The organism is Thalassotalea sp. 1_MG-2023, assembly GCF_030546745.1.
Taxonomy (GTDB): Bacteria; Pseudomonadota; Gammaproteobacteria; order Enterobacterales; family Alteromonadaceae; genus Thalassotalea_C.
Genome location: NZ_JAUOPD010000007.1, coordinates 1 through 175,079 on the forward strand (window position 1 = coordinate 1; position 175,079 = coordinate 175,079).

159 protein-coding genes, 2 tRNA genes and 2 pseudogenes are annotated in these 175,079 nt (G+C 37.3%); 48 read left to right on the forward strand and 115 right to left on the reverse strand.

The genetic code is table 11. From position 1 onward, the window contains the following. Window positions 1–267: 267 nt before the first annotated feature. Complete coding sequence (locus Q4489_RS07395; RefSeq protein ID WP_303478560.1) at window positions 268–1,131, forward strand: putative phage abortive infection protein; 864 nt, start codon at window positions 268–270, stop codon at window positions 1,129–1,131. A 77-nt stretch (window positions 1,132–1,208) separates the two neighbouring features. On the opposite strand, the gene Q4489_RS07400 is transcribed toward Q4489_RS07395, so the two are convergent. After that, the gene (locus Q4489_RS07400; protein WP_303478562.1) at window positions 1,209–1,718 is read right to left on the reverse strand and encodes a hypothetical protein; all 510 of its coding nucleotides are present in this window, start codon (window positions 1,716–1,718) and stop codon (window positions 1,209–1,211) included. A gap of 37 nt (window positions 1,719–1,755) precedes the next feature. Then, on the reverse strand, window positions 1,756–2,013 hold the full coding sequence (locus Q4489_RS18295) for a DUF3653 domain-containing protein (protein ID WP_368389589.1): 258 nt from the start codon (window positions 2,011–2,013) through the stop codon (window positions 1,756–1,758). Window positions 2,014–2,768: 755 nt separating this feature from the next. On the opposite strand from Q4489_RS18295, the gene Q4489_RS07405 reads away from it, so the two are divergent. Both Q4489_RS07405 and Q4489_RS07410 read left to right on the forward strand, forming a co-directional pair. Next, a complete protein-coding gene (locus Q4489_RS07405; RefSeq protein ID WP_303478563.1) occupies window positions 2,769–4,091 on the forward strand; it encodes a Fic family protein in 1,323 nt (440 codons plus the stop codon). A 730-nt stretch (window positions 4,092–4,821) separates the two neighbouring features. Beyond that, window positions 4,822–5,718, forward strand: a complete 897-nt coding sequence (locus Q4489_RS07410; protein WP_303478565.1) for a tyrosine-type recombinase/integrase — start codon at window positions 4,822–4,824, stop codon at window positions 5,716–5,718. Here Q4489_RS07410 and Q4489_RS07415 read toward each other — a convergent pair. The 5 genes from Q4489_RS07415 to yejK are packed head-to-tail and all read right to left on the reverse strand — an operon-like array spanning window position 5,707 to window position 10,367. Beyond that, window positions 5,707–6,492, reverse strand: coding sequence for an ABC transporter substrate-binding protein (locus tag Q4489_RS07415; RefSeq protein ID WP_303478568.1), 786 nt, complete (start codon window positions 6,490–6,492; stop codon window positions 5,707–5,709). The two genes, Q4489_RS07410 and Q4489_RS07415, sit on opposite strands and share 12 nt — an antisense overlap. Before the next feature lie 26 nt (window positions 6,493–6,518). Beyond that, window positions 6,519–7,349 (reverse strand): M23 family metallopeptidase, encoded by an 831-nt coding sequence (locus tag Q4489_RS07420; RefSeq protein WP_303478571.1) that lies wholly within the window; start codon window positions 7,347–7,349, stop codon window positions 6,519–6,521. Beyond that, complete coding sequence (locus Q4489_RS07425) at window positions 7,342–8,223, reverse strand: 6-carboxytetrahydropterin synthase (protein WP_303478574.1); 882 nt, start codon at window positions 8,221–8,223, stop codon at window positions 7,342–7,344. Before Q4489_RS07425 ends, Q4489_RS07420 begins: the two co-directional genes overlap by 8 nt. Before the next feature lie 7 nt (window positions 8,224–8,230). Then, the gene (gene pyrC / locus Q4489_RS07430; RefSeq protein ID WP_303478577.1) at window positions 8,231–9,265 is read right to left on the reverse strand and encodes a dihydroorotase; all 1,035 of its coding nucleotides are present in this window, start codon (window positions 9,263–9,265) and stop codon (window positions 8,231–8,233) included. 37 nt (window positions 9,266–9,302) lie between these two features. After that, the gene (gene yejK / locus Q4489_RS07435) at window positions 9,303–10,367 is read right to left on the reverse strand and encodes a nucleoid-associated protein YejK (RefSeq protein ID WP_303478579.1); all 1,065 of its coding nucleotides are present in this window, start codon (window positions 10,365–10,367) and stop codon (window positions 9,303–9,305) included. 74 nt (window positions 10,368–10,441) lie between these two features. Here yejK and Q4489_RS07440 point away from each other — a divergent pair, with 74 nt between their 5' ends. The 3 genes from Q4489_RS07440 (at window position 10,442) to Q4489_RS07450 (ending at window position 12,535) form a co-directional block, all read left to right on the forward strand. Continuing rightward, window positions 10,442–10,657 carry a DUF1414 domain-containing protein gene (locus Q4489_RS07440; RefSeq protein ID WP_074498936.1) on the forward strand — a complete coding sequence of 72 codons (216 nt, stop codon included), beginning with the start codon at window positions 10,442–10,444 and terminating at the stop codon, window positions 10,655–10,657. 41 nt (window positions 10,658–10,698) lie between these two features. Then, window positions 10,699–12,384: a DUF3413 domain-containing protein gene (locus Q4489_RS07445; RefSeq protein WP_303478585.1), complete on the forward strand. Its 1,686-nt coding sequence runs from the start codon at window positions 10,699–10,701 to the stop codon at window positions 12,382–12,384. A 74-nt stretch (window positions 12,385–12,458) separates the two neighbouring features. Continuing rightward, window positions 12,459–12,535: transfer RNA gene (locus Q4489_RS07450), tRNA-Pro, on the forward strand. Between the two features lie 232 nt (window positions 12,536–12,767). Here Q4489_RS07450 and Q4489_RS07455 read toward each other — a convergent pair. Beyond that, complete coding sequence (locus tag Q4489_RS07455; RefSeq protein WP_303478588.1) at window positions 12,768–13,826, reverse strand: YeiH family protein; 1,059 nt, start codon at window positions 13,824–13,826, stop codon at window positions 12,768–12,770. Window positions 13,827–13,925: 99 nt separating this feature from the next. Between Q4489_RS07455 and Q4489_RS07460 the strand changes: the two genes are divergently transcribed. Then, window positions 13,926–14,804: a LysR family transcriptional regulator gene (locus tag Q4489_RS07460; RefSeq protein ID WP_303478590.1), complete on the forward strand. Its 879-nt coding sequence runs from the start codon at window positions 13,926–13,928 to the stop codon at window positions 14,802–14,804. Window positions 14,805–14,826: 22 nt separating this feature from the next. Here the strand turns inward: Q4489_RS07460 and Q4489_RS07465 are convergent, their stop codons facing one another. Next, the gene (locus Q4489_RS07465) at window positions 14,827–15,852 is read right to left on the reverse strand and encodes a serine hydrolase (protein ID WP_303478907.1); all 1,026 of its coding nucleotides are present in this window, start codon (window positions 15,850–15,852) and stop codon (window positions 14,827–14,829) included. Between the two features lie 162 nt (window positions 15,853–16,014). Beyond that, window positions 16,015–16,335, reverse strand: a complete 321-nt coding sequence (locus Q4489_RS07470; protein ID WP_303478592.1) for a hypothetical protein — start codon at window positions 16,333–16,335, stop codon at window positions 16,015–16,017. Window positions 16,336–17,087: 752 nt separating this feature from the next. On the opposite strand from Q4489_RS07470, the gene Q4489_RS07475 reads away from it, so the two are divergent. Next, on the forward strand, window positions 17,088–17,225 hold the full coding sequence (locus tag Q4489_RS07475; RefSeq protein WP_303478594.1) for a hypothetical protein: 138 nt from the start codon (window positions 17,088–17,090) through the stop codon (window positions 17,223–17,225). Window positions 17,226–17,337: 112 nt separating this feature from the next. Continuing rightward, the gene (locus Q4489_RS07480) at window positions 17,338–18,303 is read left to right on the forward strand and encodes a CPBP family intramembrane glutamic endopeptidase (protein ID WP_303478597.1); all 966 of its coding nucleotides are present in this window, start codon (window positions 17,338–17,340) and stop codon (window positions 18,301–18,303) included. 422 nt (window positions 18,304–18,725) lie between these two features. Here the strand turns inward: Q4489_RS07480 and Q4489_RS07485 are convergent, their stop codons facing one another. The 5 genes and pseudogenes from Q4489_RS07485 to Q4489_RS07505 form a co-directional block, all read right to left on the reverse strand. After that, window positions 18,726–18,995 carry a hypothetical protein gene (locus Q4489_RS07485; protein ID WP_303478599.1) on the reverse strand — a complete coding sequence of 90 codons (270 nt, stop codon included), beginning with the start codon at window positions 18,993–18,995 and terminating at the stop codon, window positions 18,726–18,728. A 207-nt stretch (window positions 18,996–19,202) separates the two neighbouring features. Next, window positions 19,203–19,407 (reverse strand): annotated as a pseudogene (locus Q4489_RS07490) (type II toxin-antitoxin system Phd/YefM family antitoxin); the annotation flags it as partial. 180 nt (window positions 19,408–19,587) lie between these two features. Beyond that, window positions 19,588–20,442: an acyl-CoA thioester hydrolase/BAAT C-terminal domain-containing protein gene (locus Q4489_RS07495; protein ID WP_303478602.1), complete on the reverse strand. Its 855-nt coding sequence runs from the start codon at window positions 20,440–20,442 to the stop codon at window positions 19,588–19,590. Window positions 20,443–20,613: 171 nt separating this feature from the next. Then, window positions 20,614–20,961: a hypothetical protein gene (locus tag Q4489_RS07500; protein ID WP_303478604.1), complete on the reverse strand. Its 348-nt coding sequence runs from the start codon at window positions 20,959–20,961 to the stop codon at window positions 20,614–20,616. Then, entirely contained in the window at window positions 20,961–21,632 is a 672-nt protein-coding gene (locus tag Q4489_RS07505) for a DUF2268 domain-containing putative Zn-dependent protease (RefSeq protein ID WP_303478607.1), read from the reverse strand. Before Q4489_RS07505 ends, Q4489_RS07500 begins: the two co-directional genes overlap by 1 nt. Window positions 21,633–21,843: 211 nt before the next feature. Here Q4489_RS07505 and Q4489_RS07510 point away from each other — a divergent pair. Then, window positions 21,844–22,052 (forward strand): annotated as a pseudogene (locus Q4489_RS07510) (transposase); the annotation flags it as partial. Between the two features lie 39 nt (window positions 22,053–22,091). On the opposite strand, the gene Q4489_RS07515 reads toward Q4489_RS07510, so the two are convergent. Continuing rightward, window positions 22,092–22,634, reverse strand: coding sequence for a DUF4287 domain-containing protein (locus Q4489_RS07515; protein ID WP_303478609.1), 543 nt, complete (start codon window positions 22,632–22,634; stop codon window positions 22,092–22,094). Between the two features lie 362 nt (window positions 22,635–22,996). On the opposite strand from Q4489_RS07515, the gene Q4489_RS07520 reads away from it, so the two are divergent. Together Q4489_RS07520 and Q4489_RS07525 are read left to right on the forward strand one after the other, a co-directional pair. Continuing rightward, window positions 22,997–23,161 carry a hypothetical protein gene (locus Q4489_RS07520; protein WP_303478611.1) on the forward strand — a complete coding sequence of 55 codons (165 nt, stop codon included), beginning with the start codon at window positions 22,997–22,999 and terminating at the stop codon, window positions 23,159–23,161. Window positions 23,162–23,539: 378 nt separating this feature from the next. Then, the gene (locus tag Q4489_RS07525) at window positions 23,540–25,180 is read left to right on the forward strand and encodes an HAD family acid phosphatase (protein ID WP_303478613.1); all 1,641 of its coding nucleotides are present in this window, start codon (window positions 23,540–23,542) and stop codon (window positions 25,178–25,180) included. 480 nt (window positions 25,181–25,660) lie between these two features. On the opposite strand, the gene Q4489_RS07530 is transcribed toward Q4489_RS07525, so the two are convergent. From Q4489_RS07530 to thrS, 8 genes are all read right to left on the reverse strand, one after another. Next, entirely contained in the window at window positions 25,661–26,608 is a 948-nt protein-coding gene (locus Q4489_RS07530) for an alpha/beta fold hydrolase (protein ID WP_303478614.1), read from the reverse strand. A 95-nt stretch (window positions 26,609–26,703) separates the two neighbouring features. After that, complete coding sequence (locus Q4489_RS07535; RefSeq protein WP_303478615.1) at window positions 26,704–27,159, reverse strand: hypothetical protein; 456 nt, start codon at window positions 27,157–27,159, stop codon at window positions 26,704–26,706. 114 nt (window positions 27,160–27,273) lie between these two features. After that, on the reverse strand, window positions 27,274–27,831 hold the full coding sequence (locus Q4489_RS07540; protein WP_303478617.1) for a hypothetical protein: 558 nt from the start codon (window positions 27,829–27,831) through the stop codon (window positions 27,274–27,276). Window positions 27,832–28,212: 381 nt separating this feature from the next. Continuing rightward, window positions 28,213–29,316, reverse strand: a complete 1,104-nt coding sequence (locus Q4489_RS07545) for a phosphoribosylaminoimidazolesuccinocarboxamide synthase (protein ID WP_303478618.1) — start codon at window positions 29,314–29,316, stop codon at window positions 28,213–28,215. 412 nt (window positions 29,317–29,728) lie between these two features. After that, window positions 29,729–30,085, reverse strand: a complete 357-nt coding sequence (rplT, locus tag Q4489_RS07550) for a 50S ribosomal protein L20 (protein ID WP_074499380.1) — start codon at window positions 30,083–30,085, stop codon at window positions 29,729–29,731. Window positions 30,086–30,103: 18 nt separating this feature from the next. Continuing rightward, window positions 30,104–30,301: a 50S ribosomal protein L35 gene (gene rpmI, locus Q4489_RS07555; protein WP_193021437.1), complete on the reverse strand. Its 198-nt coding sequence runs from the start codon at window positions 30,299–30,301 to the stop codon at window positions 30,104–30,106. 150 nt (window positions 30,302–30,451) lie between these two features. Beyond that, the gene (infC, locus tag Q4489_RS07560; protein WP_303478909.1) at window positions 30,452–30,991 is read right to left on the reverse strand and encodes a translation initiation factor IF-3; all 540 of its coding nucleotides are present in this window, start codon (window positions 30,989–30,991) and stop codon (window positions 30,452–30,454) included. Between the two features lie 68 nt (window positions 30,992–31,059). After that, entirely contained in the window at window positions 31,060–32,970 is a 1,911-nt protein-coding gene (gene thrS / locus Q4489_RS07565) for a threonine--tRNA ligase (protein ID WP_303478622.1), read from the reverse strand. A 241-nt stretch (window positions 32,971–33,211) separates the two neighbouring features. Between thrS and Q4489_RS07570 the strand changes: the two genes are divergently transcribed. From Q4489_RS07570 to Q4489_RS07580, 3 genes are all read left to right on the forward strand, one after another. Next, window positions 33,212–33,832 (forward strand): hypothetical protein, encoded by a 621-nt coding sequence (locus Q4489_RS07570; RefSeq protein WP_303478624.1) that lies wholly within the window; start codon window positions 33,212–33,214, stop codon window positions 33,830–33,832. A 40-nt stretch (window positions 33,833–33,872) separates the two neighbouring features. Continuing rightward, window positions 33,873–34,739: a fructosamine kinase family protein gene (locus Q4489_RS07575; protein WP_303478627.1), complete on the forward strand. Its 867-nt coding sequence runs from the start codon at window positions 33,873–33,875 to the stop codon at window positions 34,737–34,739. 148 nt (window positions 34,740–34,887) lie between these two features. After that, window positions 34,888–35,100 carry a CPXCG motif-containing cysteine-rich protein gene (locus tag Q4489_RS07580; RefSeq protein WP_074499374.1) on the forward strand — a complete coding sequence of 71 codons (213 nt, stop codon included), beginning with the start codon at window positions 34,888–34,890 and terminating at the stop codon, window positions 35,098–35,100. Between the two features lie 10 nt (window positions 35,101–35,110). Here Q4489_RS07580 and Q4489_RS07585 read toward each other — a convergent pair whose 3' ends face one another. Continuing rightward, on the reverse strand, window positions 35,111–35,722 hold the full coding sequence (locus Q4489_RS07585; RefSeq protein WP_303478631.1) for a riboflavin synthase subunit alpha: 612 nt from the start codon (window positions 35,720–35,722) through the stop codon (window positions 35,111–35,113). Window positions 35,723–35,786: 64 nt separating this feature from the next. On the opposite strand from Q4489_RS07585, the gene Q4489_RS07590 reads away from it, so the two are divergent. Together Q4489_RS07590 and Q4489_RS07595 are read left to right on the forward strand one after the other, a co-directional pair. After that, window positions 35,787–37,160: an MATE family efflux transporter gene (locus Q4489_RS07590; protein WP_303478634.1), complete on the forward strand. Its 1,374-nt coding sequence runs from the start codon at window positions 35,787–35,789 to the stop codon at window positions 37,158–37,160. 135 nt (window positions 37,161–37,295) lie between these two features. Further along, a tRNA-Val gene (locus tag Q4489_RS07595) sits at window positions 37,296–37,372 on the forward strand. A 16-nt stretch (window positions 37,373–37,388) separates the two neighbouring features. Here the strand turns inward: Q4489_RS07595 and Q4489_RS07600 are convergent. Further along, window positions 37,389–37,838 carry an N-acetyltransferase gene (locus tag Q4489_RS07600; RefSeq protein ID WP_303478636.1) on the reverse strand — a complete coding sequence of 150 codons (450 nt, stop codon included), beginning with the start codon at window positions 37,836–37,838 and terminating at the stop codon, window positions 37,389–37,391. 263 nt (window positions 37,839–38,101) lie between these two features. Here Q4489_RS07600 and Q4489_RS07605 point away from each other — a divergent pair, with 263 nt between their 5' ends. Next, window positions 38,102–40,090: a S9 family peptidase gene (locus Q4489_RS07605; protein ID WP_303478911.1), complete on the forward strand. Its 1,989-nt coding sequence runs from the start codon at window positions 38,102–38,104 to the stop codon at window positions 40,088–40,090. Window positions 40,091–40,163: 73 nt separating this feature from the next. On the opposite strand, the gene Q4489_RS07610 is transcribed toward Q4489_RS07605, so the two are convergent. Continuing rightward, window positions 40,164–41,804 carry a M28 family metallopeptidase gene (locus Q4489_RS07610; RefSeq protein WP_303478639.1) on the reverse strand — a complete coding sequence of 547 codons (1,641 nt, stop codon included), beginning with the start codon at window positions 41,802–41,804 and terminating at the stop codon, window positions 40,164–40,166. Between the two features lie 139 nt (window positions 41,805–41,943). Here Q4489_RS07610 and Q4489_RS07615 point away from each other — a divergent pair, with 139 nt between their 5' ends. Next, window positions 41,944–42,933, forward strand: a complete 990-nt coding sequence (locus tag Q4489_RS07615) for a 2-hydroxyacid dehydrogenase (protein ID WP_303478642.1) — start codon at window positions 41,944–41,946, stop codon at window positions 42,931–42,933. 158 nt (window positions 42,934–43,091) lie between these two features. On the opposite strand, the gene Q4489_RS07620 is transcribed toward Q4489_RS07615, so the two are convergent. From Q4489_RS07620 to zwf, 5 genes are read right to left on the reverse strand one after another with little or no spacing between them, the layout of a single operon-like run. Continuing rightward, window positions 43,092–43,739: a bifunctional 4-hydroxy-2-oxoglutarate aldolase/2-dehydro-3-deoxy-phosphogluconate aldolase gene (locus tag Q4489_RS07620; RefSeq protein WP_303478645.1), complete on the reverse strand. Its 648-nt coding sequence runs from the start codon at window positions 43,737–43,739 to the stop codon at window positions 43,092–43,094. Next, window positions 43,736–44,710 (reverse strand): glucokinase, encoded by a 975-nt coding sequence (locus Q4489_RS07625; protein WP_303478647.1) that lies wholly within the window; start codon window positions 44,708–44,710, stop codon window positions 43,736–43,738. The genes Q4489_RS07620 and Q4489_RS07625 overlap by 4 nt, the downstream gene beginning before the upstream one ends. After that, window positions 44,707–46,533, reverse strand: coding sequence for a phosphogluconate dehydratase (edd, locus tag Q4489_RS07630; protein ID WP_303478649.1), 1,827 nt, complete (start codon window positions 46,531–46,533; stop codon window positions 44,707–44,709). Before edd ends, Q4489_RS07625 begins: the two co-directional genes overlap by 4 nt. A 3-nt stretch (window positions 46,534–46,536) precedes the next feature. Next, the gene (gene pgl, locus Q4489_RS07635) at window positions 46,537–47,229 is read right to left on the reverse strand and encodes a 6-phosphogluconolactonase (protein ID WP_303478651.1); all 693 of its coding nucleotides are present in this window, start codon (window positions 47,227–47,229) and stop codon (window positions 46,537–46,539) included. Continuing rightward, window positions 47,229–48,698, reverse strand: a complete 1,470-nt coding sequence (gene zwf / locus Q4489_RS07640) for a glucose-6-phosphate dehydrogenase (RefSeq protein ID WP_303478654.1) — start codon at window positions 48,696–48,698, stop codon at window positions 47,229–47,231. Before zwf ends, pgl begins: the two co-directional genes overlap by 1 nt. A 313-nt stretch (window positions 48,699–49,011) precedes the next feature. On the opposite strand from zwf, the gene Q4489_RS07645 reads away from it, so the two are divergent. Together Q4489_RS07645 and pyk are read left to right on the forward strand one after the other, a co-directional pair. Further along, window positions 49,012–49,860, forward strand: coding sequence for a MurR/RpiR family transcriptional regulator (locus Q4489_RS07645; protein ID WP_303478655.1), 849 nt, complete (start codon window positions 49,012–49,014; stop codon window positions 49,858–49,860). A gap of 78 nt (window positions 49,861–49,938) precedes the next feature. Next, entirely contained in the window at window positions 49,939–51,390 is a 1,452-nt protein-coding gene (gene pyk / locus Q4489_RS07650; RefSeq protein WP_303478657.1) for a pyruvate kinase, read from the forward strand. A gap of 133 nt (window positions 51,391–51,523) precedes the next feature. On the opposite strand, the gene Q4489_RS07655 is transcribed toward pyk, so the two are convergent. Continuing rightward, window positions 51,524–52,369 (reverse strand): DUF6279 family lipoprotein, encoded by an 846-nt coding sequence (locus Q4489_RS07655; protein ID WP_303478660.1) that lies wholly within the window; start codon window positions 52,367–52,369, stop codon window positions 51,524–51,526. An 81-nt stretch (window positions 52,370–52,450) separates the two neighbouring features. On the opposite strand from Q4489_RS07655, the gene Q4489_RS07660 reads away from it, so the two are divergent. Next, the gene (locus tag Q4489_RS07660; RefSeq protein ID WP_303478662.1) at window positions 52,451–53,488 is read left to right on the forward strand and encodes an ATP-dependent 6-phosphofructokinase; all 1,038 of its coding nucleotides are present in this window, start codon (window positions 52,451–52,453) and stop codon (window positions 53,486–53,488) included. A 32-nt stretch (window positions 53,489–53,520) separates the two neighbouring features. Here Q4489_RS07660 and Q4489_RS07665 read toward each other — a convergent pair whose 3' ends face one another. The 6 genes from Q4489_RS07665 to Q4489_RS07690 form a co-directional block, all read right to left on the reverse strand. Continuing rightward, window positions 53,521–54,345 carry a LytTR family DNA-binding domain-containing protein gene (locus tag Q4489_RS07665; protein WP_303478664.1) on the reverse strand — a complete coding sequence of 275 codons (825 nt, stop codon included), beginning with the start codon at window positions 54,343–54,345 and terminating at the stop codon, window positions 53,521–53,523. 4 nt (window positions 54,346–54,349) lie between these two features. Then, a complete protein-coding gene (locus Q4489_RS07670) occupies window positions 54,350–55,414 on the reverse strand; it encodes a sensor histidine kinase (protein WP_303478665.1) in 1,065 nt (354 codons plus the stop codon). A gap of 198 nt (window positions 55,415–55,612) precedes the next feature. Then, window positions 55,613–55,966 carry a purine nucleoside phosphoramidase gene (hinT, locus tag Q4489_RS07675; protein ID WP_303478668.1) on the reverse strand — a complete coding sequence of 118 codons (354 nt, stop codon included), beginning with the start codon at window positions 55,964–55,966 and terminating at the stop codon, window positions 55,613–55,615. A gap of 2 nt (window positions 55,967–55,968) precedes the next feature. Beyond that, window positions 55,969–59,076, reverse strand: coding sequence for an efflux RND transporter permease subunit (locus tag Q4489_RS07680; protein ID WP_303478669.1), 3,108 nt, complete (start codon window positions 59,074–59,076; stop codon window positions 55,969–55,971). Beyond that, window positions 59,073–60,338: an efflux RND transporter periplasmic adaptor subunit gene (locus tag Q4489_RS07685; protein ID WP_303478672.1), complete on the reverse strand. Its 1,266-nt coding sequence runs from the start codon at window positions 60,336–60,338 to the stop codon at window positions 59,073–59,075. The genes Q4489_RS07680 and Q4489_RS07685 overlap by 4 nt, the downstream gene beginning before the upstream one ends. A gap of 5 nt (window positions 60,339–60,343) precedes the next feature. Continuing rightward, window positions 60,344–61,720: an efflux transporter outer membrane subunit gene (locus tag Q4489_RS07690; protein WP_303478675.1), complete on the reverse strand. Its 1,377-nt coding sequence runs from the start codon at window positions 61,718–61,720 to the stop codon at window positions 60,344–60,346. A 212-nt stretch (window positions 61,721–61,932) separates the two neighbouring features. Between Q4489_RS07690 and Q4489_RS07695 the strand changes: the two genes are divergently transcribed. Then, complete coding sequence (locus Q4489_RS07695) at window positions 61,933–62,556, forward strand: LysE family translocator (protein WP_303478912.1); 624 nt, start codon at window positions 61,933–61,935, stop codon at window positions 62,554–62,556. Here the strand turns inward: Q4489_RS07695 and Q4489_RS07700 are convergent. Further along, window positions 62,553–62,993, reverse strand: a complete 441-nt coding sequence (locus Q4489_RS07700) for a hypothetical protein (protein WP_303478678.1) — start codon at window positions 62,991–62,993, stop codon at window positions 62,553–62,555. The genes Q4489_RS07695 and Q4489_RS07700 overlap by 4 nt on opposite strands. Window positions 62,994–63,235: 242 nt before the next feature. Between Q4489_RS07700 and ccoN the strand changes: the two genes are divergently transcribed. Genes ccoN through Q4489_RS07720 form a run of 4 tightly spaced genes read left to right on the forward strand, consistent with a single transcriptional unit; the run spans window position 63,236 to window position 66,531 of the window. Further along, window positions 63,236–64,660 carry a cytochrome-c oxidase, cbb3-type subunit I gene (gene ccoN / locus Q4489_RS07705; protein ID WP_303478680.1) on the forward strand — a complete coding sequence of 475 codons (1,425 nt, stop codon included), beginning with the start codon at window positions 63,236–63,238 and terminating at the stop codon, window positions 64,658–64,660. Between the two features lie 11 nt (window positions 64,661–64,671). Next, window positions 64,672–65,316, forward strand: coding sequence for a cytochrome-c oxidase, cbb3-type subunit II (gene ccoO, locus Q4489_RS07710; protein ID WP_303478683.1), 645 nt, complete (start codon window positions 64,672–64,674; stop codon window positions 65,314–65,316). 5 nt (window positions 65,317–65,321) lie between these two features. Then, the gene (locus Q4489_RS07715; protein ID WP_303478915.1) at window positions 65,322–65,501 is read left to right on the forward strand and encodes a cbb3-type cytochrome c oxidase subunit 3; all 180 of its coding nucleotides are present in this window, start codon (window positions 65,322–65,324) and stop codon (window positions 65,499–65,501) included. Further along, window positions 65,494–66,531 (forward strand): cbb3-type cytochrome c oxidase N-terminal domain-containing protein, encoded by a 1,038-nt coding sequence (locus Q4489_RS07720; RefSeq protein ID WP_303478685.1) that lies wholly within the window; start codon window positions 65,494–65,496, stop codon window positions 66,529–66,531. The genes Q4489_RS07715 and Q4489_RS07720 overlap by 8 nt, the downstream gene beginning before the upstream one ends. A gap of 146 nt (window positions 66,532–66,677) precedes the next feature. On the opposite strand, the gene Q4489_RS07725 is transcribed toward Q4489_RS07720, so the two are convergent. The 3 genes from Q4489_RS07725 to Q4489_RS07735 form a co-directional block, all read right to left on the reverse strand. Beyond that, on the reverse strand, window positions 66,678–67,883 hold the full coding sequence (locus Q4489_RS07725) for a hypothetical protein (RefSeq protein ID WP_303478688.1): 1,206 nt from the start codon (window positions 67,881–67,883) through the stop codon (window positions 66,678–66,680). A gap of 12 nt (window positions 67,884–67,895) precedes the next feature. Then, window positions 67,896–68,468 carry a tRNA-(ms[2]io[6]A)-hydroxylase gene (locus Q4489_RS07730; protein WP_303478691.1) on the reverse strand — a complete coding sequence of 191 codons (573 nt, stop codon included), beginning with the start codon at window positions 68,466–68,468 and terminating at the stop codon, window positions 67,896–67,898. Window positions 68,469–68,566: 98 nt separating this feature from the next. After that, window positions 68,567–69,799 carry a hypothetical protein gene (locus Q4489_RS07735; RefSeq protein WP_303478693.1) on the reverse strand — a complete coding sequence of 411 codons (1,233 nt, stop codon included), beginning with the start codon at window positions 69,797–69,799 and terminating at the stop codon, window positions 68,567–68,569. Window positions 69,800–70,364: 565 nt separating this feature from the next. Between Q4489_RS07735 and asnB the strand changes: the two genes are divergently transcribed. Further along, window positions 70,365–72,029 carry an asparagine synthase B gene (gene asnB, locus Q4489_RS07740; protein WP_303478696.1) on the forward strand — a complete coding sequence of 555 codons (1,665 nt, stop codon included), beginning with the start codon at window positions 70,365–70,367 and terminating at the stop codon, window positions 72,027–72,029. A 142-nt stretch (window positions 72,030–72,171) separates the two neighbouring features. Further along, window positions 72,172–72,939, forward strand: coding sequence for a hypothetical protein (locus Q4489_RS07745; protein ID WP_303478698.1), 768 nt, complete (start codon window positions 72,172–72,174; stop codon window positions 72,937–72,939). 191 nt (window positions 72,940–73,130) lie between these two features. Here the strand turns inward: Q4489_RS07745 and pyrD are convergent, their stop codons facing one another. The 21 genes from pyrD to Q4489_RS07850 all read right to left on the reverse strand — a co-directional run bounded on the left by pyrD (window position 73,131) and on the right by Q4489_RS07850 (window position 104,608). Then, complete coding sequence (gene pyrD, locus Q4489_RS07750) at window positions 73,131–74,141, reverse strand: quinone-dependent dihydroorotate dehydrogenase (RefSeq protein WP_303478700.1); 1,011 nt, start codon at window positions 74,139–74,141, stop codon at window positions 73,131–73,133. Between the two features lie 125 nt (window positions 74,142–74,266). Beyond that, a complete protein-coding gene (locus Q4489_RS07755; protein WP_303478703.1) occupies window positions 74,267–79,108 on the reverse strand; it encodes an NAD-glutamate dehydrogenase in 4,842 nt (1,613 codons plus the stop codon). A 266-nt stretch (window positions 79,109–79,374) separates the two neighbouring features. Continuing rightward, entirely contained in the window at window positions 79,375–81,690 is a 2,316-nt protein-coding gene (locus Q4489_RS07760; RefSeq protein WP_303478705.1) for an RND family transporter, read from the reverse strand. 1 nt (window position 81,691) lies between these two features. Beyond that, entirely contained in the window at window positions 81,692–82,699 is a 1,008-nt protein-coding gene (locus tag Q4489_RS07765; protein ID WP_303478708.1) for a YCF48-related protein, read from the reverse strand. Window positions 82,700–82,768: 69 nt separating this feature from the next. Continuing rightward, complete coding sequence (locus tag Q4489_RS07770) at window positions 82,769–84,127, reverse strand: DUF1329 domain-containing protein (RefSeq protein WP_303478710.1); 1,359 nt, start codon at window positions 84,125–84,127, stop codon at window positions 82,769–82,771. Between the two features lie 12 nt (window positions 84,128–84,139). Further along, window positions 84,140–86,200, reverse strand: coding sequence for a DUF1302 domain-containing protein (locus Q4489_RS07775; RefSeq protein ID WP_303478712.1), 2,061 nt, complete (start codon window positions 86,198–86,200; stop codon window positions 84,140–84,142). 381 nt (window positions 86,201–86,581) lie between these two features. After that, window positions 86,582–86,803 carry a DUF2835 domain-containing protein gene (locus tag Q4489_RS07780; RefSeq protein ID WP_303478715.1) on the reverse strand — a complete coding sequence of 74 codons (222 nt, stop codon included), beginning with the start codon at window positions 86,801–86,803 and terminating at the stop codon, window positions 86,582–86,584. After that, window positions 86,803–89,370, reverse strand: coding sequence for an aminopeptidase N (gene pepN, locus Q4489_RS07785; protein ID WP_303478716.1), 2,568 nt, complete (start codon window positions 89,368–89,370; stop codon window positions 86,803–86,805). The genes Q4489_RS07780 and pepN overlap by 1 nt, the downstream gene beginning before the upstream one ends. Window positions 89,371–89,451: 81 nt before the next feature. After that, entirely contained in the window at window positions 89,452–90,906 is a 1,455-nt protein-coding gene (gene nhaC / locus Q4489_RS07790) for a Na+/H+ antiporter NhaC (RefSeq protein WP_303478720.1), read from the reverse strand. Window positions 90,907–91,095: 189 nt separating this feature from the next. Further along, window positions 91,096–93,138: a carboxy terminal-processing peptidase gene (prc, locus tag Q4489_RS07795; protein WP_303478725.1), complete on the reverse strand. Its 2,043-nt coding sequence runs from the start codon at window positions 93,136–93,138 to the stop codon at window positions 91,096–91,098. A 15-nt stretch (window positions 93,139–93,153) separates the two neighbouring features. Continuing rightward, window positions 93,154–93,852 carry an RNA chaperone ProQ gene (gene proQ / locus Q4489_RS07800; protein ID WP_303478728.1) on the reverse strand — a complete coding sequence of 233 codons (699 nt, stop codon included), beginning with the start codon at window positions 93,850–93,852 and terminating at the stop codon, window positions 93,154–93,156. A gap of 22 nt (window positions 93,853–93,874) precedes the next feature. Then, window positions 93,875–94,159, reverse strand: a complete 285-nt coding sequence (locus Q4489_RS07805) for a hypothetical protein (RefSeq protein ID WP_303478730.1) — start codon at window positions 94,157–94,159, stop codon at window positions 93,875–93,877. Beyond that, window positions 94,156–94,632 carry a GAF domain-containing protein gene (locus tag Q4489_RS07810; RefSeq protein ID WP_303478733.1) on the reverse strand — a complete coding sequence of 159 codons (477 nt, stop codon included), beginning with the start codon at window positions 94,630–94,632 and terminating at the stop codon, window positions 94,156–94,158. The genes Q4489_RS07805 and Q4489_RS07810 overlap by 4 nt, the downstream gene beginning before the upstream one ends. 94 nt (window positions 94,633–94,726) lie before the next feature. After that, the gene (locus Q4489_RS07815) at window positions 94,727–95,482 is read right to left on the reverse strand and encodes an SIMPL domain-containing protein (RefSeq protein WP_303478736.1); all 756 of its coding nucleotides are present in this window, start codon (window positions 95,480–95,482) and stop codon (window positions 94,727–94,729) included. 1 nt (window position 95,483) lies between these two features. After that, on the reverse strand, window positions 95,484–96,137 hold the full coding sequence (locus tag Q4489_RS07820; protein ID WP_303478739.1) for a DUF2057 family protein: 654 nt from the start codon (window positions 96,135–96,137) through the stop codon (window positions 95,484–95,486). A 233-nt stretch (window positions 96,138–96,370) separates the two neighbouring features. Next, a complete protein-coding gene (gene prpF / locus Q4489_RS07825; RefSeq protein ID WP_303478741.1) occupies window positions 96,371–97,549 on the reverse strand; it encodes a 2-methylaconitate cis-trans isomerase PrpF in 1,179 nt (392 codons plus the stop codon). 120 nt (window positions 97,550–97,669) lie between these two features. After that, window positions 97,670–100,288 (reverse strand): Fe/S-dependent 2-methylisocitrate dehydratase AcnD, encoded by a 2,619-nt coding sequence (acnD, locus tag Q4489_RS07830; protein ID WP_303478916.1) that lies wholly within the window; start codon window positions 100,286–100,288, stop codon window positions 97,670–97,672. A gap of 73 nt (window positions 100,289–100,361) precedes the next feature. Further along, window positions 100,362–101,489: a 2-methylcitrate synthase gene (gene prpC, locus Q4489_RS07835; protein ID WP_303478744.1), complete on the reverse strand. Its 1,128-nt coding sequence runs from the start codon at window positions 101,487–101,489 to the stop codon at window positions 100,362–100,364. A gap of 50 nt (window positions 101,490–101,539) precedes the next feature. Continuing rightward, on the reverse strand, window positions 101,540–102,430 hold the full coding sequence (gene prpB, locus Q4489_RS07840) for a methylisocitrate lyase (RefSeq protein ID WP_303478746.1): 891 nt from the start codon (window positions 102,428–102,430) through the stop codon (window positions 101,540–101,542). 37 nt (window positions 102,431–102,467) lie between these two features. Further along, window positions 102,468–103,160: a GntR family transcriptional regulator gene (locus Q4489_RS07845; protein WP_303478917.1), complete on the reverse strand. Its 693-nt coding sequence runs from the start codon at window positions 103,158–103,160 to the stop codon at window positions 102,468–102,470. A gap of 167 nt (window positions 103,161–103,327) precedes the next feature. Beyond that, a complete protein-coding gene (locus Q4489_RS07850) occupies window positions 103,328–104,608 on the reverse strand; it encodes an acyltransferase family protein (protein ID WP_303478748.1) in 1,281 nt (426 codons plus the stop codon). A 145-nt stretch (window positions 104,609–104,753) separates the two neighbouring features. On the opposite strand from Q4489_RS07850, the gene Q4489_RS07855 reads away from it, so the two are divergent. After that, window positions 104,754–105,617: a LytTR family DNA-binding domain-containing protein gene (locus Q4489_RS07855; protein ID WP_303478750.1), complete on the forward strand. Its 864-nt coding sequence runs from the start codon at window positions 104,754–104,756 to the stop codon at window positions 105,615–105,617. A gap of 13 nt (window positions 105,618–105,630) precedes the next feature. Here Q4489_RS07855 and Q4489_RS07860 read toward each other — a convergent pair whose 3' ends face one another. From Q4489_RS07860 to yceD, 15 genes are all read right to left on the reverse strand, one after another. After that, complete coding sequence (locus Q4489_RS07860) at window positions 105,631–106,860, reverse strand: nucleoside recognition domain-containing protein (RefSeq protein ID WP_303478753.1); 1,230 nt, start codon at window positions 106,858–106,860, stop codon at window positions 105,631–105,633. A gap of 411 nt (window positions 106,861–107,271) precedes the next feature. Further along, entirely contained in the window at window positions 107,272–108,039 is a 768-nt protein-coding gene (locus tag Q4489_RS07865) for a TatD family hydrolase (protein ID WP_303478756.1), read from the reverse strand. 16 nt (window positions 108,040–108,055) lie between these two features. Beyond that, on the reverse strand, window positions 108,056–108,382 hold the full coding sequence (locus Q4489_RS07870) for a PilZ domain-containing protein (protein ID WP_286268795.1): 327 nt from the start codon (window positions 108,380–108,382) through the stop codon (window positions 108,056–108,058). Continuing rightward, entirely contained in the window at window positions 108,363–109,352 is a 990-nt protein-coding gene (locus tag Q4489_RS07875) for a hypothetical protein (protein WP_303478764.1), read from the reverse strand. Before Q4489_RS07875 ends, Q4489_RS07870 begins: the two co-directional genes overlap by 20 nt. A 160-nt stretch (window positions 109,353–109,512) precedes the next feature. Continuing rightward, window positions 109,513–110,154 carry a dTMP kinase gene (gene tmk, locus Q4489_RS07880; RefSeq protein WP_303478766.1) on the reverse strand — a complete coding sequence of 214 codons (642 nt, stop codon included), beginning with the start codon at window positions 110,152–110,154 and terminating at the stop codon, window positions 109,513–109,515. Window positions 110,155–110,353: 199 nt separating this feature from the next. Beyond that, a complete protein-coding gene (locus Q4489_RS07885) occupies window positions 110,354–112,300 on the reverse strand; it encodes a M60 family metallopeptidase (RefSeq protein ID WP_303478767.1) in 1,947 nt (648 codons plus the stop codon). Window positions 112,301–112,674: 374 nt separating this feature from the next. Further along, entirely contained in the window at window positions 112,675–113,712 is a 1,038-nt protein-coding gene (gene mltG, locus Q4489_RS07890) for an endolytic transglycosylase MltG (protein WP_303478770.1), read from the reverse strand. After that, entirely contained in the window at window positions 113,700–114,500 is an 801-nt protein-coding gene (gene pabC / locus Q4489_RS07895; RefSeq protein ID WP_303478772.1) for an aminodeoxychorismate lyase, read from the reverse strand. The genes mltG and pabC overlap by 13 nt, the downstream gene beginning before the upstream one ends. A gap of 76 nt (window positions 114,501–114,576) precedes the next feature. After that, entirely contained in the window at window positions 114,577–115,812 is a 1,236-nt protein-coding gene (gene fabF, locus Q4489_RS07900) for a beta-ketoacyl-ACP synthase II (RefSeq protein WP_303478774.1), read from the reverse strand. A gap of 119 nt (window positions 115,813–115,931) precedes the next feature. Then, entirely contained in the window at window positions 115,932–116,165 is a 234-nt protein-coding gene (acpP, locus tag Q4489_RS07905) for an acyl carrier protein (RefSeq protein WP_074499317.1), read from the reverse strand. A gap of 169 nt (window positions 116,166–116,334) precedes the next feature. Further along, window positions 116,335–117,069, reverse strand: coding sequence for a 3-oxoacyl-ACP reductase FabG (fabG, locus tag Q4489_RS07910; RefSeq protein ID WP_074499316.1), 735 nt, complete (start codon window positions 117,067–117,069; stop codon window positions 116,335–116,337). Window positions 117,070–117,077: 8 nt separating this feature from the next. Further along, window positions 117,078–118,013 (reverse strand): ACP S-malonyltransferase, encoded by a 936-nt coding sequence (gene fabD, locus Q4489_RS07915; protein WP_303478776.1) that lies wholly within the window; start codon window positions 118,011–118,013, stop codon window positions 117,078–117,080. Window positions 118,014–118,068: 55 nt separating this feature from the next. After that, window positions 118,069–119,103 (reverse strand): phosphate acyltransferase PlsX, encoded by a 1,035-nt coding sequence (plsX, locus tag Q4489_RS07920; protein ID WP_303478778.1) that lies wholly within the window; start codon window positions 119,101–119,103, stop codon window positions 118,069–118,071. 11 nt (window positions 119,104–119,114) lie between these two features. Then, window positions 119,115–119,285: a 50S ribosomal protein L32 gene (gene rpmF / locus Q4489_RS07925; RefSeq protein WP_074499314.1), complete on the reverse strand. Its 171-nt coding sequence runs from the start codon at window positions 119,283–119,285 to the stop codon at window positions 119,115–119,117. 24 nt (window positions 119,286–119,309) lie between these two features. Continuing rightward, window positions 119,310–119,822 (reverse strand): 23S rRNA accumulation protein YceD, encoded by a 513-nt coding sequence (gene yceD / locus Q4489_RS07930; RefSeq protein WP_074499313.1) that lies wholly within the window; start codon window positions 119,820–119,822, stop codon window positions 119,310–119,312. Window positions 119,823–119,940: 118 nt separating this feature from the next. On the opposite strand from yceD, the gene Q4489_RS07935 reads away from it, so the two are divergent. After that, window positions 119,941–120,540, forward strand: coding sequence for a nucleoside triphosphate pyrophosphatase (locus Q4489_RS07935; RefSeq protein WP_303478782.1), 600 nt, complete (start codon window positions 119,941–119,943; stop codon window positions 120,538–120,540). Between the two features lie 33 nt (window positions 120,541–120,573). Here the strand turns inward: Q4489_RS07935 and Q4489_RS07940 are convergent, their stop codons facing one another. After that, window positions 120,574–121,764 carry a DUF418 domain-containing protein gene (locus Q4489_RS07940; RefSeq protein WP_303478784.1) on the reverse strand — a complete coding sequence of 397 codons (1,191 nt, stop codon included), beginning with the start codon at window positions 121,762–121,764 and terminating at the stop codon, window positions 120,574–120,576. A 301-nt stretch (window positions 121,765–122,065) separates the two neighbouring features. On the opposite strand from Q4489_RS07940, the gene Q4489_RS07945 reads away from it, so the two are divergent. Genes Q4489_RS07945 through Q4489_RS07965 form a run of 5 tightly spaced genes read left to right on the forward strand, consistent with a single transcriptional unit; the run spans window position 122,066 to window position 129,935 of the window. Then, the gene (locus Q4489_RS07945; protein WP_303478787.1) at window positions 122,066–124,327 is read left to right on the forward strand and encodes a TonB-dependent siderophore receptor; all 2,262 of its coding nucleotides are present in this window, start codon (window positions 122,066–122,068) and stop codon (window positions 124,325–124,327) included. Window positions 124,328–124,343: 16 nt separating this feature from the next. Beyond that, window positions 124,344–126,395 (forward strand): TonB-dependent siderophore receptor, encoded by a 2,052-nt coding sequence (locus Q4489_RS07950; RefSeq protein ID WP_303478789.1) that lies wholly within the window; start codon window positions 124,344–124,346, stop codon window positions 126,393–126,395. Between the two features lie 15 nt (window positions 126,396–126,410). Continuing rightward, window positions 126,411–127,145: an ABC transporter ATP-binding protein gene (locus Q4489_RS07955; protein WP_303478791.1), complete on the forward strand. Its 735-nt coding sequence runs from the start codon at window positions 126,411–126,413 to the stop codon at window positions 127,143–127,145. Between the two features lie 11 nt (window positions 127,146–127,156). Further along, window positions 127,157–128,593 (forward strand): DUF3526 domain-containing protein, encoded by a 1,437-nt coding sequence (locus tag Q4489_RS07960; protein WP_303478793.1) that lies wholly within the window; start codon window positions 127,157–127,159, stop codon window positions 128,591–128,593. After that, window positions 128,580–129,935, forward strand: a complete 1,356-nt coding sequence (locus tag Q4489_RS07965) for a DUF3526 domain-containing protein (protein WP_303478796.1) — start codon at window positions 128,580–128,582, stop codon at window positions 129,933–129,935. Before Q4489_RS07960 ends, Q4489_RS07965 begins: the two co-directional genes overlap by 14 nt. A gap of 72 nt (window positions 129,936–130,007) precedes the next feature. Here the strand turns inward: Q4489_RS07965 and pyrF are convergent, their stop codons facing one another. The 10 genes from pyrF to Q4489_RS08015 all read right to left on the reverse strand — a co-directional run bounded on the left by pyrF (window position 130,008) and on the right by Q4489_RS08015 (window position 141,385). After that, window positions 130,008–130,715 (reverse strand): orotidine-5'-phosphate decarboxylase, encoded by a 708-nt coding sequence (gene pyrF / locus Q4489_RS07970; protein WP_303478798.1) that lies wholly within the window; start codon window positions 130,713–130,715, stop codon window positions 130,008–130,010. Window positions 130,716–130,927: 212 nt separating this feature from the next. Continuing rightward, a complete protein-coding gene (lapB, locus tag Q4489_RS07975) occupies window positions 130,928–132,097 on the reverse strand; it encodes a lipopolysaccharide assembly protein LapB (protein ID WP_303478800.1) in 1,170 nt (389 codons plus the stop codon). A gap of 15 nt (window positions 132,098–132,112) precedes the next feature. Next, the gene (locus tag Q4489_RS07980) at window positions 132,113–132,355 is read right to left on the reverse strand and encodes a LapA family protein (RefSeq protein ID WP_303478803.1); all 243 of its coding nucleotides are present in this window, start codon (window positions 132,353–132,355) and stop codon (window positions 132,113–132,115) included. A gap of 84 nt (window positions 132,356–132,439) precedes the next feature. Continuing rightward, complete coding sequence (ihfB, locus tag Q4489_RS07985; protein WP_074499302.1) at window positions 132,440–132,727, reverse strand: integration host factor subunit beta; 288 nt, start codon at window positions 132,725–132,727, stop codon at window positions 132,440–132,442. Window positions 132,728–132,808: 81 nt separating this feature from the next. Further along, window positions 132,809–134,470: a 30S ribosomal protein S1 gene (gene rpsA, locus Q4489_RS07990; protein WP_303478804.1), complete on the reverse strand. Its 1,662-nt coding sequence runs from the start codon at window positions 134,468–134,470 to the stop codon at window positions 132,809–132,811. A 112-nt stretch (window positions 134,471–134,582) separates the two neighbouring features. Beyond that, on the reverse strand, window positions 134,583–135,278 hold the full coding sequence (cmk, locus tag Q4489_RS07995; RefSeq protein ID WP_074499301.1) for a (d)CMP kinase: 696 nt from the start codon (window positions 135,276–135,278) through the stop codon (window positions 134,583–134,585). 85 nt (window positions 135,279–135,363) lie between these two features. After that, the gene (gene aroA, locus Q4489_RS08000) at window positions 135,364–136,644 is read right to left on the reverse strand and encodes a 3-phosphoshikimate 1-carboxyvinyltransferase (RefSeq protein ID WP_303478807.1); all 1,281 of its coding nucleotides are present in this window, start codon (window positions 136,642–136,644) and stop codon (window positions 135,364–135,366) included. After that, the gene (gene serC / locus Q4489_RS08005) at window positions 136,645–137,730 is read right to left on the reverse strand and encodes a 3-phosphoserine/phosphohydroxythreonine transaminase (protein WP_303478809.1); all 1,086 of its coding nucleotides are present in this window, start codon (window positions 137,728–137,730) and stop codon (window positions 136,645–136,647) included. Between the two features lie 83 nt (window positions 137,731–137,813). Then, entirely contained in the window at window positions 137,814–140,528 is a 2,715-nt protein-coding gene (gyrA, locus tag Q4489_RS08010; protein WP_303478810.1) for a DNA topoisomerase (ATP-hydrolyzing) subunit A, read from the reverse strand. A gap of 320 nt (window positions 140,529–140,848) precedes the next feature. Further along, the gene (locus Q4489_RS08015; protein WP_303478812.1) at window positions 140,849–141,385 is read right to left on the reverse strand and encodes a DUF962 domain-containing protein; all 537 of its coding nucleotides are present in this window, start codon (window positions 141,383–141,385) and stop codon (window positions 140,849–140,851) included. A 140-nt stretch (window positions 141,386–141,525) separates the two neighbouring features. Between Q4489_RS08015 and ubiG the strand changes: the two genes are divergently transcribed. The 5 genes from ubiG to yfaE all read left to right on the forward strand — a co-directional run bounded on the left by ubiG (window position 141,526) and on the right by yfaE (window position 147,122). Further along, entirely contained in the window at window positions 141,526–142,239 is a 714-nt protein-coding gene (ubiG, locus tag Q4489_RS08020) for a bifunctional 2-polyprenyl-6-hydroxyphenol methylase/3-demethylubiquinol 3-O-methyltransferase UbiG (protein ID WP_303478814.1), read from the forward strand. After that, the gene (locus Q4489_RS08025; RefSeq protein WP_303478816.1) at window positions 142,236–142,895 is read left to right on the forward strand and encodes an HAD-IA family hydrolase; all 660 of its coding nucleotides are present in this window, start codon (window positions 142,236–142,238) and stop codon (window positions 142,893–142,895) included. The genes ubiG and Q4489_RS08025 overlap by 4 nt, the downstream gene beginning before the upstream one ends. Window positions 142,896–143,280: 385 nt before the next feature. Next, the gene (gene nrdA / locus Q4489_RS08030; protein ID WP_303478819.1) at window positions 143,281–145,554 is read left to right on the forward strand and encodes a class 1a ribonucleoside-diphosphate reductase subunit alpha; all 2,274 of its coding nucleotides are present in this window, start codon (window positions 143,281–143,283) and stop codon (window positions 145,552–145,554) included. A gap of 111 nt (window positions 145,555–145,665) precedes the next feature. After that, window positions 145,666–146,796 carry a class Ia ribonucleoside-diphosphate reductase subunit beta gene (nrdB, locus tag Q4489_RS08035; RefSeq protein WP_303478824.1) on the forward strand — a complete coding sequence of 377 codons (1,131 nt, stop codon included), beginning with the start codon at window positions 145,666–145,668 and terminating at the stop codon, window positions 146,794–146,796. Window positions 146,797–146,828: 32 nt separating this feature from the next. Then, window positions 146,829–147,122, forward strand: a complete 294-nt coding sequence (gene yfaE / locus Q4489_RS08040) for a class I ribonucleotide reductase maintenance protein YfaE (RefSeq protein WP_303478826.1) — start codon at window positions 146,829–146,831, stop codon at window positions 147,120–147,122. Here the strand turns inward: yfaE and Q4489_RS08045 are convergent. The 4 genes from Q4489_RS08045 to Q4489_RS08060 form a co-directional block, all read right to left on the reverse strand. Beyond that, the gene (locus Q4489_RS08045) at window positions 147,119–148,468 is read right to left on the reverse strand and encodes a diguanylate cyclase (protein WP_303478829.1); all 1,350 of its coding nucleotides are present in this window, start codon (window positions 148,466–148,468) and stop codon (window positions 147,119–147,121) included. The two genes, yfaE and Q4489_RS08045, sit on opposite strands and share 4 nt — an antisense overlap. A gap of 70 nt (window positions 148,469–148,538) precedes the next feature. Beyond that, window positions 148,539–149,384 carry a response regulator gene (locus tag Q4489_RS08050; RefSeq protein WP_303478832.1) on the reverse strand — a complete coding sequence of 282 codons (846 nt, stop codon included), beginning with the start codon at window positions 149,382–149,384 and terminating at the stop codon, window positions 148,539–148,541. 106 nt (window positions 149,385–149,490) lie between these two features. Next, entirely contained in the window at window positions 149,491–151,218 is a 1,728-nt protein-coding gene (locus tag Q4489_RS08055; protein ID WP_303478835.1) for a fused response regulator/phosphatase, read from the reverse strand. 1 nt (window position 151,219) lies between these two features. Beyond that, entirely contained in the window at window positions 151,220–151,528 is a 309-nt protein-coding gene (locus tag Q4489_RS08060) for an STAS domain-containing protein (protein ID WP_303478838.1), read from the reverse strand. Window positions 151,529–151,896: 368 nt separating this feature from the next. Between Q4489_RS08060 and Q4489_RS08065 the strand changes: the two genes are divergently transcribed. The 6 genes from Q4489_RS08065 (at window position 151,897) to Q4489_RS08090 (ending at window position 155,869) form a co-directional block, all read left to right on the forward strand. Further along, window positions 151,897–153,123 (forward strand): Xaa-Pro peptidase family protein, encoded by a 1,227-nt coding sequence (locus Q4489_RS08065; RefSeq protein ID WP_303478840.1) that lies wholly within the window; start codon window positions 151,897–151,899, stop codon window positions 153,121–153,123. A gap of 125 nt (window positions 153,124–153,248) precedes the next feature. Further along, window positions 153,249–153,806: a septation protein A gene (locus tag Q4489_RS08070; RefSeq protein WP_303478843.1), complete on the forward strand. Its 558-nt coding sequence runs from the start codon at window positions 153,249–153,251 to the stop codon at window positions 153,804–153,806. Between the two features lie 10 nt (window positions 153,807–153,816). Further along, window positions 153,817–154,119: a YciI family protein gene (locus Q4489_RS08075; protein WP_074499285.1), complete on the forward strand. Its 303-nt coding sequence runs from the start codon at window positions 153,817–153,819 to the stop codon at window positions 154,117–154,119. Next, window positions 154,119–154,532: a lysozyme inhibitor LprI family protein gene (locus tag Q4489_RS08080; protein WP_303478846.1), complete on the forward strand. Its 414-nt coding sequence runs from the start codon at window positions 154,119–154,121 to the stop codon at window positions 154,530–154,532. Before Q4489_RS08075 ends, Q4489_RS08080 begins: the two co-directional genes overlap by 1 nt. 356 nt (window positions 154,533–154,888) lie before the next feature. Then, window positions 154,889–155,293 (forward strand): hypothetical protein, encoded by a 405-nt coding sequence (locus Q4489_RS08085; protein WP_303478847.1) that lies wholly within the window; start codon window positions 154,889–154,891, stop codon window positions 155,291–155,293. 69 nt (window positions 155,294–155,362) lie between these two features. After that, the gene (locus Q4489_RS08090; RefSeq protein ID WP_303478849.1) at window positions 155,363–155,869 is read left to right on the forward strand and encodes a YchJ family protein; all 507 of its coding nucleotides are present in this window, start codon (window positions 155,363–155,365) and stop codon (window positions 155,867–155,869) included. Between the two features lie 178 nt (window positions 155,870–156,047). Here the strand turns inward: Q4489_RS08090 and Q4489_RS08095 are convergent, their stop codons facing one another. From Q4489_RS08095 to Q4489_RS08130, 8 genes are all read right to left on the reverse strand, one after another. Next, window positions 156,048–156,437: a DUF4019 domain-containing protein gene (locus Q4489_RS08095; protein ID WP_303478851.1), complete on the reverse strand. Its 390-nt coding sequence runs from the start codon at window positions 156,435–156,437 to the stop codon at window positions 156,048–156,050. A gap of 196 nt (window positions 156,438–156,633) precedes the next feature. Next, window positions 156,634–157,323 (reverse strand): aspartate/glutamate racemase family protein, encoded by a 690-nt coding sequence (locus Q4489_RS08100; protein WP_303478854.1) that lies wholly within the window; start codon window positions 157,321–157,323, stop codon window positions 156,634–156,636. A gap of 240 nt (window positions 157,324–157,563) precedes the next feature. Next, complete coding sequence (locus Q4489_RS08105) at window positions 157,564–158,400, reverse strand: MBL fold metallo-hydrolase (RefSeq protein ID WP_303478857.1); 837 nt, start codon at window positions 158,398–158,400, stop codon at window positions 157,564–157,566. Between the two features lie 364 nt (window positions 158,401–158,764). Further along, entirely contained in the window at window positions 158,765–159,202 is a 438-nt protein-coding gene (locus Q4489_RS08110; RefSeq protein ID WP_303478860.1) for a DUF1772 domain-containing protein, read from the reverse strand. A 228-nt stretch (window positions 159,203–159,430) separates the two neighbouring features. Further along, a complete protein-coding gene (locus Q4489_RS08115) occupies window positions 159,431–159,991 on the reverse strand; it encodes an AAA family ATPase (protein WP_303478863.1) in 561 nt (186 codons plus the stop codon). A 101-nt stretch (window positions 159,992–160,092) separates the two neighbouring features. After that, window positions 160,093–160,440: a DUF488 domain-containing protein gene (locus tag Q4489_RS08120; protein ID WP_303478865.1), complete on the reverse strand. Its 348-nt coding sequence runs from the start codon at window positions 160,438–160,440 to the stop codon at window positions 160,093–160,095. 80 nt (window positions 160,441–160,520) lie between these two features. Further along, window positions 160,521–160,958 carry an energy transducer TonB gene (locus Q4489_RS08125; protein ID WP_303478867.1) on the reverse strand — a complete coding sequence of 146 codons (438 nt, stop codon included), beginning with the start codon at window positions 160,956–160,958 and terminating at the stop codon, window positions 160,521–160,523. 210 nt (window positions 160,959–161,168) lie between these two features. Further along, window positions 161,169–161,438 carry a hypothetical protein gene (locus Q4489_RS08130; protein WP_303478869.1) on the reverse strand — a complete coding sequence of 90 codons (270 nt, stop codon included), beginning with the start codon at window positions 161,436–161,438 and terminating at the stop codon, window positions 161,169–161,171. A gap of 237 nt (window positions 161,439–161,675) precedes the next feature. Here Q4489_RS08130 and Q4489_RS08135 point away from each other — a divergent pair, with 237 nt between their 5' ends. Beyond that, window positions 161,676–163,817, forward strand: coding sequence for a cation:dicarboxylase symporter family transporter (locus Q4489_RS08135; protein ID WP_303478871.1), 2,142 nt, complete (start codon window positions 161,676–161,678; stop codon window positions 163,815–163,817). 68 nt (window positions 163,818–163,885) lie between these two features. Here Q4489_RS08135 and Q4489_RS08140 read toward each other — a convergent pair whose 3' ends face one another. The 13 genes from Q4489_RS08140 to Q4489_RS08200 all read right to left on the reverse strand — a co-directional run bounded on the left by Q4489_RS08140 (window position 163,886) and on the right by Q4489_RS08200 (window position 174,530). Then, complete coding sequence (locus Q4489_RS08140) at window positions 163,886–164,305, reverse strand: hypothetical protein (protein ID WP_303478874.1); 420 nt, start codon at window positions 164,303–164,305, stop codon at window positions 163,886–163,888. Between the two features lie 72 nt (window positions 164,306–164,377). After that, complete coding sequence (locus Q4489_RS08145) at window positions 164,378–164,731, reverse strand: MerR family transcriptional regulator (RefSeq protein WP_303478876.1); 354 nt, start codon at window positions 164,729–164,731, stop codon at window positions 164,378–164,380. A gap of 824 nt (window positions 164,732–165,555) precedes the next feature. Beyond that, window positions 165,556–166,215: a YoaK family protein gene (locus Q4489_RS08150; RefSeq protein WP_303478878.1), complete on the reverse strand. Its 660-nt coding sequence runs from the start codon at window positions 166,213–166,215 to the stop codon at window positions 165,556–165,558. 711 nt (window positions 166,216–166,926) lie between these two features. After that, entirely contained in the window at window positions 166,927–167,121 is a 195-nt protein-coding gene (locus Q4489_RS08155; protein WP_303478881.1) for a DUF4177 domain-containing protein, read from the reverse strand. A gap of 135 nt (window positions 167,122–167,256) precedes the next feature. Next, on the reverse strand, window positions 167,257–167,454 hold the full coding sequence (locus tag Q4489_RS08160; protein ID WP_303478883.1) for a hypothetical protein: 198 nt from the start codon (window positions 167,452–167,454) through the stop codon (window positions 167,257–167,259). A gap of 508 nt (window positions 167,455–167,962) precedes the next feature. After that, window positions 167,963–168,367 (reverse strand): hypothetical protein, encoded by a 405-nt coding sequence (locus tag Q4489_RS08165; RefSeq protein ID WP_303478886.1) that lies wholly within the window; start codon window positions 168,365–168,367, stop codon window positions 167,963–167,965. Window positions 168,368–168,397: 30 nt separating this feature from the next. Beyond that, window positions 168,398–169,495: a serine hydrolase gene (locus Q4489_RS08170; RefSeq protein WP_303478889.1), complete on the reverse strand. Its 1,098-nt coding sequence runs from the start codon at window positions 169,493–169,495 to the stop codon at window positions 168,398–168,400. Between the two features lie 40 nt (window positions 169,496–169,535). Beyond that, window positions 169,536–170,408 carry a DUF5694 domain-containing protein gene (locus Q4489_RS08175; protein WP_303478891.1) on the reverse strand — a complete coding sequence of 291 codons (873 nt, stop codon included), beginning with the start codon at window positions 170,406–170,408 and terminating at the stop codon, window positions 169,536–169,538. Between the two features lie 413 nt (window positions 170,409–170,821). After that, window positions 170,822–171,115 (reverse strand): YciI family protein, encoded by a 294-nt coding sequence (locus Q4489_RS08180; RefSeq protein ID WP_303478894.1) that lies wholly within the window; start codon window positions 171,113–171,115, stop codon window positions 170,822–170,824. 117 nt (window positions 171,116–171,232) lie between these two features. Further along, window positions 171,233–172,465, reverse strand: coding sequence for a hypothetical protein (locus Q4489_RS08185; RefSeq protein WP_303478896.1), 1,233 nt, complete (start codon window positions 172,463–172,465; stop codon window positions 171,233–171,235). 369 nt (window positions 172,466–172,834) lie between these two features. Further along, complete coding sequence (locus tag Q4489_RS08190; RefSeq protein ID WP_303478899.1) at window positions 172,835–173,119, reverse strand: hypothetical protein; 285 nt, start codon at window positions 173,117–173,119, stop codon at window positions 172,835–172,837. A gap of 158 nt (window positions 173,120–173,277) precedes the next feature. Next, entirely contained in the window at window positions 173,278–173,676 is a 399-nt protein-coding gene (locus Q4489_RS08195; RefSeq protein ID WP_303478901.1) for a VOC family protein, read from the reverse strand. A gap of 53 nt (window positions 173,677–173,729) precedes the next feature. After that, the gene (locus Q4489_RS08200; RefSeq protein ID WP_303478904.1) at window positions 173,730–174,530 is read right to left on the reverse strand and encodes a helix-turn-helix domain-containing protein; all 801 of its coding nucleotides are present in this window, start codon (window positions 174,528–174,530) and stop codon (window positions 173,730–173,732) included. Window positions 174,531–175,079 lie beyond the last annotated feature (549 nt).

Genomic DNA, 175,079 nt, shown 5'->3' on the forward strand with positions numbered 1-175,079 from the left:
GGGTTATCGCCATTAGAGGCCGAACACAAATATTGGAAAACTTATAACAAGGTGGCCAGTTTTAGTTGACCACTACAAGCCTGAGCATTGAGGACGAGGAAAGTTGAAAATCCCCGTATTGTATTACGGGGGTAGATTCCAGACTAAAACAAGCATTGCAGACTAGAGCCTTTAATTTGTTTTGCTTTTTTACAAATTTAATAATGCTTTAAAAAGGGGTTAACTTTACATAATATTACTTAATAAGATTAAATTTTGGATAGAATAATGGAAGATAAAAATAAAAATAGGGTATACGAAACAGGACTATTAATAGGGGCTTTAATATTTCTTTCAGTTTTTTTATTTGGTGTATTTTTGGTTGCTTATAACGATAATTTTTCTAATACAGGGGCGTTTGGTGATTCCTTTGGCGTTTTGACTTCCCTTTTTTCTGGTCTTGCATTTGTAGGTTTGATCGTAACAATTGTTATGCAAAAAGAGGAACTTGCCTTACAGAGACAAGAGCTCAAATTTAACACACAAGAGCTAACAGCCCAAAAAACTGAAATGACTATTCAGAATAAAACTTTGATGTTGCAACAATTTGAGAATACGTTTTTTAAAACACTTGAAACATTTCAGAATTTACGAAACACAATTCATATAACTACATCAAGCGCACAAACAACAAATGGAACTGAAGCAATATGTTTGATATATGGTGACTTTAAACATAGGAAACTTTTAACTAGATTTAGTGAAGGACTCGGAACCGTTAGCTATAAATATAACTCTGATAATTCAAATATTGATGGATTGAATAACTCATATAGAGATTTTTATAAGAAATATTCAGACAGTTTGGGACCGTATTATAGGTCTATGTACAATGCATTAAAACTTGTTAAACATTCTAAAAATGTCGTAGATGATACAAAATTTTATACAAATCTTTTAAGAGCACAGCTTTCAAGTACAGAATTATGTTTATTGTTTTACAACTCTATTTCAGATTATGGTGAAAAAATGGCTCCATTAGTATACGAATTTGTTTTTCTAAAACATATTAATATAGATGAAATTCCAGAAGAACATATAAATTTATTACAAAATTTTAAATCTTCTGGTAGGGTTCAGTTTTCCCCATAATCACCTATGGGGGCTTTTAGTCATCGATCTTATAAGGCTTTAATTCCTAATTCTAAGAAACTTAATAAAGTTATTTCTTAATTTATTTTTATTGATGGAGGAGCATTATTATTCCTCCATCTTTTATCAAATATAAAAGCTTGTTCATCTCTATGTGCCATACATTTAGCAAAAGCTTGCGTAGATTTTGGTTTTAAACATTCATTAGGGGTTTCATAAAACTCAACCCAAGCGACTTGTTTCTCTCCTTTAAATCGACCACTAAAACTAATTGGCCTTGTATATTTAATGGGTTTTTGTTTTGAAAAAGATAATTGACGTTTGGTAGCAGGGCGGTTGTTACTTTTAACTTGTTTTTTTATTGTGTTTTTATTCTTTGAAGCTTTATTTTTACCACTTCTGCAATCTTGATACTCGCTAGCAATCACATGCTCCTCTTTAGCAAGTTGCGCCATTCTTGAAGATGAACCACCATTCCTCATGACTTTTTGATGAGATTTTAAATTGTTATATTCTCGTGTGCAGTCTTGTTTTGCATAAACACTATAACTAGACAATAAAAATACAATGAAAATTAAACATTTCATAAAAATCCCTCTTTATGTTGTGCATTATTTAACATTTTTACATCATTTGTTTATATAAGCCAAATGCTAATAGCTCACTTGCTTTGATTTTGTAGCCATTAGGTGTAATTAAGTAGTCGTCGCTGAAACGAAAACCTTTCCAACATGAGCTTTTACGTAAAGTAATTTGACGTTGCTTAAGTAGTTTTATTGCTTGCTTGTTGGGCTTGTCATTAACAATCCATTTTTCAATACAACGTACAGTTACACCTAAGTTTTTGGCGATTTGTATTTTGGAAGTCGGGGTAATGTCGATAAAACCAGCTAACCTAAAAAAGTTATAAAATTATTTTGTTCGTTTATAAAATACATTTTATTAACTGTGATACTTCCTTATACAGATACAACACATCAGCTATAAGAATAAAAACATACCAAACCTTACTTTAGTTAATTAGGTTTAATTGAAGGCTGTTAATCCAAGTTAAGAAGTAGATCTTGTGCTTTTCAGATTCAAGAGGTTACGTGGATTTTGTAAAGATCTTTTTCTACTATTCCCAAGCTAACAGTTAGATCTTCATAGTGCTTGCAAATGAATAACTAGAACCTCAATATCGTTCAACAAAATCCATACATAGCAAGGGCTGCGAGAAATATAATATATACAAATGCTAATAATCTCTATTAGTTGTATTAAGCCTTTCTAAGTTGTAATAGCGAAAATACGCAACCACATCATTTCTCATATGCTCACAATTCGGCTGCTAGCTCAGTCATGCTATAACCGTGTTCGATTAATAATCTAGGGCTACGCATATGTTAAACAATGGTGCGAGTATTGAACATGCTTGACCATGCCGACTTATCCACTATACAAGAATATACTTACGTAACCATTAGTGGACTGAAAGAAGAGCAACAGAAAACGCACACGTTTGCTAAAACTATTAAGATGATTTAAATCTCTGGAATTTATAAATCAAAATAACCAGCTTGGTGATTTATAAAATATGGACTATTAAATCATAGTACGCTATAAAGTGATTTATAACGAGTAAGGACTTTAATCATATGTATCACTGGCAACAGAAAAACTGGCCTCAATTTGAATATGATGCGGCACGCTTTGAGTCGAATGTCAGCGAGTATTCGAAAAAAGTCTACAGCATTGAAGGCGCGTTATCGTTAATTCCCATAAATGACCATAACGATGCCTTTGTTCATTTACTGGTAGAAGAAGCATTAAGCACTAGCGCTATCGAAGGTGAGAAACTTAACCGTGAGGAAGTACGCTCATCAGTTGCACGTTTTCTTGGATTAAAAGAACCGGAGCGTGGTGGTTACTTTCCTAAAGAAAAAGGCATTGCTGCCATGTTGGTTGATGTGCGTAAGAGCATTAAAAGCCCCATGTCTAAAACCTTACTGTGTCATTGGCACACGCTACTTTTACACGGTAGTGAAGATTATTATGTAAATCCTATTACTAAAGGCGATTATCGTGACTCGCCCATAGATGTCATAAGAGAAGATTTATACGGTGAAAGTGAAATCATATACAAAGCACCAGGTCATAATCGCATTGATGTTGAACGGGAAATGGGAGCGTTTATACAGTGGTATAACAACGCCAATTGTTCAGGACCGATAAAAGCTGCAATTGCTCATTTATGGTTTGTTGCTATTCACCCGTTTCAAGACGGTAATGGCCGAGTAGGTAGAGCGATTGCTGAGCATGCCTTATTTCAAGATTTTTCGAAACCGCCGCTTTTTAGTATGTCGAGCATGATAAATGCTCATCGTATGGAGTATTACCAGCAACTTAGAAGCACCAACTCCAGCTTGCAAATTAATGAGTGGATAGCTTGGTTTGTGGAGCTAGTGAAAACTTCGCAAGAGAAGTCACTTGAGTCTGTTGAATTTGTATTGCAAAAATCAAAGTTTTGGGCGGAATATGGTGAGGTCAAGCTCAACCAACGCCAAGATAAGGTGATGAAAAAAATCTTCACTGTAGGCGCTGATGGCTTTGTGCGTGATGGCTTAACCAATGAGAAATATCGAGCAATTACAGGTGCGCCACCAGCAACCGCTACAAGGGATTTAAAATCACTGGTTGATAATGGCTTACTTTATCCATCAGGTGAAGGTAAGCGTGGCTTACGTTACTTTGTTAACTTCCCACAAGATAATAATCTGTTTGTAAGTAAAGAAGACGCTCCATTGGTGGATGATGTTAGCTTAAGCAAAATTTTAAAGAAAGTAGAGCGTAACCTTGAGTATTTTCGTGGTGAAAAAAATCCAGGATTAACAAAACTAATCGACCAATATAAAGCATTGTCATTAGGTGATGAAGCATCGAAGAAAAAGCTTGAAAACCTCTTAAGGAAAAACAGCTAAAAGCGGCTTCAATATTTGAGAAAATATGTACAAGTGTTTTATGCTGTTTTCAAATCCCGACTAACCGTATGAAATATAAGGATTTCACCTCTATGGTTTCGTTGGTGCATTGAGTTAGTAGTATTAATGCTAAATATATTTAATCATTACCATTTACGTAGTGTTACGTAAAATAGGACTCTTTGTTAACTTGCAAACGGTAAAATGACAGTAAGGTAAAACATTAATTACTGTAACTAATTCTATAAGATGTAACCCCAGTAAAAACTGGATCCGATCCAACTTTAATTTGAATTAAAGTGTTATGTAGCTTATGTTCCATTAAAACTCATAATTATTACTTATTAAAATCACGATTTTAAAAGATTATCTGTTGTTTACACGGTAAATCGTGTTACATTAGCTTTATAGCCTGTGTTGAGTGCAAATTTATTCAATGTGCTTTGTGATTACTTATCATTTATATCTAGGTATTTTTCACTACAGCCCAATGAAAATACATGCTCTCAGCATAAATATATTGTTTTATACGTTACGCTACGTGAAATTTAGCTATTATGGTAGCCAATAACACTTATTTTTTTACGTACAATCACCATTGTATTTAATAGGTTTATACCACAAAACCTATTTTGGTGATCGGGTTCGTTAATGTTGTTTATAATAAATCACATTATTTTATTGTTATTAAATAAGTTTGTTAATAACGCATCACGTTTGTAGGTTTTAAATGTTTGCAAATAAATCCGCATCAGAAATTTATCTGATGTCACTACAATCAGAACAAAGCCGTGTGACCATGGCTTCATTGCTAAATGTTGTGGCTTTTAAATTACAAAAAAAGAAATGTCATCAACATGTTGATTGGTCTTTTTTACATTATGAGCACATTCTTTATTTTCTTTCTGATCTTTCATCACAAGGAAAATCTCCAGCAACCATAAATGTATATTTATCTGCACTTAAAGGTGTCGCTAAAGAAGCTTGGCGTAAAAAAGAAATAGATGTAGAAACCTATCAACACATCAAAGAAATCAAACGTGTTCGTGGCTCTCGTAGTGTTAAAGGACGAGCGCTATCGTTAGATGAACTTAATCAGTTGATTGACTACTGCATGATGCAAGATGGTGTCATCGCTATGCGCGACGCTGCTGTAGTGGCATTGGTTTACGGCGCTGGGCTACGTCGACATGAAGCGGCAAATCTATTGCTGAGTGATTTAAACTTAAAAGAAGCTACTTTGCGGGTGTTAGGTAAAGGAAATAAAGAACGTGTTAATGCCTTACATAACCGTATTTTAGAAATTTTAGATGTGTGGCTATTAGAGCGTGGTAATGAGCCCGGGCCTTTATTTCTTAGAGCGCGCAAAGGAAATAAACTCATTAATGCGCCGATATCCGGACAAACTATTTACGACATTATTATCAGGCGTTATCAAGAAGCTGGTTTAAAACGGTTAACGCCGCATGATTTACGCAGAACGTATGCAACGAAATTACTTGAAAATGGAGAAGATGTGTTCGTTGTGCAAGATTTAATGGGCCATTCTTCTGTTGAAACCACTAAAAACTATGATAAACGGGCAGATATTGCGAAAAATAAAGCCGCGAAAGCCCTACCTTTTTGATGCTTGCAAACTTGTCCATTGTTGGTTGATTTCACTCAGTTCGCCTGATTCTTGTAAACTCTCAATTGCATCATTAAATCGAGCCAAATCATGCTCATTCATCGTCGATTTACTTAACATCAAATATATTTCATCCTGATATATTTCTACTGAATGTTCTTCAAATTCATTGAATAACTTATATTTATCAACAAAGGCTCGCATGGTAACCGGATCAACTAAGAAACCATCTAAGTGCCCTTTTAATGTTAACTTTACGTTTTCTTCTAAGTCGATGACCTCACTAATATGAGCCCGGAACTCAGCCTGTAAGATCAGTTTTTTATACAATTTACCGTAATAATAACCACCTTCAACGCCGATCATGTAATTACTTTTAGATAAATCAGCTAAAGAGTTAAGAACAATGCTTTGGCGCGTTCCTTTTCTTACATACAATTTAACTTGTTCTTTTCTATAAGGCTTGGTGAAATAGGCGTATTCTGTTCTGTCTTTTGATAATGAAGCGCCCATGGCTATGTCCATTTTACCCATTTTTATATACTGCAAATGACGCTTCCACGGTAATTCAGTATAAGCAATATTGTATCCGGCCTTTTTAACAATTTTATTAAATATTTCAATATCTAAGCCAACTAACTCATGTTGATTATTATGATATTGATATGGATACCAAAGCTCCCAACCAACCGCAAGGGTTGATTTGGTGTTTGCAGATGCATTAGAAAAGCATAAAAGTGTTACTGTTATAGCAATAAAATTTTTAATATTCACAACAACACTTCCCTTTATTCGATTAATTATTCAAATGCTTTTAGTGCTAAAGCGGGGTCAAGTTTGACATGTTTCCAATTAATACGCCAATCAAGGTGTGGGCCTGTAGCACGCCCTGAGGCTCCGATTGCCGCCACTTTATCACCTTTGTTAACTGTATCACCTTCTTTTACATAGCTGTCACTTAAATGTAAAAAGGTTGAAGTAACACCATGGCCATGATCGATGATCATCGTGCCACCAGAATAGAACATATCAGGGACGTATAAAGTAACAACGCCTGACGCAGGTGCTATTACAGGGGTTCCTGTTGGACCGGCGTAATCTAAGCCATAATGTGGCCTACCAGGTTTGCCATTATAGAATCGTTGGCTACCAAATACACCTGTAATTGTGCCAGTTGCAGGTGCAATAAAACCCTGAGTAAAATCTAATCGACGGCTGGTTTTATTGCGAGCTAAGTAAACTTGTTCCGCGTCTTTTTTTGCTCGTTTAACGTTGTTCGGATCAGGATTCATTATTTTTTTTGCGATCCCTTCAACCCGTTGAATATTATATTGCTGTTTTTTAGGTGTTAATTTTTTGGTGTAAACTGTGCCATCTGGCATTTCTACCACAAGCTTTTTAGTTTCTGTTTCGTCACGTGAAAAGCCGAAAACAAAATCCCCGTTATCAGACAATAAAAGTTCTTCACCACTTAAGCTGACTTTACTATTAGGTACCGTTTTGCCAATAATCAAACCGCCCTGCTTAATAACGCCTTTAAGTGTAACTTCTTGAGCTGAAGCAGATATGGTTATCGATGTTGATAGCAGAAACCCTGCTGCTAAGTTCACATATTTACTGTAATTAAGCATGTGCAATGGCTCCTTTACCAACACCTTCGTACGCAATTACGGTAAAATTATCTTTAGGCTGTTGTAATTTTAATTGACGAGCAATGTAATCAGCTAATAATTCCACAGTAGAGTCACAATCCACAACTTCGAGAACGTTTGTTTCAACGGCGATATCAAATCGACCTTGTGGCGCTTGATAAGCAAAGTATTGATGACTGTCTAATAATTTTGAATGTGCATTTTGAGACAGTTGAATATGTTGTTTTGATACCCGATCATCTTCTGAAGCAATATAAATGTCTTGCCAACGATGGCACCAAAAATGCTCTAAGTCAGTAGAACGATTGTCATTATGGAACAATTCAATTTTAGAACGGTGACCATGTGCAATTCGCTGACAATTACCATCATGTAATTTAAGCCCATGAGTATAATGATAAAAATCACTGTCTATTTTTTCTGGTCGTAACGTTAACACTAAGCCAGCCACATTATTAGGTAATTGCGCTAAAATAATAGAGGTAAGATAATCCGTGACAGAAGAAATAGTGATTTCGTTTGTCGGCAACTTAGCGAACGCGCATGCAGGTGACTGCAAATAATAATGAGCACGTTTTGCAGATAAGTCTACAAATTCATGATCATGATGAAAGGTAGATTCTGACACTTGCACCGAAGAACATTGTTCAGGGATCAATAGCTTATGGTCAACTGCATCATCAATAATGGCTTTAATTTGCTTTTTAACGACGGCAAAATCAAGCACCATTTTCATATCGTTTAACGAACCATCAAGCAGTACATCAACAATCCAACTCTCACCTACTATTCCTCGTTCAGAACAACAATAGGAAAAATCAATAACGGTTAAATCTTTGACAAATAATTGCATTACTTACCTATTTATCTAAAACACGCCAATGAATATCTTCACCAGCTCTGATTGGAACAACGATATCGTCACCAAGTGCCATCGTTTCAGGAACTGCCCAAGCTGACTTTTCAAGCGTAATGGTGTCAGAGTTTATAGGCAAGTTATAAAAACGAGGGCCATTTAAACTGGCAAAACCTTCTAACTTATCTAAAGCATTCTCTTGTTCAAATACTTCGGCATACAATTCAATTGCCGCATGAGCTGTATACGAGCCGGCACAACCACATGCTGATTCTTTAGCACCTTTGGGATGTGGCGCCGAATCTGTACCTAAGAAAAACTTGTTGCTACCACTTGTTGCTGCGGCAATTAATGCTTGTTGATGAATATTGCGTTTAAGAATGGGTAAACAGAAATAATGTGGCCTGATACCACCCACCAACATATGATTGCGATTATATAATAAATGATGGGCTGTAATGGTCGCCGCAACATTTTCACTCGCACTATTTACAAAATCTACCGCATTCTTAGTGGTAATGTGTTCAAGTACTACTTTTAAGTTAGGATGCTTAGCCACTAATGGTTTTAATATGGTGTCGATAAAGACGGCTTCCCGGTCAAAAATATCAATGTCTGCACTAGTTACTTCGCCATGAATTAATAATGGCATATCAAGCGATTCCATTTCTGAAATAACGTTGGCAATGTTGTCAACATTGGTAACACCTGAAGATGAGTTAGTTGTTGCACCTGCCGGATATAGTTTGGCGGCATACACAATACCACTTTCTTTAGCTGCTTTGATATCTTGCGCTGTTGTATTATCAGTAAGATACAACACCATTAACGGTTTAAAAGTTGATGACGGATTGTTCGTCATAATACGCTGGTAATAAGCCTCGGCCATCTCTTTGTTAGTGACTGGTGGCACTAAATTTGGCATGACAATAGCACGGCCAAAGTAGCGGCTAATATCCGCTACTGTAGTACTTAAAAACTCACCATCACGTAAATGCACATGCCAGTCGTCAGGTCGAGTGATCGTTAATGTATTCATGAATATCCTTTACTTGTTCTATATATTACCAACGTGTTTATTCGAAAGGTTGGCTAGTTTGCGCCGCTCTATCTTCATCTTGCAACAGCTTAAGTAACTGTTCTTTTAAGTTAGGCGGTATTTTATAAATGGTTAAACTATCGTTAGCTGCATTATACACAACATCTTGCCCAAAATGACTACGCTCGAAACTAATACTGATGCCTGCACCGTATCCTGAATATTTAGTCACTTTATTAACAATAGCTTGCTCATGTGGAAATGACTCTTCTAATGGATAGTCATTTTCTTGGCAAAATGAGTAAAAGTCTTGCTCGCTACCTTCTTTAGATATTACATTTCCTAACTCTTTTATCGATACATCTTGAGCAGACGCCTTTTGATCTTTGCAATACGATAAAAGCTCTTTGCGAGTTTCTTGTTTTTCATTTGCATCTAGTTGATTAACCGATACAAAATCTTCAACTGCTTTTACTAAGGTGTGTGTTTGCTCTTTCGCATCTAAACCTTCTTGGCAGCATAAGAAATCAAGAAAGAAATCAGAAATTTTTCGACCAGCTCGCCCTTTAATAAACGAAATATAGCGATTACCCTCGGCGTTCTGCTGAAAATCAAATAAATCAATGCGTGCAGCAAGCTGTAGTTTAGAAGTGTCTAAATGCTTATTGGCTGAAATGGTCAGATCACCATCAACAGAATAATGCTCTGACACGGGAATAACTGCAACTAACAAGTATCTGCCGCCCATATATTCATAATGACAAAATACCAAGTAGCCATTTTCTTCTATGTCGTATTTTTCTAGCTCAAGCTTCAATAGTGCTGTTGATTTTTTACTGAAATCATTAAAAGGCTCTGATTCATCAAGATAATCAGTGATCAATTCAATAAAGTTTTTGTGATCGGAAGGAGTTGGCTCCTCAGAGAAATGGCCATATGCTTTACTGCCCTTTCCGTTGTAGATGTTATGTAATGAATCAACGAAATTTTCAATGCGCGGTGTGATCTCAACCTGATCGGGGCCGAACGTTACCTGAACATCACTGTTTTCGCCAGTTCTAGTAATATAATGAAGTGCTATGTTAGAAATTATTAAACTCATAAGTATTGTCAGTATGATATTGAGTAAGCTTTTGATAAACTTAACGCAATTATTAAAGATTTTTAAATATTATTATGCCTATTGTATCTAAGTATTCGAACGAACGTGTAGAAAAAATTATTCAAGACCTACAAAATGTATTAGTTGACGAAAAAGTAACCGCCGATCTCGCTTTAATGTGTTTAGGTAACGTTGTTACCAGCATCATTGAGCATGATATAAAAGAAGCTCAACAGCAAGCAATGGTTGATAATTTTACTAACGCGTTAAAAAAATCGATTAACAAGTAATATACCTTAACAATAAACACGAATAAGAGTAACAAAGTTTAATGGTTTCAAATAAATCATCAACATATAGTAAACGGTTAATGCCTCTAGTCAGTTGGAGCCATTGGTTTACTTTTTTTAACATTCTGGCAGCTATTTTACTGTCTACGTTTTATTTGTTCGCCGAGTCTATGCCTGAAACATTATTAGGTAAATTGTACTTGTTCACAACGTGGTTAAGTCACATGGGTTTTTTAACCTTTATTGGCTTTGTGTTATTAATATTTCCCTTAACGTTAATTTATCCGAAAACGCGTTTCATTCGGGCTACGGCGTCAATCGTGTTTACCTTTGGGCTTTTATTATTATTACTTGATGCCTTTATTTATGCACGATTAGGTTATCATTTAAATGCTTCGTCTAGCGACCAAATAATTTCATTAATTCAAACACAAATTAGCCAAAATAGCCGTGCTTTTTGGTTTATTAGCTTGTTATTATTTTTTGCTATTTTAACTTTTGAATTAGTGGTGAGTAACTATGCCTGGAAACACTTAAGGCAATTACAAAAAAACACCTACGCTAAATTTGTTGTGTTTGGTTTAGTCGTGTCTTTCTTTTTTAGCCATATCACCCATATTTGGGCAGATGCAAACCTTGAATATGACGTGTTAAGACAAGACACCGTACTACCATTATCGTACCCTGCTACAGCAAAAACGTTACTAACTAAATATGGAATGTTTGATAAAAACGATTATATGGCAAGACGTACCAGTTCGTTATCTTTTGGAAAACAAACACCTAAATACCCAATTATAACTCAGGCTTGTGAAACAGAATTTCACCCTAATAACAGCGCTATTTTAGTGTTGACGAGTAGCGATATATCTCAACGTCAAATTGCACAGTTTTCTCGCAGAGCCAGTGAAAACACCTTACCGCTCGTCAAACACATTGATAACGCGTTACCAAAAAACTCATGGTTTAACTTGCTTTATAGTCTGCCTACCATTTACAAAAAGCCGGTAATTGCAGAACAGAAACCACCAGTGCTTTTCCAAGTTTTAGCGACTAAAAATATTGCCACTAATCTGACAGTATTTTCTAATAAAGAAGATGAAAGTCTACTTGAGTACCAAGGGCTTTTTGATCATGTGAATTATTTTAAAAATATTTCAAACTTTGTTGTAGGTAAAAAACTATCTTCCAATAAGCAAGCACTGCATATTTATTACTTTGCAGAAAATGATCAATATCAGTTTGAATTATTTGTTGATGCCTTATTACTTGCTCAACGCAATAAACAGGAAAAAGATACTATTTGGATCAGCGGCATTGGGAATAACCGAATTGAAAATGGTTTAAATATTAAACCGGCACTCTTTATTAATCCGAAAAGTGACGTTAAAGCACCAAGTCGTTTAACCAGTCACTTTGATTTAGTTCCAACCTTATTATCAACTTGGTTGAACTGCCCTCTTACTAAGGTAAATCATAGCGTTGGTAAAGACATCACAACGTTATCTCAAAGTCGTATTATTGCGAATACGGTTGATAATGGCATCATGGTGTTTAGTAAAGATAAGTCGGTTTTAGTGGATCAGAACGGTAATTTTCAAAGTTACTCTCGTCAACTTGAGTCTCCTATAATGGTCAATAGAGACTTCCCGTTAATGATTGATGGCGTTCACTTTATTAAACAATACAGTCAAAAAGCAGATACTAAAGATAGTAAGAGTGATTAATAAAAAACCAATTGGTTGGTAAAGCATGATTATTGATTGCATTAATAATTTAAAGCGCTATTATACTGCGCTATCGGGATATAGCGCAGTCTGGTAGCGCGTGCGTCTGGGGGACGTGAGGTCGCAGGTTCAAGTCCTGCTATCCCGACCACTTCAATTTAGACTTTACATAACTCAAGCTTGGTAAAGTAATTATCGTCAAAACTAACCCTGTTGATACTCAAAGTACAGTAATAGGGAAAAAGCCTAAATATCCAATACCTTACTGCAACAAATCTCTAATCAAACTGATAACTAATGATTTATCCTAAACAAGAATGATTGCTTGTAAGATAAGCTGTTATAGAAGTATTTAAGGCAATACATTTAACTCTATACAATTTTCAAAAAAGTTTAGTAAAACCAAAATTAATGGCATACCCGCCAAAACAAAGAAATAAAAATAAACAAAATGCTAATACCAAAGGTTTAAATCCAGCATTGCGTATCGAACTTATGTGGGTACGTAAACCTAAAGCAACCATCGCAATAGTTAATAAAATATTATCTAACCAAGCAATGTTTTGAGAAACTTCATAAGATAACCATGAAGTTGAATGAACTCCACTTGCTAAAATAAAAAATAATGCAAACCAAGGGAAATCAATATGAGATTCATGTCTATTTGTTTTATTCTTGTTTAGCCAAATGGATAAGAAGAATAAAAACGGAACCAACAACATGACTCTTAACATTTTTTCGATAACGGCTGAGTCCGTTGCAGTTTCACTTATCGCGTTAGCCGCAGCAACCACTTGAGCAACTTCATGAATCGTAGAGCCAACAAAAATGCCGTATTCGTGTTCATTTAATGACATGTACTCAAACATAAATGGATAAAGAAACATACTCAAGGTACCAAATACTACGACAGTTGCCACGGCTACTGATGTTTTATATGGCTGTGATTTTATTACAGATTCAGTCGCCAATATTGCAGCGGCCCCACAAATTGAACTTCCGGCTCCAATGAGGATTGTTGTTTGTAGATCTAGATTAAAAACTCGTTTACCTAATTGAATGGCTAACAAGAATGTCATTGAAAGCATGACAATATCAACCGCTAAGCCTTGCCACCCAACGTTAGAAATTTGATCAAATGTTATTCTAAAGCCAAATAACGTAATGCCCAATTTGAGAATAACGCTTTTAGCATAATCAACGCCCTCTTCAGTATGCGTAGCAATATATGAAAAAATACTATTGCCAACAACCAAGCCGATAACAATACCTAAAGTAAGCGTACCAAGTTTCATACTTTGTACAATAGGTACATTACTCAAAGTTATTGCAATAAATGCTAGTAAAGTTACGAACAATATACCTAGCCACCATTGCGTGTTATTGAATTGTTTAACATTAAAATTAAAAGGAGATGATATATATTTTTGTAGACTTAGCATTACGTTCTTCAACAATTATTGGCTTGACTTTAATGTAAGAAAATCCATTATATAACTCAAATACATTATAACTATGATTGAATAACCTGAGGTTATGAAATGAATTTACATGCTTTAAGAGTATTTCATACAGTTGCAAAATTAGGTGGTTTCTCATTAGCTGCTGAAGCACTTTTCATCAGCCAGCCAGCGGTTTCAAAAGCATTAAAAGAACTTGAAAATCAATTAAACATACAACTGATTGAACGAGGAGCTAAAGGAAAAAAATTAATGTTAACTGAAGGTGGTCAAGTTCTTTATGAACATGCGCGAAGTATTTTCGCAATCGAAAAGTCTGCTATTGATGATATAAAATTGCGTACCGACCTTAAACGCGGTTCATTAATTATTGGAACGAGTACTACAATAGCAGGCTATTGGCTTCCTGATTATTTAGCTAAATTTTGTGCTGTATACCCTGATATAAAAATAGAAGTAAAAGTTGCAAACACAGCAAAAATTGAACAAGAATTACTTGATTGCGCAATTGATTTAGCGCTCGTAGAGGGAGAACCTACCGAACCTGATATCACTTGTAAACATTGGCAAAATGATATTTTAAGTATTGTTATGTCAAGTAGTATGGAGCCGGCCATCAATATACATACTTGGTTAAGTGATCAGCATTGGCTATTAAGGGAGCCTGGCTCTGGAACACTAGAAATTTCAAAAGAATTGTTCAAACAACAAAACATTAAGATAGATAAAAGTATGCAATTAGGCAGTAATGAAGCTATTGCTAGAGCAGTTTCACAAGGTTTAGGCGTTGCTCTATTACCAAATGTAGTCACTGAAGAATTGGTACAGCTTGGTAAACTAAAACGCTTAGAACCGCAAAATAATAAGAAAATATCAAGATCCTTATACCAATTAAAGTATAAAAATAGGCCTAGCTCTCATGCGGCTAATGCGTTTGAAGAAATCTTATTTACTGTTTGAACACATTAATTTCGGTTTATGATTATTGATTTGTAAGAATTTTAGCGATTCGACTATTTATGATTTCTGATAAATTCCAATTATACAACTTAGGATCAGTTGTGCTATAGAATTGAATTACCACAGCATCTAGCTCTTCGTAATAGCTAGCGAAACTTTGATATCCAGGCACCCAACCTGCATGTTCGAACTTATAAATCCCTGAATATATTTCTTGTTCTTTGCCTGAAAAAAGAGAACCATCGTTTAATGCTCTCACAAAAAGACCAACATCTTCAGCTGTCGCGAGCATTCCATGTTCATCTTCCTTTAAATCAAAGGGATGTCCTACATGATACCCACTCATTACCTGATCAAGTGAAACTTCATTAAGGCCAGAATATGTATTCGCTAATTTAAGTGGCGTAAGAATTCGCGCTTTAATAAATTGAAAATTATCGTACCCCAAGGACTCATCCATTATTTTATTTATTAACAGATAATTAGTATTGCTATACTCATAATCGTCTCCGGGTTTAAAATTAGCCGGTTTATTTAAAATTAATGCTAAGCTTTCTTCATAAGTTTCGGTTGGAGAACCCCAGAAATTTTCTGTATCAGTAAAATTTGGTATTCCACTTCTATGTTCCACTAACATTTTTAGAGTGATGCTATCTGCATATTGAATTTGATCGACTAGTTCTGGTAAATAGTCTGCAAGGGTTTTATTCAATGAAAGCTTTCCATCGTTTACTAATTTTGCTACTGCAACAGCATCGTAAAGTTTACTAATGCTGGCAATTTTGAATAGCGCTTTAGGTTTGGCAGGTACTTTATCTTCTTTATTATGCCAACCTGCTGTGTAAACCTGAGGTGGCTTACCTGTTTGGTTAATATATACAATCATGCCATCAAAACCATGATCTATGGCTTCATCTAATTGTTGTTGTATTGTATTAGGTAACGGTAATAGCCATGCCTTTACTAATAGCCACGGCACAAAATATAATGAAAAAATAGACGTGAGAATAAGTGAAAAACCGAATATTTTTTTTGTCTTTGGTTTTATCAAATTACACCTCAATAGTTTAATTATCAAACATTACGAATGACTTGAAATCGCTAATACACTCCCTATTCAATAGCATACTAAAAATTTAGTAAACAACATCAACAAACTAAAATGAAAGAATGGAGTATTAACTTACCTAGTTAGCAGTATACCTATTTACTAAGTTTTTGGATAATACGAGGTAAAAGTTAAGTCATTATGATCTTTAATAAGAAGCTGAACCTCGGCTGGTTTATCCCAATTTATTTTTTCAAATACAGCAATGAATTCATTTAGCTCCAAATAATCTACGGCACAAACGAAAATATCACAACTAATCGGTTTGTGACCACCAGCGCGATTCTCTACTGAATAAAGTTTTGTGCCTTGATAATTTTTTGATAAATATTCATTAATTGTATCAATACTACCGTAATCACTGTTCATCCAAGCCCCGTCTTGTATGGCGGTAGTAAGGATCATATTCGTTATACAAGTCATGGTTAAGAAAACCTTTTTAAAAAATAACGTTTGTATCATATATGTAATACGCGAGATATTTAATAGCTATCAATCTAAAGAAGTGACCATTGCAATGATGGCTGAGATAATTTCTTTATGCTGAGAAATAATACACTTTAAAACTTGCCTACTTCCTTGGTACATAACACATGTTAAAGACAAGTAATATCTTGGCCAAAATAAGCGACGATGAAGCAAAACCCAACTGTTTTTTTGCTCCATTTAATTTACATAGCATAGATAATATTCCACAAATTAATAATATTTACAGTGTAGTGAGCCTTACTTTAGCTGCCACTAACGTTATTTGATTAATGTTAAATCAAAACAATTTATTGCGCCCTTATGATTCTTGCTTGTGAGAAACATGTGTACTTTGACTCTTTATAATCATCATTTAAGTTAAAAATGCTCATTTTTCGCGGACTATCTTTTTACAATATAAATACAACAAAAAATTAAACACCTAAGAACAAGGACTTAACAGATAGTTTCCTTGTTTGTATTTTTAATGATTTGTTGTTTAACATGAAGTTTTTTAATATTTAATCGTGCTTGATTAATAAGTAAAAGCCGTTAATCAGCACAAAATAAATAGACAGCCCTGCGCTATTTGTTCACTTACTATTTAACCGTTGGCTCAAATAGACATTGGTCAACAACATAACGAAACCGACGCATTCAGCCTCACCTTTGAGCAAGGATCGGACATCGAAATAAAGGAAATAACGATGAAAGAATTAAATTTAAATGAAATACAAAAAGTAAATGGTGGAAATAGAAAACTATTTTGGAAAGCTCTAACATGGGCGGCTGCTAATATTGGTAGCCCTGCTCCCAACAGATATACAGGTGGATTCCACGGTTAGATTGGTTGCAAATTTAATATGACCCCTTAAATTCTCTAGGGGTCATATTTGTTTGCAGCCTTAAATTTTGCCTTTTTAAAAAAAAGACTAAATCTATCAACAGGAACACATAATGCTTCTCCAAGAAAAGCTAGACGATTCACTCAATGCTCGTTCTAAATGCAGTGATGAAAACACAGATAAACTCAGTATTTTAGGAGCTCTATATATAACCTTTTTAGTACTCATTGGAACACTGTTTCTTCAGCTTATTTTTCTTATACCACTCTTAATTAATGGCATGTTAACCCTTGATATGTTTAATTTGTCTCAACGTGAATATAGTGAAGCTCTTGGCATTGCTGGCGAATCATTTGTTTTATTAGCCGAGTTAATCGCTATTATAATTTGTATAAAAATAGCTTTTTACATCCAAAATATCCCTCTCAGTTCCTTAGGCTTTAAACTAAATGGTTATAAAACTGATGCGATATTAGGCGCGTTGGCGGGAATTATTATTATAGCAACATGTTTCTTTTTATTAGTCAGCACAGGTTATATCTCATATACAGTTCGGCCATTTAACCTTGTACCATGGTTAGCAAGTTGCTCACTTTTTTTAATAGTAGCCATTTTAGAAGAAATTTTATGTCGGGGGTTTATCCAAGGGCTTTTAATGAGGGCAACAACACCCTACTTTGCTTTATTTATTTCCTCAATGATTTTCATGGTACTCCATTTAGGTAATGATAATTGGACATTAATATCGCTAATTAACTTAGCACTAGCCGGTGTTACTTTTGGACTTTATTATTTACACACTGGAAATTTATGGTTCCCCATTATGCTTCACTTTACTTGGAACTTTCTTCAAGGTACCGTTTTGGGCTTCGAAGTTAGCGGTCATAAAATGGAAAGTTGGCTAGTGATTGTTCGTAACGAAAACTCGTTAATAACCGGTGGAAACTTTGGTTTAGAAGGTTCGGTTCTAGTGACAGTCTTTGAAATACTATTAATTATATTGATCCAATTTAAGTTTGCTGCAAGTAAAACTCAATCAAAAGAACGAAAATTGATTAACTTGTCAACCAGCGCTTAACGTTTCTCATAACATGTAGTGTTTATTAATGAATTTATAAATACCAACGAAATAGCGGGATAGACAGGACATCCAGTAAAATAGTTAAAAAATCCATAATCTTTAATCACAAACACAACAGCATCTAAAAATTATTTTGACATTTTATACAGTTACTAATTTATCGCTCTACACTAAACGTGTAAAAATTTTGCTTGTAGTGAAAAAACCAGTTTTTATGTCACGCAAATAGCAGCTAAGCACTATTTTTATGAGGATAATAATGTTTACTTGAATGTTATTAACTAATAGCTGTCGATGACCGCTAATCCATAGATTACCGGTTAAAATCTACATAAGCCATACAAGCGACAACGAATTTGTTCAAATTGTGTAGCAAAGCGGAAACGTACAAGCTGTTAATAGTCCGGCTTAATTTTTTGTTATATTTTAACCTGTGTCTTTGCTTCGTTTAAAACCTTTTGTTCTAAGGTATTGTATGCAGAGACATGTTTACCACGAAGTAAAATTAGATATTCTTTAGTCGACAATATACCAATATTTAAACTAATTGCTTCAACATATTCCCAACCTAACTCACTATAGTTATTTAAAATTTTTTCAAATTTCGAGTCGCCCCTAAACAAATTATCAACTTTCGCAAAACCCTTAGGTTTAGGTGCATATGTAAATGATTTGTATATCCATGTCATGATTTTATTCCTAACTAATTTGAAACATAACGGCTCGATAAGAGGCGTGAATTTATGAGTGTCTTTGCTGACGCATTTATTATATGTTTATTGTGGTAGCTGTTCATATGACTTAATGTTTTCTAGTTCATACTCCCAGTTTGCACGACTAGATGTAAAAATATGTGCATTAGGTTTGATTGATATTTCTTGATTTGAGAGTGTATAACCATTTTTAATTGCTTGCTCACCGCGTGCTACGCCTTCAAGAATAGCCATTTAGCTGTTGCATAAATTCATAATCATCGACATCAACTAAATAGGCAGATGGTTGCCCATGTTCAGTAATTAACACTGGCTCTTTGGAGGTATGGAGATCTGCCAAAATTTTAGTCGCCTGACGCTTAAGTGTAGTGACGAGTTCAACTCTCATTATAATGCCTATTTAGAATTAAATAATGTATCACACAAGCTCGAGGTTACAACTAAACGGCTAACGCTTAAAAAGTATCGGCGGAGCTTTTATGCCTATTTATTTGGCCTTTAGAAATCACCATATCATTGTCTCAGTAAATATCAGTTTGTGGTAACCTTTCGTCCGTTGACTGCCCTGTTAATGAGATTCTAGTTGTGAAAAATGGGCAACTATTGATTTCTCAATACTTTTTTTACTGGTCTCACCCAAAAAGTGATTATCATCCACAACGATATGCTGAACAGGAAACTTAAATCCAGATAGCTTTAAGTGCGCTATAATTTGTTTTGACATAAAATGCGACGGCCAAATATGATCTTGCTTAGCCGAGACCAACAAAACTGCACCGTTTATATTGTCAAAACTAAATTGAGCTCGCTTGACCGCCTGCTGGTCATCTAAGGCGAGTTTAGCACGCTCAAATATGGGAACCGGTGAACGCCGCTCGAATGTTAAAGCGGCTACTGGCTTACTCTGCAAGCTCCAAGCATTTGCTCCTGTTTGACCATGCCAACTCACCGATGATGGCACTATCCCTGCTACAGCGCGAACTCGATTATCCACAGAAGCGCTTAAGAACGCCAACTCCGATCCGCGTGAAACCCCTAGAATACCAAGCTGAGTGACTTCTACTTGCGGCAAAGACTGTAAATAGTCCAATCCTCGGCTAACGATTTCAACGGGGACATTATCTAAGGTTTGTGGTAACCCTTCTGCTTTAAAGTATGCCAGGCTCAAGACTACGATACCGTTGGCAGCTAATATTTCACTATATTCAGTGTTCAAGCGTCCGCTTGAGCCGCCAAGAACAATAACCGCAGGTATAGTCTTGTCTAGCTTTGGGGTGTATAGCAAGGCATTAATTCCATTTTGCTTTATTTGACTCACTAAATAGCTAGCACTACTGTCAGCTATAGCAACAAAAGCATAAAGTAGTCCTGAAATGAACATTAACAATACTTTAACTTGAGAAAACCCTATCATTTTCATCATAAATAAAATTCCCTGGGCTATTTCCTTCTGCTTAACGCCAAGCTCACCAGCTACATCGACAGACAAAGTAAATTAAATTGTTTATTGATTTAGAATTATTGACCGCCACTGTATAAAAACAGTCAAAAGAATACTCGTGCTCATTGACAGTGTTAAGTTTTATCATGCTCCTTAATAAACAGCAGACTTAATAACGTACCAATTTCCGTTTTTCTTATATAATCCCATTTCGATTACTGCGTCACGTTTTTCGTAGATACCTTTCCATACTGTTCTAAAAACATCCAAATCATCGAATTTAGTGTTTCTCAATAAGCCTAGAAATTCGTAGCCAGTATTCATCCCATTCCTTTCATGCATACTTTTGATGTCATCTGAAAAACTTTCTTTAGAGAAGTTTACGAGATATTTTTCTTCGTAACGCTTGATGTATAATTCGAAATTAGCGGTATCATCCGCTTCTAACATTTCTTTAAGGTATTTTTCAGCGGCTTTTAATGCTAAAGAAGATTCTTTCATTACTTCATCCTTGTTTTGAATACTTTTTCTACGGCTACAACCAACTCTTCGGCTGGTGTACCGACAAGAGTTATAGCACAACCACCAAACCTATCAATATATTCTGAAACTAAATTAAAGCCAACCCAGTAGCCCGCTCTATTTGGAAATTTAGTCACATCTTTACCACCGAAAAACACAGGATAATTAAAATCAGTATTTTCCAAGTTTGTTTGCATTTTATTATATAAATCAAGCCACTCGTATTTTCTGACTTCATCAAAAAACTCATTTACAGCATGTTTATTAAATTTGGTCTCGAAATGACAAGCAAGTCCCTCTGAAATAAGTACTTGAAACAGTTTGTTCTCTTTAACGCCTGAAGTTGATCTTAGAACATGGTGTATTTCATGCGCAATAACAGCGGTGAGTTTATTATTTATTATATCAACGAGATCTTTCCTATCGGAATCTAACCCTATATCAATAACATACACTTGGGGGCTCGCAGAACCCATAATACCACTCTCATTTTTGTACTCTTCGAGGCATGGACTTATTACGATATCTAGATTTGGTAATACAATATGTTTTTCAATTTCAATAAGTGAATCCTGTGCTTTAGACTCTAATAAACCTAAAACATGATTGAATTTTCCAGACGCATTTAAAACGGTTATTTTAGTAGACATAACTTTCCATGTAATTCAAAACCCTAGATAAACATAAGGGGTTGGTAATAGTTTGCTAAAATGTGTAGCAAAGCGAAACCGCGCAAAATGCAAGCAAGGGTTAGCTTATTATGAATAGTAAAACAAATCAAAACATTAACGTTGGTGTCGATACGGGTAAATATCAACTCGACATTTATATACGTCCTCTCGATATATATTTCACAGTAAACAAGGAGGTCGTGAACAAGTTAGAACCGTATTGTACATGGCAATGATGTCAGCGATGCAATCAAATCCCGTTATTAAAGAAACATACCAACGATTACTAGCCATTGGTAAACCTAAAAAGTAGCGATAATAGTGTGTATCAGAAAGATGATTGTGTTTTTAAATTCGATGCTCAAAGACCGTGTAATGTGGGAAGCGCCAAAAGTGTAAAATTAACTATTGACGCCATAGTCTCTTGTTATGTTTTGACTAAACAGATGCTTCGTACGCTTTTGATAGCCATTCAATAACTTCTTTGTCAACGTCAGATTTATCCTTTAGTTGAATTCTATGGGTGCACATAGCACCAAATGGCCCAGAATCTTCTAACCGTCCTTGTACTTCGACACCTTTGAGTTTCAAACCCAAATCTATTCTTGTTTTAGTTGCGGGCTTAATTAAAGCAAACTGTTTTTTTCTAATTAAACTGACACTTCCTTTTTTTGGTGTAATTACAATATCTTCACCGAAGTTTTTTATTGAGGAAAGAAGCATTTCATAAACGGGCTTGAGTAATTCTTTACCACTATATTGATTTGCAACTAAATCTTCAGAGGAGTTAGGTTTTTCTTTAGATAAAGTGACAATTGTATTTGCAAACCCATGTGTTACTCCATGTTCGGTTTTCAAAAACTTTACAGCCATTGAATGTTTCTCAAAATTCTCTTTATCCAATATTTGGATCCATTCTTCCAACTTCTTACCTGTTTTCTCAGGCATATTTTCAATCATTGTTTGTAGCGCTTTATCCATATACTCCACCTTTTGATTCAAAACAAAACGCCACGTTAAGCGGACAAAAATTGTGGGTTATAATGTGTAGCGAAGCGAAACGTAACCCACTGTTTTTTGTACATTTAAACGCCTTACAGTTACTCCGTTCCATTAATTAATCAGTTTACCTAACTTCTTAATAGGTGGAATATGCTTCTGTTGCTTACGAATATTTGAGCGAAAACATTCGATGCTTATAACAAGACTTTCGAAGCAACAGAAGTCACTTGTTTCAATACGCATACTCAGGGATTGCCGTCTATATCGACTATCTATAAGACCTGCGAGAAACAATACTACTACCATATCCCATGGTTAACTTTACGCTTTGGAGTTAAAAAATGAAAGTTTTTAATCCTGCAGATTTTGCCGCCCTTATCGCCATCGATTGGGCAGACCGTAAACACGATGTTTGTGAACTCGAACACCAAAACAATACCCCCATTTTCACTGTTATCTCGTCTAAACCTGAGGCAATCAATGCTTGGGCGAATGCGTTAAAATAAAAATATAATGGTCAACTCTTTGCTGTCGCGTGTGAATTAATAAAAGGCCCTTTGATTTCTGCGCTCAATAAGTTTAAGTACATTGTATTATTTACTATCAATCCATCTACGGTAGCAAAATACCGAAAGACATTTACACACAGTGGGGGCTAAAGGTGACCCAACAAATGCAGTTATCAAAACGGATTTGTTGCTCTAATAGTCAGTTATTGGCTACAAATTTAACGTAGATAGACGCAAAAATAACTTACGGAGTAACGTTGCTTACCCTGTGTTGGGTGTCTTTGCCTAGAATCGGAATAAACTAAGTGAAAGGCCATGTGCTTTTTGCTATAACATATCAAAATTATTTAAATAATAACCTCGTTAGGACTATACATGACCCTCAACCGTCTACTTGTTGGTTTAACCATTGGAACACTTTCCATGTTAACCACAGCCTGCTCCACTTCTATAAAAAAACAAGCAACAACACCCGTTGTTTCAACGACTACAGCACAGACAAAACCTCAAGGTTTAGTGGTAGCAACGTGGAATACAGAGCACTTAGCCTTTCCTATTTCTGACGGGTGCCGAGCTAGAACTGAAGCAGAAACTACCCAATTAAAACAATATGCTAAGTCATTAAATGCCGACATTGTCGCTTTACAAGAAGTTGCCTCTTCTGAGGCGGTTGAATTACTCTTCCCAAAAAGTGAATGGAACATCATTATTTCAACCAGAGCTGACAGCAAAACTTATGACTGTCGTAAAACGGCTGCAAAATCAACACAACAAAAAGTAGCCTTTGTCGTACGTAAAGATATTGAAATTTTAAATACTAAAGCCTTTGACGCACTAGCTCTACAGCGCCCTGGCTTACGCTATGGTTTAGAACTCACGATTAATTCACCTTTTGGCGCAATGACATTACTTAATGTTCATATGAAAAGTGGTTGTTTTGTTGACAACTACTCACGAGCTGACTCTGATGCATGTAATATTTTCGCTCAACAAGCCCCACTTTTAGACAAATGGGCTGAGAAAAAAGAACGAACGGGCATGCCGTATATGATTTTAGGTGACTTTAATCATCGTTTATCTGCACCTTATAATCATTTAACTCGCCAGTTATCTGCTAACGAAAACAACAGCACGAGCAGTCTCGAAAACTTAGGGGCAGACATCATTGGTTGTCATCCCTACTACCCTGCGCCAATTGACCATATTTTAGCAGGAAATATGCCTGAAAAAGGTCTACAAAAAACAGTAACAATGCATTATTTTGACGATATGTCTCCAAAAGCAATGCTAAGCGATCATTGTGCTTTATCTGTTGAGTTATCAAATATCACTTACCCGTTATCCACTGCAGTAAAATGGCAAACCACCAGTAAAGAATACAGCTACTTAACCTCGGTTACCTACAAACGGGCAACTGAGGCATTAGAAAATATGGCCTTACCAAAGACATCATGGGCTGTTGTAATGGATGTAGATGAAACCGTGTTAGATAATAGTCAATATCAAGTAAATATAGAAAAACAAGGCGAAAGCTACTCACCAAAAACATGGCGTGATTGGGTTGCCTCAGAAAAAGCAACGCTAGTACCTGGTGTTAAAGCGTTTATTCAAAGCGTTTTCCAACAAGGCGGAAAACTCGCATTAATCACCAACCGCGATAGCGAGCAAGATAATCACACTTGGAATAATCTTCGTGCATTAGGTATTCCTGTTACAACTGATAATACTTGTGTAATGGGCAGAACTAGTGCAGATAAAGCCGCAATTGACGGCGTGAGCATAATTAACGACAAAGACTTAAGGCGCCAGAAAATACAAAATGGCACAGCTAACTGCTACACACCTAACGGTTCAAGAACATCATTGTTCCCAGAGCTTACAATCATTATGCAAGTGGGTGACAACATAGAAGACTTCTCAGGTGTAACTCAGGAAGAAGCCGATGTGAAAGCACTACTCCCTCGTGCTAATGGTGAACTCATATTACTACCAAACCCAATGTATGGGTCTTGGTAATTTACGCCTAATAGCAAAATTTAAGCGACAAGCGTGAACTGCCCACACCAAAGTGGGCAGTATATTCCGTTCTATTGCTTTACTGATCTAATGGCGTTTATATCGATAGGAACACTCTGTATAAAGTGTGCGCAAGCAACAACAAAGGAAACAGGAGTAATATAGAACATTAGATAATTTAAATCATGACCCCCTGAAAAAAGATGAAATTAGCCGTATAAATACAATTGGCACTAATACTAAGAAAAGAGCAAAACAAGTGTGTTTTTTAATAATACGTTTTATTTCACTATCTGTTATTAGTCTATAGAAACAACCTTTTTAAAACGAGTTAAATTGAAATTTATGCCTAATTTTAGAGACACATAGCATAACTTTGTTGTAAAACTAACGGCGTTTTAAACGGCAAATTACTGTTGGCTAAAATAAGTGAGGCACAACAAAAAGCCAACTGCGGTGTTTAGGCGCTTGTTTTGTCTATCATTCTTCAAGCTTATTTAATAAGTAATTGATTTCATTGATAACAGCTTCTGGCTCAAATTTATGAATGTAGTGCTCAGGCGTTTTAGCAAAAGTAATTTTTATATTTTTTGATAGGGTTTGCATGTTTTCTAAATCTAAAACATAAGATTTTTTAATCCGTTCCCAAACTGCTGGATGCCAGCCATCTGGAATTTTCTTTGGTGGTTGCCAGATTGCATCTCTTGCCCATAACAAAACATAAGGTTTATCACCAAAATCAGAACTATTTTCTATAAGAATTGAGCTTGTTCTATTATTAATATTTTCAATATTATTTGGAGTACCATTCCAACTAGCTAACTCTTTTTCCATTTGGTTGCGCGTTTCAGCATTGTATTTATCATTTACTGGGTCCCATTTATTAATATGACTTTTAAATTGACCGTATAATGAAGGGTCCACAAGTAAAATAGCCGCTACTTTTTCAGGATAAAGGTGATTGAATAGTTTAATGGGGTAAGCACCATAAGAATGTCCAACCATCACAAAAGGTGGTTTAACACCTGCTTTTTGTAATAAAAGATTTTGATGCTCAACTATAGTACCAACGTCATAATGACCTATCGATTTGCCGCTTTTCCCTAAATTTGCTCTGTCATAGACACATAGTGTATTTTTAAGGTGCAGTGACTTTATTAATTCTCGCCACCCATCTTTTTCAACAGTGCCACCTAAACCAGCATTAATGATGATTGCCGGGGAGCCTTGCCCATAGCATTCAATATATAAGTTGACTTTTTCGACTTGAAAAGACGTTGCAATGCTTGGTTTGATTTGCTGCTTACCGTAAGCATTAAAAACAGTTGCCAATATAAATATAAAAAATCCCGCTATTTTAATCATTCCTTTTTCCTTTTTTAATTTATAAGTGTATCCATTTACAACTAAACTCGTTCCTAAAAACATAAACGCCCGCATAAGGGGCTGATAATAGCTTGCTAAAATTTGTAGCGAAGCGGAACCGAGCAAGCTGTTAGCAGTCCCATTACTGTAATGGCTTGTTATGTGTTCAATATCAATGACTTTAATTTACATTCAAGTTTACGGCTCTTAAGTGATAATTTATTACTGTTACTAGCCTTAGTCTTTTTCATTTGTGATACGGTAAAAATCAATATACTGTTGTTAATGTAAGCCTTATTTAAGCACGTTAAAGCAACTTTATTTTTAGTTGATTTTGAATGCTTTAATGAATAACGTGTAATGCTACTATTATTTAGACTTCTAACATCTAGGCTAATGCCTTGTAGCTTATTTTGCTTTATACCCCCCTCTTTTTTGAAAGAGATGAGGAGCATACTCATTTGAGAACCACACATTGTATTTGCCGGAAGGAACTCTATTTTATCTATATAGTTATCTAAAGTACTAACATCGCAAACATTGGCTTTTACCGGAAGACTAAGTGCAATAGAAATGCAAAAAGTTAGATATTTTGAAACCTGACCGAAACTCAACTCCACACTCCTAGGAACACATAACGCCGTTTTAAGCGGCAAATTGCCGTTGGCTAAAATAAGTGAGGCACGAACAAAAAGCCAACTGTAATTTGTCCGACTTGAAAACCCTTGTTAGGCCTTTGACTCGATACTTTCTCGTATTTTTTCTATTTCAGAAACAAGTGGATCACGATCTACTTCACCACCAGTAAAAACTTCGATGTCAATATAGCTTTCTTCAATGACAGATTTACCAGCAAACTCATATTCAGCGGTAATTAGAAACTCTGAAGGACAACTATCTGATGCTTCAGCACCTAAAATAAAAAAGCTTTGGGCTAATGGAAAAGTTAATTCATAATTAGGAGCAAAGCTTTTAATTGGCTTACTAAAAATTTTAAAATTACGAATATTTTTTGTTGGATCTTCCGGTTGGTTAAACTGAAAAAAATCACGATCTATAGATATACGTAAATTGCTTGCAGCGCTTAAACCAGTATTTTTTATACTTAAAGATATAACAGGAGAATGTTTTTTTAATATTGGTTGAATTGTTATATAAGGACGAGTTAACGCTTCTGTTTGAATTTTTGTTTCATTTACTGATTCTTCACTAACTTTAACCATTCTATGTGTTAAGTAAGCATAAATAGCGGTTAAAAAAACTAAGATAGCCGTTAAATAAAACATTCCAAACTCCTCGAGTAGAGTAATCCAATAATTGATGTCACAAATATTCATAAGAGGCCTAACAGCTTATTCATAAGAACCGTTCTCGTAAGTAACGCTACGAACAGGTTCTCATTTCATAAAATTGAAATTTCAAATTATCACTTCTTCTTAACTATATCAACGAGATAGTACTTCCAATTCTCGCTTTCTCCGTTTAAAACTAGAATAATTCTTGATTTACATGCAAAAACGAGAATTCGACAGGTACTGTATAAATAATCATATGGTTTAATGTTTTTTTATTTTATTTAACTAAATTAAGTAATATTACAGTGATAAAAAAGCCCCAACGTAAGTTGAGGCCATTTAATAAATGATTTAAATCTTATGCGTTAATTGTTAATCAATCAATTGATACTTATCTTTAAGCACTGCGATAATTTCAGCTTTTGGGTTTTCACTTAGCACTATTTTTTCGCCTGTTATTTTTTCAGCAATATCTATGTAGGTTTTAGATACTGCCATTAGCACCTGTCTTGGTAACGCGTTACACCCTGCAAGTGCCGTTCGCTCTGCCATACGCTCTTTATTAAGTAAAATATCAGGATCAGGAAAATGCGAAAGTAATAATTGTCTAAAGCCCTCTTTCGAGTTCTCAACAACCTCGCCATTACGATAAGATGCACCATCCCAAATACGTGATGAATCTGGCGTGCCTACTTCATCCATGTAAATTAATTTATCATTACCTGCTCTATCTTTGACATAGCCAAATTCGAATTTAGTATCAACAAAGATTTGGTCAAGCTTTGCAAGTGCCGTTGAAATAACATTAAAACCTTCGGTAAGTAGCTTTTCATATAAAGCAACATCATCCGTTGATTGAAAATTAAAAGCTTGGTAATTATCAACAATGTTTTGCCGCGTAATGTTTACGTCATCAGCTTCAGGCACGCTTGGAATACCCTTTAATATACCTTTTGTTGACGGTGTCATTAACAAGTTCGGTAACTTAGTATCACGTTGCAAACCTTCAGGTAATTGAATACCACAAAAATCGCGTTCACCTTTTTCATATGCGCGCCACATAGAACCAGTAATATAGCTACGACAAATCGCTTCAATCATTACTGGTTTTGCTTTCTGTACTATCCATACAAATGGGTGCGGAATATCGAGTATATGACTGTCTGCTAAGCCTTGCTCTTTGAACAGTTTAAACCAATGATTTGATATCGCGTTGAGCGCAGCACCTTTACCAGGTACGCCACGCATATTGCCTTCTCCGTGCCAAATACAATCAAACGCAGAAATACGATCACTAATTACCATGATAGCAAGTTCTGTATCAGCAGGTACGTTATAGCCTTTTTCTTCAATTAATCGGGCACTGTCTTGTGCTGTTAACCAATAAACAGAGCGAACTTTACCGCTATGAACGGGTAAATCAGTGCGAATAGGTAAATCGTCATTGACGGCTAAAACGCCATTAGCATTACTCATCGTTTAAACCTTTTATAAGTAAGAATCTATTTGTTTAACATCAAGCGTTGGTGATAAACGAATAAGTTCTCTGGTTAGCAATTATATCTGAACTTTCACGATAAAATCGCGCAAAATTTTATAAAACAACCTAGCTATTTAAACAGTTTAGATAAAAAAACTATCAAACTACCTAGCTGTTTAGTTTGAAGAGCATAGGTTAAAGTTCAAGGAGAAATTACACACTTGCACCTTAAACAATTTAGATGAAAATTTTTGCCATTAGTTGATTTAAGAGCAAGGAACTAACGCGCAGCTTACGTAGGTAAATGAGCATTAGTGACGACGCTATTAGAGCAACTCAACAATAAAAATTATCTGTCTAAAAGAAAAAGGACGCCCATGGGCGCCCTTTTCAATACCAACGTCTCAATTATGCTAAAGAAGCTTGCGCTTTTTCAACTAATACAGAGAATGCTGCTTTGTCATATACTGCAATGTCAGCTAGGATCTTACGATCGATTTCAATCGATGCTTTTTTCAAGCCATTGATGAAACGGCTGTAAGATAAACCATTTTGACGAGCTGCCGCATTTATACGAGCAATCCAAAGTTGACGGAATTGACGCTTACGTTGACGACGGTCACGATATGCGTATTGGCCAGCTTTAGTTACAGCTTGGAAAGCAACGCGATATACGCGACTACGAGCACCGTAGTAACCTTTCGCTTGCTTTAAAATTTTCTTGTGAGAACGACGTGCTACTACACCGCGTTTTACTCTTGCCATGTGCTAATCTCCTCTTAATTAAGCGTTGCGAAGTAATTTATCAACTGCTTTCACATCTGAAGCAGCAACCATGCTTTTAGCACGAAGATGACGTTTTACTTTAGTACGACGCTTAGTCAAGATATGACGAAGACCAGCTTGTTTGCATTTGTAACCGCCTGAAGCAGTTTTTTTAAAGCGCTTTGCAGCACCTTTATTTGTTTTCATTTTAGGCATTGATGTAAACTCCACATTGCCATTGAAATTTAGCAACGCAGGCGAAAACAGTGTTTAATGCTGTTCTACTTGTAGGCCTAACGTTACCCGTTAAAAACAATAGTGGTGAGCAGAAATTACTTTCTACTACTTGCTAAAACCAGCTACTGATTATTTTTTCGGTGCAAGTACCATCACCATTTGTCGGCCTTCCGCTCTACGAGGGAAAGACTCAACTGTAGTAAGTTCTTCTAAATCGTTTTTAACACGTGTTAAAAGTTCTATACCCAGTTCTTGGTGGGCCATCTCACGACCGCGGAAGCGTAAAGTTACTTTAACTTTATCGCCACCTTCTACGAAGCGCTTCAAGTTACGTAATTTAACTTGATAGTCACCTTCATCTGTACCAGGACGGAATTTAATTTCCTTAACCTGAATTTGTTTCTGCTTTTTCTTCTGTTCTTTTTGCTGTTTGCTTTTTTCGTAAAGGAACTTACCGTAGTCCATTACACGACAAACTGGCGGTTTCGCCGTAGGGCTGATTTCTACTAAATCGACCCCAGCCTTTTCAGCTGCATCTAAAGCTTCATCTAGTGAAACAACACCAAGTGCTTCGTTCTCTAAGCCTACTAAACGTACTTCTGACGCTGTAATGGCTTCATTCAGTTTGTGTTGCGGTTCTTTTTGACCGCCTTTTAAACTACCTTTGATAGTTTATTCCTCCAAGCATTAAAACAAACAATTTAGCAAAAGGGTTTGAGCGTATTCTCAAACAGCATTTATGCCCGTGAACTTACTTCATCGCTAAGCTTAGCAATAAAGTCGTCAACCGACATTTTTCCTAAATCTTCCCCACTTCTTGTGCGAATGGCAATTTCGCCATTTTCCATTTCTTTGTCACCTACAACTAAAAGATATGGAACACGCTTCAAAGTGTGCTCGCGAATTTTAAAGCCTATCTTCTCATTTCTCAAGTCTACTTTTGCTCTAAATCCACTTTCTTTTAGTTTTTTTACAACTTTTTGACAATATTCTGACTGTTTGTCAGTAATATTCATCACAGTTGCTTGATTTGGTGATAACCACGTTGGAAATTTACCTGAGTATTCTTCAATCAAAATACCGATAAATCTTTCTAATGAACCTAAAATTGCGCGGTGAATCATCACTGGCATATAACGTTCATTATCTTCACCTACGTAAGTTGCACCTAAACGTTCTGGCAACGCGAAATCTAATTGTACCGTACCACACTGCCAGTTACGACCTAAACAATCGAGTAAGGTAAATTCAATTTTAGGGCCATAAAACGCGCCTTCACCCGGCAAGTATTCAAATTCAATACCTTTCGACTTCATAGCTTCAGCTAAACCAAGCTCGGCTTTATCCCACATTTCATCTGTACCAATACGCTTTTCAGGGCGCGTTGATAGCTTAACAATAATATCTTCAAAACCAAAGGTTTGATACACATCATAAACTAATTCGATACACTTTGTGACTTCACTTTGCACTTGATCTTCTGTACAGAATATATGTGCATCATCTTGCGTAAAACCACGAACACGCATTAAGCCATGAAGCGCACCTGAAGGTTCATTTCGGTGACAACAACCAAACTCGGCCATACGTAAAGGTAAATCACGGTATGATTTTAAGCCTTGATTAAAAATTTGTACGTGGCCTGGGCAGTTCATGGGCTTTATCGCGTATTCACGTTTTTCTGATTCCGTAGTGAACATTGCTTCTGCGTATTTGTCCCAGTGACCTGATTTTTCCCAAAGTACGCGGTCCATCATTAATGGGCCTTTTACTTCGTCGTAATCATATTCGTGCAATTTTTCACGAACAAATTTCTCAAGTTCGGTATAAATCGTCCACCCATCATTATGCCAAAAAACCATGCCTGGCGCTTCTTCTTGCCAGTGAAATAAATCAAGTGTTTTACCAATTTTACGGTGATCTCGCTTTTCAGCTTCGGCTAATCGTTGGATGTATGCTTTAAGCTGTTTTTTATCAGCCCAAGCTGTACCATAAATGCGTTGTAGCATTTTGTTATCAGAATCACCACGCCAGTACGCACCAGCTACTTTCATCAATTTTAAATGATGACAGTGGCGCATGTTTGGTACGTGAGGACCACGACACATGTCAATATATTCTTCATGATGGTATAACCCTGGACGATCATCTTTTTCTATATTTTCGTCGAGTATTTCCATCTTGTAGCTTTCGCCACGTGCTTCGAATGTATCGCGAGCTTCTTGCCAAGAAACAGTTTTCTTAACAACATCATAATTTGTTTTTGCCAGTTCAAGCATACGCTTTTCTAACTTGGCAATATCATCTTCATTAATTGAATGGTCTAGATCAATATCGTAATAAAAGCCATTTTCAATCACAGGGCCAATCGCCATTTTTGCACTTGGCCATAGTTGTTTAATAGCATGCCCTAATAAATGCGCACATGAGTGACGAATAATTTCAACGCCATCTTGGTCTTTATTGGTGATCAGTTGTAATTCAGCGTCTGCTTCAATTAATTCACAGGCATCAACAAGTTCACCATTAACACGTCCTGCAATAGTCGCTTTTGCTAAACCAGGGCCGATATCTAACGCAACATCCATTACAGATACTGCATTTTCAAATGAACGTTGACTTCCGTCAGGGAGAGTAATAACAGGCATGATATTTCCTTTCTACAGTGGCGGCGCATACCAAGCGTCGCATGTGGTGTAAACTATAATTAAATCTATCAAGCTTAAGCACATTTATATCGCTATAATATGATTCAGTGAATCAACACGTGAAGCTTGCTTTTATAAGCGTGTGAATATAGGCGATTATCTCTTACAATGCAACGGATAATCGTGCTTTGGCTGATTAATTATCCAGTCCTTTAACGGTATGCGTGTTAAGATCACCATTATGAAGTTATTAACCTATTTAAGCTTATTTTTTTGTACCCTTGTTGAAGCTTCCACACAACATACATGTGGCTATCATTACAACCTAGATTGGAACCTTTGGAAAAGTAATACTGACTATTCTGTGAGTACTGCTAGAATGCCAAATAAGCAGTCAATAGCGCTGCAAGCCAAGATTACCCTACCCACTAAAATCAACCATTTTTATCAATTTTTACATCATGAAGAAAGCGTAGCATTGTGGTTAGCGCGCGCTGAAAATGTTGAAATTACTCAATTGGCAAAAAACCAGTCGATGATAACCACATATTTTTCAGGAGGTTTCTTTATTAGTCCGCGTGTCATGCAGGCAACTTCAACAGTCACAACACACACTGAGCGCATCATGGTCATTAAGGTTGAAAACAAGCCGACTCCTATTACCTTACCTGAAAGCTCGGTATTAATGACCTTGCACTTTGGTTGTTGGAATATAAAACAATTGTCACCTACTGAGCTAGAGGTTACTTATCAATTTTCAGCATCAGCCAATGGTAACATTCCCACCTGGGTAGCGAATAAAGTGGCGAAAAAAAGTTTGTGGAAATCACTCGAAAAGTTACAACAGCATTTTGCAGATTAACTATACTTACCCTGAAAGTATATTGTAAACAGGGGAGCCTATGTGGAACAGCATTGCAAAGTCAATTGAACAAGCAATATCAGGCACTTTTAACATAGAAAAGTATAGCGCAGTAACCGGCGGTGATATCAACGAAAGTTTTTTAATTAGCGGCGAACAACAGCGTTACTTTGTAAAAGTGAATGATAAAGCTAGGCTTGAACATTTTGATGCTGAGGCATACAACTTACATAAAATAAGAGAAAGTGAGTGTATTGCATGCCCTTCTGTCGTTACTACTGGTGTAACTACTGATAAGGCCTTTTTAGTTTTACAGGTCATTGACTTTCATCAACCTTCCAACACACTTTGGCGTAAGCTTGGTGAACAATTAGCCACCATGCATAAGCAAACAAGCCATGGTCAATTTGGCTGGCAGCAAGATAATGTTATTGGCAGTATTTTACAACCTAACAGGTGGAGTAGTAATTGGCGGCAATTTTTTGCTGAACAACGCATTGGTTGGCAGCTGCAATTATTGAATGAAAAATCGATAGTCTTTGGTGATATTGATTTTATTACTAACGCTTGTCATCAAATACTGTTAAACCATCACGTTGAGCCTTGTTTATTACACGGAGATTTATGGCAAGGTAACATTGGATTTGCTAACGAACAGCCCGTTATTTTCGACCCTGCAAGCTATTATGGTGATCGGGAAGCAGATATAGCGATGACAGAATTATTCGGTGCTTTACCGGAAGATTTCTATCATGGATATTATGACACTTATCCACTACCTGAAGCTTATGGGGTACGTAAACATGTATACAATTTATATCATGTATTAAATCATGCAAATATTTTTGGTGGTGTATATGTAGAACAAGCGAAAGCATGTATAAACCGCATATTATCAATGGCGTGATTTTGCTTGAATAATTGAATTGTGAGTAAATTCAAACGCTAATAAATAAGTTGAAGAAAGCTCACGATGAAAGTTAGCAGTTTTCCAATTTATGACCATACTTAGAAGTAAGACAAACAAAGCGATGCACAGCATCTGGGGGGATATAATGCCGCATGATTCTCTTCCACAAAAAGTATCAGATCTTCGAATAGAATGCCCTCATTGCGGACACCACGTTTATGTTACGATTGATCCCACATCAGGTGATCAAGATTATTATGACGAGTGCTCAGCTTGTTGTAATGACATACATTTAAATATGCATATTGACGAGTACCGCCAAAAAATTGAGTTAGCTATCAATAGTGATGAACAATAAACGTGTATTGTTAAAGCTTCATTCGTTCAATAGTATTAACAATAGTAATGGTTTGTTGATCACATTCAATATTTACCAAAGCCCCTATCGATAAGCTAGATAAATTTGTTCTGCTTAGAGTTTCTGGGATCAAGTGCACCGTAAAGTGATCATTTAACACGTCACCCACCGTTAAGCTAATACCATTAACGGTGATAAAACCTTTGGCTAAAACAAATTTTTTCCACTGTTCAGATAGCTTAAATGTCATTGAACAATTGGTTTCAGTTTGTTCGATATGCGTTAAAGAAGCCGTGGTATGAATATGGCCGCTAACAATATGACCACCTAATTCGTCACCTACTTTTAATGAGCGTTCAACATTTACGTTGTCAGCTATTGATAAGCAACCTAAATTAGTAAGCTTTAACGTTTCTTCTATGACATCAAAATGAATTACACTATTGTGTTGTTGCTGAGAAAACTCAACAACGGTTAAACAGCAACCATTTACAGCAATACTTGCACCGAGTTGCAAATGGTTAATTAAAGCGAGATTGCCTTTAATCACTAATCTCATTAACCCATGATTTACATCTGCAGAAATAATTTCAGCTTGTGATTGCACTATGCCAGTAAACATATATGATCCAACGTTATAAAAGTTCCCGCATTTTAGCGCCCTGTTATTTTAAGTACCACAACTAATGCACATTCAAGGCTTTATTGATAATACTAAAAGGTTGATGACCTTAGCGTACCCTATTTTAATTGCTCAATTAATCCAAACATTGATGGGCTTTGCCGATACGGTTATGGCTGGCCGTGTAAGTTCTACCGATATGGCAGCAATTGCCGTCGCTAGTAGTATTTGGTTGCCTATTATTTTAACAATTTCTGGTGTGGTGATGGCACTTGCCGCCATTGTTTCACAATTATCAGGAGCAAATGACTATAAAAAAATAGGTGCAGCAACCCAACAAACCGCATGGATTTCATTTTTCATGTCAGTGGCACTTATAGCGCTTTATTACGGGTTAGCGCCCTATATTCAAGCAAATGTTTCTTTAGAACCACAGCTTAAACAATTGTTATTTGATTATTTAGAATATGTGGTATGGGGCGGCCCAGGCTTTTGTTTGTATTTGGTTTTTAGAAATTATTCTGAAGGTTTATCGCATACACGACCTACCATGATTGTAAGTATTGTTGGCCTACTTATTAACATTCCAGCAAATTATATTTTTATTTATGGTTATGGAGATATACCTGCGTTAGGTGGTGCAGGTTGTGGTATTGCCACTGCTATTGTTTATTGGGTTATGTGTATTAGTATGTATTTGTATTGCATTTTCAGTAAACATTTAAAGCATGCCCCTATCTTCGACAAACTGTATTTGCCTAATTGGCATGAAATAAAATACATTCTTATTTTAGGGGTGCCAATCGCGTTATCTTTATTATTTGAAGTAAGCTTATTTGGTGTGGTTGCTATTATTCTTGCTCCTTTTGGCGCAGAAACCGTAGCAAGTCATCAAATCGTTATTAATTTTTCGGGCCTTATTTTTATGATCCCGTTAAGTCTAGCGATGGCGGTTACTATTTTAGTTGGCACCGCCATTGGCAATAAAAAAATAGAACAAGCCAAGCAAGTATGCACTTATTCTATTGCGCTTGGGCTGTTAATTGCTGTATTCACCGCACTATTAACTGTCGTTTTTAGGGTCCAAATCGCTGAAATATATAGTCATGAACGTGTGGTAATAGAATTAGCAGCCAGCTTAATGTTACTGGCAACCCTGTTTCAATTTTCAGATGCTATTCAAGTGATCGCTGCTGGCGCGCTACGTGGATACAAAGACACGACAGCCATTTTATATTTAACCTTCGTTTCATATTGGGTAGTTGGCCTGAGCGTAGGTTTAGTGCTGGGCATCACTGATTGGATAATAGCGCCTATTGGGCCTTATGGTTTTTGGATTGGTATAATATCAGGGTTAACAACTGCAGCTATATTGTTAGGTTGGCGTTTAAAAGTGGTTCAAGCGCGTTTTGCAACTGAGGCTCAACTAACACGTTAATGTGTTAAAGTGAGCAATTGTTAAGCAAACAGTGACAAAATACTGATAAAACATTTAAAAACGCTTGCAAGACGAATATCAGATCGCTAACATAGCGCTCCGTTAAAGACGAGCCTTCGTCTTTAACGCTAAAGTGGGAGCGTAGCTCAGTTGGTTAGAGCGCTTGCTTGACATGCAAGAGGTCGCTGGTTCGAATCCAGTCGCACCCACCACTTCTCAAAAGATCCTCTATAAGGTTTTAAAATACTGTAAATAGCCGTCTGCTATTTCATAACCTAATGATTCATATAATTTTTGTGCAGACACGTTGTCAGTCGTTGTTTCAAGCCCTATTCCTTTGGCATGAGAGTTAATCGCAAGCTTTTCTGCCCGCTCTAATAACAGTTTCCCTATACCAATACCTCTTGATTCTTCAATGACAAATAAGTCATTTAAGATCCATGTTGCTTGTGCAGATATTGACGAAAAGCTTGGAAATAACTGGGTAAAACCATGCACAGTATTTGCATCGTCAATCGCAAAATAAATGGTTGATTCACCTTTGCTTAAACGAGCAGTAAGAAAGTCTATCGCGAGATTAATATCAGAAGCTTCTTGGTAAAATTGTCGATATAAGTCAAATAAAGGGGCTATTTTATTTGCATCGTCCACTGTCGCTTTATTTATTGTTATTTTCATATATTCACTTACTAGTTGATAAAGAGCACCGAGAAATTTTCTTTACTTTTGAAATTGCAAAACGGTAATTGTAGTCACGGATACTAAATTAAGTACACCAAAATTGTAACAAAGTCGGTAAGATGAACAATAAAAACGACAAATAACAGTGTAAATAAAACAACTTACCCTAAAATGAACAGATACTAAAATTAATAATGGAACCTTGTATGTTAAAGCCAACCTTTAGCAAATTATTGTTAGCTACCGCGCTAACGCCATTTATGACAATCGCAGCAGATGTGTTCACTTCAACAGATATTTTCTCATTAGAATACGCGTCTGATCCACGTATATCTCCTGATGGCAAAACAGCAGTATATGTTCGAAATGCCTATGACATTATGACCGATGGTAAAAACCGAGACTTATGGCTGTTAAATATTAAATCAGGAATGCACGAACCACTATTTTCTGATGATAAGCAATATTCGCAACCACGATGGTCACCTGATGGTAAAAAATTAGCATTTATCAGTAATATTAGTGGCAAGTACCAAATACATATTCATTACTTAGACAGCAATCGTACAGCGATGGTCAGTCAATTACAGACAGGCATCTCAAGCTTAACGTGGTCACCTGACGGTAAGTGGTTGGCGTTTAGTCAAAAAGTCAGTGCACCAAACAGTAAGCTTGCAAAAATGCCGAAAAAACCAAAAGGCGCTAAATGGGCGAAACCAGTCGTTGTGATCGACAAAGCTTATTATCAAGCAGATGGTAGAGGATTGATCAAACCAGGTTATAGTCATATTTTTGTTATCCCGTCTGATGGTGGTACACCAAGACAACTAACCCAAGGGAATTATCATCATAGAGGCACACTGTCTTGGAATAATGCCAGCGATGAAATTGTATTTTCTGCTAACAGACGAGATGACTGGGAATATAAAGGCTTAGAAGGAGATTTATTTTCAGTATCTTTAAAAGATGGTCAGTTAACACAGCTAACCTCTGCGCCAGGTAAAGAATATGGCCCTAGCTTTTCTAATAACGGTGAGAAGCTTGCATTTTTATCAACATCGAATGCATTAAATCCATACCGTAATGCCAAACTCAACATCATGAACTGGTCTTCAAAAGAAGCGAAAATCATCGCTAAAGACTTTGATCGCTCAATAAGAAGTCCACAATGGCTATCAAACAGTAAGCTAGCCTTTGCGTATGATGATTTTGGTAAACGAAAAGTTGCTACAATGACCACCAAAGGAAAAATTACTGACCTAACCGATAGCTTATCAGGCACCACTTTGGGCCGTCCTTATATCAGTGGTGAGTTTCATGCCAATGATTCAGGAAAAATTGTTTTTACTAAAGGGACAAGTCAGCGCCCGAGTGATGTTGCTGTTGTAAATACAAAAGGTAGCGTTAAACAACTGACAACACTAAACGAAGACTTACTTGCCCATAAAACCCTAGGTGAAGTACACGAAATTAACTATAAATCATCGTTTGACGGTGAAAATATTCAAGGTTGGTATATAACACCACCAAACTTTGACCCTAAAAAGAAGTATCCGTTATTGTTAGAAATTCATGGCGGACCTCATTTAGCTTATGGCCCTCATTTTTCAGCAGAGCTACAACGATTTGCAGCTCAAGGTTATGTAGTATTTTATGATAATCACCGTGGCAGTAGTTCGTACGGTGAACGCTTTGCTATGTTGCTTAAATATAAATACAGCTCAAAAGAAGATTTTGCCGATCATAATTCAGGTGTAGATGCCATGATCGCTAAAGGCTTTATTGATGAAAACAATTTGTTTATCGCAGGTGGATCTGCTGGTGGCATTGCCACAGCTTATGCAATTGGTTTAACAGACAGATTTGCCGCAGCAGCCGTCGTTAAGCCGGTGATCAACTGGTTGAGTAAAGTATTAACCGCAGATAGTGGTTTACGACAAATACCTACACAATTTCCAGGTATGCCATGGGAGCACGTTGAACATTACTGGCAACGTTCACCAATGTCATTAGTCGGTAATGTGACAACCCCAACGTTACTGATGACAGGTGAAGAAGATCTTCGCACTCCAATGGCGCAAACTGAGCAATTCTATCAAGCACTTAAATTGCGAAAAGTTGATACGGTTTTGGTCAAAGTACCGGGTGCCCCACATGGCATTGCCGGCAAACCTTCTCGTATGATCGCAAAAATTGAGAATACTTTAGCTTGGTTCGAAAAATACAAAAACAAGCCAAAACAACAGTAAATTTTGAAATGCTGATATCAAAAAGGGGTTAACGTATTTGTTAACCCCTTTTTGTTGAAGACAAAATAGCTTTTTATTTCATCATGTTATCACGGTATGTTTTAAATTCAGTGCCTTCACGCCAATTTGGCCATTCAGAAGACTCTGCCAATAAATAACCTGTTTCAAAGAACAATTGCAGTTCAGCGATTAAACCTTGCCAACCCCATGCTTCATTATATTCATCACAGGCTTGATGGTAACATTTTGCTACCTCGGCTTTAACACGGTTACCTATTTGCTTTTCTGCATCGTTATACCATACTGAACCACCACCTGCGCTTAGTGCTGGTACACCTTTTTTCGCTAAACTAAAGTGATCTGAACGATAATAATAGCCTCTTTCTGGCGTAAGCTCTGCAGTTAACGTTCTACCTTGCCTTTTAGCCGCTTCAGATAAATAGTTTTCAAGTTCAGATTTTCCATAGCCTACTACAGTAACGTCCTTCTTCTTGCCTGTAACATCTAAACTATCCATATTTATCAAGCCAACTATTTGCTTTAACGGTATGGTTGGATGGTTAGCAAAATAACGTGATCCCAAACGGCCTTGCTCTTCAGCTGTAACCGCGGCAAAGGTAATAGAACGCTTAGGTGCTTTACCTAAGGCTTGATAGGCTTTAGCAATGTGCATCAAACCTGCAGTGCCTGTTGCATTATCGTGCGCACCGTTAAAAATCACCTGCTTGCCATTGTCATCAGTATAACTACCTAAATGATCCCAATGGCCCATATAAAGTATATGCTCATCTGGGTGTTCACTCCCTTTAAGAGTAGCGATAACATTATTTGATGTCGAAGATTTAATCTCATTTGTTAAACGAATACTGGCGGTTAAATTAAGTGGCGTAGCTTTGAAGTTTTTAGCCAACGCGTATTTTTTCATTTCAGTAAAGTCTTTCCCTGCTTTGGCAAATAACGCTTTTGCCTTTTCAATACTGATCCACATTTCTACATCGATAGCTGGCTCGTTAACCTCTTTTGCAGGTAAATGATATTGTGCTCCAGTCCAACTACTTTCGATGACATTCCAACCATAACTTGCTGGCTCAGTCTCATGCACAATAATGGCACCTGCGGCACCTTGACGAGCAGCTTCTTCATATTTATAGATCCAACGACCATAATATGTCATGGTATTGCCTTCAAATAATTCTGAATCTTGCGTGGCAAAACCAGGATCATTCACTAAAACAACGACGGTTTTCCCTTTCACATCAACATTTTTATAATCATTCCATTGATACTCTGGCGCGTTAATACCATAACCAACAAAAACGAGTTCAGAATTTTTAAGTTGTATGCTTTTTTGTGTTTTACGTGAAGTTGCGACAAAGTTTTTAGGGAAATCAAACCGTAAATCAGCAATGTTTAGTGATGTTTCAGGCTTACTGGTAATACTAACCATAGGTACTGCTTGAGTATATTTATCACCATTACCTGGTGATAAACCTAGTGCCTTAAACCGTTTAATAAGCATATCGGTGGTAAGCTTTTCACCCACGCCAGAAGGTTCACGACCCTCAAATGCGTCTGAAGATAAGGTTTTAATATCTGCTTTTATCTCTTTTTCATCAAAAGATTGATATGCTTGATTAAAATTATCATTTGCATGACTTACAGTACAATAACTGAGAATGCATGCGGCAATCATAGTGTTTATTTTTATGCTCACTCTTATTATCCTAATCGTTGAGTTTGAATGCTCAGCTTAGCCACAAACAAGATAGAACACCAGAGCATTAAATGAATTAATCTACGTTATTGTGTAAAATAAAAAGTCAATACGCTTAATATATTCTTAAGGTAAAATCATGCTACAAGTTACTGTTTTTAGCGCAAAAAAATATGATATTGAATACCTTAACAAATTCAATGCTAGTGATAGGCTGGTCTTTAAATATATTGAATCTAGATTATCTGCAGAAACTGTTACATTAGCGAAAGGAGCATTCGCTGTTTGTGTTTTCGTCAATGACATTATCGACAACGAAGTACTTAATCAACTCAATTCCTTCGGAGTCAACATTATTGCCTTACGCTGTGCAGGTTATAACAATATTGAATTAACTACAGCGAAAAAATTAGGGTTTACTCTCTGTAGGGTACCTGTATATTCTCCTGAAGCAGTTGCTGAACATACCGTCGGCCTTATGTTAACGTTAAGTCGTAAATATCATAAAGCCTACAATCGAGTTCGCGAAGGGAACTTTTCATTAGATGGATTAGTAGGTTTTAACCTTCATCATAAAACTGTAGGAATTATCGGTACAGGAAACATAGGTTTAGCCACTATAAAAATATTACGAGGCTTCGGATGCCGTATTATTTGCACTGATCCCTACCCTAACGATAACGTAATAAAGGAAGGAGGGACTTACGTAACTTTGACCGAATTATTAACAACAGCAGATATTATTAGTTTACATTGTCCGCTGAATAAGGAAACAAAACACCTAATAAATACCCAGACTATCGATCTTATGAAAAATGGCGTAATGCTAATAAATACGAGTCGTGGAGCTTTAATTGAGAGCCAAGCATTAATCGGAGCATTAAAAGCAGAAAAAATTAGTTTACTTGGTCTTGATGTCTACGAATTAGAAAGCGAGATATTTTTTGAAGATTTATCAGAAACAATTATTAACGATGACGTTTTTGAGCGTTTACTAACATTTCCGAACGTATTAATCACTGGGCATCAAGGATTTTTTACCCAAGAGGCGCTTGAAACTATCGCGAAAACAACCATTAATAATTTATTAAGTTTGTCTAAAGGAGAACTTTCTGGAAATGAACTTTAAAATTCATCTTCAAAGCTAAAATGTTAAGCGACATTGAAGGCCAAAAATATTCACAAAGATAGTTTGTTTAGCCAACATTTTAATAAAAGCAATCAGTTTAGATAAGTGTTTTAAAAACCAGCAAGAAGCTGGTCTTTATAACACCACCTTGCGTTAAATCACTTTACGTGCGCTAGTGCCTGTTTTGCAAGTTCAGTAATTTTACCCCAATCTTTACCTGCAATAATTTCATCTGATACTAACCAAGATCCACCACAACACATCACATTTTGTAACGCTAAGTAGTTTTTGATATTGTTCAGATTGATGCCACCTGTTGGGCAAAAACGAATATCTGGAAATGGTCCACCGATAGATTGGATCGCTTTCACACCGCCCGACGCTTCTGCGGGGAAGAATTTAAAGTGATCATAACCGTAATCAATACCGTCCATAAGCTCAGAAATAGAAGAAATACCTGGAATTAAAGCACAATCACCTTCATTACCCGCCTGTAATAAATCTTTTGTTAAACCTGGGCTAATCGCAAACTTTGCACCAGCATCAGCAGAGCGCTGTAGTAACTCACGGTTAGTCACGGTACCTGCTCCAACAACAGCTTCCGGTAGTTCTTTTGCAATAGTTTTTATCACATCTAATGCTGCTGGCGTACGAAGTGTCACTTCTAACACTTTTACATCTGCCGCTAATAAAGCTTCAGCGATGGGTAATGCATCTTCAACATTCTTGATCACTAATACTGGTACAACTGGCCCAAGGGCAAACAGATCTTTTGGCTGAATTTGCCAATTTTTAGCTAACGTCATAATTCCTCTTTATTATGTTGTCGAAGATAAGCTGAAGCGCCTAAAATTCCCGGTTGTGATTCAGTGATCACGAAGGTTGGTATAGTGTGATTAAACGAGCTTAAGCGCCCTTTACTCTCAAACCGGCTTCTAAACTCACTTTGTTTAAAAAATTCAATAAAACGCGGAACAATTCCACCAGCAATATAAACCCCACCAAAACTCGACATGGTTAAGGCTAAATTACCAGCAAAACTTCCTAAGATTTTGCAAAACTGTTGCAACGTTTGATGACAAATACGACAGTCACCAGAAAGTCCTAGTTCAGATATTTGGTTAGCTGTACGAGTGGGTAATTCTGCTTGGTAGATATCATTCAATGCTTGATAAATTTGTTCAATACCCAAGCCTGAAAGCAATTGCTCATAAGACACATGAGGATATTTTTTATCAAGAAATTCGAATATTTTCACTTCAATTGCATCAATTGGAGCAAAATCAACATGCCCACCTTCACCACTAATGGCATACCAATTATTATTAACGGGTACTACATTAGAAACACCCAACCCTGTGCCAGGACCACAAATAGAGATAGGTTTATTTGCAATAACTGAACCTTCACCAATTTGTACTTTTTGATCATCATTCAAATACGGTACCGCATATGCGATAGCCGTATAGTCATTAATTAACAGAAGTTTATTTAACTTAAGCTCTTGTTTTATTTCACTTACCGAGAATTTCCAAGGTAAGTTAGTCATCTGAATGATGTCGTTATCAACAGGACAAGCAATAGCAAAACATGCATTTATCGTATTATTCGAGATATGGTTTTCTTCAATATAATGGCGAACAACTGCTTGCAAACTATTGAATTCTCGACACTGGTAAACCGTTAATTCATTAACTTCTCCATTCGCCCTAGCAATACCAAGACGAATATTTGTTCCACCAATATCAGCAACTAAATTAATGGTCGCTTGATTCATAACGTCGAACCTTCATCGAATAATGAACACGCACCCGTATCTGCAGTGCTTAAATTGCGACGCATAAAACCGAACAATTCACGTCCCATACCTTGATGATGACCATTTACTTGGAAAGTAGCATTGTCGCGTGCAGCAAGTTCAGCTTCGTCTACTAATAGAACTAATTCACCTTTTTCACCGTCAACAAGCAACATGTCACCATTTTGAATTTTCGCGATAGTGCCACCGTCTAAAGCTTCAGGACATAAGTGAATAGCAGCTGGCACTTTACCTGATGCGCCTGACATACGACCATCAGTAACTAACGCAACTTTGAAACCTTTATCTTGGAGTACACCTAAAGGTGGCGTTAATTTATGCAATTCAGGCATGCCACGCGCTTTAGGACCTTGAAACCTAACAACAGCAACAAAATCTTTTTCAAGTTCACCCGCTTTAAACGCTGCATCTAGTTCGTGCTGATCTTCAAATACAACTGCTGGGGCTTTGATCACAAAACTACCTTCACGTAATGATGACGTTTTTAATACCGAGGTACCTAAATTACCTTTAAGTACTTTTAAACCACCATCAGGCTTAAACGGTGATTTAGTAGTAGCAATAACTTCTGGGTCACCTGAAACATCTGTACTGTCAACCCATTGCAATTTACCATCAACAATTTCAGGTTGCTTAGTGTAACGCTCTAAACCAGGCCCACAAATAGTTTCAACATCTGGGTGTAGTAAACCAGCCCCTAAAAGTTCTTTGAACAGTAACGCCATACCGCCAGATTGTTGGAAGTGATTAACGTCTGCATGACCATTTGGATAAATACGGGTAATTAACGGTACAGCATTTGATAAGTCATTAAAATCTTGGAAATTAATGATAATACCGGCAGCTCGAGCAAAAGCAATAATGTGCATCGTTAAGTTTGTTGAACCACCTGTTGCTAATAACGCAACAATGGCATTAACGATTGATTTTTCATTAATCATTTTGCCAACAGGCATATAATTACCTGACTGTTGAGTTAAGCGTGTTACTTGGCGAGCGGCAGCTTTTGTTAATTCTTCACGTAATTGCGTATTTGGTGGTATAAAAGAAGCCCCTGGTAAATGTAACCCCATAACTTCTACAACAAGTTGATTAGAGTTTGCTGTACCAAAGAATGTACAAGTACCTGCGGTATGATATGACGCAGATTCAGCTTCAAGTAACTCGTCTTCACCAATTTCACCTTTGGCAAATTGCTGACGTACACGCGCTTTTTCTTTATTTGGAATACCAGAAGGCATTGGCCCTGCTGGTACAAATACTGTTGGTAAATGACCAAACGTCATTGAAGCAATTAATAACCCTGGTACGATTTTATCGCAAATACCCAGCATTAATGCACCATCAAACATATTATGCGATAACGCAACTGCGCTAGACATTGCAATAACGTCACGGCTCATTAAGCTAAGATCCATGCCTGGCTGACCTTGTGTAACGCCATCGCACATAGCAGGTACACCACCAGCAAATTGTGCAACACCACCGGTTTCAGCAACGGCTTCTTTAATTACCTCAGGGTATGTTTCATAAGGTTGATGAGCAGAAAGCATATCATTATATGCTGATACAATAGCAATATCTGAGTGGTTAATACCCCGTAATACATCTTTCTCTTGCTTACTACATGCAGCAAAACCATGTGCTAAATTACCACAAGATAAATTAGCACGATGAACCGTGGTAGATTTCTCATGTTCTATTTTCTTCAAATAAGCTGCACGCGTCTCTTTACTGCGCTCAATAATACGATCAGTGATCGCTAAAACTTGTTTATTCATAAGTTACTCCGCCCAATACACTTGAGTGTTAATTTCTGGGTCGTGCAAAAATGCCCGAATTGGCATTTCACGTCTATCTTGATCAGATAGTGCTTTTTCCAACACCGATTTCTTATTTAAACCACTAATATGCAAAATAGTATTTTTGCTTGGTTTTAAATACGCAAAACTGAACGAAATTCGTTCATGTGGTGCTGTGGTAGGCTTTACTTTCAATAGTGGTGCTGTTGTCGACGATAAACATTCATCAATTTGCTCGCTACATGGAAACAAAGATGCCGTATGTCCATCTTCTCCCATACCTAATATCAATACATCAAGCGGAAGCAATGCACTTTTCGCCGCTAAATTAAGATCAGCGAGTGTCTCTTGTGTTAAGTGTTCACCTTGTTTTAAGTGAAAAAACTTAGCGTTTACCGCATTGTTTTGCAGCAAGTTTTCATGCACTAACCGCGTATTACTTGATTCATTATCAATGCTTACCCATCGCTCATCCGCGAGAGTCACGGTGATATCTGTCCAAGGCAACTCTTTTTTAGATAACGCTTGAAAAAAACCTTTCGGTGTTGAACCACCAGATACTGCAATACTTGCACGACCATTGAGTGCTACAGCATCTGCTAAAATATTCGCTACTTTGTTTGCAAGTGCGATGTCTAATTCTTCTCTTGTATTAAATTCGTTTAATTGATGCATTATTCTACCCATTGACGATCGTCACGAGCGATCAAAGAAATTGAAGAAACAGGGCCCCAAGAACCAGCTGCATATGGTTTAGGCGCTTCATTGCTTGATTGCCATGCTTCTATAATGCCGTCTGCCCATGTCCATGCCGCTTCGACTTCATCACGACGTACAAACAACGATTGATTACCGTTAATCACTTCAAGCATCAAACGTTCATAAGCATCAACTACGCGTTGATCTTGATAAATTTTAGAGAAACTCAAATCAAGTTTGTTTTCATGGATATTAAGTTGTGAGGCAATACCAGGAATTTTATTCATCATCTGCAATTCAACACCTTCGTCGGGTTGAAGACGTATCGTTAACTTGTTTGCAGGTAAGTCAGCATGGCTTTCTTTAAAAATGTTATGTGGCTGAGGTTTAAAGTGCACAACAATTTCACTGTGTTTTGCTGGCATTCTTTTACCCGTACGAAGATAAAACGGGACACCTGACCAACGCCAGTTATCAATTTCAGCTTTTATCGCAACAAAGGTTTCTGTATTGCTGTTTTCGTTTGCACCATCTTCGTTTAAATAGCCTGGCACTGGACCACCATTTAAGAAACCATCTGAATATTGGCCGCGTACCGTTTTATCTTTAACATTTTGACGAGTGATCGGCACAAGCGCTTTAATGACTTTAAGTTTTTCATCACGAATACTATCAGCACTTAAGTCAGCTGGCGGTTCCATCGCTAATAATGACAAAATTTGTAATAAATGGTTTTGTACCATGTCACGCATTTGCCCAGCTTCATCATAAAAGCCCCAGCGCCCTTCTATACCGACGCTTTCAGCAACGGTAATTTGTACGTGGTCAATACAATTACGATCCCAATTGGTCGTAAATAAAGAGTTCGCAAAGCGAAGCACCAATAAATTTAGTACTGTTTCTTTACCAAGGTAATGATCGATACGATAAATTTGATTTTCATTAAAATAGCGAGACACTTGGTCATTAATTACCTTTGATGATTCAAGGCAATGTCCAATAGGTTTTTCCATGACAACTCGATCAGCTTCTGTTACTAAACCTGCTTTCTTGAGTCCGTCAGTAATATCGCCATAAATCGCTGGCGGTGTTGAAAAGTAGTAAATACGTGTTTCATGACCACCAGATAAGGTATCAGCAAGTGTGTTGTAACTTTCCGTTTGTTTAAAGTCTAATTGTTGATAAACCAAGCGAGCTTTGAATCTTGCTAACGTAGTTTCATCTAATCCCTCTTTGACAAAAGTGGTTAAATTTTCCAACACAAAGTCGTTAAACTCTGATAATGAAATATCTTGTCGAGCAACACCGACAATTCGACTTTTATCATTTAACAAGCCAACATGATCTAATTGGTATAGCGCAGGTAATAATTTGCGACGAGATAGGTCGCCAAGCGCACCGAAAAGTACAATTTCACTAGCCGACTGTTGTTCAGTATTTTTCATAGGGATAATTCTCTAATTTTATCTTGTCATTGTAACTAAACTACATTTGCTCATAATTTAGCGTTTGTTGAACGCTCAGTAAAGAACTTTTTGTAATTTTACTACAAATTTAAAAATGTTCGAAATATTTAGGCACTGCAATCAGTAAAGTCTGTTTTATAGTATTAAACATTTGCAAAAAATTACCATTTTGTTTTATATTGTTATGCAAAATGAAATAAATTTTCATATTTACTGTTTTCAACACAGAAAATTAATTACAGCCAATAAAAAGATCTCGGGTACTATGTTAAAAGATCTAGGGTACTAATGCATGAATATATTAGAAAAAATTGCCAATGAATTAGACACATTCAGTAAATCAGAACGTAAAGTTGCTGAAGTGATATTGTCTTCTCCTAGCACCGTAATACACGCAAGTATCGCAGCGTTGGCTAAACAAGCCAACATTAGTGAGCCTACAGTGAATCGCTTTTGTCGTCGTTTAGATACTAAAGGTTACCCTGACTTCAAATTACATTTAGCACAAAGCTTGGCAAATGGTACGCCATATGTAAACCGACATGTTGATGAAAATGACAGCGCCGATGAATACACGGCAAAAATCTTTGAATCAACCATGGCCAGTTTAGAACTTGCTCGTAAAAGTTTAAACACTGGTACATTAAATCGCGCAGTTGATTTATTAACACAAGCGAACAAAATTTCATTTTTCGGCTTAGGCGCATCCGCGGTTGTTGCTCACGATGCCTTAAATAAGTTTTTTCGCTTTAATGTTCCTGTTGCCTACTTCGACGACATATTAATGCAACGAATGAGTGCTATAAACAGTCAGCAAGGTGATGTGGTTGTTTTGATTTCGCATACAGGCAGAACAAAGTCTCTCGTAGAGGTTGCAAGCTTAGCGAAAGAAAACGATGCAACGGTTATCGGCATTACTACAGAAGGTACTCCGTTAGCGAAAGAATGTAGCATTGTGTTATCAGTAGATGTTGCTGAAGACACTGATTTATATATGCCTATGTCTTCACGTATAGCACAGTTAGCGTTAATCGATATTCTTGCTACTGGCTTTACATTACGTCGTGGTACTAAATTTAGAGATAACTTAAAGAAAGTAAAAGATAGTTTAAGAAGCTCAAGATTTGAGCGCAGAGACTAACAACAGTTAATCATTAATATATAAGGGTCGAAAGACCCTTTACTGTTTATATTTATATGCAATTTAATAAGGATTAAAATGCCTAGAAGAACGAAAATTGTTGCGACCTTAGGTCCTGCAACTGAAGATAGAGAAACGTTGAAGAAAGTGCTCGCTGCAGGTGTCAACGTTGTTCGTTTAAACTTTTCTCATGGTACTGCTGATGATCATATTCAGCGGGCTAATACGGTACGAGAATTAGCAAAAGAGTTAGGCATTTATGTCGGTATTTTAGGTGATTTACAAGGGCCTAAAATTCGTGTTTCCACTTTTAAAAATGGTCCTATCGAGCTGAGTGTTGGCGATAAATTCGAACTTGATGCAACGTTACCTAAGGGTGAAGGCTGTCAAGAAAAAGTAGGTATAGATTATAAAAATTTACCGAAAGATGTTACCCAAGGCGATATTTTATTGCTAGATGATGGCCGTGTTCAGCTAAAAGTTTTAAGCGTAAACGAACATTCGGTATTTACAGAAGTTACCGTGGGTGGTCCATTATCAAATAATAAAGGTATAAATCGCCAAGGTGGTGGTTTAACAGCACCAGCGCTTACTGACAAAGATAAAGCCGATATTAAAACAGCTGCTAAGATTGATGTTGATTTCTTAGCGGTTTCTTTCCCGCGTGACGCATCAGATATGCGAGAAGCCCGTTTATTAGCTCAAGAAGCAAACTGTAATGCGCGTTTAGTGTCAAAAATTGAACGTGCTGAAGCCGTAAACAATGATAAAACTTTAGATGATATTATATTAGCTTCAGATGTTGTTATGGTTGCTCGTGGTGATTTAGGTGTTGAAATTGGTGATGCTGCACTGGTTGGAAAACAAAAACATATTATCGCCCGTTCACGCCAATTAAACCGTGCTGTGATCACCGCAACGCAAATGATGGAAACCATGATCACACAACCAATGCCAACGCGTGCTGAGGTGATGGATGTGTCTAACGCTGTATTAGATGGTACTGATGCAGTAATGCTTTCGGCAGAAACTGCCGCTGGAAAATATCCCGTAGAAACCGTTACCGCAATGTCAAACGTATGTATTGGTGCTGAACAACATCGTTCAGTTAATACCTCAAAGCATCGTTTAGAGCTCATGTTTAATGAAGTATCTGAGACAATTGCCCTATCAGCAATGTATGCAGCTAACCATTTAAATGGTGTTAAAGCGATTATTGCATTGACAGAGTCAGGTCAAACAGCAAAATTAATGTCGAGAATAACCTCTGGCTTACCTATTTATGCCTTGTCACGCCATCAAAAAACGTTAAATAAAAGTGCCATTTATCGCGGGGTTTATCCATTAGAATTTGATTCAACATCAAGCAATAATGATTCGCTTTCAAATGATGTGCTAAAAGCAGTTATAAAACGTTCAGATTTAACCGAAGGTGATAAAGTGATTTTCACTCACGGTGATTTAATGGAAACTGTGGGTGCCACAAATACACTTAAAGTACTAACCGTGACTAAAGCACTATTAAGTTAATACGTTAGTGACTAATAGTCGTAAAAAAAGGTAGCAAATATGCTACCTTTTTTGTCAATTAAAACGGCACAAAACCTGTTTACTGTTATTTCATTTTACTTAATGTAAGAAACATCAATTAAATTTAAATGCCTTAATCTTCTGATAATTCCGTTAAGTCTTCAATTAAATCATCAAGTTTCTTTAATAGCTTCTTACGCTGCTTAGCTGTCAAAGTATTCAGTATATGCATGGTTATCTCACGAGTTATAGCATCGTTTTGGCTAGCAAGTGCAAGAAACTCTTCACTGCGTAATTGTTTTCTACCATTGATCATAAGATCGGTAAAAGCGTCTACGTAACTCTGATCTAATTGTTCAGGTGTTAACAGTGTAAAAAAAGATTGTTGCCAAGATTTTCGATAAGCTAACCAATACTCTCGTTCACTCTTAAGTCCATTAACCAACTCATTAACCTTCTGTTTTTGTGAACTGGTTAGTTTTCCTACCCACTCTTTTAGATCAGCAATTTGTTCCTTCTCTCTCGCTGCTAACCATTCTTTTCTACTTAAATTTTCATGTTCATCGATACGCTTTTGGCGGATCTTCTTAATATTTTCAACAAGCGACTCTCTTTGTTTTTTGCTTAATTGCAGAGAAAGTTGTGCAACTTCAGGAGCAACTTTTTGCATTAACACTTGCCAATGGCCTGATATTTTTTCTTGATGTTCAGCTAAATCTTCTTCGCTAACACCTTCGGATATTTGTGATTTAAATTGTTTTAATTGCACTATATACCGATTTAATTGAGTATCACGATGCCACTGGTGTAATTCGTCAAATTTTCTATCGAAGTTTCTTTGCTGATCTCGAGTTAAATCTACGTAATCATCAAGATACCAACCCACCCACCAATCAAGGTGGTTGTACATGAACGTTGTACTACAACCCGTTAATAAGCCGACAAATAAAATAATAAAAATCTTACCTTTTAATTGCATCTTAGTTTTCTTCCCGTGAATCTTGTATCAAATTAGGTTAACGTATTAAAAAATCAAAGCAAAGTATGAATGTAACCATCTATGTCTGCAATCAATAAACAAAAAAGCAAAACAATACATGTTGGCTTGCTTACCAGTGGTGGTGATGCCCCAGGCATGAATGCAGCAATACGAGCGGTTGTTCTCGCTGCTACCGCTAATAATATTAATGTTACTGGCTTTCATCACGGATATAACGGCTTAATTGACAACGAATGTAGTTTGCTTAGCCCAGATGATGTTCAAGGGATTATACGATTAGGTGGCACTATTTTAAAAAGTGCACGCTGCCAAGCAATGACTGAAAAAAGCGGCATTAATAAAGCGGTTGATACCTTGAAACACCATGAAATTGATGCCTTAATCGTTATCGGCGGTGACGGCTCCTTTTGTGGCCTACAAGCGATACAAAACCAATGGCAAGGACAAACTATAGGAATACCTGGCACCATAGACAATGATATAGACGGTACTGATTACACTATTGGCTTTTCAACAGCTGTAAATACAGCGATTGATGCGATAGATAAAATACGAGATACCGCCAATGCCTTCGATCGTGTTTTCATTGTTGAACTCATGGGGCGTAAAAGCGGACATATTACTTTTAATGTTGGAATATCGTGCGCTGCTGAACAAGTGATATCTTTTGAAAACTTTCAACCATCGGAAAAACAATCAACGCTAAATAAACTCGCTGATAACATTAAACAGTCTATTGTTGTCAATCAAGCTAGTTATTTAATTGTTATGGCTGAAAACTTATGGCCAGGCGGCAGCCAAGCTTTTGCTGACGAACTTTCAGCGGCATCAAAGGTCGATTGCACACTTTGTACGCTTGGTTATATACAACGAGGTGGCTCACCTGTTGCTAAAGACAGGATATTGGCAACAAAAATGGGCGTAGCAGCTATTCAAGCAATTATGCAGCAACAAACGGATGTGATGATCGGGGAACAGAATAACGCCATGGTTTCTATACCATTAGCTCAAACAGCACTCCATCAGAAGCAAGTGAGTCAGTCATTAGTTGATGCACAACAAAATATCTTAGCCATGACGGCCCAAACAGATACATAGAAAATATTCACTTGGAATAAGTTAAGGTCACTTTAGGAAGTAATTGACTGTTTGACCTTTTCTTTATAGCTGCGACTAACCTTTAGTTCTTTACCATTAGTCATCACTAGATAATATTCCCCGTTTAATTGGCTGCAAAACTTATCAACATAATTTTTATTAACAATGGTTGAACGATGACTTCGAATAAATAAACGCGGATCTAAACTCTCTTCAAGCTGCTTCATGGTTTTACGCAAGATATGTGTCTCGCTATTTGTGTGAACACACATATAATCACCGGCAGCGTCGATCCATAATATTTCTTTGACCGGTACACGGCTAACTTCACCACCATCTTTAATGGCAAGTACGTCTGAATAATGCGATACATTAACCGGGTTATTATTCGCCAGATCATTAATAATATCTTGGCTATCGTGGCCAGTTACATCACTAACAAGTTTAACAAGTTTTTCAACGTGAACTGCATGCTCTGAACTTGATACGCTACTTCTTACTTTAGCTAGTGTTTGCGCAAGACGTTCTTCATCTGCTGGTTTCATTAAATAATCTTGAGCATGAACATCAAACGCTTTTAACGCGTATTGATCAAAGGCAGTAACAAACACAACAACCGGTAGTTTCAAGTGTTGCTCTAACAATGCTTGCATCACTTCAAAACCATCCAAACCTGGCATCTGTATATCGAGAAACATAAGATCAGGTTGATAAGCTCTTACCGCTTCAATTGCTTCTCTACCATTACTACATTCCATAACGATATCAATATCATCATGTGATTGTAATCTAACGGCTAGACCCTTTCTAGCCAATGCTTCATCATCAACAATGATGGTAGATAATTTTTTGCCCATTCATTTATCCAACTTCGTACGGCATTCTGATGTTCACTTTAACACCATTTGGTGTATTGTTGGATACAACAAGTGAAAAATCTACATCATAAAGAGCCTGTAAACGCTCTCTTGTGTTGGCAAGCCCTACGCCATTTTCTCGATATAAATTACCCTCTGTGATTTCAGCGCCTGGGCCGTTATCAGATAACTCAAGTAGTAGATCATTACCAAAGCTAGAAACATTAACATTTATAGCACCACCTTGTTCTTGTACTGCGATTGCGTGCTTTATCGAATTTTCTGCTAACGGTTGAAGGATCATACTAGGTACCAAAGCTTTTTGACAATTTGCATCAACGGTAAAATTAACCTGTAGTCGTTCTTCAAACCTTACCTTTTCAATATCAAGATACAACTTTAACGCTTGTAGTTCACTTTCAAGCGTTACTTTTTTCATCGGATCTTTATCAAGTGAATATCGTAAAAATTCGCTCAGTTTGGTGACCATTTTATTAGCGGTGTTATTTTCATTAACTAAAATTAAGGTAGAAATCGCATTCAAGGTATTAAACAAAAAGTGTGGGTTTAGCTGATACCTAAGCATTTTAAGTTGCGCTTCATGTGCAACGGTATTTGCTTTTAACACGTTTTGTTTTTCTTTTTGCAGCATTTGATAATACTTTGTCCCGAAATACAGCAAACTCCAGCTTAAAACGATAAAGAAAGAAAACGTGGTATTTCTAGCGTAATAAATCAAGTTATCAGGACGATAACCGTGCTTATAAATTTCCCAATAGTTAATGTTTTGCACCACTTGCCAAATAAGGCCAGTAATGTATGAGCATGCAAGAACATACAAGGCTATTTTTAATGGGGTGAAGTTCCATATTTTACGATAAACATAACGCAACGGAATGGTAAACAACCAACCAGCATAGGCATTTAATAAAATAATCACCGTAAAAATATCACGTAGATCATGCAATAATGATCCTAGGTAATGAACAAGTGCAAAGCCAAACCAGCCCGCAGTGTGCATTAACCAAAATAAACGGTTTCTATCTTCTATCAACTTCGTCCAATTCACAAAAACAACCTATTTTTCTCCGTTACTTATCATTATGATCTACGCAGTACTATGGCGCATTACCGCTAGTCGTAACAAATGTACGGCTTATCTCATTTTATGTTTAGTTAGCGAACATTGCAGCTATTAACAGAAGAATTACTTATTATTTCGAGTTTGTCAGGGAGTAAAAAAGGCGGTGAATGCCGCCTCTAATATTTAAGGTAACGATAACATTTTACCTAGAGGTTGACCGCCAAGTAAGTGAAGATGAATGTGATAAACTTCTTGTCCACCATGTTGGTTGCAGTTCATGATCAAGCGAAAGCCATCTTCTGCAATCCCCTCTTCTTTCGCTAATTTTTTCGCGACCGTAAATAAGCGTCCCATGGTTAACTCATCGTCTACTTCGATATCATTAACCGTTGGGATCAACTTATTCGGAATGATCAAAATATGCGTATCAGCTTGCGGTGATATATCTCGAAACGCCGTCACTAATTCATCTTGATATAAAAGATCAGTTGGGATCTCTTGACGAATAATTTTTGAAAATATTGTTTCTTCAGCCATTGTTAACCTTCTGTAGTGGTAAGTTTTGCTTTTGTCATTTTAGCAAACCTTTTGACATCTTCTACCAGTAAATAGTTAACTGGGATTAAAATTAGCGTAATAAACGTTGCGAATATAATACCAAAACCTAATGAAACCGCCATCGGGATCAGGAATTGAGCTTGTGTCGCTTTTTCAAATAATAGTGGCATTAACCCTATAAAAGTCGTTAACGATGTTAACATTACAGGTCTGAACCTTGATTGTCCCGCCGTTAATACCGCTTCCATTAAAGCAATACCTTCTGCTCGGCGTTTATTTATAAAATCAACGAGTACTAAGCTATCGTTAACTACGACGCCAATCAACGCCATAATACCGAGTAAACTCATTATTGTCAGATCCATTCCCATGATCCAATGGCCAACAACTGCGCCAATTGCACCAAATGGGATCACTGACATCACAATTAATGGCTGTATGTAAGATTTAAAAGGAATAGCCAATAAGCAGTAAATAATGAAAAAGACGAAGACTAAACCTAGTTGTAAGCTACCAAATGAGTCACTTTGCTCTCTAGCTTCTCCTTCCATAGTGAAAGAAACCCCAGGATATTTAGCCACTAACGACTCTATATAAGGTCTTAAATCATTATTTAAGACTGTCATGTTGGTACTTTCTTTATCAACATCAGCAGTTACATTTACCGTTCTATATCTATCTATTCGGTTGATAGCAGACGGGCTTTTACCCGCTTTTAACGTTGCTACATGTGACAGTGGTACTTGGCCACCACTGGGTGTTTCTATGAGCATTTCGTTTAAATTTGCAATAGATTGACGCTCAGCTAATGGGAATTTTATTATCACTCTAACGTCATCTCTTCCGCGTTGTATACGCTGAATTTCTGAACCAAAGAATGCATTTCTCACTTGACGCGTAATGGTTGAACGCGAGATCCCCATTGCATGGCCTTGGTCAGTGAGTTCAATTTCTAGTTCTTGTTTACCATTGGATAAACTATCTGAAATTTCAAACACTGTGGGATATGTTCTTAACCTTTCTTTAACTTGCTCTGATACTTCTTTAAGGGTCTCTAAATCATTTGCGGCTAATTGAATATCAATAGGATCTCCACCACGGCCAATTTCAGCTCTAAAGATTAAGCTTTCTGCACCAGGTACTTTACCGATTAATTCCCGCCATTCATTAACAAGTTGTTTGGTGCCAATACCTGAATGGTTTTCATCTGCAGGAGTAATTTCAAAGCGCACTCGACCGAGTTCATTTCGAGTAATAGCCAGAACATTTAAAATAATGCTGTTGCCATTTTCATCTCGATATTTATCTTGTAATTGTCTAGCGGCATCCGCCATTTTTACAACGTAGCTATCCACAACATCATAATTGGTACCGACTGGCATGGTTAAGTTCGCACGCGCTGTCTCACTTGCGATCCGAGGGAAAAAGACAAACTTTGTCCAACCTGACATTATAAATGCAATGATAATAAAGAACACGCCAAAGAAGATACTTAGCGTCGTTAACCGATGTTTCGTTGCAACAGCTAAAATCGGTTTATAGTAACGAATAATCGCATGTTCGAAACCATCAGCAAAGTTTTGTTGCCAACGACTAAATCGTGAATCTGTTGCATTTTTTGTGTCTTTATTGCGTATTTTTAAATGCTTTAAGTGCGATGGTAATACAAATTTTGATTCTATGAGTGAAAACAATAAAACGGGAATAACAACGACAGGTATTTGCGCAAATATTGCACCACGCATACCATCAATAAACGCTAGCGGTAAAAAGGCAGCAACGGTTGTTAAAATACCAAAGGTTACAGGTGTCGCGACTTCTTCTGTACCTTTTACGGCAGCTTCTAAGCCGCTTGAAGCAGTTTGGGAATGCCGGTAAATATTTTCGCCGGTGACAATGGCATCATCCACCACTATCCCCAGCACCAATATAAAACCAAATAAACTCATAATATTAATTGAGATATCAAATACCGGCATCATAATAAATGCGCCCATAAAACTGACAGGAATACCAATAAACACCCAAAATGCGATGGTTGGTCGTAAAAATAATGTCAATAATATCAATACCAGAAAGCCACCTTGTAACGCATTACTAATAAGCGTATTTAAGCGGCTCTTTACGATTTCGGAGTCATCATCCCAATAACTAAGTTCGAACCCTTTGGGTAAGGTAGATTGACGATCTTCAATATATTCTTTCACAGCATCAGCAACATCTATCGCATTCTGATCACCTATACGATAAACTTCAATCATTGCGCCTTGCTTGCCATTAAAACGAGCGCGCATCGGTGTTTCTTCAAAGCCATCATTAACCGTTGCAACATCACTTACTTGAATGATAGAGCCATCAACATTGGTTTTTATGACAATTTGTTCAAACTCATCTTTTCGATACGCTTGCCCTTTACTCCGCACTAACACATCACCACCATCGGTACGAATATTACCGGCTGACATATCAGTTGAACTGCTTTGAATAGCATTTGCAATATCAGTAATGCTTAATTGGTATTGGCGTAATTTTTGTTGGCTTACTTCAATATTAATTTCATAGTCTCGTACAGCATCTAAGGATACTTGAGTGACTTCTGATAGGCTTAATAAGTCATCACGCACTTGTTCGGCAAAGGTTCTGATCTCTTTTTCGCTATAGTCAGAAGCAACAGTCACCGCTATTACTTCTCTTTTACGTTGGAGTAGTGAAATTACTGGCTTTTCTGCTTCACCTGGAAATGTGTTGATCGCATCAACACGGCTTTTAACATCATTTAATAATTCTCGAGCATCGTAGCCAGAATCCGCTTCTATCCTTACTTTTGCAGACCCTTCAGTTGAAGTACTGCTGATTTTTTCTATCCCTTCAAGATCTTCTACAGCTTCCTCAATTCTGATCGCAACACCTTTTTCAACATCTTCAGGTGTGGCACCACGTAAACTCACAGACACATTAACAATATCTGATTCAAATGAAGGAAAAACTTCCAGAGGAATGTTGCTTTTAATTGACATCACACCAACCATTAAAATGGTGATCATCAATAAATTAGCGGCAACATGATTTCGTGCAAACCAAGCGATCATGAGTCATCTCCTGTACGTCCATTACGTTCAGCTTTATTCCGCTTTTTTCGATCTTTGTTCCCAGAACGTTTCGGCTTAATGCTATCTTTGGTAATTTTTCCATCACGCTCGTTAATTGCAACGCGAGTGCCTGAAGTTACTTGACCAAGCGGGGTTAAGACTAAGAGATCACCCTCTGCTAAACCTTGATCTATCATAGCTACTTCAGCATTTTGCCAAGTTATGGTTATTTCCTTGCGAATTAACACTTCTTTTTCAACTACATAAACATAACTTCCTTGATAAATGGCTTTGTTTGGAATCGTAATAGCATTTTCGACTGTTTTACCAATAATTTCGGCACTAACGTATTGCCCAATTTTTATCGGCATGCCATTGTTAACTTCAATGCCATAAGGGTCATTAATTTGTGCTACAACATACAATTGCTGAGAATTAACATCATACGCCCCTTCTGTACGAACCACTTTACCTTGCCAATATTGGCCTTTCACTAAACTAGATTCAAAACGTACCTTAGGTTGTACTTGTGCTTTTGATAAACGCGTGTTTTCAGGTAAATCAATAAAAGGTAAGTCTTTATTTTTAATGGGAAGACGTATTTCGACGTAGTCAACAGCATAAATTTCGGCTAGTTGTGTACCGGTTGAAACTAGCTGGCCAACATCGACATTTTTACTTAATATTCTTCCTGAAAATGGTGCAATAATTCTTGTTCGTTCTAAGGCGAGTTCTGCTTTACGCAAGCTCGCTTGAGCGGATTCAACACTTGCTTTAGCTGCTTGAATTTGCGGTTTTCTTAATACTAGATCTGGTGCTTGTTCACTATTCCCTAAGCGGGCCCAGTCTTGTTTTGCCTGTTCAACTCGTGCTTGCTCTTCGCTGTATGCTTGACGCGCGTTTAATAAATTTGAGTTTGCTATTGCCACTTCTGCTGTTAAATCACGGTCATCAAGGCGAACCAGTATGTCTCCTTTTTCAAAAAAACCACCGGCTTGAAATTTGTTAGAAATACTAACAATTTGCCCAGAAACTTGAGGGTAAAGAATACTTTGCGTTCTTGGCTTTACTGTTCCATAGCTTTCAATATTAACAGTAAAGCTTGTTGGAGCTATGGTTTTTACATCAACATCTAATTGCGCTACACGCGTTGGTGCTTGTCTTTTACTCTCAGGTGGGTTACCGATTATAAGCATTGCGATTACGGTACACGCAACAATCACAATTAAAGGAAGAATAAACGTTAATTTAAGCTTTTTCATAGTAGTTACTCTGCGCTCCATAAACCATTGGCCAACTCGCTGGTATTTCCACCAAGGGCTGCATGTAATGTTATTTTATTTTGTATAATTTGATTAGTTAGCTGTATCAGCTGTGTTTGTGTATCAAAGGCTCGCCGTTGTGCTTCAAGTACTGTTGAGTATGTTACAAGACCTTTCATATATTGATCGAATGCGAGTTTTCGTGCTGCTAATGTATTTTCTAACGATTGGTTGAATTGCGTATACCTTTCTTGAAGCGCTTGTCTGTTACTTAAAGCGTTTTCAACTTCCACAAAACTTGCGTGCAAACTTTGCAAGTATTGTTGTTCTTTTTGTTTAACCGTTAATCGAGAAACTTCTTCTTGAGCTGCCAACTTACCTGCATTAAATATAGGTGCAGTTAAGCTTCCAATTAACGACCAAGCTAAAGGCTCGCCACTTAGTAGACTACCAATTTCTTCAGCACTGTCGCCAATGTTTGCACGAAGTTGAATGCTCGGAAATCGCTGTTTATGCGCAATAGCTAAACCTGCATTTGCAGCAAGTAAGTCATACCAACTACTTTTTAAATCAGGACGACGAGTTAGCAGATCTGAGGGGGTTCCCACGGCAATGTTTTCATTCAATATTGGTAAGTCTCTAGTGTTATATACTACCGATTGCTCTGGTGCGCCTAATAGTAAAAACAATTGCCGTTGAATTTCTAACACTTGCTGCTGTTGTTGCGCAACACGGGCAAGCTGACTACTCACATCATTTTTAGCTAAATACACGTCAAGCGCTTGGTTTAAACCTAAACGATATGAACGTTCCATCATTTCTAAGTTGTCAGTTAAGTTTTTAGCGCGTTCTTGATATAGCGAAAGCAATTGATTCGCCTCTGCTAAGGTGAACCACGTACTCGCCACTTCTGTGATTAAAGTCAAACGTTGCTGCTCTAATTGCGCTTTGGCTGAAGCATATTGTAAATTTGCTTGGCGTTGCTGAGCTGATAACTTACCCCATAAATCAACTTCATAGCTTAGTTGCAACGATATATCGGCGTTATTATCGTAGGATTGCACCTGATCACCCACTGCTTTTCTACGCGATTGTTCAGCAGATAAATTTAATTCTGGTAATAAGGATGCACCAGCAATAGTAACTTGCTGTTCAGCCAATATGAGAGAATAATAGCTACTTTTATATTGTTGGTTATTATTCAGCGCTTGTTCTATCAGTGCTGACAAGTTTTTATCTTGCAAGGTATCCACCCAATTATTTACAATTGGAGATTGCTGTTTACTTATCGCACTTTGCCATTTTTCGGGGGCAATAAAATTATGGGTGCTTTCACGTATTGCTGATGGTGCACTGCACCCTGCAATAATGATACTACTCACAATAAAACTTAAAACTTTTGAAGGTTTAGTTATATTCATTATTAATTCGCTATCTATACAAGTTAATGAAAAACTTTTTGTTATTAAATATGTTACTTAACCCATTTTAAACTCACAATGGTATTTACATAGCTTTACGTAAAACAGATAAACCTTCGATAAAACGACAGAAAATCACGATAAACTACACTTAACTTTACTCTAAAAGCGACATTATGGATCTCTCGACAATACTTATTTTTTTTCCTACTTTCTTTTTAATCAGCTTAACGCCAGGAATGTGTATGACACTTGCACTCAGCTTAGGTATGAGTATTGGGGTTAGAAAAACCTGCTGGATGATGTATGGTGAATTATTAGGCGTTGCCATTGTTGCAATTTCTTCGGTACTTGGTGTGGCAACGTTAATGTTAAACAGTCCATTAATGTTCTTAATATTAAAACTTGTTGGAGCCTGTTACTTAATTTACATAGCAACTCAAATGTGGCTAAACAAAGGTAAATTATCGCTAAATCAAACAACTTCACCTCTGCTGCAAACAGATAGATTTGGATTATTTAAACAAGGCTTTATTACTGCTATCGCCAACCCTAAAGGTTGGGCTTTTATGGTGTCATTACTACCGCCTTTTATTGACGATAGTCACGCGTTACCAAAGCAACTATTTGTTTTAGTTGTTATTATTCTATTTTGTGAGTTTATTTGTATGTGTATATATGCCACGGGAGGTAAAGGGTTATCTTTACTGCTTGCTCAACGCGAAAATGTAAAGTTACTTAATAAAATATCTGCTTTTTTAATGTTTTGTATCGCGATTTGGTTGATATTAAGTTAGTGCAAATAGCTAGGTACTGTAATAGATAAGGTTTCAGAGCGTTCATGTTTATCAGTGATGGTAATCCAAATACGCCACTGCATATCTTTATAACCGCAACTACCAACAAATCCTTGTGCTTCATAATACCCCTTAGAATTTGCAATAAATATTAAGGGTATTTTACCCATGTACATATTTTCACCTTCCATATAGCCTTGAACTTTAATTATTTCGTCATTATTGTTTGAATCAATACGCATAATAAAAGGCGTTTCTGCAACTAACCTTTGTTGATTAAACGTTAACTGAATTTGGCTTTGTAACGCTTCAACAACACAGGCACTTTGCCCTTCGATACAAATTGGCTTTATTGCTACTTCAGGTTTATGATCTGTACAGCTTACAAGCATCAGAAAAATAAAAGTTAAGAAAAAATTTCGGTACATTTTATTCAAGGTAAGTCTTTAAAAATGTGGAATTTACAGGGAATTGATGACAAATTAAACACTTTAACGATTTTTTTTGATTTAAAACAAATTTTCTCTTATCTACAGGTGACTTTTTGGCGCTAAATGTCTATTATTCGCGCGGGTTTAAGACTCGCTGTGTGATTGAGTAATTTTTAGGCTATAACTATTACTATAAATCACTCTTCAACTTGACACTATTTTATAATTATAACTGCGGAAACCATACCATGACTCAAAATGATTCGTCAGCAGTTGACTATAACTACGATGTTGTACGTCAGTTTACTGTAATGACTGTAATTTGGGGTATTGTAGGTACTTTACTTGGCGTTATTATTGCTGCGCAGCTCATTTGGCCTGCGTTAAACTTTGATACTCCTTGGTTAACCTATTCCCGATTACGTCCTCTTCACACCAATGCGGTAATTTTTGCTTTTGGTACCAGTGCGTTATTTGCTACTTCATATTATGTTGTACAAAGAACGTGTAAAACCAGCCTTTTTGGTGGCTCCCTTGCGGCATTTACCTTCTGGGGTTGGCAACTCGTTATCGTGCTCGCGATAATTACCTTGCCCCTTGGTTATACTTCTAGTAAAGAATATGCTGAATTAGAATGGCCCATCGATATTTTGATCGCGGTCGTGTGGGTGTCTTACATCATTGTTTTTTTTGGTACATTAATAAAAAGAAAAACTTCACACATCTATGTAGCTAACTGGTTCTTTGGCGGTTTTATTCTTACCGTAGCTGTTTTACACATAGGTAACAGCATGGTTATACCAGTATCGATGTTGAAGTCGTATTCAATTTATTCTGGTGCTATCGATGCCATGATGCAGTGGTGGTATGGTCATAATGCAGTAGGTTTCTTATTAACAGCCGGCTTCTTAGGGATGATGTATTACTTCGTACCTAAACAAGCTGAACGTCCAATTTACTCTTATCGCCTCTCTATTGTTCACTTTTGGGCATTAGTATCGCTTTATATATGGGCTGGCCCGCACCACCTACATTACACAGCATTACCTGACTGGGCGCAAAGTGTTGGTATGGTAATGTCAATTGTGCTATTCCTTCCATCTTGGGGTGGTATGATCAACGGTATCATGACGCTTTCAGGTGCTTGGCATAAATTACGATACGACCCAATTTTACGTTTCTTAATTGTTTCATTGTCTTTCTACGGTATGTCTACTTTTGAAGGCCCTATGATGGCAATCAAGTCAGTAAATGCATTATCACACTACACTGACTGGACTATCGGACACGTTCATTCAGGTGCATTAGGTTGGGTTGCTATGATTTCAATTGGTGCGATGTACCATTTGATCCCTGTGTTATTTAACCAAGGTCGTATGTACAGCATAAAATTAATCAATGTACATTTTTGGATGCACACTGCTGGTGTAGTACTTTACATCGTTGCAATGTGGATTTCAGGAGTAATGCAAGGGTTAATGTGGCGTGCTGTCAATACAGATGGTACGTTAACCTATAGTTTTGTAGAAAGCTTAACCGCTTCATATCCTTTCTATATTATCCGTTTCTTAGGCGGTGTATTAGTTGTAGCTGGCTTTATATTAATGGCTTACAACATGTTCAAAACCATTTACGCAGAAGACAATAGTCTTAAGCGTGTTGAACAAGCATAAGGAGGCTGACCATGAAAAATAAACATGAAAAAGTCGAAAAAAGTGTAGGCTTGTTCTTTATCTTTACCATATTTGCGATAAGTATTGGTGGACTTGTAGAAATAACGCCGTTGTTTTTCCAAAAAGAAACAACACAACCTGTTGAAAACTTACGTCCTTATACGGCATTAGAACTTGAAGGGCGTGACATATATATTCGTGAAGGTTGTAATGTGTGCCACAGCCAAATGATCCGCCCTTTCCGCGCAGAAACTGAGCGTTATGGCCACTATTCTGTTGCAGGCGAACATGTTTGGGAGCATCCATTTTTATGGGGCTCTAAACGTACTGGTCCAGATTTAGCTCGTGTTGGTGGTCGTTATAGTGACGATTGGCACCGTGCTCACTTAATTGACCCTCGTTCAGTTGTGCCAGAATCTAATATGCCAGGCTTCCCTTGGTTAGCCGAAAATACTTTAGATGGCAATTTAACGGCAAAGAAATTGGAAACGTTTAATTTCTTGACCAGAAATAGAAGCCATAAGGATGAAGATGGTAAACCGATTCCGTTATATTCAGCCGAAGATATCAAGAATGCTAAGTTAGCAGTAAAAGGCAAAACCGAAATAGACGCCCTAATTGCTTACTTACAATCTCTTGGTCATGCATTGAAGTAATAATGATGGATTACGGAACGCTTAGAGGCGTAATAGCTTTATTAATATTAGCTTTATTTATCATCATTGTGATCTGGTCATATAACAAGAAGCGCAAGTCAACGTTCGACAAAGCTGCTAATTCTATTTTTGAAGAAGATCGCAAAAAAGAAAATAACAAACAGGAGACTAATAATAATGTCTAGTTTCTGGAGTATTTGGATTACAGTTCTCACACTTGGAACGTTAGTAGGTTGTTTTATCCTTCTACGTTGGTGTTTAAAGAACTTTGCCGGTGTCCCTGAGGGCGAGTCAACTGGCCATGATTTCGACGGTATAGAAGAATTAAATAACCCCTTACCCAAATGGTGGAGCACATTTTTCTTGGTGACCATTATCTGGGGCTTTGGCTATTTATTAATGTATCCAGGGTTGGGTAATTTTAAAGGCTTATTTGGTTGGACAAGCTCTAACCAAGGCATTGTGAGCATGGAAGATTCAAAACAACAAGCCGCCGAAGCAAGAGAAAAAGGCCTTATCGTTGAATACGATATGGAAATGAAAGCGGCTGAACAAAGGTTTGGCCCTATCTTCGATAAATTTGCGACATTTAGCATCGAAGAAATTGCCAGTGCTAAACATCAAGAAGTTGATTTTGATGTTGACCAAGAAATAACCGAAGCACAAGAGCAATTGCTACAGCGTAAAGAAGCAATTGAAGTAGGTAAACGTTTGTTCTTGCAAAACTGTTCGCAGTGTCATGGTTCTGATGCTCGCGGTACTACCGGTTTCCCTAATCTTGTTGATAAAGATTGGTTATACGGAGGCACCCCTGCTGACATTAAACACAGCATTATGGAAGGCCGAAAGGCACAAGGTATGATCGCTTGGGAAACCATGTTAGGTGGTGAACAAGGTGTTAAGGATGTTGCAGCCTATGTACTAAGCTTAAGCGGACGTGAAGCTAAGCAAGGTAACATTGAATCTGGTAAAGACAAATTTGTTATGTGTGCTGCATGTCATGGTACTGAAGGTCAAGGTAGTGAAGCGATGGGTATTGCCCTCGGCGCACCAAGATTAAACGATAACATTTGGTTATATACGAGTTCAGAGCGTGGTATTCAAGAATCTATTCGCCACGGTCGTGCCGGTGTAATGCCTGCTTGGAAAGATATCTTAGGTGAGAAAAAAGTGCATGTTATTAGCGCTTATGTTTACAGTCTTTCACATGAATAAAAGCTAATCAATAAGTACGTTCTAAAAACCTCTTTCATTTGAAAGGGGTTTTTTTATAGCTTTTTTATACTTCCTCTTGTTTGATAGGGTTATGATTCAACAGGCTGCATAAGAAAATTTTAAATGTACCTGACCCCTTTAATTCTTTAATTCTCGCTTGATTGCATAAAGCATGCTTGTTCTAGTGCAGAAGATAATAAAATACTTTCAACGCCATTATCACGTATATGATGAATAAACTTTAAAGTTTTAAAGGCATCAAACCAAACAATAAATTGCTTCTCAAATTGTATTTTCTTGGCATTTAAATGCTGTTCAACAAACTTGGTTAATCCAATTGATAGTAATGCATGTTTGCTGTTTGTTGATAATTTCTCAAACCATGTGTTTAGAGAAAACCTTAATTCAAAAAGCGTATCTAAGTTAGCTAACACATTTTTCAAATCATCAAAAATGGCTGGGTGATAATAATAATAACCCAATCCTTGTTCGGCGTTAGTGATTATCTTTTCAACCGCAGGCCCTGTACCAAAAGGTACTCTATTTGAAAGACGCGCCTTTAAAATAACGGTACTGTGTTCAATAAACAACACTTTTCCAAGTTTGGAAAGTTTATTGATCAGATAAAAGTCTTCACCGGCACTTCGTTTAGGAAAACCACGAACTTGAGCGTAATGCTGCGCTTTAAATGCAAGTAAGCTACCTATAGTATAAAAATTATAAGATGAGTTGGCATAAGTTAATCCTGCAACGTAATAACGCATTGCTTGTTCATATAATGCATTTGCCTGATAAATCTTCTCATCTTCACATTGATGAGAAAAGTTATAGGTAGCAATGGCCACGTCTTCATTGCAACTTTTTATTGCTGAAAAATAATCAGCTGGCAAGGTTGCGTCAGCATCCGTTGAATGAATCCATTGACTAAGCACCACCTGTTGTTGCATTAATTGACAAGCGAGGTCTGCTCCAATCTTTCGTGCCAGTCCAACCCCCTGTTTTGCAGGTATGCTTTTTGTGAACCTGTCTACCACCAATATTGCTGAAGGTGAATCAGCAAGTTGTACTAAAGCAAGGTTCTGGTTTTGCCATAACAAGGACCCACTCTCTAATACTTCGGTTTGAAGCGCCAATTGTAATCTGCTTTCTTCTTCTGTTTCGGGCTGGTTAACTACAAGAATCAATAAAAAGCCCTGTTCAAGTAAACAGCTTTCATTAAATTGTTTTAAGAAAGCTGCAGACTCTTTATAGGCAGGTATTACAACCACATGATGATAACGTAGCTCTGCTGGAAGATTATCAATTAATATGACCTCAGGTTCGGCATACTGTTGAAGATATTTCTCAATCACTTTCATCTGCGGTTAATGTAATGCCGCTGTAAAAGGTAGTTGTGAACAAATTTCAGCTTCTGCTACCAAAATCTCTTCTAATCTTTGATCTACCTCTGCTTTATCGAAATATTCATAGGCTAATTCAACAAATAGGTTTTTATGCTTTTCCTCAGATTTAGCAATGCTGACATAAAAATCTTTCTCTTTCCCTTCTGGAAGCGCTTGAGCAACAAGAGAGAAACGTTCATGGCCTCTCGCTTCAATTACACCCGCAACCAATAGTCTATCTAAAAAGAAAACGTCTTGACCATGACGAAATAACCCACGTATTTTTTTGATGTAAACATCTTTCGCATCGTTACCAAGTTGTATATCACGAGCCTGCATTAGCTTGATCACTTGCTTGAAGTGGATCAACTCTTCAATCGCTAAATCAGTCATGGCTCGTACTAGTGTTTTTCTGTCCGGATAATGTGATAACATAGACACCGCCATTCCCGATGCTTTTTTTTCTGCTGCTGCATGATCTTGTAAAAAGGCATCAAAGTCTGCTAAAACAGCTTCTGTCCATTCAAAGGGCGTGTGGTATTTTAATTCAAACATAGGGCTCAAATAGTTAGTACAAAGATAATTTCGCGCTATTTTACCCTGCTTTTACAGAACAACAAGTACAGAAACTGCTAACCATTTAAAATGGTGATTTATTTATCAGTTATTGCTAACTGCAACATTTTTTTCAGTTGTTGAATAATAGACTTTGATTTTTGAGGCTCATACCCTTTTATACTTGGAGTATGAATATGCCCTACCGCTAACATTGGATTTAATTGATCACGTAACAATAAGCTTCGATACGAGACTTCATTAGAAAGATAACCTCCTCCTGAACCTTCTACTGAAGTACGTTTTTGTAACTGCATAATATGCTCAACAGTAAGCTGACCTGTCACTGTGGTTACATTACGATTGTCATTTATAGCAAATGGCCCAGCAGCGTTAGATATTGTTTTGACTGGTAAGCTAAATTCGATAAATTCTGGCCCATCTAGGTGATGATTATTTAGTGAAGGAAGCAGAGGATCTTTTTTTGTCGCGCCAGTAAACATGTTTAAGTTATCAGGTGCGTGCGCGCTACGTCGTAATCCTGGAAAACGCTCTAAATCAAAATCTGTACGGCCCATACTCACTGTTATAATATAGTCAACGTCATTAAAGTAAGGCGTTAATAGTTCTTCAACCATACCCTGATCAAAGTCTGCAAACCTTACCGGTAATATGAATGTTTCAATTTCCGCACTTATACCATCTTTACTGATCAGTAAATCGTCAAGCGCTAACGCCGCCACACCAGATGGGTTACTTTGTCTAATGTTGCGATCTAAAAAAAACGGATCAAAACCCGTTAATAAGATTTTTTTATCGCTACTTTTATTAAACTTGATATCTTGCTGACCTCTGGAGATCAATTCAAACTTCCACATTAATGCTTGTTGTTGTGTATAAAGTGCTTCTTTAAAGGCTGGAGCAACACGTAAAGCTGCTGACATTGATAACCTAGCCCAATAAAGGCTTCTATCATCATAACGTTTAGTTTGTTCAAAACTTGCAACACCTTCCTGCCATAATAAATGTGCATGGCGAATAACAAGTTGCGTTAAAGCCGTAACATTACGTGCTTGCTTAATTTGGTGTTCAAAAAGCTCGACCCTCGTTTTTAATACATTAAACACGTTAGGCATTGCTGTTTTTGCATCAACAATTCTTTGTTCTTCGACACTTTTTTCGATGATGGTATTGTTCGACACATTTTTGGCGTTAGCTAAGGTATCTGGCTTATCGTTTTGTTGTTGATATAAAGGCTGACTATACGCCGAGTGAGATAAGCTTATTGCACATAACGCAATCACAAGCCATTTTGATAAGAAGCCTTTCATATTATATCCCTTTATAATGCAATAAAATTTATCTAGGTCTGCTAACGATGATAAGCATAAAACCTACATGAAGAAAGCAATTTATCGTAACAAACTATCTTAACAATAATACCTAGGGTGTACTGATTTTTCTGAATACTTTTATAGCGTTTCTTTTGTATTGGTATATAGTTGAGCTTATGTAACAGGCTGTTCCTCATAACAACCTGATAAAATCAAATGACACTGCCCTTTGGATTCGTTGAAACGTGATTTACTTTTTGTTGTAGCTTTTATATATAAAAAACTATCGTTTGATTGTATCTTCAATTAAATCATGCTGAATTCGTACGAAATTCGTACTCAAAAGATCAACACACCCGAGTTTCAACGGCGAACAAGCGTTAACTTGGCGATTAATGTAATAAAATTACAAACATCTATTGCTTTTTTAATTTATCGTGGCAAAGTGTTCAGCACAGTTGTTGTATTTGTCCTGTCAAAGATAGCTTTCTATAAACTTCTCCGCAAACAAACAATCGCTGTATTCACAATTTGGTTTACATATACAAGAGGTAGCGCTTCAATGTGTTCGATATTTGGTATATTAGAAATAAAATCTGGGGCAGATGCCCTTCGTCCTAAAGCAATAGAATGTTCTCGTTTACTTCGTCATCGTGGCCCTGATTGGTCAGGTGTTTATAGCAATGACAATGCTATATTAGTTCATGAACGTCTCGCCATTGTAGATACAGAGCACGGCGCTCAACCACTATATAATGAAGACAAGTCTCACGTTCTTGCGGTAAATGGTGAAATTTATAACCATAAAACGCTCGAAGAAAAGCTCACCGTAGATTACCACTTTAAAACAAATTCAGACTGCGAAGTTATTTTACCGCTTTATCAAGAGTTTGGTACTGAGTTCGTTGATAAATTACAAGGTATGTTCGCGTTTTGCTTATATAACGCAGATGACAATAGTTATTTGATTGCTCGCGATCATATTGGAATAATCCCCCTTTACACTGGCCGCGATGAAGACGGAAACTTTTATGTGTCTTCAGAAATGAAAGCGTTAATGCCTATTTGTAAAACTGTAGAGGAATTTCCACCTGGACACCTACTAGACAGTAAAGATGGTAAATTAGTTAAATATTATCAACGAAACTGGATGGAATATTCAGCGGTAAAAGATAACTTCACCAGCAAAACAAAATTAAGAGAAGCACTTGAAGAATCAGTAAAAAGTCATTTAATGACAGACGTACCTTACGGTGTACTACTTTCTGGTGGGCTAGACTCTTCATTAATCTCTTCAATCACTCAGAAATTTGCTGCTAGACGTATTGAAGAAAATGACTTATCAGAAGCTTGGTGGCCAAAAGTACATTCTTTTGCCTGCGGATTAGAAGGTTCACCTGATCTAATTGCGGCGCAAAAAGTTGCCGATAGCATCGGTACTATTCACCATAGTGTTGTCTTTACTGAACAAGAAGGCATTGACGCACTCAAAGAGGTAATTTACCACTTAGAAACGTATGATGTAACAACCATACGTGCTTCTACCCCAATGTATTTAATGGCACGTAAAATTAAAGCCATGGGCATTAAAATGGTACTTTCTGGTGAAGGTGCCGATGAAATCTTTGGCGGTTATTTATACTTCCATAAAGCACCAAATGCCCAAGAATTTCATGAAGAGTTATTGCGTAAACTAGACAAACTGCATATGTTTGACTGTTTACGTGCAAACAAATCTATGTCGGCCTGGGGCGTTGAAGCGCGAGTACCGTTTTTAGACAAAAACTTTATGGATGTTGCCATGCGCATTAATCCTGAAGATAAAATGTGCGGTAACGGTAAAATTGAAAAAGGTGTTTTACGTGCCTCTTTTGAAGGTTATTTACCTGATGAAATTTTATGGCGTCAAAAAGAGCAATTCTCAGACGGCGTAGGCTACTCCTGGATAGACGGATTAAAAGAGCATGTTGAATCACAAGTAACTGATCAGCAACTTGCTAATGCGAAATTTAAATTTCCTCATAACACACCAGACACTAAAGAAGCCTATTTTTACCGGACAATCTTTGAAGAACACTTTCCACTAGCGTCAGCTGCAGAATGTGTACCTGGTGGTAAATCGGTTGCATGTAGTACACCACAAGCACTCGCATGGGACGAAGCCTTTAGCAAAATGGCTGACCCATCAGGCCGTGCGGTACAAAACATTCACAATGATAGCTACTAGTTGTTGCTAAACTGCATAAAAAACCGACAAATATGTCGGTTTTTTATTTTTAATGAATTTATTTAGCTAAAACTATTAAAACTTCCCACAAATTGATTTAAAGTTGACGGTTAATATTGTTAATCATAAAGAAGGCGTTATTTTGTCAAATCGCGTAGAACCAGAAATTCCAAACATTACGTTAGATGATGATCATATTAAGCCATCATCAACCAAAACGACGAATACAAATAGCAATACAACTGCAAAATCGGTAACTCCTCCTAGTAATAAAACTTCAGGTGTATCAGTATTTTTTACCGTAGCGATATACATCGCGCTTGCAGGCACAGGTTACTATTTCTTTGAGCAAAATAAACAATTGAAAAGCTCAATTGATGATGCCGATCATCGCATTCAACAACTTGAAGATCAGTTATCAGCAACAGGCGAAGAAATGGGTGAATCAACCGTCGCCTTGAAAGCAAAATTACAAGCTATTTCAGAAAAAACTGAAAAACTCTGGGCTGAAATGGATAAGCTTTGGGCTTCAGCATGGCGAAGAAATCAAAGTGAAATAAAAGAACTACGCGCACAAAATAAAAAACAAGACAGTGCAAACAGCAACGTAACAAATACCGTAAATACCTTAGCAGCTTCTGTTGGAAATATTACCGAAAAACAAACGGCGACAGAGTTCACTGTTGATGCACTATCTGAACAAGTACAGCAAGCCAATATGTTAAAGCAAGAAATCAACCAGCTAAGCGATGATATGGCTGCTATTCAACAAAACATTCAAGGGAGAAACAGCCAACAAATTGAAGTTGCAAGCAATGTAAACTCTCTTGATATGCAAATTAAGATGCTGATAGAGCGAATTGAATCGTTAGAAAACAAAAAAGCAGTGACCATTCCACCCGGTAACTGAACTAGAGCAACCAACGACTACACGACAACTGTTCATGCGACGTTTATTCATTGATAAACGTCGCGCACATACTACATATAATAAACCATTATTTCTTGTTTACTGTGATGTTAACCAAGAGTTAATGTAAGTCCCCTACTAACGTTTAACATTAGTTAAATTTAATTGTACCTGACCCCTTTTTATTAAGTTCACAATGCGCGAACAATATCTTTAACAAGCTCTGGCCCTTGATAAATAAAGCCTGTATACACTTGTACTAGCTTTGCACCGGCTTCAATTTTATCTTTAGCATCTTGACCACTGCTGATACCACCAACGCCAATGATTGGTAATTTATTATCTAGCGCTTTTGCTAATATACGAATCACTTCTGTGCTTTTGTCTTTAACCGGCGCGCCACTTAAGCCCCCTGCTTCGTTGCCATGTGCTAAATGTGACACTTTGTCACGGGCAAGGGTCGTATTTGTTGCAATGACACCGTCAATTTCATTGGCGATTAAGCACTCAGCAATTGAATGTATTTCTTCTTCAGTTAAGTCAGGAGCAATTTTAACGGCAATAGGTACATATTTATCAAATTGGCGAGCCAATGATAACTGTTCCGCCTTTAACGCTGATAACAATGCATTTAACGCATCACCGTATTGAAGTTCACGCAAACCAGGTGTGTTCGGTGAAGAGATATTGACCGTAATATACGTCGCATAGTTATACACTTTGTGCATACAGTGAATGTAGTCATCTTTGGCATTTTCTTCGGGTGTGTCTTTATTTTTACCGATATTAATACCTAATACACCACGAAATTTAGCTTTTCTCACTTGATCAACTAAGTAATCAACACCTTTGTTATTGAAGCCCATTCGGTTAATAATGGCATTTGCTTCTTCAAGTCTGAAAATTCTTGGTTTCTCATTACCCGGTTGTGGTCTAGGTGTTACCGTGCCAACTTCAACGAAGCCAAAGCCCATATCATCGAACGCACGGATACATTCGCCATTTTTATCTAAACCTGCAGCTAAACCACAAGGGTTAGGAAAGTGAATCCCCATCACTTGTACCGGCTTTTCTGATACTGTTTGTTTATAGGGAAAGTTTAATAGTGATGCACCTGTGTTTTTCAGTGCTTTAATCGTAAAGTCATGTGTTGTTTCTGGGTCCATTTGAAATAATACTTTACGGATCGCTGAATAAAACATAGTACCTCTGTATGTGTTTACAAAAAATCACCAACAAAAGTAGCTAATCACTTTGCGGTGTAAAAATGAATATAGGTAATTTTAATACAAAAATCCCCGCAAGTGCGGGGATTTTTTATCTTTTTTTATTTCGTTGGGTCACAATTCAAACTAAGTAACATTAACTCTCGTAGCGCGACTGAGAATTTCGCAAACTCGTGAGTTTGTCCGATTCTAAAGTCATCAAGTATATGTTGCCAACGAGATAATGGCTGCTCATATGCATCGAACCAAGAGTCTAGCAACGTTTCAACATCTTCACATTGTTCATCCGTGCGTAAAATAACACCTGTTAATGCGCGTTGCTGCCAGTCTAGTTCTTCTCTAAATGAAGCTCGAGCTAGTGCTTGCCAATGATTTGAAACCGGCTGTTTATTGATTTGATCTAAGAACCAATGTAAATCTAAGCGCGCACCTAATTTGAAGTATAAGTGAGAAATTAAGCTAATTGGTCTACCATCTTGTTCAATTAAATCAGCTAAATCCATGGCAGAGAATAAAGTGCTTAATTGCGATATTCTTCTAGCAACATTTTTAGGTGCTCCAGCATTGACCAAGTCATTTTCAACACGTTTTAACATCTCAACTTCATCTTCAATTAAGAAGTCATTTAAGTTTTCTGACATGACATCAAACGTAGAGCGGAAAAACTCAATCGTTTGAGCAATATCCATAGACTTATTACGGTGACGTAAAAACCATCTGGTTGCACGACGTACAGTTCTTCTTAACTGAAAAAGCATTTCAGTTTGTACCATGGTAGAGATCTTATTATCTAAATTACCAATTTGTTCCCAATAAGAAGAAAGCTCAAACACTTCACTTGCCATCGTGTAACAATTTGCAATTTCAGCAACAGATGCACCCGTTTCATCACTCATACGGTGTACAAAGTTAAAGCCCATGTCGTTACCGATATTATTCGCTAAATTAGTCGCAATTATTTCAGCACGTAATGGATGCTCTTGCATTTGTTCACGATATTTATCTTGTAAATCATCAGGAAATGCTTCAATTAATAAGCGATCATGATATGGGTTTTCAGTGATCTCCGGGCAAACAAGATCTTCTTTTAACACCATTTTACTATAGGCAAGTAAAACGGATAGTTCAGGCCTTGTTAGTCCTTTACCTTGTGCTAAACGATCAGCAATTTCTTCGTCATTTGGGATAAACTCTAATGCGCGGTTTAATTTGCCTGTACGTTCCAGTGCATTAATAAAACGAGATTGTTCTTTAAGTTGTGTAGAACCTCTCATTTCAGTAATCGAGATTGAATGTGTTTGACGGTAACAATCTTTAATAACGAGATCAGATACATCATCGGTCATATCAAAAAGCAATTGATTACGTTGCTTTAAGGTTAAATCACCGTTTTGCACTAATCCGTTTAATAAGATTTTAATGTTAACTTCGTTATCCGAGCAATCAACACCACCAACATTATCGACAGAGTCAGTGTTAATACGCCCGCCATTGGCAGCATATTCAATACGACCAAGTTGTGTTAGACCAAGGTTACCACCTTCACCGACCACTTTAGCGCGAAGTTCATTACCATCGACACGTAAGCCATCATTGGCGCGATCACCTACTTCAATGTGAGATTCTTTACTTCCTTTAACATAGGTACCAATGCCGCCATTCCATAATAAATCTACCTTCATTTTTAAAATGGTTTGGATCAACTCAATAGGCGACATACTTTGCTTTTGAGTACCCAGCATTTTTTTAATTTGTGGTGTTAGTTTTATTGATTTTGAAGAGCGATTGAAAATACCGCCCCCCTCAGAAATAAGCTTTTTGTTATAGTCTTCCCAAGTACAGCCGGGTAAATTAAATAACCTTTCCCGCTCTTTATAAGAACTTGCCGCATCAGGAGATGGATCTATAAAGATATGCATATGGTTAAAGGCTGCTTGTAATCGAATATGCTTAGAAAGCAACATACCATTACCAAAAACATCACCAGCCATATCTCCTACACCGATAACGGTGAAATCTGTCGTTTGACAGTCAATATCCATTTCACGGAAATGACGTTTAACAGATTCCCACGCGCCTCTCGCAGTAATGCCCATGCCCTTATGATCGTAACCAACACTGCCGCCTGAAGCGAAGGCATCTCCCATCCAGAAGTTATATTCTTCTGAAATACCGTTAGCAATGTCAGAAAATGTTGCTGTGCCTTTATCAGCGGCAACAACTAAATACGGGTCATCTTCGTCATGACGTACGACATTTGACGGAGGAATAACTTCCCCTTGAATAATATTATCGGTAATGTCTAATAAGCCGCGAATAAAGGTGCGGTAACATTCTTTGCCCGCTTCAAATATTTCGTTTCGATCACCTGTAGGGAGTTGTTTACAAACAAAACCACCTTTTGCCCCCACGGGAACTATAACGGTATTTTTAACTTGCTGTGCTTTCACTAAGCCCAACACTTCGGTGCGGAAATCTTCACGTCTGTCTGACCAACGTAAGCCACCACGCGCTACTTTACCACCTCGTAAATGAACACCTTCTACTTGTGGAGAATATACGAATATTTCAAACGCAGGTACCGGTTGCGGTATATCTGAAATAACACTTGGTGTTATTTTAAATGAAATGTAAGGTTTTTCTTCACCATCAGCATCGGGTTGGAAATAGTTGGTTCGAATAGTCGCATTGATCATTTCAACAAAACGGCGAATGATACGGTCATCATCTAAATTAGCAACGTTATCAAGTGATGATTCAATTTCTTCTAGTAACTTAGCAATTGTTTTTGGGTTTTGTTTACCTTTAGGCTCAAAACGTAACTCAAAAAGTTTAAGTAGTAACTCGGCAATATTCGGGTAACGCGCAAAGGTGTCTTCAATGTAGTTTTGGCTAAATGTACCGCCAATTTGACGTTCATATTTTGCATAGGCACGTAAAATAGAGACTTCACGGCCGGCTAATTGTGCACCAAGAATTAAACGGTTAAAGCCGTCATCTTCAAGTTTACCTGTCCACACTTTTGAAAATGCATCTTGGAACAAGGTTTGTACTTTTTCTAAACTAAAAGCACCATCACCTGTTAATAGCATTGAAAAGTCTAATATCCAGCACATTTCACCATCAGCGGCACGTACAGCATATGGGCTTTCACCGATCACGCGTAAACCAAAGTTTTCCAACATTGGAAGCACATCAGATAAGTGCAATGGCTCACCTGTGTGAAATAGTTTTAGTTTAACAAAGTTGCTGTCTGCTTTTTCTTCCTGAGGTTGATAAAAAAGCATTTCTAGTTTGTCGTTGCCTGAAACCGCTTCTAGTTTTTCAATATCAACAATTGCTGAGCCTGGCAATACTTCATCTTTATATGCCTGCGGAAAACTGACATATTTGCGGCTTAATGCTTTACCTTTTTCTTCACCTTTGTGAGAATTTAACGCATCAGCTAGTTTATCATCCCAGCTACGCGCTGCTTGATTCAAATTATTTTCAAGTTCTTTCACGTTGATATCTGCTTTTGTTGAATTGACTCGCACAGTGTAATGTGTTCTTGCCTGAGGTGACTCAGAGAAAAACGTCGTAAACTCTACTTCTTCATCACTATCAAATGCTTTTTGAAGAAGTTTTTGAGTTTGCACACGCAATGCTGTGTTGTAACGTTCTCTGCGTACGTAAACCATACAAGAGTAGAAACGATCAAAGGCATCTCTGCGAATAAATAAACCAGAATAATCACGTTCTTGCATTTGAAAAATGCCTAAGACATTTTTCAATAATTCTTCTGGGCGCGATTGTAATATTTCATCACGCGGGTAGGTTTCTAAAATATTAATCAAGGTTTTATAAGCATGTGTATCTTTGGCATAACCAGAATCTTCACACACTGCTTGTACTTTAGATTTTATTAACGGTAACTCTAACGCGCTATTGGTATAGTATGCAGAGCCAAATAAACCAAGAAAACGCTCTTCACCTATTACTTTACCTTTTGCATCAAAGCGTTTGATACCGATGTAATCAAGCAACGCTGGACGATGTACTCGTGAGCGAGAATTTGTTTTAGTTAAAATAAGTAAATTATCACCTAACGCGATTTCACGAGCAGATTCACTTAACTTTGAAAGTAAGCGTTCTTTAGTGCCTTTTGAGTTTTTCATTAGGCCGAGACTAGTTTCATCATCGGCAGATAACGCCATGTCTCCTTTCAATGATTTAACATCATAAGAACGATAACCTAACAGGGTAAAGTTGTTATTTAAAATCCACTTTAGAAACGCCAAACTTTCAGATTTTTCTTCATCTGAACAAGGTAATTTAGCTTTTTCAGTACGCTGAATAACCTCTTTAAGTTTAGTTGTCATGGGTTGCCAATCAGCAACGGTTATTACGATATCGTCGACAACTGAGCGTAATTCTTCTGCGATACTATCAAGATCTTGTTGTTCACTTTGTCTATCGATTTCGATAAAGAAAACGGTTTCTGTTGAAGTGGCTTTAAAACGCTTATTCGAAGAAGAGCTTAGCTTAGAAATATTCCCGCTTTTATCCCTCACTAACTTGATTGGATTGTTAATCATTAAGTGTGGCGATAACCCTAAACGGGTAAGAGCAATACGAACAGAGTCAACCAAAAAAGGCATGTCACTGACAATGATTTCAATAATGGTATGGCTTGATTTCCAACCATTTTTCGACACTTGAGGATTAAACACCTTGATAACAGGTTTTTTATCCTGATGTCCATTCAGAGAGTTCCAAAGACTTAATGTTGCGCCGTACATATCGCTATCGTTTCGATGCGCTAAATCTTTATGAGAAATATTGTTATATAACAGTTCAGCAAACTGCTCAACTAAAGGAGCGGTGTCTGCAGGAACTTTTTGCTGTATTAACTGTGCTACGTTCGAAAGTATCACTGAGGGTAAACCATCTACTAACGCCATGCCGTTTTCCTTTTGGATAAAACGTGTGAAATAATTTGTATAATTTTATATTTATGTCTATGAGCATAGACTATTTGATGAATTTTATTAATAAATTTAAGCGATTGCGAGAGATATTTTTTAATATTTACTCAGAGATCATAGGTAAGCGTAAAGCTTTATATGCAGCGATAGTTGTTTATTCACTTGTTATAAATAGAAAATGGCCTTTCGGCCATTTTCTCGTTTATTTATGCAGTTTAATTTATATAAAAAATTTAGTTTTTTTACCTTTTATCTCGCCATAAGAAACTCGCTATCGCGGGTAAAATAGTAATTGCGGCAAGCATGTTCACTAAAAACATGAAAGTAAGTAATATTCCCATGTCCATTTGGAATTTAAGATCTGAGAAAAACCATGTTGAAACACCAATAGCTAAGGTCACGCCGGTGAACAGTACCGCACTCCCTCTTTCTTGAAGCGCATTTAAATAAGCTTGATTTACCGTCATACCTTCTCGTAAACGAACGCTCATTGTTGACAAAATATAAATGCCGTAATCAACACCAATCCCCACACCTAATGCAATAACAGGTAATGTTGATACCGTTAAGCCAATATCTAGGACCGTCATTAACCATTGTGCGAGCGTAGAAACAATAAATAAAGGTAAAACAACAGAGATAGTTGCTCGAATACTTCTAAAACTAATTAAACAAAGTAAAATTACCGCACCGTAGACGTACATCATCATTGGCATTTGTGCCGCTTCTACGGCTTCATTAGTGGCAGCCATAACCCCTATTGGCCCAGAAGCAAGTTTAAATGTAAGTAAATCATTATTAAGTTCATCAATCGCTAATTTAGCTTGATCGACTACACGAGTAATTGTTTCAGCCTTATGATCTTCTAAAAATAAAATTATCGGCATCACAGAACATTCATTATTTAATAAACCGGTAGAGCTTGGAATATTAGAAAGCGCTTGGGCTATCGCGTAACGGTTCGGTGAAATAATACGCCATTTTAAGTTACCTTCGTAATAGCCGGCGTTAATTACCTTAAGTACTGATGCTAAACTTACAGCTGATTGCACACCATTAACGTTTTCCATACGCCATTGTAGGGCATCCATGGTTTTTAGCACTTCGCTATTGGTACAAGCACTCTCGGTCGTTTCAACTAAAATCGACATGTAATCGACACTAATGGCATAACGATCAGTAATTAAGAACGTATCTTGATTATAACGAGACTCTTCATGTAACGCTGGCGCGCCTGCATGTAATTCGCCAATTTTCAGTTGCTGTGAAAAATAAAGCCCTAATGAAAAAAGGATAGCACTGATAATAAGAATAATAGTAGCAGGACCACGTTGACTAAAACTTGCTAACCATTGCCAATGATTGTTACTACTTTGATGTTCATCTTTATCTTTTACGTTATGTTTACTGACATCAAGGTATGAAATAACAATGGGCAGCAACAACAAATTAGTAAAAATAATTACAGCAACACCTAACGATGCAGTGATTGCAAGTTCTCGAATAATACCAATATCAATCGATAATAAAGTGATAAAACCAACGGTATCAGAAAGTAATGCAGCTACCCCTGGTATCACCAATGATTTGAAACTGAACTGAGCAGCAGCTTTAGTCGTAAACCCTTGTGCAACGCGTTTTCCAACCGCATTGATCATCTGCACCCCGTGACTCACACCAATGGCAAATACCAAAAATGGCACAAGTATAGACATTGGGTCTAACCCAAAACCTAAGGTTGACAGCAGCCCCATTTGCCAAACAACAGCGACAATTGAGCACGCAATGGGTAACAGTGTTAACGATAGCGATCGTGAGAAAATAAACACCATAATAGCCGTGATAACAATTGCTACCGCAAAAAAGGTCACCACACCTTTCGCACCGTCGGCAACATCGCCTACCATTTTGGTAAAGCCGATTATATGTACGGTTATATTATTCTTTTCAAAAGGTTTTCTCACTTCATTTTCGAGCTTATTAGCTAACGCAATCGAATCAAGTTTCTCTCCTGTTTCAGGATGATTTTCCATCAGTGTTGCTTTAACCATTGCACAACTGTAGTCGTCAGCAATAATCCGGCCTACGATGCCTGCTTTTTCTATGTTGCCTTTAACAATAGCCAAGCCCTCAGCTGTTGGCTGAAAATCAGCAGGCACAACGGGGCCACCAGCAAAACCATCTTCTACAACTTCAACAAAACGGGTGCTTGGAGAAAATAAAGATTGAACTTGGGTACGATTAACACCTGGAATGAAAAATAATTGATCATGAACGCCCTTAAGGGCTGTGAAGAACTCTTGGTTAAAAATATCACCGTCTTTGTGGCACACAGAAATTAAGACGTTGTTTGCGCCACCAAAGTTTTCTCTATGCTTGAGATAGGTTTGCATGTACTCATGATTTAACGGGATATTTTTAGTAAAAGCAGCATCTAGCTTAATTTGAGAGGCTTGAACAATAAGAAACGCCGTGATCATCGCAAAAAGCGCTAATACTACACCACGTTTTCTAAATATAACGACTTCAATGCGATTGATAAGCGAATCTACATTCATATTATTTAGATACCTGTATTAATTTAATCCCAACTTCAGAAGCTACGATTAACTCATTATTAAACATAATTCCTGCTAGCATTGCTTTACCATCTATTTGAGCATTATTCGTAAAGCTTACGCCATCGTCTTGGCTTTCAAGTAAAACGCCGTTATTACCTAAAATATATATGGTATTTTCTTCAGCAAGCACTATGTCATTAAGTAAAGCTGTTTCACCTGACTTGGTATATTGCCACGGTGCGCCATTTTGTTGTGTTCTAAAAATATTCCCTCGCAAGCCAACAGATAATAAATTACCTTGCTGTGTGCGGATTATATCGTAAAAAGAACCTTGATAAATTTTCTCTAATCTTTGCCATGTACTACCGAAATCATTACTCTTGGCCATCAAACCTAATTCACCCACCAAATAGGTAGTACGACCATCTATATAAATACGATTAAAATGAGGGAGGATATTTGCGCGTTCATCCAAATACGCTTGTTCATCTTCTTGTTTTAACTCTTCTAGGTATTCTTTATCTTCATCTGATAACAAAGAGGTATGATATTCACGTTGCCATGACTTACCGGCGTTAGTCGTGCGATAAAATAGACCATATGAACCGATAGCAACGCCTTCTTGATCATTTTTGAATACTACATCCATTAACGGCTTTTGCTGATTGGGTAAATATTGTTGAATTTGCCAGCTTTTACCACCATCTGCAGTATGTAAAATAACGCTGTCATGGCCTACTGCCCAACCTACAGATTGATTAACCATTACAACAGCTGTTAACGTTGACTGTACAGGTGATGGTACTTGTTGCATGTTATCAAAAGAGTTACCACGAATAATATGACCTCGGTCACCTACCGCAACAAAAAATTCATTATCAACAGCGGTGATGTCTAACAACATTTTGTCAACAGCCATTGATGACATAATAGCCGGTTTGGGTGATTGCTCACCATGAGCTACCCCAGCTAAAAACACTAAAACCGCCACCAAAATTCTTATCATGAAAAACCTTTAACCCTTGTTACAAAAAAGGCTGGCATTAAGCCAGCCATTTATTTCTAGATGTTTTACTTATCTATTTTCAATGCGTAAAGCTCTTGATCTAAACTTCGACTTTCTAAGTTTAGCTGAAAAGTCATACATTTTATGTTCATTGTCTAATCCAATGGCAATATAACGCTTAGATTGTAAATCATGGAACACATCTAATGTTGACCAATGCGTTGGAACTTCATAATAGTTAATACCATGTGCCATACCTACACGATACATTTCATCACGATCATCATAGATATCAGTTACGGCAATTTGCCAGCTATCTTCGTCAATAAAGAATACTCGTTTTTTATAAATATGACGGGTATTTTCTTTTAAGTTAGCTTCAACTACCCATACACGATGCTTTTCATAACGAACATATTCTGGGTTAATATGACCTGCTTGAACAATTTGTTCGTAAGTTAATTTGTCACTATGTAAACGATAATCGTTGTAAGGGATCAAGAGTTCTTGCTTGCCTTTAAGCGTCCAGGTGTAACGGTTTGGTGCGCCGTTAAACATGTCAAAGTCATCAGTTGTTCTTAAACCATCTGACGCCGTACCTGGGGCATCATAAGCTACCGTAGGTGCTTTTTGCTCGCGACCAATCCCTTTATTGTATATCCATGCTTGACGCTCGGTTTTAATCTGGTCCATGGTTTCGTGTACAAGTAAAGCTGTGCCTACTCGTGAATCTGGCTCAGTTACTTTTTGCTTAAACATGAAAAGGATATTGCTTTCTTCTAACTTTTCAGGAGAAGCACCCTTGACACCATAAGGGATCATAAGCTGCTCATCAAAGCCGATGTAGGTGTAATCACCTGAAGATGTTGGCATTACCTGCCCACCTTCACGTGTTAACGCTTCACCGCGATAGCGCAAAATATGATTCCAAATAGCTTCTAAACCATTTGCAGGTATTGGAAATGGTATGCCAACAGCTGCTTGGGTAATCCCATTACCTTGTTGGATCAACTCACTTCGTGCAGCATTTTTTAACGTTTCATCGTATACATGTTGTGGGTATGAAGCAGTACGTCGAGTTTGATACACGTTCATTTTAAATGTACTAGGATAGGTTTCAAATAATTTAATTTGACCTGGTGTTAACACATCTTTGTATTTTTCTACATTTTCAGCGGTAACCGTATAAAGCACTTTATCTTGCGGAAATGGATCTAAATGATGCATGCCTGGCTCATACCCTGAAGGTGGCGAAGTAATACCACCTTTCCACGCTGGAATGCTTCCATCAGCATTAGCACCTCGAACCGCACCAAAAGGTGTCAATTCATTTGATAATTTTTTTACTTGTTGTTCATCAACTTTAGCTTGCGCTCCAGTGGCAAATGCAAAGCTAACAGCAAGAGATAATAAGGTTATCTTTTTCATCTAATTTTGCCCTTATAAAGAATATTTAACATTGAAAGAAACGTAGTCTCTATCTTCCATCTTATTTGTGGTTCCTACACCGCCCCAAAAGCCATTGTAAGAAATATTTGCAGACCAACGACTTTGGTAATCAAAGGTAATGCCTGCACTGATTGATTTTCTATCTTCCACAAACAAAAACAATGGATCAGGTGTTATGCCACTAACATCATGCGAAAACACAATTCTAGGTGACATATTAACACCAGCAAAAACATTGTTATAATCAAGCTTCGTTACAATTCGGTAACCCCATGCAAAATCATCAGGGAATGGATTAGTTTCAATACCATCTTGTAAAGCAACTTCTAAGCCTTCTTTACCTTCAATACCACCATTGCGTGCTGTACCTGGGCCATTTAAACGAAGTTCATCTTCACTAGGCATATCATGAATATGAATACCACCCACTTCTAATAGCGAAGTAAACTGATCAGCGCCTAACGTAGGCCCCCAAAATTTTGACAACACTAGTTGCGCTTGTGTGGTATCAGTAAGAATAAAACCGTTAGCCTTTTGACCAGGTTCAAATACTGGCATTTGCGAAACACCGTCAAGCTCAGGTCGGTAACTAATTGAATCAGGGTGAGCGAGTTGCTGTGGCATCGCAGCAAAAAGTAATTCAACATCGTCTATTTGTAATGGTTCATCTTGACGATGAGACATTTCACCTGCAATGGCAAAACCAGAATAAGAGGTGTTGAAACTTAAACCATAAAGCTTAATATCTTCAGGATAATCTAACTGTACTTTTGAAAATGCGTGTAAGTCAGCATAATTATCTTCGGTAATCGTAGTTTGACTTAATGTTGCAAGATCTTGCATCACCGCTTCCGTAGTGAAATTAGCTGTGATACCACTAAATACTGGGCGTCTACTATGATAATTGATATGGTATAAACTTAATTCAGTATCACCAAATTCAGGTAAAAACCAAGACAAACGAAGACCATATTGGCCGCCATCTTCAGGGGCATTAACACCTTTTTCGCCTGGGCCTTTTAAGGTAATTTTTGTTGGATAAGCAAGGTAACCAGCGCTTGCTGCTGCAATTAATGCCGGATCACCAGAATTAAGCATACCGCCGATTTCATTTAAACCTGCAATAACATAATCTAGATCCATATCTGGGTTACCAGTAAAGCCTAGTTGTACATTATTATAATGACCACCGTCACCGGCAAAATCATTGGTAGAGAAGTAAGTGCCTGGCGCAGGTAAAATGGTTTCTTCCCATGCATATTGGTAGAACATTTCAACACTAAAGTCTTCTGTAACGCCTAATGAGCCCCAAACTGCCCCAAACGGAATAAATGCTTCGGTCAGTTCTGCACCCGGAGCCTTCACACGCGAGATATCAATCGGGTTAATTTCACTAATACCGTGTGAAATAAGAAGACCTTCACCCCAACCGATCGTTTGCTGACCAATACGTAATGAAAAAGGCATTTCACCGATGTCATAATTACCAAAGAAATAAGCGTGTAATAAGCGTACATCTTGACACACTTGCTCTTTTGCCTTGCTATCACGGCAAGGGTCGTTGCTAGCACCCGATACAGGGCTAGTCCACGGGCGATCGCCATCTGACATTTCGAAATCGTAGAAGTACATACCGCGAAGAAAAACACCCCAGTTGTCTTTCTTTATCTCTAACTCGTGGGTCCCTTTGAATAACTGAGAAAACATCTCACCTGCATCATAATTCAAATTACCTAAGTCGCCATTATTTGAATAACTACCTTGGCCTTGCCAGATGGTATTTGAACTTGGATTCGGATTTAAAATAGGATGGTAATTAGAAAAGTCTAAACCATTTTTTAAATTGTTTGAGATACCTACATTATCACGCCAGTTACGATCTTCAACACGCCAACTTGCACCTACAGAAAATTTAGAGGTAAATCGAATGTCAAAATCCCCTAATTCAAAATTAGCTGCAGACGATTGGAAAGCAGCAGTCGATAAAATCGCTGCAGTTATTCCAACCGCAAGCGGTTTTTTATAAAATCGTTTTAATGGGTTACGTTTCATATTTTTCTCCCCAGACTCGAAACGGCATTTTTATTGTTTTTATATCAATTCTTTATGCTTTGAGTGTTGACGTAAATCTATTAAAGGTCAACATTCTACAAGTGATTGCGAAAATTCACTTTATCAACAGTGTAGTATAAAACAATAATTGCATCATTTTATCACTGAGGCAAGTGTAAAAGTTACGAATAACCGCCTTAATTTTAAAGACTTGTATACATCTCAATCACATTTACTTTCACATGTTTAAAACAAGCGTTTAAAACAGAAGCCTAACAACTAAACTTTTTGTTACAACCATCTACTTTTACAAGCCTACTGTAATTATGCATCGTATTCTTCAAACATCCGATGGTCAGACCACCGTTTAAAGCAAAAACTCTATTTAGTGATCTTTTTTAACGAAACAAACTTATTATTTTCTGTTTGTAAGCAAAAATGACCTTCAATTCCGGAAGTCGTTAAATAAGACCTCAAGTGCATAGCGGGAAACTGTACACGCTTCCCGAGTGTTGAACTGACAATAATATCTTTCACTTTACCTTGGTAATAAGGTAAATATTCATATGAAGAAAGATTGATATAAAAGTAGTACGTTTGCATTATAGTTGCACTGAATCTAATTTCTCTTGTAAATCTCGTGATAAATTTTCGATTGAGGCAATATCCTTTAATGCTTCTCGCATCATAGCTCTATGCTTATCGTTAAAACGCTTGTATTGAATTAATGGGGTTAGTAGTCTCGACGCAATTTGTGGGTTGATTTCATTCAACGCTTTGATTTGTTTTGCCAAAAATTGGTACCCTTTCCCTTCGGTATGATAAAAATATTTTGGATTATTGTGACTAAAAGCACTAATAAGCGACCTAGCTCTATTCGGGTTGCTCATTGAGAAGAGTGGATGCTGCTCCATGACTGTTAACACGTCGAAGATATCCTCCCTATTTGCGCTCGCCTGTAAACTAAACCATTTATCCATAACCAATGTAGTATCTTGCCACTTATCGTGAAAATCTCGCATTAATAAATCAAAAGTGGGCGTGGCATGCTTTCCTGCCGCTGATAGGCTCGCTAAAGTATCTGTCATGTTATCAGACTGTTGATATTGTTCAGTTAACAGTGGTTGATGAACATCAAGCTTGGTTAAGTAATATAAACATATATTTTTAAGTGAACGTTTCGCAGTTGCAGTACCTTGGTTTTCATAAGGTTGTCCGGTGAAATTTTGATACTGTTCTAATAATGTTTCTTGCAAACTCTGTGCTAAGTGAGCTTCTACTTGCTCAATTGCGACAATAACTTTTTGTGGATCTATTTGCTCTAAATATGCAGTAATCACATCAAACGCTGGTAAGGTTAATGAAGCTGCTTTTAAGGCAGGATCTAACGTTGATGCAAGTAATTGCTGATACGTTGAAATTATACTACTAGGTAGTTCATAGGCTGGATCTTCTATTAAACGGGTAATGTATCTTATCAACAACGTTTGTCCAGCGTCCCAACGATTAAAGTCATCAACGGCATTCCCCATAATGATCATTAACTCATCATCAGATTGTTCAAACTCAACTTTGACTGGTGCAGAAAAATTAGATAAAAATCCAACCACAGGTTTGTTCTGATAGCCGTCAAAATGCCAGATACCTTCTTCTTCAGTCAACTCTAAGAGGTGTGACTGACTTCCTTTTTCGGTTAATAACTCAATGCGAATGGGAATGTGCAAATGATGCTTTGTTTGCTGTGTACTGGTGGGTTGATTGACTTGTTTTACTGTTAACGATAATTGGCCAGTATGTTGGTTAAATGATTCAGTAACTTGTAATACCGGTGTGCCCGACTGACTATACCAATATTTAAATTGAGTTAAATCTACTCCCGATGCGTCTGCCATTGCATCAACAAAATCATCACAAGTCACTGCCATACCATCAAAGCGACTAAAGTATAAGTCCATGCCATTTCGAAAATGTTCCTCTCCTAATAAGGTGTGTATCATTCTGATCACCTCAGCACCTTTTTCGTATACTGTCATGGTATAAAAGTTGTTCATTTCTACAACCTTTTCCGGTCGTATTGGATGTGCCATCGGGCTTTCGTCTTCTGGGAACTGCAACGCTCGAAGATGACTTACATTGTCAATTCGTGTGACTGAAGCAGAATTCATATCCGCACTAAATTGCTGATCACGAAATACAGTTAAGCCTTCTTTTAAACTCAATTGAAACCAATCACGGCAGGTAACACGGTTGCCTGTCCAGTTATGAAAATATTCATGAGCAATTACCGCTTCAATATTAAAGTAGTCAGTGTCAGTCGCACTTTGATGATCAGCTAAAACAAACTTACTATTAAAGATATTTAATCCTTTGTTTTCCATCGCTCCCATATTGAAAAAGTCTACCGCGACGATCATATAAATATCTAAGTCATATTCAAGACCAAAGGTTTGTTCATCCCAGCGCATAGAATGCTTTAAGGAGCTCATTGCATGGCTTGCTTTGTTGGCATTGCCTTTATCAACAAAAATTTCAAGTGCCACTTCTTTACCTGAATTTGTGGTATAGCTATCAGCAACAAGATCAAAGTTACCAGCAACAAGGGCGAATAAGTAACATGGTTTAGGAAAAGGGTCATGCCATACCACAAAGTGTTTACTGCCCTTCTCTCCTTGTTCAACTTTATTACCATTGGATAATAAATAAGGGTATTTTATTTTTTCTGCAATCACTGTAGTGGTAAAGGTAGACATAACATCTGGGCGATCTAAATAATAGGTGATCCGTCTAAATCCTTCAGCTTCACATTGTGTACAAAATGCATCACCAGACTTATACAACCCTTCTAAAGCCGTATTATTTGCAGGATCAATCTGTGTATCAATAGATAATACAAATTCCGTTAATTGTGGGTTAATGGAAATACGTAAACCAGATTCAGTGATTTGATAGTCTTTAGCAGCTACAGGTTGCTGATTAATGTTGATTGTTTTAAGGGTAAGATGCTCACCATCTAGCATTAAATAGGTTGCATCTTGGTCAATACGTTTAATATGCATCACATTAGACACAAGAGTTTGATGATCATCTAACTCAAACGTAAGATCAGTTTGGGTTATGGTAAAACTACTGGGGCGATAATCTGCGAGAATACGCGCTTGAGCGGAAGCCATAGAAATTCCTTTATTTGCTGTAAATGAAAAAGCCTGTTAATTCAGTAAAATTAACAGGCTCCTCTTTGTAGCTGCTAATTATTATTCATCGGTTATTTTCTTAATTTTAAATTCAAAATAACCATATGCAATAGCAATACAAGGATTAATTAAGTTAAAGAAGCAATACATGATAAATTCATAATTGGTCAATGCTAGTGTCGCAAACATAAAAGCACCGCAAGTATTCCATGGAATTAACGGTGATGTAATTGTGCCAGAATCTTCTAATGTACGGCTTAGCACTAAAGGCGATAGTCCCCTGCGCTGGTATTCTTCTTTATACATTCTACCTGGCATTACAATCGCGATGTATTGATCTGATGTGATCAGGTTAGTACCAATACAGGTTGCTACTGTACTGGCAATTAAACTACCGGTTGATTTTACCGCAGATAAAATAGACTCAACAAATTTGCGCAACATTCCTAAATGCTCAAGAACAGCACCAAAACTTAGGGCGCAGATGACAAGCCATATTGTATTAAGCATACTTGACATTCCACCACGACTAAGTAGCTGATCCACTTCATCGTTACCGGTGTTTAATACAATGCCATCGAAAAACGCAGTCCAAATAACCGTAATATTTGCCGTGCTTACCGAGATATCATTACCAGCAATTGCTTGAATTAGTTCTTGTTGAAACACTAAAGCCCAAATACCACCAATTAAAGCACCAATACCGACAGCAGGAAAAGCAGGTAATTTTTTATAAGCTAAAGCCAATAGCACAAATAACGGAATTAAATTAAGGGGAGAAATATTATAAGTTGATTGCAACGTTTCAGTTAATAATTGAATATTTTCAGCTGTGCCTGCTTCTACCGATGAATGATTGAAACCGATTATTAAGAATAAAATAAGTGCGATAGAAATTGAAGGAATAGTCGTCCATAACATATATTTAATATGTGCAAATAACTCACTTCCTGCCACTGCTGGTGCTAAATTCGTTGTTTCAGAAAGCGGTGATAATTTATCACCAAAGTATGCTCCAGAAATCACTGCACCAGCGGTAACTGCAGTCGACATTTCAAAACCACCCGCAATGCCAATAAAAGCAACACCTACAGTAGCTGCTGTTGTCCATGAACTACCAATGCTCATGGCGACAATACCACAGACAATACAGGCGGCGGCATAAAACCAGCTAGGATCAATAATTTGTAAGCCATAATAAATTAATGTCGGTACGGTACCCGACAATAACCAAGTACCAATGAGAGCACCAACGGCAAGTAAAATTAATACTGCACCTAGGGAAACAGATATCCCTTTAACGATTGCTTCTTCCATTGATTTCCAAGTATGGCCATTGCGTAAACCAATGATAATCGCGACTCCCATACTGATCATCAAAGCAATTTGGTTTGGTCCATAAGAAGAGTTATCTGAAAAATATGTTACCGCAGCAGAAAGTAATATAACGAGTACTACGATTGGAATAAATGAATCAAGCATTGAGGGTGCTTTAGGTGGATTTTGATTTGTCATAAAATGTCTTTTTAATACTTAATTATAGTTATAAGTTAGCAAGCATAACATGCCGTGCCTTAAGACATTGTGCAAGTCATTTGTGGTGAAAAGCAGTGAGAATACGATATTTTTTTTACTGTTGTTCAATTGTTGTACATTGAGCGTGTTACATATAAGAAAGCCGCCTAAATGGCGGCTTTCTTATACTCAGTCTTTACTGTTATTTTTTGCCACCTTTCCCAGTGAGACAAAATCAAAAGTGATGCGAGCGGTTTCCTCTAACAATGGGTCTAACTCTTCGAGTTCTTCAGGTAAATCATCTAAGTTTTCTACTTTTTCAAGACCTAATGCTACTAAGCGTTCATTAGTTCGCGCCAATTGTTCCGCTTTTCTTTCATCACGCTTTGCTTTTCGCTTGGCTAAATTCAACGAAACAGTTTTATCGTCTTTTTCGGCTTGGTATCGTGCAATGTCTTCTAACAGATAATTGAACTCTCGATTAGATTTCACGCGTTCTTGATACAAAGACGTTAAGTATTCAACATCAGTTGACACATCCGTTAAGGATTTGAAATTAGCCTTAGGTACCATATCCCACGGTAATGCATTTTCCTCTTTACTTTCGCCCCAGTCTTCTGGGTCAATCGCTGTTGGAAAAGCAATGTCAGGCACAACGCCTTTATGTTGCGTACTACCGCCATTGATTCGATAAAACTTAGCAATTGTGTACTGGATACTGCCATAAGGATTTTCATTGATATCATAAATTCTAGCAATGGGTCTGTGCTGCTGAACAGTCCCTTTACCGAAGGTTTGCTCACCAATAATAACCCCACGACCATAATCTTGAATCGCGGCAGAAAAAATCTCTGATGCCGATGCACTATACCTGTCAACCATAACGGTTAATGGCCCATCATAGTAAGTAACACCATCTTTATCACTATTAATAGAAATACGATTTGCACCATCTCGAATTTGCACTACCGGACCACGATCAATAAATAAGCCCGTTAATAAAGTAGACTCAGTTAATGAACCACCACCATTGCCACGTAAATCAATAATAATGCCTTCTACATTTTCGGCATTAAGTTTATCAATTTCTTTTTTAACGTGAGCTGAAAGACCATTGTAAAAACTAGGGATATCTATAACACCTAATTTTTTACTGTTTTCATCTCCTGGCTTTTCAAATATTACTTCCGATTTAGCAGCGCGATCTTCTAAGACGATTTTATCACGAACAATAGAAACAATTTTAATGCTCGATTCATCAACAGCCTGTCCTGGCAGTACTTGCAGGCGAACTTTAGTGCCTTTAGGGCCTTTAATTAAATCGACGACATCATCTAGGCGCCAGCCAATAACATCTTCAAACTTTTCATCACCCTGTGAAACACCAACTATACGGTCTTTCGGTTTTAATTGATTCGATTTATCAGCCGGACCACCGCTAACAACACTCTGAATAACGGTATAATCTTCTTCCGCTCGAAGTACAGCGCCTATCCCTTCTAAAGACAAGTTCATTTCCATTTGAAAACGTTCTGCATTTCTCGGAGATAAATACGACGTGTGGGGTTCAACTACACGCGCAAAGCTGTTCATCACTAATTGGAAAACATCTTCGCTTTCGCTTTGTTTTAAACGTTTGATAGCGTAGTTATAACGCTTAGTTAAAATTTCTTTAACTTTATCCCACTCTTTACCCGTTAGTGTTAAATTTAGGGCATCATACTTTACTTTTTGACGCCATAATTCGTTAAGTTCACTTTCAGACGTCGGCCATTCGGCGTCTTCACGGTCAAAGGTATAGCTTTCATCTTTAGTAAAATCAAAAGGCGTTTCCAACAGGCCTAACGCAAATTGGTAACGTTCAAGTCTACGTTGTAAGTTCACATTAAAGATATGATACGGAATATCTAATTTGCCACGAGCAACAACCGTATCAAAATCATCTTTATGTTGTTCAAATTCAGTGATATCGCTTGCAAGAAAAACATTACGACCATAATCAAGTTGTTTTAAATAACGATCGAAAATTTGCTCTGACAAATCATCGTTAATTTTTACTGGTTTATAATGTGAACGCGAAAACTTAGCAGCAATTCTTTTACTGGAGACAGCATGCTGACTCTCTGGCGCTAAAATGGGCAGAGAAGTCTCTTGGTCATTAGAGAATGCGAAAAGATTAACGCTTGAAAACGTTAATGATATGGCAAGTGCGGTACGACAAATTTTTAGCATGCTTGCTACTCCAAATTATTCAATGTATATGTTCTTAACCTGTGTTTTGACAACCATTCCTGAACTTAGTTGCACGGAAATGTCATTACCTGATATTTCAGTAATTACTGCGTCCATTGGAGCATTGCCCAATTGAACTTTAACGGCTTTGCCAACGTTTACTGCGCTAGCATCAACAGGTTTAAGTTTAGCCGCTGGTTTAGATTGCGCACGCTTAGATGAACTAACAGCTTTAAATTTTGCTTTATCTTTAGCATTTGATTTTGCGTGAGAACCCTTATTTTCAGGCGTTTTACCTTTATAAGGCTTTTTCTTTTGACTGTCTTTAGGATTTTTGTTACCAAATTTTTCTTGGCTTTCTTTTAATGATTTTGCTGCATGATCAGCTTGTTCTTGATCAATCTCAGCAACCTCGTTTCCGTCAATATCAATGCGTTGAGCACCAACTTTAATCGCCTTTAAATAGCGCCAACTACTTGTATAATGTCTTAAGGCTTGTCTTAACCGTGTTTTACTCACGATTTCATCACCTTCAAGACGTGCAGCTAGCTCTTGAAATATACCAATTTTTAAAGGTTTTGCTGGGCCTTCAACCGAAAAGCATGCAGGAAATTTTTCCGCTAAATGCGCGATAATTTCTTTCGCACTTGTACGTTTGTTTTCTTTTTCCGCCGGCTGTTCTGTCACCGCTTCAGTTTCTGTTTTCGTTTCCATAATAACTACTTAATTAATAAATTTATTCGTCGTTTAAATACTGTTCACGATTCATTAGTAAATGTTGACACCAATCACTGATGTCATCAAGTGTTAACTCTGCTAATGCCTCTTGCCCAATCCAATGCTGCCAAACTAGCTCTAAAAGCTCACTTAACTCTGCGGGATCTATATCTTCTTCAGCGTAATCATATAACGTATGATAAAGCTGATTTATGTTTTCTGTTACTTGCTCTTCATTGCCGTCCCAGTCACCAACGACCTCTTCAGAAACAAGGTAATCATGTATTACAACAAGCTCTTTCATATTGCTTGTTGCTCTAAATGCAATGTTTGTTCAAACACGTTCACTAAGCTTTCCAACCCGCGTTGATCTTCTGCATCGAATCTATCATTAATTGGGCTATCAATATCTAGCACCGCAATAACTTTTTCTTGATGATAAACAGGAATAACAATTTCTGAGTTACTTGCTGCATCACAAGCAATGTGACCACTAAATTGATGTACATCTGCAATTCGTTGTGTTTTTCCTTCACTTGCAGCAGTTCCGCAAACACCTTTACCAAGAGGAATTCTTATACATGCTACCTTCCCTTGGAAAGGGCCGAGTACTAATTCATCTTCAATTGAACGATAAAAACCTACCCAATTAATATCAGGTAGGAACTCAAATAATAGTGCACTGATATTAGCCATATTAGCTACCATATCATGTTCAGTGCTTATTAACGCTGAAACTTGTAGTTTCAGTTGTTGATAAAGTTCGTCTTTGGACATTCTAACACGTCAGCCTTTAAAATTGGCATAACATACCTTGATAAAGGCTGAAATTAAAGCTTTATGTGCGAGCCAGCCCAAATAAAGCTCATTTCTACAAAATTATTTGAAATGTAATCGCAACTTGTGCAGAAATCGAACGATCTGTAGCTTGAGAACTAAAACCGGCTTTAGATTCCATCGCTGCCATACGATAAACGGAAGGTGCGTGATAACCCGTTTCTTTGATTGAAATCACTTTTCCTACCGATACACCAAGTTGCTTAGCAATATTACCTGCTTTATCTTTCGCGTTATCAATAGCGTGTAATAATGCACGTTGATAAAGTGCATCTGGATCACTAAATCCTAACTGTATTGGAGAAATATTACTGACACCTATTTTTACCAAGTGTTCTAAAACACTGTCGTATTGTTCAAGCGAATTTAATTTCACCGAAATAGTACGAGCAACATCAAAAAGTCTTATTTTCTGCACTTTTTGTTCTTGTTTATGCAATGGAAGCTTCACTTTATTGTTATTGTTGACGCGGTGTTCTAATTCAGCGTTTTCTATCATTACTTCTGGTTTTTCATAAATTGGATACATACGTAGCATTGAGGAATCAATGTGAGATTCTGACACCCCTTGTTTGATAAACATGTTGACGACCTGTTCGCTTTTTTTATCAACGATTTGCTTTACTTTACTTGCGGCGAGGCCGCGTTCTTTAATACTAATGGTTAAGGAAAATTGATCTGGCTGTGCTTTCACCTCTGCTTTGCCTATAACGTCAATGCCTTCATCTGCGCTTACAGCACTAGACAGAACTATACTTATAATTACACACGTTTTTCTCAATAATTTCATATTACTTTCCTTTCTTTGATTCTAGATTAACGTTGTCTAAAAACTCGACCTTTTGCTCAGTAGATGCCTTGTGCCACCAATAATGAAGCATGTTAAGCGGCATCTTATCGGTAAATTGATGAATGGAATCTGAATAGTTTCTTTCTGTAACTGTTTGAGGTAGCTTTTCATGTTGCTGATTTATCAGCCGGGCAGATTTATTTTCTTTTGTTAAATCAAATTGATTGCTTTGTCGCGATGTGTAATCTTTAACATCGTATAATGTGTGATTGATGTTTCGCTGTGTTCGATCAACTAATAATATGTTCGGCTTTTTTGCATAGGCTCGTACCTGTGCTTCAGAATTAAACTCGGGTACTAGCAACGTTAACTCTTTTGCTGTTTTAAGCGTGAAAATAACCACGAATGGCTCAGAGTAAATAGTGCTGTGGTCGTCGTTTTCAACATCTTCAACCAATTCTTTAAACTGTAAATGCAATTCATTTAGACCAATTTTAATGGCATGTGAAGTACTACGGTCAAAAAAGTTTGCAGTGAATTGCGTATCGTTAACTTGCAAAACCTTAATATTAGCTGGTATTTTGACTTCACTTGCAATGGCATGTACCGACACAAGGTACAAAAAAGTCAAATTAGCAATGAAACTCTTAACCATGATCAACTCCTTTGAATAAAACCAACCCTATCAAATAACCTAAGGTAAAAAACAAGCCTTAAGTCAGTACAAGAAAACAATACTTACTCTATCAATGTTGTTATCTAGTTTACAGAAATCAAAGCCAATAACTGTAATCAAAAGTAACGACAGTTATTGGTTAAGGTTTTCATCCTCAATTACACAAAATGGTATTAACTAAAGCGCTGACAAATCATTCAGACGTGATTCCGTTAAAAACTATCTGCAGGTATTCGTACCCAACCTTCCATTAACACGCGCGCACTCCTACTCATAGTCACTTTTTCAACTAACCACTTACCGTTTGTATATCGTGCACTTGCACCTACTTTTAACGTACCCGACGGGTGGCCAAAATTAACACTTTCTCGTTCACCACCACCTGCGGCTATATTCACAACGGTGCCGGGAATTGCTGCAGCTGTACCAATAGCAACAGCCGCTGTCCCCATCATCGCATGATGTAACTTACCCATTGATAATGCACGCACATTTAAATCGATGTCATCGGCTTCGATCTGTTTTCCACTAGATGCTTGGTAACTTAATGGTTTGCCAACAAAAGCAACTTTAGGGGTGTGTTGTCTAGTTTTCGCCTCTGCAACCGTATTGATCAACCCCATTTTTATCGCGCCATAAGCTCGTATTGTTTCGAAATAGCTAAGGGTTACCTCATTTCCGTTGATATCATCTTGTAGTTCTGTACCAAGATAACCAATATCTTCAGCATGAAGGAAGATTGTTGGAATACCAGCGTTAATCATAGTCGCTTTAAATGTGCCTATACCTGGCACTTCTAAATCATCAATAATATTACCAGTAGGAAACATTGCATCATTAGGATCAACCGGAGAAAGGAATTCTACTGGTACTTCAGCAGCAGGAAAAGTAACGCCATCTAAGGCAAATTCTCCCGTTTCTTGTACCTGTCCATTAACAATAGGTACTTTAGAAATAATGGTTTTTTCGATGTTCTTTTGCCAAATTCTCACGGTACAAAAGCCATTCTCAGGAATATTACGTTGATCTACTAACCCTGAAGATATAGCAAACGCCCCAACGGCAGCCGTTAAATTACCACAATTTCCGGACCAATCAACAAACGGCTTATCAATCGAAACTTGACCGAATAAATAATCAACATCGTGATCTTTTTGTGTCGATTTTGCTAGTAGCACAGCTTTACTCGTACTTGATGTTGCACCACCCATTCCATCTGTATGTTTACCATACGGATCTGGACTTCCTATCACACGCAGTAATAGCTTATCTCGCGCACTACCTGCTTTTTGACATGCTTTTGGAAGATCGGACATATTAAAAAATACACCTTTAGATGTTCCACCGCGCATATAAGTTGCTGGTATTTTAATTTGTGCTGCAAAAGGCATATTAATTTCCTTAACTAAAACGTTATGACCTTACATCAATTTAATTCTATAGTCGTAAGGTGATTAATAGATAAAAAAGGCGACATTAGCCGCCTTAATAGTAAAGTGACATATCGCCTATTAAATTTTTGACTCTAAAAAATCAGTAGCAAATTTTTGTAAAACGCCACCTGCACGATGCACAGTTACCTCTTCCCCTGTATCTAGACGACACTTAACAGGAATTTCGATTTGTTCACCGTTTGCCCTTTTCATGATTACCTTCATATTGCCGCCAGCGGATGTTTGACCAACAACATCAAATGTTTCGCTGCCATCTATATCATAGGTATTACGCGTATCTCCGTTGATAAATTCAAGTGGTAATACCCCCATACCAATGAGGTTGGTACGATGTATACGTTCAAATCCTTCAGCAATAATCACTTCAACACCAGCAAGTCGAACACCTTTTGCAGCCCAGTCTCGGGAAGAACCTTGGCCATAATCAGCGCCGGCCACAATGATCAGCGGTTGTTTACGTTCCATGTAGGTTTCTATCGCTTCCCACATACGACTTTGAATACCCTCAGGTTCAATGCGCGCTAACGAGCCTTGAATAACATTATCGTTTTCATCTCGTACCATTTCATTAAAAAGCTTTGGGTTGGCAAATGTTGCCCGTTGCGCTGTTAAATGGTCACCGCGGTGTGTAGCATATGAGTTAAAATCTTCTTCTGGCAACCCCATTTTGTCTAAATATGCACCAGCTGCGCTATCTAACATGATGGCATTGGAAGGCGACAAATGATCCGTGGTGATATTGTCACCTAGGATCGCAAGCGGCCGCATATTTTTCATGGTTCGCTCGCCAGCAAGCGCCCCTTCCCAATAAGGCGGACGTCTAATATAGGTAGACTTTTCGCGCCAGTCATAAAGAGGACTTTCAGCAGGCTCGAATGCACCTAAATCAAACATTGGCGTATAAATTTTGTTAAATTGCTCAGGTTTTACACAACGTTTAACAATTTCATCAATCTCTTCATCACTTGGCCATAAATCTTTCAAGGTAATATCATTACCTGCTTGATCTTTACCTAAAATGTCTTGCTCAATATCAAAACGCATCGTGCCTGCTATAGCATAGGCAACGACTAAGGGAGGTGATGCTAAAAATGCTTGCTTAGCATACGGATGAATACGACCATCAAAATTTCGATTACCTGATAAAACAGCGGTTGCATATAAATCTTTATCAATGATCTCTTGTTGAATATCTGGATCTAATGCTCCAGACATACCATTACAAGTTGTACAAGCATAAGCAACAATACCAAAACCTAATTGTTCTAATTCGGATAATAGCCCTGCTTCCTCTAAATATAGTTTCGCCACTTTAGAACCTGGAGCAAAAGAGCTTTTTACCCACGGTTTACGGACTAAACCAAGTTCATTAGCTCGTTTTGCGACTAAACCCGCAGCGACCACATTTCTTGGATTAGATGTGTTGGTACAAGAAGTGATTGCCGCGATAATAACGGCGCCGTCAGGCATCTCACCATTCTCTTCCTGTTTTTGGCAGTCAGCTAAGTTTTTTGCAATATTTTTTGACGTTAACTCTGAGGTTGCCAAACGACGATGGGGGTTAGAAGGCCCAGCCATATTCCGACCAACAGAGGATAAATCAAAAGAGAGTACACGTTCATAATGCACACCAACTAAATCATCTGCCCATAAGCCAGTATGCTTTGCATAGGCTTCAACAAGTGCAACTTGTTCAGGCTCTCTACCTGTGATTTTAAGGTAATCAATCGTTTGTTCATCAATATAGAACATACCCGCTGAAGCACCGTACTCAGGCGTCATATTAGAAATAGTTGCACGATCACCAATCGATAAACTACGAGCGCCTTCTCCGAAAAACTCAAGGTAGACGCCTACCACTTTTTCATTACGTAAAAATTCAGTAATCGCTAATACAATATCAGTAGCAGTAATGCCTGGTTGCCTTTGCCCAACTAACTCAACCCCAACGATGTTCGGTAAACGCATCATAGATGGACGGCCGAGCATCACAGTTTCAGCCTCTAAACCACCAACACCAATGGCAATAACGCCTAAAGCATCTACGTGTGGGGTATGAGAATCTGTACCAACGCAAGTATCAGGAAAAGCCACACCGTCTCGCAGCTGTATAACAGGCGACATTTTTTCAAGATTAATTTGATGCATAATGCCGTTACCTGCGGGAATAACATCAACATTTTTAAAAGCTGTTTTGGTCCATTCGATAAAATGAAAGCGATCTTCATTTCGTCTATCTTCAATAGCACGATTTTTTTCGAAAGCGTCAGGATCAAACCCCGCGGCTTCTACCGCTAATGAGTGATCAACAATAAGTTGAGTCGGCACCACTGGGTTTACTTTAGCTGGGTCACCACCTTGCTCTGCAATAGCATCACGAAGACCGGCTAAATCAACTAACGCGGTTTGACCTAATATATCGTGACAAACAACACGAGCAGGATACCAAGGAAAATCTAAATCACGTTTTCCGTCGATAATCTGCTTTAACGCATCCTGTAAAGTACTTTGATCACATTTACGCACTAACTGTTCAGCAAGCACACGTGAGGTATAAGGTAACTTAGCGTAGCTACCTGGTGTTATCGCCTCAATGGCAGCGCGAGTATCGTAAAAATCGATAGGCAGCCCTGCCATTTTGAAATTAGGTAATGGTTTGCGATATTCATAGTTCATAACGTAGTCCACAAAAAGTGAAATGGCGGCCATTTAGCCACCATTGAATTTAAACATAACGTGAATGTTTAGCTTAATCGCGATCTGCAATAGCAACCCAAGGCATAGACTCTGGGCCAGTGTAATCTGCAGATGGGCGAATAATGCGGTTATTCTCACGCTGCTCCATCACATGTGCTGTCCAACCAGAAACACGCGAACAAACAAAGATTGGTGTAAATAGCTTCGTTGGTATACCCATAAAATTGTAGGCTGAAGCATGGAAAAAATCAGCATTACAGAAGAGTTTTTTCTCTCGCCACATCACAGCTTCACAACGTTCAGAAACGTCATAAAGGCGTGTATCACCATCAAGTTTCGCGAGTTTTTCAGACCACTTTTTAATAATTGCATTTCGTGGGTCTAGTTCACGATAGACCGCATGACCAAAGCCCATAATTTTATCTTTGCGCGCTAACATGCCCATAATGGCCTCTTCTGCTTCATCAGCAGATTGCCATTGCTCAATCATGTCCATAGCCGCTTCGTTTGCACCGCCATGCAATGGCCCTCTCAAGGAACCAATTGCAGCTGTTACACAACTATGCAAATCAGACAATGTTGATGCACAAACACGCGCAGTAAAGGTTGAAGCGTTAAATTCGTGCTCAGCATATAAAATCAATGAGGCATGCATAACATCAACATGCATTGGCTCTGGCTTTTTATCGTGTAACGTCCATAAGAATTGTTCAGCGATGGAATCGGCATCTGTTTCAACATTTACACGAATACCGTTATGGCTAAAGTTATACCAATAATTAATTAACCCTGGAAAAATCGCTAATAAACGGTCGATATGATCCAATTGCTCAGCAAAGCTATTTTCTGTTTCAAGGTTACCTAGTATAGAGCAACCGGTTCTCATAACGTCCATAGGATGTGCTGTTGCAGGAATAAGCTCTAATGCAGATTTAAGGGCATCAGGCATTGAACGCATACCTTTTAACCTAGTTTTGTAATGGGTTAACTCTGTTTGATTTGGTAGTTTTCCATAAAGAAGTAGATACGCAACTTCTTCAAACTGCGCATTTTCAGCAAGATCGTTAATGTCATAACCACGGTAGGTTAATCCTGCGCCTGTTTTACCGACAGTACATAAAGCTGTTTCTCCAGCACTTTGTCCACGTAGCCCTGCGCCACTTAATTTTTTATCAACCATGTTCTTTCCTCACTTTTCTTGGGTGCTTTCGTACTTATTCGTTGGTTTTATTATTTGTTTTTGCCTTCAGCAAATAGCGAATCAAGTTTCGTTTCGTATTCGTGATATCCAAGGTAATCATATAGTTCCATGCGGGTTTGCATGTTATCTATTTGTGCTTTTTGATCACCATCAGCTAGCAATGTTTTATAGACTGATTCAGCCGCTTTATTCATTGCTCTAAATGCAGAAAGTGGATAAAGCACAATTTGGCATCCCCACTCACCAAGTTGCTCTTTATTCCAAAGCTCTGTTTGACCGAATTCAGTGATATTTGCTAACACTGGTACATCTAAAGCTTCAGTAAACGCACGATAGTGCTCTTCTGTTTTTACCGCTTCGGCAAAAATACCATCAGCACCTGCGGCAACATATGCTTTAGCGCGCGCTAAAGCTTTTTCAAGCCCTTCTTGGGCAAATGCATCAGTTCTAGCCATAATGAAAAAATCTGCATCTGTTCGTGCATCTACAGCTGCTTTAATGCGGTCAACCATTTCTTCTGTCGAGACAATTTCTTTATTTGGACGATGACCACAACGTTTCTGCGCCACTTGATCTTCTAAATGAACGGCAGCAGCACCTGCTTTTTCCATATCTTTAATTGTTTTTGCAATGTTAAATGCGCCGCCCCAACCTGTATCTATATCGACAAGTAATGGCAAACTTGACGCAGAAGTAATGCGCTGAACATCAACAATAACGTCATTTAACGATGTCATGCCTAAATCGGGTAAACCATAAGATGCATTCGCTACCCCACCACCTGATAAATAAATGGCTTGATGGCCTAGTTGCTCCGCCATCATGGCGCAATAGGCATTGATAGTTCCAACTACTTGCAATGGCTTATTTTTTGTAATGGCCTGACGAAACTTTGCGCCAGGTGATAATTGTGTAGACATCGTGAGCTCCTCACTTGCTATATATGAATTATGATATTTATTGCGCGTTTTGCGATAATTGTTTAATTTTTTGTTCGATATTTTTGCGTGATGCGCCGATGTGTCGCCGCATTAGAATTTCTGCTAACTCGCCATCACCGTCAATAATAGCTTGTAAAATATTGGCATGTTCATTAAACGCCTTAGTGGCTCTAGGACTGTTCATACCAAACTGAATACGATACATACGAACTAAGTGATAAAGTTGTCCACATAACAAATCAATAAGCTGTTGATTATGACTTGCTAAAATGACTTTATAATGAAAATCGAGATCGCCTTCCTCTTGATAATACGCAATGCCATCTTTTAACGCTTTTGACTTAGCATGCATATCAAGCATAGCTTGCATGTCGACAATTTCCTCTTTTGTCATATTTTCAGCAGCAAGCCGACAAGCCATACCTTCAAGTGCTTCTCTTACTTGATATATTTCTAATAACCCTTCAATAGTGCATTCAACAACACGCGCGCCAACATTAGGTTTTCGCACAATTAAGTGACACTTTTCTAAACGGCTTAATGCTTCACGAAGTGTTGCACGGCTGACATCAAAGCGTTTAGCAAGTTCAGGCTCGCTAATTTTACTACCTGCTGCAATTTCACCTTCAACGATGGCAAATTGTAATTGCTGAAATACCTTATCTGCAGTTGTTACTGCTTGACGATGTGTTGGGTTATTGTTCGGCATAAATTGTCGACAATTTAAAAATAATGCCGCGATCATAACCGATATTAAATCTATTTCAAGGGAAGATTAAATTTAATTGTCGACACTTTAACTATTCAGTAGCATTAATTAACGCTGTGATGCTTTTCTAACCAAGGCTCGAACATGAGCATATTGCGCTTTATTGATTAAAAAATTAATTGCAGCACTAAAGGGCTGATCAACAGACCGCCGATAATATAACCTAGAGAGACACTCCATGAAGGATAGTTACCTTGCATTTTCAAGCCAAAGAATGGGCGCAAAAGTTCAATACGTTTGATCAATTCAAAGAAGAGAAAACACATGGCTGTTGTGATAAATAACAGTATCAGTGACTCAAGCGCTCCGCCTAACGATAACTGTGTTAAATAATAGCCCACCACTAAAATAATAGACTGATGTAACAAATAAAATGGATATACTGCTTCATTGAAATAAGCGAGTTTTTGTGTTTTTTTAGTTAAAAAACGATGGCTAAGCGCTAACACTAAAAATAAACCAATAATGCGTAACGCACTATAAATAAATAAACTCATTGCTTGAATTAAGTGAGGAAGGTCAATTCCTTTATACATATCAAGGTAATAAAGGTTATAGATAATCAGAAAGCAAATACAAAGTACAATAAAGCTAGCGCACAATGGCCTTATGGCCGTCAGTAGTTTTTGCCAAAATACCGTATGCCAACCGATAAGATAACCTAGCATTAAAAAAAGAAAGCCTATAGGATAACGTGTCTCATCATTTATCCATATTATTTGAACAGTAAAAACGCAGACAATTAAGCATAAAACCGTCCAAAATCCATGTCTTCTCGCTAGCCAAGACTTAAACCCTTCCATAATGTTACTGTTTAAAGCGGGTAACAGAAATACTAGCGTTAATGAGTAATACCATAACGATCGTAAGTACCATAAATGATTCACATCAATATGAGGCCATATGCCTGCCTGATACTGTTCGAATAATGTTGATTGTGGATCATAGAATGCCTGGATGAACGGCCAAAAACCCAAGGAAATATCGCCTTTTGCCAGCATTTCTATATAAAGTTGAGGAGGTACGACAATAAATATCCCGAAGGCTAATGGTAATAACAGTCGTAGACTGCGTAGTGAAACAAAAGATAAAATCGTCACCTTTGTAAGAATAAATCTAATAGCAACACCTGAAATAAACCAAATGGCTGGCATACGCCAAGGTTCAACCACTAACAGCACACTTTCTAACCATTCATAGCGGTATTGGCTTTTTGCATGGAATCCCCAATTAAGCACATAAAACATACCTACATGATGAATAATTAATAAACTAAATAAAATAATTCGTAACCAATCAAGATCGTAGCGTCTTTCTGGCGCTTGACCGCGATCTTGAGGCCGAAATTTCATCTTCTGTATAACAGCGTTTAATAATGGAGGTGTCATCTTATCAATATTCCTTTGTGTTCAAATACTGGTATGATGAATGAGTTTATTAACACACATAGCGAAAAAGGCTTAATAAACAACAGTTAGGGATAAGCGGTGGCATCTAGGGATAAGATTAATTACAAGAGAGGTAAAAATCGTTGTGGATAAATTAATGCATTATCAGCGGAATAAAATGCGCTATGAAATTCTGTTTTTATTTTGCTATTTTTTCATTAATGCCACAGTACTAGCAACATCTGTATTGATGGAAGCAACGCGTGCCGGAGACACTTTACCTTTTAATTTATGGGAGCCTTTCGCATGGGAATATACCAGTGCAATTAGCTCCTTGCTGTTGTTCCCATTAATCGTCACTTTAATCAATAAAGTTCCCCTTAACGGGCAAAAAATTAAACGTACACTTACTATCTATTTTACTGCTGCAGTTACCTTCTCATTTTGCCATGTCGTATTGATGGTAGTGATGCGAAAATTTATCTACGCATTAAACGCTCGTCATTATGATTTTGGTAATATCAGTTTCGAAATGCTCTATGAATTGAGAAAAGATATTTGGTCTTTTGTGTTTTTTGTGATCTTTATTCACGCTTACCGTTTTATACTCAGTAGATTGCAAGGTGAAGCTAACCCTATTCAGGAAGGAGAGCCACAAATTGAAAACCAGCAACTTACTACCAACATTGATCGGCTATTAATCAAAAAACTTGGCAAAGAGTTCATTATAAAAATAGAAAATGTTGAATGGATGGAAGCCTCTGGAAATTATGTAAATTTACATATTGATAAGCGGGTGTACCCTATTCGCTCAACGTTAACAGCATTAATAGCAAAACTGGAAAATAAAGGGTTTTGCCGAATTCACCGTTCTCATGCAGTAAGGTTAGATGCAATAGAGTCTATTACGCCGCTTAGCAGCGGCGATAGCGAGGTAAAAATGGATTCAGGTAAAAGGTTAAATTTATCTAGGCGCTATAAAGACGGATTAAAATTAATGTTAAGCTAATACATTAGCCTTATTATCCGAAAAACCAGTAACACACTGCAATGGCTGCAGACATGCCAGCAACATCGGCAACTAAACCACAGCTTATAGCATGACGGGTATAACGAATACCGACTGAGCCAAAATATACTGCTAGTACATAAAAGGTTGTTTCAGTTGAGCCTTGCATAATTGAAGCCAACCGACCCGCAAAAGAATCAGCGCCATGAGTATTCATGGTCTCTACCATCATAGCTCTAGCCCCAGAGCCGCTTAACGGTTTCATAAATGCGGTAGGTAGCGCATCAACAAAACGTGTATCAAATCCGAAATAGATCACAGCCTGTCTTATCGCGCTAATAATAACATCTAATGCACCACTCGCACGGAAAACCCCGATTGCGACAAGCATAGCAAGTAAATAAGGAATAATGTTAATGCTGGTTTTAAAACCTTCTTTTGCCCCTTCTATAAAACTTTGGTAAACGTCAACGCGTCGCAAATAAGCAGTGATAATGAAAACGATTAACAATGAAAAAATAACCACGTTGGCTATTAATGAAGATTGCTCAGCAACTAAATTCGCCGATAATGTAGCAAAATAAGTAACAATAGCAGCCAAACACGCAAACAATAACGCGAAATAACTAAAAACCACTACATTAAATAATTTTAATCGTTGAACCATTGCAACCACAAGTAAGCCTGCGATAGTAGAAGCAAAGGTTGCTAACAAAATAGGAATAAACACATCAGTTGGAGAAGCAGCACCTTGCTGTGCGCGGTAAACAAATACCGTTACCGGAAAAAGTGTAATGGAAGATGTGTTAAGCACTAAAAACAATATTTGTGCGTTAGAGGCAGTCTCTTTTTTAGGGTTTAATTGTTGTAGATCCTGCATTGCTTTTAACCCTAAAGGGGTCGCGGCATTGTCTAAACCAAGGACGTTTGCCGATAAATTCATCGTCATTGACCCCATTGCAGCATGCCCTTTTGGAACTTCTGGCATCAAGCGGCAAAATAACGGTGAAATAGCGCGAGAAATCGCTTGAATTAATCCGGCATTTTCAGCGATTTTCATGGCACCTAACCAAAAAGACAGCACACCAATTAAACCGATTGCAATTTCTACCGTGACCGATGACATATTAAAAACGGCATCCATTATTTGCGCAAAAACAGCTGCATTATCGAGAAACAACCACTGATAACAAGCACTTGCAAAAGCAATGACAAAAAAAGAAATCCAAATATTATTTAGCACGGTATAAATCTACAATCAACGTTGGTTGGTATCTTGACATAATAAAAGTATATTACCAATGGCGATAGCATAAGCAAAACATCTACCTTTACACCCCTTTAATAACTCTGTGCATAAGATGTGACAATGTCGTTCATAACCTTAGGGTAACTTTTATTTATTACGCGTTCATATGAATAATTATTGTTTATTATCAATAAATTATAAATAAATAAAAAATTATCTAGCAATTCAACTTTTATGCACTACAATTACTTTTAACAGTTCAAATATTAAACAATGATGCTCGCTTACCTATTCATTGATTTGCGATAGAACTTGTTAATTAGCGCACGGCTCATTTCTTATTTTGAGCCATCCCCTGAGCCCGAAACTCCTCGTTTCGGGCTATTTTTTTGGATAATAAATCAATTAAAGCTTAAATAACCTACGGTAGTTTTCAGAGGATAGCCTAGCAATATCTTCCACTGATTGACCACGAATACTCGCTAAGTGCTTAGCTACTTCCACGACATAAGCAGGTTGATTTTGCTTCCCTCGATGAGGAACCGGCGCTAAATAAGGAGAGTCTGTTTCAATTAAAAAACGATCATCGGGCACCAACTTAGCCACTTCCCGTAAAGCACTGGCGTTTTTAAACGTAACGATCCCAGAAAATGAAATATAAAAACCTAATTCAATCGCTTGCTTAGCCATGTCCCAAGTTTCGGTAAAGCAATGTAAAATACCACCAACATCACTTGCTTTTTCATCACGTAGAATCGTTAAGGTATCTTGTTGAGCATCACGGGTATGAATAATAAGCGGTTTATCACAAGCTCTAGCAACACGAACATGTTTACGAAACGAGTCTAATTGTAGTGCTTTAGTTTCAGGTGCGTAATGATAATCTAACCCTGTTTCGCCGATAGCAATAACACGGGGATGTGTCGCTAATTTGGCAAGGTTGTTTTCATTTATGGCATCTTCTTGATTTAAAGGGTGCGCACCGCAAGATAATAAAACATTATCAAAAGGTGCAGTTTTCTCAGCCATTGCTGGAAAGTCTTTTAGCGTCACACAAACACACAATAAGTGGCTTACACCAGCAGAAGTTGCTGCTGCTACAACATTATCTAAGTTATTATCAAACTCAGATAAATCAAGTCGATCTAAGTGACAGTGAGAATCAATATACAACGAATATTCCTTAAATTTACATGGTAAGTGTAGGATCAGATGAACTCAGTAAACGCCCTATCGATTTTTCTATTTGGCTTCGAGTATTTTCAGGATCTTCAATAAAGCTAATTCCAATACCTGCCGGCGTGCCATTTTGAGCACCTACGGGTGTGATCCAGCACACTTTTCCGACAATAGTTGAAGGTTCTAATGAATCAGGCAAAAGTACCTGTAATTCAATATCAGTATCAAGCTCAAAAGTTTCTGTGGTTCTAACAAACAAACCGCCTTTTTTTACAAACGGCATATAAGATTGATATAAATCTCTTTCACTTACAAACTCAAGATAGAGCGGTTCCATATTCGTTCTCCTTGTTTTGCAAAATCATTTGTATATCGACCAGTAGTTTTTCTAAACCAAATTCACGATTAAACTGGCTTAATTTTGCACTTTTTTGATTAAATTGTTTGATGGTTTTATATATTTGCCAAAACTGATGTTTTGCTAAGTCATTACTCAACGACTCAACAGGCTCGTTAGTAAATGATACGTTTGTTGATACAGAATGTAACCATTGTGATTGTCCTCGTAGCAAATCAGTCATTATTTTTTCAAGCCAACGAGCACTATTATCATTAGATTTTAAAAGTTCAAGCAATGCCATTCGACCCTGAGTTGTCGTGATAAAATGCTGAAACTTTTCACGTATTTGATGAAACTGTGCCATTATTTGTGGATCAGCGATTTCAGGTAAATGCGACAAATTGACAAATGGGTCATCACTTTGACTGCCCAGTTCATGTAATAAATCTTCACCGATAGGCGGTCTGATAGCAATAACACGGCATCGACTAATTAACGTAGGTAATAAACGTTGTTCATCGTTTGCTATCAAAACAATAAAGCTATTTTTCGTTGGTTCTTCCAACGTTTTTAGTAACGCGTTACCAGCTGGTTCAGTAAGCTTATCTGCTTGATGTACTATAGCCACTTGATGTTGACCAAATTGGGCCGTTTTTTCTAGAAACCGACCTAACGCTCTTACTTGATCAACCCCGACATGATTACTGGTTAACTCAACATGAAATAAGTCAGGGTGAGACGCTTGTTTAGCTAAATGACAACCTTTACATTGTTGACATGGCACAACGCTATTTGGTTCATCTACAACACTGGAAACTTGACACAATAACGATTGTGCTAACCAATTCACTAATTCAAGTTTTCCTGAACCTGCAACACCTGTAACCATTAAAGCATGCGGTAATGTTTGCTTTTTTATCTGCTGTAAAAGCAGTTGCTTATGTGAAGATAACCAAGATGTAGTCATTACATTAACCTGTGATAAGCAAGAAAAACATCTGCTTATGGATTGCAAAAAACGAATAACAGCACAAATACGTTATAAATAAACTATCGAAAATGCTTGAGTTTAACACCTTGATCTTACCATTAGTTATTTTAGTAAAACATACCTAAAGCAGTAAACATTAAATAATACCACGAGCAACAAGCAACGAATCTAAACAGCGAATAGCATCGTCAGCAACCTGCTGTTTAGCATTAGCGGCATCAATGACGGTAAAAGTATCTGGATACTCTTTTGCCTGTGCAAGATAACCTTCTCGTGCTTTGATCAAGAAATCTAATTTTTCATCTTCCATCCGATCTAATTCATCTCCGCGGCCATATACACGCGATAAGCCAATAACAGGATCAAGGTCTAAAATAATATTCATATCAGGCTGGAAGCCATTTTTTGCGATGTCATTAATGGTTTTAATCAGGGTTAAATCAATACCTCTAGCATAATGTTGAAAACTAAACGTTGCAGCATCGAACCGATCACAAATGACCACGGCACCGCGTTCTACTGCCGGAATAATTTTTTCATTGACGTGTTGTGCTCTAGATGCTGCAAATAATAACAGTTCGGTAATATCGAACATTTCTGCGTTATTCTTATCGAGTATTATTTCTCTAATTTTTTCGCTTATCGGTGTACCACCAGGCTCTCTTGTTAAAACAACCTCTAAGCCTTGCTGAATAACATGCTCTTTTAACTTTTCTATAACCGTTGTTTTACCTGCTCCATTACTGCCGTCGCATACAACCATTAACCCTTTTTGCATCTTTACTCTTAATTATAAATTCATTTTAATGATGGATTACATGATATACGTATCGAGAAAAATATTCAGCTAATGCTTTTTAATCCTTACCGTTTGTTTGTAATAACTTCATCGCTCAGTTTCACTATTTTAGGGATTAAATGTCAAAAAAAAGGCACAACTAATGTTGTGCCTTGTTCATATTTCTATATTTCTTCGTTTACTGTGGGTTCACACGTGAAATATCTACTGGTGGTTGAGGTAAGTTTTTATCCGCTATTTTTTGATAACTGGCTTCAGATACATTAACTCCCCAGGTTTTAAAATGAGTTGTTAAGTCATAGCCGGTAATATCACTAAGCAATTCAAACGTCATACTAAAACTTGCTTCATCACTTTGGCATACTGATGCTTGCTGAGCAGTATCCATTTCTCTAAACCGTCTATTTAATTGTCTAAACATATCCCAACCAATATCAGGAAGAGCATGTTTAATTTGCATTAAAAAGACTAATTTATCCCAGACATCTGCATTGTTTGTAAAAGAAAAATTATCATTTAATTTATTAATCGCATTGCTGTATCTGTTTTCTATTTGAATTCTAGAAGGTTGATTGACGTTTTCTTGTACATAAAGTGAAAATAAATTCACGGTTGATTCTGTGCCAAATGGGCTGCTCCATAAACAGAACTGCTGGTAGTTATGCCCAGTTTCATGCCAGTTACCCCATCCATTATTTTGTGCGGTATCTAGTGAATATAAATTCCAGCCTGGACTAGCCATAATTGGAAAACCTGCATGGGCAAAACCTGCGGTGATTTGAACATCAGAAACAAAACGTTCTTTTAAGGTTGGCATTTTATGCACACCCGTTGCATCATCTTCAAAGCCAGCGAGATCGCGTACAAGGGTTACAGTCTGATCAAAGGTTTTTAACAACTGTTCGGGATCGTCAACTTTTTGCAATTCAGCTTTAGATAAATCAAGTACCGCATGTTCGCCTTCTAGTACTCCCCAAGGCGCACTTTTATCACGGATTGATAACCAGTCACTAAAACTATCTCGACCAAGTTTAAAATAGGTAGTTTCGACAACATTAGACACATTGATTGTCACATCACTATCATCTGACTTATTCGATGCGATCACAACTTGGCCACCATACTGACTGCGTAATTGGTTCTTACCATTGTGTAATCTAATTTTTGTAGAAACACTAGGAAAACGTTTGACGCTATTATCGGCTACCACATTGGCCGAATTTAACCCTAATGCATCGGTATGCACATTAATAATGGCATATAACTCATCAACATTTTCTTCTGCTGTTACGTCAATTTCAATAATTTCACCTGCAACAGCGTAGGTGCCAGTATTAATCCAATGCTGTCTATCCAATGTATCAGACGTGGTATCTTCATAGAAATATCGATTAAAAGTGACTTGCTTCGTAATACGTGGTTTATCAGCTGAAACGTTACCAGGAAATTCACTCACATCTCGCGGAAAAGGTAATGCTTCGTCGATTGGGGTTCTTCTGTTGATGATATCCATGGTTTGTTCCATGGTATAAGCACTTTTATTGGAACGTGAAATAGGAAAGTTACTCACATAACTTTCATCAATCGATGCAGCTGCCACAGAAGGTACAAACCATTGCTGGTTAATGCCGCCATGAGTTGCATAAACAATAAGGCTTAGCTCACTCATATTAACATCAAAAGAGTGCCCATCTTGTGAGAAAATATTATCCTCAAATACCCATAGTTGGTTTGCTGAACTTTGACACGTATTAAGTGCCAAAGCACTATCAATGGTGGTTACACATTTATCCGTTGATTCATTTACCAGTAATTTATCTGCCAAATCATAGCGCCATAACTGGCTAGGTTTTGTGTTTTGACAACCTGTTAAGGTAACTTTATTGTCTCCCGTAGTATCGATACACAGATTAGGATCAGCTGCCGTTACAATAAATTGCTTTTCAAATGACAATGTTGATTGTTCAGGCTCTTCTGTGTTGTCTGGCACTTCAACAACATCTTCAGTAATTGTTTCTTGTTTTGATTCAGAGCTTCCCCCACTACCACAACCGATTAAAAACCCACCTACAACGCTTGTGCACATCATTAAAGCTAAGCTTATCTTATTTTTTGTTATTTTCATCTTTTATTCCCTTTCAAAATTGCGTATTAATTGCGAAACGCTCCGCACTTTGTAACAAAAGGAAAGGTAAAGATCAACAACTGAAAGAATAAGAAACCTTCAATAACCAATAAGTGAACTACAGATAATCAACTTTTTAGTAGCAGTTTATGCCAATAATGTAAGATAAAAAGAAAAATGCGATATGAGAAAAACGAAATATACAGCGGCAACTTCTACTGCTAATAATACTTAATGTTATTAATGCGCACTATGATAAAGTTCGCCTTTTAAATACTTGTAAAATTGAAAGGCATTACTGATAGTTTAACGCTAATGAAAGCATATTAAGCATGTCGCTATTGATCGGCTGGATTACAAAATTAAAAAGTAAGTTATTGTCCTAATTGATATTTAGCGACTGCACGATTGTGATCTTTCAAATTCGTTGAAAAGATATGCTTACCGTTACCATCACTTACAAAATAATAATAATCTGTTTGGGCAGGTTGCATTGCGGCTACAATTGCCGATTTACCTGGCATTGCAATTGGTGTAGGAGGTAAACCGTTTATTCTATAAGTATTGTATTGGGTTTTCTCTCTTAAATGCTTGCGAGTAATATTGCCTTTGTATCGATCGGCTAAGCCGTAAATCACCGTAGGGTCAGTTTGCAAGCGCATGTTTGTTTGTAAACGATTGACAAAAACCGAAGCAATAATTTGATGTTCTGAATATTGTCCACTTTCCTTTTCAATAATTGAAGCCATGATTAACGCTTCATAAGGGTCAGCGTATGGTAGGTTTCCTTGCTTTTGCTGCCATGCATTATTCAGATGAATTTGCATTTGTTGATAAGCACGTTTTAATAAGTCTATGTCTTTTGTTTTGTGGGTAAACGCATACGTTTCAGGAAAAAACAATCCTTCTGGATGCGCTGTATCAAGGGTTAATGCAGAAGCAACTTGTTGATACAATGAAGTGGTTTCTTGGTAATCAAGCGTTTTTGTAATATTAGGATGTTTCGCAATCTGTACTAGCCATTGAGCTAGTGTAGAGCCTTCAACAAATGTGATGCTAAATTGATGTTCTTGTCCTTGACTGACCATCAATAATATATCTTTCACGCGTTGATCATTACGAATTAAATAATTGCCCGCTTTTATCTGTGTAAAGGAAGGATTAAGTTTACCGTAAACTTTTAACCAAAGTGTTTGTTTAACTATTCCTAACGTTGATAATTGATAAGCAAAACGATTAAAACTCATCCCTCGCTCTACTTCTATCATGGTATCTTGGCTAAGCTGGTTAAGGCGCTCCATTTTGTATTGTGTCATTCCTAACAAACCAGCAATACTCACCACACTGAGCAAGATCAACAGAAATATCGTGTTAATGAACTTATTCTTGATGAGATACTTTACGAATTGCATGCTAACTTTCCAATAAAACGAGAAGCCACTGACAATGACAATGTTTGCCCGTTAAAGTTTTCAACTGGCACATACCCCATCACACTATTACAAATAATCATCGCATCAACCTCTTTCAGAGCATCAATGGGTGCTTTAACAAGCTTAACTTTAGAAAATTGGCTTATCGCTTGAGTTCTCAGTAAACCAGCAACTCCTGAGCTACCAAGTTCAGGCGTAAAAACAGCATTATTTTTTATCCAAAACACATTTGCACAGCTTGTTTCTACAATATTATTTTGCACATCAGTTACAATTAAATCTTGCCAGTCACTTTCATCAAGTTCCTTTCTGATCAACACTTGTTCCAAGCGGTTTAAATGTTTAATACCTGCTAACTGAGGGTTTATACCTAATTGAGTCTTTGCAATGCCTATGCTAACGCCTGTTTGATGCCAGTCGATATAATGTTTTGGAAATTCATGCACCATCACTATCACATTGGGCTTTGATACACCAATTCGTGAATACCCCCTACCGCCAGTACCTGCAGTGATCATAACTTTTAATACCGCTAAAGGAAAAGCTGTTGATTGTTTTACAAGCTCAGCTTTTAATGCATGCCAGTCAATATTCGATAACGCAATGCGAGCGCAACTTTCTTTTAACCGATCAATATGCTCAGCCAATAATAAGATTGTACCATCAACAATTTTTGCCGTAGTAAACACCCCATCACCGTATGCTAAACCTCGATCTTTGATAGAAATGTCTTCAGTACGAATACCATTAAGTGAACAATACAACATGAAATTTTTATGATCAGATATAAAAAAGCCCGAATAGACAGTATTCAGGCTTATGCATTGAGATTCAAGAAGTTTTCTAAATTCTTTTCAGTACTAATGAACCATTAGTGCCGCCAAAGCCAAATGAATTACATAGTGCATATTCAAGTGAAACGTCTCGTGCGGTATCTCGAATGTAATCGAGATCACAACCGTCATCAGGGTTCTCAAGGTTAATTGTTGGTGCTACTTTTTGCTCAAATAGTGACTGAGCGGTAAAAATAGTTTCAACAGCCCCAGCTGCGCCTAATAAATGTCCTGTCATGGATTTGGTTGAACCAACCATTGTCTTATAGGCATATTCACCAAAAATTGCTTTTACAGCATTTGTTTCAGCGATATCACCTGCCGGTGTAGAAGTACCATGAGCATTAATATAGCCTATTTGCTCAGGTGAAATTCCGGCGTCACGCAAGGCATTAGTCATAGCTAAAGCGGCCCCTGCACCATCAGCTGGTGGTGATGTCATATGATAGGCGTCGCCACTCATACCAAAACCAACAACTTCAGCATAAATTGTTGCGCCGCGCGCTTTTGCATGCTCGTATTCTTCTACAACCACCATACCTGCGCCGTCACTTAACACAAAACCATCACGATCTTTATCCCAAGGTCGACTGGCACCTTGTGGATCGTCATTACGGGTTGATAATGCTCTCGCGGAACAAAACCCGCCGATACCAAGTTCTGTTGATGCTTTTTCAGTACCACCGGCTATCATTGCATCAGCATCGCCGTGGGCGATCATACGCACAGCGTGGCCAATATTGTGGACACCAGAAGTACAGGCGGTAACAATAGATATGTTTGGCCCTTTCAAGCCTAAACGAATGGATAAGTTGCCTGCTGCCATGTTTAAAATAGTAGAAGGACAGAAAAACGGTGAAAGCTTTCTTACACCGCCTTGTAAATACTTGCTATGGTTTTCTTCGATAAGGCTTAAACCACCAATGCCAGAACCAACAGCCACACCAATGCGGTGAGCGTTATGTTCTGTAACGGTTAACCCTGAGTGATCCATGGCTTGGATACCAGCTGCAAGACCATATTGTATGAATATGTCCATTTTGCGGCTATCTTTTTTCGTAATACCATAATCTTCAGCATTAAAGCCCTTCACTAATCCGGCAAATTTAGTGGGAAAGCTGCTAGTATCAAAATGTTCGATGGTATCTATGCCACTTTTACCCGCAAGTAAATGCTGCCAAGTAGTTTGAGCATCATTACCAAGTGGGGAAAGCATACCAAAACCGGTTACTACAACACGACGCATGGGAAGAGTTGCCTCCGATAGAATTGAATCGTTGAAAGGTGAGCTGTTTTTTTAATACGTCAGCAGTGCGTATCAAACAAAATTCAGGCGGTAAAATTACCGCCTGAATACTTTACTTATTACTGGTTCGAAGTGATGTAATCGATCGCAGCTTGAACAGTTGTAATTTTCTCTGCTTCTTCGTCTGGGATCTCAGTATCAAACTCTTCTTCTAACGCCATTACTAATTCTACTGTATCTAATGAATCAGCACCTAAGTCGTCTACGAAAGAAGCTTCAACTTTTACTTCATCTTCGCTAACACCTAATTGCTCAATAGTAATTTTTTTTACGCGTTCTTCGATAGTACTCATTTTTTTTCCTTTAGTAGAAAATACAATTTTTCAAAATTGCGTGTAGTGTATTCGCCTACAGGCTAGCTTGCAAGCTTATCGTTTTGCTTTTATTGCTGGTCTAACCTGTTGACAGTTATGCTATTATGCTTATTTATTAAATATTATCAATATGTTAAATAAACATTGCTTAAACCATGTACATGCCGCCATTAACATGTAATGTCTCACCTGTTATGTATCCTGCAGCATCAGAGGCTAAAAATGCAACAGATTTAGCTATTTCTTCTGGCTTACCTAAACGGTTTGCAGGTACTTGTGAAAAAATACCTTCTTTTTGTTCGTCTGTTAGCGTTTGTGTCATGTCAGTATCGATAAACCCTGGTGAAACAGTATTAACCGTGATACCACGTGATGCAACTTCTCTTGCTAACGATTTAGTAAAACCAATTAAACCAGCTTTCGCCGTGGCGTAATTAACTTGGCCAGCATTACCCATTGTTCCAACAACTGATCCAATGTTTATGATTCGACCAAAGCGCTTCTTCATCATAGGACGCATAACAGCTTTACTAATTTTAAATACCGATGACAAGTTCGTATCGATGATATCATTCCATTCATCGTCTTTCATTCGCATGAATAAGTTATCACGAGTAATACCTGCATTATTCACTAAAATATCAATAACGCCAAATTCTTGTTTGATAGTTTCAAACATTGAGCTAATTGATTCATCATCAGTAACATTTAATACTAAACCTTGACCTGCGCCTAAATATTCGCTGATTTTTTCAGCACCATGTTCAGACGTAGCAGTACCTACTACGGTTGCTCCTAATGCTTTAAGTTGTTCTGCAATAGCTTTACCAATACCACGACTAGCGCCTGTCACTAATGCAACTTGACCTTCTAACGAAAACATATATGTTCCTATTGTAATAAGTTATTTGCTTGTTCCAATGAAGCATTATCGTTCATTGAAGTACAAGAAATTGATTTATTGATCCTTTTAACTAACCCTTGCAAGACTTTACCTGGGCCTATTTCTAACGCAGTTTCTACACCATCTTGGGCTAATTTTTCTACGGTTTCAGTCCAGCGCACAGGGCTATATAGTTGTTTAATTAACGCCGTTTTAATGGCTTCTACATCTGATTCCACAGTCACGTCTACATTATTAATGACTGATATTTCAGGGGTATTAAACGTAACTTGTTTAAATTGTTCAGCAAGTTGTTCAGCAGCGTCTTTCATTAATGCACAATGTGATGGAACGCTAACCGGTAGCGGTAATGCTCGCTTTGCGCCTGCTTCTTTACACAGTGCACCTGCACGTTCAACAGCTTCTTTATGGCCAGCAATAACCACTTGGCCTGGTGAATTAAAGTTAACCGCAGAAACGACTTGTCCTTCTGCCGCTTGTTGACAAGCCTCAATCACTTTATCGTCAGCTAAACCGATAATGGCATACATTGCTCCAATTCCCTCAGGGACAGAAGCTTGCATAAATTCACCACGTTTTTCTACTAGTTTAACGGCATCTGATAAAGAAAGGACACCAGCACAGACTAAGGCAGAGTATTCACCTAAACTATGCCCTGCTAGAACAGCGGGTTTAATGCTAGATTGACTTTGCCATAAACGCCAAAGTGCCACACTTGCAGTAAGTAAAGCGGGCTGTGTATGGTTAGTTTGATTTAACTTCTCTGCAGGGCCTTCATTAACAAGTTGCCAAACATTATAACCTAATGCCTCAGATGCTTCGTTAAAGGTCTGCTGAATAATCTCATTATCAGCGAAGTCTTTTAACATACCTACAGCTTGTGAGCCTTGTCCCGGGAAAATAAACGCTAAATTTTGTTGCATAGAGTTACCTATTGACTTTTAAATGGTTATTCCAACCAATTAATATGTAATCTGTTTATGATAAATGGGTATTCGTTATACCATGTTCAAGTTTTTTAGTTATTTTTTCAGGAACTTGACGCTCAACTTCTTTCATTGCTTCAAAAATTGCATTGGTAAACGCAGTTACACCAGCATTGCCATGACTTTTAATCACAATGCCGCGCAATCCTATCAAACTTGCGCCGTTATACTGGTCGGGGTTCAGGGCTTTAAAGAGTTTTTTTAAGGTTGGAGCGAAAAATCGGCCGAGTAATCGTGCAAAAATATGTTGCGATAACACACTTTTTAATTTTTGATACACCAAACGGGCAACGCCTTCACACGTTTTTAGGGCGACATTACCGACAAAGCCATCACAAACGATAACATCAGCTTTGTTATTAAAAATATCATTACCTTCAATAAAGCCTACATAGTTAATATCAGGATTCTCACTTAATAAGGTAGCTGCCATTTTAATATGATCGCTACCTTTAATTTCTTCAACACCCATGTTTAATAACGCAACCCGTGGCTTATTAATTCCTTCAACTTGCTCTGCCATTACCGTGCCCATAACGCCAAATTGATATAAAACGGATGAATCACAGAAAACATTAGCGCCAAGATCAAGCATAAAAACATGTTTATCATCATGGTGTGTTGGTAATGCTGAAATAAGTGCTGGTCGCTCAACGGTAGAGAGTGTTTTTAATACAAAGTGTGCTATTGAAAACAGTGCGCCTGTATTGCCTGCACTAACACATGCATGAGCTTGACCGGAATGCACAAAATCAATCGCTTTACGCATTGACGAATCTTTTTTGGTTCGTAATGCTGAACTGGGTTTTTCATCCATTGTCACTACATCAGTTGTGTGTTTAATGGATAATCGAGGGTGGTCTTCTAGCTGGTGCTGTTGAAGAAAATTTGAAATAAGTGTGTTGTCACCACATAAAATCAACTTAAGATCAGCAGATTTTTCTATGGCAAGCATTGCAGCTGGCAATGTTACAAGGGGGCCTTGATCGCCCCCCATAACATCGATGGCGATGGTTAAATCGCTCAATGTAGTATTCGCTATTTAGCGACTACTTTAACACCTTTATAAAAGCCATCAGCGGTAACGTGATGACGACGGTGTGTTTCACCTGATACTGGATCTACTGATAAATTTTCAGCTGTTAATGCGTCATGTGAACGGCGCATGCCACGTCTTGAACGAGACTTCTTGCTCTTTTGAACTGCCATTGCCTAACTCCTAAAATCAATTAATTATTTAAGTTTTTTTAACACGTCAAATGGGTTCGGCTTCTCTTGCTCTTCGGGCAACTTTCCCCAAACACTATCAGCCGGAGACTGACAGTCTTGTTGATCATGCCTAGGAATTAGTGGAATCGCAAGGATTAACTCGTCTTCAACTAATTCACGCAGGTTCACTTCACCATTTTCATCTAATTCTATTGCGTCATAATATGACGGCAATTCGTCAGCAGCTTCCTGATTTTTCACCGGACTGAAAACAAAGTCAATTAATAACGTTGACTCTAAAGACTCAGTACACCGCTGACATGTTAACGTAGCAGGAACCGACCCTTTGCCTGATATAGTTATCAAGCCTAGTTCATCCACTCCGAATGCAACATTAACATGTATTTGTTCACTACAGCTTTCGCACGCAGCCAACAATCTATTCATTTCCGACGACTCAAAAAAGCCTTCACACACTAACCGACGTTGTGCGCTTTTATAGGGATCTATCGTGATCGGAAGTTTCAGATTCTGCATAAGGCGCGCATGATATAGCCGTTCAAGCCGTGTGTCAAAAGAAAATTAGCGAATTTGATTTAAAAATTCTTTATTGCCCTTATATTAGCAGAAACCGATTAAATTTTGAGTCATTTCAATGAAAAAAATAGTTTTAGGGTCAACATCACCCTTTCGTAAAGAAATTCTTAATAAACTAAAAATACACTTCATTTGCGATAAGCCTAATATTGACGAAACCGCCCTTCCGAATGAATCAGCTTTACAGTTAGTGGAACGACTCGCGATTGAAAAAGCACAAGCTGTGGCAAAGCACCATGATAACGCTCTTGTTATTGGTTCAGATCAAGTTGCTCTTTGCGATGAACATATATTAGGTAAACCTCACACCAAAGAAAATGCTATTAAACAATTAATGAGTTTTAGCGGTAAGCGTGTAACATTTTATACTGGCTTATGTGTACTGGATAGCGACAGTGGCAAGAGTCACTCGCTAGTTGAGCCCTTCCATGTTTACTTTAAAACATTAAGTAAAGCAGATGTAGCGCGCTACGTTGATGCAGAAATGCCACTTAATTGTGCAGGAAGCTTTAAAAGCGAAGGGTTAGGTATCTGTTTATTTGAAAAGTTAGCTGGTGATGATCCAAACAGTTTAGTCGGTTTGCCACTAATAAAACTCATACATTTATTTGAAAAACATGGGTTTCATGTATTACAAGCCATAGAACAAAGAGAATAGCCTCAAGCAATAACAAAGTAGCGACGATACAAGCTAAGTCAATCGTCGCCAAAGATATTCTAATGGACCAAGTTGATAATTCTTTAACCAATAACGAGCGAATAGAAGTTGTATTGATATGATGCACGTACCAAAAACAATAATCGAATAAAAAGGAACGTTCCCCATCCACGCAAAGCCATATCCATAAAATAACAAAACACAAACGGTGGTTTGCATCAGATACATGGTTAATGCCATACGGCCAAGCTGCGATAAGCCTGAAAAACTCACACCGTTATGCGATAAACGGTAAAGCAAGGCCATATAAGCAAGCGCCATCATGATGCAACTGACATGATAAACCAAGCCTTGAAATAAACCGAGAAAGTCCGTAGAAAATGGGCTCCCCGTTATTGCTTTAATATAAGCATAAATAGCACTAAACCCAGCACCAACAACAAATAACGCAATAATGTTTGACTTCGACGGCACACTCATTTGTCCACGTAAATAAATACGTGCTAAATACAGTCCAAGTAAAAATTGCCCTAATACCTGAAACGGCCGACCCGTTTTTAAATATGCCATAGGACGTGGAATGGCACTAAAGATATTGCCCCAAAACACATCTTTCGCCTCTTGAGCAGTGCGTAAAGATAACAAACTGACATCTTGATAACCTAAGTTCTTTCTCAAACTATAAACAATATCTGTTAATACATTCCAACCAGTTAAGTGTGATGTTAACGATAATAATAAATGCATCACAAGGGGGGCACACAACAATACAATAATCCAGTAGCGTAAACGCGTATCGTCGATATCTTTAAAAAACAACAAGCAAACACCTAATAAACTATACAGGGTTAAAATGTCACCGTGCCATATCAAATACATATGACTTAAACCTATCACAAACAATACCAACATTCGTTTTAACCAAAAGGTGGTAAAATTTTTATCTTGCCGGTTATATTTAGCGTATTGAAGGGCAAAACCAACACCAAGTAATGTAGCAAAAACACTATAAAATTTGCCTTCGATTAAAAAATCAATAACAAACAGAACTCCTCGATCCCACCACGATAATGCTTGAATTTCATTGAAACTGAGTGAATAAAAACCAGTAAAGCTGACCAAGTTAGCAAAAATAATTCCACATAATGCAAAGCCGCGCATGGTATCTAACGCCCTGATACGCCGTTTTGTCGAGTGAACTCTATCTTGTGCAGTTAACAGCATTCTTGTTGATTCCTCTTACATTATTAGTATGTAAAGCATGACGCTTTGTTATTGCATTGTTAATAGTTCATTGATATCTTGCAACCACTATTCGTTATGTTATAACATAACTTACAATAAGATTAAAAGATAAATAACGAGATCAATTTATTACACATCACTTTTATTATTTAGCTGGCTTTTGAAATGCATTTGCATTTTGTAATGTGCTGTTTGTCGACATACCTAACGATAAGTAACTCAATATCGCCTTTAACCTTTATTAACAAAGAACTAACTTATACTACTAGGAGTATTTTTTATGCATAGTATCAACCGCTATGTGTCACGCTTTACTGCATTAAGTACCGCACTATCAATAGCTTTTGTTACTCAGGCGCAAGTATCGAATACGACCGCTAAAAACGAAGACGTTGAAGAACAACAAATCGAACGATTAGTGGTCATGGGAAGCCCCGTTGGCACACTTGGCCTAAATAATGAATCAAGCACAGCAAGCCGACTTGGCTTAAGTGCAATGGAAACCCCTGCAACAATTGAAATTGTTGATGCCGAGCTAATGCGTGCGCGAGGTTATACAAAGTTATCGGATTCATTAGCAAATCTACCAGGTGTTGTAACCGGAGAGCACCCTACTTCACCATCAACATTTTCAATGCGAGGCTTTAGTCGAGGACAAATTACCGTATTGCGTGATGGGCTATGGATTGGACCGAGCACAATGGTGATGCGACCACAAAATACGTTTAACCTTGAACGTGTAGAAATACTGCGTGGCCCAGCATCTGTGTTAAATGGTATCGGTTCTGTAGCAGGTACAGTCAATGCGATAACTAAAACAGCATACGCTGGCATGAACAATGGCACAAACTTACAACTCGGATATGGCAGCCATAATTCATATCATTTAGGGTTAGGTAGTCAAGGTGAATTGGATGAAAACCTATGGTACACCTTCGATGTAAGCCGATATGCTAGTGACGGTTACGTTGATAACACCAACTCAGAATCAAATAACTTCACCACCAGTCTTTTATGGCAAGCAAGTGACAAACTTTCCTTGAAATTTAGTGCCGATTATTTAGAGGATGATGTGGGGAGTTATTACGGAACGCCTTTAGTACCAGCAAATGATGCTAAAGATCCGTTAGGCATTATTGAAACGGGACGCGGTGAAGTACTTGATGGTGCCATGCGATATAACAATTATAATGTTGCAGACGCATACGCAAAATCAGATCAATTGTTCTTAAGGTTAGATGCAGACTATCACATCAATGAAGATATGCGATTACAGTATACCCTGTTTAAATTTGATGCTTCGCGCGCCTGGCAAAATGCAGAAGGTTATGTTTATTGTACTGAAGTAGTCGGTACCTGTAACAATTACGGTGAGGTACAGCGCTATTATGGTTATTTTATTTTAGATCATGAGCAAGACGTTTTAGGCAACCGAATTACCTTAAATGTAAATTCGACGTTTGGCGAAATAGAAAGTCGTTTTGTCACTGGCTTTGAAACCACATCATTAGACTTTATTAGATCTCGTGGCTTCCGTAGACAAGTTGAGCAAACGCCTGCAGATGCTCTTGATCCTTATAATCCACAACCTGGCATTTATGGTCAGCGAGAGTTACGTGGTGTTAGTCCAACAGACATGACAACACGCGCATTGTTCTTTGGTAATGCATTACAACTTACCGATAAATTAAGCCTTGTTACAGGTGCTCGTTATGAAACATTAAAACTTAACAGAGAAAACTTTAATGCTGAAGGTGAAAATGAAAACAGTGGTTTTAAGCGAGATTATAACTGGATAAGTTGGCGTATTGGCAGTGTTTATAAACTCACAGATGATACCGTACTGTATGGTCAATATAGCAATGCTAAAGATCCTATCAATTCGAATATTTTTTTAGTCAATAACAATCAAAATTTTGACTTAACTGACGCAACTCAATTTGAAGTTGGTTTAAAAGCAAGCTGGATGCAAGGCAAAGCAGAAACCACCCTTGCTTATTTTAACATTGAACGTGATGATATTTTTGAACGATTTGCCCTTGATAGTGTGACTAATGTTGGAGGTCGAAGCTCAAAAGGTATCGAAGCATCAACCTCATTATTATTAAGTGACAATTGGCGACTCGGCGCGAATGCTGCCTACACAGAAGCTACCTTTGAACGTTCTGCAAATGTTGAATTATTCGCAGGAAACACCCCGCCTAATGTACCTGAGCTAACGGCTAATATTTATTCTAGTTACGATAACATCGCCAACTTACCTATAGAAGTTGGGGCATCAATACATTATGTTGATGACCGATATGGCGACAATCCTAATACCGTTACCTTAAAAGCCTATACCTTAACCAATGTTTTTGCTTCTTATAAAGGCGACAACTATCGAGTTACGGCGCGCATCGACAATCTTTTTGATAAAGCTTATGCACCTTGGTCTGATGTGTTTTATTTACATCAAGACAGTCCAGGCTTTATTTATGCGAATGAATTATTAATCGGTGCACCACGTAATGTACGTGTGATGTTTGATTACCAATTCTAATAGCAAAGGAGCGATTATGTTTAACGTCAATCATGCATTATTTTGGCTAAGTTTATCTGCTATATGCGCTACTAACATTCCGTTTAGTGTAAAAGCTGCTGAGTATAAAGACGAAGTTTATTCCGCTACATTTTTTGATCAGTATGCGCCTTTAACAGCATTAGATATGGTGAATCAATTACCAGGTTTTACCTTAATTGAAACCGACGATGATATACGAGGCTTTGCTACAGGTGCGGGTAATGTATTGATTGACGGTCGACGCCCTACCACTAAATCAGGCGGAATAAACGAAACTCTTTCACGTATTGCCGCTGCACAAGTTGCGTACATAGAAATTTTACGTGGTGCTTCTGGTTCTTCTGATGCAGCAGGTCAAGCCGTTGTTGCCAATGTCGTAAAATTAAAGCAAGGCGCAGCTAAACACTGGAAACTTGCCTTTGAAAAAACAGGTAACGGTGAGCTTTCACCTAGTACTGAATGGGTTTTATCTAACCACATAAAGGGATGGGACAGCGCGTTTAAGTTTAATGCCATCAGTCAAAAATCACCTAGAGATGCTAACATTTCAATTTATGGCCCCACAATGGAGCTACTCAGCTATCAGCAGGAAACCCGGCCCAGTACGCTAAACGATATTTTTATTTCAGGAGATAGTAAAAAACAATTCAATCAACATACCTTTAGTATCAACGCCAGAGTTGGTTGGAGCCAATTTGTTACAGATACCGAACGTTTAAGCTATACACAGCCCCAACAAAGTCAAATCATTAATCGATATCAAAATGATCGTGATAGCCAATTTTATACGGGTGAATTAGGCCTAGAATGGCAAAAAATCCTTGCCTCTCACTGGCAATGGCGAATTCTGAACATTAACAACGTGCAGAATTGGTTTGTTAATTCATTTTCATTCGACCAACCACCTAATGAAGATATGACAAACGCCACCAGTTTACGATTTGATGAACATAAATCTGAACATGTTTTACGTAATGTATTTAGTAGAGCAGGTGGAAAACAAGACATGCTAAAACAGCAGGAATATGGGCTAGAAGTCGCCTTCAGTAATTTAGAAAGTTGGTTGACACTTGAACGACAAAATTTATTAGCATCACCGTTTACGAGTAACCGTTATTCACAGGCTAAAGAAATACGAGGTGAAGCCTTTGCTAACCTTAACTGGCAATGGCAAAAATTAGTATTAGATACCGGTATTGCGGCAGAATACTCTCAACTTAACGTGACTGGCGATAATAGCGATGAACAATCTTTATTCTTTTTAAAACCCTCACTTGCGCTCGCTTATAACAGTGATAAAAACCGCCAATATCGAATTAGTTTACGTCGCTCAGTTGGTCAACTTGATTTTAGTGATTTTGCCGCCAGTGCTGATTTAGTTAATGATCGTGAAATTTCAGGTAATCCTCGCCTACGTCCTGAAACAAAAACAAAAGCCACCCTAGCTTTTGATCAGCGATTTGCTGAAAAAGGCGCATTCTCAATAGCACTGTATTATGAATGGCGGCAACATGTATTAGAACACATCATTTTACCTTCAGGAGACTATGCTCTTGGTAATGCCGGTAAAGCAGAAGTAAAAGGTATCACATCTTCTTTAAATTTACCGCTAAATCAATGGTTCAAAGGAGCACAAATAGCATTTCAAGCAAACTTTATTGATTCAAGCTTTACTGACCCTGTGACAAACCAGAACCGTCAGTTAACAGAATTAACCACACCTGACATTTCTGTAGATTTTAGGCAAGACATAAATCAACACAATATATTTTGGGGGATCAGCTATCAAGACTACCAACGTAGTAAGGAATTTTATGTCAATGAATATAGCCATTTTCACACATATGGGCGATGGCATGCATATATTGAAGGAATAGCCTTTAACGACTTAAAAATCCGACTTGATATCAGCAATATAGGTGATGACGAAACGAAATGGCAGCGAAAATTATATCAACCCTCTCGTAGCGATACCTTACAACAAATACAAATAACACAACGTCATCGAGATCCCACCGTTAACATTAGCTTTAGTCAAACATTTTAATTCAAGGATAACCCTATGTTACGCATCGAAGAATTAACCAAAACATTTAATGACAACTATGCTTTGCAACAACTTTCATTAAACATTAAACCGGGTGAAATTTATTGTCTACTTGGTAGTAATGGTGCCGGTAAAAGTACAACGCTCAACCTTTTACTTGGATTTTTAAAACCAGACAGCGGACACATCTACATTGATGAGCAACTGGTGGATGTTAATCAAAAACACTCACTTGCTACAGCGAGAGATAAAATTGCTTATATCCCAGAACAAGTAAATTTATATCCGCAGTTTAATGCCCTGGAAAATCTTGAATATTTAGCGAACTTAAGTGGCATTAAACCAGCGCGCGTGCAATTTGAGCAAGCATTAACACAAACAGGCCTTGCTAAAAATATGTGGCATAAGCCGCTAAAAGATTATTCAAAAGGTATGCGACAAAAAGTCGGTATCGCATTTGCTATCTTACGCCAAGCAAAGCTATTACTGTTAGACGAACCAACCTCTGGGCTAGACCCTAGTGCCACACAAGAGTTTATCCATATAATAGATAACCTTGCACAACAAGGTGCCGCAGTGTTAATGGTTACTCATGATCTTGAATGTAGTACTAAATTAGGCGATAAATTTGCCATTCTAAAGCAAGGACAAGTTATAGATCAGTTTAGTCAAAAAGATCTTGCTAGCGCTCCGCTTCATCAACGCTACCAACAAGCCATTTATCCTCAACCCATTAATTTAAGTGCATAGTAGGTGAAACGATGAAACAAATTCGCGCTATTTTTATCCATGAGTGGCAACAAAAACGTCGTAGTGATCTACTGACTTTATTGTTTATCACGATGCAAATTCTATTATTCATTGCCTTACTAACCGCTTGGGGACAATTTACACATACGCTAAATCAACAACAAAGTGCTCAAACAATCGTTGAACAGCAATGGCAACAGCAACCTGAACGTCACCCTCACCGCGTTGCTCATTTTGGACATTTTACCTTTCGACCACCAAGTTCCTTAAGCTTTTTTGATAATGGCGTTAACCATTTTGTTGGTAATGCCATATACATAGAAGCCCATAAACAAAACAGTGCTAATTTTGCCAATATCCAAGACAGTGATGTGCTACTAAGGTTCTCAGAGTTGTCTGTCGCTAATATTTTATTGTTATGTTGGCCCTTATTACTGATAGCACTTGCTTATAACAGCATGGTAACTGAACGAGAAACAGGCACACTACGCCAGCTTCTATCGATGAATATCCCTTTGACACGCTTACTCATTGGTAAAGGGTTAGCGTACTTTGTTGTGTCTATTTTATTTATCTTTCCCACTTTTATCTGCACGTTTGGTTTAATTGCCTTTAGTGGCCTTGGCTTTAATGTCGATACATTGCTGCGTATTTTTACATTGTTCGTGCTATATCTGGCGTATTGTAGTTTTTGGATAGGGTTAATTTTAGTCATTTCTAGTGTGGTAAAATACTCATCTCAAGCCCTTAATATTTTGATCGCCATTTGGTTTTTATTAACCATTATAAGCCCTCGCCTACTAGCGGATATTGCGGGTGAAAGCTACCCTCAACTCAGCCGAAATGCGTTTAATCAACAAATTAAACAAGCAATAAACCAAGTAGGTGATAGCCATAATCCAGACGATCCACACTTTAACGATTTCAAGACAAAAGTATTAGCACAATACGGTGTAAACCATATAGAAGAATTGCCCGTTAATTATAAAGCACTGGTTATTCAAGAAGGCGAACGTATTAGCTCTGAAATTTATACGCGATTGTATCAACAGCAAGTTGAACAGTTACGTAAGCAACAATCAATGATCGCTAGCTGGTATTGGATCAATCCCTACTTATTAGTACGTGATATATCAATGGCACTATCTGCAACTGATGTGTGGCACTTTTATGACTTTGAACAGCAAACAGAAGCTCATCGCTTTGCTAGAATTTCACAGCTCAATAAAATACATGCTGAACATATCGAACGTGAACATGATAGTTCATCTAAAGCTGATTCAACCCACTGGCAAGACTTTGAACGTTTTGAATATCAAGTACCGTCACTCTCTTTCTCATTAGCACCATTTAAGCAAGTTTGGTTTATGCCATTACTCTGCTTTGTTCTCATTGGTGGTGTGTTATTTAGCAAAATCTTACGTCGGAGGATTTATGCATTGGCTTAAATTTGAAGTTAAACTCTTATTATCGAGCGTTGTTACAAGAATGACACTTTTGTTAGTGATCACATGTGCGTTATTCGCGATTAAATTCGGTGAGAATGCATTACAACAGCAACAACAAGCGCAGGCCCAAAGCCAGTCAAAGTTTGAACAAACACTGACCCAATATCAAAAACAAGCGCCGCTACCCACCGCTGGGCATTTAGGTTATTACTTATTTGGAGCAACACAGTGGCAGTTGTCACCTTGGTCAGCTTTATTCATAGGCCAAAGTCAAACCGCCTATGCTGATATGCCAGTTAGAGCGTTAGCATTACAAGGACAGATTTATACCCAAGAAATGTTAAACCCAAACCAACAAAAAGCGGGTCGCTTAGATTTAGGTTTTGTGTTCATATATTTAATGCCTTTATTACTGGGAGCGTTAGCGGTAACAACATTAAGTGATGAACGACAAGCAAACCGGTGGCGAATACTTAATTCTTTAGTTAAAGCGGGGACCGGATTGATCTGGCGGCGATTAATACTTTGCGGTTTGTTGGTATTAGGGCTTAGTTATAGCTTACTCGTATTAGCAGTGCTCTGGTTAAACCTTAATCTCAATGAAATTTTCTGGTGGTTAATTTGCGCGCTAGCCTTGTATATTTCTTTTTGGAGTTTAGTGATTGCCCTGATCATATGTTTAGGTAAAAACTCGGTATTTAATACCTTCTCATTTGTCTCCGTTTGGTTAACGATAACCATATTACTGCCTGCAAGTATACAATTGTATTTAAATCATCAGTATCAAGACCACCCTGCACTTGCGGCAACACTCGAACAACGAATGATAATGAATAATGGTTGGGATGCTCCGCCACAAAAAGCCTTTCAACAATTTATTCAGCTGTATCCACAATACCAGAACTTTGAACTTCCTGAGGCGAGTGGCTCTTGGCCATGGTATTACGCACAACAACACCTTAGTGATGTACAAGTAAATCATCAATGGCAGCAATATTTGCAACAATCAGAAAGTCGATTCGAGACGTTAAAAGCCTTAAGTTGGTTATCACCTAGTCTACAATTACAGCTGAATGTCAATCACCTTGCCGGAAGCGACGGTGAAAGTTATTTACACTACCTTAAAAGTATTGATAACTATCATCAGGAAATTCGTGAGTATTTATATCAGCATTTATATACTGATAATAAAATGAATCAGCACAGCTTACCGCAGTTTCCTCGGTATCATAGCCAGCAAGTACAGAGCGTGAACTGGTCAGGTTTACTCAAACTCGTCGTATTAATTTTAGTGCTGTTAATCTTCTTTGATTGGCAACGTAAAAAATTACCTGAATATTAATCCTGAAATTCATTAATAAAGGGGCTAAATGTTAACATTTAGCCCCTTTATTTTTTTCATTGATTAACGCTTTTACTGATTAACTTCGCTAATTGATGCATTAATTGCGTTTAATACTTCTGTAGGTTGCTCTGATTTCGTAATTGGTCGCCCAATGACTAGATAATCAACACCATCTGCTACTGCTTGTTCAGGCGTCACGATACGTTGTTGATCATCACTTGCTGCACCTTTTGGACGAATGCCAGGTGTCACTAAAGCAAAGTTTTGACCCAGTTGTTTTTTCAGTAATTTAGCTTCTTGAGCCGAACAAACTACGCCATCAAGCCCTGCTTGTTTTGCAAGCTGCGCTAAAAATTGCACTTGTTCAGCAGGCGTTTTATTAATACCAAGGGTCAATAAGTCATCTTGGCTCATACTAGTCAGTACCGTAACACCAATAAGTAAAGGCGCTTTATCACCATAGGGCAATAATGCTTCCTTTGCTTTTTGCATCATGGTTAGGCCACCAGAAGTGTGAACATTAACCATCCATACGCCCAACTCAGCCGCTGCGGTTACTGCTTTTGCAACAGTATTAGGAATATCATGAAATTTAAGATCTAAGAATACATCAAAGCCTTTAGCAACCAATGTTTTTACAAACTCTGGTCCAAAGTAAGTAAACATTTCTTTGCCTACTTTTAGTCGACATGTTGTTGGGTCAATACTATCAACAAACGCTAATGCATCGGCCTGATTATTAAAATCTAATGCAACTACAACTTTTGCATGACTCATAGAATTTTCCTTAAAATAAACTTGGAAGTATTTTACCGCAAAAGCATTAATTAAAAAAATAGCTTTAAAGGACTAAATAATAAAAAATAGAAAAACTACATGCTAATTTTCAAAATTAAACGAGAATTTAGCAAAGAAATGGCGCGCAGTTTATCACTATAAATGAGCACCATTGATATAGATAACATTCAATTTAATAAAGAAAGTTGAAGTTATTCCCCTTCTAGACCACGTACTGGTTTGAGTTGTTCCCAGTCATGACAGGAAGGACAAGACCAATAATGAGTACTGCTATTAAAACCGCATGTACGGCAATTATAACGTTGTTTAACGTTTAAATAGGCAGAGATAAGTTGTTTGATCATCTCCAACGATTCAGAATCATTTTCAGCAGATTTGTCTTGCATTTGCATTTTAATAAAATGCTTAAACCCTTTGATCGTTGGTCGACGTTTTAGCGCTGTCAGTAAGAAATCTTGCGCTTTTTTATTACTATGCTTTTGTTCGATATATGAAAGATATTCAATTAATGCACTACTTGAACCCGTTTCATCGTAGACTTTTTTAATAAAGCTATAAAAATTATCTAACTCCCCTAGCTCTTTAAAGCAATGATACATTCTATCAATAACATCAGGGAAAAACTCACTATCTTGACCGTAGATTGCCTTGTAACATTGGCAAGCTTCATTATACTGCTGATGTTTTTCATATATTTGTGCGAGTAACCAGTTTGCACGACATGAATTTTCATCATATTTTAGCGCTTCTTCCAACAGTTCTATCACATCAATAAATTGATCATTATCTAAGGCAACGGTAGCTAGTTCACAATAAAAATTTGCCAACACATGAAGTAGCTTCTTATCTTTTGACTTTACAATGACTTTTTTTAACGCGATACCTTGCTGCCAATCATTGGTAGACTGGTAAATTTGCAACAGATAATTTAGTGATTTAAGACCAAACGCTTTGGTTTTTAATAGGCCATGAAACATTGACTCAGCGCGATCATATAAACCAGCACTTAAAAAGTCTTTACCAAGCTCATAGGCTGCTTGTTGCTTTGCCTTTGTCGGTAAGTGTTTTTGACGAACTAAATGTTCATGTACTTTAAGCGCCCTGTCTAATTCACCCCGCTTGCGAAATAAGTTCGCCATGGCAAAGTGTGCTTCAACAGTATCATCTTCTAATGTAAGGGTTTCTAATAAGTATTCTATTGCTTTATCTTGTTGGTTAGACAACAGATAATTTAAACCTGTGGAATACTTTATCGAAAGATCTTGTTTTGCTGTCTGTTGACTTTGTTTGACACTATTGCGCCCCATGAACCAGCCATAGCCCATCGCAACAGGTAATAAAAGGAATAAAAGTTCCAACATTAGTAAATAATAGCCTTACTTTATTTGCTCAACGTGTTTACGACGTTTTCTCATTGCCATGGTTAACTTCCATAGCACAGAAAATAAAGTACCAATGAAAAAGCCGATAACAGTAAATAAACTAACCGCTGTAGCAACAGTCATTTCTTGTTTTGCAATTAAATAATTCAGGGTAATGTCTTGATTATTTTGACTGCCAAAAACGAACGCTATGAGTAAAAGCAAGACAATAAAAATTACAGTGATATATAAGCGCACAGGCTATGATCCTATTCAAGCTATTTAATCTTATTAAAACAAAAACGGCATGCTAATGCATGCCGTTTCTTCAATTTTTTAATGCTATGCTATTGAAGCATTTACGCGTTCGCGTAATTCTTTACCGGGTTTGAAATGCGGAACATATTTTCCGGCCAAATCAACAGATTCACCAGTTTTTGGGTTCCTACCAACGCGTGGTGCTCGGTAATGCAACGAAAAACTACCAAAACCTCTAATTTCGATACGCTCGCCTTTTGATAAAGTTTGCGCCATCATCTCAAGAACTTCTTTAATAGCTTGTTCGACATCTTTTGCTGATAAGTGATTTAATTTATCAGCTAACTTTTCAATGAGTTCTGATTTGGTCATTCGACCCTCCAGTGTCCATCCAACATCACGACAAAGGTAACAAAATGGAGAGAAGTTTTCTCTCCATATTACCGGTTAATATTAGCTCTTAGCGTTTTTAAACGCTTCAGCCATTGCACTTAAACCTGTTTCATCTGGTTGGTTTAAGTTATCCATAGCTTCACGCTCGTCTGCTTGATCTTTCGCTTTAATTGATAAGCTAATAGTGCGGTTCTTGCGATCTACACCCATGAACTTAGTTTCAACGTCATCACCAACAGATAATTCAGTAGTTGCATCTTCAATGCGGTCACGTGAAATATCAGAAACACGTAAGTAACCTTCAACGCCTTCTGCTAATTCAACTTTAGCACCTTTTGCGTCAACTTCAACTACTTTACCTTTTACAATAGCACCTTTTTTGTTATCTGTCAGATACATATTGAAAGGATCGTCTTCAGTTTGCTTAACGCCTAATGAAATACGTTCGCGCTCTGGGTCAACTTGAAGTACAACAGCTGAGATTTCATCACCTTTCTTATATTCACGAACAGCTTCATCACCGCCATTCCATGAAATATCAGATAAGTGAACAAGACCGTCAATGCCACCGTCAAGACCGATAAAGATACCGAAGTCAGTAATAGACTTGATCTTACCAGATACTTTATCGCCTTTGCTGAAGTTCTTAGCAAATTCTTCCCAAGGATTTGGAACACATTGCTTAAGACCAAGAGAAATACGACGACGTTCTTCGTCAATTTCTAATACCATTACTTCAACAGTATCACCTAAATTAACTACTTTAGATGGGTGGATGTTTTTATTAGTCCAATCCATTTCAGAAACGTGAACTAAACCTTCTACGCCTTCTTGGATTTCAACGAAACAACCGTAGTCTGTTAAGTTTGTTACGCGACCAGAAAGTTTAGAACCTTCTGGGTAACGGTTAGCAATTGCTACCCATGGATCTTCGCCAAGTTGCTTCATACCTAATGAAACACGAGTGCGTTCGCGATCAAATTTTAATACTTTAACTTGGATCTCGTCACCAACATTTACGATTTCACTTGGGTGCTTAACGCGCTTCCAAGCCATGTCAGTGATATGTAAAAGACCGTCAATGCCACCTAAGTCAACAAATGCACCGTAGTCTGTAAGGTTCTTAACGATACCTTTAACTTCGATACCTTCAGCAAGTGACTCAAGAAGTGCATCACGCTCAACACTGCTTTCTGATTCGATAACAGCACGACGAGATACAACAACGTTATTACGCTTTTGGTCAAGCTTAATAACTTTGAATTCTAAATCTTTACCTTCAAGGTGAGCAGTGTCGCGAACTGGGCGTACATCTACTAATGAACCCGGTAAGAAAGCACGAATGTTGCTAACTTCAACCGTGAAACCACCTTTAACTTTACCGTTGATAACACCGATAACAGTTTCTTTTTCTTCGTAAGCTTTTTCAAGAACTTGCCAAGCTTCGTGACGTTTTGCTTTTTCACGAGAAAGAATTGTTTCACCGAAACCATCATCTGTTGCATCTAATGCAACATCAACTTCATCGCCAACGTTAATTTCAACTTCACCTGTTGAGCTTTTAAATTGGTCAATTGAAATAACAGATTCAGATTTTAGGCCAGCATCAACTAAAACGTTGTCTTTGTTGATAGCTACTACGGTTCCTTTGATAATTGAACCTGGGCGTGTTTCGATTTCTTTTAAACTTTCTTCAAAAAGTTGTGCAAAATTTTCAGTCATAATAGTTATATGAGCTCTATATAATTTATCCAATCCACATTCATGTGTCATGGGGTTATTAAAAACGCCTTAAGCATCCATACTTTTAGGCAGCTTCATCAAAGCTTTATTATTAAAGCTCTGATGATTGTGTTAATTTTTCATTCGTAAATGAAAGTATTTTATCGACAACCTGATCTATAGAAAGTTCAGTAGAATCAATAACAAATGCCCCTTTAGCAGGCACGAGTGGCGCAACTGAACGGTTCTGATCTCGCTCATCACGCTGACGTATGTCATCCAAAAGGCGCCCGATTTTAACATCATAGCCTTTGTCTTTCAACTGATTATATCTACGATGTGCGCGTTCCTCTGCACTTGCCGTTAAAAACACTTTAACTGGCGCATCAATAAAAACAACGGTGCCCATATCTCGGCCATCAGCAACTAAACCAGGAGAGACGCGAAATGCACGTTGTCGCCTTAATAACGCTTCTCTAACACGTGGAAATGCTGCAACTTTTGAAGCAATAGCGCCAATTTCTTCCGTACGAATAGTGTCAGTTACATCTTCGCCTTCTAAAATAACTTTGCTTTGCTCTTCACTACTAATGTCAAATTGTACATCTAAGTGTGCTGCAATAGGAATAAGTGCCTCTTCATCACTAATATCAAGGTGATGATATTGTGTTGCTACGGCTAGAACACGATAAATAGCACCACTATCAAGTAAATGCCAACCTAACTGTTCAGCGACTAAGCGTGCTGCAGTTCCTTTACCAGCACCACTAGGGCCATCAATTGTGATCACTGGGATGCTTTCCTGCATACATTTTTCTCCTAATGTCGAAAATCGGCAGAAGTATACGAGATTTACCGCGTAAAATCGCGTAAAAAATACGAAATTTTACAGATTAACAAGACACATCAGCTAATTTTGTAAAATAATCAGGAAACGTTTTAGCTGTACATTTAGGATCGTTTATCGTGATAGGCGTCTGACTTAAGGCTACTAATGAAAAGCACATTGCAACACGGTGGTCGTTATAAGTGTCTATCTCAGCATGGTTTAATGTTTCAGGTGGTGTGATAGAAATATAATCTTCCCCTTCAACAACTTCAGCACCAACTTTTCTAAGCTCTGTGGCCATCGCCGTTAAGCGATCAGTTTCTTTAACACGCCAATTATAAATATTACGAATTGTAGTAGTGCCTTTGGCAAAAAGCGCTGTTGTTGCTATTGTCATCGCTGCATCAGGGATGTGATTCATGTCCATATCAACGGCTGTTAGCGGCTTTCCTTTAACCGTGATTGATTCATCTTGCCAAGTAACCTCTGCGCCCATTTTTTCTAACACATCGGCAAAGTGTTTATCACCTTGCACACTTAACGTACCAACACCGTGAACGGTTATTTCTCCACCTTTAATAGCACCTGCTGCTAAAAAGTATGAGGCAGATGAAGCATCACCTTCTACCATATACCTCTCGACTGCTTGGTATGATTGATTCCCCGTGACCTGAAATGACTGATAGTTATTATTTTGTACCGTAACCCCAAATCGTTTCATAATATCTAACGTGATATCAATATAAGGCTTTGATACAAGCTCACCTTCAATGTTGATCTGTGTATCACTGGTTAACAATGGGGTGATCATTAAAATAGCGGTTAAAAACTGGCTTGAAATCGAACCATCAATCGTTACAGAACTACCTGACAACGCCTTACCACGAATATTTACTGGCGGATAATCTATGTTTTCAAGGTATTCGATATCAGCATTTAGTTGCGCTAATGCATCAACTAAGTGCCCAATAGGTCGTTCTTTCATGCGAGGCTCACCGGTAAGAACAAATTCGCCTTCACTCGCTGCAAGTGCAGCACATAAAGGTCGCATTGCTGTACCTGCATTTCCGAGGTATAACTCAAGCTTCTCTTGAGCCTTAAAGAAACCTCCGTTACCGATCACTGTACATTCAGTACCACAATCACTTAAGGTAAACTCTACGCCTAATGTGGTTAACGCGTTTAACATATGTTTAATATCATCACTGACTAATAAGTTTGTGATTTTAGTGACACCATTCGCTAATGCAGCAATCAACAAAGCACGATTAGACAAGCTTTTTGATCCTGGTAAAAATACTTCGCCATTAATTTTACCGATTGGCTGTACTGTTAACTGCTCCACTTATCTATTCCTCTGTTCAAACGTTTTCATAAAATCTACTAATTTTTCTACACCTTCTAATGGCATAGCGTTATATATACTTGCACGCATACCACCAACCATTCGGTGACCTTTTAATGCAACCAACCCATCCTCTTTCGCGGCCGATAGAAATGCTTCATTCAAAGACTCATCTTGCAGCCAAAAAGGTATATTCATTCTGCTTCTAAAGTTTTCATCTATATTGTTTTGATAAAAGGTACTGCTATCAACATAGTCATAAAGTAATTTTGCTTTATGCTTATTTACTTTTTCAATGGCAGCCACACCACCAATACTTTTTAGCCATTCAAAAACGAGTCCTGCTAGGTACCAAGCATAGGTTGGTGGAGTGTTGTACATAGAGTCGTTTTCAGCCGCCGTTGTATAATTCATAATACAAGGGGTATCTGTACGAGCTTTACCCAGTAAATCTTCTCTGACAATTACTATAGTTAAACCAGATGGGCCGATATTTTTTTGCGCGCCTGCGTAAATCAAGCCAAACTTATTAACATCTATATCGTGAGACAAAATAGTTGAAGACATATCCGCAACAATAGGTATATCGCCAAATTTAGGTATATCAAATAGCTCTAAACCATCTACGGTTTCATTCGGGCAATAGTGAACATAAGCAGCATCAGGTGAAATTTCCCATTGGTCAAAAGGTTTAACGGTTTTAATACCATCACGCTCTTCAACAACAGATTGTGGGCGTATTTCACCGAAGTTTTCCGCTTCTTTTGCTGCCGCTTTCGACCAGGAACCAGAAATAATATATTCTGCATGGCCACCAACAGGCAATAGGTTCATCGGAATGGCTGAAAACTGCCCGCGGCCGCCGCCATGACAAAAAAGCACGCGATAATTTACAGGAATATTCATTAATTGGCGCAAATCTGCTTCAGCTTTCGTTGCTAACGCCATAAACTCTTTACTACGATGGCTTAATTCCATGACAGAACATCCGGTATTCTGCCAATTAATAAATTCTTGTTGTGCTTTGCTCATCACCGCTGTGGGTAACATTGCTGGTCCTGCACAAAAGTTGTAAACCGCTGACATGCTTTGTATTACCTTTTGTAAAATTTTAATCAAAAAAATAGGCGGTTAAATAACCGCCTATTTCCAATCCGTTTTAGCGGTGATTATTCATCATCGCCTTGGTCTAGGCCTTCTGGCTTTTGTTCTGTATCTGAAGAAACGTCATTTTCTGAGGTAGTACCATCACTTTCTGCACCTTCTTCAATAGCTTCTGTAAGTAACTCTACATCTTCTACTTCATCAATGCGTTGTAATGCCACCACTTGTTCTTCATCACCTGTTCTGATAATACGAACACCTTGGGTGTTACGACCGATAATGCTTACTTCGTTAACGCGGGTTCTTACTAAAGTACCGTTATTGGTAATAAGCATGGTTTCGTCGTTATCTTCAACTTGTATCGCGCCAACAACCTTGCCGTTTCTGTCACTTACCTTGATTGACACCACACCCTTAGTTGCACGACTTTTCGCAGGGTATTCATCAAGCTCAGTTCGTTTACCATAACCATTTTCAGTAATGGTTAATACCGCACCATCGTTCTTCGGAACAATTAAAGAAACAACTCGCTGATCACCCTCAAGTTTGATACCACGAACACCTGTTGCCGTTCGACCCATTGCACGTAGTGCTTGTACTGGTTCACCTGTTTCAGGGTCTTTTTTCACTTCACCTGACTCACTATCACGAGCAAGTTCATTAAAGCGAACAACTTTACCCTCATCAGAGAACAACATAATATCATTTGTGCCATCGGTAATATCAACACCAATCAACGTATCATCATCACGTAGATTCAATGCGATAATACCGTTAGCGCGTTGATTCGAGTATGCCGTTAATGGCGTTTTCTTAACCGTACCCGACGCAGTAGCCATCACGATATATTTACCTTCTTCGTACTCACGTACTGGTAATATCGCGGTGATACGTTCATCATTTTCAAGTGGTAATAGGTTCACTATTGGACGACCACGGGCTGTTCGACTAGCAAGTGGTAATTGGTACACTTTTAACCAATATAATTTACCACGGTTAGAGAAACATAAAATGGTGTCATGTGTATTTGCCACCAATAAACGCTCGATGAAATCTTCATCTTTCATGCGGGTAGCGGCTTTACCTTTGCCACCACGACGTTGTGCTTGATAGTCAGTCAACGCTTGATATTTAACATATCCTTCGCTTGATAACGTGACCACAACATCTTCTTCGTTAATTAAGTCTTCTAACGATAAATCATGAGATGCGTTAGTTATTTCAGTACGACGTTCGTCACCAAAGTCATTACGAATAACTTCGAGTTCTTCTTTAATAACTTCCATCAAACGCGATGGGTTTTCTAAAATGTGCAACAATTCTGCAATTAAGTCTAATAACTCTTTGTACTCACTTAGAATTTTCTCATGTTCTAAGCCGGTAAGCTTATGTAAACGAAGATCAAGAATTGCTTGTGCTTGTTGTTCTGTTAAAAAGTATTGGTTGTCTCTAATACCAAAATGGTCTTCCAACCACTCAGGGCGAGCTGCATCATTACCTGCACGAGCCAGTAATTCACCAACATTCCCTAACGCCCAACCTTGTGCCATTAGCTTTTCTTCTGCTTCTTTTCTTGAAGGAGATGTTTTAATAAGCTCAATGATTTCATCAATGTTAGCTAAGGCAATAGACAAGCCTTCGAGGATATGTGCACGTTCACGCGCTTTTCGTAATTCGAAAATCGTACGGCGGGTAACAACCTCTCTGCGATGTAAAACAAACGCTTCAAGCATCTCTTTAATATTAAATAACTTTGGCTGACCTTCAATTAAGGCAACCATATTAAAGCCAAAAGACACTTGCATTTGCGTAAGCTTATAAAGGTTATTTAATACAACCTCACCTACCTCACCACGCTTAACTTCTACTACCATACGCATACCGTCTTTATCAGACTCATCACGTAAAGCAGAAATACCTTCTAAGCGTTTTTCTTTAACGAGCTCTGCCATTTTTTCAATCAAGCGAGCTTTATTTACTTGGTACGGTAACTCGTGAACAACGATAGTCTCTTTACCTGACTTTTCGTCAACTTCAATCTCAGCACGCGCACGTATATTTATTTTTCCTCGGCCAGTTTTATATGCTTCAACAATACCAGCACGACCACTAATGATCCCTGCGGTTGGAAAGTCTGGGCCTGGAATATACTCAATCAGTTCATCAATAGTAATGTTGTCATTTTCGATTAACGCTAAACAACCATCGATGACTTCAGTTAAGTTATGTGGCGGGATATTTGTTGCCATACCTACCGCAATACCTGAAGTTCCATTCACTAATAAATTAGGAATACGAGTAGGCATAACAGCAGGAATAATCTCCGTACCATCATAGTTAGGTACAAAATCAACGGTTTCTTTATCTAAATCAGCAAGAATTGAATGCGAAATTTTCGCCATACGGATTTCCGTATAACGCATCGCAGCCGCTGAGTCACCATCGACAGAACCAAAGTTACCTTGACCATCTACCAACATGTAGCGAAGCGAGAAAGGCTGAGCCATACGTACGATTGTATCGTAAACTGCAGTGTCACCATGCGGGTGATACTTACCGATTACATCACCCACCACACGTGCTGATTTTTTGTAAGGCTTGTTGTAGTCATTACCCAATACATTCATCGCATAAAGTACGCGTCGATGCACGGGTTTTAAACCATCTCTAACATCAGGAAGTGCACGACCTACTATAACGCTCATCGCGTAATCTAAGTAGGAACTTTTAAGCTCATCCTCGATATTGACTGGAAGTATTTCTTTTGCCAGATCGGTCATAAATTGACAGTATCCCTAAATGTATTTTTGGAAATTATTATTTTATAAAGGCAATACGTATACGCTAGTAACTAGTGGACAGTATACGGCCATATAACCTGACATTTTGCTCTGGTTAACGCCGTATTTCAAGTGATTATTTAAATAGAATCTATTTTTAACTAACATATTGAATATTAATGCATTATCTACACAGTGCTCTGTACAACATTTGAACAGCCATACATTTTATAATAACACCGTCGTTTATTTGAACATCGCTTTCTTTAAAGCAATACTCACTCTAGGCGAATATAAACCCTTTGATCACCTTTTGGTGATTAACCAGTAATTTTATCTTCCTCGAATACCTCTCGCTTTTCAATCGCTAAACGTGTCACTTCTTTGTTTAAATCAGATAATTTCCCACATGCAAAACAAAGTTCAGCTAGCAAAAAAAGTGGGCCAATTAATAGCTGGTTTAAGTCATCTACAAAGGCAGGTTTTGCCTTCTCGTACCCATGGCCAATAAATTGAAATATCCAACCAATAGCAAATGCACCAACTGCGACAAACCACTTATGATCCATCGAGGAAAGAGCAATAGCACTATAAATAAGTGGCCCGAATAGCAAAAAAGCCACCAACGCTAATGTTGGTGACAGAATAAAGTAATATCCCAAGATCATTAATGAAATCATTGTTAGCAGGTTTAGTTCAATTGCAGCACCTGTGAGCGATACCGAAAATTCTACAGAAGATAACATTAATGCTACAGCCCAAATGATCAGCGGAATACCAATCACATGCGTCCATATATTTTTGTGGTTAAGATGAACACTTTTATAGGTTGAAAGCTGCGTAGTTAACGATTTCATGACATCACCTAATAATTATACATTTGTACTAAATTATAATTAATACCTTATCAGGTCAACTTAGCACAATGAATTTTTACTGCCGCTTTTATCTGGTATGGTTTAACATAGTCAGCAATTGTAAATAAAAAAATGACACTATGACCAATTCAATCAATGTAAACCAAGATGAAATAGCCAAATTTGAAAAGGTTGCGCAATTTTGGTGGGACCTCGAAGGTGACTTCAAGCCTTTACATCAAATAAATCCCATTAGACGTCAATTTATCATTCAACATGCTCAAGACTTATTCGATAAAAAAGTCATTGATGTTGGCTGTGGTGGCGGTATCTTAGCGGAGAGTCTTGCGAAGCTAGGCGCCAAAGTAACCGGTATTGATATGGGTGATGAACCCCTAAATGTTGCAAAGCTGCATGCACTTGAATCAGGAATTAATGTTGAGTATTTAAAAAGTACTGCAGAGCAACATGCTGCTGAAAATAGCGCACAATATGATATTGTCACTTGTATGGAAATGTTAGAGCATGTGCCTGATCCTGCCTCTGTCATTGCCGCTTGTGCAAAAATGGTAAAACCAAAGGGTTTTGTTTTCTTTTCGACACTTAATAAAACAACAAAAGCCTACTTATTAGCCATTTTAGCGGCTGAAAAAATATTGAAAATTGTTCCTGATGGCACGCATGAGCATGACAAATTTATTCGCCCTTCTACATTAATTGGATGGGCAGAATCTCATGAGCTAAAATGCCTTGATGCCGCAGGAATTCATTACAACCCTATCACTGAGAATCATAAATTAATTGATTCATTAGACGTAAACTACATTCTTTGTTGTCAAAAGGTGAATGAATGAGAAACAATAAATACCAAGGCGTGCTTTTTGATTTAGATGGCACGTTATTAGACACCGCAAATGATTTAGGCGCGGCATTAAATTATGTGTTATCACAATTTGATTTACCCGCAGTAGAAAAACAAATATTTAGACCCGTTGCATCTGATGGTGCTCAAGGCCTGCTAGCATTAGGTTTTGCTGATAAACTATCACAGTTTGATCAACCTGCGCTTCGTCGTATGTTCTTAGACTATTATGAAGCTAACCTTGCAGCTGAAACCTGTTTGTATCCTCAAGTGCCTGAGTTACTTCAAGCGCTTAATGAACGTGATATTCCATGGGGAATTGTTACCAATAAGCCAGAATACTTAACCACGCTATTGTTACCTAACTTTACAGAATTTACCCACAGTAAAGTTATGGTTGGCGGTGATAGTCTTGCAGAACGAAAGCCTCATCCGTTGCCACTATTACACGCTGCAGAGCATATAGGTGTTGCGCCTGAACAATGCTTGTACGTTGGTGATGCATTAAGAGATATTCAAGCAGGTAACGCTGCAAACATGTCAACAGCGATTGCTCAATGGGGATATATAAAAGAACATGATAACCTTGACACTTGGCAGGCTAAATACATTAGCGAATCGCCTGAAAAATTATTATCGATTATATAATACGCAAGCTGTTCAAGAAAAAAACAAATAATATAACTACTTGTTTTTATTGAAAAGTTATTTCTATATTACTTTTTGTAATATGGGAATAACTATAAAACCTAAAATAAATCTATTGGATAAAAAAAACAAAAATAAAGATTGCCTTTTACAAAAAAGCAAATCAATTACTCTTACTAAGTTAGTTGTTACTAACAAAAGAATTTGTCAAAATTTATCAAGTAAATTTATGTTTTTTTTATGCTTGCAATGAAGCTCAAACCTCATTATCTTGTGATTAGTTTAGTGCTCACCCCCTAGATATTGTGTATTGAGTATTTTAATGCACCGTTGTGAGCTTACAGTCTAAAAAATTAAAAAAACAAAACACATATACAGGTTTTTCATGAACAACAACCTTTTTGTCACCAAGCGTAACGGTAAGAAAGAACCCATCGATTTAGAGAAAATTCACAAGGTAATTGCCTGGGCTGCTGAGAATTTAGAAAATGTCTCTGTTTCACAGGTCGAATTGAAATCTCATATCCAATTTTATGATGGTATTAAAACGGAAGATATTCATGAAACCATCATAAAGTCTGCCGCAGATTTAATTTCTGAAGAAACACCTGATTACCAATATTTGGCAGCCCGATTAGCTATCTTCCATTTACGTAAAAAGGCCTACGGACAATTTGAGCCACCAAAATTATATGAACATGTGGTAAAGCTTGTTGAGTCAGGTCGTTACGATCAACACATATTGGCTGATTATACCCCAGAAGATTTCGAAGCGATGGAGCAATTCATTGATCATCGTCGTGATTTAAACTTCAGCTACGCTGCTGTTAAACAACTTGAAGGTAAGTATTTAGTACAGAATCGCGTAACCGGAGAAATTTACGAAAGTGCGCAATTCTTATATGTATTAGTGGCCGCGTGTTTATTTGCAAAATATCCAGCCGACACAAGACTCAGTTACATCGAAGGTTTTTATAACGCAATTTCGATGTTTAAGATTTCATTGCCAACCCCTATTATGGCGGGCGTTCGCACCCCTACTCGTCAGTTTTCATCATGTGTATTGATTGAATGTGATGATAGCTTAGATTCTATAAATGCCTCTTCTAGTGCCATTGTAAAATATGTATCGCAACGCGCCGGTATTGGTATTAATGCGGGCAATATTAGAGCATTAGGTAGTGCAATTAGAAACGGTGAAGCATTCCACACAGGTTGTATTCCGTTTTACAAACACTTTCAAACAGCGGTTAAAAGCTGCTCTCAAGGTGGCGTTCGCGGCGGAGCAGCTACGCTATTTTATCCTTTATGGCACTTAGAAGTTGAAAGTTTACTGGTATTAAAAAATAACCGTGGTGTTGATGAGAACCGTGTTCGTCATCTTGACTACGGTGTTCAATTTAACAAATTGATGTACCAACGTTTAATTAAGGGGGAACACATTACGTTGTTCAGCCCTAGCGACGTACCAGGTTTGTACGATGCATTTTTCGCAGATCAAGAAACGTTTGAAGCGTTATATGTTAAATATGAAGCTGATGAATCAATTCGCAAGAAGCGCATTCAAGCCATTGAACTGTTTAGTTTGTTTGCTCAAGAACGTGCAAGTACAGGTCGTATTTATTTGCAAAATGTTGATCACTGTAATACACATAGTCCATTTGAACCAAGCCAAGCTCCTATACGTCAAAGTAACTTGTGTCTTGAAATTGCGCTACCAACTAAGCCTTTAAACGATATTAATGATCCTGAAGGTGAAATTGCATTATGTACGTTATCAGCATTTAATTTAGGCGCTATTGAAAGTTTAGATGAGCTAGAAGGTCTTGCCGACCTCGCCGTACGAGCATTAGATAGCTTATTAGATTATCAAGATTACCCTGTTCCAGCTGCTTACAATGCAACCATGGGGCGAAGAACACTTGGTATAGGTGTCATTAACTATGCTTATTATCTAGCTAAAAATGGCGTGTACTATTCAAATGGCAGTGCGAATAACCTAACTCACCGTACTTTTGAAGCGATTCAATTTTATTTATTGCAGGCATCAAATAAGCTTGCAAAAGAGCAAGGTGCTTGTCCTAAGTTTAATGAAACGCGCTTATCTCAAGGTATTTTACCAATTGATACTTACAAAAAAGAGATCGACAAAATCACCAATGAGCCTCTGCAGCTAGATTGGGAAGCGCTACGCGAAAACATAAAGCAATATGGTGTGAGAAACTCAACGTTATCAGCCTTGATGCCTTCTGAAACATCATCGCAAATTTCTAATGCCACCAACGGCATTGAACCACCGCGAGGTTTGATCAGTATTAAAGCAAGTAAAGACGGCATTTTAAAACAAGTTGTACCCGAATATGCCACATTAAAAGATAATTATGAGTTACTTTGGAATATTCCAAACAACGAAGGTTATTTACAGCTTGTTGGTATTATGCAGAAGTTTATTGATCAAACTATTTCAGCGAATACTAATTACGACCCTGCTAAATATGAAGGCGGTAAAGTGCCTGTTAAGCAAATCATCAAAGATTTATTAACCGCTTATAAATTGGGTGTTAAAACACTTTACTACCACAACACCAGAGACGGTGCTGCGGACGGACAAGTAGAAGCAGAAGACGATGGCTGTGAAGGCGGCGCGTGTAAAATCTAAGTGCTAATAGCCACAAGTAATGTGGCTATTTTTTAACGACAATATTTCTGAAGAATTTAACGAAACAGCTTACTGAATAATAACACTAAAAGCTGCTTCAAGGAGCAATAAATGACCTATAGTACCTTTAACCAAGTTCCCAATAACCCATTGCTAGAGCCAATGTTTCTGGGTAACAGTGTTAATGTTGCACGCTATGATCAGCAAAAGTTTTCCGCGTTTGAAAAACTGATTGAAAAACAACTTTCATTCTTTTGGCGTCCAGAAGAAATTGATGTGTCTAAAGACCGAGCTGATTGGCAAGGGTTGACCAATTCAGAAAAGCATATTTTTATTTCCAACCTTAAATATCAAACGTTACTTGATAGCGTAGCTGCTCGCTCAGTTAACGCGGTATTATTGCCTATTGTTTCTTTACCTGAATTAGAAACGTGGATCGAAACGTGGGCCTTTAGTGAAACCATTCACTCTCGATCATATACACATATTTTACGTAATTTATTTACTGACCCAAGTGAAGTATTCGACGATATTGTTGTTAACCCAGCAATATTAAAACGCGCTTCTAGCATTGCAAAATACTTCGATCATGTCATCGTTACAACGCAATTAATGCAGGCGCAAGGTGAAGGAACCTACGAGGTAGACGGCGAGCAATTAGAAGTAAGCATGCGTAAGTTAAAAGAGCGCTTGTTTCTTGCTATATGTTCAGTAAACGCACTTGAAGCTATCCGCTTTTATGTGAGCTTTGCTTGCTCTTTTGCCTTTGCAGAACGTGAACTTCTTGAAGGAAATGCTAAAATCATCAAGCTTATCGCTCGTGATGAAGCATTACATTTAACAGGTACTCAGCATATTTTAAATAATTGGTTTTCTGGCAAAGATGATCCAGAAATGAAAGAAATTGCTCATGAATTAAAAGATGAGGGATTACAAATATTTTTAGATGTTGTAGAGCAAGAAAAAGAATGGGCGCAATACCTATTCAAAGATGGCTCAATGATCGGATTGAATGCTGAAATACTAAATCAATATATTGAGTATATTAGTAATCAGCGTTTAGCGGCTATAGGCTACGAAATGCCATTCTCTATTAAAAGCAATCCATTACCATGGATGAATGCTTACCTTGTTAGTGACAACGTGCAAGTTGCTCCACAAGAAACGGAAATATCAAGTTACTTAGTTGGCCAAGTAGATTCGGCTGTTTCAAGTGATGATTTTGATGATTTTGATTTGTAATAACCCCTTAATACGCCATAGCTTACTTTGCTATGGCGAACTGCCCTACTTTTATTATGTCTAAGCCTCCTGCTAAAATCGTAACTGCAAATCAACAAGACATTGAATATCAAGATCAAGATAAAACCCTGCTAAATTGCTTAGAAAAACACGATGTTGAAGTACATTATCACTGTAGAGATGGCTTTTGCGGCGCCTGCCGAGTGACATTAAAAAAAGGCCAAGTACTTTACCCTCAAGGGGAGCCTTTAGCCTTTGTTGGCGACAACGAAATACTGCCTTGTTGTTGTATTCCTGCCAGTAACATTGAAATTGAAATTGATTAAAGTTTATCGCTTAATTTAGCAGTTATACCACTAACCACAATATCGAGTTGTTCTGCTACCGGTGAGAATAAAACGTTATACTGATTCGAATTATGTTCATTAATCGCGACATCTAGGTGTTTACAGTACTCATATAAGCTCATCGCTCCTATTGAACAAGAAACCCCTTTTAACGTATGTACAAGTGACTTTAGTGATTCGTAGTCGTTATTTTCAATGGCTTGCGCGATCCTTTCTTTATCTTTGCCATGATCTTGACAAAACATCACCAAAATCTCTTCAAACAGTTCTTCATCACCTAATACATTATTCACACCAATTTCATATTCAATGCCTGGGTATTTTCCTTGCTCAGTTTCACTGGTTACTACATTAGAGGCTGACAAGCTATCATTTGTATCATCAATCATCATGGTATTTGTATCACCTTCAATATTTTCATCTAAAATGGTTTGGTTTCTGCCCGATTGTTTAGCATTATAGAGCGCTTCATCTGCGACATGCATTAGTTCATCAAAGGACATAGTTTGAGGATTTTGACAAGTAACCCCAACGCTTACCGTAAGGGTAAATTCTTTGGTGTAGTCTTTATACTCGACTTTCATAGCGTGTTTTTCTAGCATCGTTCTACATCGCTCACATGCTAGGTAAGCATCGTCAATTTCTGTACCAGGCATACACACAGCGAATTCTTCACCGCCTACCCTACCAACAATATCATAATCGCGGAAACAGTCTTTGAGAATGTCAGCAAACTCTTTTAGTGCAATATCACCAGCTTCGTGACCGTAGGTATCATTAACCTTTTTAAAATAATCAAGATCTAACATTGCAACGGAAATTGGCTGATGCTTACGCTTTGCTTGACTGAGCACCGAACTAACTAACTCTTTAAAGCTCCCTCTATTATGTAGCCCTGTTAAACTATCCGTTCTTGCGAGTTGCTCGAGCTGTTTAGTTTTTTCCATAAAGCGTAAAGAGTTTCTTATTCGTGCAAGTAACACGCTTGGAATATACGGCTTTGTTACATAGTCGTCAGCGCCATTTTCTAATGATGACACTATCGCTTCTTCTTGACCTGAAGCAGATAACATAATGACTGGGATATTTTTAAAATCGCGACTATTTTTAAGTGTTTCTAAAAACGTTAATCCTGACATTTCTGGCATGTGCATATCCAATAAAATGAGATCAACATTTAATTCTTCAAGTAATGATAACGCTTGCTCGCCAGATTCTGCCGTTAAAACTTCATACCCTGATTCAGATAAATCAAACTCTAATAGCATTAATGTGTCTTTAGCATCATCAATAGCCATAACCGTATACTGATCGTTTTTAATCATTTATGTACCTGTTTTTGCAGAGTATTAACATTGATAATGCTAGAAAAATAGCTACTATTCAATTCGTTTATCATACTCTATTTGAATTTTTTACTTTATTGTATAAATCTTGATAAACGTTTTCTAAGTGCTGGGTCAGTATTACCATTTGATTATAATCGACTTTGTTAATAATAGCGGCCTCAATTTGCCTTGCTACCTTACCCAGTTTATTAGCGCTCAAATTAACACTCATACCCTTTAATTTATGTATATTTACCATCACGCTTGCCATATCATTTTCTTGAACCGCTTTATTAATTTCTTGTATAAGTAATGGGGCTTCCTCAAGGAAAAACGATTGTAATCTCTTGGCAAGCTTTTCATTATGTTGTATTCGTCGATAAAATTGAGCCTTATCCCAAATATCGTTCTCGCGAGTATCGTCTTGGTTAACCTCAAAATATTGGGAAACTGATGTAACCTCCTGTTCCGATACTTCGTTTTCTTGCAACCTTGCGCCTAACCAATAACATAATTTCATTTGCAATACATCTGAATCTACCGGTTTGGTTGCATAATCGTTCATTCCCGCCGATAAACACTTTTCTCTATCACTAGCTAAGTCGCTAGCTGTCATGGCTATAATAATAATATTTTGATTGTTTTTACCTGCCTTTCCTCGCCTGATCGCTTGTGTGGTCTGATAGCCGTCAAGGATCGGCATTTGGCAGTCCATAATAATAAGATCATACTGGTCTTTATCAACACAGGTTGATAATAAATTAAGCGCTTCCTGACCATTATTAACAGTGGTTGCATTTACATTCATGTTAGATAACACACCCTTTAATACCATTTGATTGATACGATTATCTTCAACAATCATTATATTCATTGGTTTATCATGTTTATCTGTAGATGAAATTTGATGCATGTTTTATTGTTTTTCTTACCGTCTGTATACTTTGCGTTATGTTAAAACGCAATAGTTCATTAAATATAGCAGCACGGGCTAATGTATTTAATAAACATTACAATTATTATCGCCATACATAAGTTGCTTGAACTTGATTTCCTTGATCACTGTACTGTAGCGATTCACACAATTGACTTACAAGATGAATACCTCTACCGCTTAATTTTAACTCATGTTCAGCCTTATATTGCTGTTGTTTGCTAACAATGCCATGGTAATTTTTTACATTAAAACCGTTACCGCTATCAGAAATAGCGATAATAATACGCCCACCTGAGATAAGCGGATAATAGCTTAAATTAACTTCTACAAATCCTTCGGTAAGAGATTTTAAACGCTGTTCACGTTCTAAAAAGTACTCCGCAAAACCATCAGCACTTGATTTCATTGTAGAGTCTAAACCTAAGACGCCATGATCAAGTGAATTAACAAATAACTCGGTCAAAATGGTTAATAAACTTTGCCAATGCTCTGCGCTTCCTTCAAGTTCTTGTATCTGGTTCATTGCGATGGGAATAGGATTAACACGAGAGAGCCTGCTACCCATTAATTTAAGCCGCCAATGCCATGCCGCGTCTATATTAGTATTTGTCTGGTCAGGTTCACTTGCTACTTGTGAAGTATTAATAACATGAGGTTGTTGCCAACCGCCACATGGAATGTCGATTAGGGAAAGGTCATCTTCTTGTGGCATTTCTTGACAAAATTGATTGACGCTCTTTAATACTTCTTCTGTGATGTTTCCATGAGAAATCCCTGCCGATACCACACGTTCAAACCGCTCAATATCAAACATTTCGCCTTGTGGATTACGTGCCTCGATAATTCCATCACTAATTAACACTACACGATCGGTTTCTTCAACAGATATAACCGACAAGCTCGCATCGTTTATTAAAGCTGGTAGCACACCAATCGGTGGGTGTTGAGAAGGTACACGCTGTTTAATCCCCCCTGATTGATCAAAAATATACGCATCGGGTATACCAGCATTAAAGATATAAACGGTATTTTCATGACTAGATACCGTCACAAATGCTGCTGCTAAAAATAGATCAGTCGGTAATAGTTGATGTAATTGCTGGTTTACCTGACTAATGATCTCTAATAGCGTGAAGCCTTTTTTCGTCATCGTGCGAAAGGTTTCAGAGAGTGGTATTGCGCCTATAGATGAGCGTAAACCGTGACCAGTGAAATCTCCTAATAGCACATTTACATCGCCATTAGGGCAACGTGCAGTGAGTTGTACATCACCACTAAATAACGTAGCTGCTTTCTTAAGAATACCTATTTTATCTTGGGCAAAATTTCTAGCTTCAATGACACCTGACATCAATTGTTCTGCTAGTTCGACATCTTTTTGCTGTGCTAGCTGTAATACTTTGTTCTTGGTAATTAAGTCGCTAATACGTTGTATTGATTTTATTTTTGCTTTAAATACCTCGGGAGAAAACGGCCTGACTAAAATACCATCGCCACCTGCTTCAATACTTTCGATATAAGCTTGATCTGTTGCCATACTGGTGATAAAAATTAATGGACATAAGCTATTTTCATGGGTCAATGTTTTTATTTTTCTTGCTGCTTCATATCCATTCATCACAGGCATATTGATATCCATCAATATAAGATCAGGCTGATACTTGATATACATTGAAACTGCTTGAGCACCATCATCGGCGCAAAGCACGTGATAGCCCTCTTCTTTTAGCAGAACACCAAGTACGGTACGTTGCATTTTTGAGTCATCAACAACGAGAGCAAGCTTTGCATTACCCAACACTTGGCTCATATTAACGCTCAATTGTCATCAAGCGATGAAACTGTGCTATTTCCAAAATTTTATTGACCGCATCATTCGGTTTAAAGATTTTTAATTGTCCTGATACATTTTCAACATGATCTTTAAGTAATAAAATCATCCCTAAAGCCGAGCTATCCATATAAGATGCTTTTGACAAATCTAATATAAATAAACTTCCAGAGGCATTTTCATTAACATAAGCACTTTTAAACGCTTGATGAGCAGAAAAGTCGAATCGTTCTTCAACTGAAATGGTAACGACTTTGTTGTCAGCAGAAACTTGTTTTTTAACGTTCATGGTTATCCCTATATCCGTTGGCTAGAATAATGCAGCCGCATGGTATTCTTTAATAGAACAGAATATTTACGTTTAAATCTCATGGCGTATTATTTTCTCATTTTGTACACATTCTAAAGGTTGAGTCAAAGCATTGTTTTTTCCTTTTACACAATAACAATAAAGCGACTAGCCTGCCTACCCGTGATCACCTCTTAATGATAATAAAGAAGATTTTCCCTGCCTTATTAATACACTAGAAACAATTATGTATTAACACTGAAACGCCACAACCGAAATCATTTTATACTGTATACGATATTTCATTGTGACGATTATCGTGGCATAATCCTGCCCTTGCTTAAATCGACAATGTAGAGTTAAAAATCATGACAATTGGAATTGGCGGCTCAACAGCCGAAATTGAATTAGAGAAGCTTAAAAGTCTTGCTCCTACTATGCCTGGTATTTCCATTGAAGAGTACCAAGCACGAATAAATAAAGCGACTGAGCTAATGTCAGCTAACAACATTGACGCAGTTTACTTAAACGCAGGCACAAATCTTCATTATTTTACCGGTACAAAATGGTATGCAAGCGAACGCTTAGTAGGTGCCCTTTTAACTAAAAATGGCTCAGTAACTTACATAGCACCCCATTTTGAAATTGACACTTTACGTCAACACATGGTGATTGAAGGCAATGTTCAAGGGTGGCATGAGCATGAAAGTCCTTTTCAATGTTGCGTAGACACCCTTAGCGATATCGTACCTAATTGCAAAACATTAGCCATTGACGAATCTACTGCTTTTTTCATCTCAAATGGTATTCAAAAGGTCGCTAATAACCTTGAACTTATTGATGCAAAGCCAGTTACCGCGGGTTGCCGCATGCAAAAATCTGATCACGAAATAGCAATATTACAAACAGCGATGAACATGACGTTAGAAGTGCATAAAGCTGTTGCAAAAATTCTTCGTGTTGGTATTACCACACAAGAAGTGGAAGCATTTATTGATCAAGCTCATCGCGCAGTTGGCGCAACGAGCGGTTCTTATTTTTGCATCGTGTTATTTGGTCAAGACTCTTCTTATCCTCATGGCGTAAAAACCCCGAAAAGTCTTGAGCAAAATGATATGGTATTGATTGATACTGGCTACCAACTTCATGGCTATAATTCTGATATAACAAGATCCTATGTGTTTGGTGAAGCAACCGACAAGCAGCGAAAAATGTGGCAAGTAGAAAAGGATGCGCAAATTGCCGCCTTTAATGCCGCACATATTGGTAAGCCTTGCGGTGTTGTTGATATTGCCGCCCGTGATTTCCTTACTAGCCAAGGTTTAGGCCCTGACTATCAAACACCGGGTTGTCCACATCGTACAGGCCATGGTATTGGATTGGATATTCACGAGTGGCCTTATTTAGTAAGAAGTGAGCAAACACCATTAGCACGAGGTATGTGTTTTTCTAATGAGCCTATGCTGGTGTTTCCACAAGAGTTTGGTATTCGCTTAGAAGATCACTTTTATATGACAGAGCAAGGAGCTAAGTGGTTTACAGAACCTGCTCACAGTATAAGTAACCCTTTTGGGTATCCACAAAGCGAAAAATAAATGCGCGTTAGTGTATGAAAGACGTTATAGCGTAAATAAGCGGGTTTTATTTCTACAATTAAAGTTTGGAGATCTAGCCCGCTTTTAGATAGAATCTTTATTATCAGTCAACAACAAACTTTCGTATGCACGCATTTTTAGAATACCTTCCACTTATTGTTTTCTTTATTGTTTGGAAAATAGCCGGCATTTATTGGGCAACAGGTGCGTTGATTATCGCTTCTGCTATCCATCTTTTATCGTTTGTTATCCGTAAACAACCGATCCCGAAAAGGCAATGGGTTTTCTTCGGACTTATCGCTATTTTTGGCGGCCTAACAATTTTTTTCCAAAACGACCAATTTCTCAAATGGAAGGTAACAATCATTAATGGTTTATTTGCCAGTGTACTTATTATCAGCGATACCTTTTTTGGTAAAAACCTGATCAAACAATTAATGGGTGAGTCTTTAGCTCTTCCTGAAAAAATTTGGAAAAAATTAAACCTATCTTGGGCAATATTTTTTGCGCTTTGTGCGATACTCAACTTATATATCGCGTATAATTATTCTCAAGAATTTTGGGTGAATTTTAAAGTATTTGGTTTAATGGGCATGACGTTTGTTTTTGCTATTTCAACCATTTTTGCTATTTATAAATATTTACCTCAAGAAGAATCAGAATCCCCAAAAGATCCAAAGTAAGAGATATTAAATGTATTATTTGATCTATAGTGAAGATATAGAAAACAGCTTAGCATTAAGAATGACCGTTCGAGATAAACATTTAGCACGATTATCTTTGCTCCAAGAACAAGGCCGATTATTAGTGGCGGGTCCTTGCCCTGCGATTGATAGTGAAAACCCAGGAGACGCTGGTTTTACGGGTTCATTAATCATTGCAGCCTTTGATAGCCTTGAAGCAGCACAAACATGGGCAAATGATGACCCATACATTGATGCCGGCGTGTATAAAAATGTTACCGTTAAACCTTACAAAAAGGTATTACCTGCGTAATGAAGCTAATACGTAAATATACACATTATTCACTGCTATGCATTGCAAGCATCATTAGTTATCAAGCAAGTGCTGTGAATGAAAAAACAATTGAAGATTGTGAACAAAACTATAACAAGGTTGACGAACTTTCAATGTGTTTTGACAGTGTAAAAGAAAACGTAGATAAAGAAATGCAAACGTGGATTAATAACCAAACATTTGTGTTGGAAGAATTTTCTATTGTTACTGGTCGAAGAGCGGCATTAAATATGTTTAAGCGTTCACAACGTAACTTTATTACTTACCGCGAGAATAACTGTCGGTGGCAATATTTACATATTTCACCAGACAAAAAAGCAGCTTCCGCCTACAAAAAATGCTATATCTTGTTAACGAAAAGCCGTATTAACGAACTTAGTCGTCTTAACTAAATCATCAAATTCACGATATTTCCTCTTGCATTCATGATGCCCCCTAACATTATGAAACTTGAATGCTATTTGTATTAATTGATAACAGATTGAATTTTTGCACATTTAAATTAAACCTCGTAATCGCCTTAAAAACAAACATTTCACAATCGAACGTGTTATTACCATGACAACCGTATTGACGATTTTTGATCTTAAATACACGTTGTGGCTATTGAATACTTCTCATAAAGAAAAGCTGAAATATTAAAAAGTATACCTTTCGCTAACCCTCAAAAAAATTGAGATATTTTTCTTGATTTACGTTAAAAATACATATACTGTTGTTTTATACAGTATATGTACAGGTGAACAGTATGAGCAATTTAACAACCGTTTTAACAACAACTAAGCGCCAATTACACTGGCTTAATGTGCAATCAATTCATGAAGTTAATCAAGCATCGATGCAATATGTAGATATATGTCAGCGACATGCGTCTCACAAAAAATGGGTACTTTTAGTCAATCCAGAAGGTGAAGCGATTGCAGCATTAAATGACCTACCTCATTTAGATAAAAGCAAAATTTTGAAAGTAAATACCACCAAGACTCCTGTCAGTTTTGACAATATTAAATCTGCATTATGCAAAGGAAACTGCTCAGCTGTCGTGTTATGCAACCCTTGCTTAAAACAACAGGAAATTGCAGAGTTACAAAAATACGCACGTTTAGGTAAAACAGAATGTGTGGTGTTAACAAACAATAAAACGATCCATTAACACTAGGTTGGTTGCAAATATTTCGAATCACCATAAAATAGCGCTCAATTCTATTTCAGGGTGATAGTGATGCTTTGTCTTTGTGGCAGCAAACAAAACGAAAACGCATGTTGTAAACCTATTGTTGAAGGCAGTCGAGTTGCCAATGTTCCAGAACAGCTAATGCGTTCTAGATTTTACAGCTATGCTGTGAAAAATGTTGACTACTTATGTAACACATATGCTTCAGCTCAAAAGGTGGCAAATTTAAAGGCTGAGGTTTCAGCATGGTGCCAACAAACTCAATGGTTAAAGCTCGTGATACATAATGCTAAAAACATTTCACGAGAAGAATTCATGCAAAGATCGCTTAACGCTCAGCCCTCGACTTTACCAACGGTGACCTTTACCGCATTTTTTATCGTTGATGATATGTATTGTCAAATGTCTGAAAAATCACGCTTTACTGTTGAAGATAACCAATGGCGATATGAATCTGGTGACATTATAGAGCAAGTTGAGATTGAAAAATTAACACGAAATTCTCAATGTCCGTGCGAAAGTGGGAAAAAATACAAACGCTGCTGCATGATATAGAAAATACTCAAACAGAGGCAACAGTGTTATGACATAAGTAAACCCACAGTAAAGTTGAAACTAGAGAGTCACCTATCATGCGTTATGATTACTCAATTACACAGTAAAGGATAGCGTGGAATCTAATTGTGTTACGTTGTAACAGCTCAAATACAACGTAACTAACGCTCTTTAATGATTATTGAATGAAGTAGCCAACCGCACGCCACTGCCCACTACTCTTACTTAATGTTACCGTTTCAACCGCTTCCTTTTTATTGGAAAAGCTCGTTTTATATTGGATCACTATATAATCGCCTTTAGGCATATTTGGTAATGAATCATATTCTTTGTGGGTTAAAACTTCACGTGAGTTCACCTTTCCCAAAGGAGTACGAACACCTTTGAGTGCCTCATCCCATTTTTGTTTGGCAAGTTGCTCTTTAAATAAAGGATCTGCTTCTTGCCAGCTTTTCGTGTAATTTGCTTTATCAATAATATTTAACCACGCTTTCCCTGCATCTAATGGCTCATTAGCCATAACTGACGCAGTAAAACATAAAGATAAGATTAACAAGAATTTGTTCATGATAATTCCTTTTCATGAGGCGTAAATCAACCTAAAAACAGTAGATTTACGTATTGAATTTAAACATTAAATTTTCAATATTAACGATAAACATCACACATTCTGAGCAAGCTTATTGTCTATTGATTCATCAAAAGGCTAACATAAAAAGAAAGCTCACCCAAGGTTAGTAATACCAAATGCTTAGTGATGATTATTATATCGCGGCTTTAACCGCTTTTTGGGCGTGAATATAAGTAGTATCGAGCAGGGTAACGCTCGTATCTTGTTGCTGAACTAACATACCTATTTCAGTACACCCTAATATTACAGCCTCTGCCCCTTGCTCAGCTAACGTATTAATTATTCTTAAATATTCCGCCTTAGACGCTGACAAGCACTTACCAAAACACAGTTCGGTATAAATAACATTATGAATAATCTGTCTATCACTTTCATTGGGAACAACTACTGATAAACCGTATTTTTCACTTAACCTGCCTTTATAAAATGGTTGCTCCATTGTAAAGGCTGTGCCCAATAACCCGACTTTTTTAATACCTTTGGCAACAAGAACCTCAGCAGTTGCATCTGCAATATGCAATACTGGAATTGCTATCGAAGCTTCAATTTGTGGTGCAACCTTGTGCATAGTATTAGTACAAATAAGTAAAAAATCAGCGCCTGCTGATTCAACGTTCTTCGCCGCATCTACAAGTATTTCCGCAGTGCCTTGCCAATCCCCCGAATGTTGTAATTTTTCAATCGGGGAAAAATCAACACTATACATTGCAATTTTTGCTGAATGTAAATCCCCCAGTTCAGCCCTAACTCCTTCATTGATCGCTTTATAATAACCTACTGTGCTTTCCCAGCTCATACCGCCTAATAGGCCAATTGTTTTCATAAGTTATCCTTCTTGAAACTCACTTGGATTTAATATGAGTTAAACAGTAAATACAATTTGAATAGCTAAGGCTACTTAACAAAAATCGATTAGGATTTTAGCGTCTATACTTGTAAAACTTGCGGTAGCACAATAGCATTAAAAATAACTCTATATGAATTGAACGTTGCGCCACCAAACACGTCACGATGCATTAAAAGCAGCCATTAACACGCATAATAAAACAGTTAGTACTAATGGTTATTTTGACATTGCCTGTTCAGCTTTAATTGTTTTTTTCACTTGCTGATTAAAAAAACCGACAGAAAATGGCCTAAACTTTTTACTAATTTCTTTTAGTTCTTCATTATTTAAAATTGCATCAACCGATAAACCTTGCGCACTGAGCTCGGCTATTTTGCTATACCACAAGGTTGCTTTTTGTTTAAAACTTGAAAGCTCTGATTTTTGAGCCGTCAAGCGTCCATGAGCCGTAACGATATTTGTTGATTCATTTGCTAATAAGAGAGCTTTATTAATAATGCTAAACTGTCCTTTACTACCACCAACATAAGCATGTGGATATGTTTTATGCATATACGTATCGCCCATGAAAATTGTATTACTGTTACGAAAATGAATAAGAACGTCATCAGCGGTATGAGAAATAAAAGGGTATAAATCTATTGTGTCGGTTCCTAGCTCTAGTGAGTGTTTTTTGTCCGTCGTTATTCGCGTGTTATTTTCATGAAAGATACCGTTTTTATTTGAAATAATCGTAGCACCAAGTTCCATATAAAATGAATTTGCACCGGTATGATCCCTATGACTATGTGTATTTAGTACATACTTAATGGGTTTTGTTGTTATTTTTTTGATCGCATTCACTAACTTTTCATTATTAGATTTACCAACCACAGGATCAATTAACACAGTATACGCCTCACCTATATACACCCCAACATTGGTGTTTGAATTATTAGATTTAACGACAAACAAATGTTCCGTTAATTGTTGACTCGTAAAATTAGCCAATTGCTGAAAAGAATTTCCAGCGGCAATACCAGCCCAACATACCGCACTTAATAGAAAACTCAATATAGTTTTGATAAGTCTCTCCTTGATTATTATTATGTATTAGCTTTAATTTAATTCTCGCTCAAAAAACATACAGTACCATATCAAATAAAAGGTAAAAATACATAGCCAATTATGAACGTCTACTTTTTAATGCTAGAAGTCAAAACATTAGGGTTACTTTTCAAACGTATTTCTTTTTATTAAGACTATTGAGCTTTCGCGTTTATTTTTGCAGCGGTTTATTGATATTTAGAAAAGGCATTGCGATTAATGTGGAGTTATTCCGCATGAAAAAGCAATAACGGACTATTAGTGAAAAAAGCCACCCTTTGGGCTCAACTAAATTTAATTTCAAAAGGTCAACAAGCTCTAATAAAAGTCGTTAATTGTTCACACTGAGAAGTACATATAAAATTGCCGCCACCGAACTTAAAGCACTACGCATTCCATGTAAACGTCCCCACTTTTTCAATAAAACGTCATTTTCACTCTGAGTTAAAGAATTATTCGCATCAAGTAACTGGTTATTTGTTGGCATTATGGCAATAAAAGTGAACGGGACTACCAGAAAAATGAACAAAGCTCCGACAAACCATAAAGTATTTCCAGAATTAACGCCTAAAACTATTCCCATTATTGTGGCAATTATCGCTAAAGAGGCCTGTAAAACAGCTGCACGTCGATAACTTGGTCCAAAAACAGTCATGGCTAGTTCTGTTCCACAGGCTAAGCGAGCTGGGTGCTCTACTACATTGATATAAATCGCAATCCCAGCAAAAATTACACAAGACAGAATAGCGATAATTTCAATAATGAACATTTAACCTCCTAAGAAAACACCTTTATGCAACAGCTTGTTATTTAAAGAGCAAAAATAATTCCGCAGTAGAGTTGTACTCAGCAGTGTAACTTGCGGCACATCCGATCCTCTTCTTGCGTTAGCGTAGTAGAAAATACAACATCATGCTTAAAAACATCAATAATGATAGAAGTTACATACAGATAATTACTAAGTAGAAGGTTGATTTTCAACAAAAAGATAACAATTTTATTCATGTTTTTTTAGCTCTTCTTCGTACAACCAATTACTAACAAGATCACAATGTTCATTTACTGACGCTTTTCCACTAATGATCAAATCAGCACTTTTTCTTACTTGATCTGTTACTGCTATATAAATATCCCTTAAGTGATCTTCATATTTATTAAGATAATCGAAAAGAGTCTCTGTTGAATGAGAGTGTTCCATATGTCTTTTTATAATACGTGCTAGACACAGCTCTAACGGGGGATCTAATAACACAACGATGTCAATAAAGCTTGAGATAGCATCACGTTGCTTACCAAAAGGTTCTTCAATAAAAATATAGCGACTGTTGTTGGTTAATTGTAACTGTTCCAACGATCTGACTAACATTGGTGTTTTAATCAATGAGACGTCTGCACCACTTTGTAACCATTGTTTCATATCATCAGGGTATGTGTTTGTATCTTTATGATCATCAAACAATAAATATGGGCAACTGAGTCTACTTGCTAACTGTTTTACTAAGGCTGTTTTACCAGAGCCCGAAGCCCCGCTTAACGCGACAACTTTTGGTCTTTTCATACTGTCTCATTGTTGTAGATAAAGTATCTGTCGCTATATTTTTGATTATCTTCACGTTACTAGGATCTGTGGCACTCAATAATATAAATGCGGTACTAAGCTTAAATTAATTTTTCTAAGTATTCTTTTAAGACATGTGCATGACTATATTTTTTATCTTTAGCACCATACAATAAAATAAGGTTTTTATGACTTACACTTTCTAAACATTCTTTCGCTTGTTCTTTGTTTTCACTTAACTCGCTCATGTATTTTTTTCTAAAGTCGTTCCACTTCTCTGGCTTATGATCAAACCATTTTCGTAGCTCGCTACTGGGGGCTAAATTTTTCCAATGATCATCAAGCTTTGCTTCGTCTTTAGATATGCCGCGAGGCCATAAACGGTCAACAAGAGCATGAAAACCTTGTGGTAATTCGTCTTCATAGATACGGTGGATTTTAATATTCATGTATCCTCCAACTTTATCGTTAGTTAAAAAAAACATTATAAAACTTAACGGTTGAAAGCCTTATAAACTACTTTGATATATCAGCCGCAAACTAATCGTGTTTGTTGTTTACACGCAGATTGAGATTGCTCAATAGATTCGCCACCCATACAAAAATCTAACCGTAAGACTCTTTCTTCAGAAGCCGGTTTAGTTGTTTCTGGTGTTGGTAGCCATTTCCAGTTATTAATTAATTTACGTGAATGCCTTCCAATGTGCTTATTTGGTACAGAGCTAATAACTTCTATGTTCTCAGCTTCACCTTTTTCGGAAATCGTAAACGATAATACTGAACACCCCTTAAGCCCAGAGCGAGCAAGTGCTATAGGATATCTAGGAGTATTTTTATTTTCACGTTGCCAAATAGCGTTACTCGGTGGGGAAATATGCGTAAGCTGAACGTCAGCATAAAATTTTTTCGCAATACTATTCGTTGAAAATAATGCAAGAGTGATAGCGATTAACGTTAACATTTTCATATTCAATCCTTTGTAAAATGCTTGATATACATAAAAATTCTGTTGTTATTCATCCATAAAATGTCTTATTTATTTCAACATTAAAGGTGACTAGTTCGAAGTTTTACTATTGATATTTAAAGCCTACCCTAACACTTATCAACCTTAAAAATAAAGCGTCATCCTCAACGAAATATTAACCGACTAGGTAACAATAAAAACGGTAAAACATTAAGGTTTTGTACGACTAGCTAACGCTTTTTTATATTTGTATTCAGTTATATACCATACGGTAACACCAAATAAAAAACCTGCAACAGGCCAAGCAATATAGTGAATTATGGCCGCTTTAGATGAAAAACCCTCTGCATAAGGTTTGGTCACAAAGGCCATCATGATAAACATTGGCAAACCATAAGATAAAACACCGCTGATCAAGATAAAATTCAATTTGCCTTTTGAGCGTGTAGCCCCCCATGCTTTAAATTGCTTATCTTTCATCTAACTAACTCCTCATTATTAAATGGCAAACGGTGAGTATTATTAGCCATTGTGGAACTATTACGAACAAAAACCTATTATTCGAAATTATATTGATTCATTAGATCAAATTTACAGATTCAGTTCAATCATTTATCCTTTACTACAGTGATAATTGAGATGAATAAAATCTGGTCCATTAATGCTCAAATCACGTCTATTCTCCCTAAAGTCAATTCCATTAAGGACAATTAACACGTGCTCAACCCTCTTAAACTACCTTTAGCTGCGAAAATATTAATCGCGATGTTTCTTGGATTAGCCTTTGGTAGCCAATACACCATGCATACCAGTATTGACTCAATCGCCAACGGTTTTGTCATGCTATTACAAATGACAGCCTTACCTTATATTGCATTGGCCCTGATAGTGGGGATTGGTGGCTTATCGCCTGCCAAGGCAAAATCAACCTTACGTTTTAGTGTACTGGTACTTTTAGGGTTTATTTCAATCAGTGTTTTCTTCATTTTATTAACCTCTATTGCCTTTCCTGATTGGGAAAATGCCTCGTTTTACAGTGCGAGTACCATCAAACCGCAGCCAGAATTCAGCTTCATTGAACTATTTATTCCATCGAATCCTTTTAGCGCTTTTGCCAATGGTGTGATCCCTGCGGTGGTTTTATTCAGTTTATTAGTGGGTGTAGGGTTGATGACCATAAAAGGCAAACGTCATACGTTATTGGTACTAACCAGCCTTCAAACGTCTTTAGCTAATATTGCTAGCTTAGTGATGAAATTAGCACCAATTGGTATTTTTTGTATTGGTTACCGTGCTGCAGCAACGCTAGACCCCTCATTATTAGAAGGATTGACCGTATATATCGTTACAACCGTTATCTTGGTGGTACTGTTAGGCTTTATTATTTTTCCAGCAACTGTGGCTATTATCACACCATTTAGTTATCGACAAACGGTGAATATTTGTCGTGTAGCAATGATCACTGCCTTTGCTACAGGCAGCTTTTTTGCAGTATTACCTGCTATTATTGAACACACCAAAAAAGCATTAGCAGAATTAGAAGATTGCCCATCTGAGGTAATTAAAATTCCAGGTATTATCGTACCCATTGTGTTTAGCTTGCCCGTTGGCGGCAAACTGTTGGCATTATTGTTTACTTTGTTTTCGGCTTGGTTATCGGGCGCGTATATTTCAACCGACGATTACTTCAACCTCATCATTTTTGGTGTTCCACAGCTTTTTAGTAATGCGACCGTAGCCATGCCAAGCTTGCTAGAATTATTTAATGTCTCTAGTGCTATGTTTGAGCTGTTCTTAGTGGCTGAAAATCTCATTGTTGGCCGTTTAAGTGCCCTACTTTCAGTGAGTTTTGCCGTATGTTTTCCTTTAATTATTGCTTGTCATTTCGCTAAAAGAAATCAAATAAAATGGCGTTATTTAATTCGAAACGCGATCGTAATACCCTTGATAGCAATCACAAGCTTTATGGTATTAAAAGTCAGTTTTGAACAATTAAGCTTGCAATATCAAGGTTACGATAAATTTATTCAACGTGATTTAATCTTTACCACTACACCATCTCGTTATCTTACTGAGCCTGAAGAAAGCATAAACGACACTGAATCATCAAGTGATGTTTTAACTCGAATACAACAAAGAGGCTTTATTCGCGTTGGCTATTTTCGCGATGATTTACCGTACTCTTTTCACAATGATAAAGGCAAACTGGTTGGCCACGATATTGAGATAATCAACTTACTCGCAGCAGATTTAAATGTTGAGATTGAATACGTTAGAATTTTTCACCATCAAACAAAATCACTCCTTGCTTCTGGTTATTTAGATATAACCACCGGCATTCCGGTTATTCCCGACAATATGAAGCAGTTCACGCTTACTAAGCCTTATTCAACGCAACCTATTGCTTTGCTCGTTAAATCAGAGCGCCGTGAAGAATTTACTCATTGGCAAAAAATTTTCGATAACAACAAACTCATTATCGGCATTCCTGAAACCTTTTTTTATAAAGACAAAGTTCAGCATAGCTTCGTTAACACCACTGCATGGGAAATTTCTACACCACGTTTATTTTTTAAAGAAAAGTATCAGCATATTGATGCAATGTTATTTGGTGCCGCAGCTGCTTCAGGTTGGACGTTATTACACCCAGACTACACTGTAGTTGTTCCAAAACCTGTTAGACCCCCTCTTTTTATGGCCTTCCCTATTAATAGGTACGATCACGATTTTGAACAATTTATGGCCAATTGGATTGCGATGAAAAAACAAAATGGTACTTTGTCTATTATTTTTGATTATTGGATCGAAGGAAAGAAAGTTGCGCCTAAAATTGCGGCGAATGCATTGAATAAAAATTAAATCAATAATCATCATTGACGTAAAAGTAGTGAGTTTAAAGAAAACTCACTACTTTAGTACTTTTAGCTTTACGTAATTGGCGTTTTGTCTTTTAAATAAAAATAACCAAAAAATTGCACTACGCCCCAAGCGAGCTCAGGCACGAAAAACAGCCACAATACGCCCGTTACGTCATATGCTAAAAGATAAAACAACATATTAAACGAAAACAAAAACCTAGCGAAGCTGTCATATAGGCCAAAAATAGGCTTTGGCCTTGTTATTCTAAGCACTGACCAAACAAGAACTAAGCTCCCCATTAAATTCACAAAAAATAAATGTAAAGGTAGAAACTCAGGCATTAAACCAGAAAATGAAAATTGTGTGTGAATGCTGAATAGCATATTAATACTCAACACCACCAAAATAGGAAACGCAAAACCAAACGTCACAATCACATCATAAATAGCGCTAGCTTTAACTATTTTTCTATAGGTAAGATTATTCATAACACCCTCTTTTACAACTCATCATTAAGTTAGTTAAAGAGTGTAAACGTTACCCTATAGGTCAGAGTCAACCTAACAGTCAGTATTCTTTAATTCGTTCTGTAACGCTAAAAGCTGCTCATCCATTCGCTGTAGTTTTTTAAACTCGGTATTTATCTGATCTCGCTTCATACTTATCGCTTTGATTATCACCGATGCGGGTAAACCTCTTTTTATATTAACCCCTTGCATAAGTAACTTAAATTCTGAAAGCTTAAAACCTAAATCTTGTGCTCTTTTGATCTGCTTAACAGTTTCAACATAGGTATGATCATAAATTCTATAATTACCTTTTCGACTTGGCTCAGGTATCAAACCGATTGACTCGTAAAATCTAATAGTTTTAGGTGTTGTTCCAGTTAATGCCGCAAATTTTCCAATGTACATTGCTTTACCTTATTTCTATTACATTATTGAGGGAAGATCAATTAAAGGCTAAAAATGACTTATTAGTTTTATCAGAGCTTAACTTTTTGCTTTTTAAAGTACCAAATCATTATTGGTATTTCGATAATTGCGTAGATTACTAAAGTAAACCAAAACCAATTAGTGTTTAACACTAATAAGTTAAACTCATGCCCTGTACCCCAATAATTTAAGCCTACAACTAAAAACGCAAAGCCTGATGCAAATAGATCATAAAATGATATTTTATTAAAGCTATTCCCAGCTAGTTTTGGATAAATCGATAAGTACGAAACTAATATAATAACTAAATTAAGTAATATTATTGATAACTCAGGTGACCCCATTTACGTTAAAACTCCTTCAAAAACCAAAGCTTGGTTTAGAAAAAATACAATACGCTAAAATTAATAAATACAAGTATGAGCCAACTATAAGTTGTTCTGCTTGTTTTACTTAATAAGTTCTGAGCATTATCTCTAAAGTTTAGCGAAATACTAACCTTGAAAACAACTAAAACAATAAAGAAAGGCACAATTACACATCCTAAAAATTACCAAATTTTTATTAAGGACTACTTTCACCCACAACTCTTTATATCTGCGCAGAATATTAAAGGAAGATGTTGTCAACGGAGCAACAAGAAATTGCGGTAGCAAATTAAATGTAGTGATAGTAAAGTCAGCCACTATTCACTCTTTTATCAATGATTCGTAGTTTACATGTCGTTTAGTTAATTTTGCTAAAACGTCCACGTTCGCACTAGTTATGAGCGTAACGGAAAATCAGTCCGACAACATTTCATTTCAACGGTTACCTTTTGAATAAACACGGTAGGCCACCGCCATTATTAGACATATAAACGCAGGGATTAATAAGGCTTTAAATATAAATTCACTGTAAAGCAATGCACCTGAAGTACCGCCTAAAATAAAGCCAAAAATAATAAATAAAAATAGCTTTGCCTTTCGCCTATCAAGCGCTTGTCCTCTAAAAATAGAACCCAGCATTATTCCAAGATCGGTAAAAATACCAGTGACATGCGTAGTTCGAATTATTGCTCCACTATATGTTGTGGCAAGCGCATTTTGAAGGCCACACGCAGCCGAAGCAAGAAAATGACCGTAAAAAGATCCTGATATTAAAAACCATGTAGACACACACAATAAAATAGCCTCTATGAGTAGCGCTGTATCGTAATGCTTGCCTAATTTTAGCGTTGAGCCATGTAGTAAAAAACCAGCGATACATGCGCCAGCTAAAAATGAAAACAAAATACCTACAAGGTGAAATACTTTTTGAAATGAGAGATTTGGCACCTCAGTACCAAGTAAGGTGGCAGTACCTGATAAATGAGACACAGACTGGTGCTCAAAACCAAGAAGACCGATTGCATTAATACAACCCGCAATCACGGCCAAAAAGAAAGCGCCAAGCTCAACCCATTTTGGTAATTGAGAAATCAAAGTCAGAATTCTCCTTTACAACTAGACATAATGACTCACCAAGAGGCTAGCCTGCATTATCGTAGGTTAACTTAAAAAGCTAAGCCAAAATTAGCTTATTCAATGATTAAAAATCAGAGGTTAACGTGTACAAACATAACATATTTTTCATAGACTTAGATACCCATAAATCATTCCACAATTAACAGTCCTAAAAAAATCGCGATGCTAGGCCATGATAACTATCGCCGAATAAAAGCAGCTAAGTCACCGTCCGTAAAACTAGTACGATAGTTCCAGTGTAAGTATCGAAAGGCGACATTTCATTGCATCATAAAAAGAGATTAAAGGAAGGTCGCACTACGCAAGAAATATGCTGAAGTCTGCTATGTGCTAGCAACGGTAATAATTAACGATAAGATTTTGTAATAATGTGGAACTGTGATGCTAATTTACTTAAGTCAAAACCGCCTTAGCCATGTCAACATGATAACCGACGAATTTACTTGCTTCTTCTATGTGTTAACGCATTTTATTTTAAAGGTAATAATAATGTCTTTGATTTATTGTTCCAAGTTCAGTGTATTTAACTTGACACGGTGACTCAAACCAATGTCTCATTTCAGGGCTGATAATTGTTTGCTAAAAAGTGAACTGGGCAAAACCGAATAAACTGTTACGTGTTCAACTTGAACACCCTTATTAGCCATTGGAATTACAATAACGAGCTATTTATATTTCTTTTTTCATAACGCCAGAAAATTCTAACCGGCCTTCGAGTTCACGAAAATCTACATTCACAAGTTCCCAACCTTCTGTGCCAAGTTTATTAAGGTATGCTTCTACGTCTTCACGCTTCTTACCTTTAAATAACCCCGCTGAATCGACGTCTTTAGAATCTACAATTTTATATTTATACTTTCTCATAAGTTTTCCATAACCTACTTAATTTTGGGAATGCCTAACACTTCTCAAATGGGTACATAAACTTGATTAAAATAAACGACTAAAGAACAAAAACTAACTGTTAGTTGCTCTTCTTGAGTGGCTTATTAAACGGTTTCACTCTGAATTATTATTTTGGGTTTTACAGCGTTTACTTTGACTAAAAAGAACTAAACTAATAGAAATAATTGCGAAGCCAATACTAGCGAAAACGGGACTAAGATTACTATTTTCAGTTGAATAAAAAGCCCCTGCTGTAATCAAAAATAAAACACCAGATAAAAAATATAGATAAATAAATTTAACGTTTTTCATAATTACCCCTCCATATTAAAAACTAATGTAATTAAAAATTACTCCATTAGCAATTATGTACAAATTCTTTAAACCGTATAAAGGCTAAAAATAACTTGTTTATTTTATTCAGAACTTAACTTTTTGCTTTTTAAAGTACCAAATCATTATTGGTATTTCGATAATTGCGTAGATTACTAAAGTAAACCAAAACCAATTAGTGTTTAACACTAATAAGTTAAACTCATGCCCTGTACCCCAATAATTTAAGCCTACAACTAAAAACGCAAAGCCTGAGGCAAAAAGATCATAAAATGATATTTTATTAAAGCTGTTCCCAGCTAGTTTTGGATAAATCGATAAATACGAAACTAAAATAATAACCAAATTGAGTAATATTATTGATAACTCAGGTATTTCCATTTTCGTCAAAACTCCTTATTACGGCATAAACAGCTGGTAAAATTAGCAAAATACAAACAAAATAACCAATGATTTTAACGTGTAATCGTTAGTTAAACATCAACAATCAGCGGAGCTGGTTGAACTGTTTATTGATTAGCAATAGCGTCATAAATCCCGCTACAATTACCGCTAAAAATGCCCACCAATGACTACTCATATACGCAATATAAAATGAGACACCGCATCCAATTAGATAAACCAGTTTAGATATTTTAGCTTTATGCTTAGGGGCAATAAAAAAAGAAAAACCCACAACCAATACCGCACCTAAAACAGGGCATAGTATCAAAAACGCATCCATTACAGTATTGTGCCATGGCGCAGTGCACATCCCAGACACCATGTGATTATTTGGACACATATAATTAGCAACAACATAAAAAGCCATTCCAAGAATAAATGATAGATAAAAACCAAAGACAGCTAAAAAAGCGACAATAAGCCAACGAACCCTCTCAATTATTCTCATCAAACTTCCTTGTACGTAAAGAATTACACTTTAATTTTCGGTAATTATTGAAAGCAACAGTTGATCAATTTCATTATTTACACCGCCCACACTACTATTATTCAAAATAACGTAGCCAATATTTTTATCTATTATGGTCCGTGTTAAAGATGTCCATCCTCTATTAAAACCTGCAAAGCCTAAACTATTATTTTCAGCATCTATAACGTAGCTCATACTCCAACGACCGCCGGTATGAGGCTGTACCTGTAGCATTTCATCTATACTGTTATTGGATAAAACATCTGCTCCAATGTACTCGCCATTTTCATTTTTCAATACTGCTTGATTAAATGTAGCTAAATCTCTAGCCGTAGTTAGAAAACCGGCCGCAGCAGTTTCAGTGAAGTATACCATTCCCGTTTTATTGCCATTCTCATCATACGGCTGAGCAAGGTTTTCTAGGGGAATATTCCCCATCTCAAATGAAGATTCTGTCATGCCAAGCGGCAGCAACACGTTTTCAGTGATAAAACGATTAAACGATTGATTAGCTACATCTTCGATTAATAATTGAACGAGTGTATATCCCCCTCCAGAATATGACCATTTAGTGCTAGGTTCATGAATAATGCTAAGCGCTCCACCTGCCGTATTATTACCATTTAAAGATTCAATCAATGTAGGTAAAGGGTCTTCAACACGCCATCCATTGTAACCACTTAACGATAGCCCTGACGTATGAGAAAGAATATTTCGCAGCGTGACTTTATTAACATCAAAGGACGAAGAAGATAATTTCCAGCTTTTTAGATAATGATTAACAGGTTCATCTAACGAAACTTTACCTTGTTCAACTAATTTCATAACGCCCCAAGCAGTTACAACTTTGGAGATGGATCCAACATTAAAAATTGTTTTTTGGGTAATGGGTAAATTTTTATCAGTATCTGCATCACCATAATAAAATGACCCAACCACCTTTGTACCGTCGACGATTGATATAGCAATACCACGAGCTTTACTCTTCTCAAGAATTAATGGTATTTCCTTGTTCAACTTTTCCGCAAACGCTGAACTTTTATTTATTTCAGCGTAAACAGAAGTAGATATGAAAAAAAATACACTTAAAAATAGCCACTTACTCATAGCAGTCCTTATTGTTACACGACATTAGATAAAAATTTAATTATTCAGTTTTTAAATACTCTAAAGTATCCACCATCTCAAATTTAGGGCTTCGCTTTATAAACTCCCTTAAAAAAGCAGTATGAGCCGCTCCCATTAAAATAAATACTCGATCGTTTTTATTCATTTTAATCCTGTTAAGGTTAGAGTAAATTTTCATGTTTCTGTGATAAAAAAGAGCCGCATTGTCTGCCCCCTCAAAATTATCATCCAGTCCAACATATAGCAGTTTATCGGCATTAGCATTTATTGAAGCATTCAAAGATATTGGATGATTTATAAACTTTAACTTCTCAAGTAACGAAAGGGACTCGTATTTTTCGTCTAATGCAGCAAGTTCAGGATAATGTTTAAATGGGTTATTGGTGATCTCTAAATAAGTTTTTGGATCTATCGAATTGGTTAATTCGGGACTATTTTCAATAAAATCACCCACGCTATAGTTATATCCCATGTGATTATCTATACCATAAATTTTTTCAACATTGTTTAGTCTCGCAACATCAAATGCGATCATACTGGTTTCACCGCTTGAGGTAATTAATTCAGACGGGTGCTTTAAAAATTGTTGATATAATGAGTTAAGTTGCTCATTTTTTTCCGGCACTGACTCAACGCAAATAATAGTAGGGCGAAACTTCGCAATCATTTTAGAGATTGCTCTTACCTCTTTCTGTAAGTTTTTATCTTCTTCGTCAAATTCAGTGCTATGCGCATCAGGCGTTGGTCCAAAATGAAAAGTACCGAAATTAAGGACTTTAATTTTAGAATGGTTAGCTTGAGCCTTAATTGTCTGTAAAGCAGGACTTTCACGACTCAGTACATTAAAACTTAATAACACTAAAAGATTGATTATTACAGCTGTAAATCGCATCGTTTAATTTTCCTTTTAATGAGGAGTATTCCTATATTTATTTTCGAAAACGTTATTAACATTAAAAAATTTATCTAAGTAAATGCTTCAAGCCTTGGTTACTTAAATGCATTCACACCAGCTTTTTTTTGCAATAGTTCATAACCACAAACTTAAACGGACAAAAGTTGGTGGTTATGTCAAACCAAGCCAAATTGAACAACCTTTAGCAGCCCTATGCTTTACGCGCTTGCTATATGCAGGTTTGCTCAGTTACCTCAAATTCAATTTAATATTCCGTTCGAGAGATACTAGCTTGATAAACAGAAGTTTGAATACAATTGGTCCTTAAAGCTTCCCAAATCCGATGCTCAGAGAGGGTGTAATGTGGGAAGCGCAAAAGGTTAAAATTAGCTTGACGCCATAGTCTCTTGTTAGATGCAATTTTTAATGGCTTCAAATTCTTTCGCTGCCATAGTTGGAATAAACTCTGTTACTTCGTAATTCGCTACATTAGCAATATGAAATGGATCTTCTTTTATTATTGAGTCCACTTCAGTCTCGTTAGCCGCATTTATTAAAATTACTCCGCCAGTTCGTGGAACTTTGCGTCCTGAAGCAATAAATTTACCTGCTGCATAATATTTTTCAAGGAATGTGACATGAGCTTCAATATATTGATCAACTTCTGATAATTCCGTTGTGTACGTTAAGGATACAATAAACACTTAACTCTCCATTTCATGTCGCCCACATAAGGGGCTGATAATAGTTGGTTAAAATTAGCGACGCAGGAGCAAAACCAAACTGTATTTTGTCCTTACTTAACAATTTTTTAGCTAACTTTAATTCTTAACCTTGATTTTATTAATCTGATTACCATTACTTTCAGTCGTTACAATAATATTATCACCTTGAGATAAAAAAACTGATTTTTGGTCACTTTTAGATAAAATTAGCACTCTGTCTAAGGGGACTTCATTTTTATGATTAAATTTAAAAACGTCAACCATGCAAGGGTACGTATTTTTACAATCATTTGTAGTGACGTTGTAATAAACTCGGTCTAAAGAAGCCCACTTTGGGCGTCCATAAAGGTAACTTGTTCTTGGCCAAAAAATTGAGATATCCCATTTACTTGAGTCAGAACTCCAAACTTCGCTCCCTTTTACAAAAACAAATGGTTCTTGTAATCTTACTTCTTTTACCGCTTTTGTATATGTTGGGTGTTCAAATTCTGTATTACTTCGCTCTATCCGTGTTGTTTGGTCAATAGTCAGCGTTTCTAAGCTGGTAAAGCTTTTAAGTTTACTAGCTAACCATTCCTCTTCATTTATATGAGAATAACCAACATGAATGATGATTTTTGCATCAGGGTCTTTATCAAATACTTTTTCTTTGATTGTTAATGCTGAGTTAGTTTCACGTTCATCGATAGTATCGAGTTTACTAGGTTTATGTAGGTCATAAGAAATTATTTCAAAGCCGATTTCTTTTGCTTTAAGTACTAGATTTGCATAGGTGCTTTCACGGGTGTAATACCCAATATTGTTAGTGACATATCCTTTATTAACTTGTGATGAAGCTGAACTATTTAAAGATTCGGCCGCAAAATAACGATATCCTTGCTTCCATAGCCCCGAAAGCATACGGTACGTTAGTACCCTATGTTGTGCAATATCATGAGCTTCATTGAACATTACAATTTGATGTAGTTGCGAGCGTTTTAATATTTCACTTTCTGCACTTTTTACTTTGTAGTTAGTTAAGTCTTCAAGAGCTAAAGTTTCATTTTCAGCACTTGAATCTTTAGCAATAAGCACTTTTTTATGTAAGCCAGCAAACGAATATTGAACACCAAGATCTTGCATAATAATATCTAAAGCAACAGGGCTATCAGTATATTCTTTGGCAAAATTTTCAATGATTGGAAGTTTCTCAGCTAAGCTTTTACCTTTAGTTTGTTCTTGAACCTGATTTCCAATTTTTATTGCTTCTAAAAAAAACTTTTCGTGATCATGCTTTGAAGAGAATGCAGAATCAGAAGCAAGTAGACACAGTAGTATTATTTTCTTCAAGTTAAATCCTTTTATTTGAAATGTAATGCTGAACGGTATGGTAAGTTAGCTCACGCCCCACTAAGAGGCAAATAATAGTTGGATAAAATAAGAAAAAACAACTGTTTTTTGTCCTTTTGAGCCTTGTTAGCTGTTTACTTCCACAAACACCTAATCATTGTTTATAGAAAAAGAAACTGCTTGGATTTTCCAGCCTTTAGTTGTTTGTACTAGTTGCCAGCTTTCTGACCCCCAGTTTTGTTTTTTATTATCTTTATAATATGCATAGTCAAAATAAACCGTAGCAATATTTTTATCTGAGTGAATTTGTATATTACTAAACTCTTCTTTTGAAGGGCCTTCTTCGGAGATGATACTTTCAATAAAATCTTACGGTGAGGATAAGAACTTTCTAGTTACCTCTATGTTTTTATTTTGTTTCTTGTTGATTTCTTTTACTAAAGCAATTCGTTCTTCCATAATTTTTTCTGAAAAAACACCAACCCAAGAAACTCCTTCTTCAAGAAATAAACCCAAGAATGATTCTCTATCCTTATTTTGAATAGACTCTTCAAATGTTTTTATTACAGCTCTGATCTCTTCGTCTTCTGAGGTACCAGCTAAGCAATAATTAATACTGAACACAAAGATAAAAATGACACAGGTATACTTCATAAAATTTTACTTAATAATATTTAATACACATACTTAATTGGAACCTGATTGACGGCTAACGCACTAACAATGGGCAAGTATCAGTTGGTTAAAATACGCGACGATGGAGCAAAAACCAACTGTTATTTGCTTATTTATTAGCTTGTTACATTTTTAAACTAATTATCTGTAGGCTGTAGATGTTGAACCACATCAACACTAAAGCCTGCTGGATCTTGAATGATAAAATGTATTTGCCCCCACTCTTCTTGCTTTAAAGCCATTATAAAATTTAGTCCCATTTTTTTAGCTTCCGCATATGCTATAGCTGCATCTTTGACTTCAAGTGAAATTACATACCCCTTAGGAGACATTATAGGATGAAGAAACTCTGGCTGGCTTGAAAGATTAGGCAACAGAAAACCAAGCTGGATATTATGGTTGGGTGAGATCAAATGAAGATAAAAATTAGAATCATAAAATACGGCTGTAAACCCAAAAACTGTCTCATAAAAAGTCTTCACCGCTTCCAAATCACTCGTCACCATTACGGGAAACATCACGTCTACTTCAATCATTTTATTTACTCCTGAGATTAGATTACTAAAAACAGTATTATTATTCTTTTAATTCAATCTGTATTGTACAAAGCGGACATAGTTCTAAACTGGTTTGGAGTAACACCAGACATATTTTTAAAGTCTCGATGAAAATGCGGTTGATCGTAATAGTAAGAAGCCCACACATTGGGGCAATTCGCCGCATTCATAGCGCGTAATGTTTTTTGAAAACGAAAAACCTTAGCGAATTCTCTAGGCGAAAGTCCTAAATATTGAGAAGTTAATCGACGCAGGTGCCTAGCAGATACTCCAAACTCAGAACACTGCTTATTAGATATGTCAATATTAGAGGTAATATTTCGATCACAATGTAAAATATATCGCATTAATCTACGATCAATTTCGAAATAATTTATGTCATCAAGCAATATTTTCGATAGAAACTCACAGCGTTTTTGAAATGACATGACCTGATAACTACTATTACATAAAGCACTTAAAAAATTTTCAGGTAGTATGTCGCTTATGACGTTGTCGTCATTGCTCCATTCACCCAAAGGGATCTGTATTATTCCTTGATGCCCTAGTATACGAAACCTAATACCGAAATATGAAACAGGCCCTATCATTTCAAACACTTTAGCCGAGGAGAATGGGGAAACAATAAAAACTTCTTCAGGAAATGAAAGGTTAATTATTAGGTCGACACAATTATCAGGAACACTACGATAAAAATACTTACCATTTGGAACATTAAGTTGCCAATATTCCTGTACCCAATTACTTAATGATGACGCAGGTTTTAAAGTTAGATATGAGTCGGAATTATTTACTCGGCCTTGTAAGGAGTAATCATTAATGTTTATCAGCATAGTTGAATACCCCACCTCTCAAATAGCACAGAAAATATAACGTATCACTAAGAGGCAAATTGCAATTGGCTAGAATAAGTGAAGCACAAACAAAAAGCCAACTGTAATTTGTCCTGAAAACCCTTGTTAGCTATTGCTCTAGCCACTGCTAGAATATAGCCAATCAGTTAATTTAGAAATTAAGTAATGGAACGGGATAAATATTATTAGATATAAACCTAAATCTCATCAGGAATGATAGCTCTTGTAAATCAGTAAAATTGTCTTCTACAGTTCGTTTCATATAAGTAGTAAATAAGACTGATAGAAATATTGCTATATATTGAGAAAACTCATTACGTTCTTTAGGCTTTACTTCCTTGCGCACCACATACTCTCCGAAATAGCTAATGCCTAAATAACAGGCTTAAAATTGTTTGTTAAAATTTGAGGAACGAAAAACAACAAACTGTTTTAAGTCCTTGTTTATTTTCTTGTATGGATAATAAACCCACCAAACTTAAACTTATTCGGTAAAGTGAGACCCAAGCTATAGCAGCAACTATAGCT

What these genes read in the sequence shown, in the direction of transcription:
- Q4489_RS07645 (WP_303478655.1), top strand. Translation starts at nt 49,012, where the DNA reads ATGAATATATTAGAAAAAATTGCCAATGAATTAGACACATTCAGTAAA.
- edd (WP_303478649.1), bottom strand. Translation starts at nt 46,533, where the DNA reads ATGAATAAACAAGTTTTAGCGATCACTGATCGTATTATTGAGCGCAGT.
- Q4489_RS08190 (WP_303478899.1), bottom strand. Translation starts at nt 173,119, where the DNA reads ATGAAGTATACCTGTGTCATTTTTATCTTTGTGTTCAGTATTAATTAT.
- prpF (WP_303478741.1), bottom strand. Translation starts at nt 97,549, where the DNA reads ATGCCTTTTGCAGCACAAATTAAAATACCAGCAACTTATATGCGCGGT.
- ubiG (WP_303478814.1), top strand. Translation starts at nt 141,526, where the DNA reads ATGACCAATTCAATCAATGTAAACCAAGATGAAATAGCCAAATTTGAA.
- Q4489_RS07720 (WP_303478685.1), top strand. Translation starts at nt 65,494, where the DNA reads ATGTCTAGTTTCTGGAGTATTTGGATTACAGTTCTCACACTTGGAACG.
- Q4489_RS07515 (WP_303478609.1), bottom strand. Translation starts at nt 22,634, where the DNA reads ATGGATAAAGCGCTACAAACAATGATTGAAAATATGCCTGAGAAAACA.
- Q4489_RS07845 (WP_303478917.1), bottom strand. Translation starts at nt 103,160, where the DNA reads ATGCCGAACAATAACCCAACACATCGTCAAGCAGTAACAACTGCAGAT.
- Q4489_RS07540 (WP_303478617.1), bottom strand. Translation starts at nt 27,831, where the DNA reads ATGTTTTATTTAACGGCTATCTTAGTTTTTTTAACCGCTATTTATGCT.
- Q4489_RS07765 (WP_303478708.1), bottom strand. Translation starts at nt 82,699, where the DNA reads ATGATAAGAATTTTGGTGGCGGTTTTAGTGTTTTTAGCTGGGGTAGCT.
- Q4489_RS07425 (WP_303478574.1), bottom strand. Translation starts at nt 8,223, where the DNA reads ATGCAATTATTTGTCAAAGATTTAACCGTTATTGATTTTTCCTATTGT.
- Q4489_RS08165 (WP_303478886.1), bottom strand. Translation starts at nt 168,367, where the DNA reads ATGAGAATAATTGAGAGGGTTCGTTGGCTTATTGTCGCTTTTTTAGCT.
- rpsA (WP_303478804.1), bottom strand. Translation starts at nt 134,470, where the DNA reads ATGACTGAAAATTTTGCACAACTTTTTGAAGAAAGTTTAAAAGAAATC.
- Q4489_RS08025 (WP_303478816.1), top strand. Translation starts at nt 142,236, where the DNA reads ATGAGAAACAATAAATACCAAGGCGTGCTTTTTGATTTAGATGGCACG.
- Q4489_RS07575 (WP_303478627.1), top strand. Translation starts at nt 33,873, where the DNA reads ATGTGGAACAGCATTGCAAAGTCAATTGAACAAGCAATATCAGGCACT.
- Q4489_RS07735 (WP_303478693.1), bottom strand. Translation starts at nt 69,799, where the DNA reads ATGAAAGGCTTCTTATCAAAATGGCTTGTGATTGCGTTATGTGCAATA.
- Q4489_RS08110 (WP_303478860.1), bottom strand. Translation starts at nt 159,202, where the DNA reads ATGTTCATTATTGAAATTATCGCTATTCTGTCTTGTGTAATTTTTGCT.
- Q4489_RS08140 (WP_303478874.1), bottom strand. Translation starts at nt 164,305, where the DNA reads ATGAATAATCTTACCTATAGAAAAATAGTTAAAGCTAGCGCTATTTAT.
- ccoN (WP_303478680.1), top strand. Translation starts at nt 63,236, where the DNA reads ATGACTCAAAATGATTCGTCAGCAGTTGACTATAACTACGATGTTGTA.
- Q4489_RS07520 (WP_303478611.1), top strand. Translation starts at nt 22,997, where the DNA reads ATGAAAGTTTTTAATCCTGCAGATTTTGCCGCCCTTATCGCCATCGAT.
- prc (WP_303478725.1), bottom strand. Translation starts at nt 93,138, where the DNA reads ATGCTAAAAATTTGTCGTACCGCACTTGCCATATCATTAACGTTTTCA.
- Q4489_RS08115 (WP_303478863.1), bottom strand. Translation starts at nt 159,991, where the DNA reads ATGAAAAGACCAAAAGTTGTCGCGTTAAGCGGGGCTTCGGGCTCTGGT.
- Q4489_RS08015 (WP_303478812.1), bottom strand. Translation starts at nt 141,385, where the DNA reads ATGAAATCGTTAACTACGCAGCTTTCAACCTATAAAAGTGTTCATCTT.
- Q4489_RS07935 (WP_303478782.1), top strand. Translation starts at nt 119,941, where the DNA reads ATGAAAAAAATAGTTTTAGGGTCAACATCACCCTTTCGTAAAGAAATT.
- Q4489_RS07885 (WP_303478767.1), bottom strand. Translation starts at nt 112,300, where the DNA reads ATGAAAATAACAAAAAATAAGATAAGCTTAGCTTTAATGATGTGCACA.
- prpC (WP_303478744.1), bottom strand. Translation starts at nt 101,489, where the DNA reads ATGGTTGATAAAAAATTAAGTGGCGCAGGGCTACGTGGACAAAGTGCT.
- yfaE (WP_303478826.1), top strand. Translation starts at nt 146,829, where the DNA reads ATGGCGAACTGCCCTACTTTTATTATGTCTAAGCCTCCTGCTAAAATC.
- pyrD (WP_303478700.1), bottom strand. Translation starts at nt 74,141, where the DNA reads ATGTTTTATTCAGCGATCCGTAAAGTATTATTTCAAATGGACCCAGAA.
- pabC (WP_303478772.1), bottom strand. Translation starts at nt 114,500, where the DNA reads ATGTTGTATTGTTCACTTAATGGTATTCGTACTGAAGACATTTCTATC.
- Q4489_RS08045 (WP_303478829.1), bottom strand. Translation starts at nt 148,468, where the DNA reads ATGATTAAAAACGATCAGTATACGGTTATGGCTATTGATGATGCTAAA.
- Q4489_RS07730 (WP_303478691.1), bottom strand. Translation starts at nt 68,468, where the DNA reads ATGTTTGAATTAAAATACCACACGCCCTTTGAATGGACAGAAGCTGTT.
- Q4489_RS07965 (WP_303478796.1), top strand. Translation starts at nt 128,580, where the DNA reads ATGCATTGGCTTAAATTTGAAGTTAAACTCTTATTATCGAGCGTTGTT.
- Q4489_RS07525 (WP_303478613.1), top strand. Translation starts at nt 23,540, where the DNA reads ATGACCCTCAACCGTCTACTTGTTGGTTTAACCATTGGAACACTTTCC.
- Q4489_RS07590 (WP_303478634.1), top strand. Translation starts at nt 35,787, where the DNA reads ATGCACATTCAAGGCTTTATTGATAATACTAAAAGGTTGATGACCTTA.
- proQ (WP_303478728.1), bottom strand. Translation starts at nt 93,852, where the DNA reads ATGGAAACGAAAACAGAAACTGAAGCGGTGACAGAACAGCCGGCGGAA.
- Q4489_RS07470 (WP_303478592.1), bottom strand. Translation starts at nt 16,335, where the DNA reads ATGACTTGTATAACGAATATGATCCTTACTACCGCCATACAAGACGGG.
- fabG (WP_074499316.1), bottom strand. Translation starts at nt 117,069, where the DNA reads ATGTTTTCGTTAGAAGGTCAAGTTGCATTAGTGACAGGCGCTAGTCGT.
- Q4489_RS08060 (WP_303478838.1), bottom strand. Translation starts at nt 151,528, where the DNA reads ATGAACGTTAAAAAACAAGTTTCTGCTGACAACAAAGTCGTTACCATT.
- Q4489_RS07495 (WP_303478602.1), bottom strand. Translation starts at nt 20,442, where the DNA reads ATGATGAAAATGATAGGGTTTTCTCAAGTTAAAGTATTGTTAATGTTC.
- pyrC (WP_303478577.1), bottom strand. Translation starts at nt 9,265, where the DNA reads ATGAATACATTAACGATCACTCGACCTGACGACTGGCATGTGCATTTA.
- rpmF (WP_074499314.1), bottom strand. Translation starts at nt 119,285, where the DNA reads ATGGCAGTTCAAAAGAGCAAGAAGTCTCGTTCAAGACGTGGCATGCGC.
- Q4489_RS07485 (WP_303478599.1), bottom strand. Translation starts at nt 18,995, where the DNA reads ATGACATGGATATACAAATCATTTACATATGCACCTAAACCTAAGGGT.
- ccoO (WP_303478683.1), top strand. Translation starts at nt 64,672, where the DNA reads ATGAAAAATAAACATGAAAAAGTCGAAAAAAGTGTAGGCTTGTTCTTT.
- Q4489_RS08130 (WP_303478869.1), bottom strand. Translation starts at nt 161,438, where the DNA reads ATGAAAGATAAGCAATTTAAAGCATGGGGGGCTACACGCTCAAAAGGC.
- fabF (WP_303478774.1), bottom strand. Translation starts at nt 115,812, where the DNA reads ATGCGTCGTGTTGTAGTAACCGGTTTTGGTATGCTTTCCCCACTTGGT.
- Q4489_RS08175 (WP_303478891.1), bottom strand. Translation starts at nt 170,408, where the DNA reads ATGCGATTTACAGCTGTAATAATCAATCTTTTAGTGTTATTAAGTTTT.
- tmk (WP_303478766.1), bottom strand. Translation starts at nt 110,154, where the DNA reads ATGCAAAAAGGGTTAATGGTTGTATGCGACGGCAGTAATGGAGCAGGT.
- Q4489_RS07715 (WP_303478915.1), top strand. Translation starts at nt 65,322, where the DNA reads ATGGATTACGGAACGCTTAGAGGCGTAATAGCTTTATTAATATTAGCT.
- Q4489_RS07400 (WP_303478562.1), bottom strand. Translation starts at nt 1,718, where the DNA reads ATGAAATGTTTAATTTTCATTGTATTTTTATTGTCTAGTTATAGTGTT.
- Q4489_RS07685 (WP_303478672.1), bottom strand. Translation starts at nt 60,338, where the DNA reads ATGAAAAAGCTTAAATTAACGTTTATTCTTCCTTTAATTGTGATTGTT.
- Q4489_RS07680 (WP_303478669.1), bottom strand. Translation starts at nt 59,076, where the DNA reads ATGATCGCTTGGTTTGCACGAAATCATGTTGCCGCTAATTTATTGATG.
- Q4489_RS07405 (WP_303478563.1), top strand. Translation starts at nt 2,769, where the DNA reads ATGTATCACTGGCAACAGAAAAACTGGCCTCAATTTGAATATGATGCG.
- Q4489_RS07455 (WP_303478588.1), bottom strand. Translation starts at nt 13,826, where the DNA reads ATGCTAAGTCTACAAAAATATATATCATCTCCTTTTAATTTTAATGTT.
- Q4489_RS07815 (WP_303478736.1), bottom strand. Translation starts at nt 95,482, where the DNA reads ATGAAATTATTGAGAAAAACGTGTGTAATTATAAGTATAGTTCTGTCT.
- Q4489_RS07620 (WP_303478645.1), bottom strand. Translation starts at nt 43,739, where the DNA reads ATGACGTTAGCTAAAAATTGGCAAATTCAGCCAAAAGATCTGTTTGCC.
- Q4489_RS07585 (WP_303478631.1), bottom strand. Translation starts at nt 35,722, where the DNA reads ATGTTTACTGGCATAGTGCAATCACAAGCTGAAATTATTTCTGCAGAT.
- Q4489_RS07655 (WP_303478660.1), bottom strand. Translation starts at nt 52,369, where the DNA reads ATGCAATTAAAAGGTAAGATTTTTATTATTTTATTTGTCGGCTTATTA.
- Q4489_RS07775 (WP_303478712.1), bottom strand. Translation starts at nt 86,200, where the DNA reads ATGAAACGTAACCCATTAAAACGATTTTATAAAAAACCGCTTGCGGTT.
- Q4489_RS08075 (WP_074499285.1), top strand. Translation starts at nt 153,817, where the DNA reads ATGTATTATTTGATCTATAGTGAAGATATAGAAAACAGCTTAGCATTA.
- Q4489_RS08125 (WP_303478867.1), bottom strand. Translation starts at nt 160,958, where the DNA reads ATGAAAATGTTAACGTTAATCGCTATCACTCTTGCATTATTTTCAACG.
- Q4489_RS08085 (WP_303478847.1), top strand. Translation starts at nt 154,889, where the DNA reads ATGAGCAATTTAACAACCGTTTTAACAACAACTAAGCGCCAATTACAC.
- Q4489_RS07625 (WP_303478647.1), bottom strand. Translation starts at nt 44,710, where the DNA reads ATGAATCAAGCGACCATTAATTTAGTTGCTGATATTGGTGGAACAAAT.
- Q4489_RS07475 (WP_303478594.1), top strand. Translation starts at nt 17,088, where the DNA reads ATGAAAGAATTAAATTTAAATGAAATACAAAAAGTAAATGGTGGAAAT.
- Q4489_RS07460 (WP_303478590.1), top strand. Translation starts at nt 13,926, where the DNA reads ATGAATTTACATGCTTTAAGAGTATTTCATACAGTTGCAAAATTAGGT.
- Q4489_RS08120 (WP_303478865.1), bottom strand. Translation starts at nt 160,440, where the DNA reads ATGAATATTAAAATCCACCGTATCTATGAAGACGAATTACCACAAGGT.
- Q4489_RS07820 (WP_303478739.1), bottom strand. Translation starts at nt 96,137, where the DNA reads ATGGTTAAGAGTTTCATTGCTAATTTGACTTTTTTGTACCTTGTGTCG.
- Q4489_RS08195 (WP_303478901.1), bottom strand. Translation starts at nt 173,676, where the DNA reads ATGATTGAAGTAGACGTGATGTTTCCCGTAATGGTGACGAGTGATTTG.
- Q4489_RS08100 (WP_303478854.1), bottom strand. Translation starts at nt 157,323, where the DNA reads ATGAAAACAATTGGCCTATTAGGCGGTATGAGCTGGGAAAGCACAGTA.
- Q4489_RS07570 (WP_303478624.1), top strand. Translation starts at nt 33,212, where the DNA reads ATGAAGTTATTAACCTATTTAAGCTTATTTTTTTGTACCCTTGTTGAA.
- ihfB (WP_074499302.1), bottom strand. Translation starts at nt 132,727, where the DNA reads ATGACCAAATCAGAACTCATTGAAAAGTTAGCTGATAAATTAAATCAC.
- Q4489_RS07870 (WP_286268795.1), bottom strand. Translation starts at nt 108,382, where the DNA reads ATGGAACCGCTCTATCTTGAGTTTGTAAGTGAAAGAGATTTATATCAA.
- nrdB (WP_303478824.1), top strand. Translation starts at nt 145,666, where the DNA reads ATGACCTATAGTACCTTTAACCAAGTTCCCAATAACCCATTGCTAGAG.
- Q4489_RS07875 (WP_303478764.1), bottom strand. Translation starts at nt 109,352, where the DNA reads ATGACTACATCTTGGTTATCTTCACATAAGCAACTGCTTTTACAGCAG.
- fabD (WP_303478776.1), bottom strand. Translation starts at nt 118,013, where the DNA reads ATGCAACAAAATTTAGCGTTTATTTTCCCGGGACAAGGCTCACAAGCT.
- Q4489_RS07755 (WP_303478703.1), bottom strand. Translation starts at nt 79,108, where the DNA reads ATGGCGTTAGTAGATGGTTTACCCTCAGTGATACTTTCGAACGTAGCA.
- Q4489_RS07395 (WP_303478560.1), top strand. Translation starts at nt 268, where the DNA reads ATGGAAGATAAAAATAAAAATAGGGTATACGAAACAGGACTATTAATA.
- thrS (WP_303478622.1), bottom strand. Translation starts at nt 32,970, where the DNA reads ATGCCTGTTATTACTCTCCCTGACGGAAGTCAACGTTCATTTGAAAAT.
- asnB (WP_303478696.1), top strand. Translation starts at nt 70,365, where the DNA reads ATGTGTTCGATATTTGGTATATTAGAAATAAAATCTGGGGCAGATGCC.
- lapB (WP_303478800.1), bottom strand. Translation starts at nt 132,097, where the DNA reads ATGTTGGAACTTTTATTCCTTTTATTACCTGTTGCGATGGGCTATGGC.
- nhaC (WP_303478720.1), bottom strand. Translation starts at nt 90,906, where the DNA reads ATGACAAATCAAAATCCACCTAAAGCACCCTCAATGCTTGATTCATTT.
- zwf (WP_303478654.1), bottom strand. Translation starts at nt 48,698, where the DNA reads ATGAAAAATACTGAACAACAGTCGGCTAGTGAAATTGTACTTTTCGGT.
- Q4489_RS07780 (WP_303478715.1), bottom strand. Translation starts at nt 86,803, where the DNA reads ATGCAAACGTACTACTTTTATATCAATCTTTCTTCATATGAATATTTA.
- rplT (WP_074499380.1), bottom strand. Translation starts at nt 30,085, where the DNA reads ATGGCAAGAGTAAAACGCGGTGTAGTAGCACGTCGTTCTCACAAGAAA.
- Q4489_RS07760 (WP_303478705.1), bottom strand. Translation starts at nt 81,690, where the DNA reads ATGAATGTAGATTCGCTTATCAATCGCATTGAAGTCGTTATATTTAGA.
- Q4489_RS07480 (WP_303478597.1), top strand. Translation starts at nt 17,338, where the DNA reads ATGCTTCTCCAAGAAAAGCTAGACGATTCACTCAATGCTCGTTCTAAA.
- Q4489_RS07850 (WP_303478748.1), bottom strand. Translation starts at nt 104,608, where the DNA reads ATGACACCTCCATTATTAAACGCTGTTATACAGAAGATGAAATTTCGG.
- Q4489_RS07605 (WP_303478911.1), top strand. Translation starts at nt 38,102, where the DNA reads ATGACAATCGCAGCAGATGTGTTCACTTCAACAGATATTTTCTCATTA.
- Q4489_RS07615 (WP_303478642.1), top strand. Translation starts at nt 41,944, where the DNA reads ATGCTACAAGTTACTGTTTTTAGCGCAAAAAAATATGATATTGAATAC.
- Q4489_RS08095 (WP_303478851.1), bottom strand. Translation starts at nt 156,437, where the DNA reads ATGAACAAATTCTTGTTAATCTTATCTTTATGTTTTACTGCGTCAGTT.
- acnD (WP_303478916.1), bottom strand. Translation starts at nt 100,288, where the DNA reads ATGAACTATGAATATCGCAAACCATTACCTAATTTCAAAATGGCAGGG.
- Q4489_RS07580 (WP_074499374.1), top strand. Translation starts at nt 34,888, where the DNA reads ATGCCGCATGATTCTCTTCCACAAAAAGTATCAGATCTTCGAATAGAA.
- Q4489_RS07945 (WP_303478787.1), top strand. Translation starts at nt 122,066, where the DNA reads ATGCATAGTATCAACCGCTATGTGTCACGCTTTACTGCATTAAGTACC.
- Q4489_RS08055 (WP_303478835.1), bottom strand. Translation starts at nt 151,218, where the DNA reads ATGAGCCAAGTGTTGGGTAATGCAAAGCTTGCTCTCGTTGTTGATGAC.
- mltG (WP_303478770.1), bottom strand. Translation starts at nt 113,712, where the DNA reads ATGCAATTCGTAAAGTATCTCATCAAGAATAAGTTCATTAACACGATA.
- Q4489_RS07805 (WP_303478730.1), bottom strand. Translation starts at nt 94,159, where the DNA reads ATGAAAGAGCTTGTTGTAATACATGATTACCTTGTTTCTGAAGAGGTC.
- Q4489_RS07770 (WP_303478710.1), bottom strand. Translation starts at nt 84,127, where the DNA reads ATGAAAAAGATAACCTTATTATCTCTTGCTGTTAGCTTTGCATTTGCC.
- serC (WP_303478809.1), bottom strand. Translation starts at nt 137,730, where the DNA reads ATGTCAGCGGTTTACAACTTTTGTGCAGGACCAGCAATGTTACCCACA.
- Q4489_RS08050 (WP_303478832.1), bottom strand. Translation starts at nt 149,384, where the DNA reads ATGCATCAAATTTCATCTACAGATAAACATGATAAACCAATGAATATA.
- Q4489_RS07410 (WP_303478565.1), top strand. Translation starts at nt 4,822, where the DNA reads ATGTTTGCAAATAAATCCGCATCAGAAATTTATCTGATGTCACTACAA.
- Q4489_RS08065 (WP_303478840.1), top strand. Translation starts at nt 151,897, where the DNA reads ATGACAATTGGAATTGGCGGCTCAACAGCCGAAATTGAATTAGAGAAG.
- cmk (WP_074499301.1), bottom strand. Translation starts at nt 135,278, where the DNA reads ATGCAGGAAAGCATCCCAGTGATCACAATTGATGGCCCTAGTGGTGCT.
- hinT (WP_303478668.1), bottom strand. Translation starts at nt 55,966, where the DNA reads ATGGCTGAAGAAACAATATTTTCAAAAATTATTCGTCAAGAGATCCCA.
- Q4489_RS07545 (WP_303478618.1), bottom strand. Translation starts at nt 29,316, where the DNA reads ATGAGTAATGCTAATGGCGTTTTAGCCGTCAATGACGATTTACCTATT.
- Q4489_RS07530 (WP_303478614.1), bottom strand. Translation starts at nt 26,608, where the DNA reads ATGTTTTTAGGAACGAGTTTAGTTGTAAATGGATACACTTATAAATTA.
- pyrF (WP_303478798.1), bottom strand. Translation starts at nt 130,715, where the DNA reads ATGAGTCATGCAAAAGTTGTAGTTGCATTAGATTTTAATAATCAGGCC.
- prpB (WP_303478746.1), bottom strand. Translation starts at nt 102,430, where the DNA reads ATGTCTACACAATTATCACCTGGCGCAAAGTTTCGTCAGGCCATTACA.
- Q4489_RS08070 (WP_303478843.1), top strand. Translation starts at nt 153,249, where the DNA reads ATGCACGCATTTTTAGAATACCTTCCACTTATTGTTTTCTTTATTGTT.
- Q4489_RS07810 (WP_303478733.1), bottom strand. Translation starts at nt 94,632, where the DNA reads ATGTCCAAAGACGAACTTTATCAACAACTGAAACTACAAGTTTCAGCG.
- Q4489_RS08145 (WP_303478876.1), bottom strand. Translation starts at nt 164,731, where the DNA reads ATGTACATTGGAAAATTTGCGGCATTAACTGGAACAACACCTAAAACT.
- pyk (WP_303478657.1), top strand. Translation starts at nt 49,939, where the DNA reads ATGCCTAGAAGAACGAAAATTGTTGCGACCTTAGGTCCTGCAACTGAA.
- Q4489_RS07420 (WP_303478571.1), bottom strand. Translation starts at nt 7,349, where the DNA reads ATGCTTAATTACAGTAAATATGTGAACTTAGCAGCAGGGTTTCTGCTA.
- pgl (WP_303478651.1), bottom strand. Translation starts at nt 47,229, where the DNA reads ATGCATCAATTAAACGAATTTAATACAAGAGAAGAATTAGACATCGCA.
- yceD (WP_074499313.1), bottom strand. Translation starts at nt 119,822, where the DNA reads ATGCAGAATCTGAAACTTCCGATCACGATAGATCCCTATAAAAGCGCA.
- Q4489_RS08090 (WP_303478849.1), top strand. Translation starts at nt 155,363, where the DNA reads ATGCTTTGTCTTTGTGGCAGCAAACAAAACGAAAACGCATGTTGTAAA.
- pepN (WP_303478716.1), bottom strand. Translation starts at nt 89,370, where the DNA reads ATGGCTTCCGCTCAAGCGCGTATTCTCGCAGATTATCGCCCCAGTAGT.
- Q4489_RS08155 (WP_303478881.1), bottom strand. Translation starts at nt 167,121, where the DNA reads ATGAGAAAGTATAAATATAAAATTGTAGATTCTAAAGACGTCGATTCA.
- Q4489_RS07500 (WP_303478604.1), bottom strand. Translation starts at nt 20,961, where the DNA reads ATGAAAGAATCTTCTTTAGCATTAAAAGCCGCTGAAAAATACCTTAAA.
- Q4489_RS07440 (WP_074498936.1), top strand. Translation starts at nt 10,442, where the DNA reads ATGCCTATTGTATCTAAGTATTCGAACGAACGTGTAGAAAAAATTATT.
- Q4489_RS07660 (WP_303478662.1), top strand. Translation starts at nt 52,451, where the DNA reads ATGTCTGCAATCAATAAACAAAAAAGCAAAACAATACATGTTGGCTTG.
- Q4489_RS08160 (WP_303478883.1), bottom strand. Translation starts at nt 167,454, where the DNA reads ATGAAAAACGTTAAATTTATTTATCTATATTTTTTATCTGGTGTTTTA.
- yejK (WP_303478579.1), bottom strand. Translation starts at nt 10,367, where the DNA reads ATGAGTTTAATAATTTCTAACATAGCACTTCATTATATTACTAGAACT.
- Q4489_RS07600 (WP_303478636.1), bottom strand. Translation starts at nt 37,838, where the DNA reads ATGAAAATAACAATAAATAAAGCGACAGTGGACGATGCAAATAAAATA.
- Q4489_RS07940 (WP_303478784.1), bottom strand. Translation starts at nt 121,764, where the DNA reads ATGCTGTTAACTGCACAAGATAGAGTTCACTCGACAAAACGGCGTATC.
- Q4489_RS07955 (WP_303478791.1), top strand. Translation starts at nt 126,411, where the DNA reads ATGTTACGCATCGAAGAATTAACCAAAACATTTAATGACAACTATGCT.
- Q4489_RS07960 (WP_303478793.1), top strand. Translation starts at nt 127,157, where the DNA reads ATGAAACAAATTCGCGCTATTTTTATCCATGAGTGGCAACAAAAACGT.
- nrdA (WP_303478819.1), top strand. Translation starts at nt 143,281, where the DNA reads ATGAACAACAACCTTTTTGTCACCAAGCGTAACGGTAAGAAAGAACCC.
- gyrA (WP_303478810.1), bottom strand. Translation starts at nt 140,528, where the DNA reads ATGACCGATCTGGCAAAAGAAATACTTCCAGTCAATATCGAGGATGAG.
- Q4489_RS07950 (WP_303478789.1), top strand. Translation starts at nt 124,344, where the DNA reads ATGTTTAACGTCAATCATGCATTATTTTGGCTAAGTTTATCTGCTATA.
- Q4489_RS07505 (WP_303478607.1), bottom strand. Translation starts at nt 21,632, where the DNA reads ATGTCTACTAAAATAACCGTTTTAAATGCGTCTGGAAAATTCAATCAT.
- rpmI (WP_193021437.1), bottom strand. Translation starts at nt 30,301, where the DNA reads ATGCCTAAAATGAAAACAAATAAAGGTGCTGCAAAGCGCTTTAAAAAA.
- Q4489_RS07665 (WP_303478664.1), bottom strand. Translation starts at nt 54,345, where the DNA reads ATGGGCAAAAAATTATCTACCATCATTGTTGATGATGAAGCATTGGCT.
- Q4489_RS08080 (WP_303478846.1), top strand. Translation starts at nt 154,119, where the DNA reads ATGAAGCTAATACGTAAATATACACATTATTCACTGCTATGCATTGCA.
- Q4489_RS08170 (WP_303478889.1), bottom strand. Translation starts at nt 169,495, where the DNA reads ATGAGTAAGTGGCTATTTTTAAGTGTATTTTTTTTCATATCTACTTCT.
- Q4489_RS07445 (WP_303478585.1), top strand. Translation starts at nt 10,699, where the DNA reads ATGGTTTCAAATAAATCATCAACATATAGTAAACGGTTAATGCCTCTA.
- acpP (WP_074499317.1), bottom strand. Translation starts at nt 116,165, where the DNA reads ATGAGTACTATCGAAGAACGCGTAAAAAAAATTACTATTGAGCAATTA.
- Q4489_RS08200 (WP_303478904.1), bottom strand. Translation starts at nt 174,530, where the DNA reads ATGCTGATAAACATTAATGATTACTCCTTACAAGGCCGAGTAAATAAT.